General features: G+C 53.3%; 192 protein-coding genes and 1 pseudogene (1 of these 193 cut by a window edge). 87 read left to right on the top strand and 106 right to left on the bottom strand.

What is annotated here, in order from left to right; genetic code table 11:
* Nucleotides 1-498, top strand: partial view of a ribosome biogenesis GTP-binding protein YihA/YsxC gene (gene yihA / locus BLW37_RS11445; RefSeq protein WP_091342992.1) — the 3' portion only. 123 nt of this gene lie to the left of the window's left edge; only the last 498 of its 621 coding nucleotides appear in the window; the start codon falls outside the window, past its left edge; the stop codon is at nt 496-498.
* A 427-nt stretch (nt 499-925) separates the two neighbouring features.
* On the opposite strand, the gene polA is transcribed toward yihA, so the two are convergent.
* Nucleotides 926-3,703 carry a DNA polymerase I gene (gene polA / locus BLW37_RS11440; RefSeq protein ID WP_091342991.1) on the bottom strand — a complete coding sequence of 926 codons (2,778 nt, stop codon included), beginning with the start codon at nt 3,701-3,703 and terminating at the stop codon, nt 926-928.
* Between the two features lie 459 nt (nt 3,704-4,162).
* On the opposite strand from polA, the gene elbB reads away from it, so the two are divergent.
* The 3 genes from elbB (at nt 4,163) to BLW37_RS11425 (ending at nt 7,422) form a co-directional block, all read left to right on the top strand.
* A complete protein-coding gene (elbB, locus tag BLW37_RS11435; protein WP_091342989.1) occupies nt 4,163-4,813 on the top strand; it encodes an isoprenoid biosynthesis glyoxalase ElbB in 651 nt (216 codons plus the stop codon).
* A 96-nt stretch (nt 4,814-4,909) separates the two neighbouring features.
* On the top strand, nt 4,910-5,311 hold the full coding sequence (locus tag BLW37_RS11430) for a c-type cytochrome (RefSeq protein WP_091342988.1): 402 nt from the start codon (nt 4,910-4,912) through the stop codon (nt 5,309-5,311).
* Between the two features lie 206 nt (nt 5,312-5,517).
* Nucleotides 5,518-7,422: a sensor domain-containing diguanylate cyclase gene (locus BLW37_RS11425; protein WP_245785711.1), complete on the top strand. Its 1,905-nt coding sequence runs from the start codon at nt 5,518-5,520 to the stop codon at nt 7,420-7,422.
* 38 nt (nt 7,423-7,460) lie between these two features.
* Here the strand turns inward: BLW37_RS11425 and rep are convergent, their stop codons facing one another.
* Nucleotides 7,461-9,479: a DNA helicase Rep gene (gene rep / locus BLW37_RS11420; protein ID WP_091342986.1), complete on the bottom strand. Its 2,019-nt coding sequence runs from the start codon at nt 9,477-9,479 to the stop codon at nt 7,461-7,463.
* Between the two features lie 132 nt (nt 9,480-9,611).
* On the opposite strand from rep, the gene ubiK reads away from it, so the two are divergent.
* Nucleotides 9,612-9,899, top strand: a complete 288-nt coding sequence (gene ubiK / locus BLW37_RS11415) for a ubiquinone biosynthesis accessory factor UbiK (RefSeq protein ID WP_091342984.1) — start codon at nt 9,612-9,614, stop codon at nt 9,897-9,899.
* Between the two features lie 4 nt (nt 9,900-9,903).
* Entirely contained in the window at nt 9,904-11,190 is a 1,287-nt protein-coding gene (locus BLW37_RS11410) for a Xaa-Pro dipeptidase (protein ID WP_091342983.1), read from the top strand.
* Nucleotides 11,191-11,248: 58 nt separating this feature from the next.
* Here BLW37_RS11410 and BLW37_RS11405 read toward each other — a convergent pair whose 3' ends face one another.
* The 3 genes from BLW37_RS11405 to BLW37_RS11395 all read right to left on the bottom strand — a co-directional run bounded on the left by BLW37_RS11405 (nt 11,249) and on the right by BLW37_RS11395 (nt 13,832).
* Nucleotides 11,249-11,947 (bottom strand): PEP-CTERM sorting domain-containing protein, encoded by a 699-nt coding sequence (locus BLW37_RS11405; RefSeq protein WP_091342981.1) that lies wholly within the window; start codon nt 11,945-11,947, stop codon nt 11,249-11,251.
* A gap of 161 nt (nt 11,948-12,108) precedes the next feature.
* A complete protein-coding gene (locus BLW37_RS11400) occupies nt 12,109-13,014 on the bottom strand; it encodes an ABC transporter ATP-binding protein (protein WP_091342979.1) in 906 nt (301 codons plus the stop codon).
* A complete protein-coding gene (locus tag BLW37_RS11395; RefSeq protein ID WP_091342978.1) occupies nt 13,011-13,832 on the bottom strand; it encodes an ABC transporter permease subunit in 822 nt (273 codons plus the stop codon). The genes BLW37_RS11400 and BLW37_RS11395 overlap by 4 nt, the downstream gene beginning before the upstream one ends.
* 165 nt (nt 13,833-13,997) lie before the next feature.
* Here BLW37_RS11395 and BLW37_RS11390 point away from each other — a divergent pair, with 165 nt between their 5' ends.
* Nucleotides 13,998-15,311: an MFS transporter gene (locus BLW37_RS11390; RefSeq protein ID WP_245785710.1), complete on the top strand. Its 1,314-nt coding sequence runs from the start codon at nt 13,998-14,000 to the stop codon at nt 15,309-15,311.
* Between the two features lie 4 nt (nt 15,312-15,315).
* Here the strand turns inward: BLW37_RS11390 and BLW37_RS11385 are convergent, their stop codons facing one another.
* Nucleotides 15,316-16,044 (bottom strand): VC0807 family protein, encoded by a 729-nt coding sequence (locus BLW37_RS11385; RefSeq protein WP_091342974.1) that lies wholly within the window; start codon nt 16,042-16,044, stop codon nt 15,316-15,318.
* Between the two features lie 70 nt (nt 16,045-16,114).
* Nucleotides 16,115-17,188 (bottom strand): M28 family peptidase, encoded by a 1,074-nt coding sequence (locus tag BLW37_RS11380; protein WP_091342972.1) that lies wholly within the window; start codon nt 17,186-17,188, stop codon nt 16,115-16,117.
* A 206-nt stretch (nt 17,189-17,394) separates the two neighbouring features.
* On the opposite strand from BLW37_RS11380, the gene BLW37_RS11375 reads away from it, so the two are divergent.
* The 4 genes from BLW37_RS11375 (at nt 17,395) to BLW37_RS11360 (ending at nt 19,238) form a co-directional block, all read left to right on the top strand.
* Entirely contained in the window at nt 17,395-17,892 is a 498-nt protein-coding gene (locus BLW37_RS11375) for a hypothetical protein (protein WP_091342970.1), read from the top strand.
* A 112-nt stretch (nt 17,893-18,004) separates the two neighbouring features.
* Nucleotides 18,005-18,286, top strand: a complete 282-nt coding sequence (locus tag BLW37_RS11370) for a hypothetical protein (protein WP_139243703.1) — start codon at nt 18,005-18,007, stop codon at nt 18,284-18,286.
* Between the two features lie 81 nt (nt 18,287-18,367).
* On the top strand, nt 18,368-18,742 hold the full coding sequence (locus BLW37_RS11365) for a hypothetical protein (RefSeq protein WP_171907608.1): 375 nt from the start codon (nt 18,368-18,370) through the stop codon (nt 18,740-18,742).
* A 37-nt stretch (nt 18,743-18,779) separates the two neighbouring features.
* Nucleotides 18,780-19,238, top strand: coding sequence for a hypothetical protein (locus BLW37_RS11360; RefSeq protein ID WP_139243702.1), 459 nt, complete (start codon nt 18,780-18,782; stop codon nt 19,236-19,238).
* 98 nt (nt 19,239-19,336) lie between these two features.
* Here BLW37_RS11360 and BLW37_RS11355 read toward each other — a convergent pair whose 3' ends face one another.
* Complete coding sequence (locus BLW37_RS11355) at nt 19,337-20,128, bottom strand: DUF2884 family protein (RefSeq protein ID WP_091342962.1); 792 nt, start codon at nt 20,126-20,128, stop codon at nt 19,337-19,339.
* A gap of 306 nt (nt 20,129-20,434) precedes the next feature.
* On the opposite strand from BLW37_RS11355, the gene BLW37_RS11350 reads away from it, so the two are divergent.
* From BLW37_RS11350 to BLW37_RS11335, 4 genes are all read left to right on the top strand, one after another.
* Nucleotides 20,435-22,249: an assimilatory sulfite reductase (NADPH) flavoprotein subunit gene (locus BLW37_RS11350; protein ID WP_091342960.1), complete on the top strand. Its 1,815-nt coding sequence runs from the start codon at nt 20,435-20,437 to the stop codon at nt 22,247-22,249.
* Entirely contained in the window at nt 22,249-23,967 is a 1,719-nt protein-coding gene (cysI, locus tag BLW37_RS11345) for an assimilatory sulfite reductase (NADPH) hemoprotein subunit (protein ID WP_091342958.1), read from the top strand. The genes BLW37_RS11350 and cysI overlap by 1 nt, the downstream gene beginning before the upstream one ends.
* Nucleotides 23,968-23,978: 11 nt before the next feature.
* Complete coding sequence (locus tag BLW37_RS11340; RefSeq protein WP_091342956.1) at nt 23,979-24,716, top strand: phosphoadenylyl-sulfate reductase; 738 nt, start codon at nt 23,979-23,981, stop codon at nt 24,714-24,716.
* Between the two features lie 91 nt (nt 24,717-24,807).
* Nucleotides 24,808-26,073, top strand: a complete 1,266-nt coding sequence (locus tag BLW37_RS11335; protein ID WP_091342954.1) for a mechanosensitive ion channel family protein — start codon at nt 24,808-24,810, stop codon at nt 26,071-26,073.
* Here BLW37_RS11335 and BLW37_RS11330 read toward each other — a convergent pair.
* Both BLW37_RS11330 and BLW37_RS11325 read right to left on the bottom strand, forming a co-directional pair.
* On the bottom strand, nt 26,070-27,473 hold the full coding sequence (locus tag BLW37_RS11330) for a GTPase/DUF3482 domain-containing protein (protein WP_091342952.1): 1,404 nt from the start codon (nt 27,471-27,473) through the stop codon (nt 26,070-26,072). The genes BLW37_RS11335 and BLW37_RS11330 overlap by 4 nt on opposite strands.
* The gene (locus BLW37_RS11325) at nt 27,470-28,540 is read right to left on the bottom strand and encodes a DUF2868 domain-containing protein (protein ID WP_091342950.1); all 1,071 of its coding nucleotides are present in this window, start codon (nt 28,538-28,540) and stop codon (nt 27,470-27,472) included. The genes BLW37_RS11330 and BLW37_RS11325 overlap by 4 nt, the downstream gene beginning before the upstream one ends.
* Before the next feature lie 289 nt (nt 28,541-28,829).
* On the opposite strand from BLW37_RS11325, the gene ahpC reads away from it, so the two are divergent.
* The gene (ahpC, locus tag BLW37_RS11320) at nt 28,830-29,396 is read left to right on the top strand and encodes an alkyl hydroperoxide reductase subunit C (RefSeq protein WP_091342948.1); all 567 of its coding nucleotides are present in this window, start codon (nt 28,830-28,832) and stop codon (nt 29,394-29,396) included.
* Nucleotides 29,397-29,577: 181 nt separating this feature from the next.
* Nucleotides 29,578-31,122: an alkyl hydroperoxide reductase subunit F gene (gene ahpF, locus BLW37_RS11315; protein ID WP_091342946.1), complete on the top strand. Its 1,545-nt coding sequence runs from the start codon at nt 29,578-29,580 to the stop codon at nt 31,120-31,122.
* Nucleotides 31,123-31,202: 80 nt separating this feature from the next.
* Here the strand turns inward: ahpF and BLW37_RS11310 are convergent, their stop codons facing one another.
* The 4 genes from BLW37_RS11310 to BLW37_RS11295 form a co-directional block, all read right to left on the bottom strand.
* Nucleotides 31,203-33,350, bottom strand: coding sequence for a winged helix-turn-helix domain-containing protein (locus BLW37_RS11310; RefSeq protein ID WP_091342944.1), 2,148 nt, complete (start codon nt 33,348-33,350; stop codon nt 31,203-31,205).
* 187 nt (nt 33,351-33,537) lie between these two features.
* On the bottom strand, nt 33,538-35,121 hold the full coding sequence (locus BLW37_RS11305) for a serine hydrolase (RefSeq protein WP_171907607.1): 1,584 nt from the start codon (nt 35,119-35,121) through the stop codon (nt 33,538-33,540).
* Between the two features lie 75 nt (nt 35,122-35,196).
* Nucleotides 35,197-36,486, bottom strand: coding sequence for a DEAD/DEAH box helicase (locus BLW37_RS11300; protein ID WP_091342941.1), 1,290 nt, complete (start codon nt 36,484-36,486; stop codon nt 35,197-35,199).
* Between the two features lie 199 nt (nt 36,487-36,685).
* The gene (locus BLW37_RS11295) at nt 36,686-37,867 is read right to left on the bottom strand and encodes a hypothetical protein (RefSeq protein ID WP_091342940.1); all 1,182 of its coding nucleotides are present in this window, start codon (nt 37,865-37,867) and stop codon (nt 36,686-36,688) included.
* Between the two features lie 361 nt (nt 37,868-38,228).
* Between BLW37_RS11295 and cysG the strand changes: the two genes are divergently transcribed.
* Genes cysG through cysQ form a run of 6 tightly spaced genes read left to right on the top strand, consistent with a single transcriptional unit; the run spans nt 38,229 to nt 45,133 of the window.
* The gene (gene cysG / locus BLW37_RS11290; protein WP_091342938.1) at nt 38,229-39,635 is read left to right on the top strand and encodes a siroheme synthase CysG; all 1,407 of its coding nucleotides are present in this window, start codon (nt 38,229-38,231) and stop codon (nt 39,633-39,635) included.
* Nucleotides 39,636-39,644: 9 nt separating this feature from the next.
* A complete protein-coding gene (gene cysD / locus BLW37_RS11285) occupies nt 39,645-40,541 on the top strand; it encodes a sulfate adenylyltransferase subunit CysD (protein ID WP_091342936.1) in 897 nt (298 codons plus the stop codon).
* Nucleotides 40,541-42,004 carry a sulfate adenylyltransferase subunit CysN gene (gene cysN, locus BLW37_RS11280; protein ID WP_091342934.1) on the top strand — a complete coding sequence of 488 codons (1,464 nt, stop codon included), beginning with the start codon at nt 40,541-40,543 and terminating at the stop codon, nt 42,002-42,004. Before cysD ends, cysN begins: the two co-directional genes overlap by 1 nt.
* The gene (locus BLW37_RS11275) at nt 42,001-43,725 is read left to right on the top strand and encodes an SLC13 family permease (RefSeq protein ID WP_245785709.1); all 1,725 of its coding nucleotides are present in this window, start codon (nt 42,001-42,003) and stop codon (nt 43,723-43,725) included. The genes cysN and BLW37_RS11275 overlap by 4 nt, the downstream gene beginning before the upstream one ends.
* An 18-nt stretch (nt 43,726-43,743) precedes the next feature.
* The gene (cysC, locus tag BLW37_RS11270; protein WP_091342932.1) at nt 43,744-44,355 is read left to right on the top strand and encodes an adenylyl-sulfate kinase; all 612 of its coding nucleotides are present in this window, start codon (nt 43,744-43,746) and stop codon (nt 44,353-44,355) included.
* A gap of 13 nt (nt 44,356-44,368) precedes the next feature.
* Nucleotides 44,369-45,133, top strand: a complete 765-nt coding sequence (cysQ, locus tag BLW37_RS11265) for a 3'(2'),5'-bisphosphate nucleotidase CysQ (RefSeq protein WP_091342930.1) — start codon at nt 44,369-44,371, stop codon at nt 45,131-45,133.
* A gap of 24 nt (nt 45,134-45,157) precedes the next feature.
* On the opposite strand, the gene BLW37_RS11260 is transcribed toward cysQ, so the two are convergent.
* Nucleotides 45,158-45,799: a hypothetical protein gene (locus BLW37_RS11260; RefSeq protein WP_091342928.1), complete on the bottom strand. Its 642-nt coding sequence runs from the start codon at nt 45,797-45,799 to the stop codon at nt 45,158-45,160.
* A gap of 138 nt (nt 45,800-45,937) precedes the next feature.
* Between BLW37_RS11260 and rsuA the strand changes: the two genes are divergently transcribed.
* The 4 genes from rsuA (at nt 45,938) to BLW37_RS11240 (ending at nt 49,420) form a co-directional block, all read left to right on the top strand.
* Entirely contained in the window at nt 45,938-46,642 is a 705-nt protein-coding gene (gene rsuA, locus BLW37_RS11255; RefSeq protein WP_091342926.1) for a 16S rRNA pseudouridine(516) synthase RsuA, read from the top strand.
* Between the two features lie 96 nt (nt 46,643-46,738).
* Nucleotides 46,739-47,209, top strand: coding sequence for a DUF3015 family protein (locus tag BLW37_RS11250; RefSeq protein WP_091342924.1), 471 nt, complete (start codon nt 46,739-46,741; stop codon nt 47,207-47,209).
* Nucleotide 47,210: 1 nt separating this feature from the next.
* Nucleotides 47,211-49,118, top strand: a complete 1,908-nt coding sequence (locus tag BLW37_RS11245; RefSeq protein ID WP_171907606.1) for an Lnb N-terminal periplasmic domain-containing protein — start codon at nt 47,211-47,213, stop codon at nt 49,116-49,118.
* 56 nt (nt 49,119-49,174) lie between these two features.
* Entirely contained in the window at nt 49,175-49,420 is a 246-nt protein-coding gene (locus BLW37_RS11240) for a GlsB/YeaQ/YmgE family stress response membrane protein (RefSeq protein WP_091342920.1), read from the top strand.
* An 8-nt stretch (nt 49,421-49,428) separates the two neighbouring features.
* On the opposite strand, the gene BLW37_RS11235 is transcribed toward BLW37_RS11240, so the two are convergent.
* Complete coding sequence (locus BLW37_RS11235) at nt 49,429-49,674, bottom strand: DUF1289 domain-containing protein (protein ID WP_091342918.1); 246 nt, start codon at nt 49,672-49,674, stop codon at nt 49,429-49,431.
* Between the two features lie 402 nt (nt 49,675-50,076).
* On the opposite strand from BLW37_RS11235, the gene ilvG reads away from it, so the two are divergent.
* The 4 genes from ilvG (at nt 50,077) to ilvA (ending at nt 55,822) form a co-directional block, all read left to right on the top strand.
* Complete coding sequence (ilvG, locus tag BLW37_RS11230; RefSeq protein ID WP_091342917.1) at nt 50,077-51,735, top strand: acetolactate synthase 2 catalytic subunit; 1,659 nt, start codon at nt 50,077-50,079, stop codon at nt 51,733-51,735.
* Complete coding sequence (gene ilvM / locus BLW37_RS11225) at nt 51,732-51,986, top strand: acetolactate synthase 2 small subunit (RefSeq protein ID WP_091342915.1); 255 nt, start codon at nt 51,732-51,734, stop codon at nt 51,984-51,986. Before ilvG ends, ilvM begins: the two co-directional genes overlap by 4 nt.
* A 57-nt stretch (nt 51,987-52,043) precedes the next feature.
* A complete protein-coding gene (gene ilvD / locus BLW37_RS11220; protein WP_091342913.1) occupies nt 52,044-53,894 on the top strand; it encodes a dihydroxy-acid dehydratase in 1,851 nt (616 codons plus the stop codon).
* Between the two features lie 368 nt (nt 53,895-54,262).
* A complete protein-coding gene (ilvA, locus tag BLW37_RS11215; protein WP_091342911.1) occupies nt 54,263-55,822 on the top strand; it encodes a threonine ammonia-lyase, biosynthetic in 1,560 nt (519 codons plus the stop codon).
* Nucleotides 55,823-55,904: 82 nt separating this feature from the next.
* Here the strand turns inward: ilvA and BLW37_RS11210 are convergent, their stop codons facing one another.
* The 3 genes from BLW37_RS11210 to BLW37_RS11200 form a co-directional block, all read right to left on the bottom strand.
* Nucleotides 55,905-57,668 (bottom strand): alpha-amylase domain-containing protein, encoded by a 1,764-nt coding sequence (locus tag BLW37_RS11210; protein WP_091342909.1) that lies wholly within the window; start codon nt 57,666-57,668, stop codon nt 55,905-55,907.
* 306 nt (nt 57,669-57,974) lie between these two features.
* A complete protein-coding gene (locus BLW37_RS11205) occupies nt 57,975-58,754 on the bottom strand; it encodes a substrate-binding periplasmic protein (protein ID WP_091342905.1) in 780 nt (259 codons plus the stop codon).
* Between the two features lie 91 nt (nt 58,755-58,845).
* Nucleotides 58,846-59,730 (bottom strand): DUF4097 family beta strand repeat-containing protein, encoded by an 885-nt coding sequence (locus BLW37_RS11200; protein WP_091342903.1) that lies wholly within the window; start codon nt 59,728-59,730, stop codon nt 58,846-58,848.
* Between the two features lie 235 nt (nt 59,731-59,965).
* Here BLW37_RS11200 and BLW37_RS11195 point away from each other — a divergent pair, with 235 nt between their 5' ends.
* Nucleotides 59,966-60,730 (top strand): transporter family protein, encoded by a 765-nt coding sequence (locus tag BLW37_RS11195; RefSeq protein WP_091342901.1) that lies wholly within the window; start codon nt 59,966-59,968, stop codon nt 60,728-60,730.
* On the opposite strand, the gene BLW37_RS11190 is transcribed toward BLW37_RS11195, so the two are convergent.
* Together BLW37_RS11190 and BLW37_RS11185 are read right to left on the bottom strand one after the other, a co-directional pair.
* Nucleotides 60,727-62,352, bottom strand: a complete 1,626-nt coding sequence (locus BLW37_RS11190) for a methyl-accepting chemotaxis protein (protein ID WP_171907605.1) — start codon at nt 62,350-62,352, stop codon at nt 60,727-60,729. The genes BLW37_RS11195 and BLW37_RS11190 overlap by 4 nt on opposite strands.
* 138 nt (nt 62,353-62,490) lie before the next feature.
* Nucleotides 62,491-62,748 (bottom strand): hypothetical protein, encoded by a 258-nt coding sequence (locus BLW37_RS11185; RefSeq protein ID WP_091342898.1) that lies wholly within the window; start codon nt 62,746-62,748, stop codon nt 62,491-62,493.
* A gap of 215 nt (nt 62,749-62,963) precedes the next feature.
* Here BLW37_RS11185 and BLW37_RS11180 point away from each other — a divergent pair, with 215 nt between their 5' ends.
* Both BLW37_RS11180 and BLW37_RS11175 read left to right on the top strand, forming a co-directional pair.
* Nucleotides 62,964-63,392, top strand: coding sequence for a DUF4398 domain-containing protein (locus tag BLW37_RS11180; protein ID WP_245785708.1), 429 nt, complete (start codon nt 62,964-62,966; stop codon nt 63,390-63,392).
* 42 nt (nt 63,393-63,434) lie between these two features.
* The gene (locus BLW37_RS11175) at nt 63,435-64,328 is read left to right on the top strand and encodes an OmpA family protein (RefSeq protein ID WP_245785707.1); all 894 of its coding nucleotides are present in this window, start codon (nt 63,435-63,437) and stop codon (nt 64,326-64,328) included.
* 68 nt (nt 64,329-64,396) lie between these two features.
* Here BLW37_RS11175 and BLW37_RS11170 read toward each other — a convergent pair whose 3' ends face one another.
* Nucleotides 64,397-73,306 (bottom strand): glycoside hydrolase family 94 protein, encoded by an 8,910-nt coding sequence (locus BLW37_RS11170; protein ID WP_245785706.1) that lies wholly within the window; start codon nt 73,304-73,306, stop codon nt 64,397-64,399.
* Between the two features lie 120 nt (nt 73,307-73,426).
* On the opposite strand from BLW37_RS11170, the gene BLW37_RS11165 reads away from it, so the two are divergent.
* Nucleotides 73,427-74,689, top strand: coding sequence for an NRAMP family divalent metal transporter (locus BLW37_RS11165; RefSeq protein ID WP_171907604.1), 1,263 nt, complete (start codon nt 73,427-73,429; stop codon nt 74,687-74,689).
* Nucleotides 74,690-74,734: 45 nt separating this feature from the next.
* Here BLW37_RS11165 and BLW37_RS11160 read toward each other — a convergent pair whose 3' ends face one another.
* The 3 genes from BLW37_RS11160 to BLW37_RS11150 form a co-directional block, all read right to left on the bottom strand.
* On the bottom strand, nt 74,735-75,142 hold the full coding sequence (locus BLW37_RS11160) for a nuclear transport factor 2 family protein (protein ID WP_139243701.1): 408 nt from the start codon (nt 75,140-75,142) through the stop codon (nt 74,735-74,737).
* A gap of 84 nt (nt 75,143-75,226) precedes the next feature.
* Nucleotides 75,227-75,484: a hypothetical protein gene (locus BLW37_RS11155; RefSeq protein ID WP_091342892.1), complete on the bottom strand. Its 258-nt coding sequence runs from the start codon at nt 75,482-75,484 to the stop codon at nt 75,227-75,229.
* 58 nt (nt 75,485-75,542) lie between these two features.
* Nucleotides 75,543-76,319 carry an SDR family oxidoreductase gene (locus tag BLW37_RS11150; RefSeq protein WP_091342891.1) on the bottom strand — a complete coding sequence of 259 codons (777 nt, stop codon included), beginning with the start codon at nt 76,317-76,319 and terminating at the stop codon, nt 75,543-75,545.
* Between the two features lie 138 nt (nt 76,320-76,457).
* Between BLW37_RS11150 and BLW37_RS11145 the strand changes: the two genes are divergently transcribed.
* Nucleotides 76,458-77,357, top strand: coding sequence for a LysR family transcriptional regulator (locus BLW37_RS11145; RefSeq protein ID WP_091342889.1), 900 nt, complete (start codon nt 76,458-76,460; stop codon nt 77,355-77,357).
* Here BLW37_RS11145 and ilvN read toward each other — a convergent pair.
* The gene (gene ilvN / locus BLW37_RS11140) at nt 77,354-77,848 is read right to left on the bottom strand and encodes an acetolactate synthase small subunit (protein WP_091342888.1); all 495 of its coding nucleotides are present in this window, start codon (nt 77,846-77,848) and stop codon (nt 77,354-77,356) included. The genes BLW37_RS11145 and ilvN overlap by 4 nt on opposite strands.
* Before the next feature lie 3 nt (nt 77,849-77,851).
* Nucleotides 77,852-79,591 carry an acetolactate synthase 3 large subunit gene (locus tag BLW37_RS11135; RefSeq protein WP_091343154.1) on the bottom strand — a complete coding sequence of 580 codons (1,740 nt, stop codon included), beginning with the start codon at nt 79,589-79,591 and terminating at the stop codon, nt 77,852-77,854.
* Between the two features lie 308 nt (nt 79,592-79,899).
* On the opposite strand from BLW37_RS11135, the gene BLW37_RS11130 reads away from it, so the two are divergent.
* Complete coding sequence (locus BLW37_RS11130; RefSeq protein ID WP_091342886.1) at nt 79,900-80,748, top strand: tetratricopeptide repeat protein; 849 nt, start codon at nt 79,900-79,902, stop codon at nt 80,746-80,748.
* 11 nt (nt 80,749-80,759) lie between these two features.
* Here the strand turns inward: BLW37_RS11130 and BLW37_RS11125 are convergent, their stop codons facing one another.
* Nucleotides 80,760-81,158: a response regulator gene (locus tag BLW37_RS11125; RefSeq protein WP_091342884.1), complete on the bottom strand. Its 399-nt coding sequence runs from the start codon at nt 81,156-81,158 to the stop codon at nt 80,760-80,762.
* Nucleotides 81,159-81,250: 92 nt separating this feature from the next.
* Here BLW37_RS11125 and BLW37_RS11120 point away from each other — a divergent pair, with 92 nt between their 5' ends.
* Nucleotides 81,251-82,435, top strand: a complete 1,185-nt coding sequence (locus BLW37_RS11120; protein ID WP_091343152.1) for a methyltransferase — start codon at nt 81,251-81,253, stop codon at nt 82,433-82,435.
* A gap of 3 nt (nt 82,436-82,438) precedes the next feature.
* Here BLW37_RS11120 and BLW37_RS11115 read toward each other — a convergent pair whose 3' ends face one another.
* From BLW37_RS11115 to speA, 3 genes are all read right to left on the bottom strand, one after another.
* Nucleotides 82,439-83,377: an acyltransferase gene (locus tag BLW37_RS11115; protein WP_091342882.1), complete on the bottom strand. Its 939-nt coding sequence runs from the start codon at nt 83,375-83,377 to the stop codon at nt 82,439-82,441.
* Between the two features lie 3 nt (nt 83,378-83,380).
* Nucleotides 83,381-84,274, bottom strand: a complete 894-nt coding sequence (locus BLW37_RS11110; protein ID WP_091342880.1) for an acyltransferase — start codon at nt 84,272-84,274, stop codon at nt 83,381-83,383.
* Nucleotides 84,275-84,356: 82 nt separating this feature from the next.
* The gene (gene speA, locus BLW37_RS11105) at nt 84,357-86,243 is read right to left on the bottom strand and encodes a biosynthetic arginine decarboxylase (protein WP_091342878.1); all 1,887 of its coding nucleotides are present in this window, start codon (nt 86,241-86,243) and stop codon (nt 84,357-84,359) included.
* A 197-nt stretch (nt 86,244-86,440) separates the two neighbouring features.
* Between speA and speE the strand changes: the two genes are divergently transcribed.
* On the top strand, nt 86,441-87,307 hold the full coding sequence (gene speE / locus BLW37_RS11100; RefSeq protein ID WP_091342876.1) for a polyamine aminopropyltransferase: 867 nt from the start codon (nt 86,441-86,443) through the stop codon (nt 87,305-87,307).
* 181 nt (nt 87,308-87,488) lie between these two features.
* On the top strand, nt 87,489-88,001 hold the full coding sequence (locus tag BLW37_RS11095; protein ID WP_091342874.1) for a hypothetical protein: 513 nt from the start codon (nt 87,489-87,491) through the stop codon (nt 87,999-88,001).
* Between the two features lie 583 nt (nt 88,002-88,584).
* On the opposite strand, the gene BLW37_RS11085 is transcribed toward BLW37_RS11095, so the two are convergent.
* A complete protein-coding gene (locus tag BLW37_RS11085; RefSeq protein ID WP_091342871.1) occupies nt 88,585-89,235 on the bottom strand; it encodes a YiaD family glycine zipper/OmpA-like lipoprotein in 651 nt (216 codons plus the stop codon).
* 150 nt (nt 89,236-89,385) lie between these two features.
* Here BLW37_RS11085 and proB point away from each other — a divergent pair, with 150 nt between their 5' ends.
* On the top strand, nt 89,386-90,522 hold the full coding sequence (gene proB / locus BLW37_RS11080) for a glutamate 5-kinase (RefSeq protein ID WP_091342870.1): 1,137 nt from the start codon (nt 89,386-89,388) through the stop codon (nt 90,520-90,522).
* Here proB and BLW37_RS11075 read toward each other — a convergent pair.
* From BLW37_RS11075 to BLW37_RS11055, 5 genes are all read right to left on the bottom strand, one after another.
* A complete protein-coding gene (locus BLW37_RS11075; protein ID WP_091342868.1) occupies nt 90,507-92,621 on the bottom strand; it encodes a DUF6351 family protein in 2,115 nt (704 codons plus the stop codon). The two genes, proB and BLW37_RS11075, sit on opposite strands and share 16 nt — an antisense overlap.
* A 41-nt stretch (nt 92,622-92,662) precedes the next feature.
* Nucleotides 92,663-93,985: an amino-acid N-acetyltransferase gene (gene argA, locus BLW37_RS11070; protein WP_091343149.1), complete on the bottom strand. Its 1,323-nt coding sequence runs from the start codon at nt 93,983-93,985 to the stop codon at nt 92,663-92,665.
* 231 nt (nt 93,986-94,216) lie between these two features.
* On the bottom strand, nt 94,217-95,365 hold the full coding sequence (locus tag BLW37_RS11065) for a glutathionylspermidine synthase family protein (protein ID WP_091342866.1): 1,149 nt from the start codon (nt 95,363-95,365) through the stop codon (nt 94,217-94,219).
* A 1-nt stretch (nt 95,366) separates the two neighbouring features.
* Entirely contained in the window at nt 95,367-95,984 is a 618-nt protein-coding gene (locus BLW37_RS11060) for a DUF1190 domain-containing protein (protein WP_091342865.1), read from the bottom strand.
* Nucleotides 95,985-96,009: 25 nt separating this feature from the next.
* A complete protein-coding gene (locus BLW37_RS11055; protein WP_091342863.1) occupies nt 96,010-96,420 on the bottom strand; it encodes a DUF350 domain-containing protein in 411 nt (136 codons plus the stop codon).
* Nucleotides 96,421-96,682: 262 nt separating this feature from the next.
* Between BLW37_RS11055 and BLW37_RS11050 the strand changes: the two genes are divergently transcribed.
* The 3 genes from BLW37_RS11050 to BLW37_RS11040 all read left to right on the top strand — a co-directional run bounded on the left by BLW37_RS11050 (nt 96,683) and on the right by BLW37_RS11040 (nt 102,565).
* Nucleotides 96,683-98,743, top strand: a complete 2,061-nt coding sequence (locus tag BLW37_RS11050; protein WP_091342861.1) for a M13 family metallopeptidase — start codon at nt 96,683-96,685, stop codon at nt 98,741-98,743.
* Between the two features lie 247 nt (nt 98,744-98,990).
* Nucleotides 98,991-101,396, top strand: coding sequence for an alpha/beta hydrolase family protein (locus BLW37_RS11045; RefSeq protein ID WP_091342859.1), 2,406 nt, complete (start codon nt 98,991-98,993; stop codon nt 101,394-101,396).
* A 122-nt stretch (nt 101,397-101,518) separates the two neighbouring features.
* Nucleotides 101,519-102,565 (top strand): hypothetical protein, encoded by a 1,047-nt coding sequence (locus tag BLW37_RS11040; protein WP_091342857.1) that lies wholly within the window; start codon nt 101,519-101,521, stop codon nt 102,563-102,565.
* Here BLW37_RS11040 and malQ read toward each other — a convergent pair.
* A complete protein-coding gene (malQ, locus tag BLW37_RS11035; RefSeq protein WP_091342855.1) occupies nt 102,562-104,700 on the bottom strand; it encodes a 4-alpha-glucanotransferase in 2,139 nt (712 codons plus the stop codon). The two genes, BLW37_RS11040 and malQ, sit on opposite strands and share 4 nt — an antisense overlap.
* A gap of 406 nt (nt 104,701-105,106) precedes the next feature.
* Here malQ and BLW37_RS11030 point away from each other — a divergent pair, with 406 nt between their 5' ends.
* The 3 genes from BLW37_RS11030 to BLW37_RS11020 all read left to right on the top strand — a co-directional run bounded on the left by BLW37_RS11030 (nt 105,107) and on the right by BLW37_RS11020 (nt 111,362).
* A complete protein-coding gene (locus tag BLW37_RS11030) occupies nt 105,107-107,917 on the top strand; it encodes a TonB-dependent receptor (protein ID WP_091342853.1) in 2,811 nt (936 codons plus the stop codon).
* 69 nt (nt 107,918-107,986) lie between these two features.
* Entirely contained in the window at nt 107,987-109,483 is a 1,497-nt protein-coding gene (locus tag BLW37_RS11025; protein ID WP_091342851.1) for a tryptophan halogenase family protein, read from the top strand.
* 169 nt (nt 109,484-109,652) lie between these two features.
* Nucleotides 109,653-111,362, top strand: a complete 1,710-nt coding sequence (locus BLW37_RS11020; RefSeq protein WP_091342849.1) for a hypothetical protein — start codon at nt 109,653-109,655, stop codon at nt 111,360-111,362.
* A gap of 27 nt (nt 111,363-111,389) precedes the next feature.
* Here BLW37_RS11020 and BLW37_RS11015 read toward each other — a convergent pair whose 3' ends face one another.
* Together BLW37_RS11015 and BLW37_RS18715 are read right to left on the bottom strand one after the other, a co-directional pair.
* Entirely contained in the window at nt 111,390-112,976 is a 1,587-nt protein-coding gene (locus tag BLW37_RS11015; RefSeq protein ID WP_091342847.1) for an ATP-binding cassette domain-containing protein, read from the bottom strand.
* Nucleotides 112,977-113,190: 214 nt separating this feature from the next.
* Nucleotides 113,191-113,331, bottom strand: a complete 141-nt coding sequence (locus BLW37_RS18715; protein WP_171907602.1) for a hypothetical protein — start codon at nt 113,329-113,331, stop codon at nt 113,191-113,193.
* Nucleotides 113,332-113,476: 145 nt separating this feature from the next.
* On the opposite strand from BLW37_RS18715, the gene BLW37_RS11010 reads away from it, so the two are divergent.
* Both BLW37_RS11010 and BLW37_RS11005 read left to right on the top strand, forming a co-directional pair.
* Nucleotides 113,477-115,018, top strand: a complete 1,542-nt coding sequence (locus BLW37_RS11010; protein ID WP_091342845.1) for a Fic family protein — start codon at nt 113,477-113,479, stop codon at nt 115,016-115,018.
* Nucleotides 115,019-115,023: 5 nt separating this feature from the next.
* Nucleotides 115,024-115,371 (top strand): hypothetical protein, encoded by a 348-nt coding sequence (locus tag BLW37_RS11005; RefSeq protein WP_091342843.1) that lies wholly within the window; start codon nt 115,024-115,026, stop codon nt 115,369-115,371.
* A gap of 219 nt (nt 115,372-115,590) precedes the next feature.
* Here the strand turns inward: BLW37_RS11005 and glmS are convergent, their stop codons facing one another.
* From glmS to BLW37_RS10990, 3 genes are read right to left on the bottom strand one after another with little or no spacing between them, the layout of a single operon-like run.
* Nucleotides 115,591-117,420, bottom strand: a complete 1,830-nt coding sequence (gene glmS / locus BLW37_RS11000) for a glutamine--fructose-6-phosphate transaminase (isomerizing) (protein WP_091342841.1) — start codon at nt 117,418-117,420, stop codon at nt 115,591-115,593.
* Between the two features lie 36 nt (nt 117,421-117,456).
* Entirely contained in the window at nt 117,457-118,230 is a 774-nt protein-coding gene (locus BLW37_RS10995; protein WP_091342839.1) for a DeoR/GlpR family DNA-binding transcription regulator, read from the bottom strand.
* A gap of 50 nt (nt 118,231-118,280) precedes the next feature.
* Nucleotides 118,281-122,060 carry an ATP-binding protein gene (locus BLW37_RS10990; RefSeq protein WP_171907601.1) on the bottom strand — a complete coding sequence of 1,260 codons (3,780 nt, stop codon included), beginning with the start codon at nt 122,058-122,060 and terminating at the stop codon, nt 118,281-118,283.
* Nucleotides 122,061-122,327: 267 nt separating this feature from the next.
* On the opposite strand from BLW37_RS10990, the gene BLW37_RS10985 reads away from it, so the two are divergent.
* Nucleotides 122,328-124,013, top strand: coding sequence for a sulfite reductase subunit alpha (locus BLW37_RS10985; RefSeq protein ID WP_091342835.1), 1,686 nt, complete (start codon nt 122,328-122,330; stop codon nt 124,011-124,013).
* Between the two features lie 16 nt (nt 124,014-124,029).
* On the opposite strand, the gene BLW37_RS10980 is transcribed toward BLW37_RS10985, so the two are convergent.
* A complete protein-coding gene (locus BLW37_RS10980; protein ID WP_091342833.1) occupies nt 124,030-124,590 on the bottom strand; it encodes a YceB family lipoprotein in 561 nt (186 codons plus the stop codon).
* A gap of 210 nt (nt 124,591-124,800) precedes the next feature.
* Here BLW37_RS10980 and BLW37_RS10975 point away from each other — a divergent pair, with 210 nt between their 5' ends.
* The 8 genes from BLW37_RS10975 to BLW37_RS10940 all read left to right on the top strand — a co-directional run bounded on the left by BLW37_RS10975 (nt 124,801) and on the right by BLW37_RS10940 (nt 130,287).
* On the top strand, nt 124,801-125,013 hold the full coding sequence (locus tag BLW37_RS10975) for a hypothetical protein (RefSeq protein ID WP_091342831.1): 213 nt from the start codon (nt 124,801-124,803) through the stop codon (nt 125,011-125,013).
* 7 nt (nt 125,014-125,020) lie between these two features.
* Nucleotides 125,021-125,494, top strand: coding sequence for a hypothetical protein (locus BLW37_RS10970; RefSeq protein WP_091342829.1), 474 nt, complete (start codon nt 125,021-125,023; stop codon nt 125,492-125,494).
* Nucleotides 125,495-125,511: 17 nt separating this feature from the next.
* Entirely contained in the window at nt 125,512-125,754 is a 243-nt protein-coding gene (locus BLW37_RS10965) for a helix-turn-helix domain-containing protein (protein ID WP_091342827.1), read from the top strand.
* On the top strand, nt 125,744-126,370 hold the full coding sequence (locus tag BLW37_RS10960; protein ID WP_091342824.1) for a hypothetical protein: 627 nt from the start codon (nt 125,744-125,746) through the stop codon (nt 126,368-126,370). The genes BLW37_RS10965 and BLW37_RS10960 overlap by 11 nt, the downstream gene beginning before the upstream one ends.
* Nucleotides 126,371-126,446: 76 nt before the next feature.
* Nucleotides 126,447-127,322 carry an ABC transporter ATP-binding protein gene (locus BLW37_RS10955; protein ID WP_091342822.1) on the top strand — a complete coding sequence of 292 codons (876 nt, stop codon included), beginning with the start codon at nt 126,447-126,449 and terminating at the stop codon, nt 127,320-127,322.
* Nucleotides 127,319-128,593, top strand: coding sequence for a hypothetical protein (locus BLW37_RS10950; protein ID WP_091342820.1), 1,275 nt, complete (start codon nt 127,319-127,321; stop codon nt 128,591-128,593). Before BLW37_RS10955 ends, BLW37_RS10950 begins: the two co-directional genes overlap by 4 nt.
* 39 nt (nt 128,594-128,632) lie before the next feature.
* Nucleotides 128,633-129,019, top strand: coding sequence for a GntR family transcriptional regulator (locus BLW37_RS10945; RefSeq protein WP_091343147.1), 387 nt, complete (start codon nt 128,633-128,635; stop codon nt 129,017-129,019).
* A gap of 125 nt (nt 129,020-129,144) precedes the next feature.
* Entirely contained in the window at nt 129,145-130,287 is a 1,143-nt protein-coding gene (locus tag BLW37_RS10940; protein ID WP_091342818.1) for a dicarboxylate/amino acid:cation symporter, read from the top strand.
* A gap of 38 nt (nt 130,288-130,325) precedes the next feature.
* Here BLW37_RS10940 and BLW37_RS10935 read toward each other — a convergent pair whose 3' ends face one another.
* The 17 genes from BLW37_RS10935 to BLW37_RS10860 all read right to left on the bottom strand — a co-directional run bounded on the left by BLW37_RS10935 (nt 130,326) and on the right by BLW37_RS10860 (nt 150,586).
* Nucleotides 130,326-130,847, bottom strand: coding sequence for a hypothetical protein (locus BLW37_RS10935; RefSeq protein WP_091342815.1), 522 nt, complete (start codon nt 130,845-130,847; stop codon nt 130,326-130,328).
* Nucleotides 130,840-133,248 (bottom strand): ABC transporter permease, encoded by a 2,409-nt coding sequence (locus BLW37_RS10930; RefSeq protein ID WP_091342812.1) that lies wholly within the window; start codon nt 133,246-133,248, stop codon nt 130,840-130,842. Before BLW37_RS10930 ends, BLW37_RS10935 begins: the two co-directional genes overlap by 8 nt.
* Complete coding sequence (locus BLW37_RS10925; protein WP_091342810.1) at nt 133,245-133,958, bottom strand: ABC transporter ATP-binding protein; 714 nt, start codon at nt 133,956-133,958, stop codon at nt 133,245-133,247. The genes BLW37_RS10930 and BLW37_RS10925 overlap by 4 nt, the downstream gene beginning before the upstream one ends.
* Nucleotides 133,959-133,968: 10 nt before the next feature.
* Nucleotides 133,969-135,198, bottom strand: coding sequence for an efflux RND transporter periplasmic adaptor subunit (locus BLW37_RS10920; RefSeq protein ID WP_091342807.1), 1,230 nt, complete (start codon nt 135,196-135,198; stop codon nt 133,969-133,971).
* 158 nt (nt 135,199-135,356) lie between these two features.
* The gene (locus BLW37_RS10915; protein WP_245785705.1) at nt 135,357-137,513 is read right to left on the bottom strand and encodes a winged helix-turn-helix domain-containing protein; all 2,157 of its coding nucleotides are present in this window, start codon (nt 137,511-137,513) and stop codon (nt 135,357-135,359) included.
* A gap of 105 nt (nt 137,514-137,618) precedes the next feature.
* Nucleotides 137,619-137,984 (bottom strand): hypothetical protein, encoded by a 366-nt coding sequence (locus BLW37_RS10910; RefSeq protein ID WP_091342803.1) that lies wholly within the window; start codon nt 137,982-137,984, stop codon nt 137,619-137,621.
* A 142-nt stretch (nt 137,985-138,126) separates the two neighbouring features.
* A complete protein-coding gene (locus BLW37_RS10905) occupies nt 138,127-138,816 on the bottom strand; it encodes a winged helix-turn-helix domain-containing protein (protein ID WP_091342800.1) in 690 nt (229 codons plus the stop codon).
* Nucleotides 138,816-140,189: a bifunctional UDP-N-acetylglucosamine diphosphorylase/glucosamine-1-phosphate N-acetyltransferase GlmU gene (gene glmU / locus BLW37_RS10900; RefSeq protein ID WP_091342798.1), complete on the bottom strand. Its 1,374-nt coding sequence runs from the start codon at nt 140,187-140,189 to the stop codon at nt 138,816-138,818. The genes BLW37_RS10905 and glmU overlap by 1 nt, the downstream gene beginning before the upstream one ends.
* Nucleotides 140,190-140,253: 64 nt before the next feature.
* A complete protein-coding gene (locus BLW37_RS10895; protein ID WP_091342795.1) occupies nt 140,254-140,628 on the bottom strand; it encodes a hypothetical protein in 375 nt (124 codons plus the stop codon).
* The gene (locus BLW37_RS10890; protein WP_091342792.1) at nt 140,621-141,406 is read right to left on the bottom strand and encodes a CPBP family intramembrane glutamic endopeptidase; all 786 of its coding nucleotides are present in this window, start codon (nt 141,404-141,406) and stop codon (nt 140,621-140,623) included. Before BLW37_RS10890 ends, BLW37_RS10895 begins: the two co-directional genes overlap by 8 nt.
* Nucleotides 141,407-141,422: 16 nt before the next feature.
* Entirely contained in the window at nt 141,423-141,557 is a 135-nt protein-coding gene (locus BLW37_RS18950; protein WP_281248658.1) for a hypothetical protein, read from the bottom strand.
* 27 nt (nt 141,558-141,584) lie between these two features.
* Nucleotides 141,585-141,839, bottom strand: coding sequence for a hypothetical protein (locus BLW37_RS10885; RefSeq protein ID WP_091342789.1), 255 nt, complete (start codon nt 141,837-141,839; stop codon nt 141,585-141,587).
* Between the two features lie 159 nt (nt 141,840-141,998).
* A complete protein-coding gene (locus BLW37_RS10880; protein WP_171907600.1) occupies nt 141,999-144,188 on the bottom strand; it encodes a winged helix-turn-helix domain-containing protein in 2,190 nt (729 codons plus the stop codon).
* 137 nt (nt 144,189-144,325) lie between these two features.
* On the bottom strand, nt 144,326-146,299 hold the full coding sequence (locus tag BLW37_RS10875; protein ID WP_091342783.1) for a S9 family peptidase: 1,974 nt from the start codon (nt 146,297-146,299) through the stop codon (nt 144,326-144,328).
* A gap of 139 nt (nt 146,300-146,438) precedes the next feature.
* Nucleotides 146,439-149,312 carry an insulinase family protein gene (locus BLW37_RS10870; protein WP_091342781.1) on the bottom strand — a complete coding sequence of 958 codons (2,874 nt, stop codon included), beginning with the start codon at nt 149,310-149,312 and terminating at the stop codon, nt 146,439-146,441.
* A 133-nt stretch (nt 149,313-149,445) separates the two neighbouring features.
* Nucleotides 149,446-150,336, bottom strand: coding sequence for a TraB/GumN family protein (locus tag BLW37_RS10865; protein WP_171907599.1), 891 nt, complete (start codon nt 150,334-150,336; stop codon nt 149,446-149,448).
* Between the two features lie 4 nt (nt 150,337-150,340).
* The gene (locus tag BLW37_RS10860) at nt 150,341-150,586 is read right to left on the bottom strand and encodes a hypothetical protein (RefSeq protein ID WP_091342775.1); all 246 of its coding nucleotides are present in this window, start codon (nt 150,584-150,586) and stop codon (nt 150,341-150,343) included.
* Nucleotides 150,587-151,125: 539 nt separating this feature from the next.
* Between BLW37_RS10860 and BLW37_RS10855 the strand changes: the two genes are divergently transcribed.
* Nucleotides 151,126-153,267, top strand: coding sequence for a winged helix-turn-helix domain-containing protein (locus tag BLW37_RS10855; RefSeq protein ID WP_091342772.1), 2,142 nt, complete (start codon nt 151,126-151,128; stop codon nt 153,265-153,267).
* Nucleotides 153,268-153,300: 33 nt separating this feature from the next.
* Here the strand turns inward: BLW37_RS10855 and BLW37_RS10850 are convergent, their stop codons facing one another.
* From BLW37_RS10850 to mioC, 17 genes are all read right to left on the bottom strand, one after another.
* Nucleotides 153,301-154,437, bottom strand: a complete 1,137-nt coding sequence (locus tag BLW37_RS10850; protein WP_091342770.1) for an ABC transporter permease — start codon at nt 154,435-154,437, stop codon at nt 153,301-153,303.
* Nucleotides 154,434-155,168, bottom strand: a complete 735-nt coding sequence (locus BLW37_RS10845) for an ABC transporter ATP-binding protein (protein WP_091342767.1) — start codon at nt 155,166-155,168, stop codon at nt 154,434-154,436. The genes BLW37_RS10850 and BLW37_RS10845 overlap by 4 nt, the downstream gene beginning before the upstream one ends.
* A gap of 3 nt (nt 155,169-155,171) precedes the next feature.
* Nucleotides 155,172-156,704, bottom strand: a complete 1,533-nt coding sequence (locus BLW37_RS10840) for an alpha/beta hydrolase (protein ID WP_091342765.1) — start codon at nt 156,702-156,704, stop codon at nt 155,172-155,174.
* 294 nt (nt 156,705-156,998) lie between these two features.
* The gene (locus BLW37_RS10835; RefSeq protein WP_091342761.1) at nt 156,999-157,418 is read right to left on the bottom strand and encodes a F0F1 ATP synthase subunit epsilon; all 420 of its coding nucleotides are present in this window, start codon (nt 157,416-157,418) and stop codon (nt 156,999-157,001) included.
* Between the two features lie 17 nt (nt 157,419-157,435).
* Nucleotides 157,436-158,824, bottom strand: coding sequence for a F0F1 ATP synthase subunit beta (gene atpD / locus BLW37_RS10830; protein ID WP_091342760.1), 1,389 nt, complete (start codon nt 158,822-158,824; stop codon nt 157,436-157,438).
* A 32-nt stretch (nt 158,825-158,856) separates the two neighbouring features.
* A complete protein-coding gene (atpG, locus tag BLW37_RS10825) occupies nt 158,857-159,720 on the bottom strand; it encodes a F0F1 ATP synthase subunit gamma (protein ID WP_091342758.1) in 864 nt (287 codons plus the stop codon).
* A 56-nt stretch (nt 159,721-159,776) separates the two neighbouring features.
* Nucleotides 159,777-161,318 (bottom strand): F0F1 ATP synthase subunit alpha, encoded by a 1,542-nt coding sequence (gene atpA / locus BLW37_RS10820; protein ID WP_091342757.1) that lies wholly within the window; start codon nt 161,316-161,318, stop codon nt 159,777-159,779.
* A gap of 14 nt (nt 161,319-161,332) precedes the next feature.
* Nucleotides 161,333-161,866 carry a F0F1 ATP synthase subunit delta gene (gene atpH / locus BLW37_RS10815; protein ID WP_091342755.1) on the bottom strand — a complete coding sequence of 178 codons (534 nt, stop codon included), beginning with the start codon at nt 161,864-161,866 and terminating at the stop codon, nt 161,333-161,335.
* Nucleotides 161,867-161,878: 12 nt separating this feature from the next.
* Nucleotides 161,879-162,349, bottom strand: coding sequence for a F0F1 ATP synthase subunit B (atpF, locus tag BLW37_RS10810; protein WP_091342754.1), 471 nt, complete (start codon nt 162,347-162,349; stop codon nt 161,879-161,881).
* 37 nt (nt 162,350-162,386) lie between these two features.
* Nucleotides 162,387-162,626: a F0F1 ATP synthase subunit C gene (gene atpE, locus BLW37_RS10805; RefSeq protein ID WP_091342752.1), complete on the bottom strand. Its 240-nt coding sequence runs from the start codon at nt 162,624-162,626 to the stop codon at nt 162,387-162,389.
* A gap of 59 nt (nt 162,627-162,685) precedes the next feature.
* Nucleotides 162,686-163,528, bottom strand: coding sequence for a F0F1 ATP synthase subunit A (gene atpB, locus BLW37_RS10800; protein WP_091342750.1), 843 nt, complete (start codon nt 163,526-163,528; stop codon nt 162,686-162,688).
* 15 nt (nt 163,529-163,543) lie between these two features.
* Nucleotides 163,544-163,921: an ATP synthase subunit I gene (locus BLW37_RS10795; RefSeq protein WP_091342748.1), complete on the bottom strand. Its 378-nt coding sequence runs from the start codon at nt 163,919-163,921 to the stop codon at nt 163,544-163,546.
* A gap of 126 nt (nt 163,922-164,047) precedes the next feature.
* A complete protein-coding gene (locus BLW37_RS10790) occupies nt 164,048-164,926 on the bottom strand; it encodes a ParB/RepB/Spo0J family partition protein (protein ID WP_091342745.1) in 879 nt (292 codons plus the stop codon).
* A gap of 14 nt (nt 164,927-164,940) precedes the next feature.
* Nucleotides 164,941-165,747, bottom strand: a complete 807-nt coding sequence (locus BLW37_RS10785) for a ParA family protein (RefSeq protein WP_091342742.1) — start codon at nt 165,745-165,747, stop codon at nt 164,941-164,943.
* Between the two features lie 23 nt (nt 165,748-165,770).
* Nucleotides 165,771-166,406, bottom strand: coding sequence for a 16S rRNA (guanine(527)-N(7))-methyltransferase RsmG (gene rsmG / locus BLW37_RS10780; RefSeq protein ID WP_091342740.1), 636 nt, complete (start codon nt 166,404-166,406; stop codon nt 165,771-165,773).
* On the bottom strand, nt 166,406-168,295 hold the full coding sequence (gene mnmG, locus BLW37_RS10775) for a tRNA uridine-5-carboxymethylaminomethyl(34) synthesis enzyme MnmG (RefSeq protein WP_091342738.1): 1,890 nt from the start codon (nt 168,293-168,295) through the stop codon (nt 166,406-166,408). Before mnmG ends, rsmG begins: the two co-directional genes overlap by 1 nt.
* Nucleotides 168,296-168,740: 445 nt before the next feature.
* Nucleotides 168,741-169,178 carry an FMN-binding protein MioC gene (gene mioC, locus BLW37_RS10770; protein WP_091342736.1) on the bottom strand — a complete coding sequence of 146 codons (438 nt, stop codon included), beginning with the start codon at nt 169,176-169,178 and terminating at the stop codon, nt 168,741-168,743.
* Between the two features lie 169 nt (nt 169,179-169,347).
* Between mioC and BLW37_RS10765 the strand changes: the two genes are divergently transcribed.
* Together BLW37_RS10765 and trxC are read left to right on the top strand one after the other, a co-directional pair.
* The gene (locus BLW37_RS10765) at nt 169,348-171,111 is read left to right on the top strand and encodes a DEAD/DEAH box helicase (RefSeq protein ID WP_091342733.1); all 1,764 of its coding nucleotides are present in this window, start codon (nt 169,348-169,350) and stop codon (nt 171,109-171,111) included.
* Nucleotides 171,112-171,221: 110 nt separating this feature from the next.
* Complete coding sequence (gene trxC, locus BLW37_RS10760; protein WP_091342731.1) at nt 171,222-171,647, top strand: thioredoxin TrxC; 426 nt, start codon at nt 171,222-171,224, stop codon at nt 171,645-171,647.
* Here the strand turns inward: trxC and BLW37_RS10755 are convergent.
* On the bottom strand, nt 171,644-174,823 hold the full coding sequence (locus BLW37_RS10755) for a DEAD/DEAH box helicase (RefSeq protein WP_091342728.1): 3,180 nt from the start codon (nt 174,821-174,823) through the stop codon (nt 171,644-171,646). The two genes, trxC and BLW37_RS10755, sit on opposite strands and share 4 nt — an antisense overlap.
* A 279-nt stretch (nt 174,824-175,102) precedes the next feature.
* On the opposite strand from BLW37_RS10755, the pseudogene BLW37_RS19025 reads away from it, so the two are divergent.
* Nucleotides 175,103-175,636: pseudogene (locus BLW37_RS19025) on the top strand (PRC-barrel domain-containing protein); the annotation flags it as partial.
* A gap of 234 nt (nt 175,637-175,870) precedes the next feature.
* A complete protein-coding gene (locus BLW37_RS19020; protein ID WP_425426624.1) occupies nt 175,871-176,179 on the top strand; it encodes a PRC-barrel domain-containing protein in 309 nt (102 codons plus the stop codon).
* Between the two features lie 181 nt (nt 176,180-176,360).
* Here BLW37_RS19020 and BLW37_RS10745 read toward each other — a convergent pair whose 3' ends face one another.
* Nucleotides 176,361-177,272 (bottom strand): hypothetical protein, encoded by a 912-nt coding sequence (locus BLW37_RS10745; protein ID WP_091342724.1) that lies wholly within the window; start codon nt 177,270-177,272, stop codon nt 176,361-176,363.
* A gap of 100 nt (nt 177,273-177,372) precedes the next feature.
* Nucleotides 177,373-179,733: a catalase gene (locus BLW37_RS10740; RefSeq protein WP_091342722.1), complete on the bottom strand. Its 2,361-nt coding sequence runs from the start codon at nt 179,731-179,733 to the stop codon at nt 177,373-177,375.
* 628 nt (nt 179,734-180,361) lie between these two features.
* Here BLW37_RS10740 and BLW37_RS18710 point away from each other — a divergent pair.
* The 3 genes from BLW37_RS18710 (at nt 180,362) to BLW37_RS10730 (ending at nt 182,137) form a co-directional block, all read left to right on the top strand.
* On the top strand, nt 180,362-180,529 hold the full coding sequence (locus tag BLW37_RS18710; protein ID WP_171907598.1) for a hypothetical protein: 168 nt from the start codon (nt 180,362-180,364) through the stop codon (nt 180,527-180,529).
* On the top strand, nt 180,522-180,749 hold the full coding sequence (locus BLW37_RS10735; protein WP_245785704.1) for a DUF3185 family protein: 228 nt from the start codon (nt 180,522-180,524) through the stop codon (nt 180,747-180,749). Before BLW37_RS18710 ends, BLW37_RS10735 begins: the two co-directional genes overlap by 8 nt.
* A 146-nt stretch (nt 180,750-180,895) precedes the next feature.
* Nucleotides 180,896-182,137: an AI-2E family transporter gene (locus BLW37_RS10730; protein ID WP_091342720.1), complete on the top strand. Its 1,242-nt coding sequence runs from the start codon at nt 180,896-180,898 to the stop codon at nt 182,135-182,137.
* Here the strand turns inward: BLW37_RS10730 and BLW37_RS10725 are convergent.
* Complete coding sequence (locus tag BLW37_RS10725) at nt 182,134-183,444, bottom strand: DASH family cryptochrome (protein ID WP_091342718.1); 1,311 nt, start codon at nt 183,442-183,444, stop codon at nt 182,134-182,136. The two genes, BLW37_RS10730 and BLW37_RS10725, sit on opposite strands and share 4 nt — an antisense overlap.
* A 127-nt stretch (nt 183,445-183,571) precedes the next feature.
* Here BLW37_RS10725 and BLW37_RS10720 point away from each other — a divergent pair, with 127 nt between their 5' ends.
* Nucleotides 183,572-184,783, top strand: a complete 1,212-nt coding sequence (locus tag BLW37_RS10720; RefSeq protein ID WP_091342716.1) for a hypothetical protein — start codon at nt 183,572-183,574, stop codon at nt 184,781-184,783.
* A gap of 75 nt (nt 184,784-184,858) precedes the next feature.
* Nucleotides 184,859-185,920 (top strand): magnesium/cobalt transporter CorA, encoded by a 1,062-nt coding sequence (gene corA, locus BLW37_RS10715; RefSeq protein ID WP_091342715.1) that lies wholly within the window; start codon nt 184,859-184,861, stop codon nt 185,918-185,920.
* Nucleotides 185,921-185,922: 2 nt separating this feature from the next.
* Here corA and mnmE read toward each other — a convergent pair whose 3' ends face one another.
* From mnmE to rpmH, 5 genes are all read right to left on the bottom strand, one after another.
* Nucleotides 185,923-187,287 (bottom strand): tRNA uridine-5-carboxymethylaminomethyl(34) synthesis GTPase MnmE, encoded by a 1,365-nt coding sequence (gene mnmE / locus BLW37_RS10710; protein WP_091343144.1) that lies wholly within the window; start codon nt 187,285-187,287, stop codon nt 185,923-185,925.
* Between the two features lie 65 nt (nt 187,288-187,352).
* The gene (gene yidC, locus BLW37_RS10705) at nt 187,353-189,008 is read right to left on the bottom strand and encodes a membrane protein insertase YidC (protein ID WP_091342712.1); all 1,656 of its coding nucleotides are present in this window, start codon (nt 189,006-189,008) and stop codon (nt 187,353-187,355) included.
* A 3-nt stretch (nt 189,009-189,011) separates the two neighbouring features.
* Nucleotides 189,012-189,263: a membrane protein insertion efficiency factor YidD gene (gene yidD / locus BLW37_RS10700; RefSeq protein ID WP_091342710.1), complete on the bottom strand. Its 252-nt coding sequence runs from the start codon at nt 189,261-189,263 to the stop codon at nt 189,012-189,014.
* A complete protein-coding gene (rnpA, locus tag BLW37_RS10695) occupies nt 189,230-189,586 on the bottom strand; it encodes a ribonuclease P protein component (RefSeq protein WP_091342708.1) in 357 nt (118 codons plus the stop codon). Before rnpA ends, yidD begins: the two co-directional genes overlap by 34 nt.
* Before the next feature lie 19 nt (nt 189,587-189,605).
* Nucleotides 189,606-189,743: a 50S ribosomal protein L34 gene (gene rpmH / locus BLW37_RS10690; protein ID WP_091342706.1), complete on the bottom strand. Its 138-nt coding sequence runs from the start codon at nt 189,741-189,743 to the stop codon at nt 189,606-189,608.
* A 445-nt stretch (nt 189,744-190,188) separates the two neighbouring features.
* Between rpmH and dnaA the strand changes: the two genes are divergently transcribed.
* The 6 genes from dnaA to glyS all read left to right on the top strand — a co-directional run bounded on the left by dnaA (nt 190,189) and on the right by glyS (nt 199,247).
* Nucleotides 190,189-191,559, top strand: a complete 1,371-nt coding sequence (dnaA, locus tag BLW37_RS10685) for a chromosomal replication initiator protein DnaA (protein WP_091342704.1) — start codon at nt 190,189-190,191, stop codon at nt 191,557-191,559.
* A 12-nt stretch (nt 191,560-191,571) separates the two neighbouring features.
* Nucleotides 191,572-192,675, top strand: coding sequence for a DNA polymerase III subunit beta (gene dnaN, locus BLW37_RS10680; RefSeq protein ID WP_091342702.1), 1,104 nt, complete (start codon nt 191,572-191,574; stop codon nt 192,673-192,675).
* 13 nt (nt 192,676-192,688) lie between these two features.
* Nucleotides 192,689-193,789 carry a DNA replication/repair protein RecF gene (gene recF, locus BLW37_RS10675; protein WP_091342700.1) on the top strand — a complete coding sequence of 367 codons (1,101 nt, stop codon included), beginning with the start codon at nt 192,689-192,691 and terminating at the stop codon, nt 193,787-193,789.
* Nucleotides 193,776-196,190: a DNA topoisomerase (ATP-hydrolyzing) subunit B gene (gyrB, locus tag BLW37_RS10670; protein WP_091342698.1), complete on the top strand. Its 2,415-nt coding sequence runs from the start codon at nt 193,776-193,778 to the stop codon at nt 196,188-196,190. The genes recF and gyrB overlap by 14 nt, the downstream gene beginning before the upstream one ends.
* A gap of 82 nt (nt 196,191-196,272) precedes the next feature.
* The gene (gene glyQ, locus BLW37_RS10665; RefSeq protein WP_091342695.1) at nt 196,273-197,190 is read left to right on the top strand and encodes a glycine--tRNA ligase subunit alpha; all 918 of its coding nucleotides are present in this window, start codon (nt 196,273-196,275) and stop codon (nt 197,188-197,190) included.
* Nucleotides 197,190-199,247, top strand: coding sequence for a glycine--tRNA ligase subunit beta (glyS, locus tag BLW37_RS10660; RefSeq protein WP_091342693.1), 2,058 nt, complete (start codon nt 197,190-197,192; stop codon nt 199,245-199,247). Before glyQ ends, glyS begins: the two co-directional genes overlap by 1 nt.
* A 65-nt stretch (nt 199,248-199,312) precedes the next feature.
* On the opposite strand, the gene BLW37_RS10655 is transcribed toward glyS, so the two are convergent.
* The 9 genes from BLW37_RS10655 to fadB all read right to left on the bottom strand — a co-directional run bounded on the left by BLW37_RS10655 (nt 199,313) and on the right by fadB (nt 208,951).
* The gene (locus BLW37_RS10655; RefSeq protein WP_091342691.1) at nt 199,313-200,110 is read right to left on the bottom strand and encodes a response regulator; all 798 of its coding nucleotides are present in this window, start codon (nt 200,108-200,110) and stop codon (nt 199,313-199,315) included.
* Between the two features lie 169 nt (nt 200,111-200,279).
* Entirely contained in the window at nt 200,280-201,458 is a 1,179-nt protein-coding gene (locus tag BLW37_RS10650) for a M56 family metallopeptidase (RefSeq protein ID WP_091342689.1), read from the bottom strand.
* Nucleotides 201,455-201,841: a BlaI/MecI/CopY family transcriptional regulator gene (locus BLW37_RS10645; RefSeq protein WP_091342687.1), complete on the bottom strand. Its 387-nt coding sequence runs from the start codon at nt 201,839-201,841 to the stop codon at nt 201,455-201,457. Before BLW37_RS10645 ends, BLW37_RS10650 begins: the two co-directional genes overlap by 4 nt.
* A 145-nt stretch (nt 201,842-201,986) precedes the next feature.
* On the bottom strand, nt 201,987-203,552 hold the full coding sequence (locus BLW37_RS10640; protein ID WP_091342685.1) for an amidohydrolase family protein: 1,566 nt from the start codon (nt 203,550-203,552) through the stop codon (nt 201,987-201,989).
* Between the two features lie 108 nt (nt 203,553-203,660).
* Nucleotides 203,661-204,734 carry a GGDEF domain-containing protein gene (locus BLW37_RS10635; protein ID WP_139243700.1) on the bottom strand — a complete coding sequence of 358 codons (1,074 nt, stop codon included), beginning with the start codon at nt 204,732-204,734 and terminating at the stop codon, nt 203,661-203,663.
* A gap of 46 nt (nt 204,735-204,780) precedes the next feature.
* Nucleotides 204,781-205,206: a hypothetical protein gene (locus tag BLW37_RS10630; RefSeq protein ID WP_091342681.1), complete on the bottom strand. Its 426-nt coding sequence runs from the start codon at nt 205,204-205,206 to the stop codon at nt 204,781-204,783.
* Between the two features lies 1 nt (nt 205,207).
* The gene (gene tusA / locus BLW37_RS10625; protein WP_091342678.1) at nt 205,208-205,453 is read right to left on the bottom strand and encodes a sulfurtransferase TusA; all 246 of its coding nucleotides are present in this window, start codon (nt 205,451-205,453) and stop codon (nt 205,208-205,210) included.
* Nucleotides 205,454-205,617: 164 nt separating this feature from the next.
* The gene (fadA, locus tag BLW37_RS10620) at nt 205,618-206,781 is read right to left on the bottom strand and encodes an acetyl-CoA C-acyltransferase FadA (protein ID WP_091342676.1); all 1,164 of its coding nucleotides are present in this window, start codon (nt 206,779-206,781) and stop codon (nt 205,618-205,620) included.
* 16 nt (nt 206,782-206,797) lie between these two features.
* Nucleotides 206,798-208,951 carry a fatty acid oxidation complex subunit alpha FadB gene (fadB, locus tag BLW37_RS10615; protein WP_091342674.1) on the bottom strand — a complete coding sequence of 718 codons (2,154 nt, stop codon included), beginning with the start codon at nt 208,949-208,951 and terminating at the stop codon, nt 206,798-206,800.
* A 196-nt stretch (nt 208,952-209,147) separates the two neighbouring features.
* Between fadB and BLW37_RS10610 the strand changes: the two genes are divergently transcribed.
* The 3 genes from BLW37_RS10610 to BLW37_RS10600 are packed head-to-tail and all read left to right on the top strand — an operon-like array spanning nt 209,148 to nt 213,969.
* A complete protein-coding gene (locus tag BLW37_RS10610) occupies nt 209,148-211,100 on the top strand; it encodes a transglycosylase SLT domain-containing protein (RefSeq protein WP_245785703.1) in 1,953 nt (650 codons plus the stop codon).
* Between the two features lie 53 nt (nt 211,101-211,153).
* A complete protein-coding gene (gene pepQ, locus BLW37_RS10605; RefSeq protein ID WP_091342670.1) occupies nt 211,154-212,476 on the top strand; it encodes a Xaa-Pro dipeptidase in 1,323 nt (440 codons plus the stop codon).
* Between the two features lie 41 nt (nt 212,477-212,517).
* A complete protein-coding gene (locus BLW37_RS10600) occupies nt 212,518-213,969 on the top strand; it encodes a TrkH family potassium uptake protein (RefSeq protein WP_091342667.1) in 1,452 nt (483 codons plus the stop codon).
* Here BLW37_RS10600 and trkA read toward each other — a convergent pair.
* The 4 genes from trkA to def are packed head-to-tail and all read right to left on the bottom strand — an operon-like array spanning nt 213,966 to nt 218,127.
* Nucleotides 213,966-215,342, bottom strand: coding sequence for a Trk system potassium transporter TrkA (gene trkA, locus BLW37_RS10595; RefSeq protein WP_091342665.1), 1,377 nt, complete (start codon nt 215,340-215,342; stop codon nt 213,966-213,968). The two genes, BLW37_RS10600 and trkA, sit on opposite strands and share 4 nt — an antisense overlap.
* Complete coding sequence (gene rsmB, locus BLW37_RS10590) at nt 215,339-216,646, bottom strand: 16S rRNA (cytosine(967)-C(5))-methyltransferase RsmB (RefSeq protein WP_091342663.1); 1,308 nt, start codon at nt 216,644-216,646, stop codon at nt 215,339-215,341. Before rsmB ends, trkA begins: the two co-directional genes overlap by 4 nt.
* Entirely contained in the window at nt 216,636-217,598 is a 963-nt protein-coding gene (fmt, locus tag BLW37_RS10585) for a methionyl-tRNA formyltransferase (protein ID WP_091342661.1), read from the bottom strand. Before fmt ends, rsmB begins: the two co-directional genes overlap by 11 nt.
* Nucleotides 217,599-217,611: 13 nt before the next feature.
* Nucleotides 217,612-218,127 carry a peptide deformylase gene (gene def / locus BLW37_RS10580; protein WP_091342659.1) on the bottom strand — a complete coding sequence of 172 codons (516 nt, stop codon included), beginning with the start codon at nt 218,125-218,127 and terminating at the stop codon, nt 217,612-217,614.
* Nucleotides 218,128-218,250: 123 nt separating this feature from the next.
* Between def and BLW37_RS10575 the strand changes: the two genes are divergently transcribed.
* The 4 genes from BLW37_RS10575 to BLW37_RS10560 all read left to right on the top strand — a co-directional run bounded on the left by BLW37_RS10575 (nt 218,251) and on the right by BLW37_RS10560 (nt 221,604).
* On the top strand, nt 218,251-219,357 hold the full coding sequence (locus tag BLW37_RS10575; protein ID WP_091342657.1) for a LysM peptidoglycan-binding domain-containing protein: 1,107 nt from the start codon (nt 218,251-218,253) through the stop codon (nt 219,355-219,357).
* Nucleotides 219,358-219,399: 42 nt separating this feature from the next.
* The gene (gene dprA / locus BLW37_RS10570; RefSeq protein WP_091342654.1) at nt 219,400-220,485 is read left to right on the top strand and encodes a DNA-processing protein DprA; all 1,086 of its coding nucleotides are present in this window, start codon (nt 219,400-219,402) and stop codon (nt 220,483-220,485) included.
* Nucleotides 220,486-220,487: 2 nt separating this feature from the next.
* Nucleotides 220,488-220,961, top strand: coding sequence for a DUF494 family protein (locus BLW37_RS10565; RefSeq protein ID WP_091342652.1), 474 nt, complete (start codon nt 220,488-220,490; stop codon nt 220,959-220,961).
* Between the two features lie 76 nt (nt 220,962-221,037).
* Nucleotides 221,038-221,604, top strand: a complete 567-nt coding sequence (locus BLW37_RS10560) for a DNA topoisomerase family protein (protein WP_091342649.1) — start codon at nt 221,038-221,040, stop codon at nt 221,602-221,604.
* A gap of 46 nt (nt 221,605-221,650) precedes the next feature.
* Here the strand turns inward: BLW37_RS10560 and BLW37_RS10555 are convergent, their stop codons facing one another.
* Nucleotides 221,651-222,796, bottom strand: coding sequence for a 5-(carboxyamino)imidazole ribonucleotide synthase (locus BLW37_RS10555; protein WP_091342647.1), 1,146 nt, complete (start codon nt 222,794-222,796; stop codon nt 221,651-221,653).
* Complete coding sequence (purE, locus tag BLW37_RS10550; RefSeq protein WP_091342644.1) at nt 222,796-223,284, bottom strand: 5-(carboxyamino)imidazole ribonucleotide mutase; 489 nt, start codon at nt 223,282-223,284, stop codon at nt 222,796-222,798. Before purE ends, BLW37_RS10555 begins: the two co-directional genes overlap by 1 nt.
* A 91-nt stretch (nt 223,285-223,375) precedes the next feature.
* Between purE and tsaC the strand changes: the two genes are divergently transcribed.
* Nucleotides 223,376-223,939, top strand: coding sequence for an L-threonylcarbamoyladenylate synthase type 1 TsaC (gene tsaC, locus BLW37_RS10545; protein ID WP_091342641.1), 564 nt, complete (start codon nt 223,376-223,378; stop codon nt 223,937-223,939).
* A gap of 1 nt (nt 223,940) precedes the next feature.
* Nucleotides 223,941-224,870 carry an oxygen-dependent coproporphyrinogen oxidase gene (gene hemF, locus BLW37_RS10540; RefSeq protein ID WP_091342638.1) on the top strand — a complete coding sequence of 310 codons (930 nt, stop codon included), beginning with the start codon at nt 223,941-223,943 and terminating at the stop codon, nt 224,868-224,870.
* Nucleotides 224,871-225,005: 135 nt separating this feature from the next.
* Here hemF and BLW37_RS10535 read toward each other — a convergent pair whose 3' ends face one another.
* Nucleotides 225,006-225,686: a hypothetical protein gene (locus tag BLW37_RS10535; protein ID WP_091342636.1), complete on the bottom strand. Its 681-nt coding sequence runs from the start codon at nt 225,684-225,686 to the stop codon at nt 225,006-225,008.
* Between the two features lie 443 nt (nt 225,687-226,129).
* On the opposite strand from BLW37_RS10535, the gene BLW37_RS10530 reads away from it, so the two are divergent.
* Nucleotides 226,130-227,464 (top strand): sensor histidine kinase, encoded by a 1,335-nt coding sequence (locus BLW37_RS10530; RefSeq protein ID WP_091342633.1) that lies wholly within the window; start codon nt 226,130-226,132, stop codon nt 227,462-227,464.
* A complete protein-coding gene (locus tag BLW37_RS10525; protein ID WP_091342631.1) occupies nt 227,461-228,102 on the top strand; it encodes a response regulator in 642 nt (213 codons plus the stop codon). Before BLW37_RS10530 ends, BLW37_RS10525 begins: the two co-directional genes overlap by 4 nt.
* A gap of 80 nt (nt 228,103-228,182) precedes the next feature.
* Here the strand turns inward: BLW37_RS10525 and BLW37_RS10520 are convergent, their stop codons facing one another.
* Nucleotides 228,183-228,635 (bottom strand): group II truncated hemoglobin, encoded by a 453-nt coding sequence (locus BLW37_RS10520; protein WP_091342628.1) that lies wholly within the window; start codon nt 228,633-228,635, stop codon nt 228,183-228,185.
* On the opposite strand from BLW37_RS10520, the gene aroE reads away from it, so the two are divergent.
* Together aroE and BLW37_RS10510 are read left to right on the top strand one after the other, a co-directional pair.
* The gene (gene aroE, locus BLW37_RS10515) at nt 228,634-229,452 is read left to right on the top strand and encodes a shikimate dehydrogenase (RefSeq protein ID WP_091342626.1); all 819 of its coding nucleotides are present in this window, start codon (nt 228,634-228,636) and stop codon (nt 229,450-229,452) included. The two genes, BLW37_RS10520 and aroE, sit on opposite strands and share 2 nt — an antisense overlap.
* Entirely contained in the window at nt 229,449-229,697 is a 249-nt protein-coding gene (locus tag BLW37_RS10510; protein WP_091342623.1) for a DUF1488 family protein, read from the top strand. The genes aroE and BLW37_RS10510 overlap by 4 nt, the downstream gene beginning before the upstream one ends.
* Here BLW37_RS10510 and BLW37_RS10505 read toward each other — a convergent pair.
* Both BLW37_RS10505 and BLW37_RS18815 read right to left on the bottom strand, forming a co-directional pair.
* Nucleotides 229,694-230,230 carry a gamma carbonic anhydrase family protein gene (locus tag BLW37_RS10505; protein ID WP_091342621.1) on the bottom strand — a complete coding sequence of 179 codons (537 nt, stop codon included), beginning with the start codon at nt 230,228-230,230 and terminating at the stop codon, nt 229,694-229,696. The genes BLW37_RS10510 and BLW37_RS10505 overlap by 4 nt on opposite strands.
* A gap of 120 nt (nt 230,231-230,350) precedes the next feature.
* A partial coding sequence (locus BLW37_RS18815; protein ID WP_216351831.1) for a hypothetical protein occupies nt 230,351-230,686 on the bottom strand: 336 nt, incomplete at its 5' end.

Raw genomic sequence — 230,686 nt, 5'->3', positions numbered from 1 at the left:
TCCAGCGCCCTTAATGCCCTGACCCGCCAAAAAAGCCTTGCCCGCACCAGTAAGACACCTGGCCGCACTCAGTTGATCAATGTTTTTCAACTGAATGAGCAGCAACGGCTGATTGACTTGCCCGGTTATGGTTTTGCCAAAGTGCCGTTGGCAGTAAAAGAGAAATGGCAGCGCTCACTCAGTGAATATCTACAAAAACGCACTAGCCTGAAAGGTCTGGTTGTACTGATGGATATTCGCCACCCACTAAAAGATTTGGATCAGGATTTGATTCACTGGGCTGTGGCCAGCGAACTGCCGGTGCGTTTATTGCTGACCAAAGCCGACAAACTAAGCCCGGGGCCACGTAAAAAAGCATTATTGGAAGTCACGGAAGCCGCGCTGGCTTTTATGGGTGATGTGCAGGTACAGGTTTTTAGTTCATTAAGCAAGCAGGGCTTACCCGAACTGGAACAAGCTCTGACACAATGGTTTTGTCCAGATCAGGCTCAGGACTGAGCCTAAAAAAACGGCCTCACAGTGGAGGCCGGTATAGCAAACGGGGAGAAGCTATTAGTTCAAATCAACAGGGTGTCTCAATCTTTGAGACGATGTAATGATACTACATAAAAATACAAGTTTGAAGTATTTACTCTAAAAATAACCGAAAAAATTTGCCGTGATGCAATGACCGCCAAAAATAAAAAAACGCCCCACTGCAAGCAGTGGGGCGGCTAATAGTAAGCCTACTTTCCGGTTAGAACTAAGTTCTGACACTGAAAGATAGAACATCTTACCTCTGTACCCTACATTTTCTATACTAGCGTGCACTGCTAAAAAATCAAGCACATTTGGTAAAAAAACTACAAAAAATCTTATTTAGTCATTTACAGCCAACAATTGGTAATAAAATTACCAATTGTTGGCAAGCTGAAGCCAGAGCAAGTTAGTGCGCTTGCTGCCAGTTATCACCAAAGCCCGCTTCAGCCAGCAAAGGCACGTCCAGACTTGCGGCTTGCTCCATGACAGCAGCCAGCTCACGTGCAGCGGTATCGATTTGCTCGTTGGCCACTTCGAACACCAGTTCATCGTGTACTTGCATAATCATCACCGCCTGCAACTCGCAGTGTTGCTTCAAATAGCTAGCGACATCGATCATCGCCCGTTTAATGATATCGGCAGCCGTTCCCTGCATCGGAGCATTAATAGCTGCCCGTTCAGCTGCTTTTTTCCGGGCCATATTGCGGGCATTGATTTCCGGCAGATACAACCGACGGCCAAAAATGGTTTCAACAAATCCCTGCTCATGCGCCTGCTTTCGGGTCCGTTCCATATAAGCCAACACCCCCGGGAAGCGCTCAAAATAGCGATCGACGTATTGCTGCGCCTCCTGGCGTCCGATATCCAGTTGGCGTGCCAGGCCAAAAGCCGACATGCCATAAATCAGACCAAAGTTCACCGCCTTGGCGCGGCGTCGTTGCTCGGTTGTGACCTCTGTCAAAGGCACAGCAAACACCTCGGCTGCTGTCGCTTTATGAATATCCAGCCCAGCGGCAAAAGCATCCAGTAACGCCTTATCACCGGATAAATGTGCCATGATGCGCAGTTCAATTTGCGAGTAATCGATGGCCAGGATCTTTTTCCCCTTAGGCGCAATAAAGGCATGACGGATACGGCGGCCTTCCTCGCTACGAATGGGAATATTCTGTAAGTTTGGCTCGGTTGAGCTAAGCCGGCCGGTTGCTGCGACCGCCTGATGGTAAGAGGTATGCACCCGTCCCGAAGACTTAATCATCTTTGGCAGCTTATCAGTGTAGGTGGACTTCAACTTACTCAGCATGCGGTGTTCCATCAGTAAGCGCGGTAACTCGTAATCATGCGCAAGCTCCTGCAACACTTCTTCGGCTGTCGATGGTGTCCCTTTCGGGGTTTTCTTTAAGACCGGCAACTGCTGCTGCTCAAACAAAATCTGTTGCAGCTGTTTGGGTGAAGCCAAGTTAAATTCCTGCCCTGCCAGCTGATGCGCCTGTTGCTCGAGCTCAGCCAGGCGGCTACCCAATTGTTGGCTCTGCTGCTTTAGCAAGCTGGCATCGATCAAAACACCATGCCGTTCCATCGCTGATAAAATTGGAACCAACGGCATTTCAATGTCCTTCAACACCCGAACTAGGGTTGAGGTTTGCTGCAGCTGGGGCCATAAGGTCTGATGCAGGCGCAGTGTTACATCGGCATCTTCGGCCGCGTAACGGCTGGCTTGCTCCAGCTCGATCTGATTAAAGGTGAGTTGTTTGACTCCTTTGCCGGCTATGTCGGTAAAGCTAATGGTATTGTGGCCCAGATACTTCAACGCCAGATTGTCCATATCGTGGCGGGATCCCACACTGTTCAATACATAGGACTCCAGCATGGTATCAAAGGCAATACCTTGCAAGGCAATGTCATAGCGTGCCAGTACACTCTGGTCGTATTTCAGATTCTGACCAACCTTGGCTTTGTCGGCATCTTCCAACCACGGCTTCAGACGAGCCAGCACCCACGCTTTGTCCAATTGGGCAGGCGCGTCCAGATAATCGTGCCCCAGCGGCACATACCAGGCTTTGCCTGGCTCGGTTGCAAAAGATAAGCCTACCAGCTGTGCTTCCATATAATCCAGGCTGGTGGTTTCGGTATCCAAAGCTGTCAGCTCACTGCGATCCAGCTCATGCATGAGCTGCTCAAAAGCTTGTTCACTGAGCACCGTTTGATAGCCCGATTGGTCCAGGCTTGCTGCCACGACTTGCTCTGGCTGGTCTTCTTGCTCCAATGCAGCGGCATCTACCCTGGTTGCAGCTGGCTCAGTCTCTGCGCTAAGCAATTCTTTTAACCAGCGATTAAACTCACAGGCTTTATACAGCTCTGCTAAAGCAGCCGTATCCACTGGCTGTATGGCTAAATCATCGAGTTGATAGGGTAATTCGACATCGGTTTTGATGGTTGCCAGCTGATACGACAACTCTACCTGAGCTTGGTGTGCTAATAACTTCTCAGCCATGGTTTTGGCACCACGGAAACTGAGCTCAGCCAACTTTTCCGATTGAACCAGCAACGCCGAAACCCCGCCAATCCCCTGCAACATGGCAGTGGCAGTTTTATCACCGACACCAGGCAAACCAGGAATATTGTCTGACTTATCACCAACCAGGGCCAGATAATCAATAATCAGCTCCGGAGGCACGCCAAACTTAGCTTCTACTCCGGCCGTATCCAGCACGGTATCTGTCATGGTGTTGATTAGGGTAACGTGCTGATCGACCAGTTGTGCCATATCCTTATCGCCCGTCGAGATCACCGTTTCGCGCCCAGACGCGCTGGCCAAACGGGCTAAAGTGCCAATCACATCATCGGCCTCTACGCCAGAGACGCACAGCAGCGGCAAGCCCATAGCACGGATGATTTGATGCAATGGCTCTATCTGGCTACGCAAATCATCCGGCATTGGCGGCCGGTGTGCTTTGTATTCAGCATAGAGCTCGTTGCGAAAAGTAGGCCCCTTGGCATCAAACACAACCGCCATCTGCTCGGGTTGGTAGCGCTTGAGCAAGCTTTTGAGCATATTGACTACACCGTAAATAGCGCCAGTTGCTTCTCCTTTGGAATTGGTCAGGTGAGGGGGAGCGTGGTAGGCGCGAAACAAATACGATGAACCATCAACTAAAACAAGTGGAGTATCCGGGTGTGAAGCCATAGTGCATCCTGTACTTTTACCAAGTGGTTTTCATACTGAAGCAGGAATGATACTACAGGCCGTCCGAACGACCTAGCCAGGATCACGGGCAAGTGAAAACCCAACCACTCAATCCAGGCAAGCTGTGGATAACTTTGTGCAAAAAATAAATTCAAAGCAAACTAAAGGGCCAACACAAGATGACCTCGCGTAAGCTAACTTATTGAAATTCATTATGTAAAATAAAGGGGGAAACTGCTGAAGCCCTTATTATTATTTTTATTCCATCGTGTGGAAAGTTTTTCTGCTGCTCTGGCTGCGAACAGAAAAAAACCGGCAGACGCAACGTCAGCGGTTGTGTAGACTATCACAGAAAGAGTGCGAGGCCAGCCATTTTTTTAAAAAATTTTAGCTTAAAAAAATCGGTTTAAGAATGCTTTGCTATAAGCCAACAGATATCATGGTTCAAAGGAGTCAGAGATGAAAAAAGTTGCTGTTATTTTAAGTGGCTGCGGTGTTTATGATGGTGCAGAAATCCACGAGTCAGTGCTCACTTTGTTGCACCTTGAACGGCACCATGCCAGTTACCAATGTTTTGCTCCGGATATCAGCCAGCATCATGTGGTGAATCACCTTACCGGCGAAGAGATGGCCGAGCAGCGCAATGTGCTGATCGAAGCGGCTCGCATTGCCCGAGGTGCCATTAATCCTTTATCTGCGTTAAACCCAGTGGAATTTGATGCGGTGGTATTACCTGGTGGTTTTGGTGCTGCCAAAAACTTGTCTGACTTTGCTTTCAAAGGAACTGATGCAGCGGTATTGCCGGAGCTAAAGCAATGCATTCGGGCTTTTGCTGATGCGGGCAAGCCAGTTGGCTTTATTTGCATAGCTCCAGCCATGATCCCTCTAATTTATTCAGCACCAGTCAGCCTGACCATAGGCACCGATGCCGATACCGCTAATGCCATTGAAGAGATGGGCGCTCAGCATGTGCAGTGTCAGGTGCGCGATATTGTGATCGATCACCAGGCCAAAGTTGTCTCCACCCCGGCCTATATGCTGGCACAGTCGGTGACTGAAGCAAGCGAAGGGATCGATAAGCTAATTGCTGCGGTACTTAAACTAGCTTGAGCTATGACATTACCGAGTTTACGGGGCTTCCCCAATGTCAACTGGCTCGTTATAATGGCGCAAGATTTGTACAAAATTGAAACAGGACCCACAACGATGAGAAAAATCCACCTTGTAGCAACGGCTGCATGTGCTTTGCTGTTCACCGGCCTGGCCACAAGTTCTGCTGCAGACGAAGAGCTGCGTAAGCGCATCGCTCCGGTTGGCCAGGTTTATCTGGATGGCCAAGCCCCAGCCCGGGCAGTTGCAGATACTGGTCCTCGAAGTGGTGAACAGGTCTATCAGACCGCATGTTTTGCCTGTCATGGCACCGGTGCACTTGATGCTCCCAAGCCTGGTGATGCCGCCGCTTGGCAAGCTCGGATGGATCAGGGCTTTGATGTGATGTTGCGTAACTCCATTGATGGCTTTGGCAATATGCCAGCAATGGGTACCTGCATGAACTGCTCAGAAGATGAAATTGCAGAAGCGATTCGCTTCATGATCAAAGATCTCTAAAAACGGCTATACCGATGCCAGCCCACAACAGCTAGGGCTGGCTCTCTTCTCTTTAATAACCACCTTCAAACTTTCTAGTATTTTTTATATTAAAATAGTATAAATAAGCGACGCTTTTCCTTGGTCGAAGATTCCACTCTGCGCAAACTTTGTGCATAATAAAATTGTTTCATGCACCAAGCCCATAACTATTATAAGAGACTGAGTTGAAGGATTTAACGAACCCAAGGCGTGCGCTGCAACGTGCAGAAACCAAGCAGCAACGGCTGCAGCAAATGGCCGATCGTTACCGACAAGCGTTCACCATTCAAGGTGCTTTGTTACGCCTGTCGGAACTGGCCAGTACCGTTGCGGATATGAAAGAATTCTACCCCGCCATTCATCAGATGGTGGCAGAGTTGCTGCACGCTAAAAACTTTTACGTAGTCTTGCATGAACATAGCTCCAATCAGTTCACTCTTGAATATTTTTCGGACGAAAAAGATCAACAGGTCATTCTTCAGGTCCCCTCCGACGCTTTCGCTAGCGGCCTGACGGGTTATGTATTTCGTACTGGCATGCCCTTGTTATGTAACCAAGCTTTGTTTGAGCAGCTGATCGCAAATGGTGACATTCAGGCTCAGGGCAGTATGCCAACGCATTGGATGGGCATTCCGCTAAAACGCGGCCAACAGGTGATCGGGGTGATGGCCATCCAAAGTTATGATCCAGACCAACAGTACAGTGCCCAGGAGCTGGATATCTTTTGTCACCTTGGCAATCATACTGTCACTGCCATTGATCGGGTACGCAGTCGTGAATTGCTGGAGCATACCGTGCGCGAGCGCACGCGGCAGTTGCGGCTGACCAATCAGGAATTGCAAAAAGAAATCAAAGAGCGAATAGCGGCTGAGAAACTGCAAAGTTCTTTATACCGTATTTCCGAGTTGTCGGCCTGTAGTCGCAATATGCAAAGCTTTTACCGTGACATCCATCAGGTGCTATCGGAATTAATGTATGCAGAAAACTGTTACATTGCCTTGCTTGATCAAAGCGATGACACCCTCAGCTTTCCATTTTACCGTGATCAATACACGCCGGCTGCGCCCAAGCGGCCGCTTGGTAAAGGCTTTACTGAATACATAATCCGCCGCGGTGAAGCCGCACTGATTGATGGCGCCGCCGCCGTTAAGCTCAATCAACAGGGCGAAATTACCCGAGGTATGGTCAGTTCATTACGCACCACCCGCCACTCCACCAGCTGGCTAGGTGCCCCACTGATTCTTGAAGATGAAGTGATTGGTGTCATTGCCTTGCAGGCTTATGACTATCAGTACGATTACAGCGAACAGGAACTGAAAGTTCTTCGTTTTGTCTCGCGCCATATAGCCGTAGCCATCCAGCGCAAGTTAGCAACTGAACAACAGCGCAAACAGCAGGAAGAGCTGGAGCGGAAAGTATTTGAGCGCACCCGGGAGCTTCGCCAGACCAATTTATTCCTGCGTCTGCAGGTGGAAGAGCGTAAGAAAATTGAAGAAAAGCTGTTCCATGAAGCCAATCATGATGCTTTAACCGGTTTATCGAACAGACCTCGTTTCCTGCAATTGCTGCAACAGCAGTTCCGACAGCGCAAACGGCAGACTGATGGAAAGCTGGCCTTGTTGTTTATTGATTTGGATCGTTTCAAAGCCATCAACGACAACCTGGGACATGCCGTAGGTGATCATTATTTGATGGAAACCAGTAAACGCTTGCAACAGGCTATTCGCGAGCATGATCTGGTCGCTCGTTTGGGGGGTGATGAGTTTGTCGTGATGCTGACTGATATTCAGCAACAGCTGGATGTGGAAGATGTTGCAGACCGTATCATCGAAGCGGTACGACAACCCGTGTTCATTGAGCAACATCAGGTTCTATCCGGAGCCAGCATTGGCATTGCACTTTATCACAACGACTACCAAAGCCCGGATGAAATGTTACGGGATGCCGATGCCGCCATGTATCAAGCCAAGTCGCTTGGTAGCAACCGCTTTGTGATTTTTAATGCCGACATGTTGGTCGCCCCCGACCCAAAGCCTCAATCTGAGTCAACCAGTGCCGTAACGCAAAAAAAAACGGCTAAGGCAAGTTAGCACCCGACAAAAAGACCGCGCGGCTATTTGACAAGGTGTTAATCCGGCTTTTTTAAAAGTTGTCGTAACCGATCAATATTGGCTTTGCCACTTTGCTGACGTTGCTCGGCGGTTTTAGGCGCAGCACTGTGCTGCCAATCCAGATCATCCTGAGGCAGTTCATACAAAAAGCGGCTTGGTTCAGGCCGGAGCACCTCGCCATACTGCCGTCTTTCTTTGGCGTAAGTGAAAAACAGCTCACGCTGTGCCCGGGTAATACCTACATAAGCAAGCCGCCGCTCTTCTTCAATGTTGTCAGCATCAATGCTGCCCTGGTGCGGCAAAATCCCTTCTTCCACACCCACCATAAACACATAGGGAAACTCAAGCCCCTTGGAGGCATGCAGGGTCAGTAATTGCACCTGATCGGACTGTTCATCCTGCTCCTGCCGTTCCATCATATCACGCAGCGTCAAGCGGCTGACCACCTCTGACAAGGTCATCGGCTCTTCATCGTCTTTGCCTTCCAGCATCTCAACAATCCAGCGAAACAACTCGTTGACGTTTTTCATCGCCATTTCCGCTGCTTTCGGGCTGTTGCTGCTTTCGAACAACCAGGCTTCGTAATGGCTTTGTCGGATCAAGTCACGAATGGCATCGGATGGTTCAGCGCGTTTCACCTGCTCGGTTAACGCCAAAATCCAATTGGCAAAGTGTTGCACTGCCTGATAGCCACGCGCTGGCAACCGCTGCGACAACTCGGGTAAAAAGCAACTGGCAAACAGACTGACCTGCTGTTCATGCGCCAGGGTACCCAGCTTTTCCAGCGTGGCTGCACCTATCTCGCGTCGTGGAACATTGATAATACGTAACAGCGCATTGTCATCATCCTGATTCACCAAGAGTCGCAAGTACGCCATCACATCTTTGATTTCGGCCCGGGAGAAAAAGGAAGTACCACCTGAAATACGGTAAGGAATACGGTTGTTCATCAGCGCTTTTTCAAAAATCCGTGCCTGATGATTACTGCGATACAGCAGAGCATAATCCTTGTAATGGGTGCGGTTGGTAAAACGATGCGAGATGATCTCAGCCACAACTTTCTCAGCTTCATCTTCTTCGTGTTTGCACGGCAGGACTTTGAGCGGCATACCATAGCCAATCTCACTGAATAGCTGCTTATCAAACACATGCGGATTATTCGCAATCAGAATGTTGGCTGCTTTTAAAATACGCTCCGAAGAGCGGTAGTTCTGTTCCAGCTTAATCAGCTTCAGGCTAGGAAAATCCTGCTGCAACAAGGCCAGGTTCTGCGGCCTGGCACCACGCCAGGAATAGATCGACTGATCATCATCACCGACCACAGTAAAACGCTGCCGCTCGCCTACCAGCAGTTTCACCAACTGATACTGGCTGGTATTGGTATCCTGGTACTCATCCACCAACAAATAACGGATTTTTTGCTGCCAGCGCTCGCGTACCTCGTGTTGATGTTGCATCAACAAGGTAGGCAATAGAATCAAATCATCAAAGTCAAACGCATTGTAGGCTTTGAGCAGCTGGCTATAACGCTGGTAATACTGCGCCTGCAACAGCTCTTCAGGTTGCGTTGCCTGCTGCAGGGCCAGCTCCGGCAACATCAAATCATTCTTCCAGTTGGAAATTTTGCTCTGCAGTTGTTTTAGTAAGTCTTTATCGCCCAGGTAGTCCGCTTCGGTCAGCTCCTTAAGCAAAGCCATAGAATCCTGATCATCAAACAAACTGAAACTGGCCTTATAACCAAGCGCTCGGTACTCTTTTTTCAGAATATTCAGACCAAGGGTATGAAAGGTCGAAATAGTGAGGCCACGGCAGGCAGGTTTAGGCAGCTGCAAACTAATACGCTCTTTCATTTCCCGAGCAGCTTTGTTGGTAAAGGTCACTGCAGCGATATGTCGGGCCGGCAACTGGCATTGCTCTATCAGATAAGCAATTTTGTTGATGATTACCCTGGTTTTACCGCTGCCTGCACCCGCCAGTACCAGACAAGGGCCCGAGATATAATGCACCGCTTCATTTTGCTGAGGGTTTAATTTCATCGGCTAGCGGCAAAGCTCCGTACTGGCTGCGGGGAATGGCCAGCAAGTTTACCGGAAAATCAACTAAAAGAGCAGCGTAAGCTTTGTTATACTGAGTTTCAACGGATACAACCCCAGGCAAAGGTGCCCATTATGATCGATCCAAAAAAAGTTGAAGAGCTGGCTAAACAAATTGGTGCCGTGATCCCGGCCCGAGTTCGGCAAGCAGCTGATGACATCGAAAGCAAAATCAAAGTGGTGCTGCAGCAGAAGTTAGCTGATCTGGATGTGATCAGCCGGGAAGAATTCGACGTCCAACGCCAGGTGCTGGCTCGTACCCGAGAAAAAGTAGAAGCCTTGGAACTTCAGGTGCAAGCCATTATCACCGCTCAGCAGCCAGCGCCACCAAAAGCTGCGCCACCCAGCTCGGATCAGGAGTAATCCAATGAGAACCTCTCTGCCCCTATCTGCCCTGTTGCTCTTGCTGGTCAGCTCCATAGCAACCGCTGCCGATCAGCTGATCCTGGCCGGCCAATTGCTGGATGTGCAAAGCGGTGAGCTAAAAAGCAATCAAGCCATTCTGGTAGCGGACCAGCGCATTGTGAACATTCTGCCCGTGCGCCAGTTATCCGCTGAGCAGCGCAGCATCCCCACGCTGGATTTATCCGGTTATACCGTGCTGCCGGGCTTGATTGATATGCATGTCCATCTTACCTCCAACCCACAGCAGCATGGTTACCGCCGGCTCAATAGCACTCCAGCGCGCCAGGCGATTTTTGGGGTGACAGCGGCCGAAGTGACCCTGAAAGCCGGTTTTACATCAGTGCGCAACGTCGGAGCGGCAGGCTTTGCCGATGTGGATTTACGCAATGCCATTGATGAAGGCGAGATCCAGGGACCAAGAATGCGGGTAGCCGGCCACTCAATTTGCATTACCGGTGGTCACTGCGACAACAACTTGCTGCCTCATACCTATGCCGCCAGGGGTTTTGGTGTTGCCAATAGTCCCGATGAGGTTCGCACCCGGGTACGGGAAAACATGAAGTATGGCGCCAACCTGATCAAGTTCACAGCAACCGGTGGGGTCTTGTCCCGCAACACCGATGTCAACGCCAGCCAGTTCAGTCTGGCAGAGATGCAAGCGCTGGTGGCTGAAGCCCATGATCGCGGCGCTAAAGTAGCTGCGCATGCCCATGGTTTGCATGGCATGAAACGCGCCATTGAAGCCGGTGTCGATTCGATTGAGCACGCCAGCTTCTTAAACGACGAGGTGCTAGCTATGGCGGCCGAGCGTGGCACTTACCTGGTCATGGATATTTATGTCAGCGATTTTATCTTAGGAGAGGGAGAGGCCGCCGGCATCTTACCGGAATCGCTGGAAAAAGAACGGCAAGTTGGCCAGCTGCAGCGGGAGAACTTCCGCCGTGCAGTCGCCGCCGGTGTCAAAATGGCTTATGGCACCGATGCCGGTGTCTACACCCATGGCCAGAATGGCCGTCAATTTGCTTATATGGTGGACTGGGGCATGACACCGCTGCAGGCCATTCAAAGCGCCACCCTGCATGCCGCTACCCTGCTGGATTGGCGCAATGAGCAAGGCCAGTTGAACGTAGGCCTGTTAGAGCCTGGTGCTTATGCCGACATGGTTGCCGTTGAAGGCAATCCTTTGCAGAATATTCGCCTGCTGGAAGCCATTCCGATCGTGGTGAAAGGTGGTCAGCGAGTTAAGTAAGCAGCAAAAAGGCCTGTTGCAGCAGGCCTTTTTGCAAAAAACAGGAGTGACGCTTGCTTTAGCGACGACGCAGGCTCAGACCCAGCAACCCCAAGCCCACTAATATAAAGGTGGCCGGTGCCGGGACTGATGCTGCTGGCTCTGAGCCATAGATATTGAGCGTTGCATCGTATAAGCGGAAATTTTGCGATGCACCAAGAGCAAAACTCTCTTGTGCCATCCACAAATAAAACGATTGATTGCTTACAATGCTATCAAAGACATCAAGACTGCTATCAAACCAAAAGGTCTGGCTTGTTAGTCTGTTTGGCGTAGAAGTAAGCTGAAATAATTGGCCACTGCCATCTTCCGTTTTTGCACCAGCTGCTGGCCGGGCATGCCAGTTTTTGAGAGTTCCTTGCGTATGGGAAAAGCTCAAGGTTAGCTCAAAACCATCAATCGCATCAAAGTTTAAAGTCGAAAAATCAAAAACATCGTAAAAGCGCTGACATCCGGTCGCAGGCCCGCGACTTCCTGGGGTTCTGATTTCTAGAAAGTTGCTGTGCACTCGATCACAACTTGCACCACCAAGACTCGGGGTGCTGTAACCAAGCCCATAATCATGCGTAATGGTACCAATCAAAGCAGCATGTGCCGAGAACACCAAACCAAGCATCAGGGCACCAGCCCCGGCAAACAACGATGTCTTCATAAATTTCATCCCTAAAGCATCCAGTAAGCCAAACAACGGATCCGTTTTTTGGAGTTGTGTGATCATAGATCTCTCTGACCTAGCAAAAGATGTGCCCAAAATTTATACGCTGACATTACCTACTGTTTTATATGCGCTTATTTTTAATACGCTATCGTTCTAACTATTACCCACGTTAGAGCAATCCAATCTATGATAAAAAAACCGACACTTTTCAGTTTGTTGGCTTAGCCACCTGACTGGAATAGCTGTTGCTCCAGTGACTGTCCCCGGCTTAGCTGCCGATAGTCCATGCTCTGCTGATGCAGCAACTGCAGCAGCTGGACATCAAAATCGGCCGCCCGCACAGCATCGTACTGCAGTTCCAGTTGCAGCTTGTTCACCAGCTGTAACTTTACAAAGCCAGGCAGTTGCTGCAACAAAGGCAGCAGCTGCTGACTGTTTTCCTGACACAGTTGCAAACGCAGCACACCAGTTTCACTAGCCTGAGTCGCTTGCTGGCGGATTTTGCCTTGTTCCAGCATCAACACAGTGCCACATAGTTGCTCCAGCTCAAACAAATTGTGCGAGCTGATCACAAAGGTACAGTGCGTACTTTGTTGCTGGATGCAATCCCGCAGGGATTTGGCATGCAAAGGATCCAACCCTGCGGTCGGCTCATCCAGCACCACCAGCTCAGGCTCGCCCAACAGCGCCTGTGCAATGGCCAGCCGCTTGCGCATGCCATGGCTTAGCTGGGCGACTTTCAAACCTGCCTCGGCGGTTAAATCCACCAGCGCCAGTACCCGCTCAGCTTCTGTGTTGGCCTTGGATGCCGTCATACCCTGCAGACGAGCCAGCCACTGCAATTGCCTGGCCAAGCTAAAATCCGGGTCGAACTGTGCGTCCTGTGGCAAGGCACCAAGACGACCATTTAACCCTTGGCTGCCAGGCATCCGCCCTAACACCTGGATATGTCCCTGATCCGGTGTTAGGTAACCACACAACAGGCTAAGCAGAGTGGTTTTACCTGCGCCATTGGCACCAACTAAAGCGACCGGAGCTCCAGCCTCAATCTGAAAATCCAGCTCCTTCAGCACTGTTTTGTCACCAAAGCTTTTACTTAAGCCAGTGCAGGCAATCACTGCTGTCATAAGGACCTCCGCCGAAAACTTACCAGAGACAAGGTTAATAACAGTAACGCCTGACCAACAGGCAAACCAAGCTCTGCCCAGGGCTGCCAGGGTGAACTGTTGACAAGTACCGGGATCTGAGCTCCGGGCAGCCAGGCAAAAGCCGGAAGGGCTTGTGGCCAGTAATAGACTAGCACCCCCAGCAACAAAGGCAGTAACGTCAGCAGCAAGATGGCCATGCTGACAGCAGCCCGGCTAGAGTTCAGCCAGACCGACATCAGGCTCATCAAGACGGTAAAAGGCAACAGGGTAAGCATCACAAAGAGCCAGCAAAACACCATGGCACTCAACAAATCGCCACTTAAAGGCGCGCCCTGCCATAACGCCAGCAGCAAACAAGCCAGCAGCGCCAGCTGCAGCAAAGTGCCCTGCACCAGCAACTGACCCAAAAGGCGCCCCAACAAGATGCTATCCCGATCAACCCGCAAACTGTAAAAACGCAAGGTACCACGGCTGCGGTCACGGCAAATCTGGCCGGCGCTAAAGAGCACCGCAGCAGCCGGTGTCAGCAGCAAGGCCAGCAACCAAAATAAGCTCAGCTCAGGTCGTGGCCACAGCAGCAATTGCCGCAGATCCACCCAACCGGCCATCATTTCAGCACCTTCGATAATGGCAGGATCCAACATCCACTGACTAAGCGGCATGACAACATAACGCAGCAATAAAAACCACAGCAGGCAAAATGCCGCCAGGGTTAGCCAACCTCGCCGGGTAACAAACAACCGCTGCCATTCTATCTGGCTAAGCAGCCAGATATGGGACCAAACGGGCAAATGCATACAAAGCTCCTTGCATTAAATAACTTAAGGCACATTCAGTAATAGTAGTGAGCAATATCAGTGCCAGAATAAAAATGACTAAAATTCAATGCGCTAGCCTGTTAGACTAAAGCTATCGAAGTCTGAAGGCGACTTTTTTCGTCAAAATCACCACCCGGAGGCGTCGTGAACCCATCGCAGGAAAAAATGGACAAGCTGTACAGCCTGATCGCGAACGAGGAAGATGCCCGCGCCTGCAAGGATATTTCCGAGCAGGCCTGTACCGAAGTACCGCGCAACTTTTTCTTAATTCTGTTCAGCCAAACTCTGACCAGCCTGGGTGATTTACTGACCAGCCCGAAAACCGTGCTGACCTGGCTGATGACAGCGGTCGGCGCCCCGGCAGCACTGATTGCCTGGTTGGTGCCTATTCGCGAGTCCGGTTCCTTATTACCACAATTGCTAATTGGCGCCTGGGTGCGTCAGCATGCGCTGCGCAAACCTTTTCTGGTGTTGGGTGCCATCATCCAGGCACTCAGTTTGTTTGGCATGGTGTTGGTGGTGCTCTGGTTGGAAGGGCTAAGCGCCGGACTGGCCATTTTAGGCTTGTTGGTGGTTTTCAGCCTGGGGCGTGGCCTCAACTCGGTGGCAATGAAAGATGTGCAGGGCAAAACCATCCCCAAACAACGTCGTGGCCGTCTGACCGGCCTGGCTAGTACCTTATCCGGCTTGCTGACCACGGGCGTATCACTCTGGCTGCTTGGCAGCGCCAAAGAGGCCGGTGTACTAATCTATGTGCTGTTATTACTGGGAGCCGCCATGCTGTGGTTTGGCGCTGCCACCTTATTCAGTCAGATTGAGGAAGAGCCTGGTGAAACCAGCGGCGGTGGCAACGCCATGCGACAAGCTTTTGCCAACTTAGCGCTGCTACGGAACGATGAGCTGTTTCGCCATTTCGTGATAACCCGGGCGCTACTGCTCAGCTCGGCACTGGCAACGCCTTTTTTGATTGTGCTGGCGCAGCAGCACAGCAGTTCAGGCGCTTTGTTAGGGGCTTTTTTGCTGGCCAGCAGTCTGGCCAGTTTGCTGAGTTCCAGCTTTTGGGGCTGGCTGGCCGACTGGTCCAGCCGTCGGGTGCTCTTGCTGGCAGCAGCGCTCGCCTCTGTGTTTTGCCTACTGGCAGCTATCGCCAGCCAGCTGGAGTGGGCTTTGTTTGCCAACTTCTGGTTTTACCCGCTGCTGTTTATGCTGCTGAGTATTGCTCATGCCGGAGTGCGGGTCGGTCGCAAAACCTATTTGCTGGATATGGCCGGCGGCAACAAACGCACCGACTATGTCTCGGTCAGTAATACCGTGATCGGTGCTTTGTTATTACTCACCGGCTTGATCAGCGCTCTGGTAGCCAGTTGGTCGCTGTTTGCAGTGCTGGTGCTATTTGCCGCCATGAGCGCTTTGGGCGTCCTGTTTGCTTGGCGGCTGAAAGAAGTCACGGCTGACTGACAAATTAGGTTGAGCTTTCCGGCGCGCCAACCAAAAACTGATCCAGCTCCTCGCCTGTCAATTTGCCAATCTGGCTAAACAGATAGAGCACGGCGCCCATCATAATAATGGTGCAGGGAATGGCAATCACCGGAAAACTAAGCGCCGTCATGCGGCCAATTTCAGCATTGAACGCCTCGGTACCGGCCGGGCTTACCACGATCCACTTGGCCAGCACATAATTCAATACCGCCGATAGTGCGAAAGAGCTGGCCAGCAGGTAAGTGCTGAATTTAATTTTTTGCTCAAACAGCTCGGTGGCTTGTTTGGCAGCCAGCGCCTCTGCCAGTTTATCGGTGCGGATCAGATCATCGTTCAGCAACAATTTGCGTACCAGTGAATAACGGGTGTTGTGGGTCAGGATCACTGCGATACCCAGCACGGCCGGCACCGCCGCTTCTTTAATGGCGATGTAGGCCGGATCCAGCTGCAACAAACCAATGCCGCCGGTTAGTAGCACACTGATCACCCCAAGCACCGAGAAGAAATTCACTTTATCGCTTTGGACAAAGTCCCAGCAGCCATACACCACCGGAAATGCCAGTGCCACTACCAAAGCCCACATCGGCCCTAAGTGCGCATCGCCGCTAAACTTGCTTAAAATCACCACCGGAATAATGATGTTAAACACCAGGTTGCTAAAAAAACCGCCTTTTTTGCGGGCGGGTTTGGCTGGGGTTACCGATTCACTCATGCTGTACTCACACTGTATCCAATCCGCTCCAGTATACCCAAAGTTCATAGGATGTCACCTGTGCAGCGCTTTAACGCTGTGCCTTTGCGGCCAATTGCTGATCCAGTCGCAGTATAAAATCCAGCACGGTTTCACTCACCGCCTGATAAAATTCTGCATCAACCCGATCACTGGTATCTCTGGGGGTGTGGTAATCCGGATGGTCGGCCACGCCAAAATAAATAAAAGGCACACCATGGCGATGGAAAACACCGTGATCTGAGCTGTTTACCCAGTTCTCGGTGCGTCCTGCCCGCCACCAGGGCCTGTCGTGCGCCCGTATCAGGCGGACCGAACTTTGTTGTTGCACCCGATCCAGCAACGGATGCAGCCAGGGGTGCTGGTAGGTGCCCACGGCAAACAGCTGCCGCTCGGTATCCCGGCTTAGCATATCCAGATTGACATTAAAGGCCAGCTGATCTGGCCGTATCGCCTGATCACGAAACAACGCCACCGCCCCCTGCAAGCCTTTTTCTTCGCTATCGAGCGCCATAAACAGCAAAGGGTGCTCGGTCGGGTGCTGCGCAAAATAACGTGCCAGCTCCAGCATAGCCGCCACCCCAGAAGCATTGTCATCGGCGCCATGAAACACCTCGCCATTGCGCACGCCTAAATGATCGTAATGGGCGCTGATAGCAATGTAGGGCAGTCCGGCTTGCTTGCCCGGCAAACTACCCAACACATTGGCCGCATTGCTGATGGCCTCAATGTGGCGCTGACGCTGGCGAAAAACGCCACTGAACTGAATGTGTTCCTGCACCTCGTACTCGTGCAAGTAGCCCTCGACCCCGGCAGGCTGCAGGCCTATCTGCTGATACTGCTCCAGCAGCCAGTGGCGGGTAGCCAGCGCGCCGGGCTGGCCCGATTCCCGCCCTTGACGATCCGGATGTGCCATCCAGCTTAAATCCTGCATCATACGGTCAGGATCCAACCGGCCAGGCTGGGCCGCAACAGGCAAAGGCAGGGATTTTAATGCCTCAATCCGGGCAACTTCGCGCTCCGTTAACCAGCTCTGCCAGGCGGGATAGCCCCATTGCTGCCCAGCAAATACCAACACACCGAGTAAAACCAACCACGCGATCAAACGTTTCAACATGGTGCTCATGCATAATTTCCTATTACTTAGCTACTGGCATTTTACCTGCTTTTGACCGCAGCGAATACGCTACTGAACTTAGCAGCGGAAGATCCTTATTAATTACATTAACAACTCAAGACGAAAACCAAAAAATCAAATAAAAAGTAAAAAATTCACAACTCAGTGCTTTTTTTTGTATAATCAGGCAAATTTTTGTATTCAAAAGGAACTGAATGATGCAAGCAGAAGGTATCAAAGTCTGTGCGGAGCTTTGTGAGGACCCGGCTTTTATCCGGGCACTGGATCAACTGGCCTCCAGTATTGCTATGAAAATTGGCATGGCAAACGATGATCTAACTAAGGATGTAAGAAGACAAAACCAAGAGCTTGGTGCAGTGATTTATCATCGCTCGGCTAACCCGGTAGGTAGCAGGCCAGTGCGTTATGAAGTAAGCAGAGTTGGTACAGACGTTCCTCTTATGGGCAGGGTTGGAGAACAAAATGGTTTTGCGACCTCTTATCCTGAGATTTCAAAAGATGAAAATGTGGTCGCTGTGGTGATAGGTCTGCGTCCAAACACGAGACTACACATCTTAACCATGCCTAATAGGAAAAATTTCTGGTTAAACTATGCCAATCGTGTGAACAGGCCTGTTTTCCTAGTAGGCACTGGCCAATTAGCTGGTGTACGCTTTATTGTGCACAATGAGCAATTTGAACGTTTAAGGTAGAGACATGGGCCGCCGAATTTTTACTCTCATTTTGATGCTGTTTTCTTTAGTGGGGTGCAACACCACCCCACCCCAAACAGTGCTTAATAATCCTCCTTACAGCAAAATCAGCATGCTTGATGCCCTGGTGCATACTGAGCGATACAACCAACGTGATTTTGTGATTGATGGTTACTTGTCTGACGGCTATTTGTATTTCAGCCCCGAGCAAGCCAAGCACCAAGATACCAGCTACGCCATTGCTCTTCGCACAGAAAAAGCACAACCTATTGATCTGAGAAACTTTAATGAGCATTGGGTTTTTATCAATGGTCGGCTTGTATATGAACACGATGCAGGAAGTTATGCCGGCTCCAGCGTCCTGGTTGTTCGGGAAATATCTAACAGCTTTTAAGAGATAATGAATATGCTAAAGACAGCTGTGCTACTTCTGTGTGGTGTCATCGTCATCCTTCTCAGTCAACGAGTCCATGCGATGGAAAGTGTTTTCCCCAAAGTTCAGGCAATTGAATTACCCTACGTCCAGACTTCAATCGTGCAATTAAAAGCACACCCTGAGCGCTATTATGACCGCAATATCAGTATAAAAGGATTTTATCTGCACCCACAGGGTATCACCCTAAGCAAGGATCATAATTTATCCAGAGAGCTCGCTGTTGAAGTAATAACGGACGATCCCGAGCTGACCTATGATGTTTGCGGTACCCACTGGGTTATATTGGAAGGACACTTGTTGAAGGTATTTGATAGAGAGCTTCGGCACAATATTCCTCTGATTATCGCCGATCGTCTTACCATCAAAGAAAGTGGTGATGTCTGCTGGCAGCGCACTGAACCTTTTGATTTTTAACTGGTTGGCACAGCCGTTTCAAGGAATCCGACAGCATATGGCTACATCATTTCTAAGACTACTTACTACCACCAGTGTAGCAATCTACGCTGCAACCTTGGGTGCTGTTGTCACCGAGCCACCGCCGGTGCAGACCGCCAAACTGCCCTATACCCAAACTTCGGTGCTGCATTTACTTGTGCACCCAGATCGCTACTACAATCGCAATATCCGCGTCAGTGGTTACTACCTGCCATCGGTTGGTTTGACCATTAGCAAAGATGAGCAATTGCAGTATGAGTTTGCCGCACCTTTGCTGGACAGTGCGTCCGCTTTCAGTGGCACCGAATGCGACCAGCAATGGGTGGTGCTGGAAGGTCATTTCTTACCTGTATTTGCTCAAGAAGAACGTACAATTCAAGGCCGAATTATTGCTGACCGCCTTACAGTGATGGCCAGCGATGAGGTATGTTGGCAGCGCACTGAACCAGTCAACCTTGAACAGGTTGGCAGCTAGAGCCGCAGACTAAGCAATCTTGATAAAAAAGACGCCTCATCCTTAAGGAGTGAGGCGCCAAGGCTGTGGTTGGGAACCGTGTTGAAACTAAGCACTGTTTAGTGGCGCATGGCCTGGGCATCTTGCTGAAACAGGGCATAAGGGGCCAGTTGCGGCAGTTCGCTGATCAGGCTTTGCTCTAGCAGGGTCAGTTGCTGAATTTGCTCGCATAACGCATCGCCCCTTTGCTCCAAAGCTGCGGCTTGCAGGTTCATACTGGCCTCCAGCTCTTCGCCGAATTTTTCCATCCGCTCACCAAAGGCTTCCATCCGCTGCTCGAAGTTGCCTTCGCCGCTGAAAAAGGCTTTGCCCAGTTGCCAGAAAATACTGCCCATCGAGCTTTTCACCACCTCTTCAATGGCGGCTTCAAACTCCGGGCCAAAGGCTTCATCCAGGGCATCGAACTGACTGCCGCGGATCACCAGGATATCGCCCTGCTCAGAAATAATCCGGCTTCTGGCGTCATCCACTTTTTGCATCGCACTTTGCATGGCCTTGTGCTGCGCCAATGGCCGGCCAGTCAGTTCGGTCAGCACCTGATCCACTGCACTGTAAGCCAGGTCCATCGCTTCGACCACAATACGCACCGTGCTTTGGCCTTGTTGATAAACGCCTTCACGGTACTGCATTAACTGGGCACGTTGCGCTGGCGTGGTAGGCTGCGCTTGTTGCTGCAGCCAGAATTGTCCGTGCTGATCGATGCGCCACAGCTCGGTGCCGCCGGAGGACAAGGTCAGCTGCTGCGGTGTCATGCTCAGATCATGCTGCAGTTGAAAATTGCATTGCTGATGCTGCAGATTGCCGCTGCTGATATTTAATGCCAGGATGGTGGTTAGTAACATGCTGCTCATGGAGTTGTTCCTTCTTTTATCGTGTTGCCTAGCTGATGTGCGTCTCACGTTCGTTGCAACGCTTCATGGCAGTTCAGTTTGCAACCTGGATGCCAACTTTTAATGCATTGACTTTATTGAATTTTTATTTCAAATCAAACTGCGGCATTGGCGCAAATAAGGAAATTGACCAAAAAATAGTAAATTTAGCAAACCAATATGCCCACTTTTTAATTCCATAAAAGAATAAAAAAGAGAGATCTATTCTTTTACGAGCATCCATATAGACGGCTATGCTAGCGGCCTTATCATCGAACAGGTGTCGTTATGCTTTTGTCTTCTCTTGTCGCCCAGGCCAGCCCGTTGACGGAACAACAGGTGCAGCAGTTGCAGGGGCTGGTTAGCCAGCTCAATCCGATCCAGCAAGCCTGGGTCAGTGGCTATCTGGCCGCCAGTGCCCAACTGGCCGGTGGTGCTTTGCCGCAGCAAGCTGCGGTCAGTGCCGCCCCGTCCGCGACCCTGACCATCCTGTACGGCTCTCAGACCGGCAATGCCCGCCATGTTGCCGAGCAACTGGCCGCGCAGGCCAAAGCCAAACAATGGGCCGTTAATCTGCTGGATATGGCCGATTACAAAGCCAATCAGCTGAAGACAGAGCGCTTCCTGACCATAGTGACCTCCACCTATGGTGAGGGCGAGCCACCGGAAAATGCTGAAGCTTTCTATAAGTTCCTGTTCAGCAAGAAAGCGCCACAGTTGCCGCAGTTGAAGTACGCGGTGCTGGGCCTCGGCGATACCAGTTACGAATTTTTCTGCAAAACGGCGCAGGATTTTGACCAGCGCCTGGCCGAGCTTGGCGCTTCGCCACTGCAAAACCGTCAGGATCTGGATGTCGATTACGAAAGTGCCGCCAGCAGCTGGAATCAGGCCTTAATTGACGTGCTGGAGCCCGAGTTCAAAGCAAGTACAGCACCAGCCAGCGGCGCTCAGGTCATTGCCTGGCCTGGCCAAACGGCAGCCGCTGCCAGCAGCTACAGCAAGCAACAACCTTTTGCTGCCGAGCTGTACACCAACCAGAAAATTACCGGCCGTGATTCCAGCAAAGATGTGCGTCATATTGAGATTTCACTGGCGAACTCGGATCTGAGTTACCAGCCGGGTGATGCCCTTGGTGTGTATTTCCACAACGATCCGGCGCTGGTCCGGGAAGTTTTGTTCAGTGCCGCCATTGCCTCCAGCACGCCGGTCCGGCTGGGTGAGCAGCGCCTGACTGTGGCCGAGGCGCTCACCGAACAGCTGGAGCTGACCCAGTCCTACCCGGCCTTTGTGGAAAAGTATGCCGCAGCCATTGGCAGTGAGGCCTTGCAGAGCCTGGCGGCCGATAAAACCGCACTGCGTGATTATCTGGCGGATCGGCAGATCATTGATATTGTCCGCGATCACCCGGGTAGCTTAAGTGCCCAGCAGCTGGTGGATGCACTGCGCAAACAACAGCCCCGGCTTTATTCCATTGCCTCATCGCAGGCCGAGGTGGAAGACGAAGTGCACTTAACCGTTGGCGTGGTGCGCTACGATGCCTTTGGCAGCACCCACTTAGGCGGCGCGTCCGGCTTTTTGGCCGAGCGACTGGCGGAAGGCGGCAAGGTGCGGGTTTTTGTCGAGAAAAACGACAACTTCCGCCTGCCGGTCAATGACGATACCCCCATCATCATGGTCGGTCCCGGCACCGGCATAGCGCCATTCCGCGCCTTTTTGCAGGAGCGGGAGCAACGCGGAGCCTCCGGCGACAACTGGCTGTTCTTTGGCAACCCGCATTTTACCCAGGACTTCCTCTATCAGGTGGAGCTGCAGCGCTACCTGAAGCAAGGCCTGCTAAGCCGGCTGGATGTGGCCTTTAGCCGTGATCAGGCAGAAAAAATCTACGTGCAGCACAAGCTGCAAAAGCAAGGCGCCGAGGTATTTGCCTGGCTGGAGCGCGGTGCTCACCTCTACATCTGTGGCGATGGCAACCGCATGGCCAAAGATGTGCACCAGGCGCTGCTGGCCATTATTCAGCAGCACGGTGGCAAGAGCCCGGAGCAGGCCGAGCAGTATTTAGATGAATTGAAGCAAGCCAAACGTTATCAGAAGGATGTGTATTAATGAGTCAGTATCCCATCAACCCGGCTTTTGTGGCCCAGGGCAAGTTGTCTGATAACGAACGCTTAAAAACCGAAAGCGATCACCTGCGCGGCACCATCACCACCGATCTGCAGGATGAGATCACCGGTGGTTTTAACGGCGATAACTTTATGCTGATCCGTTTTCACGGCATGTACCAGCAGGATGACCGCGATATCCGCGCCGAACGGGCCGCGCAAAAGCTGGAGCCACTGCACAATGTGATGCTGCGGGCCCGCATGCCGGGCGGTATTATCACCCCGACCCAGTGGCTGGCCATCGACCGCTTTGCCGCCGAGAAAACCATGTACGGCAGTATCCGGCTGACCACCCGCCAGACCTTCCAGTTTCATGGTGTGTTAAAACCCAACATCAAACCAATGCACCAGTTCCTGCATGAAATTGGCATTGACTCCATCGCCACCGCCGGTGACGTCAACCGCAACGTGCTCTGCACCTCCAATCCGGTGCAGTCCGAGTTGCATCAGCAGGCCTATCAGTGGGCGGTGAAAATCAGCGAGCATTTGCTGCCAAAAACCCGCGCTTACGCCGAGATCTGGCTGGATGAGGAAAAGGTCGAAACCACCGAGCAGGAACCCATTCTGGGCGATACCTACCTGCCGCGTAAATTCAAAACCACCGTGGTGATCCCGCCGGATAACGACATCGATGTGCATGCCAATGATCTGAACTTCGTTGCCATTGCCGAAAACGGCCAGCTGGTTGGCTTTAATGTGCTGGTGGGTGGTGGCCTGGCCATGACCTTTGGCGATACTTCGACCTATCCGCGCCGCGCCGATGAACTGGGCTTTATTCCACTGGAACACACCTTAAAAGTGGCCGAGCATGTGGTGACGGTACAGCGCGATTACGGCGATCGGGTCAACCGCAAAAACGCCAAGACCAAGTACACCATCGACCGGATCGGGCTGGATAATTTCCGCCGCGAAATCGAGCAGCGTGTTGGCGTGCCGTTCGAGCCGGTACGGCCCTATACCTTCACCAACCGGGGCGATCGCATTGGCTGGGTCGAAGGCATTGATGGCAAGCACCATTTAACGCTCTTTATTGAAAACGGCCGGGTGCTGGATTTCCCCGGCAAACCGCTGAAAACCGGTCTGGCAGAAATTGCCAAAGTGCATCAGGGCGATTTCCGCATGACCGCCAATCAGAACCTGATCGTGGCCGGAGTGCCCACCGAACAAAAAGCCCAGATTGAACAGCTCGCGCGCCAGCATGGCTTGATTGATGACAGCCACAGCGAACAGCGGAAAAACTCGATGGCCTGTGTCGCCTTTCCAACCTGCCCGTTGGCGATGGCCGAAGCCGAGCGCTATCTGCCTGAGCTGGTCACCAAGGTGGAAGGCCTGCTGCAAAAACACCAGCTGGCCGATGAGCATATTGTGCTGCGGGTCACCGGTTGCCCGAATGGCTGTGGCCGCGCCATGCTGGCCGAGGCTGGTTTGGTTGGCCGGGCGCCCGGCAAGTACAACCTGTACCTCGGTGGTGATCGGATCGGCAGCCGGGTGCCCAAGCTGTATCTGGATAACGTGGCCGAAGCCGAAATCTTAGCCGCGCTGGACCAGCTGATTGGCCGTTGGGCCAAGGAGCGGCTGGCCGATGAGTGCTTTGGTGATTTTGTCATTCGTGCTGGTGTGGTGGCGGAAGTCAAAGTTTCCAAAACCGATTTTCATGCCTGAGAGAGGCCAGAATGAGCAAATTCCAACAGATCCTGGTGCAAGACCCGGCCACCCAGCAAGACTGGCTGGCCGAAATCAATGCCCTACTCACGCCGCTAAGCGCAGCAGAGCGGGTGCGCTGGGCGCTGCAGCATTTGCCACAGCAGCCGATGCTCAGCTCCAGCTTTGGTATTCAGGCGGCCGTGATGCTGCACCTGGTCACGCAGCAGCAAGCCGATATCCCGGTGGTGCTGACTGATACCGGTTATTTATTCCCGGAAACCTATCAGTTTATTGATCAACTAACCGAGCAACTTGGGTTAAACCTGAAAGTGTACCGCTCGCAGTTATCCCCCAACTGGCAAGAGGCTCGCTATGGTCAGCTGTGGCAAAGTGCCGAAGGTATCAGGCAATACAATCAGCTGAATAAAGTTGAGCCCATGCAGCGCGCCCTGCGCGAGCTCAATGTCGGCTGCTGGTTTACCGGCCTGCGCCGCAGTCAAAGCAGCACCCGCGCCGATAAGCAGGTGGTGGAAATCAGCCGTGGCGTCATCAAGGTGCAGCCCATCATCGACTGGAGCAATAAGGAGGTGTTCTATTACTTAAAAGAACATGGTCTGAGTTACCACCCGCTGTGGGAGCAAGGCTACATCTCGGTGGGCGATACCCACTCCACCGTCAAATTCGAACCCGGCATGAGCGAAGAAGACACCCGCTTTAACGGCTTTGGCCGCGAATGCGGCCTGCATATCGATGGCGATGGCATTTAGCCATCGCATTTTTGCTGCCACATCATCGTCATTTTTTCATTCAGCAGAATCGGTTACACTAGCCACAACTTCCTCTACTTAACGAGTGGACATGAACGACTGGCTTGCAACCCTGGAACACTGGCGCGAACTCTCGCCCGAGATCTTTATGGCTGGCAGCTTGCTGCTGCTGGTGGTGTTGTCCTGGCTGGCCAACTGGATCACCAAAAACATTCTGGTACGGGCGGTTTCCAAAGCCTTTAATGCCACCCCTTTTGCCCAGCATGCCATGCAGCAGGATTTTGGCATCATTGCCCGGCTGTCTAATGTGGTACCCGCCTTAGTGCTGGCGGCCGGGGTTGGCTTGATTGAAGGCCTGCCGCATCTGGTGGTTGAAGTGGTGCGCAATGTCAGTAATGCCTTTATTGTGCTGACCATCGCCATGGCGCTGAGCAATGTGCTGACCATGATCAACACCCTGTATGAGCGCCGCCCTGATTCCAGGACCAAGCCAATAAAAGGCTATATCCAGCTGCTGAAAATCATCGTTTACACCGTTGCCTTTGTGCTGATGGTGGCCATGCTGATTGACCGCTCGCCGCTGATATTACTCTCAGGCATGGGCGCCATGATGGCGGTGCTGCTGCTGATTTTTCAGGATACTATTTTATCGGTGGTGGCCAGCGTGCAGATTGCCTCCAACGATGTGATCCGGGTCGGTGATTGGGTAGAGATGCCACAGCTGAACGCCGATGGCGATGTGATTGATATTGCCCTGCATACCGTGAAAATCCAGAACTGGGATCGCACCATTACTACCATCCCGACCCGCCGCTTTATGACCGATCCCTTCAAGAACTGGCGCGGTATGCAGCAATCCGGTGGCCGTCGCATTAAGCGCAGCCTGATGATTGATCAGCAAAGCGTGCGTTTTTTGAGCCCGGAAGAGCGCAAGCATCTGGATCGCTTTCGTTTGCTGCGAGACTATCTGGCCGAAAAAGACCGCGAGATTACAGCCTGGAATGAGTCGTTAAAAGAGCAGGGCAAAGAGCCGGTTAATACCCGCCGCATCACCAATCTTGGAACTTTTCGTGCCTATGTGCAGCGCTACCTGCAAAGCCATGCCCGGGTGCATCAGGGCATGATCCAGATGGTGCGGCAAATGCCACCGACGCCGGATGGCCTGCCGCTGGAAGTGTACTGTTTTACCAATACCGTGGTCTGGGTGGAGTACGAGGGCATTCAGTCGGATATTTTTGACCATTTGTTCGCTATTCTGCCGGAGTTTGGCCTGCGGATGTATCAGCATCCAAGCGGGCTGGACTTACGCCAGCTGCGTATCGAAGGCCTGACGTCAGCAGCCGAACAGGCACACTAAGCCAGGCTTTGTTGCTGCTCCTGCTGCAAGGTAGCGGCGAGTTTTTGCTGCAAGCTGCTACGGATCCAGTCGCACAAAGCCTCTGACTGGGCCGACTGCCATTTGCTTTGCTGCAGCTGCTTGCTCCATTGCAGCAATTGCACCTGAGCGCGCTTGTCCCAGTCGCTGGCCTGAGTGGTCAGTGCCAGCCGGCTGCGCTTGGCGTGTGGCCGAAGCCAAAGCAGCTGCGCAAAGGTCAGCGCCCGCGCCATCACCACCAACGGAAAATTCGGGTGCTTTACCGGGCCGATAAAATGCCGCTGTTGGCTAAGCGGCAACCAGCCCAGCTTCTTACCCGGCAGCTGCTTACTGGCCAACCAGCCCGCAGCCGAGCCGAGCACTCCGCCCGATAAAGCCCCCAGCATCAATGAGCTGCCGCCTAAACCAAGATCCAGTACAGCTCCGGTCGCCATGCCGGCAGCGCCGGTTACCATCAGCAGCTCTTTTTGCTGCAACCCCCACAGATACCAGGTTTCGGTGTTCATCAGCCGATCGCGCTCGATCGGCCAGTCCAGCTGGCGCTCCAGCTCAGCCTGGCCGTGGCCCCACTGCTCTGCCAGCTGGCGAAACAACTGGCTTTCCGCCTGATCCAACTGCTGCTGCAACCAAAGCTCCGGGCTGGCGACTAAAGAAGGCGGTAACGCCGACATCGGCTGGCGCAAGCTCAACTGAGCGCACCAATAATCGGCCAGTTGCTCACTTACCTGCACCAAACGCTGCTGCTCACGCTGCAGCAACTGCCGGTTTAACTCAGTCAAAGCCGCGGTCCAGTCCGGCGTTAACTCAGCCATGGCCTGAAACAACGCCTGTCGTGCCGGCAGACTGGCCGTCATCGGGTTAAACAGCCGGACCCACTGAAAGCTCTGATTTAAGGTAGCCTGCCAGTTTTGAATATGTGGGCTTTTCGCAATAGGATTGATTAAGGCCATTCTGGGCTGGCCGGTCCAGCGCAGAATTTCCATCTCGGCTTCATCGGTGGCACTAACCGCGCTGGCAGCATCGGTGACAAATAAAATGCCGCTGCCAGCCATAATGGGCTCCAGCAAGGCCACCTCATCCGGAAATTGCTGCCGGTGCGACGGTTCGGCCAAAAAAGCCCGCACTCTGGCCGGCCGATCGGCCGCTGCAACCGGCACCTGCTGCAACCAGGCCAACAGCTGACGGGCACGCTGAAAGCCCGGCGTATCGGTGAGCGCCAACAAGACCCGGCCGTCCAGCACAAACTCAAAGCGTTCGGCCTGACGGGTGGTGCCGGATTCGACGCCAATGCGCACTGAATCGTTTTCCACCAGGGTGGAGACAATGGAAGACTTGCCCTGATTGGGGTGGCCAACCACGCAAAACTGCGGTATTGCCTTCATTCGGTCTCCTTAATCCAAGCCAGTTGCTGCTGGCGGGCAAAAGCCTGCCAGCTGGCCAGATGCCGGTTGGGCTCGGTGCAGCTGTCGGTTTGCGGCCAAAGGGCCTGGGCAATGCCCTGACGGCGTGCTTGCGCCATCCAGTCCGACAATTCAGCGACCGGGCTGCGACTGGCCGCTACCCGCCACAGGATCTGCGGTGGCCTGGTAGCAATCAGGCGCTGCCAGGCCTCATCATCCTGTTGCCAATCGGCGCTGCCTAAGGCAAGTACGCTATCCGTCGAAGGCAACTGCCAGTGCACCAGCCTGGCTTGTTGCCAATCGCTCAGCACCTGCTGCTGCAAAGGCGCTGGCTCAGGCTCAGCCGAGGCGAGTGCGGCGCCGGCTGCAGTGGCGTTGGCAGGCCTGGCAGCAGGCTGTACCCGCAGACCGGCGGGCTGACGGCGGCTTTGCCACTGGCAAAACAGCGCCAGCAACAAGCGCGGCAGCAGGTTGTAACAAAGCAAGCTCATCACTAAAAAAGGCCACCAACCACTGGTTTGTGCCAGCAGCAGTTGCTGCTGTTCAATGCGGGCAAAGCGGCTTTGGGCCAGCAGTTGCTCATCCGGTACCGCCGCAGGCCAGACGCTGTGCCAGGGATAACTCAGCCATTGCAGCCACTGACTAAGTAACTGCTGATCCGGCAACAAGGTTGAGCTCCAGCCAAAGGCCAGATCAGACAGCAACAACAGCAACAGAAACACCAGCGCAATGCCAAGGCCAAACCAGCACCACAGCCAATTTAGCTGACTTAGCAGCCACCATTGCTGCGTCCGATCAGGCTGCCAGTACAAGGGTTTACCGCTAATACGCAGCAGCCAGGGCCGGCCAGGCCGCAGCAACCAAAGCATAGCCAACAGGCTGCCCAGCAATGGTACCCCGGCCCACAGCAGCCAGACCAGCAAGGCATTGATACGGCCATCGGCGCTGTAATTCAGGCTGCCAGCTCCAAGCAGCATGCCCAGCAGCAAGGCCAACGGCCAGCGCCACCAGGGCAAAGCGATTGAAACGGCAGCAGACTGTGGCATCATCGAATTCTCAGCATGATAGATTCATCGTGTGGTCATTATCTTATGTCAGGATAGATCAGAGGGACACTTTTTACTGCGTGTTTTTGCGGACAAGATGGTAATAAACGGTTGAATTTACCTGAAATGCCCCAATTGATCAGCACAGCTGGCCCTGGTGCGGTGCAACGGATCGATCATCGAAATAATCGATTAAAGCCATTTGTTTTATTCATTTTGCATAATCGGTGCCACTTGCTAGAGTAGCACCTGTCGAAACACCCAATGTTATTAACTGAAATGGAGGAAGACAATGTCTTCAATTATCAATACCAAGATCAAACCTTTTAAAGCCACTGCTTTTCAAAATGGTAAATTTATTGAAGTAACTGAGCAGGACTTACTGGGTAAGTGGTCTGTTGTGTGTTTCTACCCGGCGGATTTCACCTTCGTTTGCCCAACTGAGCTGGGCGACCTGGCTGATTTCTACCCGCAGTTCCGTGACATCGGCGTAGAAGTGTTCTCTGTGTCTACCGACACCCACTTCACGCACAAAGCATGGCACGATGCGTCTGACACCATCAAGAAAATCGAATACCCAATGATCGGTGACCCGACTGGCGCTATCACCCGCAACTTCGGCGTGATGATCGAAGAAGAAGGCCTGGCCCTGCGTGGTACTTTCGTCATCAACCCTGAAGGCGAAATCAAAGTTGCTGAAATCCATGACCTGGGTATCGGCCGTAGCGCTGCTGAGCTGTTCCGTAAAGTACAAGCTGCTCAGTACGTTGCGAACCATGATGGCGAAGTTTGCCCGGCCAAATGGACACCAGGTGAAGCGACTCTGGCTCCATCACTGGACCTGGTTGGCAAAATCTAAATGCCACACCACCGTTGCCCGGCAGCGGACGCTGAAACCACGCCTCACGACTGAAGCTGGTTTCAGCTTCTCCCCCTGCACTGTAAAAACGGTACCAAGCCAGCATCTCAGGATGCTGGCTACCCTCAAGCTTTGCCTGACATAAAGCGCTAAGACACAGTCAAGAGATGGAGTAGACTCAATGTTAGATACCAACCTGAAACAACAATTAAGCAGCTATCTGCAGAACCTGAAATCCCAGGTAGAGCTGGTCGTATCTCTGGACGATAGCGCCAAAGCTCAAGAACTAAACACCCTGGCTACCGAGATTGCCAGCTTGTCGGATCGCGTTAGCCTGCGCCGTGACGATGCCGCTTCCAAGCGGGTACCAGCCATGCAGGTTCGCTCTAGCGAGAAAGGCACTGTGATTACCTTTGCCGGTGTGCCGATGGGTCACGAATTTACCTCCCTGGTGCTGGCGCTGCTGCACTCGGGTGGCCACCCGATTAAAATTGAGGCTGAGCTGATTGAGCAAGTTCGTCAGCTGACCGGTCGTTTTGAGTTTGAAACCTATATTTCGTTAAGCTGCCAGACCTGCCCGGAAGTGGTGCAGGCGCTGAATATGATGGCAGCCATTAACCCCAATATTACCAGCGTGATGATCGACGGTGCCCTGTTCCAACAGGAAGTCAGCGATCGCAATGTGATGGCTGTGCCCACTGTATTTTTAAATGGCGAGCAGTTCTCGCAGGGTGCCATCACGCTGGAGCGAATTATCCAGAAAATTGATGTCAATGCCGAAGCCCGTCAGGCCGAAGCGCTGAAGCAAAAAGAACCCTTTGATGTGCTGGTCGTAGGCGGTGGCCCAGCCGGTGCTTCTGCCGCGGTCTATGCGGCCCGTAAAGGCCTGCGCACTGGCGTACTGGCCGAGCGTTTTGGTGGCCAGGTGGCCGATACCGTCGGCATTGAAAACTTTATCTCGGTGCAATACACCGAAGGCCCGAAGCTGGTGAATGCCCTGGAAGCCCATGTGCGCCAGTACGACGTGGACATTATGAACAACCAGCGTGCCACCAAATTAAGCAAAAGCGAGCAAGTCGAGCTGGAGCTTGCCAATGGCGCTGTACTGAAAAGCAAAACCCTGATCCTGGCCCCGGGCGCCCGCTGGCGCGAAATGAATGTGCCGGGCGAGCAGGAGTACCGCGGCAAAGGCGTAGCTTACTGCCCGCACTGCGATGGTCCGCTGTTTAAAGGCAAACGAGTTGCGGTGATTGGCGGTGGTAACTCCGGCATTGAAGCCGCCATCGACCTGGCAGGTATTGTCGAGCATGTCACGGTGCTGGAATTTGCCGCCGAGCTGCGCGCCGATGCGGTGCTGGTGAAAAAAGCCAACTCCATGGGCAATATCACCATCATTACCGAGGCTCAGACCACCGAAGTGACCGGCGATGGCAATAAGGTGAATGGCATTCAGTACACCGATCGCAAAAGCGGCGACAGCCACCACATCGAACTGGCTGGCATTTTCGTGCAAATCGGCCTGGTGCCCAACACCGAATGGCTGCGCGGCGCGGTGGAGCTAAGCCCACGCGGTGAAATCATTGTCGATGAACGCGGCCAAACATCATTGCCAGGCGTGTTCGCCGCCGGCGATGCCACCACAGTACCGTACAAGCAGATTGTTATTGCCATGGGCAGCGGCGCCAATGCCTCGCTCGGCGCCTTTGACTACCTGATCCGTCACTAATCATTAAGCGCGTCCCCTTTGCGGCAACCCTCGGGTTGCCGTTTTTTTGCATATTGCGTGATTAAGAACGCCCCTATCCACTAAAGTTTACTAGTAACTGGATAAATCTGCGTATCCACCCTGGCCGTATGGCGTAACAGCCAACGTTGTCCATCCGGGCTGATATCAAAGCTTTGCAGCATTTGTCGACGATCGGCTTGCCACTGTTCCAGCTCACCTCTTGCCAGATCATAACGATAAATCCAGGTATGTTTCAGATCGGTTTCGCCCCAGTACAACTTGGTATCACGGACATGGATACTGCCAACAAACTGTTGTAAGGTTTGCACCGGTAATATCTCCTGCTGGCCATCACGCACTCTGGCGAAATTCTGATCATCCTGCCTTAGCACAATGAATTCATTCGAGGCAAGCACGGCAACCACGCGCTCACCCTGGTGTAAGATACTGCTTTGCATGGTATCCAGCTGATAACGCCAACTGACTGGCGTGCCATGCTCAATGTAATTGAGGATCACCGCCTCGCCTGATGCTTCAAACATCGCTTGCTGCCATAAGTGTGAGCTGACAGGCAGTGGACTCAACTTCCCCTGAGGAAGATTGAACAAATGCGGCTTGCGATTCACCAACAGCAACACCAGCTCGCCATCAGGGTGGATACCCTGAACACTCAGTTGCTCGTCTTGCACTTCCAGCACGGTATTACGACGACCACCACTGGACTGCAGTAACAGCCGGCTGATCTGGTCATTGCGCTCTACCACCAGGAATTGATCGGGCTCCGTGGTAAAATACATAGCGTTGGTCTGCGTGTCCGTATTGAGTAACGTCCGGCTTGTGAACTGCCCAATGGGCCCCTGATGATTCACAAATCCGCCGACATCTCCAACAATCCGGTTTTGCAGCCATTCATTATCACCTGACCGGACCACAAACCGACTTAACCCTCGCACACTACTTTCATGCTCACCACGATTGCTATCCAGTGCCTGGAGCTCGCCACTGGGCCAATGCATCAGGTGCAGCACATGTTCATCCAAAATCAGTAAGCGCTCTTCATCAACAAAAACAATGCTGAACACTCTGTCTGGATAAATTGTCTGCTTCAGAACCCGGCCAGTCTCACGGTGCATAATGGTCAAAAGTTGTGGCTGTCCCGTCGTCATGCGCAAATAGGCCAGCATGCTGCTATCGCCCGACAAGGCAAACAGATAATCCTGAGTGTTGCCAATGACAGCATGAGTGACGGGTTCCAGCTCCCCGGTAGTGAGATCAAGCTGCTGGATTTGCATCGAGTCTTTGTTCCCCATACTGATAAATAGCTTTTCTTCATTAGGGATTTGTTTGAGTTGAAACATGACCGGTTGCGGCGCTAGCAGTGCCTTTGCTGGCCCTTGCCATTGCCCATTGGCACTAATAGGACGCTGATACAGCTGATAGAGGCCCTGCTGAAAGTCATGATAGAACAAGGATTGCCCATCGTGATGAAACTCGACCCACATGATTTGATGGTTACCCGATGTTAGATGGCGCGTTACCCCCGTAGCACGATGATGCCAGTACAGCTCCTGCCCGGGATGATTCGTCGAGTTGGAGGAGAACACAATGGCGGCTTTATCAGGTGAAATGGCCAGCGACAATTTTTCGCCTTCAATCGTTCGCAGTGGATCGCCTCGTTGCCATAGCGAAGAGGTATGATGTTGATACATGAAGCCTGCTATCACGGCAAACAGCAATATCACCAACGCTAACAACAATGGCCAGCGCGCAGCCAAGCTTGCCTTATCCATCGCGCCAGTTGAGAGATGTGGTTGCGTGCTTCGCTCAGGCTTTGCTGATTCAACCGCAACATGGCGTGATGGTACAACTACGTCAGCTGTACGCGCTGTAAACGCTGTCTCATCATGAAATGGTTGGGGCGGCTGCAACCAGCGATAACCTCGCTTCGCAGCGGATTGAATGTATTGTGGTGTATCCGTCTGGTCCTGCAAAGCGGCCCGCAATTTACTGATGGTGCGCCGCACCGCCGTATCACTCACCACCCGCCCTGCCCAGACCTGTTGATGCAACTCTTCCAGACTAACAAAGCGTTCATGATTGGCCAGCAAGTAGCACAATACGCTATACACTTTAGGCTCAAGGGTGATGGACTGCTCAGGAGTTTGCAGCTGCTGATTGACAGGACAAAGAATAAACTCACCAAACTGCACCGAATGTTGCAACGACATGCGGCAATTTCCTTATCACATTGCTGCTTGCAGAAAGTGCAAGGGACGAATCATGTCAGGGATACTACCACAGTAGCCTGAAATTTCGTTGACAAATTAGCAGCAATTTCTACTGAGCAGCATAAATCATTAAGCTCAAAACCAATCGTCTCGTATGCCCCAATAGCAACCTTTGGGCTGCCGTTTTTTATGGCTCGATTTTTCCAAAAACAGCGGTGCGCCTATAAGGTGCCGGGTAAATCCCGACCTGCAGCAGTTGTGGCCTGAGTGTCCATTCCACGCTGAGTTCGATGGCGCCATTCTCACTAGTGGCAAAGTGCACAAACTTCTCCCGCTGGGCTTTGTTGTGCCAATGGGCACGATAGGTATCGCCCTGCCAGTGTTCCAGGGTGAGTTTGGACAGGCCATCGTCCCAGAATTGCAGCAGCAAGTCACCATTGTCCAGCAGCGAAACTTCAGCGTTGCCATAAAGAGGATGCTGGTAACGACCGGTGATTTGCTCTGGGCTCAGGCTGGCGAGCAAATCCGGCTGACGCTGTTGTTCAATCTGCTGCCGGGCGCTGCTGGCGTCGGCAAAGTCTTGCTGATATTGCGTCAAATAATGGCTGTGCCAGTCATGCGCCGGCAAACCGGCGATACGGTCAATAATGGTGCGGGTCACAGCCGGGCGGAAGTTCTCGAAGGTATTGCCCACCACGATAATACCCAGCTCCAGCTCAGGCACCAAAGTTACTTGCGTATTAAAGCCGTCGGTAGCGCCGCCATGACTGGCAGTGGCGTAACCGCGGTAATCCTCCAGATACCAGCCCAGACCATAGGCCCGTACCGGATCAAGCTGGCTTGCCCGGCCTACCACCACCTGAGGCGTGAAAATCTCCGCCATCACCTCCTCACTTAGCAATCGCTGGCCCTGATAGACGCCAGGCTCACCCAGGTTCAGTCGCAGCCACTGCGCCATCTCGTAGACGCTGCTGTTGACCGAAGCAGAAGGCCCAACATTGTCGAAGTTGCGGCGGGCAATCGGGACGATTTCCCCGTTAATAAATTGGTGCGGCAGGGCAATATTGGCATCATCCGCTGCAAACTGAGTAATGGAGGTATTGCTGCGCTGCATGCCAAGCGGCGCAAATAAGCGCTCACGCACAAACTCATCCCAGCTTTGGCCACTAACTGCCGCCACCACTTCACCGGCCACCGAATACATCACGTTGTTATAAACAAAGCCAGCGCGAAAGGGCTGTTCAAAATCGTGATGCTGCATCTGGCGGATCACCTGCTCCCGGCTTGCGGTTGGCATAAACTGAATGCGGTTGCCGGTAATACGCCCAAGGCCAACGCGGTGGGTTAACAAATCGCGGATCCGTACTTCCTGAGTAACCCAGGGGTCGGCCAGTTGGAAATACGGCAGATGATCGATGACTTTATCGTCCCAGCTCAACTTGCCCTCATCCACCAACAGGCCCAAGGCTGTAGCGGTCATTGCTTTGCTGGTAGAAGCCACGCCAAACAAGGTGTGCTCATTGACGGGCAGCTCGGATTCAAGGCCCAAAGTGCCAAAACCACGGGCATAAATCACTGCATCCCGATACACCACAGCCACCGCCAGCCCGGGCAGTTGCCAGTCCTGCCGTCCTTGCTCAACCCAACTATCCAGCCCAGCCAATGGCTCTGGCTTGGTGGAATCAAGGGCACAGCCAGCCAATGCCAAGGCAGCCAGGCTGCTCAGTAGCAAGGAACGAACAAAGTAAGAAGAGAAAAGCGTGGGATGCATGCCGGGCCTCGAAATAACCATTCAAGGCCAGCATACTAGCCGATTTGGCCGCCAGGGCCAAATCGGTCAGGCCAGCTAGCCGGCGTTGGGTGTTCTGGCAGGTCGGCGGTGTTGACTGCGGGCTTTGGCCTGAGCCGAGCCCTCGGCGCGCTGACCATCGCGATGCTCGCTTGGCTTTTTTGGCTTTTTCGGTTTGCGTGCTGGCTGCGACGGATTGGATGCCGGCACATTATGCACTGGCTCATAGCCCGCTTTTACCTGACGCGGGATGGCCTGGCGAATAACCCGTTCAATATCGCGCAGCAATTTGGCATCGTCGGCACAGACCAGTGACACAGCATGGCCACTGGCGCCGGCACGGCCGGTACGGCCAATGCGGTGCACGTAATCTTCCGGCACATTGGGCAAATCAAAATTCACCACTTGCGGCAACTGATCAATATCCAGACCGCGGGCGGCTATATCGGTGGCTACCATCACCCGCACTTCGCCGCTTTTAAAGCCTGCCAGCGCCTTGGTGCGAGCCGCCTGGCTTTTATTGCCATGAATGGCCGCTGCCTGAATACCCACCGTTTCCAGTTGCTTGGTTAATTTGTTGGCGCCGTGCTTGGTTTTGGTAAACACCAACACCTGCTGCCAGTTTTGATCGACAATCAGGTCAATCAGCAGCTGCGCTTTACGGTTCTTATCCACCGGGTACACCAGTTGTTCGACTCGCTCGGCCGTGCTGTTGGCTGGGCTGACCGACACTTCCAGTGGGTTATTGACCATGGTTTTGGCCAGCGCCCGGATCTCATCGGAAAAGGTAGCCGAGAACAACAGGTTCTGCCGCTGTTTTGGCAGCAAGGCCAGAATTTTACGGATATCACGGATAAACCCCATATCCAGCATACGGTCGGCTTCATCCAGTACCAGGATTTCAAGCTCGGAAAAACGCACCGCATTTTGCTGATACAGATCCATTAAACGACCTGGGGTGGCAATCAGAATGTCGACGCCTTTACGCAGCTTTTGCATCTGCGGGTTAATTTTCACCCCGCCAAAGACGATGGTCGAGCGCAGCGGCAAGCGGCTGCCATAACGCAGCACGCTGTCGCCAACCTGAGCCGCCAGCTCACGGGTTGGCGTCAGGATCAAAGCCCGCGCCTGATTGGCAGACGCCGGCTTGCCTTCTGCCAGACGCTGCAGCAGTGGCAGGGTGAAACCCGCCGTTTTGCCGGTACCTGTTTGGGCCGCAGCCATTAAATCGCGACCAGCCAGTACAGCGGGGATCGCCTGAGCCTGGATCGGGGAAGGAGTGTCGTAGCCTTCAGCCTGAATGGCTGCAAGCAATGGGGCCGATAGGCCCAGGGAGGCAAAACTCATAACATCTCTCATAGTGTGCAAGCGATCGCCAGATTGGCAGCGGCACAGGATACAGAATCTGACTTAAAGTCGCTATCTTTTTTGGGATAGGTGCGTGTTTGTGGCAGCTTTCATTCACACGTACAGCACCACTAAGCAGTATCTTAGCCATACTTAGCAGTGCAATTTGCAAAGAGTTTAAACTCAGACTTTAAGTTTATCAACAAGGTACATAGATAATGCCAACCACGACAGTATCCCCAGTTGGGCCTCTTCTAAGAAAAACAGCACACTCATTAATACCAGTGCCGCCGCCAACACCTCCCCCTCCTGGAGTACCCTCACTACCTCCAACCGGTGTGGGCGGAGAAAGATGTAAATTAGGGTTCAATTGTTGTAAACGCTCTGCTACACAATAACTCAACTCGATGGGCACGTTGCTATTTGCTATATTGGTTAACGTTGAAAGAGCTTGTCCATCAATGTATGAATAGTCTTGATCCAGTCCTACAACTACACCACCTTGACTTCTTGACATAATATTAAACACTAGTTGTGGATAACCTGGATAATTACTTACACCTAGCCGTTCAAAAAACCTTAAATCTTCTGCCTCATTAAACACTACAGTAAAGTGCTTGGTCTCTGGGGTAATAATCAAACTTGCATTCGCAGCAAAGCCTGCCCGGCTCAAACCAAACGACAACGCATCCAACCGCACCTCATTAAAATTCAAAGCATTCTTTATACGTTGAATCCCAGTTGCCTGATTATCACGGAATTCATTTTGCACATATTGCTGTACACTCGCTATCTTGCGAGTATCAAAAGCAAGTTGCACAGCAGCTGCATCACGGTCATTGGCACAATTTGAAGCCATCGGAATAAGAGCGGCTGGGGCTATGGCTAATGAAGATGGATGCCGAAGAGGCTGAGTTTGCAGTGCCGCCATACCTGCCTGCACAGCGTTTTGCATAGCTTCCGCCATAAAGGCAGCATGCTCATCCACACCGGTGTTCAGCATGGCAATGATTTCTGGATGCACCGTGCGATCACGGGTATGCAGCTGCATCTCGAAGGGGTTAACCCCTTGTGGAGCATGATACACCTCAAAGGGATAGGCCTCACGGCTCTGCGCATTAAACACCACTATATGCTTGGGCTGGCTGGTACAGCTTTGATTATCGATATTAACTACATCGCCACCACCAACTATCACACATTGCAAGTCGGGTACGGCGTGCTGCATGGCCAATTGCTGAGCTTGCACATAATTGCAATTCTCACACACCAGTGCATTTTCATGTACCTGTGCCACAGAGGAAGAAGACATCAAGCCACAGCCTGTCATTAGCAAAGCAAGGATGCCTGTTACCGGTAACTTTAAATGGGTTTTGCTCATTTCCTTTTCCTTTTCCTTTTCCTAGAATAGAAACCCACCATAACAATGAAACAAAAATAAACAACAATAAAACATTGATAATGAAAAAATTCATTTCGCAACAGAAAAAGCTAAATAACCTATGCGCCAGACCACGACGCATTTGCGTGGTAGCATAGCGCCATTAACAATACAGCAGCCAAACATCGCTCAGTAATCCCGAGCGCAAAGCATAGATACCTTAATACTAATTCCTTTTGGTTATATCTGAGCGCGATCCATTCTTTTATTAAAGCCATACGGACGGCTATTCTGCAGGCTATGTCAATGCCATCACAAAGAGAATGGCATCTATAAATGCAGCCCTGGGCTGGAGTGAGCGATGGACTATTTACCAATTTTTACCCAATTGCAGCAGCAACCCGTGCTGGTGGTCGGCGGCGGCCAGGTCGCGTACCGAAAAATCCAGTTGCTGCTTGCTGCCGGCGCTCAGGTTACAGTGCTGGCCAAACGCATCAGTGCGGACGTGCAGGCGTTGCAGGGCGAACAGCTTCGCTGCATTGAAGCGGCCTTTGGCGAGCACAGCATTGCCCACTACAAGCTCATTATTGCTGCCACCGATAAACCGGCGGTCAATGCCGAGATTTTTCAGGCTGCCAACGCCGCCAATATCTGGGTGAATGCCGTGGATGATCCCGAGCATGGCAACTTTATTTTTCCGGCCATTGTTGATCGCAGCCCCATCGTGGTGGCCATTTCCTCCGGCGGCAATGCCCCGGTGCTGGCCCGTCGTTTGCGCGAACGCATTGAGCAGTTGCTGCCACAATCGGTCAGCCTGCTGGGTCAGTTTGCTGCCCGCTGCCGCGAGCGGGTAAAAGCGGCCTTGCCGTCCATCAGTGAGCGGCGCGATTTCTGGGAGCGTTGGTTTGCCGGCCCGGCCCAGCAGTTACTGGCCAGCGGTAAAACCAAAGAAACCGAGCAATTATTTGAGCAGCAACTGCAGCAGTTTGTACCCAACCAGGGCGAAGTCTGGCTGGTGGGTGCCGGCCCTGGCGATCCGGAGCTTTTAACCATCAAAGCGATGCAGTGCATGCAGCAAGCTGATGTCATTGTTCACGATGGTCTGGTCAGCGCCGATGTGCTGGCCTTGGCCAGACGCGATGCCGAGCGCATCAGTGTCGCCAAACAAGCCGGCTTTCACAGCCTGCCACAAGATGAAATTAACGCCCTGATAGTGCGGCTGGCACAGGCCGGCAAACGGGTTTGCCGGTTAAAAGGCGGCGACCCCTTTATTTATGGCCGTGGTGGCGAAGAATGCGAGGCCTTAGTCGCAGCGGGTATTCGCTACAGTGTGGTGCCTGGTGTCACCGCCGCTGCTGGCTGTGCGGCCTATGCCGGCATTCCGCTAACGCACCGCGATTACGCCCAAACGGTGCAACTGGTAACCGGCCATTGCCGGGCCAATGGTGATGAGCCCGACTGGCCATCACTGGCCAAAGCGCGTCAGACCCTAGTGGTTTATATGGGTTTGATCAATAGCGCTACCCTAAGCGCGCAGTTGATCGCCCATGGCCGCAGCAGCGATACCCCGGTCGCCATTATTGAAAACGGCACCCGGCCCGAGCAGCGCAGCATCACCGGCACCCTGGCGCAGTTGCCACAGCTGATTGCCGAGCATCAGGTGCAAAGCCCGGCCTTGATTATTATTGGCGAAGTGGTGGCACTTGCGCCGAACTTACACTGGTTTCAAACTTTCGTGGCTGAGCCAAGCGTCAGCCAGGCAGCCTAGGAGCAACAGATGGCTTTATCGCATTTACAACAACTGGAAGCCGAGAGCATCCATATTTTCCGCGAAGTCGCCGCCGAGTTTAAAAAGCCGGTGATGCTGTATTCGATTGGTAAGGATTCGTCGGTGCTGCTGCACCTGGCCCGCAAAGCCTTTGCACCGGGCAAGATCCCTTTTCCGTTGCTGCATGTGGATACCGACTGGAAATTTCGCGAGATGATTGCCTTTCGGGACCAGATTGCCAAGGATTACAACCTTGACCTGCTGGTGCACAAAAACCCGGAAGGGCTGGCAATGGGCATCAATCCCTTTGTGCATGGCAGTGCCAAACACACCGACATTATGAAAACTCAGGGCTTAAAACAGGCGCTGAACCAGTATGGTTTTGATGCCGCCTTTGGTGGCGCCCGCCGTGATGAAGAGAAATCCCGCGCCAAGGAGCGGGTGTTTTCCTTCCGCGATAAACACCACCGCTGGGACCCGAAAAACCAGCGGCCTGAGCTGTGGAATATTTACAACAGCGCCATCAATGAAGGCGAGAGCATCCGGGTGTTCCCGCTTTCCAACTGGACCGAGCTGGATATCTGGCTTTATATCCTGCAGGAAAAAATCGACATTGTACCGCTGTATCTGGCGAAAGAGCGCCCGGTGGTGAAGCGCGATGGCACCCTGATCATGGTGGATGACGATCGCATGCCGATTGAACCGGGTGAACTGATAGAACAAAAATCCGTGCGTTTTCGCACCCTTGGCTGTTACCCGCTGACCGGCGCCATCGAGTCGACCGCCGATACGCTGGAAGGCATTGTCGAAGAAATGCTGCGCGCCCGCACTTCCGAGCGGCAGGGCCGGGTGATTGATCAGGATCAGTCGGGTATGGAACTGAAAAAACGTGAGGGGTACTTTTGATGAGTAGCACCGTACTGGAAAGCACCAGCCTGGAGCAACAGCTGAACGAGCTGGGTATTCGTGGTTATCTGCAACAGCATCAGGACAAAAGCCTGCTGCGGGTACTGACCTGTGGTAGCGTCGATGATGGCAAAAGTACTCTGATCGGCCGGCTGTTGCACGACAGTCAGCAGCTGTACGATGATCAGCTGGATGCGCTGAAACGCGATCACAAAGGCCGCAACAGTGAAGGCGAGCTGGAGCTGGCCATGCTGGTGGATGGCCTGCAAGCTGAGCGCGAGCAAGGCATTACCATTGATGTGGCCTACCGCTATTTCTCCACCACCTTGCGTAAATTTATTCTGGCCGACACCCCAGGCCATGAGCAGTACACCCGCAATATGGCAACAGGTGCCTCCAATGCCGATGTCGCTATTTTGCTGGTTGATGCGCGTCATGGTGTGCTGACTCAAACCAAGCGACACAGCTTTATTTGCGCCCTGCTCGGCATCAAGCACTTTGTGGTGGCGGTGAATAAGATGGATCTGATTGGCTATGCCGAAACCGAGTTCAGCCGCATCAAAAAAGATATTCTGGCCATTACCAGTCAGTTGCAGGTACCTAAAGTGGACGTGGTGCCTTTAAGCGCGTTAAAAGGCGAAAATATCATGGCGCCATCCGCTAATATGCCCTGGTACCAGGGCCAGCCGCTGCTGCCTTTGCTGGAAACATTGCCGCTGCCGGATCGCAGTGGCCAGCATAGTCGCTTCCCGGTGCAGTATGTCATACGGCCAGATCTGAATTTCCGAGGCTTTGCCGGTACCGTTACCGGTGGGCGGCTGGCGGTCGGTCAAACCGTCAAGGTCTACCCTTCCGGCCAGCAAAGCACCATTCGCAGCATTGAGACTTTTGCTGGTAGTCAGCCGGCAGCCGAAGCCGGTGAAGCGGTGACCATTACGCTGCAAGATGAAGTCGATGTCAGCCGTGGTGACTGGCTGGTGCCGGTGGAAGAGACCGTGACGCTGAGCAACCGTGCGCTCGCCTATCTGGTCTGGTTTAATGAGCAGCCACTGCAGCCCGGCCGGCTGTACGATCTGAAACTGGCCAGCCGCAAAAGTTCAGTCAGCATCAGCAAACTGGATCACAAGGTCAATATCAATACCTTGCAAAAAATCGACGCCGATACGGTGCAAATGAATGACATCGCGCTGGTGGAGCTGGAGCTGACCGAAGTACTGCCGCTGGATACCGCCAGCGAACATCCCGGCACCGGCAACTTTATCCTGGTGGATCGGTTGAGCAATGCGACGGTAGCTGCCGGCTTAATCCAGACGGTACTGGCGAAAGAGCAGGTCAATGCGCCGGCTAACTTCTCTGCCTTTGAGCTGGAGCTGAATGCCTTGATCCGCAAACACTTCCCGCACTGGCAGGCGGCGGATCTCTCGGCGCTAACCGATGCTTTGCATGGTGCAACGAACAAGTGACACTGCAGCAGCTTGGGGTCATTGCCCTATTGCTGGCGCTGGTCGCCGGCTTAGTCTTCAGCAAGCGCTCGCCAGCCTTTTGGTTTGGCGGTGCCCTGCTGGCCAGCTACCTGGTCGGCTGGCTGGAGCTGGACAAAGCCTTGACCAATTTCAGCAACCCCTCGCTGATCACCTTGGTATTACTCTTGTTGATTTCGCTGGCCATTGAGAAATCGCAACTGGTTAGCTGGTTAAGCCGCAGCTTTTCGGGCAGCAACCTCAGCCTGGTGGTAGCACGCTTAAGTCTGGCCAGCGGCTTCTTGTCGTCCTTTGTCAACAACACCGCCGTGGTGTCGACCCTGATGGCCTCACTACGGCAGCACCCGCACTTTGCTGCCTCCAAGTTGCTGATCCCGCTGTCGTACAGCGCCATCTTAGGCGGTATGCTGACGCTGATTGGCACCTCGACCAATCTGATTGTCAATGGCTTTGTCGAAGAAGCCGGCCACGCCAGTCTGGGCTTTTTTGACTTCACTTTGCTTGGCCTGATTGCCTTTGCTGCTGGCCTGGTGGTGCTGATGATCGGTGCCCACTGGCTGCCGGATACCCGCAAAGCCGAGCAGGCCGCGGCCCCTTATTACTTAAGCGCCCACGTCGATACCGACAGCCAACTGATTGGCAAAACCGTCAGTGACAATGGTCTGCGTGAATTGCAGGCACTGTTTCTGGCGGAAATTCAACGTGGTGATAGATTGCTGTGCCCGGTCAAACCGGATACGCTGATTGAAGCCGGCGATGAACTGCGCTTTGTCGGCGACCTGCAGGCGGTATCCCGCCTGCAAAACTTCCCGGGCCTCAAGCTAGTGCCCGGTGAAGCCGAGCATCAGGGCGAGCTGATGGAAGCGGTGATCAGCTACAGCTCCAAGCTGGTGGGTAAAACCTTGAAGCAGCTACGCTTTCGAGAGCAGTACGATGCCGCGGTGATCGCGGTGCGTCGTGGCCATGAGCGCTTAAATGGCGGCCTCGGCGATTTGGAGCTGCATGCCGGCGATGTGCTTATCCTGGCCACCGGCAAAGACTTTCCCGGCCAGAATGAACTGGGGCAGGATTTTATTTACGTCAATGGTCTCGCCATCAGTCAACCACTCACAGCCAAGCGCAGCCACTGGGTGCTGGCCAGTTTTGCCGCCACCCTGGCTCTATCTATCTTGGATCTGGTGCCGCTGGTAAAAAGCCTGCCACTGTTGCTGGTGCTTTATATCGCCACCAAAGTTATCCAGCTGAACGAGCTAAAACGCCGCTTTCCACTCGAGCTGTTTATTATTGTCGGCTCTGCCATTGGCCTGGCCCAACTGATGATCCAGTCTGGTGTGGCCGGCATGATAGCGGCAGGGCTCAATCAACTGGTGGCAGGCTACGGTGCCTATGGCGCTTTGATTGCCATTTTTATCGCCACCTGGCTCTTTACCGAAGTGGTCACCAACAATGCCGCCGCCGCGCTGACCTTTCCTATCGCCTATGCCATGGCGCTGGAACTGAGCGTCAGCCCAACGCCGTTTTTTATGGCGGTCGCTTTTGGCGCTTCGGCCAGCTTTATTTCGCCCTTTGGTTATCAAACCAACCTGATGGTGTACAGCGCCGGCAACTACCAGCTGAAAGATTACGCCCGTATCGGTATTCCGATGGCTTTGGTGTACAGTACAGTAGTGCTGCTGTGCCTGCCACGCATTTACTCGTTTTAAACCCGGATTGGACACCCCATGACTGACAATATCGTATGGCAACAACACCACACCAACCGTGAACAACGTGCCGAACTGTTTGGCCACCGCAGTGGTGTGATCTGGTTTACCGGCTTAAGTGGCTCCGGCAAGTCCACCGTGGCCAATGCGCTGGAGCAGGCGCTGGCAACGTGCGGCTTTCACACTTATTTGCTGGATGGCGACAACGTGCGCCACGGCCTGTGCGCCGATTTGGGCTTTAGTGCCGAAGACCGCACCGAGAACCTGCGCCGGGTGGGGGCGGTTTCCGGCCTGATGGTGGATGCCGGCCTGCTGGTACTCAGTGCTTTTATCTCGCCTTATCGCAGCCAACGTCAGTTTGTACGCAGCCTGGTGCCGGCTGATTCCTTTTTGGAAGTTTACATCGCCACCCCGCTGGCGGTATGCGAGCAGCGTGATGTCAAAGGCCTGTATCAAAAAGCCCGCAAGGGTGAGATCAGCCACTTTACCGGCATCTCCGATCCGTATGAGCCACCAGCAGCACCAGATCTGGTGATCGACACCTCAGCCAGCGAATTAGCCGACAGCATCAACCAACTGTTGCAACTGCTGGCTGAGCGTGGTTGGATCAAACCAACAACGGCGGTTTGATGGGAGTAAGTCGATGAAGTTACTGCTGCAACAAATTATCCAGCTGGCTGAGCAAGCGGGTGAAGCCATTTTAGAAGTCTATCAGCGCGATAGAACGGCGCAAGGCATTCAGGCCAAGCAAGACGACTCACCACTGACCGATGCCGATTTAGCCGCTCAGCAGGTGATCAGCCACCGGCTGGCACAACTCACCCCGGACATTCCGGTATTGTCGGAAGAAGCGGCCGCCACACCCTGGCCAGAGCGCCAGCATTGGCAGCGTTTCTGGCTGGTTGATCCATTGGATGGTACCAAGGAATTTATTAAGCGCAATGGCGAGTTCACGGTCAATATTGCACTGATTGAGCAGGGTAAACCCGTGCTAGGAGTGGTGCATGCTCCGGTGCTGCAAAAAACCTGGGCAGCGCTAAAAGGTGAAGGCGCTTTGGTGCAACACCAGGGGGAACAGTATTCGATTCATGTGAGCCAGCCTCGGCCAGATGAACCCATCCGGGTGGTCGGCAGTCGCAGCCATCCAAGCCCGGATTTGGCTGATTACCTAAAGCAGTTTGTCAGCTACGAGATGGTGCCGGTAGGCAGCTCGCTGAAGTTTTGTCTGGTGGCCGAAGGCAGCGCCCATGTTTATCCGCGTTTTGGCCCCACCATGCAATGGGACACCGGCGCTGGCCATATCGTGGCCGAAGAGGCCGGTGCTCGCGTTGAATTTGAAGGGTTGGGCGATGCCCCTTACCAGCGCGAGCAACTGCTTAACCCCAACTTTCTGGTGTCCGCGCTTTAGCTGCGACAGCGCGCGCTTCAGCCCTTAAAAACTGAAGCGTGCGCCTAAGCGACCCTGAGTGTAGGTGCCACCTAAGAAATCACCGCGCTCAAACTCCGCCAGAAAAGACAGGTTGCGGCTTACAAAGTAGTGCAAGCCAACGGCCTGGGTAAACTGGTTTTTATCCACCAATCTGGGTTCATCCAGAAACTCGTACCCTAAACGACCATAGAGCTCTACCTGCGGTGTGATCATGCTGCGTAGCGTCGCTTCGGCTTTCAGGTAGTCGTATTTATCCCGGTCCAGAAAAATCACATTTCCTTCGACTATTTTATCTTCCAGCCGATAACTACCGAAGTAACCTGCCAAATCCAACACCGTATTTGGCGCCACCGGAGTAATCACGCCAAGGCCGATGGCTCGATTGTACACCCGATAATTATCGTAACCATCGAAAAAGCGGACGGTATCCTCAACCCGGCTGTACTCACCGGCAATAAATAAATGCTGGTTGATTAAAAAGGAGCCCTTGAGGCCATAGCCACTGTAGTCATTGCGCTCGTCTTCAAATTTATCTTCAAAGGATAAAAAGCTGGCTTCAACAAAACGATGGCCTGGCCAGTCACCGGCGACCGATGAAAAACTCAAAGCAGTAGCCACTGCTGATACCACTAAAGGGAAACGCATGCTGCATCCTCCGGAGGAATAATCAGCTTCTAGCCTAACGTTTTGAGCTTAATTGAACCTGAACAAACATTTTCCGGCTGCTTTGTATGCTTCACTTCAGTAAACTAGGCTTCTTTTGTCATACAGAACAAACTGACTATGCGTCTGGATAAATTTATCAGCAACTGCACCGGCCTGACCCGCTCGCAGGCCACCAAAGTCATTCGCCAGGGCCGGGTACTGGTCAATGGCGAGCTGTGCAAGCAAGGGGCGCAGCAACTGGCGGCAGCAGACCGTGTAGCACTGGACGACAATGAGCTAAGCTTGCCCGGACCACGCTATCTGGTGCTGCATAAGCCAGCCGGTTATGTTTGCTCCAGCGATGATCCAGAGCACCCAACGGTGATGATGTTGCTGGATGAGCCGGCACTGGAGAAACTCAACCCGGTGGGCCGGCTGGATCTGGATACCACCGGCCTGCTGCTAATCACCGACGATGGCCAGTGGCTGCACCGCATTACCTCGCCAAAACATCATGTCGCGAAAACCTACCGGGTCTGGCTGGCCGATCCCATCTCTGCCGATGCCGCAGTCCAGTTTGCCGAAGGCGTACTGCTGCGCGGTGAGAAAGATCCCACCCTGCCCGCCGAGCTGGAAGTCATCGCCGAGCGCGAAGCCCTGCTCACCATCCACGAAGGCCGTTACCATCAGGTCAAACGGATGTTCGCCTCCCTTGGCAACAAAGTGGTGCGCCTGCACCGTGAAAAAATCGGTGATTTTCAGTTGCCGGAGGATTTAGCGACAGGAGAGTACCGGTTGTTGACGGAGGCGGAGAAAGACCAGGTGCAAATCAAAGGAAAATAAACTCAGTAATTGCTTATTTACCATATTGACTAAATTGTTATCTTTCAGTATTTTTGCCGGCGCCAAGTGCACAATAATAATGATTATGGAGATCTTATGAAAAAAACTTTTTTTGCTGTTGCTCTAGTCACTGCAGCAGTTAGCACTGCTCCAACGGTACAAGCTGATTCATCGATTAACCCTTGGAAGCATTGTGGTATTGGCGCCATGATTTTTGATGACAATGGTGCAGCTGCCGCCATCTCAAACATCATCTGGGACTTAGGCACCACAGCTATTTCTTCAAAAATCTCTTCTGAGGAGTCTTGCAAAGGCCAACGCGTCGCTGCTGCTCAATTCTTACAGGACACCATTGCACAGGTGGAAGAAGAAACTGTGATTGGTGATGGTGTTCACCTAACTACCGTATTGAACCTGATGGGTTGTGAAGCAGCAGCTCATCCTGGCTTGATCGGTGACATGCGCTCGAATTTGGATCTGAACACTGAAGCAAAAGCTGAAAGTTACTTCCTGCAGCTAGAAGCAACCATTCAACAGAATTACGCCGCTCAGTGCACGATCATCTAAATTGATTGCTACTCAATGTGCCCGCTTTGTGCGGGCTTTTCTTCATATCTTTCTGTTATTCTTAGCTGGCTGGTTAACACCCGCCACTGGTGCCACACACAAACACTTCCAACAGCAGGCAAGTCAGCAGCAACTTTATCAATCGCCTTATTGGCATGCATTGCTGCATTACAAAAAAAGTCGCATTCATAAACAGCGCGTAAAAAGCGAACTGCTGGACCCAGAGTTTTTTCTGGCTAAAGACGGTGCTATTAACCCTGAAACAGAACTGTTGGCAACCATTGAAGCCATACTCAGCCAGCCCGGTGACGATCATAATGCTCATGCAAGCTGCCGTTTTATCGCCCGCACTCATTGGCTAGAGCAACAACTTCCTGGCTTTGCACAAGCTCGTCCAGCTACAAAGTGCGAGCTCTTTGAGCAGTGGGCACAGCCAGAGCAACTTGATTCCGTCAGTCTGGTATTTGCCAGCGGCTATTTGGGAAACCCGGCATCTTTCTACGGGCATATCCTGCTAAAATTAAACAGCAGCAACCCTAGCAAGACTTATCTGCAGCATCAAAGCCTAAATTATGGTGCGGCAGTGCCAGACCAGGAGAATCCAGTTGCCTACATTATCAAAGGACTTTTTGGCGGTTATCAGTCCACCTTCTCGTACGGTGAGTTTTATAAAAACTCGTTAACGTACGGTGAGCATGAGCTTAGAGACTTATGGGAATATCAGTTAAACCTGACAGATGGTGAAGTCTTGCAACTCACCTACCACGCCTGGGAGTTGATTGGGCGACACCATACCTATTATTTCCTTAAAGAAAATTGTGCTTTTCGCATGGCTCAATTGCTGGAGTTGATTATTGATGCCCGGTTAAAACCAGACCTGCAACCCTGGGCCATGCCAATTTCCGTATTTCACGCTCTCTCCGTCATAGAACAACATGGGCAGCCTTTGATCAGCGCAATCAAACTCCACCCATCCAGACAACACCGCTTCTACCAGAAGTATCAGCAACTGAATGCTGCTCAAAAACAAGCCGTTGCGGCCATTATCCAGAATGACTTCAAAGTGCATAGTTTGTTAGATCCACTGCCATCACCAGAGCAGCAAGCACAAGTATTGGAAGCCTTATTCGACTATGTAGAATTCGCTTATTTGGGTGAGCCTGAAATCATTCAGCAAAAAAAGCAAGGGTTGCTGCAAACCAGACTAATGCTGCCAGTATTACCACAAGCGCCATTTCCACAACCAGAGCAATTTCCTCATCAAAGTACGCGCCCTTCCATGTGGCAACTACAAGCTTCGTCTAAAAGCGATAAGTTTATACCCAGCATGCGATTCCGGGCGGCCTATTACGACTTATTGACCGCTCAAACAGGGCAGCCACCTTTTTCTGGGTTAGGCATGTTTGATGTCACGCTGGCAAGAGAAGGGCAACGTTTCGTCATCCAACAGTTTGAGCTGCTACGCATCGAGCAAATGAATTTATCCACCACCGGCTTACCTGCCGACTCTGGTTTTGCCTGGAAAGTTGCAATTGGCTACCGGCCACTGACCCGAAACTGTTCGGATTGCCGGCACCTCTATGCCGAAGGTGGTTTGGGAAAAGCCATTCGCTTCCAAGAGCATGGAATTGTCTATGCTCTGCTGGATGGACGGCTTCACCCTGCCGGAGAACAACTTAACTTGGTGAGCGCTGTTGGCAGGCTTGGTGCTATTATCGATATCCATCCAGGCTGGCGAAGCCAACTGGAGTTGGGCTGGAATACTTACGCCCTATCCAATCATCAGAGTTATGGCTGGTATCGCTGGCACAATCGCTTTGGTCAGAGCCCTGACTGGGATATCCGACTCTCCTTAGATAATACCCAGAACGCTACACGATGGTCACTGTCCTACAGTCGATATTGGTAACGATGTGACTTTTACCAAATCACAGCTAGAATAAAGAAAACAACGAGGACAACTGCATGAACTTCATTATTTTTTTATTAATCGGAGCCTTGGCCGGCTGGCTGGCCGGGCAATTGATGAAGGGCCGCGGCTTTGGCCTGATTGTTAATATCGTGGTCGGTGTGATTGGTTCCTTTATCGGCGGCCTGGTATTCTCTGCACTAGGGCTTGGGCCAACTAATCTGCTAGGCACTTTGATTATGGCCACCATTGGTGCGGTAGTGTTATTGTTTTTACTGAGCTTAATTAATAAAAAAGCCTGAACAGTCACTTAATCAAATAAATCCAGCTCGGTAGCGGGGCCATATCCAGCCTCGCTGCCACCGCTTTTTTGTTCTCGCCGTTTCCGGCGCTGCGCCAGCAACTTTAAAATACGGGCTTTTTCTGCTACCGGTTTTTGTGGCCAGTTAAAGCGCTCGTCACGCGAGCGCAGGCAGCCTTTGCAATAACCGCGGTTATCGCTTTCGCAGACCCCGATGCAGGGGTTAGGCAGTTCAAACAGCTCTAACTGATCCATCTGCAACCCAAATAAATGACCGATGCTTGCAGTGTACTCTGGCCTGCGGATGGGGTGCAAATCGTCGAATACGCTTTTTTTTCCGCTTATTGGCAAGCGAAATCAAAAAAACGTTGACTTCAGACTGATAGACGGCTATTTATATAGGCAACTGGCGTGGTTTTTCACCACAGCCCCAATTAACCGTTAGAGTTAGTGAAGAATTACAAGATGCGTTTAGCAACCGTTCTGAACATTATTGTCCTCGTAGTCGTGGTGATTATTAGTCGCTGCGGGGGCTTGCGTTTGGAATTTACCAGCTAAATAACCAGATTCCAAAAAACCCCCGCTCCGCAAGGACCGGGGGTTTTTTCGTTTCCGGGCCTTGCAAAAAGCGGGCTCAAACAGTGCAGAGGAAACACAATGAAAGGCGCAGAGTTGGTGATGAAAGTGCTGGAGCAGCACGGGGTAGACAGCATATTCGGCTACCCCGGTGGTGCTATCATGCCGATTTACGATGCCATCTACCAAAGCCCAATCAAGCATTACCTGTGCCGGCATGAACAAGGTGGCGCCTTTTCCGCCATTGGCTATGCCCGCAGCTCTGGCAAAGTTGGCGTTTGTTTGGCGACGTCTGGCCCCGGCGCTACCAACTTGATCACCTCCCTGGCCGATGCACTGCTGGACTCTGTGCCGCTGGTTGCCATTACCGGCCAGGTAGCGCAAGGCGTGATGGGCACCGATGCTTTTCAGGAAATCGATGTGCTGGGTTTAAGCCTGCCGGTGACCAAACACAGTTTTTTGGTGGAGCACATCGACACGCTGGAAGACATCCTCCATCAGGCCTTTGCCCTGGCACAAAGTGGCCGTCCCGGCCCGGTATTGGTCGATATTCCAAAAAACATTCAGCTGGCCGAGGTGGCCTGCAGTTTAAAGCCGGTGCCAGGCGTACCTGAAGATAAACTACCGGAAGTCGCCGCTGCCCAACTGCAGCAAGCCCGCGCGCTGATCGCAGCCGCCGAAAAGCCGATAGCTTACATAGGCGGTGGCGTACATATGGCCGATGCCATCGCCGAGCTGCAGCAGTTTTTAGCCGCAAGTGCCATGCCGTCGGTCACCACCTTAAAAGCCATGGGCTCAGTGGCCAACAACAATCCCTATTACCTGGGCATGCTGGGCATGCATGGCACCCAGGCAGCTAACCTGGCGGTGCAACAATGCGATTTGCTGGTTTGTCTGGGTGCCCGTTTTGATGATCGGGTGACCGGCAAGCTGGACAGCTTTGCGCCTCATGCCAGAGTGATCCAGCTGGATATCGACCCGGCCGAAATCAATAAACTGCGTCGTCCCGACTGCGCCATGCTGGGCGATATGAAACAGGTGTTGCCAGCCATCAGTACAGCCACTCACTGCCAGCCCTGGCTGCAGCACTGCCTGGCACTGAAGCAGCAGCACGGCTGGCGTTACGATCATCCGGGCGAACGCATTTATGCGCCACTGTTTTTAAAGCAGCTAAGCGACCGGCTGCCGGATAACAGCGTGGTATGCTGCGATGTCGGCCAGCATCAGATGTGGGTGGCACAGCATATGCGCTTTAATCACCCGCGCAATCATTTAAGCAGTGGTGGCTTAGGTACCATGGGCTTTGGCTTGCCGGCCGCCATCGGAGCCAAGCTGGCCCGGCCACAGGATACGGTGCTGGCGGTCAGTGGCGATGGTTCCTTTATGATGAATGTGCAAGAGCTGGGTACCATCAAGCGCTTTCGCCTGCCAGTCAAAATCGTGGTGGTGGACAACCAGCGTCTTGGCATGGTGAAACAGTGGCAGCAGCTGTTCTTCAATGAGCGTTACAGCGAAACAGATTTGTCGGACAACCCGGATTTTGTTGCTCTGGCGGCTGCTTTTGCGATACCGGGCCACACCATTACCCGCAAAGATGAAGTCGCGGATGCGCTTGAGGCCATGCTGACCTGGCCTGGCCCTTATTTGCTGCATGTACGGATTGATGAACAGGACAACGTCTGGCCACTGGTACCACCTGGGGCTGCCAATGAAGACATGCTAACGGAGAGACCGCAATGAACCATGTACTGACCATCCATACCAAAAACCAGACGGTAGTGCTGGAGCGTTTGCTGCAGGTCATCCGCTACCGCGGCTTTCAACTAACCGGGCTGGAAATGAAACCTCAGGGTAGCCAGGCGGGCCTGTTGGTGACGCTGTCGATTGTCAGCGACAAGCCCATTCATCTGCTGACCAGCCAGCTGAACAAACTGGTCGATGTCGAACAACTGGAGCTGCACAGCGAGCAACTGGCTTCGCTACGAGCCTGATGTAAATTTTTTTGCTAATGTTAACGATGCCACCAGGCATCAGGGAGTATCCACGCAATGCCAAAACTACGATCCGCCACCGTCACCGAAGGCAGAAATATGGCTGGAGCCCGGGCGCTCTGGCGCGCTACCGGCGTAAAAGACAGCGACTTCGGCAAACCCATCATCGCGGTGGTGAATTCTTTTTGTGAATTTGTCCCCGGCCATGTGCATCTGCGCGATCTGGGCAAACTGGTCGCCGCCAGCATCGCCGAAGCGGGCGGTATCGCCAAGGAGTTCAATACCATAGCGGTGGACGATGGCATCGCCATGGGCCATGGCGGCATGCTGTACAGCTTGCCGTCGCGCGAACTGATCGCCGATTCGGTCGAATACATGGTCAATGCCCATTGCGCCGATGCCATGGTGTGTATTTCCAACTGCGATAAAATCACCCCCGGCATGCTGATGGCTGCCATGCGGCTGAATGTACCGGTGATTTTTGTCTCCGGCGGGCCAATGGAAGCCGGTAAAACCAAGCTATCGGATCAGATCATCAAGCTCGATCTGGTCGATGCTATGGTGTCGGCGGCCGACCCATCCGTCAGCGACAGCGACAGCGAAGCGATAGAGCGCAGCGCCTGCCCAACTTGCGGTTCCTGCTCCGGTATGTTTACCGCCAACTCGATGAACTGCCTGGTCGAAGCGCTGGGCTTAGGCCAGCCCGGCAATGGCTCCTTGCTGGCCACCCATGCTGATCGTAAAGAGCTGTTTGTGCAGGCCGGTTACCGCATTATGGAATTGTGCAACCGCTGGTACAAAGAGGACGATGCCAGCGCTTTGCCACGCAGCATTGCCAACAAGGCCGCTTTCGAAAATGCCATGATGCTGGATATCGCCATGGGCGGCTCCACCAACACCGTGCTGCATTTGCTGGCTGCGGCGCTGGAAGGCGAGGTGGATTTCAGCATGGCCGATATTGACCGGCTGTCGCGCATGGTACCGCACCTTTGCAAAGTGGCGCCCTCCACCCAGAAATACCATATGGAAGATGTGCATCGCGCCGGTGGCGTGATCGGTATTCTGGCCGAGTTAAACCGCGCCGGCCTGCTGGACCCCAGCACCGGCCATGTTTGTGGTGGTAGCATGGCTGATGTACTGGCCAAATGGGACATCAAAACCAGCCAGGACGACAAGGTGAAGCAATTTTACATGGCCGGCCCGGCCGGTATCCGTACCACCCAGGCCTTTTCGCAGAGCTGCCGCTACCCAAGCGTGGATGATGATCGCGAGCAAGGCTGCATCCGCAGTCAAGAAAACGCTTACTCACAGGACGGTGGTCTGGCGGTACTGAGCGGCAATCTGGCACCCAATGGTTGCATCGTGAAAACCGCCGGGGTGGATGAAGAATGCCTGGTATTCAACGGCCGGGCGCGGATCTTTGAAAGTCAGGACGAAGCCGTTGCAGCGATTCTGGCCGGCAAAGTGGTGGCCGGCGATGCCGTGATTATCCGCTACGAAGGCCCGAAAGGGGGTCCTGGCATGCAGGAAATGCTGTACCCAACCAGCTATCTGAAGTCGATGGGGCTGGGCAAGTCCTGCGCCCTGATCACCGATGGTCGTTTCTCCGGTGGCACCTCCGGCTTGTCCATTGGCCATGTCTCGCCGGAAGCAGCCAGTGGTGGCGCCATAGCCCTGGTGCAGGAAGGCGATCGGATTGAGATTGATATCCCAGGTCGCAAAATTGCCATTGCCATCAGCGATGAGGAACTCGCTGAGCGCCGCGCCGCGATGGAGGCGAAAGGGGCTAAGGCCTGGAAACCGCTGGATCGGCAGCGCGTGGTCAGCAATGCACTCAAAGCCTACGCCATGCTGGCCAGCAGTGCCGATAAGGGCGCGGTGCGGGATTTGTCCAAGCTGGAAGGCTAGTCCCCAGCAAAGCGCAGACAGGTAACAACATCGGAGTAAGCTGCAACCACAAGCTGCACACAAGGACGCCGTGAATACATCCCTGTAGGCTCGGCTCCAGCATCCATGCTATAGACGCCTTGTTTAGCAGCTTGTGGTCTTCGCCAGCGAGCCCTGTGTAGCGACTGAAAAGAAGCCGAGGCTCTGCATAGCGCAGACAGGCAGCAACTAAGCGGGGCCTGTACGGCATGGATGCCGGACAAGAGGGTACAGGGAGGTATTTACCCCGTCCCCACGTGTTGCTGCCTGTCTGTGCTTGCGACATGGGTGAGGCGGCGAGAAAAAACAGTCAAAAAGTAGTTAGCAGTTATTAAGTCAACGGAGTAGCAATGAATAACCTGGCAACAGCACAACCCGCCCCGGCAGATACCGATGTGATGCAGCAGTATCTGCGCGAGATTTTGCTGTCGCCGGTGTATCAGGCGGCGGTGGAAACCCCGACCCAACCGATGGCCAAACTGAGCCAGCGACTCGGGCAGCAGGTGTGGTTAAAACGCGAAGACAAGCAGCCGGTGTACTCCTTTAAACTACGTGGCGCTTTTCATAAGCTGCACAAAGTAAAGCAACAAAGCCCGGATGCACGGGTGGTCTGTGCTTCGGCCGGTAATCATGCCCAGGGCGTGGCGCTGTCGGCCAGCAAGCTGGGCTTGCAAGCGACTATCGTCATGCCTATCACCACACCTGAAATAAAAGTGGCTGCCGTCAAAGCCTTGGGTGGCAATGTAGTGCAACACGGCACCGGCTTTGACGAAGCCAATCGTTTTGCTATCGAGCTGGCTACAACAGAAGGTGCCATCTATATCCCGCCGTTTGATGATCCGGATGTCATCGCAGGGCAGGGTACCGTAGCCAAAGAGCTGTTAACCCAGCACAACCAGCTGGATGCGGTGTTTATTCCGGTCGGTGGTGGTGGTTTGCTCGCCGGTATGGCGGTGTACATCAAGGCCGTACTGCCCCATGTCAAAGTGATTGGCGTCGAGCCGGATGATGCCAACTGCCTGCAGGCAGCATTAAAAGCCGGCGTACCAGTGACCCTGGAGCGGGTAGGCCTGTTTGCCGATGGTGTGGCAGTCAAACGCATCGGCAGCGAAAACTTCAAGCTGGCGCAGCAGTTTTGCGATGAAGTCATCACCGTCAGCAGCGATGAAATCTGCGCCGCCATCAAAGATATTTTCGATGATTTACGGGCGGTCGCCGAGCCGGCTGGTGCGCTAGCGCTGGCAGGGTTAAAAAAATACAGCCAGCACAGCGATTGCCAGCCCAACCAGCAGCTGGCAGCCGTATTAAGCGGTGCCAACCTGAATTTCGATACCCTGCGTTATGTTTCCGAGCGCTGCGAGCTGGGTGAGAAAAAAGAAGCCGTGCTGGCCGTCACTATTCCGGAAGAAAAAGGCAGCTTCCGGCGCTTCTGCCAAGCCTTGGGTGGGCGCGCCATCACCGAGTTTAACTACCGCTACGCCAGCGATCACAAAGCGCATATCTTTGTCGGCATCAAACTGCGTCATGGGCTGCAGGAGCTGAATACTGTCAAGCAGGCACTGCAGGATGCCGGTTACGACTTTCTGGATTTATCCGACGATGAGCTGGCCAAATTGCATGTGCGCCATATGGTCGGTGGCCTGCCGCCGCGACCGCTGACCGAGCAGGTGTATCAGTTCAGCTTCCCGGAATACCCGGGCGCGTTGATGAACTTCCTGAATACGCTGGGCGAGCACCAAAACATCACGCTGTTTCACTACCGCAACCACGGCGCCGCCACCGGCGATGTGCTGGCAGGCTTTGAAGTAGCGGAACACCATGACATCGCCGAGCATTTAAACACCCTGGGCTATGAATACCGTTTGGTCAGTGATAATCAGAGTTACCGGACTTTTTTAACGGCAGGGTAAGAGCACAAAAGCACAACCTGCCTCCCAAGAAAAGGGCGTAATGCAAAAGATTACGCCCTTGTTGTTTTACCCACCTGTTCTATCAAAAGCCACCATTAAAACTGGGATGCAAATTGTTCTGGTTGTGGTTGCCGCCACTTTCCCAGTCCTGACCACTGCCACCGGTTGGGCCTTTGCGGGTTTTCCATTCAAAGTTGCCCGGATCCGGGATGGTCACTTCCCACACATGGCCACTGGTCCAGGTGCCTTCAATACCAGCACCCCAGTTGGTGAGATCCGGGCTGCTGCCGGTAAAGAACAACGAATAGCCATAACCAACATCCTTGGTCATCCGCAGGGTAATGGATCCCGGCTGCGGACCACCACTGGATTGTGGTACCCAGACTGACCAACCGGTACTTTCCGTCATATTGACCGGGAAGCTGCCATAACCCTGCGCATTGGTGGTCACCGTGCCAGCGACATTGCCGGTGTAATCATAGAAGGTGGTATTGGCCTGGTGGCTGTTGATGCTAAAAGACTGCTGGCCACCCCAGTTACGACCCGACATCAGCATCACTAGTCCTGTGCCGGGTACATTACTTAACCCTTCCCGCACATAAGCATAGACCGCCTCGGTATTGCCGGAGTATTCATGGCCGGGGCCATAAGCAAAGTAACGGCGCGCTTCAATCAGTTTATCCAGCGTTGCTGCCATACCAAACTCGTCGTAATCGCGGGCAAACACGGTGGGCACCCCATGCTCACGCAGCAGAATGTAAGCGTAGGCCTGGTTCTTGTAGTTGATCACCTGCGGCATGCCATAAGGATTACCAGCCCGGCTGGTATCGTGGTTATCGACAAAAGTGACCGCTCGATCGCGGTGCTGGCTATTGACCAGACCACCCCACCAACGCATATCTTTGCTGCCACTACTTAAGGCGACAAAATCTTCGCGCAGATTAAAGTCGAAGGCGCGTAAGTGCGGCGTATTGACGGCATCCAGATAACCGTTGATATCACTGACCCAGGCTTCCGCCACAAAGAACACGTCTTCGCTGGTAGCCCACTGCACATGATTGATCCAGTCGCGGGTAAAGTCGGTATCGACATGGGCAATGGCATCCATCCGAAAGCCGCTAAAGCCAACGTGGTTGATGATCCACTCACCCCAGGCTTTCATTTCCTGCTGCACTTCAAAGCGGTTGTAATCGACATCCTCGCCCATCAGGTAAGGAAAGTGGAAGGTATTGCCCCACCATTTGCCGGGGTAGAGCTGATTGTCGGAGCCATTAAACGCGGTCCAGTCCCAGTCGAAGTCGTGCCACAAGTAGCCCCAATTTTGCTGGGTATAATGTGCCTGCCGACCTTGCAGATGGTACTCGGTCCAGGCCAGACCAAAACCGGGGATGTGCTCCTGTGCATCGGCGCCCATGCGGTGATTAAACACCACATCAAAATAGGCCTGAATACCCAGTTGGTCCAGTGCAGCCAGCGCTTGCTGCAGCTGCTGGCGACTGCCATAGCGGGTTGCGGTGGTGCCTTTTTGGTAAAACTCGCCCAGATCCCAGAAATCGTACACATCGTAACCGACACTGAAAGTACCATTCATACCCTTGGCGGCTGGAGGCAGCCACATCGAGGTAATGCCGCGCTCGGCCAAAGGGGCCGCCATGGCCGGTAAATTGGCCCAAAGGCCTGGGTAGGCATCCCAGTAAAACGCCTGATACATGGTGTTGTTGATCTGCTGCGGCGGGATTTGCGGCAACTCGCTGGCCTGCAGGCCAAAGGATAAGCTGAGTGCGGATAAGGCAATGGCGCTGTGGCGCATCCTCTGCCAGATGGAAGTTTTGGCTGTTTTTTGCATGGTTTTACCTGAAAATAAATGGTTTTATTTCCGGCCTGTAGTTGTACTACCCGGCATCATGCCTTGCCGTCCCACGACGTTGTCCTTGCTGTTACCCCCTGCGTCTCCAGACGCCACCAACTGTACTAAACAGGCCTCACGATCTCTGTGTTTAAAGTTTGCACAGAGCCATACTGTTATGGCCAAGCTGGTGCAGGTAAACAAGATGAATACGTATGCAGAGTCAAATTAACGAAATATTTGCACTGTTTTGGGGAAATTACCGATGCATGACTGACCAAGCTCGCCCTGCTGGCCCGAACATAGTTAAGGCGATTCCACAGCTGAGAAGTAACGTTGTTGTAAGCCAGCTAAGGTGCCATCGGCCACCAGTTGCTGCCAGGCCTGCTGCAACTGGAGCAAACGGTCTTCATCAAATGCAGCTTTGCTGACCGCCAGGTAGACAGGACTTTCATACAAGGTAAAAAGCGCCACCAGTTCCTGCTCATCCAACACCTGCTGTTGATACAGCTGCTGCAGTGTCAGACTGTCTTCAAAGGTCAGCTGTATCCGGCCACGCAGCAGTAAATCCAACTTTTGCTGACTGGTGCCAACATAAGCCAGACGCTCTTGCAGCGATTGATTCTGCGCCAGCTCATTGGCAAATTCCTGGCCGTAAAACACCCCCTGCATCAGGCCTATGTGCCCATCGATCTCAGCCAATTGTTGCAGATTGCTCACCTGACCACGTAAGGAGCGATCCCCTACCACCATAGTGCGCTCGGTGCTAACCGGACCAATAAAGTGAGCAAACTCGGCGCGCTCTGCATTTTTCGACACATTGCTCATCATGCCGAGCTCACCCTCTGCCAAAAGTTGCATGGCCCGGCCAAAGGGGATTTCCAACAGCTCCAGCTGACAGCCCATCCGCTCAGCCAGCTGCTGATACAACTCCGCATTAAAGCCTTGCCATACCACCTCGCCGGTGGCCGATTCCAGCTTAATAAAGCGCGGAGGAAAATGCTGCGCCTGCACCTTGAGCAGACAAAGTTCTGCCTGCAGTGAAGTGGCGCTGAACATCACCAGAGCCAATAGCCATCGCACCATAGCTTTGCCAAATAAAAAAATCGGAGCCTAAGTATGGATAAAGCCGAAACAAATTGCCAGGCAGCATAGCGCTGCCTGGCCTGATGTCCATTTAGCGGGATGGCAAACGCACCTGGCCACGCACCTCCTGATGTCGTACCGAACCACTGCCTTTGCGATCCAGGCTTAAATCACCGCCAATGCGCTCTGCTCGGATGCTGCCAGAACCAATGGAGCCAAAGGCCGCGTCGCCGGTCACATCACTGACCCGGGCCGAGCCGGAACTAATGCGGTCAACCCTGACCGAGCCCTGCACATCACTGACCCGGATCTGCCCTGAACTCAAATTGTTCAGCGACACATCACCGGCAGCGCGCTCAATGCTAAGCTGGCCCGAGCTGACACTGCTTGCCTGCACAGCGCCGACCTGACGCAGGGACACCTGACCAGACGACAGTGCATTCAACTGTACCGGGCCTGCATCGGCCAGGGTGAACTGACCACTGGAGACGGTACTGCTGACCGGGCCAGCGACCTTGCTGGCCTGCACCCGACCAGAGCTTAATACCAGCTCTAAACCGGCAATGTTTTCAATACTGGCCGAACCTGAGCTGACCGTCAGATCCAGCAGCATGGCCGCCGGCACCTGCAGGGTTAAATCGAACCAGCCATAGTTGCCACCCCGACCAAAGAGGCCTGAACTAAATTGATTGGAGCGCCGCTCAGGCAACAACTGCAACTGGGTGGACTGGCCCTGTTGCCGGCTTGCCAGCTGCAATTCATCCAGCCGTTTTTGCGATGAAGCGCACAGCCGGGCATGCACCTGTACTTCGTTGCCAGTGCTGCCAGTCAGCTTCAGCTGATCGGACGCCATGGTCAGCTGCAAGCGCTGCACATCCGACAGCTTAAGTGTTCGCTCTGCGCTGTAGGCACAGCGTTCATTGGCCATTGCCAAACCAGAGCTCAGTGCCAAAACGGCGATACCTAATTTCCACATTATGCTTTCCTCTTGTTTTTAATTGATCAGGGCAGCCATCGGCTGCCAATGCACTTGGTTAGCAGGCAAAAAATAAGCCAAAAATTTAAACAAAAAAAATCAATGACTTAAATTGTAAGTAATTTCTAAAATAGTAAATATCACGCCGAAATAGGCTAATAGACCACGGCTTTCATCATTTTAACGCACCTGAAGTGGTCTATAGTTAACAAAAAGAACTCCGGAGAACGCTGATATGATCAAGATGCTCTGGCTAAGTTTAGCCGTCTTTACTTGCTGCGGCCTGGCTGCGGATGAGTGGCCGGATTTTGACCGCCCTGGCATTTTGTTTGCTCCATCGGTGCTTCCGGTTGGCGCTTGGTCGATTGAGCTGGGTTTACCAGAGGTAAGCTTTAGCAACCGTGAGCAGACTCGCAGCCAGGAAACTGAGCTTCATACCATGTTGCGCTATGGTTTGATGCCACAGTGGGAGTTGCAACTGGAAATGGCGCCTTACATCCGGCAACGGGTCCGACAGGGCGATGTTCGTCACACCCAATCAGGCTACAGTGACGCCCGGCTAGGCGCTCGCTACGATGCGTCGCCGACGCTGGCACCCTGGTTTGCCGCAGATGCCGTGGCCCTGCAGGCTGGTATTGAACTGGGGACCGGTCAACGGGAGTTTACCGAATCCAGCAATGCTGTCGATATAGGACTGGTGACTAGCTGGGATTTATGGGCAGATGGGCATGCCGCAGATATAATGTTGCAATGGCAGGGCAGCCGCAGTAGCAGCAGCTGGTTTCTGGCCACCACCTATGGTGCCCCAGTCGCATCGGATGTGACTGTTTTTGTCGAAACTGGCATCTGGTTTGGCGATGACTCCGCATCAGTGGTTGGCGGTGGCCTGGTATGGCGACCCAGTGCAGGCTTTCAGTTGGATAGCTTCATTTTGAAGCGCTTATCTGGTGATATAGCAGATACCCAGTGGGGCCTGGGTATCTCCTGGATGTGGCTCTAAGCCACTTTAAATTCCGCGACCAGGTTGTTCAGCTCTTCCGCCACCCGAGCCAACTCCTGACTGGAAGCGCTGGTTTGATTGGCACCAGCCGCTGTTTGGGTGGATAAATCCTGAATCGTGGTCAAATTCGAGTCCACTTCTTTCGAGACCATGGATTGCTGTTCAACGGCAGCAGCAATAGCCGCATTTTGCTGGTTGATATTATCAATCACCTCCGTCACCTGCTGGATAGCTTCTTCGGTTTCCGACGCCGCCTGCATGGTACTTACCGCCTGCTCGTTGCTTTCACTAATGGCCTGGACCGTGCTGTTGGTTTCTTGCTGCACTGCATTGATCATGGCCTCAATTTGCTTGGTGGATTCCTGCGTCCGGTGTGCCAGGGCCCGGACTTCATCCGCCACCACCGCAAAACCGCGGCCACTCTCACCAGCCCTTGCCGCTTCAATCGCCGCATTCAATGCCAATAAGTTGGTTTGCTCAGCAATGGCACGAATCACATCCAGCAAAGAGCCAATATCTTTGACCCGACCTGCCAGCGACTCCACACCGCTCAGGCTATTCTCTATGCCGCTAACCAGGGTATTTAAGGTCTGCATGGTTTGTTGTACTTTTTGCTGCCCCTGCTTGCTGGCCGCTTCAGCGGCATCGGACTCGCGCGAGGTTTCAGCGGCGCTTTGCGCCACATTTTCAATAGCGGCCGTCAGCTGGTTGACCGCTGTCGCGGCCTGCTCCAACTCACTGCTTTGGGTATGCAGGTTGGCGGTGGATTGCTCGGTCACCACACTCAGCTCTTCAGAGGTGGATGCCAGCTGACTGGCCGACTGGCCAATATGACTGAGCGCCTCTTTTAAGCTCTGTTGCATAGCCAGCAAAGCGCGTAACATAGCGGCAGGCTCATCCTTACCCTCGACGTCAAACTGCAGGGTTAAATCATTGCGGGCAATGGTTTCCGCCAAGGTCACAGCCTGTTGCATTGGACCTATGATGCTTCGGCTATAAAGCCAGGCAAAAAGGGCGCTTAGCAACAGCACAACCACCAAGCCAACCCCCAACAATTGCTGGGCCTGATCGGAGACCCGCACCACTTCCTGTTCGGTCGCAGCAGCATTGGCACGAATGCGTTCCTCCAGGCTATCAATCGCGACCATTAACTCATCCGCCTGCTGGCGTAACGTACCGGTCTGAAGCTGTCTGGCTTCGACTGTTCGGCCAGCCTCCACATGCTGTATCAATTGTTGGAAGCTTTGCTGATAGCGTTGAAATTGCTGCTCCGCAGCGCGCAGTGCTGCTTGTGTCTGCCCGTCAGGTAGCAAAGCACTAAGGGCCTGACTGCCGCTTTGATAACGCCGGTCCAAGTCTTCCGCCTCCGTCAACAGCCCGCGTCGTTCGCTGACATCTTCAGCCGTGCGAATACGATGCGATTGCAGAATCAACGCCATTAAATCACGGCGTAAATTGCCTGCTTCGTTAGCAGCATTAAAATCAACTGTCACCAACTGACCAGTAATCCCCTCAACACGCTCCATCTGTAGAATAGCATTCAAGCCTAGTAGCAAAGCTAGCAAGGCGACCAAGCCAAAAGCCAAAGCTGAGCGCACGCCCAGTTTCATTGAACGAATCATAAAAAAGCTCCTGATCATCAGAATTTTTTAGCAGACGCACTCTCTTCAGTGCAAGACAACAGCCAGCGGTTACACAGCTAACTATAGACAAAGGCATGACAGAACGCCAACCTGGGGGGATGGCGACGGGGAAGGTTGCTAGCTCAGCCAGGGCGTATCGGGCAGCAACGCCAGATGCGCACAATAACGGGGTAAATTAAAAGCTTCTTTGCGTTCTATCACCGCCTCCATCTCTGGCGCCAAAGCACACGCCATCAGTTCAATGGCGTCTTCACGGCTATGCCCGGTCAGTTGCAGCCGCATCAGGGTTTCAGTGGTTTCTTTTGGGTAGCGATCGGCCAATTGATTTTCAATCACTTCAAATAAGAGTGCTTGATCAAGCTGAGCATCGTCCATAGGAGTTCCTGGTTTCAATAGCGTGGCCTTAGTATGACGGATCCAACAGCCCTTGTCAGGGCACATGGATGCAAAAAATACCGCAAGGAGCAGCGCTCAACCCACGAGTGAATCATCAATACTATGCGCGTCAACGTACAGATAAGGCGGTTTTATCCAGCTAACCTAGTGCTGGGCGCACTTTTGCACCAGTCCCTCTTTGGTAGGAGCCAATCATGAAATGTCACATTAACAACTCACAAGCAACCAAGGCATTCTGGCCAGTGCGTCCTGGCCTGCGCTGGCTGCTCATCGGCAGTACACTGCTGCTAATCAGCGCCTGCGCTACCTCACAACCACCCCCCAGTGCTGAATTGGCGGCCGCTGAGCGTGCTATTGGCGTGGCTGAACGGGCCCAGGTGACACGCTATACCAGCATTGAACTGAATACCGCCCGTCAGGAGCTGGTGGCTGCCCGCACGGCAATCACGGCCAAAGATATGCCCCAGGCTGAGCGTTTAGCGCTGCAAGCACAACTCAGTGCCGAGCTGGCACTGGCCAGGGCGGAGCTGCTCAAAGCCAGGGAGGTCAATCAAGATATGCTGCAAAGCATTGAAGCAGTCAAGCAGGAAGCGCAGCGCAATCCATCAGGAGTAAAACCATGAACACCCCCCTTCTATTTTCGCAAATCCCTGCTGAGCCTGAGTTTGGCTGCAGTATTGTTAGCCGGCTGCTCCAGTGCCCCACAAAGCCCGGATGGTGCCGCCAATGTGCGTCAGCAATTGACTCAGCTGCAATCTGACCCTCAACTGGCAGTATTAGCGCCGCTGGCCATTAAAGAAGCAGAGCTGGCCGTGGTCGCCGCTGAGCGGCCAGAAAAAGATAAAGCGCTGGCAGACCATCGGGTGCTGCTGGCTGAGCGGAAAGTAGCCCTGGCCCAAACCCAGGCGCAAACCCGCCAGTTGGAAGCACAGCGAGCCGGCTTAAGTCAGCAGCGCGATGAAGTACGACTGGCAGCGCGCAGCCGCGAAGCAGCCAGTGCCAGGGCTGATGCCACTGGTGCCCGCACGGATGCAGCTCAAGCCAGACAACAAGCCGAGCAAGCGGCCAGCCGGGAAGACAGGGCCCGGCTGCAGGCAGCCAGCGCTCGGGAGGATGCTCAGAGTGCCCGCCAGCAAGCCGCAGCTTCAGCCGCCACCACGGCTGAGTTAAGGGCTCAAATTGATGAGCTCAATGCCAGGCCGACGGACCGGGGCTTGGTCGTTACCTTAGGCGATGTGCTGTTTGATACCGGCCAGGCCAGCCTGAAAGGCGCCAGCAGTAGCCATTTGGCAAAGCTTGCCCAGTTTTTAACCGCACATCCGGAGCGTACCGCCTTGATTGAAGGGCATACCGACAGTGTCGGCTCTGCCGCCTCCAATGTGGTGTTATCGCAGCGCCGGGCCGATGCCGTGCGATCCTTTCTGATGGCCGAGGGTATAGCCGGTAACCGGCTTAATGCCTCTGGCAAAGGCCTGGATATGCCTGTCGCCAGCAATAACTCGGCCGAGGGCCGCCAGCAAAACCGTCGGGTAGAAGTCATTATCTCCAATCTGGAGTAACCTGGTATTCGTCTTGCCAAACACCCGCTGCGGCGGGTGTTTTTATGGATACCCCCGTCTGCTTAAGGTCATACAGCCAGGCACCAGCGCAGTTGATGCGTCTGGTTATCTAATGGCAGACGAATGCATTGGTCGCTGACAAAGAGGGCTGAATCTGCAGCGATTTCGGCACCATCCAGCATCAATAGCGCTTGGCCGGCTTGTTGGAGAACCTCTATCGCATAACAGCTAGTGCCCAGGGTCACCATGGCGCTAAAGCCAGGCCAGTCAGCTGGCAAACAGGGAGCTAACTGAATATGGTCGCCCTGACGCGTCAAACCAAGCAAACTTTCGACCCCGGCCCGGTACATCCAGCCAGCCGCACCGGTATACCAGCTCCAGCCGCCGCGGCCAACATGGGGCGCCACTGAGTAGATATCGGCCGCCAGTACATAAGGTTCCAGCTGATAGCGGGCCACAGCCGCCGGCGTTAAACCATGATTGACCGGGTTTAACATGTGAAACAACTGATGTGCTTTATCCGCCTGTCCCAATTTGGCAAAGGCCATCACCACCCAGATCGCAGCATGGCTGTATTGGCCGCCGTTTTCACGCAGCCCCGGCGGATACCCTTTGATGTAACCGGGGTTATGGGCGCTTTTATCAAAAGGCGGGCTAAACAATAACAGCAACTGCTGCTCTGCCTGCACCAGATGGTGGTCCACCGCCTTCATCGCCTGGAGCGCCCGCTCTGGGTCAGCCATGCCCGACAGCACCGCCCAGGACTGGCTTAACGAGTCCAGCTGGCACTCATCGCTCTGTCGGCTGCCGAGCCAGCTGCCATCATCGTAGGTGGCCCTTTTGTACCAATGGCCGTCCCATCCAAGCTGCTCCATACTATCCAGCAGCCGGTCGCTGTGCTGTTGCCACGGAGCGGCACGGGGATCCTGCCGGCTTTTTGCCAGCGGAATAAAGGACCGCAAGGTGCTTAGCAGCAACCAGCCTAGCCAGATGCTTTCGCCTTTGCCGCCGCTACCGACCTGATCCATACCATCATTCCAGTCCCCGCTGCCGATCAATGGCAAACCGCGTTCACTGCTCAGTGTAATGGCCAAGTCCAGCCCACGGGCACAATGCTCATACAAGGATGCCTCGACGTCGGCTGGCATCGGCTGGAAAAACGCATCGTGCTGCTCCGCCTCCAGGGCCGGCCCCTGCAAAAAGCTGACGCTTTCATCCAATACAGCGCTATCGCCGGAGCTGGCCAGGTAGCGGGCGCAGGCAAAACCGAGCCAGACCCGGTCGTCCGATATACGGCTGCGTACGCCCTGGCCACTATGCGGCAGCCACCAGTGCTGTACATCGCCTTCGACAAACTGGCGCCCGGCGGCGCGCAATAAATGCGCCCGGGTCAGCTCCGGGGCGGCAAAGCTCAGCGCCATGGTGTCTTGCAGCTGATCGCGAAAACCGTAGGCACCACTGGCCTGATAAAAAGCCGCCCTGGCATAGACACGACAGGCGATGGTCTGATACAGCAGCCAGCCGTTTAGCATAATATCCATGGCCCGATCCGGTGTTTTTACCTGCACCGCTTGCAGCAACGTCTGCCAGTGCTGCTGCACCTGTTGCAACTCATCGCTCAAATCAGCCGCACGGTAGCGCTGCAACAAGGCCTGGGCACTGGCTTTATCGGCGGTCTGGCCAAGCAAAAACACCAGCTCGATTTGCTCCCCTGGCGCCAGGCTCACGCTGTGCTGCAAGGCTGCGCACGGATCGGCCGTAGCCCCGCTGCTGGCACAAAGCAACTGTTGTTGCGCCAACGCCTGCGGGCTTTGACTGCGACCATTGCGGCCAAGAAACTCGGTGCGATCGGCCGTCCAACCGGACAGAGCAGTGTTAGCTCCCAAAGCGGCAAACGCAACCCGGCCGGGAAAGGCCGTTTGCCAGGGGTTGTGCACCAACAAAGCCTGATGCTCTTGATCAAATTCACTGATTAAGTACGGGGCATTCTGCGCACGGTCACGGCCCAGCACCCATTCGACATAGGCGGTGATCCGCAGTCGACGCGGATGGGAGCTGGTATTGTGCAATGTCAGGCAGGAGATTTTCACCGGCTGCTGCAACGGTACATACTGCAGCAGCTTCAAGCCAATGCCCGCCGCCTGGTGGGCAAAGCGGCTGTAGCCAAAGCCATGGCAGGCACTGTAATGGCCGCCATCATTGATCGGCGCACAGGTGGCAGTAAACAGCTGACCGCTGTCTTCATCCTGCACATAGATTGCTTCAGCGCAGGGATCGGTCACCGGATCATTCGACCAGGGCGTTAACTGATTTTCCCGGCTGCTTTGCGCCCAACTATAACCACTGCCACTGGCCGACACCTGAAAACCAAACTGCGCATTGGCAATCACATTCAGCCAGGGCATCGGCGTACGCTGGTAGTTATCCAGCAGAATCACATATTCGCGGCCATCGCTGGCAAAGCCGCCCAGACCGTTAAAAAATTCCAGCTCGCTGCTGCGATATTCTGTGTCGGCAGAACCTGCGTTAACCAACGCCGACGCTGAGTTTGGTGTGACGCTCTGCGGCCTTGCACCAACAGCTACTGGCTCTGCAGCACTATCTTCAGCTCTGAGCGGTGCCAGTCGTTGCAACTGGCGCTGCAGCGGCCCTCGCCTGGCATAGAGCACCACCCGGGCCACGGCAGCCAGTAAGCTGCGGCTATCGACCTGCATCAGATCGGCGCGTAGCGTATAGACATGGCCCACCGTCCGCTGGGGTGCGCTGCCAGCCAGTACAGCTGCCGGCCGACTCTGACTGGCACGAACCAGGGCTTCGATAGCCTGTTGCAAATCCTGCACGTAGGAGCTGGCACGCTCATTAATAATTACCAAATCAACGGCCAGCTGCTTTAAGCGCCAGTATTCATGCGCCCGCAGCAACTGGCGTACAATGTCGAGATCGTCGATATCATCAATATGCAGCAATACGATCGGAGTATCGCCGGAAATGCCATGCTGCCAAATAGCAGACTGTGGGCCAGCCCCGCGGCTGATGGAAGCTGCCGGTGCACGAAAGCGCAGGTCGTTGTACAACAAGGGGCCGGTCAGACGCTGAAACAGGGTCGCTTCCGCCACACTGATGGTCAGATGGCGTAACTGCACCTGCGCCAGTGTCCAGGCTAAGGTGGCGGCCCGCTCAAAGGCACTGGTTTCGTTATGCTGGTCAATCAGCTCCAGCAACTGCTCGCGGGAGGCAGCCAACAGCGTCCAAAACGCGACTTTGAGCTGCTTGCCAGGGGCCAAAGTGACCGTCGGGCGCAAACAAAGGATAGGGTCCAGCACGGTGCCACTGCTGTTGCTTAATGACTGCTGAGGCTGCATGGCCCGCGCCTGCAGCAAGCAGGTGCCTGAACCAAAAAACTGTGCACGGTTGGTCTCGTATTGCAGCTCAGAGCTAGCCCCCCCTTCAATCACGGCAAAGTGCCCCAGCCAGAGTGGAGTGTCATCTGGTGTACGAGGGCGGCGGGTGGCCACAATGGCACCATATTCAGTGACAAATTCGGTTTGCACAAAGAGTTTGGAAAAAGCCGGATGTGCCTGATCGCTGGCAGCATTGCCAAGCACCAATTCGGCGTAGGAAGTCAGCTCAAGCACTTGCTCGCGCCGGCTATGGTTGCACAAAGTGATCGCACGCACTTCGCCGTTGTGCTCAGAGGAAACCAGCACCGTCAATCGGGCACTGATCGCTGGCGGTTCTGTTTGTGTGGAACCCGACTGCGCGCCAAAACAGGCACTGAATTCCGCCCGGTCTTCACTAAAGGTTGCTGCATGATGGTACGATTGGGCAACGTCTGCGAATGACGAACGGCTGGCATCCGGTTGCAGGCTGGCGGCCCAAAAATGAGCATTTGAGCGCTCACGCAGCAGGATATAGCTGCCGCAGTTATCCAGGCTGCTATCGGCCCGCCAACGGGTAATTGCGATATCACGCCAACGGCTATAACCACTGCCGGCAGCACTCAGCATCACACTGTAGTGGCCATTGCTCAGAATATGGGTTTGAGGTGCGCCATCAGCCGCAGGGTCCAAGCTTAGCTCAGTCAGGGATTCGCTGCTGTTGTCTGCAGCAATGGTCACGGCTTCAGCTTTGGGGTGGGCATTCAGCACATCGCGCGGTACCCGCTCCTGCAACAGCAGCTCACAGGCCCGGATCATCGGCTCCCGATGGAAACGACTGCGCATCACCCCCTGTTGCAGCGTATTAAGCAGAGCAATCAGCGTCATGCCTTGATGGTGCGCCATAAAGCTTTGCACCACTACCGGCTGATCAGGGCTGGGCAGACGGGCCGGGGTGTAATCGATGGCTTCAACAAAACCATAATCACCCAGCGCACCCAGTTGCTCCAACCGGGCAAAGTTACCACAGGCGGCAGGGGCATCCACCATAGCTGCCAGCGCAGTGGCATAAGGCGCAATCACCAGGTTTTGTGCCAGCCCGCGTTTCAAGCCAAGCCCGGGCACACCAAAATTGGAATACTGATAGGTAAGATGCAGATCGCGTGCATTGTAGGCCGACTCTGAAATGCCCCAGGGGATCCGGTGTTGCCGGCCGTAACTGATTTGTCGCGCCACGATAAGCCGGTTGCTTTGCTCCAACAGACTGCCAACTTCAGCCCGCATCACCAGGGATGGCATCAGGTATTCAAACATCGAGCCTGACCAGGATAACAAAGCAGCACCCGCCCCGAGCGGGGTGGCACTGCGACCAAGCCGAAACCAGTGCTTGCTATCGACATCCCCTTTGGCAATGGCAAAAAGGCTGGCCAACCTGGCCTCGGATGCCAGTAAATCGTAACAGCTGGTATCCAGGGTATTGTCTGCCACGGCATAGCCAATCGATAGCAAATTGCGCTCAGTATTCAGCAAAAAAGTGAAGTTCATTTGCAGCGCCATCGTCCGGCTTGCTGTGGCCAGCGTAGCCAAGCGTTGTTGCAGCTGGTGCTGCTGCTGACTGCTGGCCAGGTTATCCTGCTGATGCTGCTGCAACGTCTGCAGCAAAGCCTGCAGATAGAACAACAGATTGTCGCTTTCGGGCGACCTTGCTGCATCCATTGGCGGCTGCGCCGGGCTTCTGTGGTAACAGGCCAGCGCCTCTGTGGCCAGCTCAATCAATGTGCTGTGTAACGGTGCCAGCCGATGACCACTTGCTAACTGCAGGGCCAGGCTATCCAGACAGGCTTGCAGTTGCTGGCTTGATGCCAAGCTACCAGCGCTTTGCCGCAGACTGGCCTGAGCCAATGCCAGGGTATCCTTAAGCCCCTGCCACGCCTGTGGTGCCAGCAGTTGCTGCTGCCACTCATCCAGACTGTTGGCCAATGCCAGTAAGTGGCCGGCCAGATTGCCGCTGTCTACCGAGGACACATAGGCCGGCGCTAAAGGCTGCAAACTCTGGGTATCGTACCAGTTGTAAAAATGCCCCTGATAGCGGCCAAGCCGGTGCAAGCTGGCAAAGGTTTGTTCCAGCTTATGGGTACTGGCGTGAGTGCCCAGCCAGCCAAAATCGCGCGCCGTGACCACCGACAACAGATAAACACCGATATTGGTAGGCGAGGTCCGGCGCGCAATGACCGGCTCCGGCAGTTGCTGAAAATTATCCGGCGGCAGCCAGTTGTCACTGGCACTGACAAAGCGTTCAAAAAACCGCCAGGTACGGCGGGCCACCAGCCGTAAGTTGCTCGCCTCGGTGGCAGACAGCGGCCGGCTTTGCTGCAGACTGGTCGGCAGGCTGAGCCAGTACATCAACGCGGGTGCCAGTTGCCATAGGATAATCAGCGGTGCCCACAGCGCCAGATTCTGTGATGCCTGCCAGCTAAGCAGCGCAGCACTAAACCAGCTCAGCACCAGGCCTGGTGCCATCTGGCGATAATAGCCCAGCAGGCTGAGTGGCCGTCTGGCACTACTTTGCGCGCTGGTGACCCACTGCAGCAGGTGCTTGCGGCTAACCAATAACCGCCAAAGGGTAAGGCCAATGGCATGACCCATACGCCAGGCTTGGTCGGCCAGTAACACCAGTTGCAACCCACTCTGGCTCAGGGTTTGGCCTAAATCAGCCAGCAAATTGCCATACAGGCTACGCAGCTGCACCGCACCGCCATTTTGCAAGATGCTGTGCTGAGGCAACCAGGTAAAACGACGCCGCAGCAAGGTCGGTAACAGCAACAACGCCAGCAGCAACAAAGTGGCAGTGACAGCCTGCGGCCAGGGCAGCAACAGCACCAGCACTAAGGCGACAAAGCCAGCCGGTGCCAGCAAAGAGCGGCGCAAGTTATCCAGTATTTTCCAGCGCCCCAACCATGGGATCCTGGCGCTGGCAGCCTGAGGGCGATTCAACCAGCCGGCAGCCAGCCAGGGCAGCAACTGCCAGTCGCCGCGGGTCCAGCGATGCTGCTGGTTTACCGCAACATCATAGCGATTGGGGAAATCTTCCACCACTTCGATATCCGATGCCAGGCCGGCGCGGGCGAAAATCCCCTCAAACAAATCATGGCTTAACATGCTGTTGTCGGGCACCCGTCCTGCTAAAGCGGCACTGAACGCATCGACATCGTATATGCCTTTGCCGGTAAAAGAGCCCTCGCCAAACAGATCCTGGTACAAGTCCGAAACAGCGCCGGCGTAAGGGTCAATACCGGCCGGCCCCGAGTTTAAGCGCAAATAGCGAGAGCCTTGCCCGGTTAACGCCAGTGCCGGTGTCACCCGCGGTTGTAAAATACCGTAACCGGCAATCACTCGTTGTTGTTGCGGACAAAACTGTGGCCGGTTCAGCGGGTGAGCCATTTTTCCCACCAGCTTTACCGCGGCATTGCGCGGCAGTCGGGTATCGGCATCTAAAGTAATGACATAACGCACCTGAGCTGGCACAGCATCGGTTAACTGCGGGTAGGTTGCGCTGTTGCGACAAAAGCGGCTGGAGCCGCCGCGCAACAACTGATTTAAATCGCTTAGTTTGCCGCGTTTACGCTCTGCACCGATCCAGGCTTGTTCACTGGGATTGTATTCACGCTGGCGGTGCAACAGAAAAAACCGCTGCCCGGCAGCATCAGTGCTGCCATCCGGTCCTGCTGGCGGACCATACTGCTGGTTTAAGCTGACAATGCCGTCGATCGCTTGCTGCAACAGCGCCTGATCGCTGGCCAGGTGTTGCTGTGGTGCATCGGTAAAATCAGACAACAGCACAAAGCTGATAGCCCCGTGGCCGGCCGCCAGATAATGCTCTTCCAGCCGCTGCAAATGCTGGCGCAACTCAGCTGCATCACTTAACAACACCGGCACCGCCACCAGAGTGCGCAGTTCTGCCGGGATGCCCTGGGCTAACGCCAAGGCCGGTAACAGCTGAGCAGGGTTACAACGGCTGGCACTCTGCTGCAACAAGGCGCTGGCCAGCTCACTGACCACAATGCCAAGCGGCAGCAACAGCCACAACCAGTAGATGGCACTCAGCTCAAGCCACCAAAGCACACCGAGCAGCAAGACACCACTTAGCAGCAGCATTACGCTAAGGTAACCAGATACGCCTTGCCTGGCGATGCCAAGGCTCAACCGTTGCAAGGCACGGGGCCGGATCCCCAGCTGTTGCTCTAACGCCGCACGACCGCTGCCCAGCAAATAAAAACCGCAATCCGCTTCACGTGCCGCCTGCACCGGATGGTGCTCTGCTGTACTGGCATACGCATCAGCCCAACGGATGAGTTGCAGCACTTTGCTGCTAACCACTAATTCAGCGCATTTGGCACGGCGTGCCAGTTGTTCAATGGCATTGCGGTACAGATTTCGACTGGCAAAATCCATCTCAGCAAAGCGACTGCCCGCAGCCAGCTGATGATCCACCAGGCTGACGTTTTCAAACAATTCTGTCCAGTCAATGGCTGAGATGTGCCGCATGCTGGTCATCACATTGCGTACACTGACATTGGATGCGCCCAATTGCTGCTGTGCTTTGAGCACCACCCGGTCAATGCTGTCGTTCTGGCTGGCCATTTGCTCACTGAGCCACTGCAAAGCCGGTGTAACCCCCGGGTCCTGATCGCGCAGCCGTTTCGCCAACTGAGCGGCAAAGTTATCGCTTAATGGTAACGAACACCCTGGCAGCAGCGCCTGCCAGCGGACCCCGGCCAGTAAAGCATCGGCTATCTGATCGGCGTCGGCCCGCTGCCTTAGTCCCAGGCTGATCTGATCGGTTAACCGGCGCAGGTTTTCAATTAGTACAAAACGCAACGTAATCGCCACAGCCCACAACTCACCAATACTCAGTGGCTGTTCCTGCTGATAGGCCGTTAAAAAGCGTGTCAGAATCACAGGGTCAAAATGACTGTCGGTATGAGCTACATAAGCCCAGGCAATACCCAGCACCCTGGGATAGCCGCGAAAAGGGCCACTGGCCAGTTTGGGTAGCTGGCGGTAATAGCCCGGTGGTAAATCGTCTCGAATTTCACGGACTTGCTGCTCGACCAAATGGTAATTGTCCAACAGCCATTCCGCTGCGGGCACGATGCTATGACCCGCCTGCAGCTCAGTTGCACTGACCCGGTAAGCCGCCAGCAAGGTATCGGCATTGACCGTCAAGCGCCGCTGCAGCGCGGGTCGAAAGATCTGACGCAGCTGCGGCAACAGGCGACTGTCTGCCTCAATGAGTTGCGCCTGTGCCAAACTATGGGCATGCAGCTCCAACCGCTCAACACTGAACAGCTCCGCCCGGATCGGGCTGCGTTGCTGCCATAAGTCCGGAGAAAGCCATCGGCAGCTGCGGCGGTGCAGCCGCTGCCACCAGCCACTAAGTTGGTTGACCAACTGACGATACAAGGTGCGAATAAATAGGGGCGCAGCAAAGGACATGGCAACCTGCAGCAAATAGTCTAAGCGGTAACAGCGCAGCTTATAGGGCGACAGGCCTGTTGTCGGTGCGTTGTCGCACAGAGCCCGGGCACAGCCTGTATACATCGCGTACTGTGCACAAACGGTCCGGCCCTGTTGCAGCAAGAAGCAATGCAAAATGGCACTGACGCCTTGCCTGCTTTGCTGCTAAGATGTTTTCTATATAAATCAGATGACTGCTGCGCTATGCACACCGACTCGCTGCCAAAACTGCTATTGACACTCAAACACAGAGCTTCCGCCCTCGGGCCTGGCTTGCTGATGGCCACCGCAGCCATCGGTGGCTCGCATCTGGTGGCATCCACCCAGGCTGGCGCCCTCTTTGGCTGGCAGCTGCTCGGACTGATTTTACTGGTGAATGTACTGAAGTACCCCTTCTTCCGTTTTGGCGTGCAGTACACCCTGGAGCAGGGTGAAAGCTTACTGCAGGGTTATCAGCGCAAGGGCCGCGGCTATTTTTACAGCTTTATCGTGCTGAACCTGATTGCCGCTGTGGTCAATACCGCCGGGGTACTGCTGCTCACCGCCAGCTTGCTGCACTATGCGCTGCCCTGGCCCATATCGGTTACCCTGTTGTGCTGGCTGATTTTAGCGGTCTGTTTGCTGATTTTATTGCTTGGCCATTACCGGGCGCTGGATAAGGTCGCCAAGATCATTATGGTACTGCTCACCCTGACAACCCTTAGCGCTGCGGTGATTGCCGCGATGAATGGTGCCATGGCGCCAGCGGATTATCAGGGGCCAAGCCCCTGGCAGCTGGCCATGCTGGGGTTTCTGGTCGCGCTGATGGGCTGGATGCCAGCGCCGATTGAAATTTCCGCGATCAGTTCGCTTTGGCTTACCGCCAAGCAGCGCCAGCAGCCCATCAGCCGCCAGCAAGGCTTGTTTGATTTTAACCTCGGCTACTGGCTGACCGCTGGTCTGGCGCTGGTGTTTGTCTCGCTGGGCGCTCTGGTGCAATACGGCAGTGATCAGCCGATTGCGCTGGCCGGTGCCGCTTTTGCCCAGCAGCTGATTGGCATGTACGGCAGCACCATTGGCGACTGGTCAAGGCCGCTGGTCGCTGCCATTGCCTTTTTGTGCATGTTTGGTACCACCATCACGGTGCTGGATGGCTACGCCAGAAGCCTGAATGAATCCTTTACCTTGCTTGGCGTGCACCAGCGTGGGCAGCGCCGCAGTTACCAGGGCTGGCTGCTGGCGCAAGCCCTGGCTGGCATGGCCGTGATCCTGTTCTTCCGCTCGGCGCTTGGCCCTATGCTCACCTTTGCCATGACACTGGCATTTCTAACCACACCGGTCTTTGCCTGGCTTAATTACCGACTGATGCGCCGCCACAGCACCCAGCCGCTATCGACGCTGCTGGTTTGGTGGAGCCGGCTGGGTTTACTTTATTTGGTCGGCTTTGCGCTGCTGTTTTTGCTGTGGTACAGCAAGCTGTTGCAGTAACACAAGCGGATGCCTTCTATACTCAAATGCTGAGATAAAGCGTTATCAGTAACGGATCCGCCAGCTGGTAATCAAACCATGTTCAACCGTGAACAGAAAGTCTGCTTCGCTGCTGTAGCCGCGGCTGCGAAACTGCCCACGCACTATCACCTCGTTACCATTGATGATGTACTCAGGGTTTACCACTTTACCGTTACGCCCGATAATGTCACTTTCCAGCCATCTCGCGGTAGCAGCGGCGGATTTCATCTGGCCATCCGCGCCGTAAGCCTGGGTGGCATCAGGCGAAAACTGGGCGCGAATTTGCTCAGCATCCTCTGCGGCCATCGCCGTGATCAAAGCACGAACCGGTGCATCAACCCCCGTTTCCTCTGCCTGGGTTTCTAACAGCGCCGCGCTAAGTGTCAGAGTTAGTACTGCAATAGCTGCCACGAAACATGATGGAACTGCCATAGTTGTTGCTCTCCAGTTTTTCTGAAAGCCTTGCCTCGAAAAGGGCGCGGCTTTATGGCCTCGGGCCGGTTACCCAGTTGACCACTATACTGCTTTAGTACGATGCCAAATCAGCAAGGCAGCCGCTGCTAGTGGTAAAAATACCAGCAAAAAGAACGGCACTTCTTGCATAAAGCTGTAGCCTGCCTTTGTCACCCCTACCCACATATTGACCGCCGCCACCATAAACCAGAGTGGAATAAAACACAGGGCCGCCAGGCCGATAGCATGACGCCAGTAGCCAAGTAGTACACATGCGGCTAGCAGCAACAAGCCGCCGGCCAATACCATGATCGTATGCATCACCTACTCCTTAATCAGGCCGCTGGCAGGCGGCCCTAATCCGTTTGCTCTTACCAACTTACTTGGTGGTATAACCACCATTGGCCAGTATAGTCTGTCCGGTGATCCACCACCCCTCGGTCACCAAAAAGCGGATCAAGGGGACAATGTCTTCAATGTCTGTTAACCCGGTTTTGCTAAATGGCGATAAAGCGGCGGCTGTTTTGTGGTAAGCCACCGCTTCAGCACTTTCCTGGCCATAAAAGAAAGGGGTATCCATCGGGCCAGGTGCGACAGCCGTAACGGAAATGCCACGTACACCGAACTCTTTGGACGCCGCCCGGGTAAAGTGCTCCACCGCGGCTTTGGCGCCGGCATAGGTCGAGTAAAAGGGGGTGAAGGCGCCCAACAAAGAGGTGGCTAAGGTACAAATTTTACCGTTGTCTGCCAGGTGCTTGCCTGCTTCTTGCAAAAAGAAAAAAGCGGATTTGCTGTTCACGGCAAACATGGTGTCGTACTCGGCCTCAGTGACATCGGCAATCGGCTTTTTCAGCACCTGACCAACGGTATTCACCGCAATGTCTATACGACCAAAATGCGTCAATGCGTGCTCAAACAAAGCCTGCACACCGGCAGCGCTGGTCATATCCGCCTGTATGGCAACGGCCTTCGCCCCCAAAGCTTTGACGGCATTGACCGTAGCTGTGGCCTCTGCCTCAGTCGCGGCACTATGGTAGTGGACTGCAATTGCCCCTGCCCCCTGCGAGGCAAAATCCCGGGCGATTACCCCCCCCAGATTCTTAGCTCCGCCGGCAATAAGGATAACTTTTTCATTTAAACTGTGATTTGCACTCATAACCTGTTCCTCTGATGTGAAGTGAGTGCCTGCCATCTCGGTTGCAGCAGGCCTGTTCACTATGATTTATTCATCAGCAAGGATAAATATCCGTTTTCCAGCTACACTATTCAGAATTCACGAACAATCAAGGATGCTATGGATCGACTGAAAACCATGGAGATATTTATTCAGGTTGCCCAAATGCTTAGCTTCAGCCGGGCAGCCGAGGTGCTGCAACTGCCTCGTTCCAGCGTATCCAACGCCATTCAGTCGCTGGAAGCCCACCTGCAAACCAGGTTGCTGCACCGTACCACCCGAAAAATTCAACTGACCGCTGATGGTGAAATGTATTACGACTGGTGCCGGCGGTTGCTGGCCGATATTGAAGATACCGAGCAGCGCCTGCGGGTTGGCAGTTCATCGCCCAGAGGTCGCTTGCGTGTCAGCGTACCTTCACGGCTGGCCAGCCATCTGATAGCTCCGCAGCTGCAGCACTTCTTACAGCTGTACCCGGAGCTGGAGCTGGAAATCAGCAGCACAGACAGGCCTGTAGATTTAATCCCGGAAGGCATTGATTGCGCCATTCGGGTCGGCAATCTGCATGATGAGAACTTGGTAGTCCGTCACCTTGGGATCTTGCCGCAAGGCACCTATGCCAGCCCGGCATACATTGAGCAGCATGGGCTGCCCACCAGCTTGGATGAGCTGGAGGCCCATCAGTCCATCCATTACCTGTCTCCGGCCAGTGGCCGGTTGCTGGAGCTTGATTTTGTGGTGGATGAGCAGATGGTCCGGGTAAAAATGTCGGGGCGACTGGCCGTCAACTCAGTGGAGAGTTACATTGCCTGCTGTTGCGCTGGCTTGGGCTTGATCCAAATCCCTAAGTTCGATGCGGCAGAGTTGATCAGGCAAGGCAAGCTCACCGAAGTACTGCCAGAGCTGGCACCAGAACCAATGCCCATTGCCGCGGTTTACCCGGACCGGCGCTATGTATCACGCCGGGTACGGGTTTTTATTGCCTGGATGCAGCAGCTGATCCAAAAAGGCTGCTGTTAGAGCGTCAGGGTTTTCTCGCCACGGGCGATGCCGGAGACCCCGGAGCGTACCACTTCGATAATGGCCGAGCCTTTTAACGCCTCGATAAAAGCATCCAGCTTGTCTGAGGTGCCCACCACCTGAATGGTGAAGGTTTTGGCCGTGACATCGATGATCTGACCACGGAATATATCGGCACAGCGTTTGACTTCATCGCGCTGCTCACCCGAGGTGGCTTTGACCTTGATCAGCATCAGCTCGCGCTCGACATGGGCGCTTTCGCTTAAGTCCTGTAATTTCACCACCTCGATCAGCTTGTGCAGCTGCTTGGTGATTTGCTCGATCACCTGATCGTTGCCATGGGTTACCAGCGTCAGCCGCGACATGGTCGCATCCTCGGTCGGAGCTACCGTCAGCGAGTCGATGTTGTAACCCCGCTGCGCAAACAGGCCCACTACCCGCGCCAGCGAACCGGGTTCGTTTTCAAGCAACACGGAAATAATATGGCGCATGCGTTAAGTCCTCTTGGTTTTACTAAGGAACATGTCATTAATTGCTCCGCCTGGCACCTGCATCGGATAGACGTGTTCTTTTGGATCGACATGGATGTCAAGAAATACCAACTGATCTTTATGAGCGAACGCTTTTTCCAGCGCCGGCTGCAGCTCTTCTGGTTTGGTGACCCGAATGCCAACATGGCCATAGGCTTCGGCCAGCTTGACAAAATCCGGCAACGAGTCCATGTAGGAGCTGGCATAACGCGACTCGTAGTTCATGTCCTGCCACTGCTTCACCATGCCAAGATAACCGTTGTTCAGGTTGATGATCTTCACGCCAAGACCATATTGCTTGCAGGTCGACAGCTCCTGAATGTTCATCTGAATGGAGCCTTCCCCGGTGACACAGACCACATCGGCATCGGGGTAATTCAGTTTCACGCCCATGGCGGCTGGCAAGCCAAAGCCCATGGTGCCAAGGCCGCCGGAGTTAATCCAACGGTTCGGTTTGTTGAACTTATAATATTGGGCAGCAAACATCTGGTGCTGACCCACATCGCTGGTCACATAAGCTTCACCTTGAGTGATACGGCTGACCGCCTCGATCACTGCCTGGGGTTTTAACACCGCCGTATCGCTGTCGTAATGCCCGCCATGCACGGTACGCCACTCATCAATTTGCTGCCACCAGGTCGCCAATGCCTGCGTATCGGGCTGGGCTTTCTTTTGCTCCAATTGAGCCAGCATGGCCGAAAGTACAGGCTTCACCAGGCCAACGATCGGAATATGCGCATTGATGGTTTTGGAGATACTGGCCGGATCGATATCAATATGAATGATGGTGGCATCCGGGCAGAACTTTTTGGTGTTGTTGGTCACCCGATCATCAAAGCGAGCACCCACCGCCAGAATCACATCGGCATGGTGCATGGTCATATTGGCTTCGTAACTGCCGTGCATGCCCAGCATGCCAACAAACTGGCGATCGGCTGCAGGGAAAGCACCAAGGCCCATCAAGGTATTGGTCACCGGGTAGTTTAGCTTACGGGCCAGCGCAGTCAGCTCTTCGGCTGCCTGGCCCATAATGACCCCGCCACCGGCATAAATGACCGGCCGCTTGGCTTTGAGCAAAGCGGTAACCGCTTTCTTAATTTGCCCAGGATGACCAGCCGCCGTGGGGTTGTAGGAGCGCAGCTTGATCGACTCCGGGTACTGGTACGGGTAGCGCTCATGTGGCATGGTCATATCTTTCGGGATATCCAACACCACGGGCCCAGGCCGGCCACTTTGGGCAATGTAAAAAGCCTTTTTAATCAGGTAAGGAATATCTTCTGGCCGGCGCACCGACATATTGTGTTTCACAATCGGGCGGGAAATCCCCAGCATATCGGTTTCCTGAAAAGCATCCTCACCAATCAGGTGACTCATCACCTGACCGGTGAGTACCACCATCGGGATTGAGTCCATGTAAGCAGTGGCAATGCCAGTCACTGCATTGGTCGCGCCCGGGCCTGAGGTTACCAGCACCACACCAGCCTTGCCGCTGGCTCGGGCATAGGCATCGGCCATATGGGTGGCGGCCTGTTCATGGCGCACCAACACGTGCTTCACTTTGCTTTGCTGAAACAGCGCATCGTATATATGCAGCACAGCGCCACCCGGGTAGCCATACAGGTATTCCACGCCCTCGTCGGCCAGTGCGCGGATCACCATGGCGGCGCCAGACAGCATCTCAGTTTTGGTATTCTGGCTTGTCATTGGTTCATTCTCTTTTGGTTCTAACATGCAAAGCAATACAGCCTGCATGTCGCAGGCGTTGGAAACAAACTTCGACTGCTTACAGGCAAAGTTGTGGTTGTACGTGGCTGGTTGGAGGTGCCGCTTCGTTGGCGGCTGCGGCTGTTGGAATTATTTTAAGCCGTCTGTATGGCTTTAATGTACGTGATCACTGACCCCATGTCGATGCCTTTTGCTTGTTTTTTCGCGACTTGAACGCCCTGCCATGCCTTGCAAAACCAAGGAGCTGTCCTCATAGTATATCCATTACCCGTAAACAAGGAAAAACCGTGTCTTCCAGCTCAATTTTTGATGTCAACATCGACAATGTGCGTGAGTTGCTGGCCGCCTCTCAGCAACAGCCGGTGGTATTTTTATTCTGGTCGGCGCAAAGCCAGGAATCGCTGCAGCTGGACAAGCAATTAAGCCAGCGTATTGGCAAAGCCAAAGGGCTGTTGTTGCTGGCCCGGGTCAACTGCGATGAGCAGCAGCAAATGGCCATGCAATTTGGCATTCAGGCTTTGCCCACCACCCTGATCATCAAAGATGGCCAGCCTGTCGATGGCTTTGCCGGCCCGCTGGATGACAAAGCCCTGGACGACAAGCTGGCCGCTTACCTGCCTAAAGCTGAAGATGAGTTGCTGCAACAGGCGCTGGTACTGCTTAATGAAGCGAAGCAGCAGGAGGCCTTTCCACTGCTCAGCGATGCACTGCAGCTGGCACCAGAGCGCGTTGATATCAAACTGCTGCTGGCCGACTGCGCGGTGGAGCTGGGCCAACTGGAACAAGCCGAAGCCTTGCTGGCAACCGTGCTGCTGCAGGATCAGGATGCGGATTTTAAAGCAGTGCAGTCCAAGCTGGCACTGGCAAAAGAAGCAGCCGATACACCGGAAATCCAGGCTTTGGAAACGGCTCTGGCCAGCACTCCGGATGACATGCTGTTAAAAGAACAGCTGGCAATTCAGTACCAGCAGGTCAAGCGGTCTGCTGAAGCACTGGAGCTGCTGTACGGCATTTTACGGCAGGATTTGAATTTTTCCGAAAGCAAAAAGCGGTATCTGGATATTCTGGCGGCCTTGCCCAAAGGCGATCCAGTCGCCAGTCAGTACCGGCGTAAACTCTACAGCTTGTTGTATTGATTCAACGCTCATTAATCATGGTCTGGCAGCAGCGATTGTTGCCAGATCTGACGGATGCGATCAGACAGCGTCATGGGATCAAAGGGTTTCACCACCACATCGGCGGCCCCAAGCTCCTTGTAAGACTGCACTTCATGGTTTTGCACCTTGGCCGTCATAAAGACCACTGGTATGCCACTTAAATCAAAGCGTTGTTGTAATTGTCGCAGTGTTTCCGGCCCATCCATGCCCGGCATCATCACATCCAGCAACACCAGCTGAGGTTGAAAGTCAGAAAATTGTTCCAGCGCCTGCTGGCCACCTCTGCAACTACTGACCTCAAACCCTCCGACAGCTTCCAAAGCAATTTTGGCCACCTGCTGAATGGCGGGATCATCTTCCACATGAAGAATGCGAACCAGTTTGGTCATCTCAGGCAATTCCTGTTGAGCTACTGCTAAACCCCACTATAATGCAGTTCTTTCGTCCAGGCAAAACCATCCAGACACCCAAGGAGCTGCCCATGTCGCACCAGGCCGACTTTGTGCAATTGCACCAGGTACTCAGCAGCTACCAAGCTTACTGGAAGCTGATGCCTTTCGCCTGCGACACACAGCCTTGGCAAGACCCAGCGCTGCAGGCCAAACTGGCAGCACTCTCGGATGATGCTATCGCCGAGCTCGACCGTGATCCGATCGCGCGGCAAGCCTGGTTTATTGAGTGCTTTCCCAAGTTGGCGCAGCTGCCTGAGTTACCCGCTTTTGACCCACGGCAGCCTGAGCCGGAGCTGCCTTTTTGGCTAAGCAATGGCATACCCGGGCGCAAGGTCGGCCAAATCCAGCAATTTTGTGCGATGCTGCCGGAAAGTAAGCTACCGGTGTTGGAATGGTGTGCCGGTAAAGGCCATTTAGGCCGGATGTTGGCCTACAGTCAACAACGCGAGGTGATTAGCCTTGAATGGCAGGCGACCTTGTGCGAGCAGGGGCAGCAGCTGGCCCGGCAGTACCAGTTGCCGCAGCGCTTTGTGCAAGCCGATGCTTTATCGAGCCAGGGCCTGGCAATGCTTGCTCCTCAGCAACAAGTGGTTGCCCTGCATGCCTGTGGCGAGCTGCATTTACAATTACTGCGCTCAGCCAGCCAGCAAGGCTGCCAGCAATTGCAGCTGGTACCCTGTTGTTACCATCTGATCCCAGAGCAACAGTATCAACCACTCAGCCAGGTAGCGCAGCAGCACGATTTAGCCTTAAGCCAACACGATTTAAAACTGGCAGTGCAAGGTCAGGTCACGGCCGGGGCGCGTATCGCCAGGCTCAGACAAACCGAAGTGGAATGGCGGCTAGCCTGGCAGGCGCTGCGCACCGAACTAAGCGGAGATAGCAACTACCAACCACTGGCGTCGGTGAGCAAACAGATCTTCAGCACCGATTTTCTCAGCTTTGCAAAGTGGGCCGCCGGGCAACACCAATTGGTACTGCCTGCAGGGCTGAAACTGGACGGTTATTTAGCGCAAGGACAAGCACATGCCCGCCTGGTAAGACGTATCGAGTTGGTACGGCATCTGTTTCAGCGGCCGCTGGAGCTGTGGCTGTTGTACGATCGGGCCCTGTTTTTAGAACAACAAGGCTATCAGGTGGAGCTGGGTACTTTTTGCGCTCCCTCCCTAACCCCACGCAACCTGATGCTGCGCGCTCACCGCCAAATTCAATAAGCGCTAACCTGAACTGGCACTGGTTTGGTGGAGGGTCGGTAAGCGTTGACCGGCACGGTGAAAATCACCGATCAACTGATCTTTACGCTGCCAGCGGTCATTTAACCACTGCTGAAATTGTTGGCGAAAGGCATCATCACCAAAGTAATCCCCGATCATGTCATCAGTCACCGGCAAGCGCTCAATCTGCAGCACCACCCGCTTTAACTTGCCCGACAGCATGGCAAGCACGATGTGTTTGGGGTTGTCCGGGTAAATAATCGTCACATCCAGCATGGCATCAAACTGCTCGCCCATGCTGGCCAGGGTAAAGGCAATGCCACCGGCTTTGGGTGGTAACAAATACTGGAAAGGGCTGTTTTTCAGTTGCTGTTTGGCTTTGCTAAAGCGGGTGCCTTCAACAAAGTTGATGATGGTAGTTGGCTGATGACGGAATTTTTCGCAGCTACGACGGGTACTGTCAATATCCTGGCCTTGCCGCTCCGGGTGTTTGGCTAAGAAAGCTTTGCTGTAGCGTTTCATAAAGGGCATATCCAACGCCCAGGCACCGATGCCGATAAAAGGGACCCAACGCAACTCGTCTTTGATAAAGAACTTCGGCAGCGGCATACGATCATGGCTGAACTGCATCAGCAGCACGACATCCAGCCAGCTCTGATGATTGGCAATCATCAGATACCACTGCTCACGGCTCAGTCCTTCGGCAGGCAATTGCTCCTGCCAGTCCAGGTTGTTCACCAACCGAATAAAAAAGGCATTGATGCCAATCCAGCAATAGTAACAGCCATGCACGGCCCGGCTGCAAAAGCGCTGCACAGCAGCAACAGGCAGCAGCAAACGCAGCAGACTCAGCACCAGCACAATCAATCCCCAGAACGCCAGGTTCAGTGCAAACAAAGCAAAACTAATGGGGGCCAATACCCAGGCTGGTAAGGTCGACATCGATTACGACTCCTGCTCTGCAGCCATTTGCTGCAACTGCTGATCTTTGTATTGCCAGAGTTCATTCACCCACTGCTGGAAAGAGGCACGAAAGGCCGGATCCTGATAGTCACCGAGCAGCTGCTCGGTAATGGGCAATACCCGTACTTTGACTCTTATAGCATGAACAGCGCCGGAAATATAATCCCAGAAACTCGGCGTGCGCTCCGGGTAATGGATGGTGACATCGAGAATTTTATGCAGCTGCTGCCCCATAGCACCAAGCACAAAAGCCACACCACCGGCTTTGGGTTTGAGCAAATGCTGATAGGGTGATTGTTGCTTATCATGCTTCATTTGGGTAAAGCGGGTACCTTCAACAAAGTTCATCACAGTCGACGGTTTAAAGCGGAATTTCTCACAGGCTTTACGGGTGGTTTCAATGTCTTTGCCTTGCAGATGCGGCTTTTTCGCCAACTCGGTTTTGCTGTAACGTTTCATAAAAGGAAAATCCAGCGCCCACCAGGCTAGCCCCATAAAGGGCACATACAGCAGCTCTTTTTTCAGGAAAAATTTGATAAAGGGGATACGGCGATTAAACAGATTCTGCAGCACCAGAATATCTGCCCAGGATTGATGATTGGCCAGCAACAGATACCAGTCTTTACGCGACAGTGCATCCAGCCCTTCTACCTGCCAGTTGATCCTGGTAAACAGGCGGGTGGTGACGTTGTTCATGCTGATCCAGGCCACGGCAATGGCATCCAGCAGATAGGTCAACCAGGCTTGCCAGCGCTTTACCGGCAGCAGCTTCAACAGCGCCAGCAGCAGCAAAGGCACAAACCAAAACAAGGTATTCAGCGCATAAAGCAACAAAGCCAGCACGCCACGCACCGGCTTTGGTAAAAAGTACAGCATAGTCTCACCTATGGTTGAAGCCGTTACCGCGAAGCCACAGCAAAGCGGTAACGGCACAGATCCGATCAGTGTTTAGTGTACCTTAATCTTCAAAATAGGTGTATCCGTTCACACCGGCTTTCAACTCTTCCAGCAGCTCGGCACGTCGCTCTGCCGGCATATCCAGTGCTCCCAGTTGATCGCTGTAGGACTGGATCAGTTTGTTGGCATCAAAGTGTACATAGCGCAGTACGTCGGCTACGGTATCCCCTTTGATGACATTGGTCAGCTGATAACCACCATCATCGGTCAACTCCACATGCACCGAGTCGGTATCCCCGAACAGGTTGTGCAAATCGCCAAGAATTTCCTGGTAAGCACCCACCATAAACATGCCAAGCAGGTACTGCTCATCTTCCTTGTACACCGGCATTGGCAGGCTGCTCTCAATGCCATTGCCATCAGCATAGCTTTTTAACATGCCATCGGAGTCGCAGGTGATATCCTGAATGATGCAGCGGTGATCCAAAGGCTCGTGCATCCGCTCCAGTGGCATCACCGGGAACAGCTGATCAATGCCCCAGGCATCCGGCATCGACTGGAACAGGGAAAAGTTGACGAACAACTTGTCGGCCAGCTTTTCGTTCAGCTCATCGTGAATGGCCCGGTGCGAGCGCGAGCTTAAATCCAGGTTATCGCGCACCCGGTTGATGGTGGCAAAATAAATTTGCTCCAGCAAAGACCAGTCCTGCAGATTCAGCAAGCCATGCACATACTGGGTGTGCGCATCGCTAAAATAATGCACCGCATCATGATAGGCCTCGACCGCTGTGCGTGGTGTCACATTGGTGTAGGCATCCCACAGCCCTAACACCACTGAAGGTGCATCCTCGCCTGGCTCTGGCAGATACTTCAGCCCTGGCGCCCGCTCAATATCAATGGCATCGGTTACCAATACCGCATGGTGCGCGGTCATGGCGCGGCCAGACTCGGAAATAATATTCGGATGCGGCAAGTCGTATTCGTCACACACTTCTTTTAAACCATTGACCACATTGCGGGCATACTCGTGCATGGTGTAGTTCATTGAGCAGGTAGAGCGCGAGCGCGACCCTTCGTAATCGACCCCAAGACCACCGCCGACATCGACGGTATCGATCGGCACCCCTAAAGTGCGCAGCTCGGCGTAATGGCGGGCGCACTCACGAATGGCGTTGTGAATATCACGGATATTGGCGATTTGCGAGCCGATATGAAAATGCACCAGCTGCAGCAAATCCAGCTTGCCGGCTTCTTTTAATACCTCGATGGCCTGCAGCACCTGGGTAGCGGTGAGGCCAAATTTGCCTTTCTCGCCACCGGTATTTTGCCACTTGCCTTTACCAATCGAGTTCAGTTTGATACGAATACCTATCAGCGGCGCAGCGCCCAGCTGGTCGATTTCACGCAACAGGGTTTTTAGCTCCGACAGCTTTTCCACCACGATGTAGACCTTGTGGCCCATCATCTGGCCAATGGTGGCCAATCGCAGGAACTCGCTGTCTTTGTAGCCGTTGCAGACAATGCTAAGTGGCTTGTCCGACACGCCAAGAATGGCCATCAGCTCCGGCTTACTGCCCGCTTCCAGGCCGACGGTACCGCTGTCGTGACTGAGCAGCTTTTTCACTACCGAGTACTGCTGGTTGACCTTGATCGGATAAACAGCCGTGTACTGACCCAGGTAGTCTTTTTCCTGCTTGGCTTTTTGAAAAGCGGTGATCAGGGAATCAATACGATGCTGCAATATGTCGGTAAAACGCACCAACACCGGCAGAGTCAGGCCTTCGTCTTTGAAACGTTGCACCAGCTCAGGAAAATGGATCCCCGGTTTGCTGTGGTCCTGATCAGGATAAGCCACCAGCTCGCCCTTGGGATTAATATCAAAATACCCTTCGCTCCAGGTGGCGACATTGTAGATAGAACGTGCTTTTTCGGTACCCCAATCAATCATGGTGGATCCTTATCCTGTCAAAACTGCAGAAAAAAGAAAGCGAATGCTGTATGGCACAGAATTCGCGGCAATGTCTCTATTTTAAGCCCTATCACCGCAGCTTGCAGCAAAATACGATCAAAAATTTGTCTGAACGGCGCAATGCAGGCAAAATAACGGCCCTGCAATAGCGCGGCAAACGAACAAAGGGGACGACGATGTCTGGTCTGGATACACAACAATGGTTTACCGAAGTCTTTGAGCCCAGTGGCAGTGCCTTTGGCCTGGCCATTACCGCCAAGCTGGATGAAGTGCAATCGCCGTTCCAGCACATTGAAATTTTTGACACCACCCACTTTGGCAAGCTGATGGTGATCGATGGCTGCACCATGGTCAGCAGCAGGGAAAACTTCCTCTACCACGAAATGATGAGCCACCCGGCGCTGTTTACCCACCCAAGTCCGAAAAATGTGGTGATCATCGGTGGTGGTGACTGCGGCACCCTGCGTGAAGTCCTGAAACACCAGGGCGTTGAGACAGTGCACCAAATTGACATTGACGAGCAGGTCACCCGGATGGCAGAAAAATACTTCCCGGAACTGTGTGCCTCGAACAACGACCCTCGCGCCACCATCTTATTTGATGATGGCATCAAATTTATGCGCGAAGCCGCGCCAGAGTCGATTGATGTGGTGATTGTGGATTCAACCGATCCGGTCGGCCCGGGTGAAGGCCTGTTTAACCGTGCCTTTTACCAAAGCTGCCTGAATGCACTTCGCCCAGGCGGGATTCTGGTGCAACAAAGCGAGTCGCCTCTTATCCACCTGCAACTGCTGACCGATATGCGCCAGGCCATGCTGGATGCCGGCTTTGCAGCATTACAAACGCTGAATTTCCCACAAATGATTTATCCATCCGGCTGGTGGACTTGTACGCTGGCACGGAAGAGTGAAGGCTTTAGCGGCTTTCGCGAAGCCGATGCCGCTGCCGCCAATCTGAACACTGGCTACTACAATATCGACATTCACAAAGCAGCCATGGCGCTGCCGAACTTTGTGCAAAAGGCCTTTGCCAATCAGAAGTAAATTCTGCATCAATTTACCAAGAAGCAAAAGGCGGGAAAAACCCCGCTTTTTGCTTTGCTACAAAAGTCTGCTTGTTAACACAAACAACCAACAACCCAAGAGCCAACCTTTGTTGACTTTTTATTGACAAAATCAGCACGATTTATTACCCTTTCTCAATATTAACCTCTTAGGGGGCGTAATGCGCGTTATTACACTCTTACTCGGTTCCCCTTCCCAAGTTACTCCCAAAGATCAGAAGAAAGCCGAGATTGCAAAAAATTCACAGGGCGATAATGCTACCAACATTAACCGTCTAACAGCTGCAAGAATGCGTAATGCATTACACAAAGAGGTCATAAGACTCGAGCGAACATCCGTGCAGGATTTTCGACAGTTACTTGAGTTGCAGGGGCAAAAAACCAATCATTTAGATGATCTAACACTTACTCTTTTGTTACGTGAAGAAATACATCATTTAAGAGCCCTTACAGTTAAACTTTTACAGCAGGATATCATTAGTGCTAACACGCCTATCATTATAGCAGGTACAACTAAAGGAGCTTTGGGCATAGCCACTAAAATACTAGGCCCAACTACAGTAGCGAGCTGGAGCCCATTAAGTATTAATGTCTGGTGGAATTGTCAGGTCGGTTGCAAAATCGACTCCATTCATTTTTATAATGCCAACCAACAGATACACTTCAGACCATGAACCTCCTCAGACTATTTCTTACAGCTTTTTTGTGCATTAGTTGTACTAATGCTGTTGCGACCACTTATCACTTTATGGGATGCGACTGGCAAATCCCGGCTCAGTTTACACAAATCTCAGATAGAGAATTTCGTTTTGATAACTCAAAAATAAACCAGCACAGAGAGCTTTCGAGCATTCTCTTTGGTGACTCCTTTAACCCCAATCACTTCGAGGTTTTATCGCAGATTTATGGTGCCAATATTTTCGCATTTAGACACCGAAGCAACCCGGATTTTGATATTACGTCGGTGTTTACCCGCTCCCAGCGCTTACCAACATATGAGTTAATTAGCGATATTATTACCATCAGAGCAGGTGCTCAATACACTTCTTTGATCGGGTTAACCGAGAAAGAGGTGTCTTTATTTTTAACAAATTGCGTGGATGTCACAGTAATAGAGAAGCACCAGTCGGTACTGAAGCAACTTCAACAAGACTTTACAGAGTTTAAGACTAGCTCACATCAACTTGAAGTTATTCTACCATCCAGTAGCAACCACTAAAAAACCTGCCGCGGCAGGTTTTTTAGTGGTGTTAAGCATTAGCTTTCAGTCACCGGCTCGATATGAATTTCCACCCGGCGGTTCAGAGCCCGGTTGGCTTCCGAGGTATTGGGCACCATCGGGTAGGTCGGGCCAAAACCCTGGGTTTCCATCCGGACAGGCAACACCCCCTGCGCGGCTAAATAGCTGCTAACGCTATCGGCCCGCTGCAGCGATAAGCGCATGTTGAAATCGTACGGGCCGGTATCGTCGGTATGGCCAGAGATAATCAGCATGGTTTTGTCGTAATTGGCCAGCACCCTGGCGATATCGTTCAGCACCGGATACAACTGTGGCCGGATATCCGAACGGTTAATTTCAAAAGTCAGCTGAGACGGAATTTCCAATCGCAGATTATCACCTTCACGGTGTATCTTAACGCCGGTACCGCTGAGCTCTTCGCGCAGCGCCTTTTCCTGGTTATCCATGTAGCTGCCAACGGCAGCACCGGCCAAAGCACCAACAGCAGCGCCAATCACCATGCGTTTGTTGCTGCGATTCGCCGTGGTTTTACCAGCAATGGCGCCGGCAACCGCACCGATGGCAGCGCCACGGGTGGTATTTTGGTTATCCGTGCTGGCGCAACCAACCAGGCCGCCTAATGATAAACTGCCGGTCAGTACACCGATCATCACAAGCTTTGACTTCATCTGCATAAACTCCTTTGATGTATAATAACCAGCATAATCCCACAAGCTGAATCATGGCTGAACTATTTTTGCATCCGCTCACGAAAATACATAGACATATGGCCATCCAAAATTATAATCAGAGCACTTTCTGATCACTGAGTGCTTAGTATGCTGGGTCATGGTTGGCGTCGTTTGGTGTTAAAAGTGGGCAGTGCCTTAATCGCGCCAGAAAGAAAAGGTTGTTCTACCCGCTATTTACTGACGCTGGCCCGTTTTATCAGCGAGTGCCGCTCGCGTGGCATTGAAGTGGTACTGGTGTCCTCCGGCAGTGTCGCCGCAGGGCGCAGTGCCATTGCCTTTTCGCATCAGCCACTGCCCATTCCGGTCAAGCAGGCCATGGCTTCGGTTGGCCAGTACCAGATGATGCAGCTGTGGCAAAACCTGCTCGATTGCCACTGTGGCCAGTTGCTGCTGACGCACGATGATTTTCACAACCGCCGCCGCTACCTGAATATTGAAAACACCCTGCGCACCCTGTTGGATCATCAGGTGCTGCCCATCATCAATGAAAACGACAGTGTCGCCACCGCCGAACTAAAACTAGGCGATAACGACAACCTGGCCGCACTGGTGGCCACTGCGGTGGATGCTGATGTGCTGATCATTTGCTCGGATATCGATGGCTTATACAGCGCCAACCCTCGCAGCAACCCACAGGCTCAATTTATTGCCGAGGTCGAGCGCATCACGCCAGAGATTTTCGCCATGGCCGGTGGCAGTCACCACAATGTGGGTACCGGCGGCATGGTGACCAAACTGCAGGCGGCGCAAAAAGCGGCGCAGCAGGGCATTGATACCCTGATCGTCAATGGCCAAAAGGCGGCGGTATTCGAAACCCTGCTGGAAGGCAAAGCTGCCGGCACTTTATTTCATCGCCAGCAAGAACGTCTCAGCGCCAAAAAGCACTGGCTGCTGCATGGTTTAAAAAGTCAGGGTCAGATCCAGCTGGACCCGGGCGCCGTGAAAGCGCTGCAGCAACAGGGCGCTTCTTTGCTGGCCAAAGGCGTAAGTGCTGTCAGCGGTCAGTTTGATAAAGGCGATGCCGTGCTGCTGTGCGATAGCAGCGGCTCCCCCTTTGCCAAGGGCATTTGCCAGTATCCGGCATCAGAGCTCAGCCGGATTAAAGGCCTGCACAGTCAGCACATCGCCGCCACCCTCGGTTATTGCCCACGCGAGGAGGTGATTCACCGCGACGATCTGGTGCTGCTGTCCGCTGCCGAAGCGGCTGCTCAGTCCTCTTCGTAGCGCCAATCCAGCGGATAGGCCAGATCCGGTTGCTGGTAGTCGCAGATGCCATCCGGAAATAGCTGGTCAAGTTCATTCAACCAGGGCGTCATATCGACAGCACCGAAGTCACCACGCGCCAACGCCTGCTCGATTGGCATCAGTGCGCATTGCAGCAGCAGACCATGGCTGGGCGCGCCGGCCTGTTGCCGGCTGTTGCTCAGTACCGGATAGGTCTGGCGGCAGAGACCATCCTGCTGCCAGACGTCATCGCCACTGGCAATCACCTGGCCATCGGCTGCAAAACAACGGTCCGAAGCTGCCGCCGGCGCCTCACCATCACGCACCCAGGCAACGACCGCAGCAAAGGCCTCGCTTTCCGGTGTGTAATCCGGGTGGCTGACCCAGATGCGCTGCCACTGGTCATTGCCACGTTTCGCCAGCCGTTCGCGCGCCATAAAGGATGGCTGCAAATGATGCATATCCAGCACCGGGTCCAGATAATGGCGTAAATCCAGCACTGGGATCGACAGCTCACCAACAAACAGTTGGCCATAGCGGTAGGCCCGCTCTACCGCATCGCGGTTGGCTCGATAACGGGGCGCTACCTTGATGCCAGCCTCGCTCATCTTAAGCGGTGCCATATTGTGGCGGCCAAAGGCACTGAGCCAAATTGGTGTATCCCATACGGGCAGAAAGCGCGCCCGCTCGGGCTGCATCTGGTGCTGTGGCAACCAACTGCCAATACGGGCATTCAGCTCAATAAACTGCTGCGGGCTGAGCTGGCCGGTCCGAAGTGCCTGCAAACCGTAAGGCACACCCACATTGTCCCACAGGCTATGAGCAAAGCCGTGCTGATCGCGGCCATAGATATCCACCAGATCTTCCCAGTAACTCCAGTGCGTGCTTTGCAGCAGTTTGGCACTGACAAAAGGCCGCAACCGGCCCTGATGCGGGTTATGCACCATCGACGACAGCCCGAACCAGGCATTGATGCACTGGGTCGCACCGTCCATCGGCGTTGGCTTGATGCCAGACAGCAGTTGGATGGCACTGATTTCCCGCTGGTAGCGCACCTGCTGATCCGGCACTGTACTCAGCCCTTCAATCCATTGACGGTGCTGCCAGTCTTGCCAGAAACTTTTATCGTCGGCAGTAAAGTAGTAGTAGTTGTGCAGCAAATCGCAATCCAGTGCATAGAGTACCTGACTCAGCATATCCGGGTAGCTGTACTGAGCGATGGCCGCATCCAGCAAGCCGGGAGCATTTTGCGCCAGCAGATACTGCGCAATGCCGCCACCGGAGCCACCAATGCCAATGGTCATTTCCGGCTCACCATAGAGGCTGATAAAGTGCTGCTTTACCTGGCGTGCCACTTCTTCGGCCCGCAAAAAGTGGTAGCTGTGACTGGTACGGTTGGCGCTGCTGCTGACCACGGCATAGCCCTGCCGCAACTGGCTGGCTCGATTGCGCAGCAAACGCTCAATGCGCAGCTCGCCCTGACGAAAGCCGATGCCAACCCCACCATGGAACTGATAGATCAGCTTCTCATTCCACTGGCTTTGACCAGTACGCAGCGGGAACTCATCGGCCCGCACCGGCATCACCAGCAGGTAAAAATAGCGCTGAATGGTGCCAAGCTCAGCCCTTAGCAACAGCTCATCATCGGCCAGCGCCCCGCCCTGATAAGCCGCTACAGTCCCGTCCTGGCTGAGCCGGTACCAGAGCAGACGACTGGGGTGCAAGCAGTCCTTGCTATACCCCGGCAAAACGCCATCATCGGTATAAATGGCAACGCCATAGCCCTGGTCATTATCGACCAGTGGCGGCTCGATGCCCATCTGATGCCAGGCGCAGTAGAAAGGGTATTGCTTGGGGCCGGAAAAAAGTGGCGTCGATGGGCCCACCTCACCAAGCGGGATAGGGTACGAGTAGGTATCCAATGGCCGTGGCGTGCGGCCAATAAAGTCATCGACTTGCAACAGCTCGCCAGCACGCTCTGGCGGTACCGCCAGCACTGGGTGGGGTTCAAAAAAACTGGCCGGGATCTCACTGCGCGGCCACATCAGAATCAAAGCCAGCACCAGGCCAAGCAACAACAACCATTTCAATAAGCGCACTTTGCTCTCCTTAACTCGTTCTTGGTTAAGGATAGCAAGCGCTAGGCCAGTGACAACGCCAACACCTTGGATTTACGCTGATAATTGTACAGCTGCTGTTTTTGCGCCGGTAAATCCTCCACCGTCGCCAGCTCAAAGCCGTGCTCCAAAAACCAGTGGATGCTGCGGGTGGTCAGCGCAAACAGGGTATGATAACGCCGCTGTTTGGCCTGCTGGATCACGTATTTCAGCAAGACACTGCCGCGATCGGCATCGCGGTAATCCGGATGCACGGCCACACAGGCAAACTCACCCACCTGCTCATCGGCAAAAGGATACAAAGCCGCGCAGCCGATCACTAAGCCTTCTTTTTCAATCAGCACAAAGTAGTCAATTTCCATCTCGAGCTGCTCGCGCGAGCGCCGTACCAACAGGCCTTGCTGCTCCAACGGCCGGATCAGGTCCAGAATACCGCCAATATCGGCAATGGTAGCCGGGCGCAGTTTCTCGGCCGACTCATTCACCATCTGAGTACCAATCCCATCACGGGAGAATAGCTCCTGCAGCAAGGCACCATCGGCATTATGGCTGATGAGATGACAGCGCGGCACCCCGGCCCGACAAGCACTGATGGCCGCATGCAAGAAGGCCAGGCTGGCAGCGCAGCAACAGTCCTGCAGCTCTAAGCGCTGCATGACCTGCTCGGCATCATTGGGTAGGAGTTCAGGGATAATGTCGCCATCATCGGATATAATGCCGCCATCAGCGCTGAAACCTATCATTTTATCGGCTTTTAATTTAATGGCGACCTGGGTAGCTATTTCTTCTGCCGTCAGGTTAAAGCTCTCGCCGGTAACGGAAGCCGCGATGGGCCCCATCAGCACCATGCCGTTGCTATCAAGCTGACGCCGTATGCCCTGCACATCAATCCGACGCACCCGGCCACTGTGGCAATAATCGATGCCTTCATCCACCCCAAGTGGTTGGGCAATGACAAAGTTGCCACTCACCACGTTGATTTGCGCGCCTTGCATCGGCGTATTGCTTAAACTCATCGACAGCCGGGCGGTAATATCCAGCTGCAAAGCGCCGGCTACCTGTTTAATCAGCTGAAAGGTATCGTCATCGGTGATCCGCACCCGCTTGTGGTAACTGGCATCCAGCCCGGCATGCTGCAGCGCCTGGTTGATTTGCGGCCTGGCACCATACACCAGCACAATTTTGATGCCCAGACTATTCAGTAGGGCAATGTCATTGATAATGCTGCGAAAACCAGGCTGAGCAATGGCTTCGCCCCCCAGCATCACCACAAAGGTTTTGCCACGGTGAGCATTGACATAAGGGGCAGACTGGCGAAAGCCAGAAACAAGTTCAGTAGTACGCACCTTGGCAAAATCCTTCATCGGTTAAACACCCGGGCTGATGCAACACCACTGTATGAAAGCATCATGACAGCCGGATGAATCAGAGAAGAATAATTATACGAAAAATCAGGATAAATAATCAACAAATATTCACATGCACCCTAGTACCGGTCAACCTGTTCTGCCCCATCAAGCACAAAGCCAACGTAACGCTGGCTTTGTGCTTGATGGGCTTGCTGCAGAGCTAAACCATCAATCCAAAATAATATGCGGCAAAAAGCGTGAGCTGTCTTTGGTGATCAGGCTGTTGTCTTCGCGGATACCGATACCGGCGGCGCTGTCGCCAACCACCCAGCTGCCAATTAAGGTGTAGTTGCCGTCAAAGGTGGGTAGGGGTTGAAGTTTTTGCCGGATAAAGGGCGCGTCCTGATAGGGGCCTGGCTCGCTGAAACGCTTGCCATCGGCGGTCACCAGCTCGATATTGGCCCCTTCGCGGGAAAACAGTGGCTTGCGCAACCAGCCTTTCTCCAAAGCCTTGCCAGTATCAAAATGACTTTCCAGCAGGTTGGGGTGGCCCGGATGTTTTTGCCACAGCAGCGGCAAAATGCCTTTGTTGGAGAGCAGCAGTTTCCACAGCGGCTCCAGCCAGAGCGTCTCGGAGGTTTTTACCTGCTCAGCAAAGGCTTCTTCCAGCATAAATTCCCAGGGGTAGAGCTTAAACAAACCGGTAATCGGCTCGCCCTGCAGGTCGTAGTATTGGCCGTCCAGGCTGCCGATGTCTTCCAGTGCAAGGTAGCGGCCATCGACACCGCTCTGGGTGGCAATATCCAGCAGGTAATCGACCGTGCCTTTGTCTTCGATGCTTTCGCGCACACTGGTAAAGTGGAAGGGTTGCGGCAGCACTAAATTGGCAAAGGCCTGCTCCAGTTTATCCTGCAACGAATTGAACTGATCGGCACCAGCTGGCAGCTCGCCGCGCATCAATTGATCTTCCAACCAGACCCACTGAAAAAAACCGGTTTCGTACAAGGAGGTCGGGGTATCGTAGTTCAACTCCAGCAATTTGGCCGGGCCATTGCCGTCGTACACCAAATCCATCCGGCCATAAAGGTGCGGATCGCCGCGCTGCCAGGATCCAGCCAGCGCATCACGGTACTCGGCCGGAATAGCCAACTGATCCAGCTTTTGCTCATTGGCCAGAATATCCGGCACCAGATCCAGCGCCATCGCATGCAGCTCTTCGGTCACATCTTCCAGGTCCTGTTCAATCTGGCGCAGGCTGAATTGATAGTAGGCGCTTTCATCCCAGTAGGGTTCACCATCGATGGTATGAAACTTAAAGCCCAGACTTTCGGCGTAAGCCTGCCAGCCAGGGCGCGGTGTACTCTTAACTCGTTTCATTTTAACTGCCGTAACTGCGCTGACGGTTGGCCTGCTGCCTGGCGGCTTGCTGACGCACCGCCGCTTGTTGGCCAAAGCCACCCCGGCGTACCAGTTGCGCCCGCTGCGGCTGCACCGCCGAAGGCCTTACCCGGGCCACACCCGGCTGGCTGGCCACCGCCTGATTGGTCGCGGTGCGGAAAGTAGAGCGATCATCACGCGATTTGTACAGCGGCTGGGTTGGCACGGCTGAGCGGTTGCTGGCAGCGCTTTGCTGCTGCGGCTGTGCCTGACCACCGGCCAGGTTGCCACGGTTCAGCATCTGGCCAGCCATATAGCCCATCATCATCGGCATAAAGAAACTACCACTCTGATGGCGCTCCGGCGCCACTTCACACTGACCGGCACCAAAATCCGCTTCGCATTCAAATTGGTCCTGATAGCGTGGCGCCACCTGGGTATGCAGCGCTTCGGCCCGTTCAAATTCAGCCTGGCACTCGGCCGGTGGATGATAAAAAGCGGCACATTCTTCCGCATTATGAAAAACATGCACTTCCTGTTGCTGTTCGCCACACCCTGCCAACAGCAGAGTGGCAGCAGGCGCCATCAAGACCAGCGCGGCTTTTTTACTGCGTTTCATACGAGACTCCTCCGGGCGGTTCGATTCAATAACTCATGCTGGCAGAATTGAGCATACCCACCGCAATGGAACAGGCAGCAGAGAAAATACCAGCGGCCAGTTCGCCTTGCTGAATACGGGCCGGCAGTTGCTTTAAGGTCAGCTTCACCACGAAGAAAGTCAGTACCTGAACCACCAGCGCTACCCCGCCCCAAATGGCGCAGTCGATCAATGACATGGAGTGGGTAATGGCACTGGCCAGCGGAATGGAAAAACCTATCAGAGCGCCACCAAAGGCAACTGCAGCTGCGCTGTTATTGGCGCGGATCAAATCAAATTCGTGATGCGGCGTAACCCAGCTGTAAATACGGGCAAAGCAGAGCAGCAACGCGGCTGCCAGCGCAAAATACAACAGAAAATAGGGGACTCCCGATAACGACAACCAAACCGTTTCCATGCAATGACTCCGTAAGTCTGTTGAGAAAGAGCGATGATCCTGACGAAAAAAACAGCCAAGCACAAGCTTTTTACGCCTACCGAGCGCCTAAACACTGCGATTAACCGCTCATGGTAAGGCACAGAGCGCGTCCGGCTTTACATAGCGGCTGAACTTTATACACTGTGGCTTAGCAAGCACTGATCGTGATCAGGCGGCACACAGTAAACATCGAACGTAAAACAACGACAATACGATCCAACACAACCACAGGAAAGGTGTTATGACCAAATCTCTTATCAGCTCAGTGGCACTGGCTGTTAGTCTTGCTTTAACCGGCTGCAGCGGCGAAGCCCCTGTCAGCAACAATCAGCAGCATCAACAGCAGAGTGTGCTTAGCTCTGGCATCGAGCTGCACAATATGGATACCAGTGTGGCGCCACAGCAAAATTTCTTCCGTTACGTCAACGGTAAGTGGCTGGAGCGCACTGAAATTCCAGCCGACCGCGCCCGCTGGGGCAGTTTTGATGAACTGCGGGAAGTCTCCGAGCAGCATGTGCTGGCCATTATCCATGAGCTGGCGGCAGAGCAGCATGCCAAAGACAGCGATGCGCAGAAAATAGCCGATATGTTCCGCTCTTTTCTGGATACCGATACCATCGAAGCACTTGGCCTGACCCCACTGCAACAAGACCTGGCCCGCATTGATGCGCTACAAAACCATGCTGAGCTGGCCACTCTGTGGGGTGAGTGGCAAAGCATTCGTACCGGTGTGCCGGTAGCACTTTTTGTCAGCCAGGATCAGCGTCAGTCCGATCAGTACATCAGCGCTGCCAGCCAGTCCGGCCTGGGCCTGCCCGATCGTGACTATTACCTGAAAGATGACGAGCGTTCGCTGCAACTTCTTCAGGAATACCAAAACCTGATCCAGCGCTTCTGGCAACTGGCTGGCTGGCAGCACGGTGAGCAAGCTGCTGAAACCATCGTTGCGATTGAACGGCAACTGGCCAAAGCCCAGTGGAGCCGCATCCAGAACCGCGATCGCAATGCCACGTACAACAAAATGACGCCGGCGGAACTGGCGGCAAGTGCACCCGGCTTTGACTGGGCCGCGCTGCTGAATGCCGCCCAGCTGGGTGACATCGATGCGTTGGTGATCCGCCAGCCCAGCTTCTTCACCGATTTTGCCGCGCTGCAGCAACAAATTCCGTTGGCCGACTGGCAAACCTATCTGCGTTTCCACCTGCTGCGTAGCAGCGCTTCCATGTTGCCAGCCGCTTTTGATGAAGCCAGTTTTGACTTCTATGGCCGCACCCTGAGTGGCCAGCAAGAGCAGCGCAGCCGGGAAAAGCGGGCGGTCCAGGCCACCGAGCGGATGCTGGGCTTTTTGGTCGGTAAAAAGTATGTCGAGCGCCATTTCCAGCCAGAAGCCAAGGCACGGATGGATGAGCTGGTGAAAAACTTTATGGTCGCCTTTAGCCAGGCCATTGATGAACTGGAATGGATGAGCGATGCCACCAAGGTAGAAGCTCAGGCCAAGCTGGCCAGTTTTAACACCAAAATCGGTTACCCGGATGTCTGGCGCGACTACGACTGTCTCACCATCGCTGCTAATGATTTGATGGGCAATGCCCGGCGCAGTGCCGAGTGCGAATACGAGCGCATGATTGGTCGTTTAGGCCAGCCGGTGGATCGGGATGAGTGGGGCATGACACCGCAAACCGTCAATGCCTATTACAGCTCTACCATGAATGAAATCGTGTTCCCGGCCGCCATTTTGCAGCCGCCATTCTTTGATGTGAATGCCGACGATGCGCTGAACTACGGCGCTATTGGCGCTGTGATTGGCCATGAAATCACCCATGGTTTTGATGATCAGGGTCGCCGCTCCGATGGCGAGGGCAACCTGCGCGACTGGTGGACCGAAGAAGACGAGCGGCAGTTCCGTGAGCGGGCCCAACTGATGATCGAGCAGTTCAATGCCTTTAATCCCATTGACGACCTGCACCTGCAGGGCGCATTGGGTTTGGGTGAAAACATCGCCGATTTAGGCGGCTTAACCGTGGCCTATCGTGCCTATCAGAACTCGTTGCAAGGCCAGCCAGCACCAGAGATTGATGGTTTTACCGGCTCGCAGCGTTTCTTTATCGGTTGGGGCCAGATCTGGCGCATCAAGTTCCGCGATGAATCCTTGCGCCAGCAAGTGATCACCGGGCCACACTCACCGGGCAAATACCGGGTACTGGGGCCACTGTCCAATATGCCGGAATTTTACCAGGCTTTTGATGTGCAACCAGGCGATGGCATGTACCGTGAGGAAGCTGTACGGGTGAAAATCTGGTAAAGCTTCCCAATCGATAAAAAAATGCCGGCGCTTTTTGCCGGCATTTTTCATTATTGGTTTGGTTGGAAACAACTGCATCCTAACAAGTCAAAAATGAACAATAACTTAACGTAAGACACAGTTGTTTACTGTTTGTGCAGTCAGCTCGCTTCACTTTATCCTGAATTCCACACCAATCAACGTCTCAGGCTCGCTATGGCTGTTTTTTTTTGTTACAAAAAGGGATGAAAATGCTCAAGGGCGCCTGATGAAAACACTCTCTCTCTTTCTGCTGGGGCTGCTGATTAGCCTTAGCCACCCCGTTTGGGCGGAAGCCGTTGATATTGGCTATATGGAGCCTGCCGCGGAAATCACCGCCATTGTGGATGCGCCACCACCACCGGCTGCCAGCCTAAGCCCGGATGGCCGCTGGTTGTTGTCGCTGGAACGCCCGGCTTTGCCGTCACTGGCCGACTTGGCCGAGCCGGAGTACCGGCTGGCTGGCATGCGTTTTAATCCACGTAATCAGGGCCCATCGCAGCCGCGCTATTTATCCGGTGTGCAGCTGATTGAGCTGGCTAACCAGCAAAACAAATCAATCCGTGGCCTGCCGCGCAATCTGCGGGTGCTATCAGCCAGCTGGTCGCCGGACAGTCGCTACCTGGCCCTGCTGCAACTGGAGCAGGATCACACCGCGTTGTGGCGGGTCGATGTGGAACGCGGCCACGCTGAGCGCTGGTCAAAGGTCAACGTAAATGCCATCCGCGGTGGTGAGCTGCAATGGGCCGCCGATAGCCAGGCGGTGTATCTGCTGGCTGTCGATCCCAAGCGCGGCGCTGAGCCAGCCGTGCCGGCAGGCCCGGTGGTGACCGAAGTGCGTGGCCGCACCGCACCGGCCCGCACCTACCAGGATTTGCTGCAAAACAGCCACGATGAAGCGCTGTTTAATCACTACATGGCTAGCCAGCTGGTAAGGGTCGGTCTGAACAACCGCATTCAGGTGATTACCGACGCCAAACCTTACTTAGGTTTTTCACTGGCGCCGGACAACCAGCACCTGCTCACCACCCGCTTAACCGAGCCTTATTCCTATGCAGTACCGATGTTCCGCTTTGCCCGTACCACCGAAGTACTGAACCGCCGTGGTGAGCTGCTGTACACCGTGGAGCAACAGCCACTGGCCGACAATCTGCCGATTGCTTTTGATGCCGTAGTCGATAGTCGCCGCGCCATCCAATGGCGCAGCGATCAGCCCGCCACCCTGGTGTGGGCCAAAGCCCAGGACGGTGGCGACCCGCGCCAACCGGCCGAGGCGCGCGATCAATTGCTGCAACTGGCAGCACCTTTTAGCGCCGAACCCACCCCTTTGCTGGACATGCAGTACCGTTTTGCCAGTTTGCTCAGTGCCGAAGATGGCACCAGCCTGGTGTGGGAGCGTTGGTGGCAAGATCGGCAGGAAAAACTCTGGTTGCTGACCGACGCCGAACCGAAGCTGCTGTGGGAACGCTCCTACGAAGACCGCTACGGCGATCCAGGCACACCACTGACCCGCCAGGATGCCAATGGCAACCGGGTACTGCGACTGGATGATGGCGCCATTTTGTTAACCGGTGCCGGTGCTTCCGATGAGGGTGATCGCCCTTTTATTGATCGCATGCAGCTGCAAAGCGGTGAGACCGAACGGCTGTGGCGCTCGGAAGCGCCTTACTACGAATACCCCATCACCCTGCGCGCCGATGGCCGTTTGCTGACCCAGCGTGAAAGCATGGATACACCACCGGACTTTTATCTGCGTGACTTGCAAAGCGGTGCATTGACCGCAGTCACCCAAACGCCGCACCCCATGCCACATACGCTTGGTATCAGCCGGGAAATGATCCACTATCAGCGCGAAGATGGCGTGCCGATGTCTGCCACCTTGCTGCTGCCGGCCGGATACGATAAAGAACGCGATGGCCCACTGCCCACCATTATCTGGGCTTACCCGCGCGAGTTTCGCAGCAGCGCCGCTGCCGGCCAGGTCAGTGGTTCACCCTATCGGTTTAACCGCATCAGCTACTGGAACCCGCAATTTCTGGCCACCCAGGGCTATGCGGTACTGGACAGCGCCACCATGCCGATCGTCGGTGAAGGCGATAAAGAGCCGAACGACAGCTTTATCGAACAGCTGGTGATGAACTCCAAAGCAGCGATTGAAGCCGGCGTGAGCCGTGGCGTCACGGATCCGGAGCGGGTCGCCCTTGGCGGCCACTCGTACGGTGCCTTTATGACCGCCAATGTGCTGGCGCATTCCGACCTGTTCCGCGCCGGCATTGCCCGCAGTGGTGCTTACAACCGCAGTCTGACGCCTTTTGGCTTTCAGCGCGAACAGCGCACCCTGTGGGACGATACCGATCTCTACATCCGCATGTCACCGTTCTTCCATGCCCACAACATCAAAACACCGCTGCTGCTGATCCATGGCGCCGAAGACAACAACTCCGGCACCTTCCCGATGCAGAGTGAGCGTTTGTACCAGGCCATCAAAGGCAATGGTGGCACCACCCGGCTGGTGATGCTACCGCTGGAGTCGCACGGCTACCGCGCCCGCGAATCGGTGCTGCATATGCTATGGGAAACCGTGAATTGGCTGGATGAATTTGTCAAAAACGCCGAGCCACGCTCAGCCGACTAGATCACTGCCAATAAATAATAAAAAACCAGCCCTGATGCGGCTGGTTTTTTTTATTTGCGCTCCCTTACTAAAAGCCGTAGGCTGTTAAATATCTGATCTAAAAGTGCATTCAAAATTAATAAATGCTGTTACTGCAGAAACTGACCAAAGCTTTGTTATGGCTGACACTCGGCACCTTGCTGCTGGTAGTTAGCTTTTATGTGCTGCTGCTGGCAATCAACTGGCAGGACGAAGCACCCTCGGCCAATGCGCACTTACTGCAAAGCACTTTTCAGATGAACGCACCAGTTGCTGATAACATCAATGGTTATTCCTATTTCTTGCGGCACAATACCCAAGCATTGCTGCCAGTATCGGATAAACTAAGGGCCTTGTTTGCAGCATGCGACCGTAAAGATTGCTATGTCGAACTTTCGGCAGCCAGCCCAGATGTATACACTCTGATTGAAGAGCACCAAGCATTGCTGGGCTTTTACCAACATCTGCTACAGTTTCGCTACTGGCAAGAACCCCCGCTTAGACACCACTCACAAATTCCTTCATACCAATCGTTAGCGAGCGCTCACCGTCTGTACTTGCTGCATATTTGGTTACAACTTCAGGCCGATGATGCCACAGCCGCACGGCAGTTACTGCAACAGGATCTGCAGTTTTGGCGCCTGGTTATTCGCCATAACAACCATTTGCTGGGGATTTCGATCAGCCGCGCGGCTTTGCAAAGGCATTTTTTTTTCAGCCAGATGCTGTTAGCGCAGTTAGAACCGGAGCAGCAAGTCGCCTTAGCTCCTTCAGCCTGGCATGAACCCTTCAGTGTTGATGAATTAAGCCTGAGAAACGCCATTGCCGGCGAATGGTTTTTGCGTAGCAGTCTAGTGAAAGAGGCTATGGCTTCACCGTTCAATCATTGGGGGGATAACTGGTATGAGCAACTGAGAATGCGGTTTGTAATGCCTTTGTTGTTACCGCAAGCTACCGCTAATGATTATGCCACCCAGCTTTTAGCCTGCCTTGGAGAAAGCCAGCTTCCGGAGTTACGCTGGTATCATTGGTTATACAACCCAGTAGGTAAAGTGCTGAATCATTCCAGTAGCCTGGATTGCTATCGCTATAACCTACAGCAACTTGAGCAACATCGCCTGGACACCATTGCACCCCTTGCCCGGCATTAATTTCCCCGGGCAGCTTTGATCTCTGCCAACAACTGCTGCACATCGGCGCGCTTTAGTAATTGCTCAGCCGGCTCGGGTAAGCGCCGCTGCCAGTTCGGGTACTCGGTACTGGTGCCTGGTACATTGACCGGCGTATCCACCAGTACCAGGTCTTCCAACTGAAAGGCCATTAGTTTAGCCGGCGTAGCCGCGACAAAGCGATGGCTGTGGCGGATCAGGGCCGCATAGTCACCCTCGGGCAAATCAAACTGCCGGCGCAGGATCTGCTTTTCTTGCTCGCGCAACTGATGCAGCTGCCCAGCAACCTCAGCACTGGGGTACAAGTCCAGCCGGTGGCGCAGTGCTAAATCGTGTTCCTGCCAGTAGCCCACCATGGTTGGCATATCGTGGGTGGTGACCGTCGCCATCGAGCGCTCTGGGTAGGTGGCGTCGCTGTGCTGGTAACTGCTGTCTTTTTGTTCCAGCAAAAATACCCGGTACGACAGTACCTGGTATTGCTCCAGCAAACGGCTGATTTCCGCTGGCACTGTGCCCAAATCCTCTCCGATCACCACGCAGTGGTTGCGCTGGCTTTCCAATGCCAGGATTGCGAACAAATCATCGGCCGGAAAACGCACATAAGCCCCCTCAGTGGCACTTTTACCCACCGGCGTACACCACAATCGCAACAAGGCCATCACATGATCGATGCGCAGAGCACCGGCATGCTGCATATTGGCCTGCAGTAAATCAATAAAGGGCTGATAAGCTTTGGTTTTTAGTGCCGCCGGATTGTAGGGCGGCAAGCCCCAGTCCTGGCCTTTGGGCGCCATGATATCGGCCGGTGCGCCGACACTCAGCTTGAGAAAGTAGTTTTCCGGCTCGGCCCAGGTCTCGGCACTGCTGCGGTTGGTGCCCACCGCCAGGTCGCGGTACAAACCAATGGCCATACCGGCTTGCAGGCAAGACTGCTGAGCTGCGGCCAACTGACAATAGGCCAGCCACTGCGCATACAGCTGCTGCTGAATCGCGTCCTGATGCTGCACGGCAAACTGCTGCACCGCTGGGCTATGCGGCCACTGAAACTCGGACGGAAATTGCTGCCAACTGGCCATCTGCCAGTCTTTGGCAAACATCTGCTGCTGCAGCACCTTGTACACCACCAGCTGGTACAGGCTATCGCCACCGTCTTCGACAAAACGCTGAAAGGCTTTGGCCCTGGGGGTTGCGGCTTGCAGTTCCTGCTGCTGAAAATGGGCAAACATCAAACCGGTAATACGCTGCTTCAGCCGGCTGACCGTGGCGTAATCTACATCGGCGGCCTGGCGGCACTGCTGCAACTGCTGTTTAAAATCAACGCTTTGTACTGCTTGCTGCACGGCGGTAGCCTGATACTCCGGCTCCAGCGTTAAATCGGCATAAAGGCTGTTCAGCCACAAACGGCTGTTCGGGCTGTACGGGCTGCAATCCTGAGGCAGGGCCGGATAAAGCGCATGCAGTGGGTTTAAACCAATAAAGTCGCAACCTGCGGCAGCAAATTGAGGCGCCAAGCGGATTAAGTCGCCAAAGTCACCAATGCCCCAGTTGTGTTCGGTATTCAGCGCGTACAACTGAATGGCCGGGCCGGCGGTTTTTCGAAACACCGCTTTATCCTGCAGCTGAAAACAGCGCGACGGCGTGATGATGAGACGCTGCGTCAACTGGTTTTGACCGGCAGTTAATGTAAGCTGGTGATAACCGGTTTCCAATTCGGCCGGAATAAGCAAGTGAAATGCCAGCCAGACACCATCCGCCAGGTCGGCTTGCTCCACGATATCGCCCTGATGCAGCTCCAGTTCGCCCTGCAATTGCTGACCATGCTCGGTATCCACCTGCCAACGCCAATGACTTTGAGCGCTTTGCTTGGGTTGCTGCAACCGAACCTGCAAAGGCTGATGCTGCTGCACCACCGTCACCGGCTGCAGATAATGACGCCAGTGCTCAGCTTCCAGCTGCTGAATATGGGCAGCGATGCTTTTTTCGCTACTTAAGTCATAGCCCATCGCCAGCAACACCCCGGCAATCACTTGTTGCGGAATGGTCTCGGGTTGGCCGTGGGCATTGATGTAATGATCCTGAACCCCGGCCAGTTCGGCCAAACGTTGTTGTAATTCCATAGTGCACCTGTTGCCGGAAAGCAGCTTGCTGGCAGCCAACACGCATGGCTGGCTTTATCAAAAAAAATTACTGAGCCAAGCATAAACAGGGCTGCTGCGGAAAGGAATGCATTGCATACGTATGCAGTGCTGAGTAGGCAAAAAACCAGCTAAAACACCAACTTCCAGCTATGCTTCATGACTAAACAGGCAAAAAACCAACCAAATCAACGGCTAAAAATTCAACAAGTGCACCATATGGGGTCAATCGCACAAAAATCAGCCCCACTTTTGTGCAGAAGTGGCGCTATGAATACGTATTCATATTGTTGTTGCACCCGAATAAGTTTAATAAATAACAGGACGACAGGATTAGCTGCTGCTGAAAAAGCAGAAGCATATAAAAACCAACACGGGGATAAAGGGCATGAACAAGTTTAAACTCAGTTTGCTGACCATGGCGATGGCCACCGTCGGCATCAGCCATTTTGGCGCGTACGCGCTGGAAAGCGATACCGAAGCCGAACGGCTGTCACCCACCGAAGCACGCGAGCGCGCCAGAGAAAAAGCCGAACTGGAAGTGATTGAAATTAGAGGTTTCCGCCGTTCAGTGGTCGAATCCATTAATACCAAGCGCTTTTCAACCAATGTCGTAGAGGCGATTTCAGCCGAAGACATCGGCAAATTACCGGATTCCAGCATCGCCGAGTCTATTGCCCGTCTGCCAGGTCTGACCGCCCAACGACTGGATGGACGAGCCAGCCGGGTCAGCATTCGTGGCTTTGGTGAGAACGAGAGTGCCACTACTTTCAATGGCCGTGAGCAGGTGTCGATTGGTGACAACCGTGGCGTTGAGTTCGACCTTTATCCTTCTGAAATTATGAGCGGCGTCACCGTTTATAAAACCCCTGGAGCTATGCTGGAAGCAGAAGGCATCGCCGGCGTGATTGATCTGCAAACCGTGCGTCCTTTAAATCGTGAGCGTACCGTGCAGGTGAACGGCCAGATGGAAAAAAGCGGCCACAGCAAACTGAACCCGGATGGCAATGATACTGGCTTCCGTGGCACCTTCTCCTACATCGATCAGTTCGCCGATGATCGGGTTGGGATTGCCTTTGCTTACACCAAAATGAACTCGCCAAACCAGGAAAAACGCTGGAACGCCTGGGGCTATCCGGATTTTGAAGTGGATGGTCAGCAATACGCCATTTTAGGTGGCGCCAAGCCTTTTGTCCGCTCTTCGACTTTGAAGCGTGACTCAGCCATGCTGGTGGTAGAAGCCCTGCCAACCGATAACCTGAAGCTGGTGTTCGATGCGCTCTATGTTGATTTCAGTGATGAAAAAATCCTGCGTGGTATTGAGATCCCCTTTGCCTGGGGTTATGGCCGCGGCACCTCGGCTCAGGAAATTGACCCAGCCACTGGCTTTGTCACCCGAGGCTCAGTCAGCGATGAGTACCTGGTGGTACGGAACGATCTGGAAACCCGTGATGCCAAGTTGAAATCGTTTGGTCTGAACCTGGATTACACCCTGAATGACAACTGGACATTAAACTTTGATGTCAGCCACTCCTCGGTTGATCGTACGATTTGGAGTTTTGAAAGCTACGCTGGTACTGGCCGTGGCGATAACTTCGGTGTGGGCGATAACTTAAGCTACGAGCTGCGCCAGGGTAACTCCGGTGCAGTCTTCACACCAACCCTGGATTACAGCGACTTCAACCTGATCCAGCTGGGCGGCCCTCGTAGTTGGGGCTGGAGCTCCGCGCTAAACGACAAGTATGGCCTGGAAGACGGTAACCCACTGCAAAATACAGCGCAGGATGGCTTCCTGAACACACCAACCGTGGATGATGAGCTGAATGCCTTCCGCCTGGCTGCCAGCCAGATGCTGGATAACGGTGGCATCATCACCCAAATGCATTACGGTGTTTCCTACCGCGAGCGCACCAAAGAGAAGTTCTCCGATGGCTTCTACATGACGCTTCGCAACTTCCCGGATACACTGGTGGTACCGCAAGAATACCGGCTGGGTTCAGTCAATCTGGACTTTATCGGCATGGGCAATATGATTGCTTATGATTCTGGCCGTATGCTGCGCGATGGTTATTACGACTTATTGTCTGAGCGCCTGACCAACGACAGCCACTCTTTTAAAACCTGGAAAGTATCGGAAGACGTATTGTCGTTCTTTACCCAGGCTGATTTGGAAATGGAACTGGGGACTATTCCAGTCACCGGTAATATCGGCTTGCGTTACATCCGTACCGAACAAAGCTCACAGGGTACCGCTTTTGGCAATGAAGGTGGCCTGATTGTCTCATCGCCGACCGATGTCAAACACAGCTACTCGCACTTGTTGCCAAGCCTGAACCTGATCTTTGATGTGGCCGAAAATCAATCGGTGCGCTTTGGTGCTGCAAAAACCATGTCTCGGGCCCGCCTGGATGAAATGAATGCCTCGGTCGGCGCAACCTACAACCAGCAACCAGACGACAACGGTAACTTCTGGAGCATTGGCGGTGGTAACCCATTGCTGGAACCCAAAGAAGCCATTGGCCTGGATTTGTCGTACGAAAATTACTTCAGTGATGCCGGTTACTTCGCCATTGCCTACTTCTGGAAAGATCTGAAAAACTGGATCTTTGATGGTACCTATCAGGTCGAGCTGGACGGCGTTGCCGACCCAAGCACGGGCCAGATCCCACCAACCTCTACCGCCACTGGCTTTGGTAAAGTGAATGGCGGCGGCGGCACTCTGCAAGGTTTGGAATTCTCAGTATCTTTACCACTGGGTGAGCTGAGTGATGCGTTGGATGGCTTTGGTTTACTGGCCAGCTACACCGTGATTGATCAGAATGTCAAAATGCCAAATGGCAACGCCTATGAGCTACCTGGTTTGTCGAAGAATATCCAGTCGTACACCGTATTCTATGAGAAGAATGGCTTCCAGGCGCGGGTAAGTGCCCGTATACGTAGCTCTTTCAAAGGGGATGTGTATGGTTTAGGCTTTGATACCCAACAAGTCGATATCAACGGTGAAACCATTGTTGATGCCCAAATCGGCTTTGACTTCGGGGAAGCGGGCTTTGACAAACTGGATGGTCTGTCTATCTTCCTGCAAGGGCAAAACCTGACCAACGAAGCTTTCGTCACCACCGAAGGCAATGCACTGCGGATCCGCGATTATCAGGATTACGGCCGCAACTTCCTGTTGGGTTTCAGTTACAAGTTCTGATGACGAGCTAGTAGGAATCCAGCCCCTGAGCTACCTTAGTAGTCAGGGGCTTTTTATTGGGTAAACACCATGACATCACAACGTATTCAACAGCTGGTCATCGTTGGCGGTGGGACCGCTGGCTGGATCAGCGCCTCGTTGCTAATGAAAATGCTGGGCAAAGCCATTCAGATCACCCTGGTGGAGTCCGAGCAAATTGGCATTGTTGGCGTAGGGGAAGCCACCATACCGCCGATTATGACGTTCAATGCCGCGCTCGGCATTGATGAGGCCGAGTTTTTACGCGAAACCAAGGGCAGCATCAAGCTCGGCATTCAGTTCGAGAACTGGGGCCAACTGGGCGATTCGTACATGCATGCCTTTGGCGGCATCGGCAAAGAGTTCCCGTCCTGCAGCTTTCATCACTTCTGGCTGCGCAGCCAGCAAGCTGGTATGGGCTTTGACTTCTGGGACTTTTCGCTCGCCTATCAGGCAGCCCATAAAAACAAGTTCAGCAAGCTGAACCGCATTGAAGGGGTGAATCTGCCGGGCTTGTCGTATGCCTATCATTTTGATGCCGGCCTCTATGCTCAGTACCTACGCCGCTTCAGTGAGCAGCTAGGGGTAAATCGCATCGAAGGCAAGGTGAGTGAGGTGGTGCTGAACCCGGACAGCGGCGATGTCGAACGCCTGTTGCTGGAGAATGGCCAGCAAGTGGCAGGAGATTTGTTTCTCGATTGCACCGGCCTGCACAGCCTGCTGATTGAAAAAACGCTGAATACCGGCTTTGAGGACTGGTCGCACTGGCTTCCCGCCGACAGCGCCATGGCTGTGCCCTGTGAGTCAGTAGAGCCAATCACCCCCTACACCCGCTCCATCGCCCATGCCAAGGGCTGGCAATGGCGCATTCCACTGCAGCACCGGATTGGCAACGGCTTTGTTTATTCCAGTAAGTATTGCAGTGACGAGGAAGCTCGCACTACCCTGATGGGCAATCTGGACGGGGAGCCACTGGCAGAGCCTCGCATTATCCGCTTTAAAACCGGCCGCCGCTTAAAACAATGGAACCGAAATGTGGTCAGTATTGGCTTAGCCAGCGGTTTTTTGGAGCCGCTTGAGTCCACCAGCATCCATTTGATCCAATCCGGCGTGCTGCGGCTGTTAAAGTTCTTCCCCAACCATGGCATCAGTCAGGCCGATAGGGATGAGTACAATCGTCAGTCCAAAGTGGAGTTCGAGCAGATCCGCGACTTTATCATCCTGCACTACAAGCTAAACCAACGCGGCGACAGCCAGTACTGGAAAGATTGCCAGCGGATGGATATTCCTGCGTCCTTACAACGCAAAATGGAGCTGTTTGCCCAATCCGGTAAAGTCTGCCGCGAGCAAGACGAGCTTTTTACCGAGGTAGCCTGGCAGCAAGTGATGATAGGCCAGGGGCTGGTACCCAAAGACTACCACCCGCTGGTTAATGCTTTAACGGAACAACAACTGCAAGAGCTGATGGAGCAACTAAAAGCCATCCTCACCATGACCAGCGATAAGCTGGGATCGCATGATGCATTTTTGCAATCCATCAGCCGTTAACGGTTCAGGCCAAGCGGTTTCACGCTGTTGTGAAACCGTTTCACACGCACAACCAATTGCACCAAAGCAAAACTAAAGTTATGATACACCACTTACAAATTTAACATTAATCGGTACTGCTTCACACCCCAAGGACGAGGTGGTGCCATGGCATAGTTCAGGAGATACCATGCGTACCCTTATTATCGCGGCGGCTTTACTGGCAGCAGCACTTTTTGCTTACATGAAGCTTACTGCCAATGGCGTTGAGCGCTCGTCAGAGCAACTGAGCTACATTCCGGCAGACACCGCCCTGTTAACCGTTCAGCAGGAACCCTTCGATCTGGTGCGCTACCTGAAGCAGGTGCAGTTGTATCCACAGGATACGCAACAAACCTTGGATATGTTAACTGGCCTGCTTAGCGCAACGGATAATAACAGCGGCCATTTCCTTGGCGCTTTGCTGGAAAATTATCTGCAAATCATGAATCAGCCAGAGCAACTGACTGAGCTCACCGGCATCGGCCATGACTTTCGTAGCTTGTTTTATCTGGTTGGTTTATCCCCGGTCAGCCGGGTTCAGTTAGCTGATGAACAGGCGTTCTGGCGCTTTTTCGACCGGGTAGAACAACAAAGTCAGCTTTGGCATCAAGCCGAAGAGCTGGATGGCGTAGCCTATCGCCGTTACCCCCTGTTTCCTTTCAATGGCCACAGTCTGGACTTGCTGGTTACAGCGCAACATGGCTGGGGCACGCTGGTATTGACCTCATCTGGCTTTGACCCGGCGCATCACGCTGAAGCTCTGGCGATTCGCAAGCCAGCCGATGCATTGAACTGGCAAAGTACAGTCGCACCATTGGCCAAGCGCTACCAGTTGCAAGAAGCCAGCTTTGGCATGATCCGCAGCGCCGAACTGCTTAAAGCCATCACCAGCAACAACCAGAATCGTCTGGCCCGCGATCTGCATGCCCTGTTCGATGATGATCTTACAGTCATCATGGCCGACTGGCAGACAACCGCCTGTCAGGCTGATACCGCCGCCATTGCCGCCAACTGGCCTGGCATTTATTTTGACAACCAGCTGAATAAGCAACCCATGAGCAGCCGGATGCTGATTGCCAGCAGCGACAAATCGGCCATCGCCTCCTTAAGCAAATTGCGTGGTTTTATTGCACCGCACGTCCAGCAATCCAATGACACCAGCCTGCTACAGCTTGCTCTGGGCCTGAATATTAGCCAATTGCTACCCGCCGTTGGAGAGCTATGGGCTGCCACCAGCAATGCCAGCCTGCAGTGTGCTCCGTTGGTTGAACTGCAAACCGCCATGAAAGCCAGCAATCCAATGGCAGCGTTGGCGATGGCCGGTATGGCCGGCTCGGTCAAAGGTGCCTCTTTCACCCTGAATGATATCCAGATGGACCCGGCCACAGGCATGCCAGCTGTTGTTGATGGGCTGTTCAGCCTGTCGGCTGACAATGCCCACAGCCTGCTGCAAAGTCTGCTGATGTTTTATCCACCGCTGGCCGATATGCCTTTCCCTGCTCAGGGCGAAGAGTTAGAGCTGAATGAACTCTTCCCAATGGCGGCGGCCTTTGGCATGGCACCGAAGTTGATGCTGACCCAGGATCACGCGCTGATTTATCAGGGAGAGCAAGCCAGCCGCCAGGCCAAAGCTCTGGCAGGCACCGCGCTTAGTCAAAATGGCTTGCTGCACTTTGGCATGAACTACGCCCGTTTCTTTACCGCCATGGCTGACAGTATGGCCGCCACAGGTGCTGAATTACCGCCCGAGTTTGAAGCCATGAAAGACACCCCCTTTCAACTGGATCTGAGTTTGGACATCGAAGCACAAGGCATTGCGATTGAAAGCCGGATGCATATGGATGCCAAAGCAGACTAACCAGCACTTAGTCTGAAACAGCCCGGTTTAGCCGGGCTGTTGTGTTAGTGCCAGTTGTTGATTGCAACCACAGTCTCTGGCAAAGCCCTCATCGTGCGATACCAGCACAAAGCTACCGGGCCAGTTGGCCAGCTGCCTTGCCAGGTACGCCTTGGCCTGCAGATCCAGATGATTGTCTGGCTCATCCAGTAGCAACAAAGGCATCTGCGGCTGTGGCCGGGTTAGTGCCAGTAACGCCAACTTCATACGCTCACCACCACTTAAGCTGCGTACCGGTTGCGTCCATTGCTGCGCCGCTAAACCAATCGCCACCAATGCCGTTCTGGCCTCGGTAGCCCCCAAACACGGGGCCAGTTGCTGCAGGTTATCCAGGGCAGTTTGCTCAAGATCGAGCAGGCTAAAGTATTGATCCAGATAGTGACAGGGTGACGAGCAACGCAGCAAGCCGGCCCTTGGTGCTAAGCTGCCGCTGATGGTGCGCAGCAACACCGATTTGCCCGTGCCGTTATTGCCCTGCAACCACAGCTTATCACCAAACGACACCACCAGGCTGACAGGTTCGGCCAGACCAAAACACAACACCAGATCCTGCAGCCTTAGCTGCTCACCCGCCTGCTGTGCCTGCGTGGGCAGTTGAAAGCTCAACGCCTGCTCGTTGTGCTGGCGTTCCATCAGCTGGCCCAACTGCTGTTGCAAACGCCGGCGCTCGGCATCGGCCTGGCGTTTTCTGGCTGCACCGGACTGCTCGGCACTGTTTTGCCGCGCATCCAGCAACAGCTTAGACTGACTACCACTGGCACGTTGCAACTTGCCACTGCGCGCGCGCCGCTGCGCTTTTTGCTCGCGCTGTGCAATGCTGTGCTCCAGCTGACGCTGCTCTTTTTTACGCTGCGCCAGCGCCTGCGCCACCGCTTGCTGCTCCGCACGCTGCTGGCTTTGGTACAAAGAAAAACCGCCGCCGTATCGCTGCAGCTTACCTTGCTGCAACTGGTACAGCACCGGCACCACCTCCAGCAAAGCGGGATCATGGCTGATCAGCAAAACGGCCCCGGGGTAAGCCAGCAACTGTTGCTGAAGCCAGGCGCGGCCACTGGCATCCAAATGATTGCCTGGTTCATCCAGCAGCAACCAGTCCGGTTGCTGGCGAAACAACTGCCACAGCAACAAACGGCTGAGCTGGCCGCCACTGAGCTCAGCACAGGGCTGCCAGACATCACCGCTAAGACCAAGGGCTTGCAATTGCGCAGCCAGCTCTTCTGCCAGGGTCCACTGCTCAGCAAGCCGTTCAAAATCGGCTTCGGCGCAGCTGCCTGCCATGATCCGTTGCAAAGCTTCCAGCGGCTCGCGCAGCTGCAGCAGATCGGCCACAGGACCAGCTTGACGCCAGCCCTGTTGCTGCAACTGGGCAAAATAGCCCAGACTGCCCTGGCGCTGAATACTGCCCTGTTGCAGCGGACGCTGCCCGGCCAACAGCTCCAGCAGCACCGACTTGCCACTGCCATTGGCCCCCGTCAGCCCCTGCAGCCCGGCCTGCAAGCTAATATCGAGCGACTGCAATAACAGCCGGCCATCCGGCAGGGTATAACTGAGGTGATGGGCAAAAAAATACGACATACAGCCTCCTTACGGGGGCGGCATAGCCTGCAAATCAGTAGTGGGTATCAATCACCGCAGCCAGAACCGCTGCAATGCAGGACGATGCCAGAAGACCCCCGAGAATCCAGAAATAAACAAGTGCGGATTGTCAGGTGTCATTGCTTCATGTCGGCATCGGCTCCAAAGTGGGAAGTGGTGAAATTCTAATCAGTGCTGCAGCAAAAGTAAAGCGTCAGGCACCAACCTCGACAGGCGCATAATGCTGCTGATAGCTGGCAACACTAAATCGGGCACCCCGCCAGAGCGCCAGCACGCTGGTAGCAGCCAAAGCCAGCCAGCCGGCTTGAACCGGATGATCGATATGATCCGACATCTTTAATTTCACAACTTGAATCAAGCATGAAAACCTACAAACAACTGAGCGCTAAAACCTACAAATGAAATGACATTAAAACCTATAAGTAGTATAACACTAAAACCTATAATCGGGTTGCTAGATACCATTTGGAAAAAGCATCATGAACGATGTAACACAAAAGCTGGCTGATTCACTTGAGCAATTACAACTGCTGCAGGACAATGGTGCCGTTGCCATTCAGTCTAAACAGCTGAGCCGGCTTCATCGTGAACGATTACAAAAATATGGCTTTATCCAGGAAGTCATTCGCGGCTGGTACATTCCTGCCATGCCTGACGAGAAGCCTGGGGATAGCACCTCCTGGTACACATCCTACTGGGACTTCTGTGCGACCTATTTAACCGAACGCTTTGGCTCTGAGTGGTGTTTATCACCGGAGCAATCCATCCACTTACATATTGGCGACAGGACCGTGCCACAACAGTTGTTGGTACGTTCCCCCAAAGGCAACAATAAGCCAACGACCTTGCTGCACAATACCTCTGTCTTTGATGTCAGACTCAAGCTGCCTGATGCTGGCAATATTGAAACTATAGCAGGTCTGAATGTATACAGTTTAGCGGCTGCATTGGTGTACAGTTCCGCCAATCAGTTTGTGCAGGCCCCAATCCAAATGAGAACAGCGCTGTCGATGGTGACAGATGCATCAGACCTGTTATCCGTTTTGCTGCAGGGTGGCCATAGCGTTGTTGCTGGCCGCTTAGCCGGAGCCTTTCGAAATATTGGCCGGGATCTGATTGCAGACAACCTGCTTAAAGGCATGCAAGCAGCCGACTTCAAGGTACAAGAGGACGATCCATTTAATGAAGCAATAAGTGTCCACTTTGGCCGCCGTGACATTTCGCCTTCTATGAACCGAATACGCTTAATGTGGGCGACTATGCGTGCAGCAATCATTGAGCACTTTCCTGCTTCAGCAAACCAGGCTATGAATATTGAAAGCTACATGGCACACGTTGACGACAAATATGTGACTGATGCATACCATTCATTATCCATTGAAGGTTATCGGGTAACCCGTGAGTTGATTGAACTCGTCCGCTCGGGCAACTGGCAACCAGAAACATCGGATGAGAGCAAACAGCACTTGGATGCCATGGCTGCAAAAGGGTATTGGGATAGTTTTCAGCAAGTCAAAAAGGCCATTCGAGCGGTACTTGAAGGCAAAAACCCGGGCGAGGTATTAGAGCAAAGCCACAGCGACTGGTACCTGGCTCTATTTGGCCCAAGCGTGGCAGCCGGCATCCTAAAAACAGCCGACCTGGCAGGCTACCGGACCGGGCCAGTCTATATTCGCCAATCAAAGCATACCCCACCAAGCCGGGAAGCAGTAAGGGATATGATGCCAACCTTATTTGACTTGTTGGCGGAAGAGGACAATGCCGCGGTAAGAGTGGTATTAGGCCACTTCATGTTTGTCTATATTCACCCTTACTTTGATGGCAATGGCAGGATGGGGCGGTTCCTCATGAACCTGATGATGGCGGCAGGTCAGTACCCATGGACCATCATACCGGTAGAGAGACGCACGGAATACATGAATGCCTTAGAAGCGGCAAGCGTGCAACAGGACATCGTGCCCTTTACGAAATTTCTGGCTTCATTGTTAAAAGCGGATCATCCTTCCTCAGTGGACAGGTGAATAAGATGGCGTATCAGCTAGCGTATGACGCACTTGCCGCGGATTTAAAACATGAAGGTGAGTTTCTACCAATCACTGTGGATGGCCAGTCTACTTATCTATTTAACTGTCAGTCATTCGCCGCTGAAGATCGGTCACTGACAGAGCGCAACTATCTGGATGGTGAACCGGACGGCGTGCGATCGCTGGTGTTTGACAATGCGGATATCGCCAACAATAACCGCTGTGTATTTCGCTCAAAGTTGCAAGGTTGCACCGCGCTGTACGCCAGTGAGAAGTTCAGGTTGCTATGCGAAAAACACAACCTTGGTGGGTTGAAATTCGAAACTGATTTGTTGGATATTTTTGAGTAGGTCTAAAGTCTACGCTGAAAAACATAATTCAACTAAGTCATAACTTCCCTTTACTGCTGAGGGCTCAAGTCCTTAAGGATGTTCTATCTAAACTAAGCCAAGCCGTGAAAAAGGAAAAGAGCTTTTGGGTTCAAGCGCAGGCAGCATAATAAGCAAGGCCCCGAATATCGGGGCCTGCATAGTTTAAAAGGTTAATGCTTAACCACACAACAGAGGCTGTTATTCCACCGTCACGCTCTTAGCCAAATTCCGCGGCTGATCCACATCGGTGCCTTTGATGATGGCAACGTAGTAGCTCAGCAGCTGCAACGGGATGGTGTAGAGCACCGGGGCCAACCAGGGGTGGCTGTGTGGTACGTTGATCACCCGCATGGTGTCGTCGGACTGGAATCGGGCGTCGGCATCGGCGAACACGTACAGGATGCCGCCACGGGCGCGGACTTCCTCGACGTTGGATTTCAGTTTTTCCAGCAGCTCGTTGTTCGGCGCCACCACGATGATTGGCATATCGGCATCAATAAGCGCCAGCGGGCCATGCTTGAGCTCGCCGGCGGCGTAAGCTTCGGCGTGAATGTAGGAGATTTCTTTTAGCTTCAGCGCCCCTTCCATCGCAATCGGGTACTGATCGCCACGACCTAAAAACAGCGCATGGTGCTTGTCGGCAAATTCTTCGGCCAAAGCTTCAATCTGGCCGGCCAGGGTTAAGCTTTGTTCCAGCACCGCCGGCAACTGATTCAATGCCTGCACCAGCTGCTGCTGGGTGGCCGCATCCATGCCATGGTGTTTGCCAATGGCCAGGCTCAGCATGGCAAGGCCCACCAGCTGGGTGGTAAAGGCTTTGGTGGAAGCCACGCCGATTTCGGCCCCAGCCCGGGTCATAAAGGCTAAGTCGGATTCGCGCACCAACGAAGAGCCCGCTACGTTGCAGATGGTTAAACTGCCCAGGTAACCCAGCTCTTTAGCCAGACGCAGTGCCGCCAGCGTATCGGCGGTTTCACCAGACTGGGAGATGGTCACCAGCAGGCTGTTTGGCTGCACAAAGGATTTGCGGTAACGAAACTCGGAAGCGATTTCCACATTGCAGGATACCCCGGCCATGGCTTCCAGCCAGTAGCGGGCTACCATGCCGGAGTGGTAGCTGGTACCACAAGCAACGATTTGCACATGCTGCACCTGCTTAAACAGCTCGCTGGCGCCATTACCGAAGGTTTCATCCAGCACCGAGTCGGCACTTAAACGGCCTTCCAGCGTATTGCTGACCGCATGCGGCTGCTCATAGATTTCTTTCAGCATAAAGTGACGGTACGGGCCTTTATCACCGGCATCGTAGCTGACATTGGACTCGTGCAGCTCGCGCTCGACCGGCTGGCCGTCTTTATCAAAGATCTGCACGCTGTGGCGGGTAATTTCGGCCACATCGCCTTCTTCCAAAAAGATAAAGCGACGGGTCACCGGCAACAAGGCAAGTTGATCGGAAGCAATAAAGTGCTCGCCGATGCCAACCCCTATCACCAGCGGGCTGCCGGAGCGGGCGACCACCAGACGACTGGCATCGGTGCTGTCCATTAGCACAGTGCCGTAAGCACCATGCAGCTGAGCCACGGCTTTTTGCACGGCGGTGAGTAACGAATCGGTCTGCTGCAGCTCTTGCTCGACCAGATGCGCTATGACTTCGGTATCGGTATCGGAGTTAAAGACATAGCCTTGCTGTTGCAGTTGCTGACGCAGCGGCTCGTGGTTTTCAATAATGCCGTTGTGCACCACGGTAATGCGGCTGGAGACGTGTGGATGGGCGTTGCGCTCGCTCGGCTCGCCGTGGGTGGCCCAGCGGGTATGGGCAATGCCAGTACCGCCACTGAGCGGCTCAGCCGCAACTGCATCCACCAACTCTTTGACTTTGCCAAGACGTCGACAGCGCTGCAAGCCGGTTTCCGGGTTCAGCACGGCCAAACCGGCGGAGTCATAGCCGCGGTATTCCAGCCGGCGCAAGCCTTCCAGTAAAATTTCTGCCACATCCCTTTGCGCCACAGCGCCTACGATTCCGCACATAGAAACTCCCTAAAAATGTTCTGATACCTTAAATGGTTAACTATCGACCTCAGCGCGGATCACGCTGACACCTTGTTGTTCAATCATGGCTGCATCGGCTTTGGACAAGCCGGTATCGGTCACCAGCACTTTAATCGCCTGCCAGGGCAGCTCCAGATTATGAATTTTGCGGCCCAGTTTATCGGACTCCACCATCACAATAACTTCACGCGCAACCTCGGCCATCACCCGGCTTAGGCTGTACAACTCGTTGTAGGTGGTGGTGCCACGCGCCAAATCCAGCCCATCGGCACCGATAAACAATTGATCAAAATCGTAGGCGCGCAGCACCTGCTCGGCCAGCTGGCCCTGGAAGGATTCGGACTGCGAGTCCCAGCTGCCACCGGTCATCAATAAGGTAGGCTCGTTTTCCAGCTCACGCAGCGCATTGGCCACTGCCAGCGAATTGGTCATCACCACCAGGCCCTGCTTATGCGCCAGCTCGGGCAATAAAGCGGCGGTGGTACGACCGCTGTCGATGATGATGCGGTAGTGATCTTTGATCAAACTGGCAGCCGCTTTGGCAATCGCCATCTTTCGCTTCGAAACTTGCTCCAGACTGGATTCGGTCACAAAATCCTGTGGCACCAGCACAGCACCGCCATAACGCCGCAGTAATAAACCGGCTTCTTCCAGCACCGTAAGATCTTTACGAATGGTTACTTCCGACGTCTGAAAGCGCTCGGCCAGCTGCTCCACCGAAACCTCACCATGCTGCTGCAGCTCGGCCATGATCAAATGACGACGTTGTTGGGTATTGCGTTTATTCATTCAGCACCACAAGTTTCGGTTTGAAAGATATTTTAACGAAAAGAAAGATTTTAGCAAGCATCCATTGGCAGGGTAATCTGGTAGTGCAAGCCCTGGCACGGTTCACTGCTGACTTTGATCTGGCCTTTTAGCCGCGCCGTCACCAGATTATAGACAATATGAGCACCCAGGCCGGTGCCACCCAGCGAGCGCTTGGTGGTATAAAATGGCTCGAACAGGCGCTGCAGACTGACCGCATCCATGCCCTGGCCATTATCCCGAAAATTCAACTGCAGCTGCCGGCCTTGCTGGCTGATATCAAGTGAAATTTGTGGCTGGCTGATATTGGTAAAGGCATGCTTGATGCTGTTCATGACCAGATTGGTAATGATCTGTGCTACCGCTCCGGCATCAGTATGCCAATGGATACCATCCGGGCAGTTCAGCTCAAACTGGCAAGCCACAGTTTTCAATTGCGGCTGCAAAGACAGCAGCACATCCCGCAGATAACTGGCCAACTCGATATCACGGCTGCCATCGGCCGATTGATCAACCGAGACTTGCTTAAAGCTTTGTACCAGGGCTGCGGCCCGCTCGGTATTCACTTCCAGAATTTTCAGGCCATCCTGCATATGCTGTAAGAAGCGATTGAACTGTGACTGCTGCAGCTTTTTCTCGACAAAAGCACGCTGCAGTAGCTCAAACTCGGCTTTTAAATGACTGGTGGCAGTGACACAGATGCCAAGCGGGGTGTTGATTTCATGGGCAACGCCAGCCACTAAGCCCCCCAAAGAAGCCATTTTCTCCTGCATCACCAGTTGCTGCTGAGTTTGCTGCAGGCGGGTAAAGGTATCGGCATTGACCACCGCAATAGCGATGGTGCTGGCCAGGGTACGTAATAAATCCAGTTGTGACTCACTGTAGGCAAAGGGTCTGGGGCTTTGCACTGAAAAAACCCCCACGGCTTGCTGATTGACCATTAACGGGATATAAATCACAGATTGCATCGGCTCACCAGACAGGGGCTGAGGCATACTGCTAAAGAATTTGAAAAAATCCGAGCGCTGATTGACCTGAATTTCTTTCCTTTGGTTAAAACACAAGGACGCCAACACGGCTGGGTCATCTTTATCAATACTGAAGCTGGGTGATTGTTGGTTATTCTCCAACCAGAACACAAACTCGATCTGTTGCAGTTGAGGCCGGTGCAGGCCAATGACCATCACATGCACATCAATCAGCTCACTAAGCATCTGGTGGCAACGTGATAACACCTGATCCAGATCCAGTGAGGAAGTTATTTCCCGGCCAATTTTTTGCAATAAGGTCAAATCTTTATTAGAAGACTCTAAGGCATCATGCTTCTCCCTGAGCTCCAGGGTCCGCTTAGTAACCTGATGCTGCAATTCACGGCGCATCGTCCGCTCGGCTTGCATTTTAAGATGCAGCCATAGCCAGAGTGCAAAAATCACAGCGGCAATGATCAACCCACGAAACCACCAGGTCATCCACCAAGGCGGCAACACCTGAATAGGAAGTATTGCGGATTCCTGCCATTCGCCATTACCCAGTCTGGCCGCTACTTCAAACTGATACAAGCCAGGTGGTAGCCGGGTATAGGTAGCAATGCGCTCGTTGGCGCTGGTCATAATCCAATCCCGATCAAAACCCTGCAGCCGATAACGATACTGCAATTGCTGCTGATGCAACAAAGATGGCACCGCAAACCGAATACTGAACATATCTTCTTTGTACTTAAGCACCAGCCGGTCCAAGTACGGCAATGCCTGCGGCAACAGCTTACTGCTGCCTGGCAGCACGGTCTGGTTGAACAAACTAAACCGGGTAAGTTGTACGGCCGGTATGGTGTGATCCTGAGGTAAATCCTGTGGCCGGAAGTAATCCATGCCACTGCTCCCTCCTCGGTAAATCATGCCATCAGCCAATTCCCAGGCACCAATCCAGGTTGTTTCCTGCATGCCATGCGATACATTTAGCTCTAATAAGGAACGACTGGCTGGTAACCAGTGCGAGCGATAAAGCAGACGAAACTCATCGGCAGCAATCAGTGCCGCATCGACGGACTCATCCGTTGGGTAGGCTTTAAAAAAAGGCGGCTCGCTGCGATCCAGCCAACGATGATTCAGATTACCAGCCCGTATCCAAATATGGCCATTTTGCGGATAGATAAGCTGAATGCCGTTAAATACCAAACCATGCTCACTGCCATCAAACTGGCGCCAGTGTTGCCAGTCAGATAGCTCCAGGTCAGCACGAATCACCCCGCGATCCAACGACCCCAGCCAAAAGTACCCCTTAGGATCTATCACCATACTGGTGATGGTGTTAAAAGGCAGTGGATATGACTCGGAGCCTGTATGGTAATGACGCATGAACTGACGCTGCTGATCCAACAAATACAAACCCGAGCCTCGACTTCCTAACCACAAGCGACCTTGCGCATCCGGGTAAATAATGGAGATCGTTGGTGGCCCACCCAGCTCCGGCAACGCCATATACTGCCAATCGGCTGTATCCGGTAACAAGCGGTACAAGCCGCGGTCGGTGCCAACCCAAAGCCAGTCTTGCTCTTTTAATACAGCTCTGACGATGCTTGGTCCTATCGCATCCTCAGGCAGCGCAAAGCGCTGCAGCTGGCCGGATAACGGGTTAAACAAAGCGACGCCAGCCTCACGATTGGCGATCCAAACTTCCTGCTCACTGACAGCCTCTACACCAAACACATTGGCAGCACCAAGCAAGTTCGGATCACGGCTACCAAAGGGCAAAGTTCGGACCTGCTGCGCAACAGGCCCCAGTAAGCTAAAGCCCGACTGGCTCAGCAACCACAAGGCGCCCTGAGCATCAAAATACAGCTTGCTAATGGTAGCGTTGCGTAAACCGGCGTTAAACTCAGGATGGTATTGAAATTGTTGCCAGCGCTGACTTGCGGTCAGATACAACCAAAGGCCCTGACCATCACTGGCAAGCCAAATATTGCCAGCAGCATCCATCCCAATAGACGTCGCCTGTATCCGCAGCATGCTTTCCGGCATTGCCATCGGCTCTGGTTGCCAAGTCAGAGAATTCATACGCCACAGGCCACCACCATAGAGTGCAAAGAGTAAGCCGTGTTCAGGATGTGCTGCCAGACTAGTCGCTGAATCATGGCTTAAGTCGGAATTCCCTGGATGCCAGCCCTGGCCTTGTTGCAACCTCAGATCCCAACGAATCAGCCCTCCTGTTGCGCGGCCCTTGGTTCGCAATGGTGCATCGCCTATTGCCAACCAGAGTTGCTGGCTATCATCCAGCCAGATATCGTTGATGTATGCCGTGGAGACACCATCAATCTCAGCAGGTATTTCCAAAGCAAGGATGCGCTGCTTATCCGGCTCCCAATAAAACACCCCGGCTCCATAGGTACCGACCCAAATTCTGTCTGTTGCATCTTGATACAACACAGCTATTTCGTTCTGCGTGACATCATCGGTATCGATGGCAAAGCGTAGCTGTTCAAAGCGCTCTGTTTTTAAATCAAGTCGGTTTAAGCCGCCATAGCGGGTACCAATCCACAGTGTATCGGTACCTTCTACCAGTAAACTGGTGACCCAGTCGGCAGAAAGGCTGTTGGCATTTGCTGCATCAGCCTGAAAACGCGTTACATCACCACCATCAAAGCGATACAAGCCATGCTGAGTCCCAAGCCAAAGAAAACCATTGTTATCCTGCACCATGCGGGTAGCCAATGGCGAAATATCGAAGTTATCATTCAGATGGATAAAGCGGCTATAGACCTGTGGCGCAGACCAGACAATAGATCCGGTGCATAACAGCAGCAGCCATAAACTCAACTTCCACAGGAGTGCATTGAAACGACACCGGAACATAACACGTCTCACAAAGCAGGATGCTTTGAGTATTGCAGTTGCTGTTAACAAATTCAAATCGAGCAAAATAATTAATGATAACTATTTGCATTTAGATTTATTCTTCGCTATGATGCTTCTTGTCGGGAAACTGGCGTACGCTTTACAGCGTTATTTCCTGGTCGTTGTTAACTTGTCCTGCATTTTGGGGCAGCGAAAGCTGCCCCTTTTTTCCTATCCCGGGTGCTGGTTATGCTTTCACTGTCACTGCCTTTTTTACATGAAGCCGTATTCTCCGCCGCCATTTTCTTCCTTGGCTGGATCCTGACCGGCACCCAAGTCAGAGCATCCGGACGCTTTTTTTCTGCGGCCTGGTTTGAACAAGTCAGCTTGCTGGCTTTTATCGCCTTGCTGGCCTTACTCTGGCTGACCGCCCATCCCTTGAATCTGCAGTTTGTACTGCTCTGGTGCTTGCTCACCCAGCTGTTGCTGCTTGGCTGGCATTATCTGACGTTTTGGTATCAACAACGCTCAGCTGGTCGGCGGGATCAGCAGCAACCAGCATGGCTGGTTGGTTATGCCAGCCAGTCCGGCACGGCTGAGCAACTGGCTCGCCACAGCACCCAACAGCTGCAAACGGCGGGCAAAAAAGTCCAGCTGCTGCCTCTCAATGCGCTAGCCTCTATGCCACTGCATAACTTTGAGCAGGCACTCTTTATTGTCAGTACCTATGGCGAAGGCGAAGCACCGGACAATGGCCAGCACTTTTGGCGCCAGGCCTTACAACAACAGCCCGATCTATCTCAGTTAAAGTTTGCCGTACTGGCATTAGGCGATCGCAGCTACCAACATTTTTGTGCCTTTGGTCATTGGCTGCATAATTGGTTAACGCAACAACATGCCTCAGCCATACAACCCTTAGTACACTGGGATCAAAGTCAGCGAGACAGCAGCCCCTGGCAGCAATGGCAGCAGCTGTTGCAAAAGCTGGGCGCAGGACAAGCGGAACCAACAGACGACCAACCCTGGCTAAAAGTGCCACTGCAAAGCCGTTATTGCGCTAACCCCGGTAGTCAGGGCAATCCCTGCTTTGTGATTAAGCTGCCACGACAAGACGGCATGCACTGGCAGGCCGGCGATTTGCTGGAGATTCAACCGGAGCATAGCCGCTGTACGGTGGCCTTATGGCTAACAGAGCATAAAGTGTTCGGTTGCCAGACGGTTCGTTTTCATCAACTACAGATACCACTTTGCCGGGCTTTGGCACAAATCGTCTTACCACAGCAAGGCCCCTCCGCCACTGAAAACCTGGAGCATTGGTTGCAGCAACAACCGCTATTGCCTCTGCGGAGCTACTCCATCGCCAGCATTGCCGAGGAAGATCAGTTCACCTTGCTGGTACGGCAGGTCAAAACAGCGCAGGGCCTTGGGCTGGGCTCAGGCTGGCTCACCAGCTATGCACTGGAAGGCCAGCCCATTCAGTTTCGTATTCGTTCTCACCCAAACTTTCACCTGCCCGATGATGACAGGCCTATGGTCTTTATTTGCAATGGCACCGGCATAGCGGGTATCCGCGGCTTGCTGGCGGAGCGGGTCAGGCGTGGTCACCGACAAAACTGGCTACTTTTCGGCGAGCGCCAGCAAAACGTGGATAGCTTCTTTGCCAAAGATCTGCAGTTGTGGCAACAGCAGGGTTTTTTACCCGAACTGGACCGGGTATTTTCCCGCGATGGGGCCGAAGTGCGTTACGTACAACACCGGCTGGCTGAACGCATGCCGGAACTGAAAGCCTGGCTGGAGCAAGGTGCGGCTATTTATCTGTGCGGCAGTCTGCATGGCATGGGCCAGGAAGTAGAGCAGCTGCTGCAGACTGAATTGAGTACTGAGCAGCTGCAGGCCTTGCAGCAACAGGGGCGGTATCGGCGCGATCTGTATTAGTGTTGTTTAAGAACGCTTACAAAGGACTAAAACGAATACGACCTTGCTGCACCGCCATATTCAGCGGCATCTGCATCAACAGCCGCTGGGTCGGATCATTTTCATCCAGCCGGTACACCGGCTGATCTTGCAACCAGGCATTGACCAGCTGCAGTACCTCGGTACTAAGTGGTGCTAAATTGCCACGATAGCCGGCGGCATCGATACTGGAATCCAGCAAGCGTAGATTGCGCAAAAATACCGCATTTTGCTCACCATCGTAGTAAGGGGAAGCCTCTATCTGCAGCTGCAAACTGGCCGGGTAATGCAGGCCAAAAGCCGAGAACACCGCACTGGCTTTGGTACCAAGCCGCACAACATCACTGTTATCAGGCCCGATACGCACCTGCATATCCTCCACCGCCAGTGCCACCGGCATGCCTGCCAACCGGGTTTGCTGCGTGAGCTGATCCAGCTGACGCAACATCAACTGCTGCAATTGCTGCTCGGTCACACTGTAGCTGGCTAAGTCACTGACCTGCGCGCAACCTGCCAACAACAGCCCTACTCCCAGCCACATCATGCGTAATAATGTCATTCTATTCTCTCCTTGCAGCTCCGTCAGCTCGCAGTGTAATAGCAACACAGCTGCTTGTAAGCTGATTTTTCTTACTTTTAGGCCAGGACCCATACGGCCAGAAACATTTTGCAATAATTAATCATCGTTTATCGATAAACAGTAATTGCTTTTCAATCCATTCCTGGCTTTAATGCGGTTATAGATAAAACAACACGCATGGAGTCGCTTATGTCCAACTCACTAAAACAACAAACCCTGGCCGCCATCCTGTTTTTGATGTTCGGCGGCCTGATGCTCGGCTATGAGCTCGGCAGCTGGATCGCCAATGACAGCTGGCGCTTTAACGGCCTGCTGATCATCGCCGCTTGTGTCATTTACTATGGCTTGCATTTACTGCGCCCTGTGCTGAAACAGCTTGATCATTTTCTGAACAACCACTGAGGCCAGCATGATCATTCAACAATATGCCAATGTACTTTACCAGCGCAGCCGCTTTGTGATCTGGGGCTTGCTTGCCTTTAGCCTGGTGCATACCCTTGCCCTGCTACCGGACCTGCTGTTTCCACCAGAGCAGCTGGACCGGGCCCAGCAACGAGCGCTGTGGCTGGCCCAATTGGTTACCGCGCTTGGGCTGGGGCTGATTATCCAGCGCCTGCTGCTAAGCGCCTCCCAGGGCCAACTGTTCCAAAAAGAAAGTCGCAGGCTTTGGATGCAACTGGCCAGCGGTTGTCTGGTGGCAGCCCTGTTTCCGGCCCTATTTCTTTGCAGTTTATTGCTGTATTGGGGCGAAGAGCTGCACCTGCTTAGCTTACTGGCACAGCTGAACCTGCCGCTGATTGGCCTTGGCTGCATCGTGCCGCTGGCTGTTGCCAAACTCAAGCTGAGCGCGCAACTGGAAGACGAGCAAAATCTGACGATCTGACTACAGACGAGAACTTCATGGCGATTACCGTAAATCTGGATGTGATGCTGGCTATCCGCAAAATGAAATCCAACGAGCTGGCGGAACAGATTGGCATCACACCACAAAACCTCAGCGTGCTGCGCAGCGGCCGGGCAAAAGCCATTCGCTTTAGCACTTTAAGTGCCATCTGCCAGGTACTGGACTGTCAGCCAGGCGATATTTTGGCCTATACCGAGACAGAACAAGACAAGGATCAGGAGGGAACCGATGAGCTATAAACCAACCGTAGTGCAACAGATTGATGGCCATCAGATCGAAGTACGCCTGAATGGTTTAACCGGTCGTGAAACCGTGCTGGTGGATGGCGACGTCAAGATCAACCGGCTGAACTGGACCATGAACGGCAATTATCTGGTCGAGCTAAGTGCAGGCAAACACATCCGTATTCGCATAGAGCCTGGCCTGATGCATACCATCAAGGTTGAATTTTTGCGTGGTGGCGCTCTGCTCAGTCAACAGGAAATCGTGCTGTACGAAGGCGCCGATCAGAAGCTGCTGGCTGAGCCTGAAAGCGCCGCCTGGCTGGCCGAGCTGAAACTGCCTTTTGTGCTGACGCTGCTGATACCGCTAGCCTTGATGGTGGCGCTGCTGCTGTTCGATGCCCGCAGTGTGCTGGTGCCCCTGCTCAGTTTGGCTGCGCTTTGCCTGCTCTGCCTGTTTTGGCTGTTCAAACCACCACGATCAGCTCATAAGCCAGCAGCCACAACACCGCTTCGTTACTTAGGCCGCACCTTGCCCCGAGCTCTGGTCATCGGCATGAGTTTTGGTGGCATTGTTGGTTACAGTGTTGCCGTTTTGGGTGACAGCATTGGGCGTTTGTTGGGGACCAGCTAGAAGAGAAAATTACACTTGCAGTCCGGCCACATGTGTATTAGTGTATTAATACAGACTGATTTGCAAGGAGTGCTCAATGCCAGCTATTTTGGAAATTACCGCGTTAAGACGTGCCTACGAAGGCCGCCAGGTACTGAAGGACATCACCGCCAGCGCAACGCAAGGCGATGTGATTGCCCTGCTGGGTAAGAACGGCGCTGGCAAAACCACCTTGCTCGAAACCATTCTTGGCTTTGCGGTGCCCGAACAGGGTGAGGTACGGCTGTTTGGGACTCTTAGTACCGAGATAGGGCCAAACGAAAAGCAACGAATAGGCTTCGTACCGCAGCAGGATGAACTGCTAGAGCAATTAACCGCCGAAGAACACCTCAAACTGTTTGCCCGTTGCCAGCCAGGCTGGGACCATGCGCTGTGCCAGCGTCTCTGCCAGAGCTGGGATATCCCACTGGCACGCACCGTCAGCAAATTATCACCCGGTCAGCGGCAAAAGCTGGCGATTATTCTTGCACTAAGCCACAAGCCTGAGCTGCTGATCCTGGATGAACCTGTTGCCAGTTTGGATCCAATGGCCCGGCGCCAATTTTTAACCGAATTGGTCACCATCGCTGCTGATCAGCAAAGCGCCATTATTTTCTCATCCCATATCGTCACCGATATGGAGCGGGTCGCCAATAAAATCTGGCTGTTAAAAGATCAGCAGCTGGTGTGGCAAGACGAGCAGGATACCCTGAAAGAGGCGGTAGTAAGGCTGCATATCAGCGCCAGACAACCACTGCCAGAAAATTTGTCACTGCCTCACTGTCTGTACCAGCATATGCAGGACCATCAGGGCACCATCACCCTCGCGCAGTGGCATCCTGAGCAGAAGGAGGAATTGGAGCAAGCTCTGCAGGCATGGATTCGAGTAGAACACCTTGGGTTAGAAGACATTTTCCTGGAGTTTCACCGATGAACGCCTGGCTTTCTATTGCGCATCGCCTGCTTTGGCCCAGCAGGATGACACAAATCCTCTGGGTACTGCTGCTCGCGGCCAGCGCTGCTGCCATGCTAAGCAGCGACTGGCAAGGGATTATCGTGGTGCCCCTGGTTGCCATGATGCTGCTGCTATTTTTTATCCCCCTGCAGTTTATACCGCTAACCCTAGCTCGCAGCTGGTTGTTGTTGCCACACTTTCGGCAGCACAGTCGTCACCTATTGCTGGCAGTGGCGCTGGTATTCGGTTTACTTAGCGGTAGCTTGCTGCATCTAACCGGGGCCATTTTCTGGCAAGGCTTGCAGCTCGGATTGCTTGCGTTTTGCACGGTTATTTTGCTGTCCTTGCTGCTGGCGCGGTTATGGCCGCTGCTGATATTCAGCACCTTACTGCTGGCCCAACTGCTCAATCTGAATCTTTTTTTAACGCAGCTGCCCCCATTCGCCTGGTGGCTTATTGCCTTGCTAAATGCGCTGTTGCTTGGCTGGTTTGCGCTAAGCTGGCTGCAGCCCTCAAACGTCGCACGCCGGCTGCAACGCAGCAAAGGGCAACAAGGTTTCATGCCATGGGAGCTGTCCCGGCTGGTGCGCTGCCAGCCGGCCAGCCTGCAAGGCAGCTTGCTGCTGGGTGCCAACGACAACTTGTTGCTTCGATGCTGCCGCACCTGGGCACTTTGCTGGTACCTGCCGGTTATTTTTATCGTACTGGCTTATTTGACTGCAATACCCAAGCTCGATGGCAAACTGGCATTGAGTGCTTTTGCGGTGCTATTTCCTGTCATTGCCATTGCAGCCAACCTGAGTACCATGATGCTACGGGTTCGATCTGCCTGGTTGCAACTTGCTTCCAACCGACAGCAACTATTTTACCAGCTGGAACGGCAAGCGTTTCTGGAGCTATTTCTGGGCTTAATTGCGATAACACCAGTCATCCTCTGGTTGCTACCCTTTACCACTGCCCTGGTGCTGTTGTTGCTCTGGCCCTTGTGCCTGCTAAGCCACACCTACTTCAATTGGTGGCTGATCCACAAAACTAATCTTCTCAAGCATATAGCATCTACTGTGCTGTTTGTCCTGATACTGTCGTTGCTGGCAGCCTGGCGTGAGCAGCCGACGCACTTACTGCTACTGACTGCCGGATTGGCACCCATGACGCTGCTGCTACGACTCAAAGCTAGGCAACAATGCGCGCAGCAAAATTGGAGCAGTCTGCAGCGGCCTCCCACACAGCAAAGGCAAACCAAATTATGATGCTAGCTATCATCCACAACAACTGGGGCCGCTATGTCCATCATTAGCATCACCCCCAATAGCGGCGAACCCATATACCGCCAGCTGACCGAGCAAATTAAACGCCTGGTGGCTGGAGGACAACTGCGTGCCGGCGATGCATTGCCATCGGTGCGCGAGCTGGCGGCTCACTATACGGTCAACCCGATGACGATTTCAAAAGCGTACAGCTTGTTGGAGGCCGAAGGCATCTTGGAGCGCCAGCGCGGCAAACCGATGACGGTAGCTGCCCAAACGCAAAGCAAGCACAGCGAGCAGGCCCGGCTGCAACAAATCATGCCTCAGCTGGAAGCACTTGCCACCGCTGCCCGCCAGTTGCAACTTTCCAGGCAAAGTGTGTTATCAGCATTGAGTGAGTTGCTGATACAAAATAATGAGGAACAGTGAGGTAACAACACAGCTGTACTGGCTCTACCAGCAGGTGCAGATCTCTGCCGCTGCCTTATGGTATGCTCTGACCGTTACCAGGGGACCACCAGCACCGGGCTGGTGTAGAACAACGAGAAACGACCATGCTGCTTATTCTAAAACTGATTGCTGGCATTGTGCTTGGCATGCTGCTGGGGCTTTATGCCCCCACGGTGCTGACCCAACTGCTAATCACCTTCAAAGGCCTCTTTGCTCAGCTGCTGTTTTTTACCATTCCGCTGCTGATCCTGTTTTTTATTACCAGCGGTATTGCCAATTTGCCGCAAAATTCCGGCAAGCTGCTGGGCCGCACTTTGGGCACCGCTTACCTTTCCACCATTTTAGCCGGCAGCCTGGCGTTTTTTATCGCCGCTTTGCTGGTGCCGATGCTGGCAGGCTCGGCCGGTGCTGCGGCGACCAGTGGCAATGGCACGGTACTAAGCCCCTTTATCGAGCTGGCTATTCCGCCGGTGTTTAACGTGATGACGGCGCTGGCGCTGGCCTTTATTTTTGGTCTTGGCATTGCCGCCACCAGAGCCGAGCAACTGAAACAATTATCCGATCAGGGCCGGGATGTGATTCAATTACTGCTGACCAAGGTGATTATCCCGCTGCTGCCATTTTACATTGCCGGTGTCTTTGCCGAAATGGCGGTCGCTGGTACCGTGTTTGCCACCCTGAAAACCTTTGGTGTGGTACTGCTATTGTCGATTGCGCTGCACTGGGTCTGGATCTTTGCTTTATTTACTCTGGCCGCCATTAAAGCAGGCCGCTCGCCCTTTGGCCTGGTGAAAAACATGCTACCCGCTTACTTTACCGCACTGGGCACCATGTCGAGCGCCGCCACCATTCCGGTATCGCTTGAGGCCACCAAAAACAATGGTGTCAAAGACGACATCGCCAACTTTACCGTACCGCTGTGCGCCACCACTCATTTGGCGGGCTCCACCATCACCATCGTTGCCTGCGCGGTCGCAGTGATGGTGATGCAGGATGGCCTGGCCATTCCATCGTTTATCACCATGCTGCCCTTTATCCTAATGCTGGGCCTGGTGATGCTGGCTGCGCCAGGGGTACCGGGCGGCGCCGTGATGTCGGCCGTTGCCTTATTGATTTCGATGCTGGGCTTTGGCGACGCCGCCATCGCCCTGATGATAGCGCTCTATATGGCGCAGGATAGTTTCGGCACTGCCTGTAATGTCACCGGCGATGGCGCTATTGCGGTATTGGTGGATAAAGCCAGCTGAGTATGTTTACCGAAAGGCCCGCCGACATTGTTGGCGGGCTAACCAGCATATTGCTGCCCACCGATCACCAACCGATAGCTTTCACCATAAAGTGACTGATATTCCAGTACAATGTGCACACGGCTAAACATCATCAAAAGTTCTGGTTCAGTCTTAAAGCAGGATTCTTTCTGGGCACGAAATGCCATCTGTCTATCTCCTACTTTATAAAAACGATCAATATTCCCCCTAGCATAGCATTCAGGTAGCTCGCCAAGCGCCAAAAGGAATTCTTCACGATTTGGATAGGGCTTTCCATCCACTTCAAAATGCACTGCAATTACTTGTGCGGGCCCCATCCCTTGATTATGGATATAAAGATCCCAACTTCCATCTTCATCTAAATTACTGTGCGCCTCCAAATAAGGCCGCAGCGACAACTTATTGTGCTGCTGGATGCTGTAACTTTGCCAGATGGAAATGACCAGCGCACAAACCGCAACCAGCATCGAGCTGAGCGCGGTGTACTTTTCCCAATTGACGGTTTTCTTGCCAGGTTCACTCATTTTATTATCACTCATTGCGCAGCGCTTTCACCGGATCGGTCAGCAGCACCCGGCGCAGCGGCACAAAGCTGCAGAGCAGGGCGGCCAATGCCAGTAGCGCCAGCAAGGCCGTTACCAACAACCAGTTGGCCTGAAACATCAATTCGGGTTGGGTGCGGCTGATGCCGGCCAGGAAAAAGAAGCAGGAAAAGCCGAGCAGCAGTGCCGCCGCTATTGGCTGCGCCAGCTTAACCAGGTTGTCTTTAAGCAATTGTTTTAAGCTGGCCCCCATCGCCATTTCTACCCCCAGCTGATACCGCCGAGCCTGCACCAGATAACTCACTATACCGGCAATACCGGCCAGCACCGTCAATAAGCTCATCAGTGCCAAGGTTGCGGCCAAAGCCGCCGCCAGCCGGTGCGATAGCGAAAAGCGGGCAAAAGCGGCCTCTACTGTGGTGAGCTCAATCAAATCGAGTCGCGGATCTTGCTGACGTAACAGCTCGAGCAAGGCGGTATCGGTTAGGGTATCACCGGGATTGAGCTTCAGCAGATAGCTGTAGTCACGCCAGCCGGGGTTTTCTGCCGGGTAATAGACTTCATCCACCTCATAACCTGGATCGCCGGGAAAGTTGGTATTGGCCACCACCGCAATAATCGGCCGCTGGGTACTGTCCTGGTAAATGGATAGCGTTTGCCCCAGCGCAGGCTTGCCGGTGGTGCGGGCAATGCGATCGGCCAGTCGCTGATTAACAATCAGCGTGTAATGCTCCAGCCCCACCTGCTCAGCAGTAAAGTCCTGACCAGTCAGTGTCAGGCCGTAATTTTGGAAATAACCTGGCAGCACCCGAATGATACGGGCCGAGGTGATGACTTCCCCTTGCGCATTGTTAACCGTATCCTGATTACGCACCCGGGGGGCGCGCGGCTCGGATACAGCAGTAACTTCCTGCACCTTGGGCAAGGCAGCCAGATTTTGCATTAAAGCACGATGCAGGTTTTGCCGCTGCTCGCGGTTGTCCAAATCGCTGTAATTGACGGTAAGCGACCACAGACCGCTGCTATCGATACCAGTGGGTCGATTGGCTTCCGTCCAGGCGGCAACAAACACATGGGCGGTCGCCAGCAGCACCAGCAAGGACAGCATCAGCTGCACCCCGATTAAACTGTGCGCCACTCCTTGCTTGAGCTGCTTGCCGGCCCCTTTGCCGCTGCTTTGCAAACTGGCCATCAACTGCTGTTCGCGCACGCCGCTGAGCTCAATCCAGCTAAACAGCAAGGCTATTCCCAGTAGCACCAGGGCTGTGAACAGCAACATCATGCCATCAATACGCAGCGCACTGATGCGTGCCAATTGCTCGCTGGCCACACTGGCAATGACGCCAAAGCCCAGCCAGGTCAGCAGCAGCGCCAGTAAGCCGGCACCGGCCAGCAAGGCGATATTGTGGCGAAACACCTGCAGAAACATTTGCTTTTTACTGGCACCAAAGGCATAGCAAACCGCCAGCGGCTGCAGCCGCTTGACTGCCCGAGCCAGCTGCATGCTGGATAAGTTCACCAGTGCAATTAACGTCAGCAGCGACACACCGGCCAGCAGCATCAGCACCAAACGACCGGACTCGCCCTGAATTTGTTGGCGCAGTGGCACCACTTTGCCGTAATACTCAAACACCCCCTGAAAGTCAGGATGCCGCTCTGCAGAGGCTTGCTTCAGCAGCTGATAAGCTTCGGCATTGGCCTCCTGCGCGCTAACTCCAGGTTTTAACCTGCCTAGCCCAGCAAAACCTCCCGAGTAGCCATCAAAACCGCGAATATCAACAAACTCATCCATATCCAGCGGCAGCCAGATGGCTTCATGCGCATCGGTAAAACCCGGCAACTCCAGCGCCTGCTTCACCACCCCAATTACGGTAAACTGGCGCTGATTGAGTTGAATGCTTTGGCCAACAATATCCGGACGACCGCCATAATGCTGCTGCCAGATGGCTTGGCTCAGTACCACCGAGGGCTGCTTATTGCCCATTTGTTCTTGCTCGTTAAAAAGTCGTCCTAATAAAGGCTCTACCCCCATCACCTCAAAAATATCGTGCGCGCCAAACAGTACCGGAACTCTTGGCCGTGTTGGCTGATCCAGCAGTTTGTAATCGGTTTGAAAGCTAAAATACACCGCCATCTGCTGCAGCAACTGACTTTTTTCCTGCAGGTCAAACAAAGTCTGTACATTGCTGGCTTGATGCACGGCCCCCTGATAATTCAGCTCACCGCCGACAAAATAAAGCTCGCGATCATTGTGATAAGGCAGGGGCGCAAAGAAGGTAATATTGACCAAACTTAGCACACTAAACAGCAAGGTCAGGGTAAACACCAGGCTGACCACGACGGTCAAATAGTATTGCCGGGCTTGCAGAAAGCTGCGCCAAATCATCTGCCAGTTCATGCAGCACTCTCCTGCTGTTCAGCGTGAACTGTTTCTGCTGACACCACCTGACCATCCAACAAATGAATTTGCCGGTGCGCCATGGTGGCGTAGCGGGGGTCGTGGGTGACCAGTACGATGGTGGTGCCCTGCTGGTGCAAATCGGCCAGCAGCGCCATCACCGCATCGCCATTTTTAGAGTCCAGGTTTCCGGTCGGCTCATCCACCAGCATAATGCCGGAGTCGGCCGCCAGCGCCCGGGCAATCGACACCCGCTGCTGCTGACCACCGGATAACTGGTTGGGGAAAAGCGCGGCTTTATCGGCCAGTCCAACTTTCTCCAGACACTGCAGCGCCCGCGCCTGGCGCTGCCGGATGCTATCGCCACGGTATTTCAGCGGCAGGGCAACATTATCCAGTACCGTGTATTCATCAATCAGATTGAAGGCCTGAAACACGAAGCCGATACGGCGGCTGCGCATCTGCGCCCGTTGCTCGGCGTTCATATCGGATACCAAGAGGCCATCAATGTAGTATTCACCGCCATCGGCGGTATCCAGCAAGCCAAGAATATTCAGCAGGGTGGATTTACCGCAGCCAGAGGGGCCGCAAATCGCCACGTAGTCGCCTTGCTGCACGCTGAAACTAACCCCATTAAGCACCGCTTGCTGTTGCTGGCCGGATTGAAAGATTTTTTTGAGTTGTTTTACTTTGAGTACATCGGTTTTCATCGTCCAATCCTTACTGAGTCAGTTTCAGTTGCCGCACGCTGCTATCGAGCTGCAGATCGCTGATAATAATACGGTCGCCCGGGTTTAAGCCCGACACCACTTCGATTTGCTGGCCAGAAGCCTTACCAAATTGCACCGGTACCCGACTGGCCACTTGATTGGCATCCAGTTTAAACAGCTCGACCCGCGCATCTTCCGCCACCCCGGCCGGGCGGTCGACAAAGCTGACCTGACCACGACTTTGGCCATGAATACGCGCATCCACCATCTGCATCGGCCGGATATCGGCGGATAATTGCTCGGGCAATAAAATATCCACCTGCACAGCGCCATCGGCTACCACAGGGTCTATCCGCACCACCTGACCGGTGACAATGCCATGGCGGGTATCGACTTCAGCAATGGCACCCGCCTGTAGCAACCGTACCTGCATCTGTGGCACTTTAACTTCGGCTATAAGAGGAGACAAACTGCCAACCAGTGCCAGCTGATCGCCAACATTCACGCTCTGGCCTAAACTGACCGGCAAGCGCTGCAGCACACCAGCTAACCCTGCCCGTACTACCAGTTGTTGCAACTGACTGGTAGCATTACTCAGCTCGGCTTCTGCTTGCTGGATATCTTCTTGCTGGATCAATAAATACTGCTGATGCACTTCCTGCAGGGTGGCGAGCTTTTGTTGCTCCAATTGATAACGCTCGGCCAGTTGATCGGCGCGGGCCCGGCTGCGCCTGGCATCCATCGCCGAAATAATGCCGGCTGCGGCCAGCGGAGCTTCGGCTTCAACCTGCAAGGCGGCCAGTTCAGAATCGGATTTCAGTTCCGCCAGGCGCGAGCTTTGCTCCAGAATTTCGCGCTGCTGCTCCAGCGCCAGCCGGCGGCTGTTGCTGCGCTTGTTGTGCAGATTGGCCAGCGCCTGCTGGGCGGCAATTTCCAAGGCAGGGTTTTTTAAGGTCAGGATCACCGTATCCGGCTCGACCACAGCACCCGGGCGCAGCTTGATTTCATCCACCGTTGCCATGCTGCTGGCGGTCAGCAAGCGCTGATTTTGCGATTGCAAACTGCCATAGCCGGTCACACGCTGGGTAAAATCGCCACTTTGCACTGTCGCCACGCTGACACTGGCCGCGCTGATATAGTGCAAACCACCGGCAAAGCCGATGGTCCAGCCGCTGATCAGCAATAGAGCAGACACCAAACCAACAGCGCTGTAGACCAGCGTACTTAGATTGGTTTTCATAGCACTCCCTAAATTCACCTATGGTGTATTATTTTTTACATTTGATGGTATGAATAAAGGGGAGTGAACACAATAAATTTATGATCGCTTTTTTATCACCACGCGATCACGCTATTTAATTTCATGAAAACGCTAAGAAAAAGACCATACAGCGAGGGCTAAGGCGTAAAGAACTGGGCGGGTAAGTCTACTTCGACCAGATTGGTCGTTCGCGTGCGACGGCTAAACCCCAACACACGGCTGCCATCCTGACTCATGGCAAAAAGCGGATGCATTTCCTCAAAAGCAAAACGGCGTTGCTGCAACTCACCACTGACCAAATCTAGCTGGTTTAACCAGGTATATGCTAAGTCAAAATCACTCCAGATCAGCTTGTGCTGCCGCACATACCAGCGACTGACAAACTCGGTGTTGATGCGTTGTCCCAGTGATTTAATTGGCCGTAACTGCGGATCCAACCGATACAAGTCCCCCTGGCCTGTTGCCGCAAGATAGCCATCCGGCGCTTCCCGCAGTGAGCGATACCCCTTTAGCAAAACCCGGCTTTGCTGAGTAAAGCGCTCAAATTGGTGCAGCTGCCACTCTCCAGCTATCAGCTGGCCGAAATAAACAAGGTTTCCATCCAGCGAAAAAGCAGCATGGTGATCGAGTAAACTTTGTGACGTAGGGACAAACTCAATCAGCTTAGTGTTTAGATTAAGCACCATCAGTTGCTGGCCGACCTTCAACAGCAATGCAGCCTGTTTGGCATGATAATCCAACAGCTCAATACGCTGCTGTGCACTGAACAGCACCTCTTTGCTACCGCCATGCTGAGCGTATTGCACGAGCATCCGGGTATCTTGGTCTTGTACAACGCCCAAATACCTTTCGTTCTCGGCGTAATTCACCATTCGGATACCAGTGGGCACCTTGACAATACGATCGAGAGCGAAGCCTGCACCAGGCAGCAACTCATAAAACAACGGCTCTGACAAAAACTCATTCCGCAGTACCAACAGCCGCCTCTCCGTTCCTATAATGGAAAAGTCTTCAATTTTTTCGTCACCATGCGCCATGATGACCTGCTGACTCTGTGACGGCAGATCAAGGAGTATCAGCCCCTGCTTGTCATCCAGTAAAATAAGCGACTCTTCATCCAACCATTCGAGCCTAAAGAGCGTGCCTAACGTTTTCACTGAGTACAAGATCTGTCGACTTGACCGAAGATCCTGAATTTCTAACCGAAATTCAACAGCATTGACAGCAATCGCACTGGCCAAACGTTGACCCGAAGGTGAAAGCATCGAACGATAAATATGATCTATAGCGCTACTACGCGCCTGCCACAGTTCTGGCTGATCACTTCCCCATTGCCAGCGATACAACGTAACCGGCTTTTGCAGGCCATCTGCAGCGTTAATTAACCAGCTGTTTTCTCCGGTTGCCGGGCTCAAGTGACCAATAAAAGGAAAAGCCGCCACTTTTTGCTCAGCCACGAGCTGCATAGCGGTATCCAGTTGCAAACGATAAATAGTGGAGTCACCCATCAGCGCATCAACCACAAAAATGGATTGATGATCAGCAAATGCCAATAGGCTTGGCTGCTGCGCAGCCGTAGGCAACAGGCGAATATCGCGGCTTTGGCGATCCATCAGATAAATTTGCCAAGGTTCACTCTGATTGGAGCGGCCGAGAAATGCCAGGTAGGCCCCATCCGGGGACAAGGCCAGACCACGCTTTTCTCCGGCCGGGGTGGAAATATGCTGGCCCGATAGTAGTAAGCTGGATGGTAACTGGCTTGCTAATGGCGATGGTGGTAATTGCTCAGCAGTATTGGAAGCCTGAAGCCATAGCAACAGCAACCACAGCAGCACCAGTGCAACACCAGACAGTATTAGCCATGGGGTTAATTTAGCAGGGCGCTTTGCCATCACGATAGCCGGTGAGCCGGAAGCCAGAGCAGGAGTCGTCGTTGCAATATCGGCTACTGTAGCTGCCTCCATCGCTGGTTCTGCCTCAATCTCACATACCGGACAAACCAGTTTATAACCACGCTTGGCGACCGACTTGATATAGCGCGGTTGGCGAACATCATGATCATCCAGCACGGTGCGCAGCTTTTTAATGCAACTGCGCACGGCGGAATCACTGACCACCCGGTCAGTCCAGACCTGCTGGTGCAACTCTTCTAAACTGACATAGCGCTCACGATGCTGATACAAATACAGCAGCAAGGCGAAGGCTTTTGGTTCAATCGCTACTTCTTGCTGCTGTTGAAACAGCAGTTGCTGCTCCGTATCCAGGATGTAATCACCAACAACGATGTTAGACACAGCACTCAAAAACTCAACACACCATAATCAGATGTTACCGCAGCTGCATCGACAAGCAAACTAAATTACCAACGCCACGTCAACTGGTAAGTCGCTTATCGGGCTCTAACGGCCAGAATCCGTTGCAGCACGACTTCGGCGCATCAACCACAAGAAGCCCGCAATCAGGACGGTGCCCGGTAAGCCAAACAGGAAAGTGGCGACTTTCCAAAAGCGGTGAATATCACGCCGTAACAACATCATGGCAAAGAGTACATTCAGCCACAGCCAACTAAAACTGGTGGCGCCAGCCGATGTTGCGGCTTCAGACATACTGCAATTGCCAAAACTAAAGCTGCCCTGTCGATAACAAGGGCCGCTTGCTGCTGGCTCAGTTGTTGTGACAACTTGTGTGTTGCTGGCGGTTTCAAGGCTGCTGGTGACGATAGTGCCCAATTCAGCACTAATATTGATGAGTGTTAAGATATCCATGGGTAGTCCTCCTGCTCTGACTGACCCTGTGTCAGCCGATGCCAGCAGGCTACCCCCAGCGCTTGATAATCACGACAACCAAGGGTGTACTTAGCGTGGAAGGAGTTGCTACCAAGCTATAACCTTGTTTACTCTCAATAAGTTAATCCATAACAAAGCGATAGCCACGCTTCATCACCGAGTGGATAAAACGCGGGTTTTTCGCATCCGTGTCCCCTAAGGCGTGGCGTAATTTGCTGATGCTGCGCCGCACCGCCGTATCGGTGACCACCTGACCGGTCCAGATATTTTGATGCAGCTCTTCCAGACTGATCACCCGACCCTGATGCTCGATAAAATAGGCGAGCAATTGATACACTTTTGGCTCCAGCGTTTGCCACTCGTCTTCCACCCCAAGCTGGTGTGTCACCGGGTTCAACTGCCACTGTCCCAGCTGCAGCAATGGTGTTGGCAAGTCCGTTTGCCCGCCGATACCCGTTCCGGCAACGAGCATAGCGGGCTCTTGCGCTTGCTGCTTTGGTGCAGCCAAAGGCTGCAACCACCCCAAACGCTGCTGCAACCACTGCAAAGCAAACAGCGATGGCAGCAATACCGGACTTACCGGCAAGGCCAACATAAAGAGCACTACTTTAATCAGCAGATGCACCCTGGGGTTAAAAAGCAGCAGACCAAAGGTAATCACCACAAACAACCAAAGGATAAACACCCAAGTCAACGGGTAAACCGTGCCGCCTTCACCACAAAAACCGAAGCTAACAGTCTCAGCCAAACTAAAGCAATGTGCCTGAGCACCCGTTGAAAGCAACACTAGAAGTACTGCAAGCCACTTCATTATTTTTTACCGGAGCTCAGCTTCACCGGCCGCTGCCAGTCCGTGATATGCCGCTGTTTAGCACGGGCGACGACCAGTTCGTGGTCACCGGCGTCTTTGGTCAGCACCGAGCCGGCGGCTATGGTGGCATTTTCGCCAACCGTGACCGGTGCCACCAAGGCGCTGTTTGAGCCAATAAAAGCACCGTCTTTGATGGTGGTAACAAACTTATTGGCACCGTCGTAGTTGCAGGTAATGGTACCGGCACCGACATTGACCTTGGCACCTATCACCGCATCGCCTAAGTAAGTCAGATGATTGGCCTTGGAGCCTTGACCGAGGGTGGTTTTTTTCATCTCGACAAAGTTGCCGACATGGCTGTCGTCCAGCATTACCGAGTTGGGCCGCAAGCGGGCATAAGGGCCCACCGAGCAGTGCGCGCCAACTTGCGACTGCTCGACCATGGAATTGGGTTTGATTTCGCTGTAATCGCCAATCACACAGTCTTTTAACATGCAGTTGGCACCTATGGTCACGCCTTTACCTAGCACGACCTTGCCTTCAAAAATGACATTGATGTCGATCATCACATCGTTGCCCACTTCAACGCTGCCGCGCACATCGATACGGGCAGGATCACGCAGGTTAGCACCTGCCAGCATCAAGGCTTCCGCTTTACGCTGCTGATAGGCGCGCTCTAACGCGGCTAACTGCACCCGATTGTTGGCACCTTCCACTTCCATCGGATCTTGCGGCTGGGCAGTGGCAATTTCAACGCCTTCGGCGTGTGCCATACTGATGATGTCTGTTAGATAGTATTCACCCTGGGCATTGTTGTTCGATAAGCGGCTTAACCAGTCTTTTAACTGCTTGCCGGGCAGCGCCATGATGCCGCTGTTGACTTCGTTGATTTGCAGCTGCTCGGGTGAGGCATCTTTTTGCTCAACAATGCCAACGACTTTGCCGTTTTCACGCACAATGCGCCCATAGCCGGTTGGGTGGGTCAGATGGACGGTTAGAATGGCCAGGCCATTGGCGGGTTTAACTGCCAACAGTTGCTGCAAGGTTTCCTGCCGGGTTAAAGGCACATCGCCGTAGAGCACCAGCACGGTATCCTCATCGGCGATATTCGGCACCGTCTGTGCCACCGCGTGGCCGGTGCCCAGCTGCTCAGCCTGCAGTACCCAGTGCAGCGACTGCTCCCCAAGGACGTTTTTTAACGCTTCGGCGCCATAGCCATACACCAGCTGCGGCTTGTCGGAGCCCAAAGCGCGTGCAGTATCAATCACATGCTGCACCATGGGCCGCTCGGCCACCCGGTGCAATACCTTGGGCAAGTCCGATTTCATCCGTGTGCCTTTACCGGCAGCCAGTATCACTACATTTAATGCCATAACGATGCTTCCTTTGTTCGTAATGGCACTATTCTACCGAAATTACTGCCCGATGACAGAGCATTTACCCCAGTGGACGCAGCACAAAGTTCTGCTGTTGACTAAGCGGCTCTATATCCTCCTGCTCGATCAGCTCAAAGCCAACCCGAACCTTGGACGGATACAAACTGGGATAGCTGATCGAGGTTAAGCGAATGCCAATGCTGCTGCCATGGCTTTGCAGCACAAAGTCTTTTGACAGTTGCAACTGGTGAGCATGCCGCTTTTCGGTCCAGAAGCTAAGATCCATGTCACCCGTGCTGGCTGAGGAAGCCGGCTGCCACAGCTCCTGGCTTAGCGTCACTCTGGGCGTTTGATACCACTGCCAGCCATGCAGCGAAGCCAGGCTCAACACCGGGCTTCCCAACAGCAAGGCGATGCACAGGCGCCGCTTAGACATAACCTAGCCAGTTGATCAGGATAAATGCCAGCAGATTATTCGCCGCGTGCATTGCCATCGGCACATAGACCGAACCGGTTTTTTCCCGCGCCAGTCCCAGAATGAAGCTAAAGCTAAACAGCATGGCCAAAATTAACAGCGGGTACTGGCCGGCGTGAATCAAGGTGAACAGCACCGAGGTCAGCAACAAGGTACCCCACAAACCCAGAAAGCTGTTGCGCCAGGCCTGAAAAAGGTAACCACGAAACACCAGCTCCTCCACCACCGGCGCCACCAGCACCATGGTGACAAAAAGCCCCAGATGACGCACTCCCACCAGGGCTTCAATAAACTCCCCCGACTCTACCGGCCACAACCAGTTGATCAGCCAGGCCGACGCGTAATACAGCGCAAAAGCACCCAGCCATGGCAAGTAGCGCTTGGCCGCGACCGGTGTTAACGCCAAGGTTTGTGTCCAGCGCTGCTGCGGCAAGCTGGCTGCTTTTAGCAGCACCAGCAGCACAGGGATGGCGGTCACCAAATACATCCAGGTGATGCCGTTGGGGCTGATCAAATGCGCACTTATCCAGGCCTGGCTCTCTGCCTGTGACAAATCCGGCTGAGTCACTGCTCCATAAATCACAGCGCCAATTCCATACACAAATGCTGCTACAAAGTAAGTCACCACCATGGCCAGCAAAAACTTGATGGAGCGGCTAAAAGGTTGAGCCTTTGTCGATGTTTGCGGCTGCTCAATGGCTTCAGCTGCCAGCGCTTCGTTCAGTGTCTGAGTTGTCATGTTGTGTTCCTTGTTATCAAAGCGGCAGGTACCAGCCCAATGGCACCATGGTATTGAGCAGCGCAATCAGCCCCTGCTGCAGAGCCAGGCACAGCAACAACCAACAGCCATAGCTCAAAACGGGCATGCATTTATCGATCACTGGTTTCATAAAGCGCTACCTGCCATGTTTTATTTTTTAGTTGCGCTCTGGCAACACCAGCTGGATGGACTGCTGCAACAACTGTTTTACTTGCTGCTGCAATTGCTGTTTCGTGCTTTGCTTTAGCACTACCAGTTGGTCTTGCAGTTGTTGTCGTAAATCCTGCTGAATGTATTGTGTCAGTTCCGGCAAAGCATCGTCTTGCCCGGTCAGTTCCGCAGCAGTCAAAGGTAAGCTGCTTACAGACAAAATGGCGATAGCAGCGGCATAGCGTTTTAGTGATGTTTTCATAAGTGCCTCCAATGGCGTTTGATTAAGACAACGCCAGCTTAGGCAGAGCAGGGTACAAAGACGATAACGGTGGCAGGACTTTGCTGTGACAGAGTGATGCAGCTGGTTATAACCGGGTTATAACCAAGAATAAATAAATTAAAATCAATAAATTATATATTATTGATGCACGAAAGGCGTGCCTTCAAAACGCACTATTTTACTATTCTCGGGTGGGTTATCCCGGTACACCAGGGTGCCATTCACCACGTTCAGGTAGCGTAAACTAAACAATGTGCCTTGGGATAGTATCTGGGTAGTTGCTTGTTGTGTGTGTAAGTCGAGCCGATGCAGATCAAAACCCAAGTCAGACCGCCTTGCTACGACCATTAGCTGATCAGTGTCCAACAGCATTCTGAGGTGAAGCTGATTCGCTAGCAGCTTTAAAGGCAGTGGCTGCAAAGGCTCCAGCTCAGCGCTTAACCGCCAGAACTGGCCATCGGTATCCATCGCCAGATACTGCTGCTGCCAGGGGGCCAGAAACCGATAGCCCACCACCGCACTTTGCTGCCCGCTGGTCAGGTCATAACGTGTCACCTGCCAACGGCCGGCACGCTCTTCAGCATAGTACAACGCTTCCTGACTCAGGTAACTGCTGTTATAGGCAACCTGTTGCTGCGAGTTGGTGACCCATTGCAGCGCACCTGAGCTGGTGTCCAGCAAGGCCAAACGCCCTTGCAACCCAAGCAATACCAAAGGCTGGCTGGGGTGGGCCTGAATAAAACGGATGGGGTCTTTCGTTGCATAAAGCTCGACCCGCTCACCACTACTGGCATCAAAGTGTGCCAGGGACCAAGAATCCGGCTGCAGCTCCACCAGATAGTACCAGCCGGCGGTATGGCTTAGTGCCAGCTCCTTCGCTGTGGCGGGCACATTAAACAGCCGCTGTGGTGCTTGCTCCAGCGTGACAGCCGTTTGAAAAAAACGGGCCGATTCATCCGTCGGGTAACTGATGCCAAACCACTGATCGTTACGGCTGCGCATGAGTTGCCACCAGGGCTTGGTGGTAGCAAGCTCCTCTATGGCCTGACTGACCAAATTCACCCGATAGAGAATGGGCTTGCCTAGGCGATGGGTGAGCAGTAAATGGTTGTCATCCTGCCACTCTAAAAAGCCAATATTTTCACTCAGCGGGATCTGCTGCACCAATTCTTTGCTCTGCAGATCAAACACCAAAATCAGGCTAACACTGCTTAATCGGGATATACGCAGCAGCGCTACCTGCTGGCCATTAGGCGAGAGGCGCGCCCCAAAATCAAAAGTATTGGCATCCGGGCTATAGCTAAAAGGCTGCCAACTTTGCTGTTCTAAATCGTAGAGATAGTACGTATGCGGTGCTGTAAGTTCTGTTTGCGCACTAATCAGCACCTGATTAGTGCCAAGACTCAAAAAGGCTGCTGGTGATTGAAGGTTATCCAAACCTATTTTTTTTGCTGGTAGTTGTAAATCTCCGACGTCCTGCATATGCCAACTACTGGTGCCTGTATCCGCTGTACCATAAAGAAGGACTTCACCTTGTTGAATAAACTCGGGAGAATGGGCGCCACCTGCTGCCGTCTCCACTTTGTGCAGTCGTCCTGTTTCGGTGTGCTGCAAAAACAAGCCTTGCATGCCCTCCAAAGCGCCGATAAATGACAGCCACTGGCCATCGTCACTGACAGCCAGGTTGGTTTTTAGTCCTGGGATATCCAGCAGCACCTGGTACGGCAGCGCCAATGAATCAGGCGCTGGCTCGGTTGCTGACCCGGTGTCAGGTCTTTGGTTTGTCACAGCCCACAGCACCACGGCAAACAGTACTGCCAGGCTTAGCAGCCATAACCAGCGGCGATGAGCCACCGCAAAGAGTGTGCGGCCAACGGGGGTGCTGGGTGATTCTGGTGTTGCCGGCTCGGCGCCGATGGCAAAGTGATGCCTGGCTGGGCTGGCTGAGGGAGCCGCCTCCGGCAGCGCAGCCGCACTGGGTTGATCGGTGCCTGGCGTAATAGCCACCGGCTCCACCAGCCACTGATACCCTCGCTTCATGCCCGAGCGAATAAAGACCGGCTGCTCCAGATTGGTATCCTGCAGCTGAGCCCGCAACTTGCTGATGGTGCGCCTGACCGCGGTATCCGACACCACCCTGCCGACCCAAACCTGCTCGTGTAACTCCTGCAAGCTGACATAGCGCTCCCGGTGCGCCAGCAAATAACACAGCACATCAAATACCCGCGGCTCCAGCTGAATGGTCTCATCGCCACGGCGCAGCGCTTGCTGCACGGTGTCGAGCACGATGTCGTTGAGTTGCAGCGTCGAAGGGAGATTTGTTGACACAAAAAGCAAACCGCTGTGGTTATTTGTTGCACCGATTATACAGTTTGACCACAAAAAAGACAGATGAAAAAGCCCCTGACAGGCAGGGGCTTTGAGTTGTCGGAGCGCTATCGCTTTATGGCACCGGGGTTTATCAATTAAGGTGTTGTATCACCAATATGGCGGTTCAGGAAATCAACGGCTTTTTCCCATAATTCGACATTATGCTCTGGTTTGACAAAACCATGGCCTTCTTTCTCTTTGACCAGCCACTCGTAAGGGTGGTTGCGTTTTTGCAGCGCATCACGCAGCGCATTGGCATGACTAATCGGGGTTCTTTGATCCTCGGCACCATGCACAATAAAGACCGGAGCTTTTAACTTGTCCAGGTTCTGCAAAGGTGATTGTGCCCGGAGCAGCTCTGCATCCTCACCCACGGTACGACGAATAAAGCGCAAGCCAAACTCCGTCTCCGGAATATCGCCTTCGGTATACAGCATGCCTAAATCAAACACACCCACATAAGCAATGGAGCATTTGTATAAGTCAGGCTCCCGGACGGCAGTTTGCAGTGCGGCATAACCACCATAGGAAGCACCAAAGGTACAGACTCTGCTACCATCGACAATGCCCTGTTCAACCAATGACAAAACCCCATCGGTCATATCATCGATCATCACAGTGCCCCAGTTTTGATAACCTGCTTGTTGAAACTTTAAGCCATAGCCTCCAGAGCCACGGAAATTAGGCTGCAGCACAGCATAACCATGCTCAGCCAGAACTTTCATGTACATGGTGTAGGCATTGAAGTCGGCAAAACTATCCCTTGGACCAATAGGTCCACCATGCGGAAAAACAACCAGCGGCAAATCTTTCGCCTCTTTGCCTTCAGGCAAGGTTAATAAAGCGCGGATTCTCTGCCCGTCACGCGCTTCGTAAAACACAATTTGCGTTTGTGGTAATGGGCGGTTTTGCATCCAGGGGCGCTGGTTCAGTAAATAAGCCAGTTGGTTTTTGGTGGTGTCGTACAGATAAAAGGTTGGATCCTGATTGGCAGAGGAAACTTTCACCACGCTAAGCGTTTGATCTCTAGTCATTGAGGTCAGCTCAACATGTTGGTTCGGGAAAGCAGCCTGCAAGCCAGCCAGTAAAGCAATTTGCTGACTGTGTTTTTCATCTTCCAAAAAAACAGCATCCAGTTGCTCATATTCATAACCAGCACCGATTACCGCAGCCACATTGCCTGACTCCATGGCAAAAATAGGCATGACATCGGTTCTTGGGTGATGCAGCACGACCTCTTGTTTACCACTGGCTATATCAAAGGCAGCAATTGCGTAGGTGTCTGTTTCAAGGTTGCTGAGGCCAAAGACCTTGGTGTTATCGGAGGAAAAAGCAAAGGGGCGAAACTCCCGATCACTGTCGGTCGAAAATCGAGCAAGCTCCCGCCACTCAAAACCATCAACCCGAAGCAACATCACTGAGTCAGTATCTTTTTCCGGGTCAATACCCACTGCCAATCGGGGGGTTCCGCTGCTGTCAGTCAGTACATAAGGATTGGTGCCTCGCATCGCCCGAATAGGCGCCTGACCTACCTTGCGATGCCGGCCGGTATCCACATTAACCCGGAAGAACTCAACAAATGGCTCCCTTTGGCGCCAGTTTCTGCTGCTGACCACAATGTGTTTATCATCATCCGGCAACCAATCAATAATTTGTGAAAAGGTTGTGGTTCGCTGTGCCGAACGAGCGCCAGTAAGCATGGTGCTTCGGCGTCCATTGGCATTCACCGCATAGATTTCACCCGTGGAGGCAGCCGTTTCCAAAGCACCAATTTCACGGCCCAAATTTAGAATTAACCGATCCTCATTCGCCCAATTAAAGTCAATAATGGTCTCGGCGCCACGAAAATGGTTTTGTGAAACCAATTCCAGGGTATTACGGTTCAATACAACCACGCGGATATTCCCATCATCCATGCGGTTACTGGCCGCCAGATACCCTCCTTGCGGCGAAATTTTGACATCAAGAAACTGCGGATGCCGGGCATACTCCTCCAGGCTGAGAGCACTGGCAAACACTGCAGGAGCCTGGCAAGCCAACACCGCTATGCATAGTAGAAAAAACCTCATAATGAACACCTTACTTGTCAACACCATAAGTTACATTGTGTCTATCTTACTTAAGTTCCGTTAAAAAGATAGCTGTTTAAATAAGCCTTTAAAACGTGAGCTAGCCCTTGCAAAGCAAGGGCTGTCTTAATAGTGGCTCTCAAAAGTTTTGATGAAACTCCGTCAAGTCAGTCAGCGCTTTGAAGCCGGGTAGTGGCCTAAATGCCTGGTCCTGCGCCTGGCCTTGCAAAATCACTTGCAAGGCGGCGGCTTGCTCCGATAAGGCTACTTGCTGATAGAACTGCTGCAACTCTGGCAGTGTCAGGGCTTCCACCGCTGCGGTTAAGCGCGCTTTGCTGTCAAAGCCCATGCGGTTACGTAGCCAATCCAGACGCATCGAGGCAAACTCTTCGGTCAGGTTGTTTGGTGCCCGGCGCAGCTCCAGCAATTGGGCCTCTTTTAAGCGGTTGAACTCCTCTTCGGTCAGTGCTGCTACCTGCTCACTGTACTCCTGTAAAAAGCGATCAACCCGCTGCTGCAGTTGCTCAGCTGACAGGACCGGGCTCTGGATGTAAAACGCCAACCCGGCATGATCATTAAACGGCAACTCACCTGCCTGCACCACATAGCCTAAACCTTCTTCGGTACGGAGCTGATTGAAGAAAGCCTGATGCAGATGACCCGACAGCACTTTGGCTGCTGCCTGACCGCTGACACCAGCATTGGGCAGCAACTGGGTACGCGCCAGGCTGCTGTCGTCCTGTGGATTGCTGCGCAGCACCAGCAAGCGTTCCCCCGCTTTGGGCTGCCAACGAGGCGAAATTTGATAGGCGCGCTCTGTTTGCTGGCTGCCACGAAGCGACTGCGCCATGGCGATAACATCGGCTTGGCTGTAATTGCCTTGGGCCAGCACGCGCAGCTGGCTTGCGGCCAATGTCTGTTGGATGTATGCGTTCAGCTGCTCCAGACTGATCTGGTTGCTGGCCTCCAGCATGGCGCTTAGCTCAAAACGGCCGCCGAGCATGGTGGTTCTCATCCCTTCACTGGCCTGACGCACCTGCATCTGTTGCTCAAAAGAGCGCAATTGCCGCTGCAACAAATCCATGCCTTGAGCAAACTGCTGGGCATTGACCTCGCTGGCCAATAAGCGGCCTATTTCCTGCACCAACTCAGGTTGTTTATCGGTAAAGCCGGCCAAGCGCCAGACCAGATCGTACTCCTCGCCTTCTGGCTGCAACTGCATGCCTGCGGCACTGGCCTCTTGCAGCAATGCCTGGTTATTAATCATAAAGATCAGTTGCCATAAACCATGCATCACGGCTTCTTGCGCTGTGGTCTTCGCCGTGGGTTGATGCCATTGCATCAGCAGATGACCACGGGGTTGGTCGGAAAAATGCGCACTGCCCATCAACCAGGCCTCAACGCCACCTTCGTTCAGTACCTGCGTCGGCTGGCTGTATTCGCTGTGCTGCACAGCAAAGCTTTCCGGCTGAAAACGATTCAGTGCAGGTAAATTCAGCGGTAACAATGGCTGCTGCCAAGCCTGCAGTTGCTCTTCGCCAATCGGCTGCACCGAGTAGCGCCCGTCAAAAAAGGTCAGTTCCTGCTCGGCTGGTTCCTGCTGACTGATGTGCCAGACAGTCAAACGATCCGGTACCAGCTGCGCTAACAAGGTATCAATGGCTTCGGCATCAAAACCATCGTACTGAAAAGGTGCGCTGACCACCGAGGCCACCGGGTAATACTGCATGGCATCGCTCAGCTGAAGGGCATAACCAAAACCATCACGCTTTTCCAGGAAATTAAACTGGTTTTGCAGCGAGGTGCGTATTTCCTGGTAGTAGCGTTCATCCACGCCTTGCTGGCGGATCAGCTCCAGGTACTGCATAAAAATGGCTGCAATCGCATCGCGTTGCTGCATGCCAGCAGCGGTCAAATGTATATCGATATTAAAATGGCCGTAGTTGCCATAAAACTTGGGATCATAGTCAACAGACACAACATCTACCAAGCCCATGGCTTTTAACTGCTGAGCCGGCGTGCCTGGCATTTCCGAGCGGATAAGATGCGCCAAAAACTCATTCGGCTTGCTGGCAAAGTGCTCCAGATTATTTTTGATGGTAAAACCCAGCCGAACCAGTTGCATTTCACTGCTTGGCACAAAGTGCACCAGGCGCGGTCCATGCTGTTCGAAGTTGATGCAGCGGTCTGGGCGAGGGCTGGCCAGATCTTTGTTTTCAATGTCGGCAAAAAAGCGCTGCGCCAGCAATTGCATCTCAGGCAGTGGCTGCGGGCTAATCAACACCAGCTGCATGCGATTGGCCGAATAATAATTCTGATAAAACGCCAACAGCTCATCATGCAGTTTGCTGCCTTCTTTATCGCTTAAGGTGTCCAGGTTGCCGACCCAAAACTGGTTGGATGGATGGTCACCCAGCAACTTGGCACCCAATGCCAGCATGGCCCAGCCATCCATAGTGCGCATCATCGACCACTCGGAATGCACCGCATGGCGTTCTTTTTCGATGTAATCCGGCAGCAACAGCGGCGATTTAAAAAAGTCGGAAAAACGATCCAGCGCCTCGTCAAAATGGCTGTTGTTGATTTCAAAGGCATAATTGGTCAGTTGATTGGTAAAGGCATTGCTGCTGCCTCCATTCTGGCTGATAAAAGTATGGTAGCCATCCGGGTCGGGAAAACGCTCAGTACCCATAAAGAGCATATGCTCCAGAAAATGCGCCAGCCCTTGCTGCTCTTTAGGATCGTTCAGCCAGCCCACATCGACACTGAGCGCTGCGGACGATTTCTCTGCCGAAGGGTCCGATACCAACAGCACCTGCAGCTGGTTGGGCAAAGTAATCGTTTGGTACTGACGCGCATCGTTCGGGCTGGTGATAATGGACTGGGCTGCAAGCTGCTCAGCAGCAACCGTTTGGGTAGGTGCGCTGCTGCAGCCACTAAGCAACCAAGCGCTGCTGCTGGCAGCCAATAAAGCCAAACTCACTGCTTTTAATCGAAATAGTTTTTTGTTCATTGTTACATCCTTTTTTGGTGTTTTGTCATTGGCTGCAAGCCTAACCCGCTTAGGCCGATGCAGCGATAACAGGCAGCGGATTAAGCGATGATTTCGCTGTAACCAAAGTATAACTTCTATAAAAATCAATGCATTAATAAGATTCTATTATGGGTTCCAGCTGGTAGCCCCGCGCTTGCAATTGAGTCAATACCCCTTGCTCACCAGCCAAATGCAGTACATCCAGCAGCACCAACTCCCGGTAACCGTTGCCGAAAAAGGCCTCGATCTGATCCACCCACTGTTGCTGACGCGAACAAAACACGATCTGGTAAGTGATCGGATCGACTTGCTGCAACCACTGCAAAACCGGAGTAAGTTGCTGTAAATCCGCGCTGCGCCAAGCATCAAGCTGGCGGTGGTAGTCTTTTGCAAAACGCTCTGCTTGCAACAGAGTGGCCCGGATAAACGCCTCTTCATGCCCCTGGCCCAAGGTTGCCAGCCACTGCAGTTGCTGCTCAAAGCTTTCTAAGTGCTCAATCATCCGGCCTTCTTTGCGGGCCTGGGCGGCGACATGCTCAGCCACAGCGAAGCCGCTCAGCTGCAGGCGCTGCTTTTCAATGGCCAAGAGTTGCACCATCACCATCGCCGGCTTGTAGTCATTCAGCTGCTGCAAGTCCACACCAACTTCCAGCAGATGCTGCTGCAGCTGTTGTCTTGTTGCTGCAGTTAGTTGCGGCAGCAGTTGCTGTCCCTGCGAATAGTGCAATACTTGCAACAGGGCAAGCGTGTTCTGCGCATCCGGGCTTTGCAGCTGTTGCACTGCCAGGATTAACCGGTTGCTCTTGTTGTAAGCCGTCTCAATGGCTGTCGGCAAGGCAAACTCCCGCTCTGGCAGCATGGCCACGGTGCCAGCCAGGTACAGATAATCCTGATCCTTGCTGACTTTCCAGACAACCGACTCCGCCTGCAACCACACAGGGAACAGACTGGCTGACACCATCACTAACTGTGCCAGCCGGATCCCAATTCGAACACACCGCATGCAGTTAGCCCGGACCATTCAACGACAATGGCAACTCTCGAATGGCATCACGGATCCGGCGGCTCAACTCGCGCTGAATTTCTGCACGCACCTCCTCCATTAAAGAGCTACTTTCATCAGCAATCACCTGCACGTAAGATGCGGTCTTTTTTTCAGCTTCGGAGTTCGTGGTTGACTCGGCAATAACCGAGTTCCCCAACAGTACAGCAGCTGAAATCAATGCAATGGCAGAAAATGTTAATTTTTTCATTTTAATTTCCTCTTTTAAAGCCCGACAAAAATCCAAACATTTTGTTGGCGATTCGAAGCACCAAAGAAACTCTTACCGGGCAATTCGTCATATCATTAATGGGCAACTTATCCCTGGTGTTGTTACATGAAGTACCAAGCCAGAAACACCATGAGAGCACCAAACACAGCCCCATAAATAAAAAACTTAACGAACACATCTTGCAAAGATTGTTTGTGTTCCATTGTTGTGCTCCTTAAAAACCGCGAGGTCCAAATTAAAAATCAGGGATACCAGTGTTCCTGACTACTAACCTAGGTCAACTGAACTACTGGTACCAACTCTAGCGCCTCGCTCGCCAGGTGTCGCTTATCAAGGTCTAATGGATTTATATCTAACGATCAAAAAATAAGCTTTTGAAAATAAAGGACATAAAAAACCTTATGGAAATATTATCTGGTTTTCATAAGGTTTTTGGTGGTCACTGTTTCGTTTTATCAGCAATTCCATTACAGTAGCAGCAGAGTGGTGGGCATGATGTTACGAATAAGGGAGTCACGGTGTATTTAGGGCCATGGAAAGTAAACCCGGAGGATTACAGCATTCAGCATGGACAACAACGCTGTGAGCTGGAGCCTCTGCTGTTTAAGTTGCTACTTTACTTTGTGGAGCATCCCAGGCAAATCCTTAGCCGACAGCAACTGATTGATGCCGTCTGGCAGCAAAGCTATGTTGATGATAACGCCATTAACCGCGCTATTTCTGAGCTACGCAAAGTACTGCAGCACCCGGATCTTCCTCAGTCCCCCATAAAAACGCATCATCGCAAAGGCTACAGCTTGCAATTGGATGTTTCTACCAGCTCAAGCCTGCAAAGTCAGTCCTCTGCGACGCACGAAGCCGGGTCAGCACCGGCTCTATCGGCAGGTAACAGCCTACCCATCGCGAAAAAATGGTGGTGGGGCAGCGCTCTGACTCTACTGATCCTTATCAGCAGCCTGGCTTTTTGGCAGGGTAGCAGCAATAAAGCTGCGACCAGCAGCTCGCAGCCTGCTGGCATCGAGCGCTCAGAACTGACCATTAGCCAACAGCAAAAAGTAACCTGGTACAAAGGCGTTGAATCCAGGCCTTTGCTGTCAACGGATAAAAGCTTACTCGCCTTCAACCACACCCAGCCAGACGGCAGTATCCGGACCATAGTCCGCTCGTTGCTCAACCCATTGAGCTTGCAAGATCTGGTGCTGGAACGGGAGCATACCCTAATCAGTCTGCAAAGCTGGCAACCCGGCAGCCGGCAGCTTTTAACCATGGAGCTTGGCACTCAGGATGGCAGCTGTTCCTACCGGCTGTATCAGCTGGAACACTATCCGCTTTACGAGGCGCGCACCTTAAGTACCTGCAAAGGTTTGGTATTTGGGGTCGCACAACTGAGTAGCGATGGCAAGACACTGTATTACACCGAGTCGGCCAACGGTCCCTTTACACCCGCCAGCCTGATGGCGAAGCAACTGGAGTCTGGCAATCATCGCGTGCTGCTAAGTGCGCCGGAATCCGGCATTGGTGCCTCTGTCCTGGCACTGTCCCGCTCGGGTGAGCGTTTGGCTTACCTCTATTACAACGATGAAAGTATACCTCACCTCTACCTCTACGATCCGGCCAGCCGGGAGCATCAATTGCTGTATCGCTTTAGCTTTAGCATACTGCTGCTTGATCTGAGCTGGAGCCTGGATGACCGCTATCTGGTTGTTCCTGCCAACGACGCTCTGGTCTACGTCGATGTGCACACCAAAGAGATGCAGTTAAAGCGGCTACCCGATGGCACTCAGATTGGCGAGCTTAGCCTTTATTCCGACCATCAGGCGTACACCTCGCCATTAACCATCAGCAGCAACCAACATAACTTTCACATTGTAAAAGTTAGTCTTGATGACGATGATGCAGAAGTTGAAGTCACACCCTTGCTGCATGCGGCTGGCAACACCATGGCCATTGCACTGGATCCGACCCAAACCGATCGCTCGGTTTTTTCGGCAGACTTTACCGGCAGCTGGCAGTTGTGGCTGCAGAACAAGGATGGCTTGCAACAGCTGACAGAACTAGCAGAATCCAGCAGTCCCATTGCCGATCTGTCCTGGTCACCCAACGGGCGTATGGTCGCGTTTTCTCAGGCGGGCAATTTGTATGTGCTGGATATTCAGCAACAACATCTCAGGCAAAAAAGTGATCAGAGCAATGTTGGGCGGCCAGTTTGGAAAGCTGACAGCAGCGGGCTTTATCTGGTGAAAGTGCAACAAAGCGGTGAGTATGTCTGGTCATACGATTTGTTCAGCGAGCAATGGCAGCAAAAAAGCCATCTTCCTGCCACCCATCCGGTGGTGGATGCGACAGGCCAGCTGCACTACCACAGAGCGGGTCAACTGATGCGTTATGTCGATGGTGGCCGCCAAGATAGCCCCGTACTGGCTGCTGACGAACGAAGCCAATGGTTCCCGGTGATGCGGTTCCAGCAAGATGCCATCTATCGTTTCAACATCATGGGAACTTTGGCCAGAACCTTGCCGGGCAATCCAGAGCAAACCCAAATTTGGGATATTCCTTACCAGATTATACAACTGCAACCTGATCCGCACTCGGCAAACACCGTTTTTCTAACCATCTACCAGCCGGCAGAGCAGTCCATTAAGTTTGTTGAGTGGCGCTAAAACCAGCCCCGGTCATACCACCGGGGCTGGTCATTATAAACCAAAGACAACTTTTTCACTTTTTAAGAGCCGGCTGCTGCCATAGCTGAACAGGACAAACAGCAACAAGGTTAGCAGGGTGGATACCAGCAATTGCGGCAGTGGCAAAGCGCTGCCCTTTAAATACTCGATCATCGCCTGCTGCTGTGCCGCTATTGGCAGCCATTGCACGTAGTCGCTGGCGATGTTGTAGGTGGTCACCATGCTCAACGTCAGTGGAATAAAAAGCACCATGGTGACGTAGGTTTGCGCCTCTTTGAACGACTTGGCCATAAAGGACACCAAAACTTGCAGACTAGCAGACAACAGCGCCAATGGCATGCCAATCAACAGCGTGAACAACATAAAGTCGGCATTCAAACGGATGGTAAAACCCAATTGCTCCCAGGGTACCAGGCCATAGGCAAACTTAGAAACCACCAGAATGACCACCAGACCTAGCATGGAAAAGCTGGTAATGGCCAGCACTTTGGCAACAACCAGCTGCCAGCTCAGCAAAGGCTGACTCAGCAACAAAGTCAGTGAGTTGCGTTCACGCTCACCGGCACTGGTATCAATGGCCAGGTTCATGGCGGCATAAAACAAGGTCAGAATGATGGTCAGCGTAGCAATCCCCAAAAACATGCCACCACGCGAATCCGGCGTTGCCTGATCATGGATTTGCACATCCACCGGCTGCATCAGCGCCGGATCAATACCACGCGCCATCAGCCGTAATTGAGCCACCTCGCTGTTGTAGTGCCCCAGAGCCCGCTCGATGCGCCGGATGGAACTTAGCAAGCGATCATCTGAATGATCCGCATCCAAGATCACGGTCGCCGGCCTGCCTTGCTGCATCTGCTGTTCAAAGTTATCCGCCAGCGATAGTCGTATCGCTCTGGCTTTACTTTCATCGCCATGAAGAATGTCACGGTTGGCCAGGTACTGCACCAGAGCAGGACCAGCATCGACGTTATCGATGCGGATGTACAGTTCATCGTTCGAGCTCAATTGCTGCAGCAGTACCGCAAACAACAGACACATCAGCACCGGGGTACCGATAGCGTAATACAGGCCCGCCATCACGGAGCGTTTATCACGACTGGCATCCAGCAGTTCTTTCCGTAACAAAGTGCGAATTAATGCGATCATGCTGCGATTCCTTCATCGGTTCCAATTAATGCAATAAATGCTTCTTCAAGGTTATTTTTACCGGTGCTGGCACAAAGTTCAGCCGGCGTGCCCTGCGCCAATACCCTGCCTTTGGCCATCACCACCACCTGATCACAGAGGGCTGCAACCTCCTGCATCACATGGCTGGAAAAAAGCACACAATGCCCTTGTTGCTTCAGGCGCAGCAGCAGCTCGCGCAATACCCGGGTGCTCATCACATCCAGACCACGGGTGGGTTCATCCAGCACAATATTGGTGGGTTGATGCACAATGGACTGTGCCAAGGCCACTTTCATCCGTTGGCCCTGTGAAAACCCCTGACAGCGCCGGTCGGCAATGTCGTCCATCTGCAGTACTTGCAGCACTTTGGCTGCAGCCTGCCGAGCATCAGCTGTTGCCATGCCATTGATCCCGGCAAAAAACTCCAGATACTCACGTGGGGTTAATCGCTCGTACAGGCCAAAAGGATCCGGAAACAACCCCAGCTGCTTTCGCGCCTGCAGTGGTTGCCTGGCGATATCCAGCCCATCGATTTCAGCCTGACCACGGTCGGCTTTTAGCAGGCCAAACAAGGTACGTAAGCAAGTGGTTTTCCCTGCCCCATTTGGCCCCAACAAGCCAGTTATAGTGCCATTTTCTGCCTGGAAGCTCAGGCCATTCAACGCCTGAACCTCGCCTATTTTTTTGTACAAATCCGTGACTTTGATCATGGCTTACTCCTGATTCTGATGTTGTATTGACGCTGGTGCCGTCGGCATCGCGATACCATTGGCGTTGGTCAAAAATGACTGACGAAGTGGTTGTTCCAGGCAGCTACCATCCAGCGCTTCGACCGACTGCTCAGCAATAAACTGACTGATTAATTTGGGGGCACAACGACTTTGGCTGGCAACAATATGGGTTGCTTCCGGTGCAATCAGATGTTTGGCATGACGCATTCGGGTCATCGCAAGCTCTGCTCCCTCGGGCGGCGTGACCGGATCCAACGCACCGGATAGCAGCAACACCGGTATCTCGGTGCTTAGCGGTTGAAGAAAGTCCGCTGCTGCAGGTGTTAGCTGCCAGATCGGACAAATGCTATCGACCGCTGCCATCCATTCCCGTCCCAGATAGCTGTCGCTGTAGTAAGCCCGGTTTTCTTCGGTCCAAAATGGCCAGTCTTCCACGCAAACCACTGCAGTATTCACACCAATGGACAAGTCGGTCACCATGTCCTGTGCCAGCATCAAACCAACCAAGGCGCTGTAATCACCCTGACTGGCCTTTTCAACAGCCAATGGGATCAAAGCGCGGGTGCTGTTGCTGTAGAGGCCAAACCGAAGTGCCTGCTGCAACTTGGAGCGGGTTAATGTCAGCTCGATGCGCTCAAACGTGCGGGGGTGCCGAACTACGGTGTGGATGGGTGCTTGCTCAAGCTGTGTGATCAGCTGCTGCAACTGCTGGCTGGCTTCAGGAAATGTCTTGCTACAAGCCGGTGAGGCTTCACAGTCCCGGTACAATGCCGCCAAAGAGGCATCCGATGCCAGCCCCATAGCAGCAAAACTTTGCTGAAAGGCAACCACGCCATCCAAAGTCGCACTCAACACGGCTTGCGGGTATTGGCGCATGTATTCCTGCGCCATGCGGGTGCCATAAGAGCCGCCGTATAAATGGAGTTTCTGGTAACCCAGTGCTAGCCGGACGGCCTCGAAATCACTGGCTGCAGCCTGAGTGGTGTAGTGCTGTAAATCAACCTGAAGCTGTTGCTGGCAAGCCTTCATTTCGCTGCGTATCAGTTCTGACATGTCGATTGAACTCTCATCGAGCGCAAACTGAGTGACAAGATCCATCGCATCGCACTGCAATAACCCGGATCGGCCAGTGCCACGCTGGTCAACCAACACAATATCACGCGTCTCGCGGGCATAGCGCAACGAGTGCGCGAAGCTTGCAGCAACGTCAAAAGCGGATTGGCCAGGGCCACCGGCAAAAGCCAGCACCGCTTCATTCGGATAGACGGGCTTAATGGCCGGTAGCACGGCAAAATGAATGCCAATGCTGCCTTGATCGCTGCCATCATTGTCGGTTGATACGGGTTGGTTGATACGTCCGCACAGCATGCGATCACTGAGCCCCTTGGCATGACAAGGTTCCAGCATGGCACTGCGAGCGCCAGATAAAGGCTCAGCAATGGCTGAGGCAGACAACAATAAAGCTGCCATCGTACTTAGTTTACTGAGACGGCTTAACGAGGATGAATAGCGCATCTTGACTCCCTGGTATCCATGGTTTGGTAAATGACCAGCCTGTGTTCAGGTCCGGATAGCCAAACTATAAAGTGGGAGTGGCCAGCTGTCGCTTATGAAACTCTTAGCAATTCATCCAGAATAATATTTAAATAAGCAATTGATTTAAAATGAATTAAATTTATTATCTAACTATTATGAAGCCAAACTGGTGAAGATATGTGGCAGCGCGCCTGTAGCGTTTCAAATAGCAGGCTTAGCAAGAGCAAAAAAAAAGCCACCCGGAGGTGGCTTTTGGCAAGGCGCGGGGCCTGCTTATTTGGTTTTGCGCAATTTACGGATCAATTGCAGCTGCGCAATGGCTTCTGCCAACTGAGCCGCCGCTTCAGCGTAGTCGAAGTCGGCACTGGCGTGTTGCATGGCTTCTTTCGCACGGTTTTGTGCTTCAAGAATAGCCTGCTCATCCAGATCTTCCGCCCGTTTGGCGACATCGGCCAATACGGTGACGCCATCCGGCTGCACTTCCAGCACGCCGCCAGCAACATAGATGAAGTGCTCTTCACCAAATTGCTTGACGATGCGCACCATGCCTGGCTTGATTGTCGTCAGCAACGGGGTGTGGAAGGGTAAAATACCCAGCTCACCATCGGTGCCGCTTACTTCGACATACTCGACCAGGCCGGAGAAGATTTTATCTTCTGCACTGACTACGTCCAGATGCACTGTCATCGCCATCTTGCCTCCTCAGCTGATTATTTCAGCTTCTTCGCTTTCTCGATGGCTTCTTCAATGGAACCAACCATGTAAAAAGCCTGCTCTGGCAAATGGTCGAACTCGCCTTCCAGGATGCCTTTAAAGCCGCGGATGGTATCTTTCAGTGACACATACTTACCTGGTGAACCGGTAAATACTTCCGCCACGAAGAACGGCTGTGACAGGAAACGCTGAATTTTACGTGCCCGGAATACCGTGGTTTTATCCTCATCCGACAGCTCGTCCATACCCAGGATGGCGATGATGTCTTTCAGCTCTTTGTAACGCTGCAGTACGGTTTGTACGCCACGAGCCACTTCGTAGTGCTCTTTACCAATCACCAGTGGATCCAGCTGACGAGAAGTTGAATCCAGCGGATCGATCGCCGGGTAAATACCCAAAGAAGCGATGTTCCGGCTCAGTACCACGGTCGCATCCAAGTGCGAGAAGGTGGTCGCTGGCGATGGATCGGTCAAGTCATCCGCAGGCACGTAAACCGCCTGAATGGAGGTGATGGAGCCGGTTTTGGTCGAGGTGATACGCTCTTGCAGCACACCCATTTCCTCGGCCAGCGTCGGCTGATAACCTACTGCCGATGGCATACGACCCAACAGCGCGGATACTTCTGTACCGGCCAGGGTGTAACGGTAGATGTTATCGACGAAGAACAGCACGTCACGGCCTTCATCACGGAATTTTTCCGCCATGGTCAAGCCGGTCAGAGCAACACGCAAACGGTTACCTGGTGGTTCGTTCATCTGGCCATACACCAGCGATACTTTATCCAGTACGTTGGAGTCTTTCATTTCATGGTAGAAGTCGTTACCTTCACGGGTACGCTCACCCACACCAGCGAATACCGAGTAACCACTGTGCTCGATCGCGATGTTACGGATCAGCTCCATCATGTTGACGGTTTTACCGACACCAGCACCACCGAACAGACCAACTTTACCACCCTTGGCGAACGGACATACCAGGTCGATAACCTTGATGCCGGTTTCCAGCAGGGCGTTGGACGCCGCCTGATCTTCGTAGCTTGGTGCTTCGCGGTGGATGGACCAACGCTCTTCTTCACCGATAGGGCCAGCTTCATCGATCGGCTCGCCCAGTACGTTCATAATACGGCCCAGTGTGGCTTTGCCAACTGGGACCTGAATGGCTTTACCGGTATTGCTGACAGTAGCGCCACGGCGCAGACCGTCAGTTGTGCCCAGAGCGATGGTACGCACTGTGCCACCACCCAGCTGCTGCTGTACTTCCAGCACCAGACCTGAGAGGTCACCGTCAGTTACGTTCAACGCGTCATAGATACCAGGTACCGCATCTTGTGGAAAGTCGATATCCACAACGGCGCCAATAATTTGGACTACCTTACCTTGACTCATGTTGTTTCCTCAAATGTCTCAAAACTGTTCACTTAACCAACCGCAGCTGCACCCGATACAATCTCACTCAGCTCTTGAGTGATGGCGGCCTGACGGGCTTTGTTGTAGACCAACTTCAGCTCATCCATCAGGTTGCCGGCATTGTCGGTGGCCGCTTTCATGGCGACCATACGGGCAGCGTGTTCACAGGCGGCGTTTTCCACCAGCCCCTGATACACCAGCGACTCAATGTACCGATCCATTAGCATGTCGATAATCGGCTCTGGCTTCGGCTCGTAAATGTAATCCCACTTGTATTTACGCTTAGGCGCATCATGGGCTGGCAAAGGCAACAGTTGCTCAATCGTTGGCTCTTGTTTCATGGTGTTGACAAACTGGTTGTACACCAGATAGAGGCGATCAATACGACCTTCCAGATAGGCTTTCAGCATCACCTGCACGGACCCAATGATATCCGCGAGCTTCGGGTTTTCACCCGAACCGGCTTGCTGGGCCAGTACTTTGCCACCAAAACGACGGAAAAAAGCAGTGGCTTTGTTGCCGATTAAAGCAAACTCAGCTGACACGCCTTTCTCTTTCCAACTTTTTAGCTCCTGAACCACAGCTTTGAATTCATTGCTGTTCAGGCCACCACAAAGTCCACGATCGGTTGAGATAATGATGTAGCCAACGGTGCCTGCTTCGCGTTCCACCATATAAGGATGACGATAATCCAGGTTACCACCGGCCATGTTACCGATCACTTTGCGCATACCTTCAGCGTATGGGCGGGATGCAGCGACTCGCTCCTGCGCGCGGCGCATTTTGCTGACCGCAACCTTTTCCATAGCGCTGGTGATCTTGCGAGTATTGTTAATACTCCCAATCTTGCTTTTTATCTCTTTACCACCGGCCATGACGTTGTCTCCGTTTCATTCAACGACGAAGGGTGGCCGCAGCCACCCACGTCTGATTACCAGGTTTGGGTGGACTTGAAAGTCTCAACCACGTTTTTCAAACCTGCTTCAATCTCGTCGTTGTAGTTACCGGTTTTGTTGATTTCCGCCATCAGACCAGCATGCTCAGACTTGGCATAAGACAACAAGGCAGCTTCAAAGTCGCCAATCTTGTCGGTTGCTACGTCTTTCATAAAGCCTTTTTCAATGGCATAAATCGACAGCGTCATATCCGCTACGCTCATTGGCGCATACTGCAGCTGCTTCATCAGTTCGGTCACTTTCTGACCATGCTCCAGCTGGGCACGAGTTGCGTCGTCCAGATCGGAAGCAAACTGAGCAAAAGCAGCCAGTTCAGTGTACTGTGCCAAGGCCAGACGAATACCGCCCCCCAGCTTTTTGATGGCTTTGGTCTGAGCTGCACCACCAACCCGCGATACCGAGATACCCGCATTCACCGCAGGGCGAATACCGGCGTTGAACAAATCGGTTTCCAGGAAGATCTGACCATCGGTGATGGAGATCACGTTGGTTGGAACGAAAGCAGAGACGTCACCGGCTTGGGTTTCAATGATCGGCAGTGCGGTCAGTGAACCGGTTTTGCCTTTCACTTCGCCATTGGTGAGGCGCTCGACGTAGTCAGCATTAACGCGCGATGCACGCTCCAGCAAACGGGAGTGCAAATAGAAGACATCACCCGGATAAGCTTCACGCCCAGGTGGACGGCGTAACAGCAACGAAATTTGACGGTACGCAACGGCTTGCTTCGACAAATCATCATAGACAATCAGCGCATCTTCACCGCGGTCACGGAAGTATTCACCCATGGTACAGCCGGCATAAGGTGCCAGGAACTGCAACGCCGCCGCTTCAGAAGCAGAAGCTACCACGACGATGGTGTGAGCAAGGGCGCCGTGCTCTTCCAACTTACGTACCACGTTGGCAATGGTCGAGGCTTTCTGACCAATGGCGACATAGATACATTTTACGCCGGTGCCTTTCTGGTTGATGATGGCATCGATGGCCAGCGCGGTTTTACCGGTCTGACGGTCACCGATCACCAGCTCACGCTGGCCACGGCCGATTGGGATCATCGAATCGACTGATTTGTAACCGGTTTGCAGTGGCTGGTCGACCGATTGACGATCGATAACACCAGGGGCGATTTTTTCGACCGGCTCAAAACGAGCCGCTTCGATGCTGCCTTTACCATCGATAGGAGCACCCAGAGTGTTCACTACGCGGCCCAGCAAGGCTTCACCTACCGGAACTTCTAAGATACGACCGGTACTTTTAACTTTGGTGCCTTCGGTTAAGTCCGCGTACGGACCCATCACCACAGCACCGACCGAGTTGCGCTCTAAGTTAAGCGCAATCGCATATCGGTTGCCAGGAAGCTCGATCATCTCACCTTGCATACAATCCGCAAGGCCATTGATCCGAATAATACCGTCCGTGACCTGCACGATGGTACCTTCATTGCGAGCTTCACTGACCACATCGAACTGAGCAATACGTTGCTTAATCAGTTCGGCTATTTCAGTGGAATTCAGTTGCATACTCTGTTCCCCAATTAGGACTGCAGCGTGGTGATCAGGCGATCCAGCTTGCCACGGATCGAACCATCGATGACCATGTCACCCGCTTTCATTAACATACCGCCGACCACATTCGGATCAACGCTACAGTTCAATTTCACATTACGCGCCAGACGCTTGGATAACGCAGCAGCCAGTTTTTCCTGCTGAGCGGCACTCAGTTCGGTTGCCGCGATCACATCCACGTTTATTTCACGCTCGTGTTCATCTTTCAGCTCAGTAAACTGGACAAAAACTTCAGGCAGTGCCAGCAAGCGCTGATTTTCAGCCATCAACCGAATCATGTTCTGTGCTGGCTGATCCAGCTGATCAGCACAAACCTGATTAAACAGCGATGCCTGAGTGTCGGCGGTACTGTTGCTTAGCAAAAAAGCAGCCATCTGCTGGTCTTTTGCTACTTCGGCAGCAAAAGCCAGCATCTGTTGCCAGCCACTGAGGGCGTTGTTGTCACGCGCGTACTCAAAAGCGGCTTTTGCGTAAGGACGAGCAATATTCGTCAAGTTTGACATGGCTCGCTCCCGTTACAATTCCTGAACCAGTTTTTCCAGAATGTCGCTATGCGCAGCGTCATCAATTTCGCGCTGCAGAATGCGTTCAGCACCTGCAACCGCCAGAGCCGCCACTTGCTTGCGCAAGTCTTCGCGTAAGCGACTGCGCTCGGCATCCACTTCAGCCCGCGCCTGAGTCAGGATATGATCCCGCTCTTCGTTGGCTTTGCTGGTTGCTTCGTCAATCATCTTGCCTTCACGCTTGCGCGCTTGCTCGATGATGGCAGCTGCCTGCTCTTTCGCGTCGCGTAGAATGTCTTTGGCTTTATCCTGAGCGATGTGCAGATCTTTTTCTGCCCGATCAGTATGTGCCAGACCTTCGGCGATTTTCTTCTGGCGCTCTTCAATCGCTGCGTTGATCGGTGGCCACACAAATTTCAGTGTGAACCACACGAAGACAGCCATCGCAATCGACTGACCTATAAGGGTTGCGTTAATATCCACAACGAGCCTCCTTTAAAAGTTGGTTATCGGGGGACTCTTAAGCAAACGGGTTAGCGAACAACAGCAACAGAGCAACACCCACACCAATCATGGAGATCGCATCGATCAGACCTGCAAGGATGAACATTTTGGTTTGCAGCTGAGGAGCCATTTCCGGCTGACGCGCACTGGCTTCCAGGAACTTACCACCCATCAGGGCGAAAGCGATAGCCGTAGCCAAAGCCGCAGTAGACAGAATAATAGCTACAGCGAATAAAGTTGCAGTTTCAATACTCATTGAGTTTCTCCAGTTTTCAAAAGTTAAGGTTAAAAATTAAAGGTTAAAACACGTACAAATTAGTGCTTTTCTGCCGCCATGCTTAAATAAACAATAGTCAGCATCATAAAAATGAAAGCTTGCAAAACAATAACTAAAATATGGAACACCGCCCAGGCAAAGTGCAATGGCAATTGGCCAAGACCAACCAGAGCAATCAACAGGAAGATAACTTCACCGGCATACAGGTTACCAAACAAACGAAGTCCCAAAGAGATCGGCTTAGCTAGAAGCGTTACCAGTTCTAATACCAAGTTAAATGGTGCCAGTGCCCAATGGTTAAAAGGAGTAGTGGCCAGCTCTTTGGCAAAACCGCCCAGGCCTTTGTAGTAAATGGAGTAACCCAGGATCAGAATAAAGACACCCAGCGCCATGCCCATGGTGATGTTCACGTCTGTGGTGGGCGCAATTTTCAGGTAGCTCCACGGATGTGCCATCACCCGCTCCAGGAAACCATACTCAGCAGCGTATTCAGGCAAAGAACCGCTATTAAACGCCAAGCCTGCCATACCTGCTACCGTTGGGAACCAATCCACCGGAACCAGTTTCATCAGGTTCATCAGGAAGATCCACATGAAGATAGTCAGCGCAATCGGGGCTATCAGTTTGTCTTTAACGTGAAAAGTTTCCTTGACCGAGCTACCGACGAACTCGATGATCATTTCCACCATACACTGAAATTTGCCAGGCACACCGGTAGTCGCCTTACGGCCAACCCAGGCAAAAGAAATGATGAAGAGTGAGCCCAGGAACAAAGACCAGCCAAGCGCACCCAGGTTGATGGCCCAAAAGCCTTCCCCTATGGTGAGATCGGTTAAGTGGTGCTTAATGTAACCCTGGACTGAAATGTTGCTATCAGCCATGTTTCATCCTAATTATCAATGTTTAAAGAAAAAAACGGCCGACCATTGCGCCAGCAGGGTGACGATGTAGCTGGTGAGTAGTGCAGAGGCCACCACATCATCCTGTCGCATCACCCCGATAAATAATCCAATCGTCAGCAAAATTTTTAGCGCATGACCACGCATAAACGATGTGCGGGCCTGATCGGCACTGCCTTGCGTTAAGTAGCGAAACGCAAAGAGTGCAAATACTAAATTCGGCAAAGCGGCAATCAGGCCGCCCTGCAAGGCGGAATAGGCCGCCTGTGCCCCCTGCAACAGCAAAAAAAGCAGCGACATCAAGGCTGCCACCAGCACTTGTGCAGCAATCAACTGGTAGGCAGAAACTCGTACCTGACGTGCTGTTGGCTGCATCCTGGCTCCATTGTTAACCACAGTGCCGTTTTCAGGGGTAAAAAACCTGCGTAAGTATACTTATCTTGCCTTAATTTGCAACCAAAAGCGGTATAGTCCCGAGGATAAGCACAAAGCCCGTACGCCTTAATCTGTCTGGCCTTGCCATTGCATTTTACTGAGTATTTGCTCCAGCTCTGCCAGACTGGAATAGGCAATCACCATTTTGCCTTTGCCTTTGCGGTTGTAATCAATTTGCACCGGCGCCGCCAGATGCTCGCTAAGCCGGGTTTCCAGCGCTGCCACATCCGGATCTTTACGCACAATTGGTTTTTCTGCCGGCGGCTGCAACAAGCGCCGCACCAGATTTTCGGTTTCACGCACCGTCAGCTGTTTGGCAGCCACCAGGCGGCCGGCTTCGGATTGCTGTTCACCACCCAGCGCCAACAAAGCCCGGGCATGGCCCATGTCGATATCGCCATGCTCCAGCAGGACTTTGACATCGTCATTCAGTTGATTAAGGCGCAGTAAATTGGTGATGCTGGTACGGGATTTACCAACAGCGTCGGCTACTTGCTGGTGCGTTAAATCAAATTCCGTTAAGAGCCGCTCGAGTGCGACCGCCTCTTCCATCGCATTCAGATCTTCGCGCTGAATATTTTCGATTAGGGCAATGGCAACGGCAGCTTCATCTGGTACATCGCGGACGATGCAAGGCACTTCACTGAGTTGTGCCAGCTGGGATGCACGCCAGCGCCGTTCACCGGCAATGATTTCGTAACTGTCGGTGGCCACTTTACGTACCACGATCGGTTGGATCACTCCCTGGGCACGAATGGAAAGCGCTAAATCTTCCAGCGCCTGTTGTGACATGTCTTTACGTGGTTGGTACTTGCCAGGATGCAAGAATTCGATGGCCAGCTTTTGCAGCTCCGTACTGTTGCTGCGATTGCCTTGATCAGCCGGCTGACTAGCGGTCAACAGTGCGTCCAATCCGCGGCCAAGCCCTCGTTTTTTTACCACCATCTGCTTGTGATTCCTTATGATTCTGTCAGAGTACTTTTGGGCTGCTGGCTGCTTTTGCTATCGGCCCGACGCAGCAACTCACCGGCCAGAGCCAGATAGGCTTTGGCACCGGTCGAGCTTTTGTCGTAGTACATCACCGGTGAGCCAAAGCTTGGTGCCTCCGCCAACCGGATATTACGCGGGATCACCGTACGGTACACCTTGTCGGCGAAATGCTGCTTCAGCTGCTCGGATACGTCGTTGGCCAAGCGGTTGCGCGGATCGTACATGGTGCGCAAAATACCTTCAATTTTCAAATCGGCATTCACCACAGCCGCCAGCTGACGAATGGTGTCCATCAGTGCCGTTAAGCCTTCCAGCGCATAGTACTCACACTGCATCGGGACCAGCACCGAGTCGGCAGCAGCCATGGCGTTTACCGTCAGCATATTTAAAGATGGCGGGCAATCGATAAAGACAAAGTCGTAGCTGTTGCGCCAGGGTTTCAGTGCATTGCGTAGCCTAAGCTCACGGGCAAATACATCCATCAAGCGCACTTCAGCGGCAGTTACGTCGGAATTGGCGGCCACCAGATGGTAGCCACCGCTGGTTTCTTTGACCACCACCTGATCCAGTGGCTTTTCATCCACCAGCAACTCATAGGCGGTAGCAGGTACCTCGTATTTATCGACGCCACTGCCCATGGTGGCATTACCCTGCGGATCCAAATCGATCAGCAAAACCTTGCGTTTGGTCGCTGCCATCGAAGCAGCAAGATTCACCGCTGTGGTGGTTTTTCCGACCCCACCTTTCTGGTTAGCAATTGCGATGACTTTTCCCACACCAACCCCTTGTATGCCTACTGTCAGGCTGTAATTTTTTTCAGTTCCACCAGATAGCGCTCAGCATCCTGCTCTGGCAGCTTCAGTTTGTGCACAGCCGTTACTCTAACAAAATCCGCTAAAGCTGCAATTTCTTCTTCCACCGCAGCGCCTTTCATCGCCAGAAAACGCCCCTGGCTGGCCGGCAGGTGCTGACACCAGTGCAGCATATCACTCAGATTGGCAAAGGCACGGCTAAGAACCGCATCATAGCCTTGCAATGGCAAGTGATCTTCAACCCGGCTTTGTACTGGCTCGATATTGGCTAAACCCAACTGGCGTTTTACTTCGTTTAAAAAACGAATACGTTTGCCCAGGCTATCGAGCAATACAAAGTTTTTTTCCGGAAATAAAATCGCCAGCGGTACACCGGGTAAGCCCGGGCCTGTGCCGACATCGATAATTCGCTGACAATCCGACTGTTGCAGGTAAGGACCTACCACCAGGCTGTCTAGCAAGTGGCGACTGATCATCTGTAGCGGCTCACGCACCGAGGTCAGATTGTAGGCTTTGTTCCACTTGTGCAGTAACTGCAAAAAACCGATCAATTGGTCACGTTGCAGCTCGCTTACATTCAGGTTGGTTTGCGCCAGCTGACGATCAAGTTCAGCTCGCAGCATCAGGCCGTTTTCCTCAGCAAACCCTGTTTTTTCAGATACACCAATAGCAAGGAAATCGCTGCCGGGGTAATGCCGGAAATCCGCGCTGCCTGTCCAACCGTTTCCGGTTGTGTCTGATTTAATTTTGCCACCACCTCGTTGGATAAGCCTTTGACCTGACTGTAATCAAACTGAGCCGGTAAGCGTGTTTGCTCATGACGTTTTTGTTTGTCAATTTCGTCCTGTTGCCGCTCGATGTAACCCTGATATTTGATTTGGATCTCTACTTGCTCAGCGGCCAAAGGATCGATGCCTTCAACACCTAGCCCCTCAATCGTCACCAAATCGCGATAGTTCACCTCAGGGCGACGGATCAACTCTTCCAAACTGGCTTCACGGCTAAGCGGTGTTTTCAACAAGGCATTGACATCGGCAAGTGCCGGATGTTGCGGGTGGATCCATTGCTGCTGCAAACGTTGACGTTCCAATGCAATCTGTTCCATTTTCTCATTGAATCGGGCCCAGCGCAGATCATCCACCAAGCCAAGCTCACGGCCTTTGGCAGTAAGACGGGCATCGGCGTTGTCTTCCCGCAGCATCAACCGGTACTCGGCCCGACTGGTGAACATGCGGTAGGGCTCTTTGGTACCCAGGGTGGTCAAATCGTCTACCAAAACGCCCAAATAAGCCTGCTCCCGACCAGGCGCCCAGCTGTCCTTGCCTTGCACTTGCAAAGCGGCATTCAAACCTGCCAAAAGCCCCTGAGCTCCAGCTTCTTCATAGCCGGTGGTGCCGTTGATTTGTCCGGCAAAGAACAAGCCACGGATAAATTTGGTTTCCAGCGAGTGTTTCAGATCGCGTGGATCGAAGAAATCGTATTCAATGGCATAGCCCGGCCGGGTGATATGAGCATTTTCGAAGCCCTTGATGGAGCGTACCAGCTCGATTTGCACGTCAAAAGGTAAGCTGGTGGAGATGCCGTTTGGGTAGACTTCATGCGTGGTCAGGCCTTCTGGTTCGACAAAGATCTGATGCTGATCTTTATCAGCAAAACGCATGATCTTATCTTCAATCGATGGGCAATAACGGGGGCCAATGCCTTCAATCACACCAGAGTACATGGGTGAGCGATCCAAACCACCCCGGATCACCTCATGGGTATGCTGGTTGGTGTAGGTGATGTAACACGGGATCTGCCGTGGATGCTGAGCTACTGAGCCAATGTAGGAAAACACCGGCAAGGGTGTATCGCCAGGCTGTGGTTGCATCACACTAAAATCAATGCTTCTGGCATCAATGCGGGGTGGTGTGCCGGTTTTTAACCGATCCACCCGTAATGGTAATTCCCGCAAACGTCTGGCAAGCGCAATAGCCGGTGGATCACCTGCCCGTCCGCCGCTGTAATTTTGCAAACCGATATGGATCTGACCACCAAGGAAAGTACCTGTGGTAAGCACCACGGCTTTTGCCATAAAGCGCAAGCCCATCTGAGTGATCACACCTTTGACCTGATCCTGTTCGACAATCAGATCGTCACAGGCTTGCTGAAAAATAAACAAATTAGGTTGGTTTTCAAGGCTGTGTCGAATAGCTGCTTTGTAGAGCTGACGATCGGCTTGGGCTCTGGTGGCTCGAACCGCTGGGCCTTTGGATGCATTCAGAGTGCGAAACTGGATCCCGGCCTGATCAGCAGCTAGCGCCATGACACCACCTAAGGCATCTATTTCTTTTACCAGATGACCTTTGCCAATACCACCAATCGCCGGGTTACAGGACATTAGTCCCAGCGTATCAATATTGTGCGTCAGCAACAGCGTTTGCATGCCCATGCGTGCTGAAGCAAGCGCAGCTTCAGTACCGGCATGGCCGCCGCCAATTACGATCACATCAAAGGTGGTTTGGTAGTGCATTTGGTGCCTCGAATGATTTCGCTACTAATTCGCTACTAAGCAAAAAGGGCACGTATTGTACCCTGTTTCAGCGGATGGAACCAACCTGAAAATCAACTCAGATCCTATGGATCAGTAAAGATCTAATTAAAGGATCTTTTTTAAAGATCTTTTATTACTGTTACTACTAAGCAGCTGGTTTTCAGTGTGTAAGGTCATTTTTCTAAGAAAGATCATTGTATTAGATCCGATCGGATCCTGTGATCAAGACCGGATCCTGTAGGATCGAACCTATGGATAACCAGTCTACTTATCCACATGGTCAGGCTGCTTGAATTATATAAAGAGGATAAATACAGCTTATCCTTGGGTTTATACATTCTTTATACACAAAAATAATTTTTAATGATGATATCTGTGTATAAGCTGCTGGTAAGCGGTGATCAATCACGATCAAAGGATCAGGCTAACTGAGTGTGGCCAAATAATCAGGCAACCAGATCAGGGCCTGATCTTCTGGTAACTCTGGTGTTTGCACATCGATTTCCAACGCTGGCAGCAGTTGTTTTGCCCCCAGTTGCTGCAACAAAGTGGCCATGGTTCGCCCTGCTTGACAAAAAGTATCGTAGCTGGAATCACCTAAAGTGATCACAGCGAAAGAAATTGTGGTAAGATCTGGTTGATCTTGTGCTAATCGATCCGCGAAGGGTTGAATATTATCAGGCAGATCCCCTGCGCCATAAGTGGATGTGATCACCAGCCAGCTGTTACTGCCGCTGAGTTGATCCAATTCAGGAGTTAACTGAAGCTGCGCTTCTAAGCCTCCTAAAGCCATGGTTTCCGCAACCTGTTCTGCCACATATTCCGCTGCACCCATCTGGCTGCCGACAAGGATTTGGATCATTGATCTGTCCTTAAGTTTGTTGGATGTTTGACTATACTACAACTGGAAGATGATTTGGCGGTGCACTGGGCATTGCCGGATTTTTGGTGTTTTTACTGCCTGGCAGGCAAGGTAAAGACCAGAATAGCACAACCATGCTGCCTGCCTGTGTATTGAGGTTTTATTATTTATGTCTGAAGTGACATCTTTTGCTGAACTGGATCTGCCAGAAGCTTTATTAAAGGCTGTGGCTGAACTTGGCTATGAAACGCCATCGCCTATTCAGGCCGAGTCGATCCCGAAACTCCTGGCGGGCAATGACTTGCTTGGTCAGGCCCAGACGGGTACCGGTAAAACAGCGGCTTTTGCTTTGCCACTGTTAGCACGGTTGGAAGCTGGCCAGCGTGAGCCACAAATTCTGGTGCTGGCACCAACCCGTGAATTGGCAATCCAGGTGGCAGAAGCTTTTCAATCCTACGCCAAGTACCTACCACAATTTCATGTGCTGCCAATTTATGGTGGCCAGAGCTACAGCAACCAGCTGCGCTCGCTGAAACGTGGTTGCCAGGTGGTGGTAGGTACGCCCGGTCGTATCATGGATCATTTGGATCGCGGTACCCTGGTGTTGGATAAACTCAAAGCCATTGTGCTGGATGAAGCTGACGAAATGCTGCGGATGGGCTTTATCGATGATGTGCAGGTGATCATGGATAAAACACCGCCAGGCCGTCAGGTGGCGATGTTCTCAGCAACCATGCCAACCCAAATCCGTGCCATTGCCCAGAAGCATTTAAGCAATGCGCATGAAATTAAAATTGTCACCAAAACCAGCACCGTAGAGCGAATTACCCAACGCTTTGTATTGCTGGAGAACAACCAGAAACTGGATGCATTAACCCGCTTGCTGGAAGGTGAAGATTACGATGCCAGCATCGTCTTTGTCCGTACCAAAAGTGCCACTGAAGAAATTGCGGTGAAACTGGGCGCCCGCGGTTATGCGGTGGCCAGTTTAAATGGTGATATGAACCAGACGCACCGTGAGCAAACCATTCGTCGTATTAAAGATGGCCAGCTGGACGTGATCGTGGCGACCGATGTTGCCGCCCGTGGTCTGGATGTGGAGCGTATCAGCCTGGTGGTGAACTACGATATTCCATACGACAGCGAAGCCTATGTACACCGGATTGGCCGCACCGGCCGGGCTGGTCGTGAAGGCAAAGCGATTTTGTTTGTGTCGCCACGTGAGCGTCGTTTATTGCGCAGCATTGAACAGGCCACCCGGCAGCCGATTGAGCAAATGACACTGCCTACCGGTGCGGTGATCGAGCAACGCCGGATCCAAAACTTCCGGGCTGAACTGGCGCAGTCGATTGAAACCCAGGATCTCACCTTCTTCCAGGGATTAATAGCACAGTGGCAGGAAACGCTGGATTGTGCGGATAACGAGCTGGCAGCGGCTCTGCTTTTCATGGCACAAAAAGATCAGCCGCTGAATGTGGCAGCTCAGTTCCCAGCATTGCGTGAGCCAAGCAATAAGCGTGATCGGGAACGCAGTGATCGCCCGGTACGCGAGCGTGGTGAGCGGCCTGATCGCGCTGAGCGTGGCCCTAAGCCGCGCCGCGAAATGAAAGGCGACTACACCACTTACCGGATTGAAGTAGGTAAAGAGCATGGTGTGCGGGCTGGTGATATCGTTGGCGCTATTGCCAATGAGGCCAACATTGATAGCCAGTTTATCGGCAACATCAAGTTGTTTGATCAATTCAGTACCGTTGAACTGCCAGCGACCATGCCGGCAGAGATTTTCCAGCACCTGAAAAAAGTCTATGTGCGTAAGCAAAAGCTGAACATCTCGGTCGATCAGGGCAGCACAGAGCGTCGTGCTCCAGGACCTGGCCCTCGTCCGGGTGCCGGTCCACGTCCTGGTGCAGCGCCCAAGCGTCGTTCACAGTAAACTACGGTTCGGATGTTTGTCCAAAGACCTGCCCTTAGCGGCAGGTTTTTTTATTGAAAAATGCCATAGGGCCCCATAGATCTACGTCATACCCTTTGTTGGAGTTTGCTATGATCCTTGCCTGCCCGCATTGCCACCGTTTAAACCGCCTGCCCGAGGAGCGCCTGAGCGCGCAGCCCAGTTGTGGTCAGTGCAAACAACCGCTGTTTTCCGGCCAGGTGCTGGAGCTGACGTCCGCTAATTTTGCACCGCACGCTGAAAAGTCTGAGCTGCCTTTGCTGGTTGATTTCTGGGCGCCCTGGTGTGGCCCTTGTGTGCAATTTGCACCAGTTTTTGCCAGCCTGGCCCGCGAACTGGAACCAAGGCTTCGACTGGCGAAGATCAATACCGAGCAACAGCAGGCACTGGCTGCCCGCTTTGCCATTCGTTCGATCCCAACACTGATGCTGTTTCGACAGGGCCAGCTGCTGGCGCAGCAAAGCGGGGCCATGCCAAAACAGCAACTGCTGCAGTGGTTACGGCAAAATTTGCACTAACTAAAGAGCTGCAGCAATTCGTCGGCGCTGCCTTGCCAGACGCCTTGTTGACTGCCACTGAACAGGCTATCTGCCAGCGCCTGCTTTTGCAGTTGCAGCAGTTGTATTTTTTGCTCGACCGTATCTTTGGCGATCAACTTGTAGACAAAGACTTTCTTGTCCTGGCCAATCCGATGTGCCCGATCTGTGGCTTGCTGCATCACGGCCGGGTTCCACCACGGATCATAGTGAATAACCGTATCGGCGGCGGTTAAATTCAAGCCGGTACCACCGGCTTTTAAGCTGATCAGAAACAGCGGCACTTCCCCTTGCTGGAAACTGTCGATCTGCTGCTGGCGCTTTTTGGTTTGGCCGGTCAGTTTGGCGTAAGGTATGCTGAGTTGCTGCATTACCTCTTCTATCAGCGCCAGCATACTGGTGAACTGGCTGAAAATAATGATTTTACGCCCTTCTTCTATCATCTCCGGTACATTTTGTGTCAGCCAGTCCAGTTTGGCGCTGCTTTGTACTTTCTGGGCACTGGGGAGCTTGACCAGGCGGGCATCGCAGCAGGCCTGGCGTAATTTCAGCAGCGCATCCAGGAACTCAATTTGGCTTTTGGCCAGGCCTTTTTCCGCAAACAACTGGCGGATATGGCTTTCCATGCTCAGCCGGATGCTGTCGTACAACTGGCGCTGATCGGCTTCCATCGCCAGATACTGGTCGATCTCGACTTTCTCTGGCAATTCGCTCATCACTTCGCTTTTGGTTCGGCGCAATAAAAACGGCGCCACCCGTTGCTGCAATTCCAGCCCGCGCTGCGGGTGCTGTTCACGTTCTATCGGCCGGCGAAACTGTTTGCGGAAAAAGGCATCGCTGCCCAGCAAACCAGGTAGGGCAAAGTCGAACAGGGATTTCAGCTCGCCCAGATGGTTTTCCAACGGGGTACCGGATAAACACAAGCGGAAATGGCCCTGTAATTTGCGAATAGCCGCTGTGGTCTGGCTGCGGCTGTTTTTAATTTGTTGGGCTTCATCCAATACGATGTGACTAAACTGGTGCTGCTGATAGTACTTCAGATCCCGTGCCATCAAGGGGTAGGTGGTAATGATAAGCTCGGCTTCGGCCAGTTGTTGCAAGGCTTTGCCACGCTGCTGACCGTGGATCACCTGAACATTCAGTTCGGGCGTGAAGCGCTCGGCTTCTTGCTGCCAGTTGCCAATCAGGCTGGTAGGACAAATCACCAGCGCCTGCAGCCGGCTTTGCTTTTTTTGTTGCAGTAAAAACGCCAGCGTTTGCAGGGTTTTACCCAGCCCCATATCATCGGCCAGAATGCCGCCAAAGCCGTATTGCTGCAAAAAGACCAGCCAGTTCAGGCCCTGTTGCTGGTAGGGTCTAAGCTCGGCGTGTAAACCCGCCGGCACAGCGATGCTTTCAATGCCCTGGAAATTTTGTAATTGTTGACTCAGTGCCCGAATATCACTGGCCTGATGAAAACTCAGTTGCTGTTCAGGCAGTTGCTGCAACAGGGCACTGCGATACGAAGGCAAGCGCAGGCTGCTGGGCTCGCTGCCTTGCTGCAAAAATTCCTGCAGGGTACTAAATAACGGTTGCAGCTGATTGGCTGGCAGCTTCAGGGTACGGCCATCCGGCAGGGGCAGCCAGAGGATGCTGCCGGGCTCGGGTTCACCGTGCTGCTGCAGCCATTGCTGCACCAAAGGCAGCATTGGCAGACGTTCATCGCCTAATTGCACATGCATATCCAGCTGAAACCAACCCGGCTGATCAGTGTGCACTTCAAATTCGGTGTCGGCTTCAATAATGCCGAGATCAAAGTCTGCATTTTGTATGATGGACCAACCCTGCTGCTGCAACCAGGGCTTGTCACGCTCCAGCCATTCCAGCCAGGCCACTGGGCTGTCGTCCACCACCGTAAAAAAGCGTTCAGCGCTGTGCTGCGAATGTTGCGGGTACAACTGGGTATCTTGCAATTGCTCAATGGCGGCCTGTTCCTGCTCGGGTTGGCGTTCAATCGCGAAATGCTGCTGGCCCTGGCAATGATGAAACACCAGCGGCGCATCGGCTGGCATGGCCGCCAGCTCTATCGAACCATAGCGAAAACAAAGCTCTGCCACCGGCAGGTTGCGCCGGCCCTGGCGCTGCATACCGAGTTTGAGTACTGGCTTGGGTACTTCTTGAATGCTGTTAATCTGAATATCGGCCGGTGCCGGCAGTTGTTCGGTTGGTAATGCCTGCTGCATGCCCAGCCAAAGCTGTGCCAGTTCGGCTTCGGGTACCTTGGGGATTTTCAGCAGGTGCTGCAGCTGTTCACCAGTGAGCCGCGTTTGGATCAGCCCCATTTCAAAGCGGCTTTCATCCAGGTACATCGGCGGTGTGGTATCTACAAGCCGCCAGCTCGGCAAGCCCTCCAGGGTGAGTTGCAACAGGTGGTGTTCATCTTGTTGCTGCCAGTTGAGCTGCAACGGTCGGTTGGGGCCTGGTTTAATTTCTTGCTGTACTTTTTGCCAGAAGCAGCGGCCACTTTGCAGCATGGTTTGCAGCGCCAGGGCTCCCCAGCGCTCTTTTAACAGCATCTGGCCAAATCGATTCTGGCTGCTGATAAGCCCAAGCAGACGGAAATCTTCGCTGCAGCCCCAGTGCGGGATATAGCCCTGACGGTAATCGTGCTCACTAAGCAGGCTGCCCTGACCAAAACCGCCTTTTTTCAGTCGTCTGGCACGGCGTGGGCTAACACTCAGGCCTTGCTCAGTCAGATCCAGTAAAAACAATACCCGATCTTTGTATTCCAGTTCGACCGGTTGTTGCTCCAGTTGCTGCAAGCTATTGAGCCAGAGCTGGACTTTGTCTTGCTGCTGCTGATGTTGCTGCTCTTGCAGTTGGATGACTTTGAGCAACACCGCCAGGGTGTGTTTGCAATTGACTGCCACCGGGCAGCTGCAACGAGCCTGCAGTTGCCAGTCTCGGCCCTGACGCAGCAGCCGGATGGTCTGACGGTAGGGTATCAACGAATTGCCCCAGACCTGGGCATCAATCCGGCTGTAATCATCGGCTACCTCCAGCCGGAACACTTTATTTTGCTCCAGATAGGGTTGAGCGCGCTGATAGACGGCTGCGCCATAACGCAGTTTGAGTTCGTAATCCGACAGTGGAAACAGCTGAGTCTGGGGATCGGGCATGAAGCAAGGGTCCGCGAATTTTTTGCAAACGGCTATTGTAACGGTTTTGCGCTGATTTCCCCAGTGCTTTAGCGATAGTTGACGGTCATTACTGTGTTAAGTGCTGCAACGCACCGATCGGTTAGCTCTAAAGGTGTAGTTTTAAACCTCATCCTGAATTCCATACCTCATGGCGATTCAGAACTTTCGCGGTAATAAAACCGGGCAAGTAATGCTGTGATGAAGCCGTTATCCCGGGCATTTTGTCCGGCTAACACAGCCGATCCAAAGGAGATTCACATGAAAAAGTTACATTCACTTGTTTTCTATGCACTGGTTACGCCAGCGCTAACGCTAGGTGCTGGCTCTGTACTGGCTCAGTACACCACCGACCAGGATAGTGGTCGCGCACAGCAAAGTACCCAGGTTAATACGGCCAGTACCCCAAATACCAGCAGTTATGATCAACACAAGCAGTCCGAACGCAAGACTGAAAACGAGCAACGTAAACATCGCGACCAGTCCCGCAGCCAAAATCGTGGACACATCGATGCCATCCCCACAAATGGTATGCATGCCAGCAATCTGATTGGTGCGGATGTGCAGACCAGAAACGATGATGACATCGGCTCGGTGGATGATTTGGTCATTGATAAAGATGGCCAGGTGGTGGCTATTATCGTCAGTGTTGGTGGTTTTCTCGGCATGGGCCAAAAAGACGTGGCCATTGGTTGGGATAACGTCACGCGTTCAGGAACGTCGGATAACCAGGAGCTACGGGTTGATGTGAGCCGTGAGCAGCTGAACGCGGCACCTACCTTTGAAAAACGTGATCAATCCAGAACGGCTCGCTCTGCTTCGCGCGATCAAAGTGCTCAACAAGGCAGCCAGCAACGTGGTCAACAGCAAGGAACAGAGCAGCGGTATCAGCAAGGTTCGCAGCAACGTACCCAGGAAGGAACTGCGCAACGTACCCAACAAGATACGCAGCATCGTACTCAGCAAAGCGGACAACAGTCTGATAGGCATGCAGAGACCAATCGCCACAACACGCGCGATCAATCCCGCATGCAACACCGCGGACACATCAGCTCCGCACCGTCTGATGGCATGCATGCCAGCAACTTGATTGGCACCAATGTGCGTACCAACGACAACGAAGACATCGGCTCGGTGGATGATCTGGTGATTGACGACAATGGCCGGGTGGTGGCGATTCTGGTCAGTGTCGGTGGTTTTCTCGGCATGGGCCAAAAAGATGTGGCCATCGGTTGGGATAATGTCACGCGTTCAGGCTCTAGCGATAAGCAGGAACTGCGGGTCGATGTGACGCGTGATGATTTACGTGCTGCACCGACTTTTGCTGGCCGTAATTAAGCGTTCGTAGGCTGGCAAAGCCTGAGTAAATAAGCGGCAGAGGAGAAATCCTCTGCCGCTTTCTTTTGGTGCTGTGCCTTACAACAGCAAGGCAAGTAAGATAACAATCGGAATAGGTACTCCGAGAAACAACAGCAATATAGCTCGCATAACAATCTCCTTTCAGTGGGTTAGTGGTATATTAAGCATCGCGCTGACGACCACCATAGACCGCCATCAGGCTTGCCGTGAAGGCGCCCATCAGCAAGGCGATAAACATCCAGAGTGCGGCATAAGCAGTGGCTTTGCGTGCCTCATCTGCCGCTTCGCGGGCACTGGTTTCTGCTTCATCCAGCGCTGTTTGCAATTGACGAAAGCTGGTAGCAACGCGCTGCTCGGCAGCTTGCTGGCTCAGGTTGGTGCGTTGTGCGACCAGCTGAGCGATATAGCGCTCGTCCTGTTGCTCCAGGTTGCCAGTACGCAGCGCTTGCAGCACGATGCGAACAACTTCGCCAGACGGTGTATCTGCTTCAGCACTTCGCTGCTCTGATGCTGGTTGAGCACTACGGAACATCGAGTCAATAAAATACCCGATGGTGTGATTGCCCTCGTTGTTGCCATCATCGCTTGCCGCCAGGGTGGCAACGGTGTCGATTGCCTTACCACCAGCACTGGCTGCTCCGCTGACAACTGTGCCCACCGCGGTGGTGAGCAGTGCCGCGGTCAGCAAGGTGGCGATGGCCCAGGTCAAAAAGCCGTGCGCGGTGTCACGGAAGTACACCTCATCGGTATGCACCGCGGCCCACTTGATGCGCAAGCGACCGGCCAGATAACCACCCATGCCGGATGCGGCAAGCTGGGTGAAACTTAACCAGAGAATGGCGGCAAACCCAATCTTCGCTACACTGACACCCTCCATGCTCCAGGGCGACACCGCGCTAAAACCAAACCCTGTGCCCAGAATCACCAGGATCAGGGATAACGCAGCGGCGCCTGCTGCGCCGGCAAAAATGGCTGCCCAGGAGACAGCACTGTTCTTGCTGGGGCCCTCGGTGACTTGTGCCGGAACCTGACGTGCTCTGGCCGGACTTGCAACTGTATTGACTTCTGACATAAGACTTTCCTTCTTTAGTACTGATGAACGTTGTTCACCAGGGTGATGGCATCGCTGCCGTTGCTCGGTGCGCTGACACACAACCCATGCTTGGGTTGTGTCATGCCGTGGCAGCTGTGCTGTCGATAGAGGGATGACGGTGGGCGGCTATCGCCTTGATAAACGCAGCCGCCACCGTGGCGGCATCGGCCGCTTCTGCCAGTAAAACGCCCTCGTCATCGTCCATGCTGAGCGCAATACCAGCCATCTCCAGTAGCTTTTGGCCAGCGCCAAGCGCGAGGATGGTTTTGCAGTGCCTGAACAGATCCTTGATAAACTCCATGGTATGGCCATGCCCCGCCAGTGCCTGGATGGCTGTGCTGCCATCGGGTACCAGCAGCGCATCAAACAGCACGGACGGCGCATTTTCCATCGATTTATTGGCCTCTATCTGTTCGCCGGCTGAGCCAACAAAGATGCCCAGCCGTGGCCCGACAAAATGCACCACGGCACCGGCCTCTAGCAGCGCATCGTACAAGGTGCGCAATGACACATGGTCGACGCCATCTTCAATCAACACAGCAACTTTTCGGCTGCGGATACCGCACTGGCCGGGCAGGGCTCTTAGCGACAAGGCCGGGGAAAGGGTCACCTCGGGCGGTTGTGGTTGGTTGCAGGCTCTGGGCATGGCCTCGGGCACATCCATGCCCAGGCCAGCCGCTACGCCTTTGGCCAATTCTGCAGACACATTGACCAGCGAAGACAGCATCCGCTTTCGGATGGCAGGCACATTAACCATGCTAAGCTCAAAACGAAAGGCCGCGGCAATGTGCTCTTTCTCGACCGCCGTTTGGCTGTCAAAGAACAGGGTGGCCTGGGCGTAATGCTCGGCAAATTTCTCTGGCTGGCCCCGTACCTTGTCTGCGTTTAAGGGTTCAGGGAAAGAGGCAAAACCGCTGGCGCCAGCCTGAAACGGGCAGCCACCGGCCAATGAGTTTGGCTCGTAGGCGACACGGCCACGATGCAGCGCCTGGCGATGCATGCCATCGCGTTGGTTATTCTGCACCGACGCCAGGGGCGCATTGATGGGGATCTCGTGGAAATTGGCCCCACCGAGCCGGCTAATTTGTGTATCCACATAGGAGTGGATACGACCGGCCAGCAATGGATCGTTGGAAAAGTCGATGCCCGGAATAATGTGGGCGGTACAAAAGGCGACTTGTTCGGTTTCAGCGAAGAAGTTGTCCGGGTTGCGGTTCAGCACCAGCCGGCCGACCGGGGTCAATGGTACCAGTTCTTCCGGGATCAGTTTGGTCGCATCCAGCACATCGAAGCTGAAGGCATCGGCCTGCTGCTCGGTAAAAAGTTGCAGCCCGAGCTCCCATTCCGGGAACTCGCCCGACTCGATGGCCTCCCACAAATCCCTGCGATGAAAATCCGGATCGGCACCCGATATTTTTACGGCTTCGTCCCACACCAGGGAATGCGTGCCCATCAGCGGCTTCCAGTGAAATTTGCAAAATATTGATTCGCCCTGTTTGTTGATTAAGCGAAAGGTATGGACCCCAAAGCCTTGCATCATCCGGTAACTGCGCGGGATACCGCGATCGGACATCAGCCACAGCAACATATGAGTGGACTCGGGCATCAGGGAAACAAAATCCCAGAAGGTATCATGGGCAGCGGCGGCTTGCGGCATGCCATGATGCGGCTCTGGCTTGGCAGCATGCACCAGATCGGGAAATTTCATCGCATCCTGAATAAAGAACACTGGTATGTTGTTGCCAACCAGATCCCAGTTGCCTTCGTCGGTGTAGAACTTTACCGCAAAGCCACGGGCATCGCGGGCGGTATCTTTTGAGCCTCGTTCGCCAAGTACGGTGGAAAAGCGGACAAACACCGGGGTGATTTTGCCTTTTTTAGCAAAGGGCGCGGCGCGGGTGTACTTGGTGAGGGCGTCGTATGCTTCGAAATAGCCGTGGGCGGCCGAGCCCCGGGCATGGACGACGCGCTCCGGAATGCGTTCGTGATCAAAATGCGTGATCTTTTCCCGCAGAATAAAATCCTCCAGCAGTGAGGGACCACGCAGCCCCGCTTTTAATGAGTGTTGATTCGTGCCAACCGCCACCCCTTGATTGCTGGTTAACGCTTGCTCACTGGCATCCACCCGGACTCGCTCCAGCGAAGCCTGAAGCGCATTGCTTCCTGCTGGTGCTGCATGGCCGGTTTTGGTACTGCCATCTTGTTCGGTCGCGGTACTGGCGGTTATCTCGTCGGAATCCGGCGTCACAGTCGTTCCGGGCATGGGTGCTAAGGCGTTGGCGTGACCATGCTCGAACTCTTTGTTGCTGTTGTGCGGCATCGCGGCCACCAGTCCTTCGCTGGCACTGGCCTGTTGTGCAACGATGTCGTTGGTTTTCAGTGTTTTGCCTTGTTTTTTTGCGGCTTTGGCTGGGGTGTCGCCGCTTTGTTTTGTCGCCATGCGTCTTCTCCTTGTGGCTGAACCGAAGTGGTTGAACCCGATGCGCCGAGGTCGATGGTTCAGCGCCAGTCCGTTGCAATTATCGCCGGCTTGGCTTGCACGCTCAGTGCGCCAGCGAACAGATAGCCGAAAGGCCGGCTTTGTTTAATCCAGATCCGCCTCGGCCTAGTGCTGCTGGTGGTCGTTGCAAAGTGGGAGCCGTTGATAGGGCAGCTCTGCGCCATCCAGCAGCACAAGCATGACCTGGCCGGTTGCTGGTTGGTGGTGAAGACGATGACCGCGATATTCCGGCGAGGCGTGATCGCTCGGTTGGGCTGAAGGCAGCCAGGCTTGCAACGGAAAGTTTGCCGCTTGTTTCCTCGGCTGCGGGTTTGCTGCGCGCCCAAATCGAGCGCATACCGCACCCGTTATCCGCACTTTTCTCTTTATGAACGGCTGGTAGCAAAAAGATAACCCGCGCTGAGCAAGCTGCTGCAGTGGCTCTGATGTGGTCAAAAAGCGAGCAGTATAAGTGCGGCAGCGTACAGACCAGGGCGCGCACTTCACCTATTCTGATGGCTCCACCCTGCCTTCCAGACGTAGATGCAAGCGGCAGATTGAAACCACCTAACCAGTTGGAGAAAGGCTCATGCACTCGAATCAGAATCAGCACCCTTGGAACAAAAACAAGCGCAAAGGCAAAGAACAGGAGCTTGCAGAAAAAGAGAGTAATGACAAGCACACCGACCAGAAAGGAAAAACCAAAAAGCAGAGCAACAAGGATGGCGCTGTATTAGGAGAAATTAACGATGACTGAACTGATGAATAGTAAAGTGCTGGCGATTGTGTTGTTGGTGGTTGGGGTGATCTTGTTGTTCTTTGCCTATCAATCATCGCAAAGCCTGGGGGATCAGGTCTCAGAGGCTGTCACCGGCCGTTTTACGGACTCGACCATTTGGTTTCTGATCTTTGGTGCAGCAGCGGCTGTGGCTGGCATTGCCATGCTGGTACTTGGTAAAACCGCCCGCCATTCCTAACCAGCGCCCCCTGTATCTGCTTGGTACAGGGAGCCTTTCCTATGGATTTCTCTAACGGCCGTGCTTAGTTGTGCCGTGCTATCCCAGGTTTTCTCTGGCGTAAGCTGATACAGCGGCCTGGCCGGACGTCTACGCAGGAACTCTTGATGCTGACAGATACGCACCAGGTTGGGCCGGAAGCCGTTAAGGCGAGCAGTCAAAGCCCTGCCGCACCCACACCGGCACCCTCACTATTTAGTGCGGTGGAGCTGCGCTTGTTCCGTTACACGGCCGTGTTGTTTTCATTGGTATTGCTGACCGCTTTGATTGGCATTACGTTCTGGTTATTTGGCTGGCTTTTAGGTGTGTTCTCCAACCTGCTGCTGTCGTTATCACTGGCCGGTATTCTGGCTCTGGTGCTTTATCCTGTGGTGGTGTTTTTGCAAAGCCGGTTGCGGCTGCCTCGTTTGCTGGCCATTAGCGCGGTGTTGCTGCTCTTTTTCGCCGCTCTTGGCAGCCTGGTGGTCTTGCTGGTACCAACCCTGGTAAACCAGGCTGTGCAATTGATGAGTACTTTGCCCGACAGCCTGGCCAGCTGGAAAGAAAACTTTTCTTTTTATAACCCAGAGCTTAGCAAGATGATTGCCTCGGGCCTGCAGCAAACTGGTGATGACGCGAAGTCCGCCTTGCCCGGGCTGGAACAAAGCAGCCGTACCATTGTGTCCTATTTGGGGCTGCTGGCAGGCATTGGCTTTGTGCCGTTGTTCCTGTTCTTCTGCTTGCTGTCCGGTGGACAGCTGCGCCAACAAGCAGCCGAGTTGTTGTCCATCTTTCACGTCGCCACGCAGCAAAAAGTGTTGTATTTCATGGATGTGTTTGTCGGTTACATCACGGCTTTTTTTCAGGGGCAGTTGATCATTGCGGTCTGCATGGGGGTGTTGTATGCCCTGAGCTTTAGCTTGCTTGGTCTGGAGTATGGTGTCTTGATTGGGCTGGTGCTGGGGCTGTTAAATATCATTCCTTTTCTTGGCAGTCTGATTGGCTTGCTGGTCGTGCTGCCGATGGCTTATTTGCAGCCGGAGGGCGGCGTTGAGTTGATGGTGCTGGCCGGCCTGGTGTTTGTTGTGGTGCAGGTGATTGAAAGCTGGTTGCTGACCCCGAAGATCATGGCCAACCGCTCGGGTTTGCATCCTGCCCTGGTGGTTATTTCGCTGTTCTTTTGGGGCACGGCTTTGGGTGGCATCATTGGCATGGTACTGGCGGTGCCGCTGACGGCATTCTTTGTTGCCACCTGGAGTGAGCTGAAAACCAGCCTGAAGCAGTTACTCAGTAGCGGCGATGCCAGGCTTATCATGACGCCTGAACAAGAGTCAAAGACACGAAAAGTAGCAACCGGGCGCAGCAGTTAGCCAGAACAGGGCCAATCGGCTGCATCCACGCTATCCAGCGGCAGGGTATTGGCTTCTCCTTGCCACTGGCGGATGAAGCGGCCATCCGGATCGTACAGTTGCTGTTGCTTGGCCAGGTTAAATTGGCGATGGCCGCGGGGATCGGCGCCAACACCGGCCAGATACTGCCAGTTACCCCAGTTGATGGCGACATCGTAATCAATCAGTTGCTGTTCAAACCAGGCGGCGCCATAGCGCCAGTCCAGTTGCAACTCGTGTACAAAACAGCTTGCTACCAACTGACGGCCCCGGTTGGACAGGTAACCGGTTTGTTTTAGCTGGTGCATACAGGCATTGACGAGTGGGAAAGGCGTATTGCCTTCACACCAGGCGCGAAAACGTTGTGGATAAAAACTGGTCAGTGGCGCCCTTTGCTTGATGCCCTGACGCAGAAACAGCGCTTTGCCATGGCGGTGGCTGTACCAATGAAAATAGTCACGCCACAAGAGTTCAAAGTAGATCCAGTAACTGGAGTCATTCCGGCCATGTTCTGCTTCAAAGCCATGCAGTGCTGTGGCCACCTGCCGGGCTGAGACACAACCGGCCGCCAGCCAGGGCGAAAACTTGGTGGAATTATCAAAGCCGTCCAGTGCGTTACGCACTTCCTTATAAAAACCGGGCCGGGTGCTGGCAAAGTAACGCTGCAGGTGCTGCTGGGCGCTGTATTCTCCACCGGAGAACACCGAGCTGAGCCAGGCCGGGTAGCCGGGGAGCTGGTCATTGTTTACGCCTTTGGGTGCGGGTGGAAGCCGTTGCGGTGCAGCGATGGCTGTTCTCAGCGGTAAATTCTCCACTTGCTTGCGAAACTGACTAAAGCTGGCAGGGAGATCCTTCAGGGCAAAGGGCAATTGTTGTTGGCTAAAAAGGGTGTTGCTGTCCAGGGTCTGAAAGCTCAGATAAGGAAAGCGCTGTTGTAACTGCTGCCACTGACGGGCCTCGTAATAACCCGGCTGGCGGCTTTGGTAGATGGCATCGACCTTGTACTGGCTGATGAGCTGGCTGATGGCTTCAACCGGCGACTGAAAGCGCAGTACCAAGTGTTGCTGACGGTGTTTCAGCTGGTGACTAAGCTCTTGCAGGCTATCCATCAGAAAGCGCCAACGCTGCATGCCCATGCGTTTGCTGTGATAACGGCCCGGGCTGAACCAGCCTGGCTCGGCGCAGTACAGCAGGATCAGTTGATCACACTCGGCGCAGGCTTGTGTCAGCGCCGGTTGATCGCTTAGCCGTAAATCCTGTTGAAACCAAAATAAACCCAACCGATGCATGCAGGTCTCCTGTCTGTTTGAGCACTGTGTACGTTGGTTTTATGGTATCAGACCAGCCCGGTATCGCCTGCTAGTGAGCTATTATGCTAGGCTGTAACGGATTTGAACTTTGCAAAAGGATGCATGCATGCGATGTCCGGTGGCCGCTTTTACCACGCTTTTTCTCAGCAGTTCAGTGCTGGCTTATGGCTGGGGTGGGCCAGAGCCCTTTCGGCTGGAGCGGTTGGAAGGCCGTAACTTTGTGCTGACCGAAGAAAGTTTTTTGCACCGGATAAGCTTTCAGCCCTTGCCGGTAGTGCGAATGCAGGATAGTTGGGCCGAAGACGGCTGGTATGGCACCGCCGGCAGCACCCGTAGCCGCGAATTTTACGTGCAGTCGCATCTGCAAAAACGGGTGCAGTTTGATGTACCTATGTTTGTCGGGGTGCGTTTTCGCCGGGATGAAGACCTGGATGGCCGCTATGATCGTACCTTATTTGGCAGTGGTTATGTCACTGCCGATGGCAGCCTGGAACTTGGTGTCTGGGGCGATGTTCGTGGTGGTAAGGATGAAGTGGATCTGCAGCTGGAAGCCTACTGGCGGCCCGGCCCTGAGCAGTGGTTGCGTGCAACCCTGATTTCGCCCGATGCCATGTACAACAGCAAAACCTACGACAGCAGTTTCTATCAAAAAAAACCACTGACGTTGCACCTGGCAGCAGGTACGGTCTTTGCGGATGGCCAACAGCTGTATGGCTTTACCAACCTGAACCGCCGGATGGAATACCATCAACCGGATTTAGCGCAGCAGTGGACCGATAAACAGTACTCCGCTGGCCTCGGTTGGCTGTATCCTGTTACGGCCAATTGGCAGCTAGGGTTGCAAACGCAGGGGCTCTATGGCTTGCGGCAACAGTTTCAAGACGATGCGCTGGCGCTTGAGCTGCGCCGGCAATTTACCGACACCAGCCTGGAGCTGCGTTCACGCCGTGCACAGCCGGTGACGTATTGGGGCGGTGTTCGCTACCTATCTTTGCGCGAGCGCGATCAGGTGCAACAGGCCGGTTTGACTGTGCTGGAGCAGCGGGATGAATGGATGCTCTATGCTGGTATGGCCTGGGACTGGCGCCCATGGATCCGCTTAAGACCAAGCTTGATGCTCGGGTATGCCGATATGCAGGGCGCCCGGCCGGACGATGACGAGCCACTTCATTTCAGCGGTGTACTGGCCAAGCTGGTGCCCGTGATCGAGTTCCATCTGCACCAGCAAAGCGGTGCCGTGATCCGGCTCAACCCGACCATCGAGTTGCACAGTCTGTCCTTTGGTGGTGGTAATGTGCAGGTACATATTCCGTTTTAACCCTTGACTGTTACGATGTCCGGATATCCGAATGCGGGCATCTACAGCAGTACAGTAGAAGCATTGAGGGATGATATGGCAGGAAAACTGGTTCGTAAAAAAGGCAAAAAAGCGGGATCAGCACCCGGTACCCTGGTGTTCAGTGGTGCCAGCCCCGATGCAGAAGCTCATTGGCAACTGCTGCAATACAATCTGGACAGCATTGAGCAACTCAATTTAAGCAGCCTGCAGCAATTACCGCCGGCAAAGCCGGACAGTGTGCGCTGGCTGAATCTGTGCGGTTTGCCGGGCATTGCCCCTATTGAGCAGCTTGGCCAGGTGTTTTCGCTGCATCCGCTGGTGCTGGAAGACATGCTGAATACCGATCACCGGCCAAAGGTGGAGGCCCATCCGGACTATTTGTTTGTGGTCTTTAAAATGCTGCGCTTTCATCCGGACAGCCGGGAGATCCGGGCCGAGCAAATCAGCCTGGTGTTGATGGAGCAGACGGTGATTAGTTTGCAGGAAACACCGGGTAATGACTTCGATGGCGTGGTACAGCGTCTGCTGGCTGGCCGGCGTTTACGTGGTTTTGGCGCTGATTACCTGGCCTATGCCTTGCTGGATGCGGTAGTCGATCACTATTTTATTTTGCTGGAACAGTGCGGTGATCACATCGAGCAGCTGGAAAATGAGCTGATGACTGCACCTACTACGGCTGTGCTGGCGAAAATCCACCACTTTAAACGCGAAATGCTGCTGCTACGCAAGGTGGTCTGGCCGCTCAGAGAGCTACTCAGCAGTTTGCTGCGTGATGAGAACCCTTTGATCAAACCGGAGACCCGGATTTTTCTGCGCGATGTCTACGACCATTGCGTGCACATCATCGACACCATGGAAACCCTGCGAGATGTGCTCAGTGGTTTGCTGGATCTGTATCTGACCAGCGTCAGCAACCGCACCAATGAGGTGATGAAAGTACTGACCATGATGGCCAGCATCTTTATTCCGCTGACGTTTATCGCCGGTATTTACGGCATGAACTTCGAAGTGATGCCAGAGCTTGGCTGGCAATACGGTTATGCCTTGATTCTGGGGTTAATGGCCTGCATTGGCGGTGGCCTGCTGTGGTATTTCCGCCGAAGGGGCTGGTGGTAGTGCTATTTCCCGATACAAAAACTGGAAAAAATCCGCCCCAACAAATCATCGGAGCTGAATTCGCCGGTGATTTCATTCAGGTGTTGCTGCGTTAAGCGCAGCTCTTCGGCAAGGATCTCACCGGCAATAAAACTGTGCAGCTGCTCCTGGCCGGTTGCCAGGTGTTCGCTGGCACGCTGCAGCGCATCCAGGTGACGGCGGCGGGCCAGAAAACTGCCTTCGCTGGTGCCCTCAAAGCCCATGCATTGTTTTAGATGCTCACGCAGCGCATCGATGCCGGCGCCGGTTTTGGCTGATAACCGAAAGACTGGTACTGGCTGGTTTAGTTCGGCCTGCATCGGCTCGCCGGTTAAGTCGGCTTTGTTACGAATAACCGTGATGCCAAGCTTTGCTGGTAGCCGGTCGATAAAATCCGGCCAGATGCTGTGGGGATCGGTCGCTGCTGTGGTGGTGCCATCCACCATAAAGAGCACCCGATCGGCTTGCTCTATTTCCTGCCAGGCGCGCTCAATGCCAATTTGTTCCACCTGATCGCTGGCTTCACGCAGCCCGGCCGTATCGATGATATGCAGCGGCATGCCATCGATATGAATGTGCTCGCGCAATACGTCCCGGGTGGTGCCGGCAATATCAGTGACAATGGCTGCTTCCCGGCCTGCCAGGGCGTTCAGCAAGCTGGATTTACCGGCATTGGGCCGGCCGGCTATTACCACCCGCATGCCTTCGCGCAGGATGCTGCCCTGATTGGCTTCACGGCGAATTTTTGTTAAATCAGCAATGATGCCCGCCAGATCGTCCGCCACTTTGCCATCGGATAGAAAATCAATTTCTTCATCCGGGAAGTCGATGGCGGCTTCCACATAGATACGCAGATGAATCACTTTTTCCACCAACGCATGAATGCGGGCGGAAAACTCACCTTGCAATGAATGCATGGCGGAGCGAGCTGCCTGCTCGGAGCTGGCATCAATCAAGTCGGCGATGGCTTCGGCCTGAGCCAAATCCAATTTGTCGTTTAAAAAGGCGCGTTCGCTGAATTCGCCGGGCCGGGCAATGCGCACCTGGGCCAGGGCAATGACCCGGCGCAGTAACATATCCAGCAGCACCGGGCCACCATGACCTTGCAACTCGAGCACATCCTCGCCGGTAAAGGAGTTGGGCCCAGGGAAATACAGCGCAATACCCTGATCCAATGCCTTGCCATCGGTATCCAGAAATGGCAGATACTCGGCTGTGCGGGCTTTGGGGACCTTGCCAAGCACAGCCTCTGCAACCTGGCTGGCAGCCGGGCCGGAAATACGGATAATGCCCACGCCGGCGCGGCCGGTGGCAGTGGCTATAGCGGCTATGGTATCGGTGCTGTACATAAGGTCCTCGTCTGGGGTTATAAAAAAAGCCTGTGAGTCACAGGCTTTTTTCTGCATCGCTTGGCTTACGCCTTACGGCTATGCAGGCCTTTTTTCTCCATGCCCCGGTAAATATAGAGCATTTGGGCCAGTGAGATCAGGTTACTGACCAGCCAGTACAGTACCAGGCCGCTTGGGAACCAGATAAAGAACACCGAGAAAGCGACCGGCATCCACATCATCAGCTTACGCTGCATCGGATCGGTGACGGTCATTGGCGTCAGTTTTTGCATCATAAACATGCTGGCACCAAACAACACTGGCAGGATAAACCATGGGTCTGGCGCCGACAGATCCTGCAGCCACAGCATAAAGGGTGCATGACGCAGTTCAACACTCTCGACAAAGACCCAGTACAGCGCCAGGAAAATCGGCATTTGCAGCAGCAACGGCAAGCAACCGCCCATTGGGTTGACTTTCTCTTTGCGGTACAGCTCCATCATGGCCGGGCCAAGCTTTTGGCGGTCATCTTTGTAACGGGCCTGCAAGTCCTCGATTTTTGGCTTGAGGTTGCGCATCTTGGCCATCGACTCGTACTGAATTTTGGTCAGTGGGTACATCACTCCCTTAACCACGATGGTGATCAGGATGATAGCCACACCCCAGTTGCCCACAAAGCCCTGGATCAAAGTTAGTAACCAGAACAATGGCTGGGAGATAAACCACAGGAAGCCATAGTCGACGGTTAAATCCAGACCATTGGCCAGCTCGGCCAGATTGTCCTGAACTTTTGGACCAGCGTAGAAGATGGTGGCAATAACTGTTTGTTCTCCGGGTTGCAGTTGCAACATCGGGCCTGATGCACCAATCAGCCCTTGTCCCTGATGATAACGGCTGTAAATCAGATTATCGACCTGCTGATTTGGCACCCAGGCAGCCACAAAGTAATGTTCCAGCATGGCAGCCCAACCTCCCTGGGTCGGGATTGACAGGTTACTTTTCTGCATGTCTTTGAAGCTGTACTTTTTATACCGATCCGAGGCAGTACCATAGGCAGCACCGCGGTAAATCGGCATAAAGAAGCTGCTGTCTTTGCCTCCATCGATGGTTTGCCGTAAATGCTGGTAATTTTGAATCACCCGCACTTCATCGCTGGTATTGTTAAGGTGGTATTCGACACTGACATCGTACTGACCTGGGCGGAAGATAAAGCGCTTCTCAATCTGCAGTCCCTGATACTCGTAATGCAGAGGCACTACCAACTCTTGTTGGTCGGACGCAAGCGTGAAGTTAAGTTGATTGGTGTGATACACCGGGCGGTTGCCACTGCGGGCATCAGGCCCATGCTGGCCAATCAGACCCGACTCGGCAATGTAGTTGAAGCCGGTCTGTCGGCGCATCATCACATAAGGCGTCTGACTGTCTTTGGTCAGCTCGTACTCAGAGAGCTTCAGGCCAACAATGTCACCGCCACGTGTACTGATTTCTACCTGCAGCACATCGGTTTCAACCCGCACAATCTGTTCGTGCTGGCTGCTGGCAGGTCCAACAGCTGGCGAAGTTGCTACCGGTTGGGTACCAAACTCATCAGCAGAGAGTTGCAGCTCGCCGGAACTATCCAGCTGCTCAGCCTGAGGCTGGCTGGTGACAGGCTCTTGTCCATAGTCTTTGTGCCATTGTTGCCATAGCAGAAAACTGACGAAAGCGAGCGCGAGGATTAAAATACTACGTTGCGAGTCCATAGGTTAGCTTTTCTCATTGTGCTTTTCAGGAACGGGATCGTGACCCCCAGGGTGTAAGGGGTGACATTTTAATAGACGTTTCGCTGCGAACCAAGTCCCTTTGAGCACCCCAAAGCGGGTGATGGCCTCAATGGCATAGTGGGAGCAACTGGGATGAAACCGGCAGCTGGGTCCAAACAACGGACTGATCAGCTTTTGATAGCCATGCAGCAAGGCCAAAGCTAGACGCTGTAATGGCGACAGATTTTGTTCCATAACCGCTCCAGTTGCTTGCTGAGTTCCTGGTTCTCAGTGTCTGAGATCGGGCCTTTTACCATCACCACCAGATCAATGGCGGGCAGGCGATGTTGTTGCAAACGGAAATTTTCCCGGATGCAGCGTTTGATGCGATTGCGATCCACGGCTAATTTAGCACGTTTTTTAGCAATAATCAGACCTAACCTTGGATGATCGAGGTTATTGTTGCTGCAAAGGATGGTAAAGAGAGGCGAGCCAGCCCGAAAAGGCTGTTGAAAAACGGCATTAAATTCGCCAGGAGTTAGCAGACGTAACTCCCTGCCGAATTTAAAGTTTTGCACGTAGCACTTAGCTGTCGGGTTAGACAGCTAAACGCTTACGGCCTTTGGCACGACGACGCGCCAGGACCTGACGGCCATTTTTAGTCGCCATACGAGCACGGAAACCGTGCACACGCTTACGCTTTAATACGCTAGGTTGAAAAGTTCTTTTGCTCATATTCTTGTCCGTCCGCTTAAGATAATACTAAGAATTAGCTCTGTTTTAGTATTACCTCAGTGAAACACCAAAACACAGTTGATAAAAATGAGCGCGAATTTTACGTAGTCCTGACTTGAAAGTCAATGCAATCCTAAGGAATATCTGTCGAGATCCTGGCCGATCCACTGTTTTCCACAGGCGCGCCGTTCACTTTGAATAAAGTGTGTGCAATTTGGTTTGTCCAGCGATGGCGTCGGGCACTGGCAGCAGCTCCGACCTCACGGATAAAAAACCGTTACTAAGAAATTAATGTTTAATATATTCAATGCTTTGCTATTAACTGTCTAAGCGAGGCGCTTTTTATAAAAAGTCAATATTGAAGTTGTGGATAACTAGGCTCATAATGCTCGCTTACCCATTTGAAGATGCGCTACAGCCATAAGAAACGATTCAGGGAGCCAGGGTGTACCAGTCCGTATGGAAAAATTGCCTGCAAACGCTGCAGCAGGAATTGCCAGCACAACATTTCAGCATGTGGATCCGACCGCTGCAAGCCGCAAGCTCTGATGAAGCTTTGACACTCTATGCGCCTAATCGTTTTGTGCTTGACTGGGTTCGTGAGAAATACCTAAATAGAATCAATGAGTTGATTCATGATTACTGTGGGGATAATGCCCCTAGGCTGCGATTTGATGTTGGCAGCCGGCCACAACCTCAGGAAGGTCATCAGAACGATCAGCCGCATTCGGCAGCGGCAACTGCACCTGCCAGTAGCCGCCCTGCCATGCCAGAGCCAGCGCCTAAATCAATCGTTAAATCCAATGTCAAGGCCAGTTACACCTTTGAAAACTTTGTTGAAGGTAAATCAAACCAGTTGGCCAGGGCTGCTGCCAGTCAGGTAGCGGATAACCCAGGTACGGCCTACAACCCGCTGTTCATTTATGGTGGCACCGGTTTAGGTAAGACCCACTTATTGCATGCGGTAGGTAATGGCATTTTGGCGCAGAAAGAAAATGCCAAAGTCATTTATATGCATTCCGAACGCTTTGTGCAGGATATGGTAAAAGCGCTGCAGAACAATGCCATTGAAGAATTTAAGCGTTATTACCGCTCGGTGGATGCCTTACTCATCGATGATATTCAGTTTTTTGCCAACAAAGAACGTTCGCAGGAAGAGTTCTTCCATACTTTTAATGCGTTACTAGAAGGCAATCAGCAAATCATTTTAACCAGCGATCGTTATCCGAAAGAAATTGACGGCGTGGAAGATCGTCTGAAAAGTCGCTTTGGCTGGGGCCTGACCATTGCCATTGAGCCGCCGGAGCTGGAAACCCGGGTGGCGATCCTAATGCGTAAAGCGCAGGAAAATCAGATCCGCTTGCCAGAAGAGGTCGCTTTCTTTATTGCCAAGCGGCTACGATCCAACGTGCGGGAGCTAGAAGGAGCGCTCAATAGGGTGATTGCCAATGCCAACTTCACCGGCCGCCCGATCACCATCGATTTTGTGCGGGAAGCACTGCGCGATTTGCTGGCCTTGCAGGACAAGTTGGTTACCATTGAAAATATCCAGAAGACCGTAGCCGAATATTACAAAATTCGTGTCGCTGATTTGCTATCGAAACGTCGCAGTCGCTCGGTTGCCAGGCCACGGCAGATGGCGATGGCACTGGCAAAAGAGTTGACCAACCACAGTCTGCCGGAAATAGGCGATGCTTTTGGTGGTCGCGATCACACCACGGTATTGCATGCTTGTCGTAAGATTGAGTCATTAAAAGAAGAAACGCACGAAATCAAAGAAGATTTTCAGAATTTACTGCGCACCTTATCGTCATAATAGGGACCCGTTATGCACCTTAGTATCGACAAAGAAACACTGTTGAAGCCACTGCAAATGGTTTCGGGCGCCATCGAACGCCGTCATACCCTGCCGATCCTTTCCAATGTACTGCTGGATGTGCAGCAGGATCAGTTGTCGTTAACCGGAACCGATCTGGAAATTGAAATGGTGGCCAGTGTGGCAGTCAGTCAGGTGCATCAGCAAGGGCGCATTACGGTACCGGCGCGAAAATTGCTGGATATCTGTCGTAGCCTACCGGATGGCTGTCAAATCGAGCTGACACAGGTTGGCGAGCATTTTGTGATAAGCTCCGGCAAAGCTAAGTTTACTCTGACCACCTTGCCAGCCTTGGACTATCCGAATCTTGAAAGCTGGCAGGGCGAGGTCAATCTGCAGTTGTCACGTGCTGAGTTAAAGCGATTGCTGGAAGAGACCGCCTTTTCCATGGCCAATCAGGATGTGCGCTACTACTTAAATGGCCTGTTGTTTGAGGTGGATCAGCAATTGGTGCGGACAGTCGCCACCGATGGGCATCGATTGGCCATGAGCCAGTTGCAGCTCAACGAGCCGGTCAATGCCCAGCAACAACTGATTATTCCACGCAAAGGCGTGTTGGAAATGCTGCGCTTATTGCCAGATGATGATGGTAGCCTGTCGCTCAGCCTGGGCTCGAATCACATCCGTCTGGTCGATGCTGCTTTTAGTTTCAGCAGCAAGTTGATTGATGGGCGTTTTCCAGATTATCGTCGGGTGATCCCGCGCAATAGCACCAAGCAGGTAACGGCTCATCGACCCGTGTTAAAAGATGCCTGTACCCGGGCCTCAATTTTATCCAATGAAAAATACCGTGGTGTGCGCTTTAATCTGGCACCCAGTGAGCTGCAAATCACCGCCAATAACCCAGAGCATGAGCAAGCGGAAGAAGTGATTGAGGTCGAGTATCAAGGTGATGCACTCGAGATTGGTTTTAATGTTAGCTATGTGCTGGATGTTCTTAACAGCTTAAATACCGATCTGGTGATGCTGCATTTAAGCGATAGCAATTCCAGTGTGTTGATTGAAGGGGTTGGCAATGCCCAGGCGTCCTACGTAGTCATGCCGATGCGTCTGTAGAATTCGCACCGGCATGTCGCTTCAGCTGTTATCCGTCACCGATTTTCGGAACTTTGCCAGCCAGCAATTTCAGCCCGCAGCCGGCTTTAATTTAATCTGCGGCGCTAACGGCAGCGGCAAAACCAGTTTGCTGGAAGCCATTTATTTTTTAGCGCATGGCCGTTCTTTTCGGACTGCCAGGCTGCAGCGCATGATTCGCTTTGATGCTGAGCTCAGTGTGGTGCATGCCAAAATCATGCAATCCGGCCAGTTGAATGTGGTTGGCATGCAGCGCAGTAAGCAGGGCGAGCTGACGCTGCGGTTGAATGGCGAAACAGCCAAACGGTTGGCCGATATTGCTCATTTGCTGCCAGTGCAACTGATCACCCCAGACAGCTTTCGCATTTTTTTTGGTGGCCCGAAAGAGCGACGGCATTTCTTTGATATGGGATTGTTCCACGTGGAACCTTCTTTTTATCAGCATTGGCAGCTGTTCAGCAAAGCGAACAAGCAGCGCAATGCCTTATTGAAACAAGGTGCCTCGGCCGAACAGTTTCGCTATTGGGATAACTTCTTTTGCCAAAGTGCCGAGGCGATCACCTTGCTGCGGGAAAGCTATCTGCAGCAACTGAGTGATGAGTTTCAGCAACTAGTCGCCAGCCATGTGTTGCTCAGTCATGTGCAATTGCAGTTTTATCCGGGTTGGAACCAACAGCACAGCCTGGCCGAACTACTGCTGCAGAACAGAGCCACCGACGCCAAAATGGGCTTTACCCAAGCTGGCCCGCAAAAAGCGGATTTACGGATTAAAGTTGAGCAACAGCCCGCGGAAGAAGTGTTATCACGTGGGCAGCTAAAGATGTTATTATTTGCACTTAAAATTGCTCAGAGCAATGTAATTGGCGCGGTTGCGAGTAAGCAACCAATCCTGTTGATCGATGATCTGGCTTCCGAGCTGGATGCGGACTCCATGCAACAGGTGTTTCAATTACTTAAAACAATTAACTCACAGGTTTTTGTGACCGCAATTGAACCTGAACCAGTTCTGCAATTTATGCCGCAAGACAGTACAGCGGTGTTTCACGTGGAACATGGTACATTGACACTACGGACAGACGATTATGGCCGAACATGATTATGATTCATCGAGTATCAAAGTATTAAAAGGACTGGATGCAGTTCGTAAACGCCCGGGCATGTACATCGGTGACACCGATGACGGCTCAGGCTTGCATCACATGGTATTCGAGGTGGTGGACAACTCCATTGACGAAGCGCTGGCAGGGCATTGCAGCGATATCTGGGTCACTATCTACAGCGATAACTCGGTATCCGTGCGTGACAATGGTCGTGGCATTCCGACTGATATGCACGAGGAAGGCGTATCTGCAGCCGAAGTCATTATGACGGTGCTGCATGCCGGCGGTAAGTTCGACGACAACTCGTACAAAGTATCCGGCGGTTTGCATGGAGTAGGTGTATCGGTGGTGAATGCGCTGTCCGATAAACTAGCGTTGACCATCCGTCGCAAAGGCCAGGTGTTTGAGCAAGAATACCACCTGGGTGTACCACAAGCTCCTTTGGCCGTGATTGGTGAAACCGAAGACAGTGGCACCGAAATTCGTTTCTGGCCAAGTCCTACCGTATTCACCGACATCAATTACCACTACGATATCCTGGCCAAGCGATTGCGTGAATTATCGTTCCTGAACTCAGGTGTTAGCATTATTCTGACCGATGAGCGCACCGACAAACGGGATCACTTCAAATACGAAGGCGGTATCCAAGCCTTTGTTGCTTATCTGAACCAGAATAAAACCGCCATTCACCCCAAAGTCTTCACCTTCACGCAAGAGCGAGAGGATGGTATTTCAGTTGAAGTGGCGATGCAGTGGAATGACAGCTATCAGGAAAACATCTTCTGCTTTACCAACAATATTCCTCAGCGCGATGGTGGTACGCATTTGGCTGGCTTCCGCTCTGCATTGACCCGGGTGCTTAATACTTACATTGACCAAGAAGGCTACGCCAAGAAAATGAAGGTGGCTGCTTCGGGCGATGATGCTCGTGAAGGCTTAACGGCAGTCATTAGCGTCAAGGTACCGGATCCAAAGTTCAGCTCGCAGACCAAAGACAAACTGGTGTCGTCGGAAGTAAAATCGGCTGTTGAAAGTGCCATGCACGAGCGCCTGAACGAGTACCTGCTGGAAAGCCCGAACGATGCTAAAATCATCGTGACCAAAATTGTGGATGCTGCCCGAGCCCGTGAAGCTGCCCGTAAAGCCCGTGAAATGACGCGACGTAAAGGCGCCTTAGACATCGCTGGCTTACCCGGTAAGCTGGCCGATTGTCAGGAAAAAGATCCTGCTTTATCTGAACTGTACATCGTAGAGGGTGACTCGGCCGGTGGCTCCGCCAAACAAGGCCGTAACCGCAAGAATCAAGCTATTTTGCCACTGAAAGGTAAGATCCTGAACGTGGAAAAAGCCCGTTTCGATAAGATGCTTTCTTCGCAGGAAGTCGGCACTCTAATCACAGCACTTGGTTGTGGTATTGGCCGCGAAGAGTACAACCCGGATAAAATCCGTTACCACAGCATTATTCTGATGACGGATGCGGACGTCGACGGTTCACACATCCGCACGCTGTTGCTGACCTTCTTCTACCGTCAAATGCCGGAACTGATTGAGAAAGGCTATATCTACATTGCCCAACCGCCACTGTACAAAGTGAAAAAGGGCAAGCAGGAACAATACCTGAAAGACGAAGCGGCTCGCATCGAGTACCTGACCACGCTGGCGCTGAATGAAGCCAGTTTGCACGTGAATGAGAATGCTCCAGGCATCGGTGGCGCCCAGCTGGAAACTCTGGTTCGGCAATACCATAAAGTGATGGATACGCTGGACCGCCTGGCTCGGAAAATTCCTTATCTGTTGTTGCATGAACTGATTTATGTGCCGTCAATTAGTGTCGAGCAATGCAAGGATCACGATTTTGTCAGTGGCTGGGTGAAGAATCTGGTTGAACAACTGCAACAGCTGGAAGGTAATGGCACCAGCTATGTGCATCAGGTCTATGAAGATCGTGAGCGTCACCTGTTCTTGCCGAAAATCACGGTTCGTCAACATGGCATCGAATACGATTATGTATTGCACCACGATTTTATCAGTTCACGCGATTACCTGAGCATTGCAGCGCTAGGTAATGAAATCCGCGATCTGATGGAAGAGGGCGCTTATGTGCGTCGTGGTGAAAAAACCAAGCCAGTCACAAGCTTTAAAGAGGCGCTGGAGTGGCTGATGAGTGAATCGAAGAAAGGGCTCTATATTCAGCGCTACAAAGGGCTGGGCGAAATGAACCCGGACCAGCTGTGGGAAACCACCATGGACCCGAATACCCGCCGTATGCTGCAGGTGACCATCGAAGATGCCATTGGTGCCGATCAGCTGTTCTCCACCTTGATGGGCGATCATGTTGAGCCGCGTCGGGCCTTTATCGAAGAGAATGCGTTGCGGGTAGCCAACCTGGACGTTTAGGCCTGGTTAGCGATTGACGAAACGAAGCCAGAAGGGGCCAGCATCTGCCTGCCCCTTTTTACATAGATGGAATACAAAACCCATGCAAAAGTATGACTTAAATACCTTTCAGGGCCTGATTTTAGCCTTGCAGGATTACTGGGCGCGTCAGGGCTGTGTCATCGTGCAACCGCTGGATCTGGAAGTGGGGGCCGGTACCTTTCACCCGATGACTTTTTTGCGCTCCCTGGGCCCTGAACCAACCAATGTTGCTTATGTACAGCCGTGTCGGCGGCCAACCGATGGCCGCTATGGCGAAAACCCGAACCGTTTGCAGCATTATTATCAGTTTCAAGTGCTGCTCAAGCCATCGCCAGACAATATTCAGGAGCTCTATCTGGGCTCTTTGCGTGAGCTTGGCATCGATACCCTGGTGCATGACATCCGCTTCGTGGAAGACAACTGGGAATCACCCACTTTGGGCGCCTGGGGTTTGGGCTGGGAAGTTTGGCTCAATGGCATGGAAGTGACTCAGTTTACCTATTTCCAGCAAGTCGGTGGTCTGGAGTGCAAGCCGGTGTCTGGTGAGATCACCTATGGCCTGGAACGCCTGGCCATGTACATCCAGGGTGTGGATAGCATCTATGATCTGGTGTGGGCAGATGGTCCGCTGGGTAAAGTCAGCTATGGCGATGTATTCCATCAGAATGAAGTAGAACAGTCGCGTTATAACTTTGAGCATGCTGATGTGCCAGCTTTGTTTGCCTTATTCGACCAATGCGAAAAAGAAAGCCACTATCTGATTGAGCAGGGCTTACCGTTGCCAGCCTATGAAAAAGTAATGAAAGCATCGCATGCGTTCAATATGCTGGATGCCCGCCACGCGATTTCGGTGACTGAGCGTCAGCGGTATATCCTGCGGGTACGTACCCTGGCTAAAGCCTGTGCCGAAGCGTATTACGCCGCTCGTGAAGCCTTGGGCTTTCCGCTTTGTAAAACCGCTGTGCAGGAGGCTTCGTAATGGCGCAGGATTTTTTGGTTGAAATTGGCACGGAAGAGCTGCCACCTAAGGCGCTGAAAACATTGGCAACGGCCTTTGCCGATAACATTCAGGTGGAGTTGGCAGCTTTGGAATTAGCACACGCCGAGGTTTATTGGTACGCAGCCCCACGACGCTTAGCGGTACGTGTTAACCAGCTGCAGGCCAAGCAAGCCGATAAGCTGGTAGAAAAGCGCGGCCCGGCGCTTAGTGCCGCCTTTGATGCCGAGGGAAAGCCCAGCAAGGCAGCGACCGGCTGGGCCAGAGGCCTGGGCATTGACGTTGCTGAAGCAGAGCGGCTGGAAACCGACAAAGGTGCCTGGCTGTTGTACAAGCAGCATCAAGCGGGTAGCGATACCAGGCAACTGCTGGCCGATGTCGTAAAGGCGGCACTCTCAAAGCTACCCATTGCCAAACCCATGCGCTGGGGTAATTCCGATGCTTTGTTTATTCGCCCGGTACATACCGTGGTTATGCTGTATGGTCTGGAGGTGGTACCAGCCACTATCCTGGGTCGTGAGGCTGGCCGGCAGAGCTATGGTCACCGCTTTCATGCACCCGCGAAAGTCAGCTTTGCCCATGCTGATGACTACCTGCCACAGCTCAAAGCGGCTTTTGTGGTGGCCGATTTTGCCGAGCGTCAACAGCTGATTGCAGACGCAGTGGCCAGCAAAGCCAAAGAACTGAAGGCTGTGCCTTTGCTGGACCAGGCCTTGCTGGATGAAATTACTGCTTTGGTGGAATGGCCCGAGCTATTGGTTGGCAGTTTTGAGCAGCGTTTTCTGGCGGTGCCAGCCGAGCCGCTGATTTCCACCATGAAGGACAACCAGAAGTACATCCCACTGCAAGATGAATCTGGTAACTTACTGAATCAGTTTATTTTTATAAGCAACATTCGCAGCAAAGATCCACAGCAAATCATCGAGGGCAATGAAAAAGTGGTACGGCCGCGTTTGGCCGATGCTGAGTTTTTCTTTGTCACCGATCAGAAAACCAAGCTGACGGATCGCTTGCCAAGCCTGGCAACTGTGTTATTCCAACAGCAGCTCGGTACCCTGGCTGAAAAGTCCGAGCGGATCGGTCAGTTAGCAGGTTGGGTCGCCGGACAAATTGGAGCCGATGCGACCGCAGCCAGCCGGGCTGGCTTGTTGTCGAAAACCGACCTGATGACCAACATGGTCGGTGAGTTCCCGGAAGTGCAGGGCATTATGGGTATGCATTATGCCCGGCTGGATGGTGAAGCCGAAGCCGTAGCGCTGGCACTCAACGAGCAGTATATGCCGCGCTTTGCCGGTGACAGCCTGCCAACGCAGCTGGAAAGCTGCGCGGTAGCCATTGCCGATAAACTGGATACGCTGGTTGGTATTTTTGGTATTGGCCAGGCGCCTAAAGGCGATAAGGATCCTTTCGCTTTGCGCCGGGCGGCCATTGGTGCTTTGCGTATTCTGGTGGAAAAACAATTACCCCTTGATTTGGTGGCGTTGATTGATGCCAGCGAACAGAGCTTTGGAAGCAAGCTTAGCAACACTCAGGTAGCAGAGGATGTGCTGGAATTTTTGCTCGGGCGCTTCCGTAGCTGGTATCAGGAGCAGGGCTATGCGGTGGATGTAATCCAGGCGGTGCTGGCTCGTCGGCCAACCACGCCGGCTGATTTTGATCGGCGGGTCAAAGCCGTAGCAGCCTTCCGTGAGTTGGACGCTGCTGAAGCACTGGCGGCAGCCAATAAGCGGGTCGCCAATATCCTGGCCAAAGTGGATGGCGCCATTGCCGATACAGTGCAGCCGGAGTTGCTGACCGAAGCGGCAGAGCAGGCGCTCTATCAAGCCATCCTCGCTGAGCAGCAGTACCAGGCGACATCTCCATCCTACAGCGACGGGCTGGCCCATCTCGCTGCGATGCGTACGGCCATTGATGACTTCTTTGATCAAGTGATGGTTAATGCGGAGGATGCAGCAGTTCGTGCCAACCGCCAGGCATTGCTGAAGCAGCTACGTGAGTTGTTTTTGCAGGTGGCTGATATTTCCCTGTTACAAAGCTAACAGCGGAGTAAGATTTGAAAAGCCAGCATCGACGCTGGCTTTTTTGTGACACGTCGCCAGCAGGTTTAATCCTGACCCAGAATGCGATACAACAACTCTTTCACCGCGGCTGGCTCAAAGGGTTTATCGCACAGGGCATTGATACCGCTTTGAGCGATATTGGCCAGATGGGCATCATTGGCTTCACTGGTCACCATCAGGATGGGGATGTGTGACAGGGTGCTGTGCTCGCGGATAAAGCGGGTAAGCTCTTCCCCATTTACTTCCGGCATATTGTAATCGGTGACCACCAGATCAACCAATTGTTGTTGCATAAACTCCATCGCAGCCTTGCCATCGTCTGCTTCACTGATGTGCTGCATGCCAAGGTTTTGCAGCACCCGGCGAATATGATTGCGTGCCAGCCGGCTGTCATCAACAATAAGCACCCGCACATCCTGCACATCGAACAAATCCAGTTCCAGCTCAGAAGGGCTGATGTAATCGATGGCGGCATTAAGTGCTTTACCGAGCTGCTCGGCATCAAAGGGTTTGGGTAAAATGGCAATCACGCCGGATTGCTTAAAGGCTTCCAACTGCTCTTTGCGGGTTTCGCTGGAAACCAGCAAAAAAGGTATATCAGCGGTGGCAGGCTCGGTTTTTAGCTGCTGCAGCAGCTCCAGCGCAGTGCCGTCAGCAAAATGCAGTGCACTGGCAATAGCATCCGGCCGGTGCTGGCGAATGGCGCTGATGGCTTGCTGTAAACTGGCCGCTTCAGCCACCTGATGCACGTCTTCGGCTTTAAGTTTTTGCCGGATAATTTTGCGCTGCACATCCGAAGGCTCGGCCAGCAAAATATCCAGATCCTGAGTTGAAAGCTGCATACTGATCCCTACTGCAAAAAAGTTATTCTGGCACACGTCACTGGCAGTATAAAGCCAATTAGCAATTCATGGCAAAGTGAAGGAAAGATTGCGCTAGACTTTATGGATATGACGATACCGCTTCAGAATGAAGCGGCATCGCAAGGAGGTTAAGTGACGTTTGGTCAAATCAAGATGGGTCAGCTTCGTCCATTTCAAAATTGAGCTGAATCGTCATTGAACTCGAAGTCTCTCTTGGTTGATAGCGCCAGCGACTAACAGCTCGTAAAGCTTCCGCATCGAACACATCTGCCGGATGAGAAGCAACCACACGCAAATTTTCAGGAACCCCATTATCATCGATGGTAAAACTGAGAGTAACCCAGCCAGTAATTCCTTCTTGAGCTGCTTTTAACGGATAGCGTGGTTCAATCCGCACTATAGGGGTTGCGACAGAAGCTGACTTTTCTAAGGTGCTTTCTGCCTTTAATGGCTGCTGCCATAGCAAGCCGCAACTAACCAGAGTGGCTAATAGCAGGAGGGCTGGTGTTTTGCTGTTGCCATGTTGTTGTTTCAGTTGCTGCAGTCGTTCTTTCATCGTTTTTGTTACTCCGTAATGGTGGCAAAAGGGTTGCAATTGCACTGATGGGGTGGGCACCGACTGCATTGCTGCCAACAGTGCATTGGCATAGCAAAATGGCGTGGATTTCGGGTGTCGCTGAAGCACTTCAGCATCGCAAGCCAGCTCTTGATCGGCGCGGTAACGCCGGTAAGCCAGCCAGACAACGGGGTGAAACCAGAACAGGCACAGCAAAGATACAGCCAGCAAGTTGGCGTGCAAATCGCCCCGCTGCCAGTGCGCCAACTCATGCTCTAAGATCAACCGCCGTTGTGCGCTGTTAAAGCGCTGGTGAAAATCCACCGGTAGAATAAGACTTGGTGTCAACACACCAAAAATAGCTGGTCCCAGATTGTGGTGGCTAAGGTAACAGCGCAGTTGCCGGTATTGACGTTGGCGGCCAGTGCGTAATTGCCTGTGCAGTCGCCAGTGGCAGCTGAGGCAGGCGCTGGCCAGCAAACCAACACCAGCCAGCCATAGCCAGAAAAGAACTGATGTGCCGGTGCTTGCTTGAGCCACCTGCTGCAATTGGCCGGCATTAATCTGCAGTGTTTCTAGCAGTGCCGGTTGTTGCGTCTGAGCCAGCTGAATGCCGGGCAGCAGCGGCAACAGCAGCGTGAGTGGGGCAGCTGACCACAGCAGATAGCAACTGCGGGCTCCTAAGCGCTGCAGTAACCAGGGATGCAGCAGCAACAAGGGCACAATCACCAAGGTGAGCAGCAGGCTACTTTGTAAAAGCCATAGCATCATGGTTTATCCTCCTGTTCTTGCTGCTCCAGTTCAGCCACCAATTGCTTCAGCTCAGCCAGATCGGCTGCGCTTAGCTCGTGCTTACGGGCAAAGCTGGCGACCAAGGGGGCCACCCGGCCAGCGAACAGCTTTTGCACAAAGCTACCACTGGCTTGTTGTTGATAATCCTGCCGGGCTATGCAGGGGCTGTACAGGTAAGCACGACCCTGCGTTTGATAGCTAAGCGCGCCTTTGGTCACCAGGCGGTTCAGCAGAGTTTTGATGGTTTTTTCGTGCCAGTCTTTTTGCTGTTGCAAGCGGGTGATTACCTCCGCTGCGGTACAAGGGTGCTGTTGCCAGATCACCTGCATCACATCCAGTTCGGCATTACTGATATCCAACATGAATCACCTCAATGATTACGTTTGTAATTCAATTAAGATTACATCTGTAATTCAAAAAAGCAAGCGATTGATGAAAAGAAATTTGCTGCGGTGCGGGTAGGGGAATTGCGACCCCGAGGGAGCCGCTATGACGATATCCTGGAATTTAAGGCTGAGCTTCGGCAGCTTTGGCGTGCTCTACCATGGCTCGCACATCGGCCAGCAGGCGCTGGGCATCATAGACAATGCCGTCTTTGATGGTGAAGCGCACGCCTTTCGTGCGCATGGCTTGGTTGTGCTCATCCAGCCGGTAATGGCCGGTACCGTACAGCACTTTAAAATTGGCCAGTGGGTTTTCGGCCACAATCAACAGATCGGCTTTCTTGCCGGGAACCACACTGCCAATCTCTTCCTCCATACCAAGGGCAATGGCGCCATTTAAGGTGGCAGCCTGAATGACTTCAAGCGCATTAAAGCCGGCTTCGCGCAGCAGTTCCAACTCCTGCACAAATGCAAAACCATAAATTTTGTAGATGTAACCAGCATCCGAGCCTACCGTGACCCGGCCGCCATGATTTTTGTAGTCATTTAAAAACTGCATCCAGATGCGGTAGTTTTCGCGCCAGCTGATTTCATGGTCTGTGGTCCAGTCAAACCAGTAAGAACCATGGGCATAGCGACTGGGGGTAAAAAATCGCTCCAGGGTAGGTAGGGTATAGTGCTGATGCCATTCAGCATTGCGCTGCGATGCGGCATCCCGACTGGCTTCATAGATGGTGAGGGTAGGGTTGATGGTAAAGTCCAGCGCAATCAGTTCATCCCGCACCGCATTCCATTTGTCGGAGCCTGGCGCGGCGGCCTGACGCCACAACTCTCCGGCGGCACCAAAGCGATCCTGTTCGTTTTGGTAATTGTAATTTGCCGGATAATTCTGAATCACCTGGCGGGTGAATAAAGCTTCCGGCAGGCCATACCAGTGCTCCATCGAATTCAGGCCCATGCGGGCACTGTCGAGTACATTGGTGCGCATCACATTGAGCTGAGCATGATGCATCATGGTTCCCAACCCTTGCTGCTGTGCTTCATCCAGCGCAGCGGAAATGATGGTGGGGGTGGCACCAAAAAACTTAATACCAGCAGCACCGGCCTGTTTGATCTGCCGCACCCATTGCCGGGCTTGCTCGGCGTTGCCAATGGGGCGCCCTAAGCCCTGACCAAAGCCGACATAGGGAATAATGCGGGGTGCTACGATGTTATTTTCTTTGGCTGCCCTGACGTGGCGTAAGGTCCAATCCAGGCCATTAAAACTGCCTGGTTCACGTACTGTGGTAATGCCATGGGCCAGCCACAGTTTGAACACATAGTCAGCTGGGATCCCTTGGGCTGAGCCACCAATATGAGCATGCATATCAACAAAACCGGGCAGGATGTACATGCCGCTGACATCCATTTCCTTGTCACCGGCTGCAGCTATTGGCCGGCGGTTTTCAAGCACAGGCACGTCCGGGTAACCGACAATGGCGACCTGCACAATGCGGTCTTGCTCAATGACGATATCAACCGGGCCCACTGCAGGTGCGCCCTCACCGCTGATCAGGGTGCCCCCGCGCAAGATGAGCCGCGCATAAGGTCCATCGCCCTGATCACGCTCTGGTGCTGAGGGGGTGCGCTCCGTAGCACAAAGCGGGAATAGCAGGCCGGCAAGTAGTAAGCAAAAAATGAAAGTACGCATAGCAGTCTCAGGTTTTCTTTTCAGTGTGGCAAGCACCTGCAGCGAAAGCCAGCTGCAGGCCGTGAAAGCCCTCTATTTTGCGATATGATTGCTTTTAGGCGAAGCACATCAACCACAGACCTGATTTCGCCCCTGGTGTTTGGCCTGATACAGTTGCTGATCGGCCAGCTTGACGGCCTCATAAAACTGCTCGGTCTGGTTGCACTCGGCGACCCCGAAGCTGGCAGTGACCGGATAGTTGGTGTCGTTGGTTACCCAGCGCTGTTGAGGGAATTGCAGGCGGATTTTTTCCGCCACTTTACGGGCATCAATTGCACTGGTATGAGGCAAGATGAGCAAAAACTCTTCACCGCCAGTTCGGCAGGCAATGTCCTGTTGGCGCAGGTTCTGTTGAAATAAATGGGCGACGCTTTTTAGTACTTCATCGCCCACATCGTGCCCAAATTGATCGTTCAGTCGTTTAAAGTGATCGATATCACACATAATAACAGCCAGCGGGAAGAACTCATCGCTTTGTTGTGCCAGGGCGGGTAGCAGGCTGGAGTCCAGAAAACGACGATTAACCAATCCGGTCAGCGCGTCGGTATTCGCCTGCAACTCTTTGCTTTGCTGCAGCAGCTCCATGGCCTCATGGCTGCGTTCGCGGTAATGGTCATTGATCCAGCAGACGATGATCACGATGATCAGGGAAGCAAGAAAACGACTGGTCTCAGCATCTTTGTACTCAGCCAGAATAAGATCAGGCGTGAACAACATGACGGCTAAGGTCAGCACCAAAAAGGCGTTACTGATAAGCGCATGCCGGACGCCCAGTAAACCAAACAAAATAGCCGGAAATGGAAACACCCAGTACAAGGCCGTGTTATTGTGGCCACCCTGATACACCAGGCTAAGCACAAAGGCACCAACCAGCAGAGCCTCTATGGTGCAGGCGCGCTGCAACTTTTTGGTGGCTTGGTACACCAGGACGTTTACTAAAAAGCAGCTGCCGGTGATAAACAAAATCAGCGGTAACAGCCATAGTTCGGCGTGCAGGTTTTTAAAGCCGTAAATAAACATCACGGCACTGGTGATGTAACTGACGAAAGCAAGAATATGATGCCGACGGCGGGCATCGATGTGTTGAGATTGTTGGCTGCGCTTCTGGTTCAGGCTTGGCGTCAATGCAGAGTCCTGTTTCAACCGGGTACATTGATGCTAGCACAAAACCGATGCAAGTGAAGACGGCTTAGCTTTTCAGTTGATGCGCTATCGTTATGTCAGGGAGCTCTGTGCTAAACCACTGCTGCAGTGGTTCGAGTTGGTTCAGCGGAAAGCGATAATGCAAAGGGCCATTGTTAGATAAAGTGATTTGCAGATAACCGTAACGGTTGTCCTGCTGCAGCTCAACTTTTACCGATTGCGGATTGGAAGCTTTTTCCATGCCAACACGCAGATTGCCATCATTCCCAATCGCCAGCAATGCCAGGATATCGTTGCAGGTGGTCCACTTCGTTGTGTTGCGTTGCTGATAATAGGCCAGAATGCCATCAACGGCTATCGAGAGTGCTATGATGGAAACGGCTGTCCAGCCTTGCCAGGCAATGAGTAAGCCAATCAGCAACAATAGCAGTGCCTTGATCGGCAGCGAATCTTTAATCAGGAACCAAACCATATTAACCGCCTTTTTTTACCAGATAACGATAGGGCAGAGCGGTAGTATCACTGGCCAGCAACTGATGATCCATAAAACGGCAAAAGCTGGGGATATCGCGTGTCGTCGCCGGATCATCGGCGATAATCAGCAGGGTTTCACCCACCGCCATTTTCCGGATGGCCAGCCGGGTCATCATCACCGGCTCCGGGCAGCGCAGGCCCAGCGCATCCAGGGTCTGGCTGGCGTTATCAAACAGTTGTTGCATCAATACTCCATAGTGCTCACTTCAGTAAATAGGGGGGAGCTGCCAAATTTCAACCCTTAGGCGGCCGTAAAAAAATGCTGCCTGGTTCGGGATTTATCGGGAGCATGAAAAAGGGCCGTTAAACGGCCCCCTTATTCTAAGTGATTGTGGTTGTCGCTGCCAGCTTAAGGCCGCTCAAACACGGTAGCAATGCCCTGACCGAGGCCGATGCACATGGTCGCCAGGCCGTATTTACCGCCTTTAGCTTCCATCACATTCAGCAAGGTGGTGCTGATGCGCGCGCCTGAGCAGCCGAGTGGATGGCCCAGCGCAATGGCGCCGCCATTGAGGTTCACCTTTTGCTCGGCGACTTCCAGCAAGCCCAAATCCTTCATTACCGGTAAGGCCTGTGCAGCAAAGGCTTCGTTCAGCTCAGCGTAGTCGATGTCGCTGATGCTAACACCGGCCATTTTCAGCGCTTTTTTCGACGCTGGCACCGGGCCATAGCCCATGATGGACGGATCGCAGCCAGCCACGCCCATACCACGGACATAAGCACGGATTGGCAGGCCCAGCGCCTTGGCTTTGTCTTCGCTCATCACCAGCATGCCGGATGCGCCATCGGACAGGGCAGAAGAGCTGCCGGCAGTGACGGTGCCATTGGCCGGATCAAACACTGGCCGCAGCTGGCTTAGGCCTTCCACCGTAGTTTCCGGCCGGATCACTTCGTCGGTATCGAACACCCGCAAAGCGCCATCGGCATCGTGCCCTTCGGTCGGGATGATTTCATTCTTAAAGCGGCCCTGCAAAGTCGCCTCATGCGCCAGCCGATGTGAACGGGCGGCAAACGCATCCTGCTGCTGCCGGCTAATGCCATGCATCTTGCCCAATAGCTCGGCGGTTAGGCCCATCATACCGGCGGCCTTGGCCACCGAGGTTGCCAAGGCAGGGTGAAAATCCACCCCATGGTTCATTGGCACATGGCCCATGTGCTCGACACCACCAATCAGGTAGACCTCACCCATGCCGGTCTGAATGGATTTGACGGCATCGTGCAACGCCTGCATGGAAGAGCCACACAAGCGGTTGATGGTGGCGGCAGGAACCGAGTGTGGAATACCAGCCAGCAGGGATGCATTGCGGGCGACGTTAAAGCCTTGCTCCAGGGTTTGCTGCACACAGCCCCAGATGATGTCATCAATCTCGCTGGCATCCAGTTGCGGGTTGCGAGCCAGCAAGGAGGCCATGACATGGGCTGATAACGACTCAGCACGAATGTTGCGGTAAATGCCGTTTTTAGAACGTCCCATCGGGGTGCGGATGCAATCTACAATTACTGCGTTTTTCATTTGTTATCTCCTGCGCTTAGACCGGGAAGAAACGCTGGCCATCGGCGGCCATGGCGCGGGTTTTGTCGGTAACCTGGTAAATCTCGCCCAGGTGGGCGTACTTGTCGGCCAGGGCGACAAAGTTGGCCAAACCAATGGTATCGACATAGCGCAACGGGCCACCTCGGAAGGGTGGGAAACCCAGGCCATAAATCAGCCCCATATCCGCTTCAGCGGCACTGGCAACAATGCCTTCTTCCAGGCAGCGAATGGTTTCATTGATCATCGGCACCATGGTGCGGGCAATGATTTCATCGGCACTGAATTCCGTAGTGCTATGGCAGATAGCGGCCAGCAATGCACGGCTGGCATCATCCACGGCTTTCTTCGGCTTGCCTTTGGCATCTTTGCTGTAAGCATAAAAGCCAAAACCGTTTTTCTGACCATAACGGTTGGCCTGGTACATGGCTGCTACCGGATCATTGTCCAGCTTGGCCATGCGGGTTGGGAAGCCTGCCGCCATCACATCGGTGCAGTGGAAGGCGGTATCTAAGCCGACCACATCCAGCAAATAGGCCGGACCCATCGGCCAGCCAAACTGCTTTTCCATCACCTTATCAATCTGGGTGAAGTCGGCGCCATCCAACACCAGCTTGCTAAAGCCAGCGAAGTAAGGGAACAGCACCCGGTTAACGAAAAAGCCCGGGCAGTCGTTCACCACAATGGGCGACTTGCCCATCTTGGCAGCATAGGCTACCACGGCGGCCACGGTTTCATCCGAGGTGTCTTTGCCGCGGATCACTTCGACCAATGGCATCCGGTGCACCGGGTTGAAGAAGTGCATGCCGCAGAAGTTTTGCGGCCGGCTCAGGTTTTCTGCCAGTGAGTTAATAGAAATGGTCGAGGTATTGGAGGTTAAAATAGCATCGTCGCTCAGCAAAGCTTCGGTTTCTTTTAACACCGCACCTTTGATTTTCGGGTTTTCCACCACCGCTTCCACCACGATATCGACGTCTTTCACGCTTTCGTAGCTGAGCGATGGGGTAATGCTGGCGATGACTTTTGCCATGCCGACAGCGTCCAGCCGGCCGCGCTCAACCTGCTTGGCCAAGAGCTTGGTGGCTTCGCCCATGCCCAGTTCAAGTGCCTGCTGATTGATGTCTTTCATGACCGCCGGCACGCCTTTGCTGGCTGACTGGTAGGCAATGCCGCCACCCATAATGCCGGCACCCAGTACGGCGGCTTTGTGCACAGCTTTGCTGGCGGTTTTGGCCGCTTTTTTCGCTTTGCTCTTAATCAACTGGTCGTTCAGGAAAAGGCCTATTTGTGCGGTGGCTGCATCGGTTTTCGCCAGTTTGGCAAAGCCCTGGTTTTCCAGCGCCATAGCGCCAGCGCGATCCAGGCCGGCCGCTGCTTCAATGGTTTGAACTGCGACCATAGGTGCCGGGTAATGCTTGCCGGCAGTCGCAAACACCATGCCTTTGGCGGTTGTGAAGCTCATGGTGGCTTCGGTTTTATTCAGTTTAAGTGGCTGCAGCTTCACGGCGCGTTTTTTCTGCCAGTCGAGCTTGCCGGCAATGGCATCCTTTAACATCGACAGGGCCACTGTTTCCAGTTTGTCCGGGGTGGTCACTGCATCAATCAGGCCTTCCTGCTGCGCTTTGACCGCATTGCGATCTTTGCCGGTGGTGATCCACTCCATCGCATTGTCGGCACCAATGATGCGGGGTAAACGCACGGTACCGCCAAAACCTGGCATCAGGCCCAGTTTGACTTCCGGCAAACCAATTTTTGTGCTGCTGTCACCGACCCGGTAATCACAGGCCAGGGTCCACTCACAGCCACCACCAAGGGCAAAGCCACTAATAGCAACGACGGTAGGTACCGGCAGGTCTTCGCAGAGATCAAACACATCGGAAGCCTGCTTGATCCAGGGGATGAGTTCTTGTTCGTCACGCTGGAAGATAGGCAAAAACTCGGTGATATCGGCGCCAACGATAAAGTTGTCTTTGCCGCTGGTGAAAAGCACACCAGTTACCGATTTATCTTGCTGCAGCTGTTCCAAAGCAGCCTTGCAATCTGCTAAGGTTTGTTGGTCGAACTTGTTGACGGAGCCTTCAGCATTGAAGGTAAACTTGGCAATGCCGTCTGCGAGTTTTTCGACGGTAATGCGTGGACTTTGATACATCATGCATGGTCTCCCTTTAAGTCAGGTCATGTTGCGTACGGTCACGCGCTAACTGGTACGATGAGATAGCGTTCTGTTCAGTGTGTCGTGGATGCCTGAAAAATTCAACTATTTTTTAAACAGGTGTTTGATTTTTGCCAGATCCATCGATGTTAGCACGACAATGCAACTAACTATAGGCAGGAAATGGATTGAAAGCATGCTAAAGCGTTCGATAAAACAGCGGGCGGGATGGTGGATGGCACTCAGTGCCTGGCTGGTGTTGCCGGCAGGACTGTTGGCTGGCGAACCCGTGGACGAAGACGCCTTATTGCTGAGCCAGCAACGCGAGCAATTTCTGCATGCGGAGCTGCGGATTGGCTCGACCAACCGAGCCCAAGCCGAAGAATGGCTTGAGCAACTGGCTGACTATCCATTGCAACCTTATCTGGAGCAACGCTGGCTGGAAGGACGCTTATCGGCCAGTGATGCTATAGAGCGTTTTTTAACCCGTTATCAGGGTACGCCGATGGACTGGCCTTTGCGCAAGCGTTGGTTGTTGTATCTGGCGCAGCGCCGCTCAGCTGAATTATTTTTAGCCAATTATCGTCCTACCCAGGATGCCGAACTGCATTGCCATGCGCTGCGCTTTCGGCTGGAAAAAGAAGCGCCAGCGCAGATTTGGCCAGAGGTGCGTGAACTCTGGACGGTAGGGGTGTCGCAGCCAAGGGCTTGTGATCCTCTATTCGCCCGTTGGCGTGATGCCGGTCAGATGACGCCGGAGGTGATCTGGCAGCGGGTAGGCAAGGTAGCCGATGGGGGGCAGGCCAATTTATTGCCCTACTTGCGTGGTTTGCTGCCGGCGCGTGATCAGTATCTGGTGGATTTATGGATCCGGGCCAGGCGCAACCCTGTTGTGGTGGCACAGAGTAATTTTTTCCCACGCCGCGACCCGCGTGAGCGAGAGGTGCTGGCCTATGGCCTGCGCCGTTTGATATGGCGTAATCCGGACCAGGCACTTAGCACCTGGCAGCGATTTGCTGAGGATCCGCATTTTACCGATGCACAGCGCCAGATGGTGATCCGTGCTTTTGCTGTAGCTCTGGCTAGTCGCGGCGATGAGCGGGCGGATGTTTGGATGGTACAGGTACCGGTTGAGCATATGGACGATACGCTGGCGCACTGGCGCATTGCCCATGTGTTGAAGCAGCAGGATTGGCCCAGAGTACAGCAGCTGATAGAAACCATGCCAGAGGAACTGCAGCAAGGCGCCGCCTGGCAATATTGGCTGGCGCGCGCGTTGGAACAGCAGGGCCAGCAAACGCAGGCCGATGTGCTGTGGCGTGAGCTGGCGCAGCGGCGCAATTATTATGGCTTTATGGCGGCATCGCGCTTAGGGTTGCCGCCCAGCTTATCGCATCGGCCGGTACCGGTGACCGATGGTGAAGTGGCCGAGCTGGGAGGGCACCCTTCGGTAAGGCGGGCGCAGGAGTGGCTGGCACTGGGACGGATGACAGAGGCCCGGCGCGAATGGAACCACTTGCAGCGCACGGCTGATGAGCAAACCAAGTTGGCTTCCGCCCGCTTAGCGGCGCAGATGCAATGGTATGAGCGGTCGATTTTCTCCCTGGCCGATGTGGGTTTTTGGGATGATATTGAACTGCGCTTTCCGCTGGCCTTTAAAGAAGAGATGGCGGAGTTTGCCGGCAAAGCAGAGGTGGACCCGGCCTGGGCCATGGCGATTACCCGGCGTGAAAGCTCCTTTATGGTGGATGCCAACTCACCGGTTGGCGCCCGCGGTCTGATGCAGATTATGCCGGATACTGCCAATTACATTGCCCGCCAGCCGGTGCAGCTGGGGCAGTTGTACAACCCGATCACCAATATCGACTATGGCACCAACTACCTGAATTACCTGATGCGCCGTAACGATGGCAACCTGCTGATTGCGACTGCATCTTACAATGCCGGTTATGGCCGGGTACGACAGTGGATCCCGAAAGATGAAGCCATCCCGGCCGATATCTGGATTGAGACCATTCCGTTTCGGGAAACCCGCGAGTACGTCAAAGCCGTCATGGCGTATTACCAGATTTACAATATCCGCATGGATCAACCGGTGGATGTGTTTGCCCCTCTGGTGGGTATGCGGATTGGGCAGAGTCAGGATTGATGCTATCATGAGGCATTGTCTTCTCGTCGCTACAACACAGGAAAAAGGATGCTATGACGGTGATTGATCCTGCAAGCTACGCCAGCCATATTCAGGTTTTGCAACAGCGAACCCGCCAGTTACTGGAGCGGGAAAATCTGGACGGGTTGGTGATTCACTCCGGCCAGACCAAGCGCAAATTCCTTGATGACATGGATTATCCCTTTAAAGCCAACCCGCACTTTAAGGCCTGGCTGCCGGTGGTGGATAACCCGCACTGCTGGCTGCAGATAGATGGTGTTAATAAACCGAAACTGATTTTTTACCGGCCAAAAGATTTCTGGCACAAGGTGCCGGATGTACCGGGCGATTTTTGGGCCGAGCATTTTGATATTCAACTATTGGAAAAAGCCAACCAGGTAGAGCAGTTGCTGCCCTATGACAAAGAGCGGCTGGCCTATCTTGGTGAATACCTGGAAGTTGCCCAGGCGCTCGGTTTTAGCGACATTAATCCGGAGCCGGTGCTGAACTTCCTGCATTATCACCGGGCTTACAAAACCGAGTACGAGCTGCAGTGTCTGCGCCGGGCCAATCGCATGGCGGTGGCTGGCCATAAAGCTGCCAAAGCGGCATTTTATGGCGGTGGCAGTGAGTTTGATATTCAGCTGGCCTACCTGGCTGCAGTTGGTCAAACCGAAAACGAGGTGCCTTATGGCAACATCGTGGCGCTGAACCAGCACTGCGCTATCTTGCATTACACGGCGCTGGAGCGGCAGAAACCGGCACAGCATCGCAGTTTTCTGATCGATGCCGGGGCTGAGTTTCATGGCTATGCTGCCGACATTACCCGCAGCTACAGTTTTGATAGCGGCCACGAGTTTGCTGAGCTGATCAAGCGGGTGGATGCCATTACGCTGCAGATGGTCGATGGTCTGAAGCCTGGCATCAAGTACAGCGAATTGCATTTGCAAACGCACCAACTGATTGCCGAAGTGCTGGCTGATTTTGACTTTGTCCGCCTGGGCGCCGAAGCCATGGTGGAGCAACAGATCACCCAGGCCTTTTTCCCGCATGGCCTTGGGCATCACCTTGGCTTGCAGGTGCACGATGTCGGTGGCTTTATGCTGGATGAGCGTGGTACCCATTTACCGCCGCCTGAGCAGCATCCGTTTCTGCGCTGCACCCGCTTCATTGAACCGTCCATGGTTTATACCATTGAACCTGGTCTGTACTTTATCGACTCCTTACTGGATGAACTGCCTGATGCGCAGAAAAAACTGCTAAACTGGGATAAAATTCAGGCATTTAAGCCTTTTGGTGGCATCCGGATCGAAGACAACGTCATCGTGCACCGGGAGCGCAATGAAAATATGACCAGAGAGCTGCAGCTGGATTAACCAGCCGGCAGCCGTCTGGCACAGGGCCAGTTCGGGGAACTATGCAATATCGCTCCATTATCCGTATTCTGGGGTTACTGGTCGCTGTGTTCAGCGTCAGCATGCTGCCGCCAGCCCTGGTGTCGCTCTGGTATCAGGATGGTGCCGGTGTCCCTTTTCTGTTGTCTTTTCTGATTTGTATCGCAGCTGGCTTGCTGATTTGGTACCCCAACCGCAGTTATCAGCGCGATCTGAAAGTTCGTGACGGCTTTTTGATTGTGGTGATGTTTTGGCTGGTGCTGGGGGCTGTCGGTACCTTGCCGCTCTACTTATCCTCTGAAACGGGCATGAATTTGGCGGATGCCACTTTTGAGGCTTTCTCAGGCCTTACCACCACCGGGGCCACCGTTCTGACCGGCATTGAAACCCTGCCGAAAGCCATTTTGTTTTACCGCCAGCAATTGCAATGGCTGGGCGGCATGGGGATCATCGTTTTGGCGGTAGCTATCTTGCCGATGCTGGGCGTCGGGGGCATGCAGCTGTATAAAGCGGAAACCCCGGGCCCGGTCAAAGACAACAAAGTCACACCGCGCATTGCCGATACCGCCAAACACTTGTGGTTGATTTATGTGGTGCTTACCCTGGCCTGTGCCCTGGCCTATCGTTTGGCAGGTATGAACTGGTTTGATGCCGTCGGCCACTCCTTTTCCACAGTTGCCATTGGCGGCTTTTCTACCTACGATGCCAGTATTGGCCATTTTGACAGCAGCGCCATAAATATGATCTGCGTGGTGTTCCTGTTGCTGAGCGCCATCAATTACCCACTGCACTTTGCCGCCATGCGTGGCAAAAATATTCTGACCTACTGGCGTGACCCTGAACTGCGGGCTTTTTTGTTTATTCAGGGCTCCCTGGTGCTGCTGATTTTTATCGGTTTACTGCGTAGCCAGGTGTACGACACTACCTGGGAGGCGTTTGATCACGGCTTGTTTCAAGCGGTGTCTATTTCAACGACTGCGGGTTTCGCTACGGGCGGCTTTGCCTACTGGCCTTTGTATCTGCCGATTTTGCTGATTTTTTCCAGTTTCATTGGCGGCTGCGCTGGCTCTACCGGTGGCGGTATGAAAGTTGTGCGGGTGTTGTTGCTGTTTTTGCAGGGCAAGCGTGAGCTGAACCGGTTGGTGCATCCGCGGGCCATCTACAGCATTAAGTTGGGCCGGCGGACCGTGCCGGATCGGGTGGTCGAAGCAGTCTGGGGCTTTTTCGCCGCCTATGCCTTGGTGTTTGTGATTATTATGCTGCTATTAATTATGACCGGGCTGGATAATATGACCGCTTTCTCAGCGACCGCAGCCTGCTTAAATAACCTTGGCCCCGGGCTGGGTGACGTAGCATCGCATTTTGGTGATATCCCTGATACAAGTAAATATTTGCTGGTGATTGCGATGGTGTTTGGCCGGCTGGAGATTTTCACCTTGCTGGTGCTCTTTACGCCGGCGTTTTGGAAAAATTAAATAAAAATCGCACTGACCTGGAACAGCTTCTCCACTTCGCTGATGTGTTTTTTATCCACCAAAAACAGGATGATGTGATCGTCGGTTTGGATGGGAATATGGTCGTGGGCAATGATCACTTCATCGCCCCTTACAATAGCCCCTATAGTAGCACCCGGTGGCAGTTTAATGTCGCCAATAGCGCGGCCAACTACCTTGGAGGTGGTTTCATCGCCATGGGCTATGGCTTCGATGGCTTCAGCTGCGCCGCGGCGCAACGAGTGCACATTGACAATATCGCCACGGCGGATATGGGTAAGCAGCGCCGAGATAGTAGCCTGCTGGGGCGAAACTGCGATATCGACTTCACCTCCTTGCAGCAAATCGACATAAGCACCACGTTTGATAAGCACGATGGTTTTCTGTGCACCCATCCGTTTAGCCAGCATCGCCGACATAATATTGGCTTCATCGTCGTTGGTAACGGCAATAAAGACATCGATTTGCTCGATATTTTCTTCTTCCAGCAGCTCCGGATCCGAGATATCCCCGACATAGACCAGGGTATTATCCAGCACGCCGGACAGAAACTCAGCCCGCTCTTTGCTGCGTTCAATCAACTTCACGCTGTAGTTGTTTTCCAGTGCTCTTGCCAGCCCATAGCCGACATTGCCGCCGCCAGCAATCATAATACGGCGGTAACTGCTTTCCAGCTTTTGCAGCTCGCTCATCACTACCCGGATATGCTTGGTGGCAGCGACAAAAAACACTTCATCGTCGGCTTCGATCACCGTGGTTCCCAATGGTTTGATCGAGGTTCCCCGGCGATAAATGGCAGCAACCCGGGCATCAATATTGGGCATATGCACTTTTAAGGTCGACAGCGCATGCCCAACCAACATACCGCCATAATAGGCGCGCAAACCGACCAGGCTGACTTTGCCCTGCGCAAACTCCACCACCTGTAAGGCTCCAGGGTAATCAATCAGCCGGCGGATGTAGTCGGTAACCAGGGTTTCCGGCGCAATAAAGTGATCGACCGGCATGTCTTCTCGGCGAAACAGCTGATCGCGGTATTTCAGGTACTGATTGCTGCGGATGCGGGCAATTTTAAGCGGGGTATGGAAAATACTGTAGGCCACCTGACACGCAACGATGTTGACTTCATCGCTGCTGGTAACAGCAACCAGCATGTCGGCATCTTCAGCGCCGGCTTTTTTTAAAATATCCGGGTGCGCACCGTAACCATGGATCACCTGCAAGTCGAATCGATCCTGCAATAACCGCAGTTTCTCCATATGGGTGTCGACCACAGTGATTTCATTCATTTCCCCGACCAGATTTTCCGCCAGGGTACCGCCGACCTGTCCTGCGCCAAGAATGATGATTTTCATGAAGTTTGTTCTGCCTCAAGCCGTTTAATCACTTTAGCATAGAAAAAGCCATCCATCTGCTGCTGGCCTGGCAGGATTTGCCAGCTGTTGGCATGCTGCTGGCTGGACTGCAGTTCGGCATCCGGGGTTTGTTGTAAAAAACGCTGCAATTGTTGTTGATTTTCGGCGCTGAACACGCTGCAGGTTGCATAAAGCAAGATGCCGCCTGGTTTGAGCAGAGGCCAGAGCTGCTGGAGCATACGCGCCTGGATCCCGGTCAAAGCGGCAATATCGGATGATTTACGCAGCCAGCGTATGTCCGGGTGGCGGCGTATCACGCCACTGGCCGAGCAGGGGGCATCCAGCAGGATGCGGTCAAAGCTTTCGCCATCCCACCATTGGTTCGGTTCGCTGGCATCGGCAGCCCGAACTTCAGCCTTATGCTGCAAACGTGCCAGGTTCGCGTGCACCCGTTCCAGACGGCTGGCATCGACATCCAGCGCCAGCACCCGGGCTTCAGGTGCCAGTTCTAACAGGTGACTGGTTTTACCGCCTGGCGCACAACAGGCATCCAGAATGCGTTGACCATTGGCCGGTTCCAGCAAATGGGCGGCGTATTGGGCGGCTCCATCCTGCACCGCAAACCAGCCTTGCTGATAGCCTGGCAGGCTGGTGATATCGCGGGCCTGTTCCAGCAAAATAGCTTCCGGCACTTCGGCCAGTGGCTGCTGCCAGCCAATGTCTTCCGCGCTCAGGGCGGCGGTAAAGTCGGTGACGGCGATCTGTTGTTGATTGACCCTAAGCCAAAGCGGGGCTTTCTGCTGGTTCGCCAGTAAGATGTCTTGCCATTGCCCGGGATAGTCTTGCTGCAACTGTTGCACCAGCCAGCCTGGATGGCTGTACCGAATAGCCGGGGGCTGGTGCTCAAACTGCAATAATTCTGGTCGCCGCTGTACCGAGCGCAGCACGCCGTTAATCAGGCCCGTCATGGATTTGCCTTTTAGCTCCCTGGCACCATCCACAGTTTCGCTGATGGCGGCATGATCCGGAATTCTGAGCCAGTGCAGCTGATAAATTCCGACATAGAGCAAAAATTGCAGTGGCCGCAGTTTTTTCACCAGCGGCCTATCCATTAACTGACGGCAGACATGATCCAACTGAGCCAAATGGCGCAGCACACCGAAGCAGATCTCTTGCAGCAGAGCTTGATCTTTGCTGTCTGGCAATTGTTGTTGCGCTTTGGGCAGCACTTCGGATAACGAGCGTCCCTGATCGACCACCTGATAACAGGATTGCGCTGCCAGCGCACGCAGATTAACCGGCATTGTTGATTTGGATCAGGCTGCCGACTTGAAACCAGTCGGCGCGGCCATTCAAAAAGTCGGCGATGGTCATGGGTTTTTTGCCGGCTGGTTGCAGCTTGGTGATCACCAGCACATCTTCGGCAGTGGCAATCTTAAGGCCCTGGCGGTTCAGTGCCAGGATCTGGCCGGGAGGGGCTTGCTCAACCGTTGGCTCTATCTGTGCCGCTAACACCTTGATGCGGTGGGCACCATGCGCCAGCACACTGATTGGCCAGGGGTTAAATGCACGAATTTCCCGCTCCAATTGGGCTGCGGTTTTATGAAAATCCAGCTCGGCTTCGTCTTTGCTGAGTTTCGCTGCATAACAAGCCTGGCGCTCATCCTGTACTTCGGCTTTTTGTTGCAAGGCAGGTAAATTATCCAGGGCGCTCAGTAGGGCCTGAGGGCCAAGCTCTGCTAATTTTCCATACAGGCTGGCGCTGGTATCCTGATCACTGATGGCACAGGCCACTTTGCTCAGCATGGCGCCGGTATCCAACCCCTTATCCATTTGCATGATGGTAATACCGGTTTGATGATCGCCGGCCCAGATAGCGCGTTGAATGGGAGCCGCACCGCGCCAGCGTGGTAGCAAAGAGCCATGCACATTGATGCAGCCAAGGCGAGGCGTATCCAGCACAGCTTGTGGCAATAACAGGCCATAGGCGACTACCACCATGACATCGGCATGCAGCGCTGCCAGTTGTTGCTGAGCAGCAGGGTCTTTGAAATTGGCAGGTTGAAAGACCGGGATCTGATGTTGCTGCGCCAGTTGTTTGACCGGGCTGGCGGTGAGTTGCTGGCCGCGACCAGCCGGGCGATCTGGTTGGGTATAAGCCGCCATGACTTGGTGTTCGCTGTCGAGCAACGCTTTCAGGTGCTCGGCAGCAAAGTCGGGTGTCCCGGCAAAGATGATTCGAAGTGAGGCAGTCACAATCTATCCTGTGTTAAAGGGCGTGGCGGGCAGCCAGCCGGGCTTCTTTTTCCAGCTTTTTGCGGATCCGATCACGTTTTAACGGCGACAGGTAATCAATAAAAAGTTTGCCCATTAAATGATCCAGTTCGTGCTGGATACAAATAGCCAATAAACCATCGGCTTGCAGTTCGAACCAGTCACCATTGGCATGTTGCGCTTTCACGGTAACTTCCGCCGCACGCTCTACTTTGGCGTAACTGTTTGGTACCGACAGACAGCCTTCTTCGTAGGTGGTATCGCCACCTTTGCTGATAATCTCCGGGTTAATCAGCACCAAAGGATCATCCCGTTGCTCTGAGACATCAATCACCACCACCCGGACGTGACGATCAACTTGCGTTGCCGCTAGACCGATGCCATTCTCATCGTACATGGTTTCCAGCATGTCGTTGACAAGCTGCTGAATTTCAGGAGTAATCTCTGCAACCGGCTTGGCGACGGTTCGCAGTCTGTCGTCGGGAAAATGCAACACTCGTAGTACGCTCATAGGCTCCACAAATACTATGCTTAAAGGAAATAACTGTGCTAAGGTCTAATTTTAGCCATTAATGTGCGCAATGAACAGCTTCGTCTGTCATAATTACAACAAGATCACGCTGGGGATGCTGGCATGTTAAAACCTGTCCTTCACTTTTTAGCGCTTTGCGCTTTTTGCTTTGCTGTTACTGCTACTGCTGCTGCAGATGTGCTGCAGGTGCGCGAGGATGCACCGGAGCGCTATGTGGTGAAAAAAGGCGATACCCTCTGGGATATTTCAGCTATTTACCTCAGCCAGCCCTGGCGTTGGCCGCAGCTGTGGCAAATGAATCCACAAATCGAAAACCCACATTTGATTTTCCCCGGTGATGTATTGCGGCTGATTTATGATGCCGATGGCCGGCCCATGCTGGTGCGTGATGATAGGGTCCGGCGTTTATCGCCGCAGAGCCGTGTCACCGACACCCGGCCGGATGCGATCACCACAGTACCACTGGCGATGATACGACCATTTTTAACGCACGATAAGTTATTGAGTGCCGAAGAGCTGGCTGGCAAGCCGTATATTCTCGGTGCCAGCAGCAATGTAAAAAATGCCACTGAAGGTCATACACTTTACGTCAGAGGTGAGCTGGAACCTGGAAAAGGCTATGCCATTTACCGGAAAGGACGACCCTACATCGATCCGGAAACAGGGGATAATCTGGGCTTTGCCATGACGTTGGTTGCCACCAGCCGGGCATTCCGTGCTGGCAACGATGAACGGAATGAGCCTGCGTCCTTGCACATTCTGGATGTAAAACGAGAAATTCGTCAGGGCGACCTTATTTTACCAGCCATTGATGGTGAATTATTGCCGGCGTATTTTCAGATGGCTCGGCCAGACTCGGCACTGAACGGTCTTATTATTGATACCACTTCCAAGCTACGTGAGTTTTCAAAGTGGGATATTGTGATCATCAACCGTGGTGCAAACGATCAGTTAAAGCCTGGACACATGCTGGATATTTTACGGCCTTCCCCGACCGTAGTGGACAGTCGAAATGGTCAGCCGGTGTATCTGGAAGATTCAAGCCGCTATCAGCGCTTGGCCAGTAATTTCGGTCATGAGCAAATCAAAATGCCGCGAGAAAGAGTAGGTCATTTAATGGTTTTCAAGGTGACAGAACGAGCCAGCTTTGCCATTGTCACGGATACCTATCGGCCGGTGAGGGTGGGCGATCATATCGTTAGCCCCTAGCATTTTTTTCCAGAGAGTTTTTAATGCAATAGGAAATCTATCATGGAAGATAGACTGCATTACCTGGTGTTGGCTCAGGCTGGCATCAATGGCTATCACCTGCAGCGGCTAGTACCGTATTGCACGCTTGCTGAGCTTTGCCGACAACCAGCCAGTACCTTACGCCAATTAGGCCTGACTGAACGTCAGGCCTCTGCGATACAAAAACCAGATCCCGCATTATTGCAGCAAGCCGAACGCTGGCTGCTGCAAAGTGAGCTGCATCAGCTTATTGGCTTCGAGGATGCGCGCTATCCAGCTTTGCTCAAACAAAGTCGACAACCTCCAATTCTGCTTTTTGTCGCCGGCAACCCAGCTTTACTCAGTCAGCCTCAAATTGCCATCGTTGGCAGTCGTCAGCCTAGTCCTACCGGCAAAAAAACCGCGCATCAATTTGCGGCCGAGTTGGTGCGACATGGCTATGTGATCACCAGTGGCATGGCGCGTGGCATCGACAGTTGTGCCCATCAAGGAGCTTTGTCGGTACAAGGGCCAACCATAGCCGTCTTAGGCCATGGCTTATCACGGGTCTACCCTAAATCCAATGAAGCTCTGGCAGCACAGATTATGCAGCAAGGGGCCCTGGTTTCAGAGTATTTCCCGGAGGTAGATGCGAGGCCAGCTCACTTTCCTCAGCGAAACCGTATTGTGGTGGGTTTGTCGCAGGGCACTTTGGTAGTGGAAGCTGCGCTTAAAAGTGGTTCATTGATCAGCGCGCATTTGGCTGTTGAAGCCAATCGGGATGTGTTTGCCATTCCAGGTTCTATATACCATCCACAATCTGCCGGCTGCCATGCTCTGATCCAACAAGGGGCTAAATTAACCACCTGCGTTGCCGATATTCTGGAGGAATGGACTTTTTTCGCAAAATCGGGTCTAAAACAGCAGCAAAGTGAAAAAAACTCGACGCCGGACTTGTTCGATGACACTTTGTTAGCTAACGTAGGAGATGAAGCTACTGCGGTTGATCAGATCGCAGAACGGTCTCAACTGTCGGTGGCGGATACGACCATTGCTTTGCTGCAGCTTGAGCTGGCAGGTCTGGTGGCAGTAGTGCCTGGTGGCTACATCAGAGTGAGGAGTACCTAAGTATGTTTGATATCCTCGTTTACCTGTTCGAAAACTACATCCACAATGAATCGGAAATTTATGCGGATCGTGCCGACCTGACCAAAGAGCTCAGTCTGGCCGGTTTTCATGATGACGATATTTTCCGGGCCTTGCAGTGGCTCGACAGTCTCTCCAAACTGCAGGAAAGTCACGTTAAGCCCTATCTGACAAAGTTGACGGTCAGCTCTGTCCGTATTTATACGGTGGAAGAAAGCCGCAAACTGGATGCGCAGTGCCGGGGTTTCCTGATGTTCCTGGAGCAAATCAATGTGCTGGATGCCAGTACCCGGGAGATGGTGTTGGATCGGGTCATGGACCTGGACGGCCAGAGCATTTGCCTGGACGATCTGAAGTGGGTGGTGCTGATGGTATTGTTTAATGTACCCGGCCGGGAAAGTGCCTATGCCCAGATGGAAGATCTGATCTTTGACGAGCCGGACGGCCAGCTGCACTGATAGCAATGGCTTGGTTGGGTCCGGCCTGAGGTTATGGCATACTGGCTGCCTTCGTTTCAAGTTGGTAGCCTGAGTCATGTCGTCGCATCCAGATCCACTGTTCAAACTGCCTCAGCATCAGGGCGACTGCCCGTTGTGCCAACATCCGCTGCAGATCAAATCTGGCAAAAGTGGCCCTTTTCTTGGCTGCAGCAATTACCCGGCCTGTCATTACCTTAAGCCCTTGCACGAACATGAGCACAGCTTGGTTAAAGTGTTACCACACGAGCCTTGCCCAAGCTGCGGCCAGCCGTTAGCGGTAAAAAATGGGCGTTATGGCATGTTTATCGGCTGCAGCAATTACCCGACGTGTGACTTTGTGGTGCATGAAGAGGCTAGGCAAACCGAGCAGTTCGACTGCCCGGCTTGCAAAAAGGGTCAGTTGGTGGAGCGGATCAGCAAGTACGGCAAGCACTTTTATGGCTGCAACCGTTACCCCAAATGCAAGTTCTTACTGAATGATCAGCCTGTTGTTGGCCGCTGTCAGTGTTGCGGTTACCCATTGCTGGTTCGTAAGCAAACAGCAAAAGGCGACAAGCTGCTATGCGCTGACAAAAGCTGCCAGGCTGAGCAGCAGACCCTGCCTGGCTCGTCATCATCCTGAAACGGCATTCATGCGCTACGCTAGTGCCCGCCTTTCAGGACGGATACTAGCTAATGCTAATACGGCTTTGCATTTGCGACAGTTCCGGAAAGTCTTCCGCAGGTAGCAGGGCAATCAGCTCGGCAAAGCGCTGCCCCAATGAGTTGGTCGAATCCGCAGCCAGGTTGATATGGCCCATTTTGCGGCCTGGACGTGGTGCTTTGCCATACCAGTGCAGATGCACCCCCGCAATGCCCAGCACACAATCAGGCAATTGGTCCAGCCCTAGAATATTGACCATCAGGGTAGGGCGCAACAAGGTGGTGTCCCCCAGTGGTAAGCCACAAACAGCACGGATATGGTTGGCGAACTGACTGGTATCTGCACCTTGCTGGCTCCAGTGGCCGGAATTATGCACCCGTGGCGCTATTTCATTGACCAGTAAACGATCACCAACGGCAAAAAACTCAATCGCTAACACACCGACATAATCCAGTTCATTGGCCAGTAACTGAAACATGCGCTCCGCCTGAGCCTGAAGCGGGTGAGCCAATCGTGGCAGTGACACACTGAGTACACCGTTGACATGATGATTCTCGGTCAGCGGGTAATAGACGCACTGACCATCCTTACCCCGGGCTCCGACCAGAGAGACTTCGTAATCAAAGGGAATAAACTGTTCAGCGACAATGCCTTGTTTGGCTTTTTTCGAGGCTTGCTTTAAAAACTGCGCAATCTCTGTCCAAACCGCATCGATCTGTTCTATCTGCTTTAAGCGCCATTGACCTTTGCCATCGTAGCCTTCCAGCGCACTTTTTAGCACCAGCGGCAGGCCAAGTTGTTGCACAGCCGCTTCCAGTTCCGCTTTGCTGTGAACTTCAGCATAAGCGGCACTGGCGACCCCAGCTTGTTGCAATAAAGCTTTCTCTATGCGGCGATCGCCACCGGATAAAATGGCGCGACTGCCAGGCAGGAATTTACCGCTTTGCTCACATGGCTCCAGCACCACCTGGGGAATATGCTCAAACTCAGCCGTGACCACATCGGCATCACGCAGCGCTTGCTGCAACCCTTCGCCCAATACCTGCTGATTGATGGGATCGACTATTTGATCGCTGCGCACATCAAAGGCCTGCACCTCGATGTTTAGCGGGATGGCTTCCAGCGCCATCATGCGCGCCAGCTGGCCTGCGCCTAACACCAGCACTCGCATCAGGACAGCTCCGCCGGATCAGGCTGGCTTAATACGGTATCGGTTTGCTGCTGGCGAAAAGCATCGATTTTTTTCATCAGCGCGGCATCCTGAGTGGCCAGCACCTGAGCAGCCAGCAGGCCGGCATTGGCGGCACCGGCATCGCCAATCGCCAGGGTACCGACAGCGACGCCTTTTGGCATTTGCACAATCGATAGTAAAGAATCCAGTCCTTTCAGGGCTTTGGATTGCACCGGCACACCCAGTACCGGCAAACTGGTGAAAGCCGCTGTCATACCTGGCAGGTGAGCTGCACCGCCGGCACCGGCAATAATGATTTTCAGGCCACGCTCTGCGGCGCTGGAAGCATAGTCGGCCAGCAGTTGTGGTGTGCGATGGGCAGAGACCACCTTGGTTTCGTAGGCGATGCCAAAATGATCCAGCATATCAGCCGCATGCTTCATGGTCGGCCAGTCCGACGTCGAGCCCATGATAATCCCAACCAGCATTGGTATTTCCTTCTGAAGAGAATGAAGTGTGTGTACGAAAGCGCTATTATAGCGGCAACTGACCTCGAATTAAATTTTTACTGAAATGACGATGGCTGAAATTGTATCAACTGAGGTGGCTGTCGGGCTGGTTCAGGCCGGCAAAGTAATTGCTTACCCAACCGAAGCGGTGTTTGGTTTGGGCTGTGATCCGCGCAATGAAGCGGCTGTACTGCGTTTACTGGCGATCAAACAGCGCCCGGTTGAAAAGGGCTTAATTTTGATTGCTGCCGACTACTCGCAGTTGCTGCCCTTTGTCGATGACGCTGCTATCCCGCTGGAGCGCCGGGCCGAAATCTTCTCCAGCTGGCCCGGCCATATCAGTTGGGTGCTACCGTCCAGCCCTGCAGCACCGGGCTGGATCACAGGCAAGCATCAATGCATTGCCGTGCGGGTAAGCACCCACCCAGTGGTGCGCTCTTTGTGTCAGGCTTTGGGCGGACCGCTGGTATCGACCAGTGCCAATAAGGCCGGTGAGGCGGCCATCACCGTCGCCTCAGAGGTGTTGCAGCAACTGGGGGAGGATATTGCCGCGCTGGTAGCCGGTGAGCTTGGCGGTGCGGCCCAGCCCAGCCAGATCCGAGATGCCATCAATGGCCAAATTTTAAGGAGCTAAGATGTCCAGCAGCAGTCAGCAACAACTGGCCGAAGTACAACGCTTTTTACAGCAATTGCAGGACAGCATCTGCCAGGCCTTGCAGCAAGCCGATGGTAAGGCACAGTTTGTTGAAGATGCCTGGCAGCGCGCTGAAGGCGGCGGTGGCCGCAGCCGGGTGTTAACCGGTGGCGCGGTGTTTGAGCAGGCTGGTGTGAATTACTCGCATGTCTATGGCGCTCAGATGCCAGCCTCGGCCACGGCGCACCGGCCTGAGCTGGCAGGGCGCAGCTTTCATGCCTGTGGTGTTTCGTTGGTGATTCACCCAAACAACCCGTATTTACCGACCACTCATGCCAATGTGCGTTTTTTTATTGCGGAAAAACCAGGTGAAGCGCCAGTCTGGTGGTTTGGCGGCGGTTTTGATCTCACGCCTTTTTACCCCTATGAAGAAGATGTGGTGCATTGGCACCAGATCGCTAAAGCAGCGGTGGACCCTTTTGGCGCTGAGTATTACCCGCGCTACAAAAAATGGTGTGATGACTACTTCTACTTAAAGCACCGCGGTGAAACCCGGGGGGTGGGTGGCCTGTTCTTTGACGACCTGAACGAGCCTGGCTTTGCCCAAAGCTTTGCACTGATGCGCTCGGTCGGTGAGGCGTTTTTACCCGCTTACCTCCCTCTGGTGGAGCGACGCAAAGATACTCCGTATGGTGAGCGTGAGCGTCAGTTCCAGCTGTACCGGCGCGGCCGCTATGTCGAGTTTAATCTGGTGTTTGATCGCGGTACTTTATTTGGACTGCAAAGTGGCGGCCGCACCGAATCCATTTTGATGTCAATGCCACCACTGGTACGTTGGCAATATGGCTATCAGCCTGAACCAGGTAGTCCGGAGGCGCTGTTGTACGAGCGTTATCTGCAGCCACAAGACTGGTTAGGTATAGTGTGTTAGAGGTACAGATTAAAAGTGAACTGGGTTTAATCCGGGAGCAGGGTGTATTGAGCATGCCCTTGGTCAGCCAATAATAGGTGACCGGGCACAATCAAGAAATGAGTCCTTCCGCGCTATCGGGGTAAACCAGTCCAGTCAGAAAGAAAAGGCTACACCAATGGATGCCACAAGAGCTGCATCGTTTACGGCTTTGATCCGACTGCGCTCCGCCTGCAAGTCATTATACAGCTGAGTTGAGTCTACTTCGTTGGAGGTTAGGAGTGAGGCTCTTTCCGTTTTATAATGGATGACGCCCAGATCAACGAAAATCCTAAGTCCAGGTTTATTGGGACGCTTGGACTCCCACCCTGCGCCCAGATAGGGCGATACTCGGCTCGCTCGTAAGCTGCCCTCGAGATTTCCGATCTGAGCTGCAGCGTAACTGTTACCGTTAATAGTTAAGTTTCCGCTAGCGTCAGGTCTTGCAGTTAGACTGCTACTGGTGTCGTTGAAGATCGCTCCACCACTAATCCTGAAGCCATTATCTGCGAAAGGATACCAATCAATAAGAGCTTCCATCGATTTTCCCGTTTTCCGCGAGACATCATAGCGAATATCATCGATGCGGCGAGTCCCATCGTAGGTGGAACCACTGCTTGCGCCGATACGGGCTGAAAAGCTGTCATTGATAACGTAACCCATACCCACCGTGATACCCTGGGTGCCAAGCTTAGCGTAACCAAAGAAGTCAGTTTCGGGTGTGACCTGGGCATGAGCTGCTGCAATACCAGTTGCCAGGCTAGCCAATATTAAGGCATTAATAGTGAACTTTTTCATACTTAGTGCTCCTTGTTGGGGTTACCGACCGCCATGATCGGTTTGATTTGGAGCACCCATAGTGGACTCAGTCGGCGATGAATACATGTGCTAAAAGGCAGCGAATTACCCATGACTTTAGGCACATGCGACACTTCGCTGGACAAACTATAATCAACCTGGAGCAAGCAGTCTAATGGGTAGTTTTGTGACTTTTCCTCGCATCGCGACGTCTATCGCGGGTAGGTAAGAGGCAATGACGCAGATTCCTGGCGCGCTTTTTTATTCTAAACATTACCACCCCCTGCTTCTGGGTGCACAGCCTTTGCCTTGCAGGGCTCTGATCTTCACCCATCCTTCTGTTACAAAGAAGGCGTAGTCGCTACTTTCAGTCGAGCTATACCAGAGAGAGTGGCGTCAAAAAATGTATAGAGGTTGCTCTCAACCAGAGGAAAAGACTGAACATGGCATCATTGGAAGCGCTGACCAGCCACACCAATAAAAAACGTGCTTTTATGTCGCGCCTGGCAATCAGCTTCGCTACCTATTCCAGACAGCCCAAAAACGTATTTAAAATTATTGGTATTTTGGCATGCATTGCTATCTATGTAGCCCAGATACAGCACTCATCGGGCGACAGAATGAGCAATCATGACCTCACTATTGGCAGTCAAGGCATCGTCAATCAACTTTTGGGTCGATTATTTGATGAATCGGTATCCTATCAAAGCCCATATGTTATGGCGGTTATATTTGGCGTATTCGTGGCCTGTTTGTTCTTCATTACCGGTAGACGTAGACCCGGAAAATTAACCGGAGCTCTTGTTGTGCTACAAATTTTAATTGGGTTACTGGTTACCAATGATTTGCTGCTCATCGTGGCAGCGCAACTGCCATTTGTTTATGCTCTTCCCAAAGCCCTTCTTTGGATGGTGGGGCAGAGTGCGGGAATGTTTTTGCTTTGGGGTTATATATTTGCGAGCGCATACGTACTTCCCTATAGCTGGCTGGAACCTGCCCCTTTTATCCTGCCAGAGGAGTCCCGGCTAGAGATGGGACTAGCTATCGCTTCATCTTTACTGATGTTTTTGGTTTGGCAGATATTTGCATTCTGCTTAGGTTATATCGGGGTATCGGAGCGAACTCACAGAGATCACCTAACAGCGGTAAATGCTCAGCTACTTGCCACCCAACAGTTGCTGGCAGAGAACGCTCGCAATGGAGAGAGGATACGCATTGCCCGAGAGCTCCATGACAGCCTGGGGCATCACCTTACCGCATTAGGGCTGCACCTGGAAATTGCTTCAAGACAAACTTCAGACATGGGCATCGCTTCATTGCAAACAGCCAAGGGAATTGCTCGGGACTTATTAAGCGATGTAAGAATTGCCGTTGGGCGAGAGCGAAAAGAGTTAGCACTAAATCTGGAGCAGAGTCTGCGAACCATGTGTGCTGGTATACCCACCCTTCAAGTAACTTTTGACTACTCAAGCAAGTATGAGTTTAGCGATCCAGTTATGGCGCATACGATATTTCGTAGTATTCAGGAGGCCATTTCAAATACCATGCGACATGCAAATGCAACGAAGCTATCCGTTATGTTGAGGACAGAGGAAAATAGACTAAAGGTTGAAATCAAAGATAATGGCATCGGAGCTAAGGATCTGAACGCTGGCAATGGTTTAAAAGGGATGCGCGAACGTATTGAAGCATGTGCAGGACGACTGGAGATTTACTCTGAGTTTAACAAAGGCTTCACGGTCATTTTTTGGCTGCTTTTAGAAGGATCGAATGAATGATTAGAGTTATCCTGGTTGATGATCAAATGTTGGTGCGTAGTGGCATAGCCGGCTTACTGGCCATGACTTCTGATATTCAGGTTGCCGGTGAGGCTGGCAATGCACAAGACGCAATCCTTCTGCTTGAGGAAGTAAAGCCGGATGTGATGTTGTTGGATGTGCGGATGCCAGGACGATCCGGAATTGAGTTGTTAGTAGAATTAAAATCCCTCGACCGGCTTCCTCCGACAATCCTTCTAACGACCTTCGATGATGATGAAGCTCTGTTGCGAGGAATACGAGCTGGTGCTCGCGGATTTTTGCTAAAGGATATTTCCTTAGAGCGGTTGGCTGAAGATATCAGGCGTGTCTCGTCCGGCTTATCGGTTATTCGTCCAAGCATCACAGAACGGCTGTTCCAGACCGTGCAGGGATCAGAAACGGACTTTGAAAGCAGTTCGTTGCCGGACAAGCTAACTAGCCGGGAAACCGAGGTATTACGTATGATGGCAAGCGGGCTAAGCAATAGAGAAATTTCTGAGGCATTTTCTAAAAGTGAGGGAACCGTTAAAAACCAAGTCTCCAGTATCTTATCCAAGCTGGGTGTTCGTGATCGGGTTCGAGCTGTACTTAGAGGCATTGAGCTGGGGTTAATCTGACGGTATGGTGCCCTAGTCATCCGCGATAAATTGAAAGACAAAAAATGAGACTTTGAACCTCTTTGCTTGAGGGCCCGACATTAATCAGAATTTATCATATGACTCGCCAGTTGCCCCAGCGACTGGCGCAGCCCTTCGCGCAATAGCTGGTGCTCAACGACTTCGTCCAGCGCCTGATTCATACAGAACATCCATTGATCTCGTAATTGCTGATTGACGGTAAAAGGCAGGTGGCGGGCACGCAGCCGTGGATGGCCGTATTTTTCTTCAAATAAAGCGGGGCCACCCAGCCAGCCGGACAGAAACTCAAAAAACTTTTGCCGAATATCGTCCAAAGGTTTGGGATGAATAGCATAAAGCTCACGCGCCTCTGGTGCGGTTTCCATCACATCGTAAAAGCGATTGGCTAAACGACGGACCGCGTCTTCCCCGCCGATGATGGCATAAGGTGTTTGTTCTGGCGTTGGGTGCTCAGGCTGGCGCTCAGGCTGTTTTTTATGAAATACTTGCTGCAGGATTTTTTTGATGGACATGAAAGTGGACCGTTACGCTGTATTTGGACATCCGATTGCGCATTCAAAGTCACCGATGATTCATGCGCTCTTTGCACAGCAGTTTGCTGAGGCCATGCAATACGAGGCGATTTTAGCACCGCTGGATGGTTTTGCCGAGTGCTGGCAGGCTTTTGTTGCCTCCGGTGGCCGGGGCGGCAATGTGACCGTACCGTTTAAAGAGCAGGCCTTTGCCCTGGCTGAGCAGTTGACCGACCGGGCCGCACAAGCTGGAGCTGTTAATACCCTGTATCTTGATCGGCAAGGCCGGTTGTGTGGCGACAATACCGATGGTGCTGGGCTGGTGCAGGATTTAGTGCGACTTGCTGCACCGCTCAAGGACCAGTCGGTGTTGCTGCTGGGGGCTGGTGGTGCTAGTCGGGGTGTGATCGGGCCTTTGCTGGCGGCAGGGGCAGCGTCTATTACGGTGGCAAACCGAACCGCAGCAAAGGCGCAGCTGTTGGCAGAACAATTTGGTAGCAAGGTGAGCGGCTGCGCTTTAACCGAAATCCCAGCCGGGCATTATCCACTGATAGTTAATGCTACGTCTTCCGGTTTATCGGGTGAGCGACCGGTTATTGCCGCAGAGCTATTGGCTGACTGTCAGCTCGCTTACGATATGCTGTACGGCAAAGAGCCAACAGCTTTCTTGCAGTGGTGCGCTCAGCTCGGGGTACCAAGACAAGCGGATGGTCTTGGCATGTTGGTCGGTCAGGCGGCAGAAGCCTTTACCATCTGGCGTGGCAAAAGGCCGGCGGTGGAGCCGGTGATCGCTGCTCTGAAGAAGGCACTGGCATGAACCAACAACTGATTTTCAATCATGACTTTTATTACGACAGCGCGCGCGATGCGGTTGGCTTTAGCTGTCTGCAGGCCGGCCTGCGCTTGACGGCTTTTATTGCCCGACCTGATAACACCTTGCCAGCAGATTGGTTAGCCAAGATCAAAGCTGATGCGTTTGATTGGGAAGATGCGGCCGAGCAAGCTGTAGCCGCAGAGGGTTGGAATGCTGCCGGTGAATTCTGGCTTCCGGTAACAGGCTAAGCCTGCTCCGCCAGGTATTCATCTTTTAATAGCACATAGTTCTTAGCGGATGCTGATAAGAAGGCGCGCTCTGCTTCCGTTAAAGGGCGGGCTTGTTTGACCGGACTGCCAACATACAAATAGCCTGATTGCAGGACCTTACCGGGTGGCACCAGGCTACCGGCACCAATGATAACATCATCTTCCACCACAGCGTCGTCCATTACTATCGCTCCCATACCCACCAGAATACGATTACCCAGCTGACAGCCATGCAGCATGCATTTATGACCGACCGTAACATCCTCGCCGATCAGCAAGGGCGAGCCATCCGGTTTGCTCGGGCTGGTACGGGTGACATGCAGCACAGTGCCATCTTGCACATTGGTACGGGCACCAATGCGGATGTGATTGACATCACCACGAGCGGCCACCAGCGGCCAGATACTGACATCCGAAGCAAACTGCACATCGCCAACAATAACGGCAGAAGCATCAATATATACACTGTGATCAAAGCTGGGGCAGATGCCTCGGTACGAGCGGGTAGCCATAATAAATCCTCCTATGCTGCAATAGTATGCAACAGCTGCAGCTAAAATGCGCGTCTCGGGCGAACTTTAAGCAAACAGTAGTAAAAACAGCTATTTTAATCAATTTCCGCTTGCAAGCCATCAAAAGCTCCCTATAATGCCGACCCAAGCCAGCAGGGCCCGGTTAGCACGCGAGATGGTGCAGATAACAGAGCCTTGCAGCGGGATGGAAAAGTGCCGAAAAAGTTGATTATCAGCCTTGGCAGCGCGTTTTAAATCCCTAAAATGGCGCCCTCGCTTGCAGATGGCAGTAAAGCCCTCAAAAAGCGATGTGAAGTGAAGTGGTTTGCTGAAATATTTTCGAAACCGGCTTGACTTGCTACTAGGACGATGTAAAATGCGCGTCCTGCTTCGGAATGAAGCACTGCTCTTTAACAATTCGCAATCAATTATCTGTGTGGGTACTTGTGTTGATAC

Source organism: Alkalimonas amylolytica, from assembly GCF_900107845.1.
Taxonomy (GTDB): domain Bacteria; phylum Pseudomonadota; class Gammaproteobacteria; order Enterobacterales; family Alteromonadaceae; genus Alkalimonas; species Alkalimonas amylolytica.
This window is presented reverse-complemented; position numbering and strand designations above follow the sequence as displayed.

Coding starts and splice junctions, on each gene's coding strand:
- polA (WP_091342991.1), bottom strand. CDS start 3,703: ATGGCTTCACACCCGGATACTCCACTTGTTTTAGTTGATGGTTCATCG.
- elbB (WP_091342989.1), top strand. CDS start 4,163: ATGAAAAAAGTTGCTGTTATTTTAAGTGGCTGCGGTGTTTATGATGGT.
- BLW37_RS11430 (WP_091342988.1), top strand. CDS start 4,910: ATGAGAAAAATCCACCTTGTAGCAACGGCTGCATGTGCTTTGCTGTTC.
- rep (WP_091342986.1), bottom strand. CDS start 9,479: ATGAAATTAAACCCTCAGCAAAATGAAGCGGTGCATTATATCTCGGGC.
- ubiK (WP_091342984.1), top strand. CDS start 9,612: ATGATCGATCCAAAAAAAGTTGAAGAGCTGGCTAAACAAATTGGTGCC.
- BLW37_RS11410 (WP_091342983.1), top strand. CDS start 9,904: ATGAGAACCTCTCTGCCCCTATCTGCCCTGTTGCTCTTGCTGGTCAGC.
- BLW37_RS11405 (WP_091342981.1), bottom strand. CDS start 11,947: ATGATCACACAACTCCAAAAAACGGATCCGTTGTTTGGCTTACTGGAT.
- BLW37_RS11400 (WP_091342979.1), bottom strand. CDS start 13,014: ATGACAGCAGTGATTGCCTGCACTGGCTTAAGTAAAAGCTTTGGTGAC.
- BLW37_RS11395 (WP_091342978.1), bottom strand. CDS start 13,832: ATGCATTTGCCCGTTTGGTCCCATATCTGGCTGCTTAGCCAGATAGAA.
- BLW37_RS11385 (WP_091342974.1), bottom strand. CDS start 16,044: ATGAGTGAATCGGTAACCCCAGCCAAACCCGCCCGCAAAAAAGGCGGT.
- BLW37_RS11380 (WP_091342972.1), bottom strand. CDS start 17,188: ATGAGCACCATGTTGAAACGTTTGATCGCGTGGTTGGTTTTACTCGGT.
- BLW37_RS11375 (WP_091342970.1), top strand. CDS start 17,395: ATGATGCAAGCAGAAGGTATCAAAGTCTGTGCGGAGCTTTGTGAGGAC.
- BLW37_RS11370 (WP_139243703.1), top strand. CDS start 18,005: ATGCTTGATGCCCTGGTGCATACTGAGCGATACAACCAACGTGATTTT.
- BLW37_RS11365 (WP_171907608.1), top strand. CDS start 18,368: ATGGAAAGTGTTTTCCCCAAAGTTCAGGCAATTGAATTACCCTACGTC.
- BLW37_RS11360 (WP_139243702.1), top strand. CDS start 18,780: ATGGCTACATCATTTCTAAGACTACTTACTACCACCAGTGTAGCAATC.
- BLW37_RS11355 (WP_091342962.1), bottom strand. CDS start 20,128: ATGAGCAGCATGTTACTAACCACCATCCTGGCATTAAATATCAGCAGC.
- BLW37_RS11350 (WP_091342960.1), top strand. CDS start 20,435: ATGCTTTTGTCTTCTCTTGTCGCCCAGGCCAGCCCGTTGACGGAACAA.
- cysI (WP_091342958.1), top strand. CDS start 22,249: ATGAGTCAGTATCCCATCAACCCGGCTTTTGTGGCCCAGGGCAAGTTG.
- BLW37_RS11340 (WP_091342956.1), top strand. CDS start 23,979: ATGAGCAAATTCCAACAGATCCTGGTGCAAGACCCGGCCACCCAGCAA.
- BLW37_RS11335 (WP_091342954.1), top strand. CDS start 24,808: ATGAACGACTGGCTTGCAACCCTGGAACACTGGCGCGAACTCTCGCCC.
- BLW37_RS11330 (WP_091342952.1), bottom strand. CDS start 27,473: ATGAAGGCAATACCGCAGTTTTGCGTGGTTGGCCACCCCAATCAGGGC.
- BLW37_RS11325 (WP_091342950.1), bottom strand. CDS start 28,540: ATGATGCCACAGTCTGCTGCCGTTTCAATCGCTTTGCCCTGGTGGCGC.
- ahpC (WP_091342948.1), top strand. CDS start 28,830: ATGTCTTCAATTATCAATACCAAGATCAAACCTTTTAAAGCCACTGCT.
- ahpF (WP_091342946.1), top strand. CDS start 29,578: ATGTTAGATACCAACCTGAAACAACAATTAAGCAGCTATCTGCAGAAC.
- BLW37_RS11310 (WP_091342944.1), bottom strand. CDS start 33,350: ATGTCGTTGCAACATTCGGTGCAGTTTGGTGAGTTTATTCTTTGTCCT.
- BLW37_RS11305 (WP_171907607.1), bottom strand. CDS start 35,121: ATGCATCCCACGCTTTTCTCTTCTTACTTTGTTCGTTCCTTGCTACTG.
- BLW37_RS11300 (WP_091342941.1), bottom strand. CDS start 36,486: ATGAGTTTTGCCTCCCTGGGCCTATCGGCCCCATTGCTTGCAGCCATT.
- BLW37_RS11295 (WP_091342940.1), bottom strand. CDS start 37,867: ATGAGCAAAACCCATTTAAAGTTACCGGTAACAGGCATCCTTGCTTTG.
- cysG (WP_091342938.1), top strand. CDS start 38,229: ATGGACTATTTACCAATTTTTACCCAATTGCAGCAGCAACCCGTGCTG.
- cysD (WP_091342936.1), top strand. CDS start 39,645: ATGGCTTTATCGCATTTACAACAACTGGAAGCCGAGAGCATCCATATT.
- cysN (WP_091342934.1), top strand. CDS start 40,541: ATGAGTAGCACCGTACTGGAAAGCACCAGCCTGGAGCAACAGCTGAAC.
- cysC (WP_091342932.1), top strand. CDS start 43,744: ATGACTGACAATATCGTATGGCAACAACACCACACCAACCGTGAACAA.
- cysQ (WP_091342930.1), top strand. CDS start 44,369: ATGAAGTTACTGCTGCAACAAATTATCCAGCTGGCTGAGCAAGCGGGT.
- BLW37_RS11260 (WP_091342928.1), bottom strand. CDS start 45,799: ATGCGTTTCCCTTTAGTGGTATCAGCAGTGGCTACTGCTTTGAGTTTT.
- rsuA (WP_091342926.1), top strand. CDS start 45,938: ATGCGTCTGGATAAATTTATCAGCAACTGCACCGGCCTGACCCGCTCG.
- BLW37_RS11250 (WP_091342924.1), top strand. CDS start 46,739: ATGAAAAAAACTTTTTTTGCTGTTGCTCTAGTCACTGCAGCAGTTAGC.
- BLW37_RS11240 (WP_091342920.1), top strand. CDS start 49,175: ATGAACTTCATTATTTTTTTATTAATCGGAGCCTTGGCCGGCTGGCTG.
- BLW37_RS11235 (WP_091342918.1), bottom strand. CDS start 49,674: ATGGATCAGTTAGAGCTGTTTGAACTGCCTAACCCCTGCATCGGGGTC.
- ilvG (WP_091342917.1), top strand. CDS start 50,077: ATGAAAGGCGCAGAGTTGGTGATGAAAGTGCTGGAGCAGCACGGGGTA.
- ilvM (WP_091342915.1), top strand. CDS start 51,732: ATGAACCATGTACTGACCATCCATACCAAAAACCAGACGGTAGTGCTG.
- ilvD (WP_091342913.1), top strand. CDS start 52,044: ATGCCAAAACTACGATCCGCCACCGTCACCGAAGGCAGAAATATGGCT.
- ilvA (WP_091342911.1), top strand. CDS start 54,263: ATGAATAACCTGGCAACAGCACAACCCGCCCCGGCAGATACCGATGTG.
- BLW37_RS11210 (WP_091342909.1), bottom strand. CDS start 57,668: ATGCAAAAAACAGCCAAAACTTCCATCTGGCAGAGGATGCGCCACAGC.
- BLW37_RS11205 (WP_091342905.1), bottom strand. CDS start 58,754: ATGGTGCGATGGCTATTGGCTCTGGTGATGTTCAGCGCCACTTCACTG.
- BLW37_RS11200 (WP_091342903.1), bottom strand. CDS start 59,730: ATGTGGAAATTAGGTATCGCCGTTTTGGCACTGAGCTCTGGTTTGGCA.
- BLW37_RS11195 (WP_091342901.1), top strand. CDS start 59,966: ATGATCAAGATGCTCTGGCTAAGTTTAGCCGTCTTTACTTGCTGCGGC.
- BLW37_RS11190 (WP_171907605.1), bottom strand. CDS start 62,352: ATGATTCGTTCAATGAAACTGGGCGTGCGCTCAGCTTTGGCTTTTGGC.
- BLW37_RS11185 (WP_091342898.1), bottom strand. CDS start 62,748: ATGGACGATGCTCAGCTTGATCAAGCACTCTTATTTGAAGTGATTGAA.
- BLW37_RS11180 (WP_245785708.1), top strand. CDS start 62,964: ATGAAATGTCACATTAACAACTCACAAGCAACCAAGGCATTCTGGCCA.
- BLW37_RS11170 (WP_245785706.1), bottom strand. CDS start 73,306: ATGTATACAGGCTGTGCCCGGGCTCTGTGCGACAACGCACCGACAACA.
- BLW37_RS11165 (WP_171907604.1), top strand. CDS start 73,427: ATGCACACCGACTCGCTGCCAAAACTGCTATTGACACTCAAACACAGA.
- BLW37_RS11160 (WP_139243701.1), bottom strand. CDS start 75,142: ATGGCAGTTCCATCATGTTTCGTGGCAGCTATTGCAGTACTAACTCTG.
- BLW37_RS11155 (WP_091342892.1), bottom strand. CDS start 75,484: ATGCATACGATCATGGTATTGGCCGGCGGCTTGTTGCTGCTAGCCGCA.
- BLW37_RS11150 (WP_091342891.1), bottom strand. CDS start 76,319: ATGAGTGCAAATCACAGTTTAAATGAAAAAGTTATCCTTATTGCCGGC.
- BLW37_RS11145 (WP_091342889.1), top strand. CDS start 76,458: ATGGATCGACTGAAAACCATGGAGATATTTATTCAGGTTGCCCAAATG.
- ilvN (WP_091342888.1), bottom strand. CDS start 77,848: ATGCGCCATATTATTTCCGTGTTGCTTGAAAACGAACCCGGTTCGCTG.
- BLW37_RS11135 (WP_091343154.1), bottom strand. CDS start 79,591: ATGACAAGCCAGAATACCAAAACTGAGATGCTGTCTGGCGCCGCCATG.
- BLW37_RS11125 (WP_091342884.1), bottom strand. CDS start 81,158: ATGACCAAACTGGTTCGCATTCTTCATGTGGAAGATGATCCCGCCATT.
- BLW37_RS11120 (WP_091343152.1), top strand. CDS start 81,251: ATGTCGCACCAGGCCGACTTTGTGCAATTGCACCAGGTACTCAGCAGC.
- BLW37_RS11115 (WP_091342882.1), bottom strand. CDS start 83,377: ATGTCGACCTTACCAGCCTGGGTATTGGCCCCCATTAGTTTTGCTTTG.
- BLW37_RS11110 (WP_091342880.1), bottom strand. CDS start 84,274: ATGCTGTACTTTTTACCAAAGCCGGTGCGTGGCGTGCTGGCTTTGTTG.
- speA (WP_091342878.1), bottom strand. CDS start 86,243: ATGATTGATTGGGGTACCGAAAAAGCACGTTCTATCTACAATGTCGCC.
- speE (WP_091342876.1), top strand. CDS start 86,441: ATGTCTGGTCTGGATACACAACAATGGTTTACCGAAGTCTTTGAGCCC.
- BLW37_RS11095 (WP_091342874.1), top strand. CDS start 87,489: ATGCGCGTTATTACACTCTTACTCGGTTCCCCTTCCCAAGTTACTCCC.
- BLW37_RS11085 (WP_091342871.1), bottom strand. CDS start 89,235: ATGAAGTCAAAGCTTGTGATGATCGGTGTACTGACCGGCAGTTTATCA.
- proB (WP_091342870.1), top strand. CDS start 89,386: ATGCTGGGTCATGGTTGGCGTCGTTTGGTGTTAAAAGTGGGCAGTGCC.
- BLW37_RS11065 (WP_091342866.1), bottom strand. CDS start 95,365: ATGAAACGAGTTAAGAGTACACCGCGCCCTGGCTGGCAGGCTTACGCC.
- BLW37_RS11060 (WP_091342865.1), bottom strand. CDS start 95,984: ATGAAACGCAGTAAAAAAGCCGCGCTGGTCTTGATGGCGCCTGCTGCC.
- BLW37_RS11055 (WP_091342863.1), bottom strand. CDS start 96,420: ATGGAAACGGTTTGGTTGTCGTTATCGGGAGTCCCCTATTTTCTGTTG.
- BLW37_RS11050 (WP_091342861.1), top strand. CDS start 96,683: ATGACCAAATCTCTTATCAGCTCAGTGGCACTGGCTGTTAGTCTTGCT.
- BLW37_RS11045 (WP_091342859.1), top strand. CDS start 98,991: ATGAAAACACTCTCTCTCTTTCTGCTGGGGCTGCTGATTAGCCTTAGC.
- BLW37_RS11040 (WP_091342857.1), top strand. CDS start 101,519: ATGCTGTTACTGCAGAAACTGACCAAAGCTTTGTTATGGCTGACACTC.
- malQ (WP_091342855.1), bottom strand. CDS start 104,700: ATGGAATTACAACAACGTTTGGCCGAACTGGCCGGGGTTCAGGATCAT.
- BLW37_RS11030 (WP_091342853.1), top strand. CDS start 105,107: ATGAACAAGTTTAAACTCAGTTTGCTGACCATGGCGATGGCCACCGTC.
- BLW37_RS11025 (WP_091342851.1), top strand. CDS start 107,987: ATGACATCACAACGTATTCAACAGCTGGTCATCGTTGGCGGTGGGACC.
- BLW37_RS11020 (WP_091342849.1), top strand. CDS start 109,653: ATGCGTACCCTTATTATCGCGGCGGCTTTACTGGCAGCAGCACTTTTT.
- BLW37_RS11015 (WP_091342847.1), bottom strand. CDS start 112,976: ATGTCGTATTTTTTTGCCCATCACCTCAGTTATACCCTGCCGGATGGC.
- BLW37_RS18715 (WP_171907602.1), bottom strand. CDS start 113,331: ATGTCGGATCATATCGATCATCCGGTTCAAGCCGGCTGGCTGGCTTTG.
- BLW37_RS11010 (WP_091342845.1), top strand. CDS start 113,477: ATGAACGATGTAACACAAAAGCTGGCTGATTCACTTGAGCAATTACAA.
- BLW37_RS11005 (WP_091342843.1), top strand. CDS start 115,024: ATGGCGTATCAGCTAGCGTATGACGCACTTGCCGCGGATTTAAAACAT.
- glmS (WP_091342841.1), bottom strand. CDS start 117,420: ATGTGCGGAATCGTAGGCGCTGTGGCGCAAAGGGATGTGGCAGAAATT.
- BLW37_RS10995 (WP_091342839.1), bottom strand. CDS start 118,230: ATGAATAAACGCAATACCCAACAACGTCGTCATTTGATCATGGCCGAG.
- BLW37_RS10985 (WP_091342835.1), top strand. CDS start 122,328: ATGCTTTCACTGTCACTGCCTTTTTTACATGAAGCCGTATTCTCCGCC.
- BLW37_RS10980 (WP_091342833.1), bottom strand. CDS start 124,590: ATGACATTATTACGCATGATGTGGCTGGGAGTAGGGCTGTTGTTGGCA.
- BLW37_RS10975 (WP_091342831.1), top strand. CDS start 124,801: ATGTCCAACTCACTAAAACAACAAACCCTGGCCGCCATCCTGTTTTTG.
- BLW37_RS10970 (WP_091342829.1), top strand. CDS start 125,021: ATGATCATTCAACAATATGCCAATGTACTTTACCAGCGCAGCCGCTTT.
- BLW37_RS10965 (WP_091342827.1), top strand. CDS start 125,512: ATGGCGATTACCGTAAATCTGGATGTGATGCTGGCTATCCGCAAAATG.
- BLW37_RS10960 (WP_091342824.1), top strand. CDS start 125,744: ATGAGCTATAAACCAACCGTAGTGCAACAGATTGATGGCCATCAGATC.
- BLW37_RS10955 (WP_091342822.1), top strand. CDS start 126,447: ATGCCAGCTATTTTGGAAATTACCGCGTTAAGACGTGCCTACGAAGGC.
- BLW37_RS10950 (WP_091342820.1), top strand. CDS start 127,319: ATGAACGCCTGGCTTTCTATTGCGCATCGCCTGCTTTGGCCCAGCAGG.
- BLW37_RS10940 (WP_091342818.1), top strand. CDS start 129,145: ATGCTGCTTATTCTAAAACTGATTGCTGGCATTGTGCTTGGCATGCTG.
- BLW37_RS10935 (WP_091342815.1), bottom strand. CDS start 130,847: ATGAGTGATAATAAAATGAGTGAACCTGGCAAGAAAACCGTCAATTGG.
- BLW37_RS10930 (WP_091342812.1), bottom strand. CDS start 133,248: ATGAACTGGCAGATGATTTGGCGCAGCTTTCTGCAAGCCCGGCAATAC.
- BLW37_RS10925 (WP_091342810.1), bottom strand. CDS start 133,958: ATGAAAACCGATGTACTCAAAGTAAAACAACTCAAAAAAATCTTTCAA.
- BLW37_RS10920 (WP_091342807.1), bottom strand. CDS start 135,198: ATGAAAACCAATCTAAGTACGCTGGTCTACAGCGCTGTTGGTTTGGTG.
- BLW37_RS10910 (WP_091342803.1), bottom strand. CDS start 137,984: ATGGATATCTTAACACTCATCAATATTAGTGCTGAATTGGGCACTATC.
- BLW37_RS10905 (WP_091342800.1), bottom strand. CDS start 138,816: ATGAAGTGGCTTGCAGTACTTCTAGTGTTGCTTTCAACGGGTGCTCAG.
- glmU (WP_091342798.1), bottom strand. CDS start 140,189: ATGGCATTAAATGTAGTGATACTGGCTGCCGGTAAAGGCACACGGATG.
- BLW37_RS10895 (WP_091342795.1), bottom strand. CDS start 140,628: ATGTCTAAGCGGCGCCTGTGCATCGCCTTGCTGTTGGGAAGCCCGGTG.
- BLW37_RS10890 (WP_091342792.1), bottom strand. CDS start 141,406: ATGACAACTCAGACACTGAACGAAGCGCTGGCAGCTGAAGCCATTGAG.
- BLW37_RS18950 (WP_281248658.1), bottom strand. CDS start 141,557: ATGAAACCAGTGATCGATAAATGCATGCCCGTTTTGAGCTATGGCTGT.
- BLW37_RS10885 (WP_091342789.1), bottom strand. CDS start 141,839: ATGAAAACATCACTAAAACGCTATGCCGCTGCTATCGCCATTTTGTCT.
- BLW37_RS10875 (WP_091342783.1), bottom strand. CDS start 146,299: ATGAGGTTTTTTCTACTATGCATAGCGGTGTTGGCTTGCCAGGCTCCT.
- BLW37_RS10870 (WP_091342781.1), bottom strand. CDS start 149,312: ATGAACAAAAAACTATTTCGATTAAAAGCAGTGAGTTTGGCTTTATTG.
- BLW37_RS10865 (WP_171907599.1), bottom strand. CDS start 150,336: ATGCGGTGTGTTCGAATTGGGATCCGGCTGGCACAGTTAGTGATGGTG.
- BLW37_RS10860 (WP_091342775.1), bottom strand. CDS start 150,586: ATGAAAAAATTAACATTTTCTGCCATTGCATTGATTTCAGCTGCTGTA.
- BLW37_RS10850 (WP_091342770.1), bottom strand. CDS start 154,437: ATGATCGCATTAATTCGCACTTTGTTACGGAAAGAACTGCTGGATGCC.
- BLW37_RS10845 (WP_091342767.1), bottom strand. CDS start 155,168: ATGATCAAAGTCACGGATTTGTACAAAAAAATAGGCGAGGTTCAGGCG.
- BLW37_RS10840 (WP_091342765.1), bottom strand. CDS start 156,704: ATGCGCTATTCATCCTCGTTAAGCCGTCTCAGTAAACTAAGTACGATG.
- BLW37_RS10835 (WP_091342761.1), bottom strand. CDS start 157,418: ATGGCGATGACAGTGCATCTGGACGTAGTCAGTGCAGAAGATAAAATC.
- atpD (WP_091342760.1), bottom strand. CDS start 158,824: ATGAGTCAAGGTAAGGTAGTCCAAATTATTGGCGCCGTTGTGGATATC.
- atpG (WP_091342758.1), bottom strand. CDS start 159,720: ATGGCCGGTGGTAAAGAGATAAAAAGCAAGATTGGGAGTATTAACAAT.
- atpA (WP_091342757.1), bottom strand. CDS start 161,318: ATGCAACTGAATTCCACTGAAATAGCCGAACTGATTAAGCAACGTATT.
- atpH (WP_091342755.1), bottom strand. CDS start 161,866: ATGTCAAACTTGACGAATATTGCTCGTCCTTACGCAAAAGCCGCTTTT.
- atpE (WP_091342752.1), bottom strand. CDS start 162,626: ATGAGTATTGAAACTGCAACTTTATTCGCTGTAGCTATTATTCTGTCT.
- atpB (WP_091342750.1), bottom strand. CDS start 163,528: ATGGCTGATAGCAACATTTCAGTCCAGGGTTACATTAAGCACCACTTA.
- BLW37_RS10795 (WP_091342748.1), bottom strand. CDS start 163,921: ATGCAGCCAACAGCACGTCAGGTACGAGTTTCTGCCTACCAGTTGATT.
- BLW37_RS10790 (WP_091342745.1), bottom strand. CDS start 164,926: ATGGTGGTAAAAAAACGAGGGCTTGGCCGCGGATTGGACGCACTGTTG.
- rsmG (WP_091342740.1), bottom strand. CDS start 166,406: ATGCTGCGAGCTGAACTTGATCGTCAGCTGGCGCAAACCAACCTGAAT.
- mnmG (WP_091342738.1), bottom strand. CDS start 168,295: ATGCACTACCAAACCACCTTTGATGTGATCGTAATTGGCGGCGGCCAT.
- mioC (WP_091342736.1), bottom strand. CDS start 169,178: ATGATCCAAATCCTTGTCGGCAGCCAGATGGGTGCAGCGGAATATGTG.
- BLW37_RS10765 (WP_091342733.1), top strand. CDS start 169,348: ATGTCTGAAGTGACATCTTTTGCTGAACTGGATCTGCCAGAAGCTTTA.
- trxC (WP_091342731.1), top strand. CDS start 171,222: ATGATCCTTGCCTGCCCGCATTGCCACCGTTTAAACCGCCTGCCCGAG.
- BLW37_RS10755 (WP_091342728.1), bottom strand. CDS start 174,823: ATGCCCGATCCCCAGACTCAGCTGTTTCCACTGTCGGATTACGAACTC.
- BLW37_RS19020 (WP_425426624.1), top strand. CDS start 175,871: ATGCAACACCGCGGACACATCAGCTCCGCACCGTCTGATGGCATGCAT.
- BLW37_RS10745 (WP_091342724.1), bottom strand. CDS start 177,272: ATGTCAGAAGTCAATACAGTTGCAAGTCCGGCCAGAGCACGTCAGGTT.
- BLW37_RS10740 (WP_091342722.1), bottom strand. CDS start 179,733: ATGGCGACAAAACAAAGCGGCGACACCCCAGCCAAAGCCGCAAAAAAA.
- BLW37_RS18710 (WP_171907598.1), top strand. CDS start 180,362: ATGCACTCGAATCAGAATCAGCACCCTTGGAACAAAAACAAGCGCAAA.
- BLW37_RS10735 (WP_245785704.1), top strand. CDS start 180,522: ATGACTGAACTGATGAATAGTAAAGTGCTGGCGATTGTGTTGTTGGTG.
- BLW37_RS10730 (WP_091342720.1), top strand. CDS start 180,896: ATGCTGACAGATACGCACCAGGTTGGGCCGGAAGCCGTTAAGGCGAGC.
- BLW37_RS10725 (WP_091342718.1), bottom strand. CDS start 183,444: ATGCATCGGTTGGGTTTATTTTGGTTTCAACAGGATTTACGGCTAAGC.
- BLW37_RS10720 (WP_091342716.1), top strand. CDS start 183,572: ATGCGATGTCCGGTGGCCGCTTTTACCACGCTTTTTCTCAGCAGTTCA.
- corA (WP_091342715.1), top strand. CDS start 184,859: ATGGCAGGAAAACTGGTTCGTAAAAAAGGCAAAAAAGCGGGATCAGCA.
- mnmE (WP_091343144.1), bottom strand. CDS start 187,287: ATGTACAGCACCGATACCATAGCCGCTATAGCCACTGCCACCGGCCGC.
- yidC (WP_091342712.1), bottom strand. CDS start 189,008: ATGGACTCGCAACGTAGTATTTTAATCCTCGCGCTCGCTTTCGTCAGT.
- yidD (WP_091342710.1), bottom strand. CDS start 189,263: ATGGAACAAAATCTGTCGCCATTACAGCGTCTAGCTTTGGCCTTGCTG.
- rpmH (WP_091342706.1), bottom strand. CDS start 189,743: ATGAGCAAAAGAACTTTTCAACCTAGCGTATTAAAGCGTAAGCGTGTG.
- dnaN (WP_091342702.1), top strand. CDS start 191,572: ATGCACCTTAGTATCGACAAAGAAACACTGTTGAAGCCACTGCAAATG.
- recF (WP_091342700.1), top strand. CDS start 192,689: ATGTCGCTTCAGCTGTTATCCGTCACCGATTTTCGGAACTTTGCCAGC.
- gyrB (WP_091342698.1), top strand. CDS start 193,776: ATGGCCGAACATGATTATGATTCATCGAGTATCAAAGTATTAAAAGGA.
- glyQ (WP_091342695.1), top strand. CDS start 196,273: ATGCAAAAGTATGACTTAAATACCTTTCAGGGCCTGATTTTAGCCTTG.
- glyS (WP_091342693.1), top strand. CDS start 197,190: ATGGCGCAGGATTTTTTGGTTGAAATTGGCACGGAAGAGCTGCCACCT.
- BLW37_RS10655 (WP_091342691.1), bottom strand. CDS start 200,110: ATGCAGCTTTCAACTCAGGATCTGGATATTTTGCTGGCCGAGCCTTCG.
- BLW37_RS10650 (WP_091342689.1), bottom strand. CDS start 201,458: ATGATGCTATGGCTTTTACAAAGTAGCCTGCTGCTCACCTTGGTGATT.
- BLW37_RS10645 (WP_091342687.1), bottom strand. CDS start 201,841: ATGTTGGATATCAGTAATGCCGAACTGGATGTGATGCAGGTGATCTGG.
- BLW37_RS10640 (WP_091342685.1), bottom strand. CDS start 203,552: ATGCGTACTTTCATTTTTTGCTTACTACTTGCCGGCCTGCTATTCCCG.
- BLW37_RS10630 (WP_091342681.1), bottom strand. CDS start 205,206: ATGGTTTGGTTCCTGATTAAAGATTCGCTGCCGATCAAGGCACTGCTA.
- tusA (WP_091342678.1), bottom strand. CDS start 205,453: ATGCAACAACTGTTTGATAACGCCAGCCAGACCCTGGATGCGCTGGGC.
- fadA (WP_091342676.1), bottom strand. CDS start 206,781: ATGAAAAACGCAGTAATTGTAGATTGCATCCGCACCCCGATGGGACGT.
- fadB (WP_091342674.1), bottom strand. CDS start 208,951: ATGATGTATCAAAGTCCACGCATTACCGTCGAAAAACTCGCAGACGGC.
- BLW37_RS10610 (WP_245785703.1), top strand. CDS start 209,148: ATGCTAAAGCGTTCGATAAAACAGCGGGCGGGATGGTGGATGGCACTC.
- pepQ (WP_091342670.1), top strand. CDS start 211,154: ATGACGGTGATTGATCCTGCAAGCTACGCCAGCCATATTCAGGTTTTG.
- BLW37_RS10600 (WP_091342667.1), top strand. CDS start 212,518: ATGCAATATCGCTCCATTATCCGTATTCTGGGGTTACTGGTCGCTGTG.
- trkA (WP_091342665.1), bottom strand. CDS start 215,342: ATGAAAATCATCATTCTTGGCGCAGGACAGGTCGGCGGTACCCTGGCG.
- rsmB (WP_091342663.1), bottom strand. CDS start 216,646: ATGCCGGTTAATCTGCGTGCGCTGGCAGCGCAATCCTGTTATCAGGTG.
- def (WP_091342659.1), bottom strand. CDS start 218,127: ATGAGCGTACTACGAGTGTTGCATTTTCCCGACGACAGACTGCGAACC.
- BLW37_RS10575 (WP_091342657.1), top strand. CDS start 218,251: ATGTTAAAACCTGTCCTTCACTTTTTAGCGCTTTGCGCTTTTTGCTTT.
- dprA (WP_091342654.1), top strand. CDS start 219,400: ATGGAAGATAGACTGCATTACCTGGTGTTGGCTCAGGCTGGCATCAAT.
- BLW37_RS10565 (WP_091342652.1), top strand. CDS start 220,488: ATGTTTGATATCCTCGTTTACCTGTTCGAAAACTACATCCACAATGAA.
- BLW37_RS10560 (WP_091342649.1), top strand. CDS start 221,038: ATGTCGTCGCATCCAGATCCACTGTTCAAACTGCCTCAGCATCAGGGC.
- BLW37_RS10555 (WP_091342647.1), bottom strand. CDS start 222,796: ATGCGAGTGCTGGTGTTAGGCGCAGGCCAGCTGGCGCGCATGATGGCG.
- purE (WP_091342644.1), bottom strand. CDS start 223,284: ATGCTGGTTGGGATTATCATGGGCTCGACGTCGGACTGGCCGACCATG.
- tsaC (WP_091342641.1), top strand. CDS start 223,376: ATGGCTGAAATTGTATCAACTGAGGTGGCTGTCGGGCTGGTTCAGGCC.
- hemF (WP_091342638.1), top strand. CDS start 223,941: ATGTCCAGCAGCAGTCAGCAACAACTGGCCGAAGTACAACGCTTTTTA.
- BLW37_RS10535 (WP_091342636.1), bottom strand. CDS start 225,686: ATGAAAAAGTTCACTATTAATGCCTTAATATTGGCTAGCCTGGCAACT.
- BLW37_RS10530 (WP_091342633.1), top strand. CDS start 226,130: ATGGCATCATTGGAAGCGCTGACCAGCCACACCAATAAAAAACGTGCT.
- BLW37_RS10525 (WP_091342631.1), top strand. CDS start 227,461: ATGATTAGAGTTATCCTGGTTGATGATCAAATGTTGGTGCGTAGTGGC.
- aroE (WP_091342626.1), top strand. CDS start 228,634: ATGAAAGTGGACCGTTACGCTGTATTTGGACATCCGATTGCGCATTCA.
- BLW37_RS10520 (WP_091342628.1), bottom strand. CDS start 228,635: ATGTCCATCAAAAAAATCCTGCAGCAAGTATTTCATAAAAAACAGCCT.
- BLW37_RS10510 (WP_091342623.1), top strand. CDS start 229,449: ATGAACCAACAACTGATTTTCAATCATGACTTTTATTACGACAGCGCG.
- BLW37_RS10505 (WP_091342621.1), bottom strand. CDS start 230,230: ATGGCTACCCGCTCGTACCGAGGCATCTGCCCCAGCTTTGATCACAGT.